Annotated in this window: 216 protein-coding genes, 2 tRNA genes and 1 pseudogene (2 of these 219 running past the window's edge); 107 read left to right on the top strand and 112 right to left on the bottom strand. The window is 41.8% G+C overall.

Going from position 1 to position 230,686, the window contains the following annotated elements:
• Both ACFQZX_RS17510 and ACFQZX_RS17505 read left to right on the top strand, forming a co-directional pair.
• A protein-coding gene (locus ACFQZX_RS17510; RefSeq protein ID WP_377117818.1) for a nuclear transport factor 2 family protein crosses the window boundary here: on the top strand, positions 1 to 127 show its 3' portion. 230 nt of this gene lie to the left of the window's left edge; the window shows 127 of its 357 coding nt (coding positions 231-357); its start codon lies beyond the left edge, outside the window; the stop codon is at positions 125 to 127.
• A gap of 44 nt (positions 128 to 171) precedes the next feature.
• A complete protein-coding gene (locus ACFQZX_RS17505; protein ID WP_377117816.1) occupies positions 172 to 606 on the top strand; it encodes a lipocalin-like domain-containing protein in 435 nt (144 codons plus the stop codon).
• Between the two features lie 631 nt (positions 607 to 1,237).
• Here ACFQZX_RS17505 and ACFQZX_RS17500 read toward each other — a convergent pair.
• From ACFQZX_RS17500 to ACFQZX_RS17485, 4 genes are all read right to left on the bottom strand, one after another.
• Positions 1,238 to 1,486, bottom strand: coding sequence for a hypothetical protein (locus ACFQZX_RS17500; protein WP_377117814.1), 249 nt, complete (start codon positions 1,484 to 1,486; stop codon positions 1,238 to 1,240).
• Positions 1,487 to 1,722: 236 nt separating this feature from the next.
• Positions 1,723 to 1,992 (bottom strand): SDR family NAD(P)-dependent oxidoreductase, encoded by a 270-nt coding sequence (locus ACFQZX_RS17495; RefSeq protein WP_377117812.1) that lies wholly within the window; start codon positions 1,990 to 1,992, stop codon positions 1,723 to 1,725.
• 550 nt (positions 1,993 to 2,542) lie between these two features.
• A complete protein-coding gene (locus tag ACFQZX_RS17490; RefSeq protein WP_377117810.1) occupies positions 2,543 to 4,486 on the bottom strand; it encodes a heavy metal translocating P-type ATPase in 1,944 nt (647 codons plus the stop codon).
• A gap of 91 nt (positions 4,487 to 4,577) precedes the next feature.
• Entirely contained in the window at positions 4,578 to 7,118 is a 2,541-nt protein-coding gene (locus tag ACFQZX_RS17485; RefSeq protein WP_377117808.1) for a heavy metal translocating P-type ATPase, read from the bottom strand.
• Positions 7,119 to 7,599: 481 nt separating this feature from the next.
• Here ACFQZX_RS17485 and ACFQZX_RS17480 point away from each other — a divergent pair, with 481 nt between their 5' ends.
• Complete coding sequence (locus tag ACFQZX_RS17480; protein WP_377117806.1) at positions 7,600 to 7,977, top strand: sensor histidine kinase; 378 nt, start codon at positions 7,600 to 7,602, stop codon at positions 7,975 to 7,977.
• A 145-nt stretch (positions 7,978 to 8,122) separates the two neighbouring features.
• Here the strand turns inward: ACFQZX_RS17480 and ACFQZX_RS17475 are convergent, their stop codons facing one another.
• Both ACFQZX_RS17475 and ACFQZX_RS17470 read right to left on the bottom strand, forming a co-directional pair.
• Positions 8,123 to 8,596 carry a BON domain-containing protein gene (locus ACFQZX_RS17475; RefSeq protein ID WP_377117804.1) on the bottom strand — a complete coding sequence of 158 codons (474 nt, stop codon included), beginning with the start codon at positions 8,594 to 8,596 and terminating at the stop codon, positions 8,123 to 8,125.
• Positions 8,597 to 8,628: 32 nt separating this feature from the next.
• Positions 8,629 to 9,060 (bottom strand): hypothetical protein, encoded by a 432-nt coding sequence (locus ACFQZX_RS17470; protein WP_377117802.1) that lies wholly within the window; start codon positions 9,058 to 9,060, stop codon positions 8,629 to 8,631.
• Positions 9,061 to 9,812: 752 nt separating this feature from the next.
• Here ACFQZX_RS17470 and ACFQZX_RS17465 point away from each other — a divergent pair.
• Together ACFQZX_RS17465 and ACFQZX_RS17460 are read left to right on the top strand one after the other, a co-directional pair.
• On the top strand, positions 9,813 to 10,067 hold the full coding sequence (locus ACFQZX_RS17465; protein ID WP_377117800.1) for a hypothetical protein: 255 nt from the start codon (positions 9,813 to 9,815) through the stop codon (positions 10,065 to 10,067).
• Positions 10,068 to 10,199: 132 nt separating this feature from the next.
• Positions 10,200 to 11,204, top strand: coding sequence for an endonuclease/exonuclease/phosphatase family protein (locus ACFQZX_RS17460; protein WP_377117798.1), 1,005 nt, complete (start codon positions 10,200 to 10,202; stop codon positions 11,202 to 11,204).
• Between the two features lie 106 nt (positions 11,205 to 11,310).
• Here the strand turns inward: ACFQZX_RS17460 and ACFQZX_RS17455 are convergent, their stop codons facing one another.
• The 9 genes from ACFQZX_RS17455 to tamL all read right to left on the bottom strand — a co-directional run bounded on the left by ACFQZX_RS17455 (position 11,311) and on the right by tamL (position 20,595).
• Complete coding sequence (locus ACFQZX_RS17455) at positions 11,311 to 11,808, bottom strand: PRC-barrel domain-containing protein (RefSeq protein ID WP_377117796.1); 498 nt, start codon at positions 11,806 to 11,808, stop codon at positions 11,311 to 11,313.
• A 21-nt stretch (positions 11,809 to 11,829) separates the two neighbouring features.
• The gene (locus ACFQZX_RS17450) at positions 11,830 to 12,408 is read right to left on the bottom strand and encodes a hypothetical protein (protein ID WP_377117794.1); all 579 of its coding nucleotides are present in this window, start codon (positions 12,406 to 12,408) and stop codon (positions 11,830 to 11,832) included.
• A 177-nt stretch (positions 12,409 to 12,585) separates the two neighbouring features.
• Complete coding sequence (locus ACFQZX_RS17445) at positions 12,586 to 13,641, bottom strand: AI-2E family transporter (RefSeq protein WP_377117791.1); 1,056 nt, start codon at positions 13,639 to 13,641, stop codon at positions 12,586 to 12,588.
• 71 nt (positions 13,642 to 13,712) lie between these two features.
• Entirely contained in the window at positions 13,713 to 14,243 is a 531-nt protein-coding gene (locus tag ACFQZX_RS17440; RefSeq protein WP_377117789.1) for a DUF421 domain-containing protein, read from the bottom strand.
• Positions 14,244 to 14,369: 126 nt separating this feature from the next.
• Positions 14,370 to 15,113 (bottom strand): TIGR04086 family membrane protein, encoded by a 744-nt coding sequence (locus tag ACFQZX_RS17435; protein ID WP_377117787.1) that lies wholly within the window; start codon positions 15,111 to 15,113, stop codon positions 14,370 to 14,372.
• A gap of 23 nt (positions 15,114 to 15,136) precedes the next feature.
• Entirely contained in the window at positions 15,137 to 16,456 is a 1,320-nt protein-coding gene (locus ACFQZX_RS17430; RefSeq protein ID WP_377117785.1) for an OmpA family protein, read from the bottom strand.
• Positions 16,457 to 17,007: 551 nt separating this feature from the next.
• Positions 17,008 to 17,484: a DUF305 domain-containing protein gene (locus tag ACFQZX_RS17425; protein ID WP_377117783.1), complete on the bottom strand. Its 477-nt coding sequence runs from the start codon at positions 17,482 to 17,484 to the stop codon at positions 17,008 to 17,010.
• 372 nt (positions 17,485 to 17,856) lie between these two features.
• Positions 17,857 to 18,012 carry a lmo0937 family membrane protein gene (locus tag ACFQZX_RS17420; RefSeq protein ID WP_377117781.1) on the bottom strand — a complete coding sequence of 52 codons (156 nt, stop codon included), beginning with the start codon at positions 18,010 to 18,012 and terminating at the stop codon, positions 17,857 to 17,859.
• 282 nt (positions 18,013 to 18,294) lie between these two features.
• Positions 18,295 to 20,595, bottom strand: coding sequence for a translocation and assembly module lipoprotein TamL (gene tamL / locus ACFQZX_RS17415; RefSeq protein WP_377117779.1), 2,301 nt, complete (start codon positions 20,593 to 20,595; stop codon positions 18,295 to 18,297).
• A gap of 625 nt (positions 20,596 to 21,220) precedes the next feature.
• Here tamL and ACFQZX_RS17410 point away from each other — a divergent pair.
• From ACFQZX_RS17410 to ACFQZX_RS17385, 6 genes are all read left to right on the top strand, one after another.
• Positions 21,221 to 21,769: a helix-turn-helix domain-containing protein gene (locus tag ACFQZX_RS17410; RefSeq protein ID WP_377117777.1), complete on the top strand. Its 549-nt coding sequence runs from the start codon at positions 21,221 to 21,223 to the stop codon at positions 21,767 to 21,769.
• A 285-nt stretch (positions 21,770 to 22,054) separates the two neighbouring features.
• Positions 22,055 to 22,531, top strand: a complete 477-nt coding sequence (locus ACFQZX_RS17405) for a BON domain-containing protein (RefSeq protein WP_377117775.1) — start codon at positions 22,055 to 22,057, stop codon at positions 22,529 to 22,531.
• Positions 22,532 to 22,645: 114 nt separating this feature from the next.
• Complete coding sequence (locus tag ACFQZX_RS17400; protein WP_377117773.1) at positions 22,646 to 23,221, top strand: hypothetical protein; 576 nt, start codon at positions 22,646 to 22,648, stop codon at positions 23,219 to 23,221.
• Positions 23,152 to 24,483, top strand: coding sequence for a DUF2254 domain-containing protein (locus ACFQZX_RS17395; RefSeq protein ID WP_377118615.1), 1,332 nt, complete (start codon positions 23,152 to 23,154; stop codon positions 24,481 to 24,483). Before ACFQZX_RS17400 ends, ACFQZX_RS17395 begins: the two co-directional genes overlap by 70 nt.
• 294 nt (positions 24,484 to 24,777) lie before the next feature.
• Entirely contained in the window at positions 24,778 to 25,122 is a 345-nt protein-coding gene (locus ACFQZX_RS17390) for a hypothetical protein (RefSeq protein ID WP_377117771.1), read from the top strand.
• Positions 25,123 to 25,209: 87 nt separating this feature from the next.
• The gene (locus ACFQZX_RS17385) at positions 25,210 to 26,112 is read left to right on the top strand and encodes a cation diffusion facilitator family transporter (protein WP_377117769.1); all 903 of its coding nucleotides are present in this window, start codon (positions 25,210 to 25,212) and stop codon (positions 26,110 to 26,112) included.
• A 380-nt stretch (positions 26,113 to 26,492) separates the two neighbouring features.
• Here ACFQZX_RS17385 and ACFQZX_RS17380 read toward each other — a convergent pair whose 3' ends face one another.
• The 4 genes from ACFQZX_RS17380 to ACFQZX_RS17365 form a co-directional block, all read right to left on the bottom strand.
• Complete coding sequence (locus tag ACFQZX_RS17380) at positions 26,493 to 26,900, bottom strand: DUF4199 domain-containing protein (RefSeq protein ID WP_377117767.1); 408 nt, start codon at positions 26,898 to 26,900, stop codon at positions 26,493 to 26,495.
• A 418-nt stretch (positions 26,901 to 27,318) separates the two neighbouring features.
• Positions 27,319 to 27,960, bottom strand: coding sequence for a DUF4136 domain-containing protein (locus tag ACFQZX_RS17375; protein WP_377117765.1), 642 nt, complete (start codon positions 27,958 to 27,960; stop codon positions 27,319 to 27,321).
• 19 nt (positions 27,961 to 27,979) lie between these two features.
• Positions 27,980 to 28,747: a PRC-barrel domain-containing protein gene (locus tag ACFQZX_RS17370; RefSeq protein ID WP_377117763.1), complete on the bottom strand. Its 768-nt coding sequence runs from the start codon at positions 28,745 to 28,747 to the stop codon at positions 27,980 to 27,982.
• 599 nt (positions 28,748 to 29,346) lie between these two features.
• Positions 29,347 to 32,529: a CheR family methyltransferase gene (locus ACFQZX_RS17365; protein WP_377117761.1), complete on the bottom strand. Its 3,183-nt coding sequence runs from the start codon at positions 32,527 to 32,529 to the stop codon at positions 29,347 to 29,349.
• A 504-nt stretch (positions 32,530 to 33,033) separates the two neighbouring features.
• On the opposite strand from ACFQZX_RS17365, the gene ACFQZX_RS17360 reads away from it, so the two are divergent.
• The gene (locus tag ACFQZX_RS17360) at positions 33,034 to 33,894 is read left to right on the top strand and encodes a sugar phosphate isomerase/epimerase family protein (protein WP_377117759.1); all 861 of its coding nucleotides are present in this window, start codon (positions 33,034 to 33,036) and stop codon (positions 33,892 to 33,894) included.
• Here the strand turns inward: ACFQZX_RS17360 and ACFQZX_RS17355 are convergent.
• From ACFQZX_RS17355 to ACFQZX_RS17345, 3 genes are read right to left on the bottom strand one after another with little or no spacing between them, the layout of a single operon-like run.
• Complete coding sequence (locus ACFQZX_RS17355) at positions 33,891 to 34,742, bottom strand: glycoside hydrolase family 130 protein (RefSeq protein ID WP_377117757.1); 852 nt, start codon at positions 34,740 to 34,742, stop codon at positions 33,891 to 33,893. The two genes, ACFQZX_RS17360 and ACFQZX_RS17355, sit on opposite strands and share 4 nt — an antisense overlap.
• A gap of 35 nt (positions 34,743 to 34,777) precedes the next feature.
• The gene (locus tag ACFQZX_RS17350; RefSeq protein WP_377117755.1) at positions 34,778 to 35,569 is read right to left on the bottom strand and encodes an SDR family NAD(P)-dependent oxidoreductase; all 792 of its coding nucleotides are present in this window, start codon (positions 35,567 to 35,569) and stop codon (positions 34,778 to 34,780) included.
• Positions 35,559 to 36,104: a helix-turn-helix domain-containing protein gene (locus ACFQZX_RS17345; RefSeq protein ID WP_377117753.1), complete on the bottom strand. Its 546-nt coding sequence runs from the start codon at positions 36,102 to 36,104 to the stop codon at positions 35,559 to 35,561. Before ACFQZX_RS17345 ends, ACFQZX_RS17350 begins: the two co-directional genes overlap by 11 nt.
• A 316-nt stretch (positions 36,105 to 36,420) precedes the next feature.
• On the opposite strand from ACFQZX_RS17345, the gene ACFQZX_RS17340 reads away from it, so the two are divergent.
• From ACFQZX_RS17340 to ACFQZX_RS17325, 4 genes are all read left to right on the top strand, one after another.
• Complete coding sequence (locus ACFQZX_RS17340; protein ID WP_377117751.1) at positions 36,421 to 36,738, top strand: hypothetical protein; 318 nt, start codon at positions 36,421 to 36,423, stop codon at positions 36,736 to 36,738.
• An 84-nt stretch (positions 36,739 to 36,822) separates the two neighbouring features.
• On the top strand, positions 36,823 to 37,380 hold the full coding sequence (locus ACFQZX_RS17335) for a hypothetical protein (RefSeq protein ID WP_377117749.1): 558 nt from the start codon (positions 36,823 to 36,825) through the stop codon (positions 37,378 to 37,380).
• Positions 37,381 to 37,388: 8 nt separating this feature from the next.
• Positions 37,389 to 38,906, top strand: coding sequence for a trypsin-like peptidase domain-containing protein (locus ACFQZX_RS17330; RefSeq protein ID WP_377117747.1), 1,518 nt, complete (start codon positions 37,389 to 37,391; stop codon positions 38,904 to 38,906).
• An 861-nt stretch (positions 38,907 to 39,767) separates the two neighbouring features.
• A complete protein-coding gene (locus tag ACFQZX_RS17325; protein ID WP_377117745.1) occupies positions 39,768 to 40,772 on the top strand; it encodes a sodium:calcium antiporter in 1,005 nt (334 codons plus the stop codon).
• Here the strand turns inward: ACFQZX_RS17325 and ACFQZX_RS17320 are convergent.
• The 3 genes from ACFQZX_RS17320 to ACFQZX_RS17310 form a co-directional block, all read right to left on the bottom strand.
• Entirely contained in the window at positions 40,730 to 41,065 is a 336-nt protein-coding gene (locus tag ACFQZX_RS17320) for an RNA polymerase sigma factor (protein WP_377117743.1), read from the bottom strand. The two genes, ACFQZX_RS17325 and ACFQZX_RS17320, sit on opposite strands and share 43 nt — an antisense overlap.
• Before the next feature lie 40 nt (positions 41,066 to 41,105).
• Complete coding sequence (locus ACFQZX_RS17315; protein WP_377117741.1) at positions 41,106 to 41,468, bottom strand: SpoIIAA family protein; 363 nt, start codon at positions 41,466 to 41,468, stop codon at positions 41,106 to 41,108.
• A 182-nt stretch (positions 41,469 to 41,650) separates the two neighbouring features.
• Entirely contained in the window at positions 41,651 to 41,812 is a 162-nt protein-coding gene (locus ACFQZX_RS17310; protein ID WP_377117739.1) for a hypothetical protein, read from the bottom strand.
• 350 nt (positions 41,813 to 42,162) lie between these two features.
• On the opposite strand from ACFQZX_RS17310, the gene ACFQZX_RS17305 reads away from it, so the two are divergent.
• From ACFQZX_RS17305 to ACFQZX_RS17245, 13 genes are read left to right on the top strand one after another with little or no spacing between them, the layout of a single operon-like run.
• On the top strand, positions 42,163 to 43,953 hold the full coding sequence (locus tag ACFQZX_RS17305; RefSeq protein WP_377117737.1) for a thiamine pyrophosphate-requiring protein: 1,791 nt from the start codon (positions 42,163 to 42,165) through the stop codon (positions 43,951 to 43,953).
• 16 nt (positions 43,954 to 43,969) lie between these two features.
• Positions 43,970 to 45,058 carry an enolase C-terminal domain-like protein gene (locus ACFQZX_RS17300; protein ID WP_377117735.1) on the top strand — a complete coding sequence of 363 codons (1,089 nt, stop codon included), beginning with the start codon at positions 43,970 to 43,972 and terminating at the stop codon, positions 45,056 to 45,058.
• Between the two features lie 11 nt (positions 45,059 to 45,069).
• A complete protein-coding gene (locus ACFQZX_RS17295; protein ID WP_377117733.1) occupies positions 45,070 to 48,132 on the top strand; it encodes an FAD-binding and (Fe-S)-binding domain-containing protein in 3,063 nt (1,020 codons plus the stop codon).
• Position 48,133: 1 nt separating this feature from the next.
• On the top strand, positions 48,134 to 48,502 hold the full coding sequence (locus tag ACFQZX_RS17290; RefSeq protein ID WP_377117731.1) for a sensory rhodopsin transducer: 369 nt from the start codon (positions 48,134 to 48,136) through the stop codon (positions 48,500 to 48,502).
• Positions 48,502 to 49,440, top strand: a complete 939-nt coding sequence (gene coxB, locus ACFQZX_RS17285) for a cytochrome c oxidase subunit II (RefSeq protein WP_377117729.1) — start codon at positions 48,502 to 48,504, stop codon at positions 49,438 to 49,440. Before ACFQZX_RS17290 ends, coxB begins: the two co-directional genes overlap by 1 nt.
• Positions 49,441 to 51,114 carry a cytochrome c oxidase subunit I gene (ctaD, locus tag ACFQZX_RS17280; RefSeq protein WP_377117726.1) on the top strand — a complete coding sequence of 558 codons (1,674 nt, stop codon included), beginning with the start codon at positions 49,441 to 49,443 and terminating at the stop codon, positions 51,112 to 51,114.
• A gap of 4 nt (positions 51,115 to 51,118) precedes the next feature.
• Complete coding sequence (locus tag ACFQZX_RS17275; RefSeq protein ID WP_377117724.1) at positions 51,119 to 51,655, top strand: cytochrome c oxidase subunit 3; 537 nt, start codon at positions 51,119 to 51,121, stop codon at positions 51,653 to 51,655.
• A 10-nt stretch (positions 51,656 to 51,665) separates the two neighbouring features.
• Positions 51,666 to 52,481 carry a cytochrome c oxidase assembly protein gene (locus tag ACFQZX_RS17270; protein WP_377117722.1) on the top strand — a complete coding sequence of 272 codons (816 nt, stop codon included), beginning with the start codon at positions 51,666 to 51,668 and terminating at the stop codon, positions 52,479 to 52,481.
• Positions 52,474 to 52,701, top strand: coding sequence for a hypothetical protein (locus ACFQZX_RS17265; protein WP_377117720.1), 228 nt, complete (start codon positions 52,474 to 52,476; stop codon positions 52,699 to 52,701). Before ACFQZX_RS17270 ends, ACFQZX_RS17265 begins: the two co-directional genes overlap by 8 nt.
• On the top strand, positions 52,688 to 53,212 hold the full coding sequence (locus ACFQZX_RS17260) for a QcrA and Rieske domain-containing protein (RefSeq protein WP_377117718.1): 525 nt from the start codon (positions 52,688 to 52,690) through the stop codon (positions 53,210 to 53,212). Before ACFQZX_RS17265 ends, ACFQZX_RS17260 begins: the two co-directional genes overlap by 14 nt.
• Positions 53,213 to 53,217: 5 nt before the next feature.
• Entirely contained in the window at positions 53,218 to 54,609 is a 1,392-nt protein-coding gene (locus ACFQZX_RS17255; protein WP_377117716.1) for a cytochrome b N-terminal domain-containing protein, read from the top strand.
• A gap of 56 nt (positions 54,610 to 54,665) precedes the next feature.
• Entirely contained in the window at positions 54,666 to 54,917 is a 252-nt protein-coding gene (locus ACFQZX_RS17250; RefSeq protein ID WP_377117714.1) for a hypothetical protein, read from the top strand.
• A gap of 2 nt (positions 54,918 to 54,919) precedes the next feature.
• Positions 54,920 to 56,035, top strand: a complete 1,116-nt coding sequence (locus tag ACFQZX_RS17245; protein ID WP_377117712.1) for an AI-2E family transporter — start codon at positions 54,920 to 54,922, stop codon at positions 56,033 to 56,035.
• Between the two features lie 639 nt (positions 56,036 to 56,674).
• Here the strand turns inward: ACFQZX_RS17245 and ACFQZX_RS17240 are convergent.
• The 4 genes from ACFQZX_RS17240 to ACFQZX_RS17225 form a co-directional block, all read right to left on the bottom strand.
• Positions 56,675 to 57,679: a chemotaxis protein CheB gene (locus ACFQZX_RS17240; RefSeq protein ID WP_377117710.1), complete on the bottom strand. Its 1,005-nt coding sequence runs from the start codon at positions 57,677 to 57,679 to the stop codon at positions 56,675 to 56,677.
• A 506-nt stretch (positions 57,680 to 58,185) separates the two neighbouring features.
• Complete coding sequence (locus ACFQZX_RS17235; RefSeq protein ID WP_377117708.1) at positions 58,186 to 58,470, bottom strand: hypothetical protein; 285 nt, start codon at positions 58,468 to 58,470, stop codon at positions 58,186 to 58,188.
• A gap of 478 nt (positions 58,471 to 58,948) precedes the next feature.
• Positions 58,949 to 59,476 (bottom strand): DUF892 family protein, encoded by a 528-nt coding sequence (locus tag ACFQZX_RS17230; RefSeq protein ID WP_377117706.1) that lies wholly within the window; start codon positions 59,474 to 59,476, stop codon positions 58,949 to 58,951.
• Positions 59,477 to 59,514: 38 nt separating this feature from the next.
• Positions 59,515 to 60,528 (bottom strand): fatty acid desaturase, encoded by a 1,014-nt coding sequence (locus ACFQZX_RS17225; RefSeq protein ID WP_377117704.1) that lies wholly within the window; start codon positions 60,526 to 60,528, stop codon positions 59,515 to 59,517.
• 255 nt (positions 60,529 to 60,783) lie between these two features.
• Here ACFQZX_RS17225 and ACFQZX_RS17220 point away from each other — a divergent pair, with 255 nt between their 5' ends.
• Together ACFQZX_RS17220 and ACFQZX_RS17215 are read left to right on the top strand one after the other, a co-directional pair.
• Positions 60,784 to 61,431 carry a response regulator gene (locus ACFQZX_RS17220; protein ID WP_377117702.1) on the top strand — a complete coding sequence of 216 codons (648 nt, stop codon included), beginning with the start codon at positions 60,784 to 60,786 and terminating at the stop codon, positions 61,429 to 61,431.
• A 597-nt stretch (positions 61,432 to 62,028) separates the two neighbouring features.
• Positions 62,029 to 63,021 (top strand): PAS domain-containing sensor histidine kinase, encoded by a 993-nt coding sequence (locus ACFQZX_RS17215; RefSeq protein ID WP_377117700.1) that lies wholly within the window; start codon positions 62,029 to 62,031, stop codon positions 63,019 to 63,021.
• A 5-nt stretch (positions 63,022 to 63,026) separates the two neighbouring features.
• On the opposite strand, the gene ACFQZX_RS17210 is transcribed toward ACFQZX_RS17215, so the two are convergent.
• Positions 63,027 to 66,215 (bottom strand): chemotaxis protein CheB, encoded by a 3,189-nt coding sequence (locus tag ACFQZX_RS17210; RefSeq protein WP_377117698.1) that lies wholly within the window; start codon positions 66,213 to 66,215, stop codon positions 63,027 to 63,029.
• Positions 66,216 to 66,676: 461 nt separating this feature from the next.
• Between ACFQZX_RS17210 and ACFQZX_RS17205 the strand changes: the two genes are divergently transcribed.
• The 3 genes from ACFQZX_RS17205 to ACFQZX_RS17195 all read left to right on the top strand — a co-directional run bounded on the left by ACFQZX_RS17205 (position 66,677) and on the right by ACFQZX_RS17195 (position 70,040).
• On the top strand, positions 66,677 to 68,431 hold the full coding sequence (locus ACFQZX_RS17205) for an ATP-binding protein (RefSeq protein WP_377117696.1): 1,755 nt from the start codon (positions 66,677 to 66,679) through the stop codon (positions 68,429 to 68,431).
• A 556-nt stretch (positions 68,432 to 68,987) separates the two neighbouring features.
• Positions 68,988 to 69,410, top strand: coding sequence for a hypothetical protein (locus ACFQZX_RS17200; RefSeq protein WP_377117694.1), 423 nt, complete (start codon positions 68,988 to 68,990; stop codon positions 69,408 to 69,410).
• A 318-nt stretch (positions 69,411 to 69,728) separates the two neighbouring features.
• Positions 69,729 to 70,040, top strand: a complete 312-nt coding sequence (locus tag ACFQZX_RS17195) for a hypothetical protein (protein ID WP_377117692.1) — start codon at positions 69,729 to 69,731, stop codon at positions 70,038 to 70,040.
• A gap of 944 nt (positions 70,041 to 70,984) precedes the next feature.
• Here the strand turns inward: ACFQZX_RS17195 and ACFQZX_RS17190 are convergent.
• Both ACFQZX_RS17190 and ACFQZX_RS17185 read right to left on the bottom strand, forming a co-directional pair.
• Positions 70,985 to 71,875: an SDR family oxidoreductase gene (locus ACFQZX_RS17190; protein ID WP_377117691.1), complete on the bottom strand. Its 891-nt coding sequence runs from the start codon at positions 71,873 to 71,875 to the stop codon at positions 70,985 to 70,987.
• 132 nt (positions 71,876 to 72,007) lie between these two features.
• Entirely contained in the window at positions 72,008 to 72,589 is a 582-nt protein-coding gene (locus ACFQZX_RS17185; RefSeq protein WP_377117690.1) for a Crp/Fnr family transcriptional regulator, read from the bottom strand.
• Positions 72,590 to 72,728: 139 nt separating this feature from the next.
• Here ACFQZX_RS17185 and xth point away from each other — a divergent pair, with 139 nt between their 5' ends.
• The gene (gene xth, locus ACFQZX_RS17180) at positions 72,729 to 73,505 is read left to right on the top strand and encodes an exodeoxyribonuclease III (protein WP_377117689.1); all 777 of its coding nucleotides are present in this window, start codon (positions 72,729 to 72,731) and stop codon (positions 73,503 to 73,505) included.
• Positions 73,506 to 73,523: 18 nt separating this feature from the next.
• Here the strand turns inward: xth and ACFQZX_RS17175 are convergent, their stop codons facing one another.
• The gene (locus tag ACFQZX_RS17175) at positions 73,524 to 73,901 is read right to left on the bottom strand and encodes a nuclear transport factor 2 family protein (RefSeq protein WP_377117687.1); all 378 of its coding nucleotides are present in this window, start codon (positions 73,899 to 73,901) and stop codon (positions 73,524 to 73,526) included.
• A 3-nt stretch (positions 73,902 to 73,904) separates the two neighbouring features.
• Positions 73,905 to 74,603: an SGNH/GDSL hydrolase family protein gene (locus tag ACFQZX_RS17170; protein ID WP_377117685.1), complete on the bottom strand. Its 699-nt coding sequence runs from the start codon at positions 74,601 to 74,603 to the stop codon at positions 73,905 to 73,907.
• A gap of 284 nt (positions 74,604 to 74,887) precedes the next feature.
• Here ACFQZX_RS17170 and ACFQZX_RS17165 point away from each other — a divergent pair, with 284 nt between their 5' ends.
• The 5 genes from ACFQZX_RS17165 (at position 74,888) to ACFQZX_RS17145 (ending at position 79,958) form a co-directional block, all read left to right on the top strand.
• Positions 74,888 to 76,336, top strand: coding sequence for a circularly permuted type 2 ATP-grasp protein (locus ACFQZX_RS17165; protein WP_377117683.1), 1,449 nt, complete (start codon positions 74,888 to 74,890; stop codon positions 76,334 to 76,336).
• Between the two features lie 105 nt (positions 76,337 to 76,441).
• A complete protein-coding gene (locus ACFQZX_RS17160; RefSeq protein ID WP_377117681.1) occupies positions 76,442 to 77,377 on the top strand; it encodes an alpha-E domain-containing protein in 936 nt (311 codons plus the stop codon).
• 14 nt (positions 77,378 to 77,391) lie between these two features.
• On the top strand, positions 77,392 to 78,366 hold the full coding sequence (locus ACFQZX_RS17155; RefSeq protein WP_377117679.1) for a transglutaminase family protein: 975 nt from the start codon (positions 77,392 to 77,394) through the stop codon (positions 78,364 to 78,366).
• 13 nt (positions 78,367 to 78,379) lie between these two features.
• A complete protein-coding gene (locus ACFQZX_RS17150; protein ID WP_377117677.1) occupies positions 78,380 to 79,120 on the top strand; it encodes a peptidase in 741 nt (246 codons plus the stop codon).
• The gene (locus tag ACFQZX_RS17145; RefSeq protein ID WP_377117675.1) at positions 79,110 to 79,958 is read left to right on the top strand and encodes a transglutaminase-like domain-containing protein; all 849 of its coding nucleotides are present in this window, start codon (positions 79,110 to 79,112) and stop codon (positions 79,956 to 79,958) included. Before ACFQZX_RS17150 ends, ACFQZX_RS17145 begins: the two co-directional genes overlap by 11 nt.
• Positions 79,959 to 80,093: 135 nt before the next feature.
• Here the strand turns inward: ACFQZX_RS17145 and ACFQZX_RS17140 are convergent, their stop codons facing one another.
• Complete coding sequence (locus tag ACFQZX_RS17140; protein ID WP_377117673.1) at positions 80,094 to 80,771, bottom strand: response regulator transcription factor; 678 nt, start codon at positions 80,769 to 80,771, stop codon at positions 80,094 to 80,096.
• Positions 80,772 to 80,827: 56 nt separating this feature from the next.
• Positions 80,828 to 82,087 (bottom strand): MFS transporter, encoded by a 1,260-nt coding sequence (locus ACFQZX_RS17135; RefSeq protein WP_377117671.1) that lies wholly within the window; start codon positions 82,085 to 82,087, stop codon positions 80,828 to 80,830.
• Positions 82,088 to 82,245: 158 nt separating this feature from the next.
• On the opposite strand from ACFQZX_RS17135, the gene ACFQZX_RS17130 reads away from it, so the two are divergent.
• Genes ACFQZX_RS17130 through ACFQZX_RS17115 form a run of 4 tightly spaced genes read left to right on the top strand, consistent with a single transcriptional unit; the run spans position 82,246 to position 86,970 of the window.
• On the top strand, positions 82,246 to 85,557 hold the full coding sequence (locus tag ACFQZX_RS17130) for a DUF4175 family protein (protein ID WP_377117669.1): 3,312 nt from the start codon (positions 82,246 to 82,248) through the stop codon (positions 85,555 to 85,557).
• The gene (locus tag ACFQZX_RS17125; RefSeq protein WP_377117667.1) at positions 85,547 to 85,984 is read left to right on the top strand and encodes an ATP-binding protein; all 438 of its coding nucleotides are present in this window, start codon (positions 85,547 to 85,549) and stop codon (positions 85,982 to 85,984) included. The genes ACFQZX_RS17130 and ACFQZX_RS17125 overlap by 11 nt, the downstream gene beginning before the upstream one ends.
• A complete protein-coding gene (gene ybeY, locus ACFQZX_RS17120; RefSeq protein ID WP_377117665.1) occupies positions 85,985 to 86,410 on the top strand; it encodes an rRNA maturation RNase YbeY in 426 nt (141 codons plus the stop codon).
• 44 nt (positions 86,411 to 86,454) lie between these two features.
• Positions 86,455 to 86,970 carry a glutathione peroxidase gene (locus ACFQZX_RS17115; protein ID WP_377117663.1) on the top strand — a complete coding sequence of 172 codons (516 nt, stop codon included), beginning with the start codon at positions 86,455 to 86,457 and terminating at the stop codon, positions 86,968 to 86,970.
• 24 nt (positions 86,971 to 86,994) lie between these two features.
• On the opposite strand, the gene ACFQZX_RS17110 is transcribed toward ACFQZX_RS17115, so the two are convergent.
• Positions 86,995 to 88,020 (bottom strand): dipeptide epimerase, encoded by a 1,026-nt coding sequence (locus ACFQZX_RS17110; RefSeq protein ID WP_377117661.1) that lies wholly within the window; start codon positions 88,018 to 88,020, stop codon positions 86,995 to 86,997.
• Between the two features lie 41 nt (positions 88,021 to 88,061).
• Here ACFQZX_RS17110 and ACFQZX_RS17105 point away from each other — a divergent pair, with 41 nt between their 5' ends.
• Positions 88,062 to 89,051, top strand: coding sequence for a hypothetical protein (locus ACFQZX_RS17105; protein ID WP_377117659.1), 990 nt, complete (start codon positions 88,062 to 88,064; stop codon positions 89,049 to 89,051).
• Here the strand turns inward: ACFQZX_RS17105 and ACFQZX_RS17100 are convergent.
• From ACFQZX_RS17100 to ACFQZX_RS17085, 4 genes are read right to left on the bottom strand one after another with little or no spacing between them, the layout of a single operon-like run.
• On the bottom strand, positions 89,044 to 89,652 hold the full coding sequence (locus tag ACFQZX_RS17100; protein WP_377117657.1) for a rhomboid family intramembrane serine protease: 609 nt from the start codon (positions 89,650 to 89,652) through the stop codon (positions 89,044 to 89,046). The genes ACFQZX_RS17105 and ACFQZX_RS17100 overlap by 8 nt on opposite strands.
• Positions 89,649 to 91,391: a M14 family zinc carboxypeptidase gene (locus ACFQZX_RS17095; RefSeq protein WP_377117655.1), complete on the bottom strand. Its 1,743-nt coding sequence runs from the start codon at positions 91,389 to 91,391 to the stop codon at positions 89,649 to 89,651. The genes ACFQZX_RS17100 and ACFQZX_RS17095 overlap by 4 nt, the downstream gene beginning before the upstream one ends.
• 6 nt (positions 91,392 to 91,397) lie before the next feature.
• Positions 91,398 to 91,751, bottom strand: coding sequence for an MmcQ/YjbR family DNA-binding protein (locus ACFQZX_RS17090; protein ID WP_377117653.1), 354 nt, complete (start codon positions 91,749 to 91,751; stop codon positions 91,398 to 91,400).
• Between the two features lie 3 nt (positions 91,752 to 91,754).
• Entirely contained in the window at positions 91,755 to 92,471 is a 717-nt protein-coding gene (locus tag ACFQZX_RS17085) for an outer membrane beta-barrel protein (RefSeq protein ID WP_377117651.1), read from the bottom strand.
• A 76-nt stretch (positions 92,472 to 92,547) separates the two neighbouring features.
• On the opposite strand from ACFQZX_RS17085, the gene pepT reads away from it, so the two are divergent.
• The gene (gene pepT / locus ACFQZX_RS17080; protein ID WP_377117649.1) at positions 92,548 to 93,804 is read left to right on the top strand and encodes a peptidase T; all 1,257 of its coding nucleotides are present in this window, start codon (positions 92,548 to 92,550) and stop codon (positions 93,802 to 93,804) included.
• Between the two features lie 93 nt (positions 93,805 to 93,897).
• On the opposite strand, the gene hflX is transcribed toward pepT, so the two are convergent.
• Complete coding sequence (gene hflX, locus ACFQZX_RS17075) at positions 93,898 to 95,082, bottom strand: GTPase HflX (RefSeq protein ID WP_377117647.1); 1,185 nt, start codon at positions 95,080 to 95,082, stop codon at positions 93,898 to 93,900.
• Between the two features lie 164 nt (positions 95,083 to 95,246).
• On the opposite strand from hflX, the gene ACFQZX_RS17070 reads away from it, so the two are divergent.
• The 3 genes from ACFQZX_RS17070 to rmuC are packed head-to-tail and all read left to right on the top strand — an operon-like array spanning position 95,247 to position 97,174.
• Positions 95,247 to 95,507 carry a hypothetical protein gene (locus tag ACFQZX_RS17070; RefSeq protein ID WP_377117645.1) on the top strand — a complete coding sequence of 87 codons (261 nt, stop codon included), beginning with the start codon at positions 95,247 to 95,249 and terminating at the stop codon, positions 95,505 to 95,507.
• A 3-nt stretch (positions 95,508 to 95,510) separates the two neighbouring features.
• Positions 95,511 to 95,747 (top strand): hypothetical protein, encoded by a 237-nt coding sequence (locus ACFQZX_RS17065; protein WP_377117643.1) that lies wholly within the window; start codon positions 95,511 to 95,513, stop codon positions 95,745 to 95,747.
• A 59-nt stretch (positions 95,748 to 95,806) separates the two neighbouring features.
• Complete coding sequence (gene rmuC, locus ACFQZX_RS17060) at positions 95,807 to 97,174, top strand: DNA recombination protein RmuC (protein ID WP_377117641.1); 1,368 nt, start codon at positions 95,807 to 95,809, stop codon at positions 97,172 to 97,174.
• A gap of 33 nt (positions 97,175 to 97,207) precedes the next feature.
• Here the strand turns inward: rmuC and thiL are convergent, their stop codons facing one another.
• Positions 97,208 to 98,254 carry a thiamine-phosphate kinase gene (thiL, locus tag ACFQZX_RS17055; RefSeq protein WP_377117639.1) on the bottom strand — a complete coding sequence of 349 codons (1,047 nt, stop codon included), beginning with the start codon at positions 98,252 to 98,254 and terminating at the stop codon, positions 97,208 to 97,210.
• Positions 98,255 to 98,263: 9 nt separating this feature from the next.
• Positions 98,264 to 99,256 (bottom strand): quinolinate synthase NadA, encoded by a 993-nt coding sequence (nadA, locus tag ACFQZX_RS17050; protein WP_377117637.1) that lies wholly within the window; start codon positions 99,254 to 99,256, stop codon positions 98,264 to 98,266.
• Between the two features lie 408 nt (positions 99,257 to 99,664).
• Between nadA and nadB the strand changes: the two genes are divergently transcribed.
• Positions 99,665 to 101,257: an L-aspartate oxidase gene (gene nadB, locus ACFQZX_RS17045; protein WP_377117635.1), complete on the top strand. Its 1,593-nt coding sequence runs from the start codon at positions 99,665 to 99,667 to the stop codon at positions 101,255 to 101,257.
• A gap of 2 nt (positions 101,258 to 101,259) precedes the next feature.
• On the opposite strand, the gene ACFQZX_RS17040 is transcribed toward nadB, so the two are convergent.
• Positions 101,260 to 101,332 (bottom strand) — tRNA-Gly (locus ACFQZX_RS17040).
• Between the two features lie 74 nt (positions 101,333 to 101,406).
• Between ACFQZX_RS17040 and ACFQZX_RS17035 the strand changes: the two genes are divergently transcribed.
• Positions 101,407 to 101,919 (top strand): gamma carbonic anhydrase family protein, encoded by a 513-nt coding sequence (locus ACFQZX_RS17035; RefSeq protein ID WP_377117633.1) that lies wholly within the window; start codon positions 101,407 to 101,409, stop codon positions 101,917 to 101,919.
• Here the strand turns inward: ACFQZX_RS17035 and ACFQZX_RS17030 are convergent.
• From ACFQZX_RS17030 to ACFQZX_RS17010, 5 genes are all read right to left on the bottom strand, one after another.
• Positions 101,909 to 103,549 carry an Ig-like domain-containing domain gene (locus tag ACFQZX_RS17030; protein WP_377117631.1) on the bottom strand — a complete coding sequence of 547 codons (1,641 nt, stop codon included), beginning with the start codon at positions 103,547 to 103,549 and terminating at the stop codon, positions 101,909 to 101,911. The genes ACFQZX_RS17035 and ACFQZX_RS17030 overlap by 11 nt on opposite strands.
• A 115-nt stretch (positions 103,550 to 103,664) precedes the next feature.
• Entirely contained in the window at positions 103,665 to 105,527 is a 1,863-nt protein-coding gene (gene mnmG, locus ACFQZX_RS17025) for a tRNA uridine-5-carboxymethylaminomethyl(34) synthesis enzyme MnmG (RefSeq protein ID WP_377118613.1), read from the bottom strand.
• Positions 105,528 to 105,553: 26 nt separating this feature from the next.
• Entirely contained in the window at positions 105,554 to 105,802 is a 249-nt protein-coding gene (locus ACFQZX_RS17020; RefSeq protein WP_377117629.1) for a CBU_0592 family membrane protein, read from the bottom strand.
• Between the two features lies 1 nt (position 105,803).
• Positions 105,804 to 107,669 (bottom strand): ABC-F family ATP-binding cassette domain-containing protein, encoded by a 1,866-nt coding sequence (locus tag ACFQZX_RS17015; protein WP_377117627.1) that lies wholly within the window; start codon positions 107,667 to 107,669, stop codon positions 105,804 to 105,806.
• Positions 107,666 to 108,343: an NAD(P)H-binding protein gene (locus ACFQZX_RS17010; protein WP_377117625.1), complete on the bottom strand. Its 678-nt coding sequence runs from the start codon at positions 108,341 to 108,343 to the stop codon at positions 107,666 to 107,668. Before ACFQZX_RS17010 ends, ACFQZX_RS17015 begins: the two co-directional genes overlap by 4 nt.
• A 436-nt stretch (positions 108,344 to 108,779) precedes the next feature.
• Between ACFQZX_RS17010 and ACFQZX_RS17005 the strand changes: the two genes are divergently transcribed.
• From ACFQZX_RS17005 to ACFQZX_RS16995, 3 genes are read left to right on the top strand one after another with little or no spacing between them, the layout of a single operon-like run.
• Complete coding sequence (locus tag ACFQZX_RS17005; protein ID WP_377117623.1) at positions 108,780 to 109,556, top strand: MlaE family ABC transporter permease; 777 nt, start codon at positions 108,780 to 108,782, stop codon at positions 109,554 to 109,556.
• Positions 109,557 to 109,559: 3 nt separating this feature from the next.
• The gene (locus tag ACFQZX_RS17000) at positions 109,560 to 110,345 is read left to right on the top strand and encodes an ABC transporter ATP-binding protein (protein ID WP_377117621.1); all 786 of its coding nucleotides are present in this window, start codon (positions 109,560 to 109,562) and stop codon (positions 110,343 to 110,345) included.
• Positions 110,342 to 111,163: an MlaD family protein gene (locus ACFQZX_RS16995; RefSeq protein ID WP_377117619.1), complete on the top strand. Its 822-nt coding sequence runs from the start codon at positions 110,342 to 110,344 to the stop codon at positions 111,161 to 111,163. Before ACFQZX_RS17000 ends, ACFQZX_RS16995 begins: the two co-directional genes overlap by 4 nt.
• 10 nt (positions 111,164 to 111,173) lie before the next feature.
• Here ACFQZX_RS16995 and ACFQZX_RS16990 read toward each other — a convergent pair whose 3' ends face one another.
• A complete protein-coding gene (locus ACFQZX_RS16990; RefSeq protein WP_377117617.1) occupies positions 111,174 to 113,762 on the bottom strand; it encodes a ligase-associated DNA damage response DEXH box helicase in 2,589 nt (862 codons plus the stop codon).
• 76 nt (positions 113,763 to 113,838) lie between these two features.
• Here ACFQZX_RS16990 and ACFQZX_RS16985 point away from each other — a divergent pair, with 76 nt between their 5' ends.
• Positions 113,839 to 114,486, top strand: a complete 648-nt coding sequence (locus ACFQZX_RS16985) for a hypothetical protein (protein ID WP_377117615.1) — start codon at positions 113,839 to 113,841, stop codon at positions 114,484 to 114,486.
• Positions 114,487 to 114,530: 44 nt separating this feature from the next.
• Here ACFQZX_RS16985 and ACFQZX_RS16980 read toward each other — a convergent pair whose 3' ends face one another.
• The 8 genes from ACFQZX_RS16980 to fumC form a co-directional block, all read right to left on the bottom strand.
• Positions 114,531 to 117,395 carry a M16 family metallopeptidase gene (locus ACFQZX_RS16980; RefSeq protein ID WP_377117613.1) on the bottom strand — a complete coding sequence of 955 codons (2,865 nt, stop codon included), beginning with the start codon at positions 117,393 to 117,395 and terminating at the stop codon, positions 114,531 to 114,533.
• 60 nt (positions 117,396 to 117,455) lie between these two features.
• Positions 117,456 to 117,920 carry a DUF2059 domain-containing protein gene (locus tag ACFQZX_RS16975; RefSeq protein WP_377117611.1) on the bottom strand — a complete coding sequence of 155 codons (465 nt, stop codon included), beginning with the start codon at positions 117,918 to 117,920 and terminating at the stop codon, positions 117,456 to 117,458.
• Positions 117,921 to 117,927: 7 nt separating this feature from the next.
• On the bottom strand, positions 117,928 to 118,416 hold the full coding sequence (locus tag ACFQZX_RS16970; RefSeq protein ID WP_377117609.1) for a DUF3347 domain-containing protein: 489 nt from the start codon (positions 118,414 to 118,416) through the stop codon (positions 117,928 to 117,930).
• Positions 118,417 to 118,427: 11 nt separating this feature from the next.
• A complete protein-coding gene (locus ACFQZX_RS16965; RefSeq protein WP_377117607.1) occupies positions 118,428 to 118,820 on the bottom strand; it encodes a hypothetical protein in 393 nt (130 codons plus the stop codon).
• 2 nt (positions 118,821 to 118,822) lie between these two features.
• Positions 118,823 to 119,272, bottom strand: a complete 450-nt coding sequence (locus ACFQZX_RS16960) for a low molecular weight protein-tyrosine-phosphatase (protein WP_377117605.1) — start codon at positions 119,270 to 119,272, stop codon at positions 118,823 to 118,825.
• 69 nt (positions 119,273 to 119,341) lie between these two features.
• Positions 119,342 to 120,139, bottom strand: a complete 798-nt coding sequence (locus ACFQZX_RS16955; protein WP_377117603.1) for a S1/P1 nuclease — start codon at positions 120,137 to 120,139, stop codon at positions 119,342 to 119,344.
• A 6-nt stretch (positions 120,140 to 120,145) separates the two neighbouring features.
• Complete coding sequence (locus tag ACFQZX_RS16950) at positions 120,146 to 120,664, bottom strand: fumarate hydratase (protein ID WP_377117601.1); 519 nt, start codon at positions 120,662 to 120,664, stop codon at positions 120,146 to 120,148.
• 46 nt (positions 120,665 to 120,710) lie between these two features.
• Positions 120,711 to 122,108, bottom strand: coding sequence for a class II fumarate hydratase (gene fumC / locus ACFQZX_RS16945; RefSeq protein WP_377117599.1), 1,398 nt, complete (start codon positions 122,106 to 122,108; stop codon positions 120,711 to 120,713).
• 174 nt (positions 122,109 to 122,282) lie between these two features.
• Between fumC and ACFQZX_RS16940 the strand changes: the two genes are divergently transcribed.
• Positions 122,283 to 122,882 carry a hypothetical protein gene (locus tag ACFQZX_RS16940; RefSeq protein WP_377117597.1) on the top strand — a complete coding sequence of 200 codons (600 nt, stop codon included), beginning with the start codon at positions 122,283 to 122,285 and terminating at the stop codon, positions 122,880 to 122,882.
• A 24-nt stretch (positions 122,883 to 122,906) separates the two neighbouring features.
• On the opposite strand, the gene ACFQZX_RS16935 is transcribed toward ACFQZX_RS16940, so the two are convergent.
• Both ACFQZX_RS16935 and ACFQZX_RS16930 read right to left on the bottom strand, forming a co-directional pair.
• Positions 122,907 to 123,206, bottom strand: coding sequence for a hypothetical protein (locus tag ACFQZX_RS16935; protein WP_377117595.1), 300 nt, complete (start codon positions 123,204 to 123,206; stop codon positions 122,907 to 122,909).
• Positions 123,191 to 123,820 carry a tetratricopeptide repeat protein gene (locus ACFQZX_RS16930; protein WP_377117593.1) on the bottom strand — a complete coding sequence of 210 codons (630 nt, stop codon included), beginning with the start codon at positions 123,818 to 123,820 and terminating at the stop codon, positions 123,191 to 123,193. The genes ACFQZX_RS16935 and ACFQZX_RS16930 overlap by 16 nt, the downstream gene beginning before the upstream one ends.
• A 110-nt stretch (positions 123,821 to 123,930) precedes the next feature.
• Between ACFQZX_RS16930 and ACFQZX_RS16925 the strand changes: the two genes are divergently transcribed.
• From ACFQZX_RS16925 to ACFQZX_RS16915, 3 genes are all read left to right on the top strand, one after another.
• The gene (locus ACFQZX_RS16925) at positions 123,931 to 125,139 is read left to right on the top strand and encodes a serine hydrolase domain-containing protein (RefSeq protein WP_377117591.1); all 1,209 of its coding nucleotides are present in this window, start codon (positions 123,931 to 123,933) and stop codon (positions 125,137 to 125,139) included.
• A gap of 82 nt (positions 125,140 to 125,221) precedes the next feature.
• Complete coding sequence (locus ACFQZX_RS16920; protein WP_377117588.1) at positions 125,222 to 125,536, top strand: YbaB/EbfC family nucleoid-associated protein; 315 nt, start codon at positions 125,222 to 125,224, stop codon at positions 125,534 to 125,536.
• Positions 125,537 to 125,569: 33 nt separating this feature from the next.
• Positions 125,570 to 126,247, top strand: a complete 678-nt coding sequence (locus ACFQZX_RS16915; RefSeq protein WP_377117586.1) for a metal-dependent hydrolase — start codon at positions 125,570 to 125,572, stop codon at positions 126,245 to 126,247.
• A gap of 212 nt (positions 126,248 to 126,459) precedes the next feature.
• Here ACFQZX_RS16915 and ACFQZX_RS16910 read toward each other — a convergent pair whose 3' ends face one another.
• The 3 genes from ACFQZX_RS16910 to ACFQZX_RS16900 all read right to left on the bottom strand — a co-directional run bounded on the left by ACFQZX_RS16910 (position 126,460) and on the right by ACFQZX_RS16900 (position 131,771).
• Positions 126,460 to 127,722, bottom strand: a complete 1,263-nt coding sequence (locus tag ACFQZX_RS16910; RefSeq protein ID WP_377117584.1) for a glucose-1-phosphate adenylyltransferase — start codon at positions 127,720 to 127,722, stop codon at positions 126,460 to 126,462.
• A gap of 4 nt (positions 127,723 to 127,726) precedes the next feature.
• Positions 127,727 to 129,145, bottom strand: a complete 1,419-nt coding sequence (locus tag ACFQZX_RS16905) for a glycogen synthase (RefSeq protein ID WP_377117582.1) — start codon at positions 129,143 to 129,145, stop codon at positions 127,727 to 127,729.
• Between the two features lie 190 nt (positions 129,146 to 129,335).
• Positions 129,336 to 131,771: a TonB-dependent receptor gene (locus ACFQZX_RS16900; protein ID WP_377117580.1), complete on the bottom strand. Its 2,436-nt coding sequence runs from the start codon at positions 131,769 to 131,771 to the stop codon at positions 129,336 to 129,338.
• A 139-nt stretch (positions 131,772 to 131,910) separates the two neighbouring features.
• Between ACFQZX_RS16900 and ACFQZX_RS16895 the strand changes: the two genes are divergently transcribed.
• On the top strand, positions 131,911 to 132,567 hold the full coding sequence (locus tag ACFQZX_RS16895; RefSeq protein ID WP_377117578.1) for a metal-dependent transcriptional regulator: 657 nt from the start codon (positions 131,911 to 131,913) through the stop codon (positions 132,565 to 132,567).
• A gap of 5 nt (positions 132,568 to 132,572) precedes the next feature.
• Here ACFQZX_RS16895 and ACFQZX_RS16890 read toward each other — a convergent pair whose 3' ends face one another.
• The 5 genes from ACFQZX_RS16890 to ACFQZX_RS16870 all read right to left on the bottom strand — a co-directional run bounded on the left by ACFQZX_RS16890 (position 132,573) and on the right by ACFQZX_RS16870 (position 139,090).
• On the bottom strand, positions 132,573 to 134,189 hold the full coding sequence (locus ACFQZX_RS16890) for an ATP-dependent DNA ligase (protein ID WP_377117576.1): 1,617 nt from the start codon (positions 134,187 to 134,189) through the stop codon (positions 132,573 to 132,575).
• A complete protein-coding gene (locus ACFQZX_RS16885) occupies positions 134,186 to 135,277 on the bottom strand; it encodes a ligase-associated DNA damage response exonuclease (protein WP_377117574.1) in 1,092 nt (363 codons plus the stop codon). Before ACFQZX_RS16885 ends, ACFQZX_RS16890 begins: the two co-directional genes overlap by 4 nt.
• Positions 135,278 to 135,336: 59 nt before the next feature.
• Entirely contained in the window at positions 135,337 to 137,475 is a 2,139-nt protein-coding gene (locus ACFQZX_RS16880) for a carboxy terminal-processing peptidase (protein ID WP_377117572.1), read from the bottom strand.
• Positions 137,476 to 137,667: 192 nt separating this feature from the next.
• Positions 137,668 to 138,291 carry a hypothetical protein gene (locus ACFQZX_RS16875; protein WP_377117570.1) on the bottom strand — a complete coding sequence of 208 codons (624 nt, stop codon included), beginning with the start codon at positions 138,289 to 138,291 and terminating at the stop codon, positions 137,668 to 137,670.
• A gap of 166 nt (positions 138,292 to 138,457) precedes the next feature.
• A complete protein-coding gene (locus ACFQZX_RS16870; protein ID WP_377117568.1) occupies positions 138,458 to 139,090 on the bottom strand; it encodes a DNA-3-methyladenine glycosylase family protein in 633 nt (210 codons plus the stop codon).
• Positions 139,091 to 139,154: 64 nt separating this feature from the next.
• Between ACFQZX_RS16870 and ACFQZX_RS16865 the strand changes: the two genes are divergently transcribed.
• The 4 genes from ACFQZX_RS16865 (at position 139,155) to ACFQZX_RS16850 (ending at position 143,269) form a co-directional block, all read left to right on the top strand.
• Complete coding sequence (locus ACFQZX_RS16865) at positions 139,155 to 140,435, top strand: replication-associated recombination protein A (protein WP_377118611.1); 1,281 nt, start codon at positions 139,155 to 139,157, stop codon at positions 140,433 to 140,435.
• 105 nt (positions 140,436 to 140,540) lie between these two features.
• Positions 140,541 to 142,016 (top strand): DUF5687 family protein, encoded by a 1,476-nt coding sequence (locus ACFQZX_RS16860; protein ID WP_377117566.1) that lies wholly within the window; start codon positions 140,541 to 140,543, stop codon positions 142,014 to 142,016.
• A 1-nt stretch (position 142,017) separates the two neighbouring features.
• A complete protein-coding gene (locus ACFQZX_RS16855; protein WP_377117564.1) occupies positions 142,018 to 142,773 on the top strand; it encodes an ABC transporter ATP-binding protein in 756 nt (251 codons plus the stop codon).
• 1 nt (position 142,774) lies between these two features.
• Positions 142,775 to 143,269 (top strand): GNAT family N-acetyltransferase, encoded by a 495-nt coding sequence (locus ACFQZX_RS16850; RefSeq protein WP_377117562.1) that lies wholly within the window; start codon positions 142,775 to 142,777, stop codon positions 143,267 to 143,269.
• 58 nt (positions 143,270 to 143,327) lie between these two features.
• Here the strand turns inward: ACFQZX_RS16850 and pafA are convergent, their stop codons facing one another.
• The 5 genes from pafA to gcvH form a co-directional block, all read right to left on the bottom strand.
• A complete protein-coding gene (gene pafA / locus ACFQZX_RS16845) occupies positions 143,328 to 144,986 on the bottom strand; it encodes an alkaline phosphatase PafA (RefSeq protein WP_377117560.1) in 1,659 nt (552 codons plus the stop codon).
• 99 nt (positions 144,987 to 145,085) lie between these two features.
• A complete protein-coding gene (feoB, locus tag ACFQZX_RS16840; RefSeq protein WP_377117558.1) occupies positions 145,086 to 147,200 on the bottom strand; it encodes a ferrous iron transport protein B in 2,115 nt (704 codons plus the stop codon).
• Positions 147,201 to 147,212: 12 nt separating this feature from the next.
• Positions 147,213 to 147,428, bottom strand: coding sequence for a FeoA family protein (locus tag ACFQZX_RS16835; protein WP_377117556.1), 216 nt, complete (start codon positions 147,426 to 147,428; stop codon positions 147,213 to 147,215).
• A 198-nt stretch (positions 147,429 to 147,626) separates the two neighbouring features.
• The gene (locus ACFQZX_RS16830; RefSeq protein ID WP_377117554.1) at positions 147,627 to 148,028 is read right to left on the bottom strand and encodes a VanZ family protein; all 402 of its coding nucleotides are present in this window, start codon (positions 148,026 to 148,028) and stop codon (positions 147,627 to 147,629) included.
• Positions 148,028 to 148,408: a glycine cleavage system protein GcvH gene (gcvH, locus tag ACFQZX_RS16825; protein ID WP_377117552.1), complete on the bottom strand. Its 381-nt coding sequence runs from the start codon at positions 148,406 to 148,408 to the stop codon at positions 148,028 to 148,030. The genes ACFQZX_RS16830 and gcvH overlap by 1 nt, the downstream gene beginning before the upstream one ends.
• A gap of 129 nt (positions 148,409 to 148,537) precedes the next feature.
• On the opposite strand from gcvH, the gene ACFQZX_RS16820 reads away from it, so the two are divergent.
• The gene (locus tag ACFQZX_RS16820; RefSeq protein WP_377117550.1) at positions 148,538 to 149,119 is read left to right on the top strand and encodes a DUF4142 domain-containing protein; all 582 of its coding nucleotides are present in this window, start codon (positions 148,538 to 148,540) and stop codon (positions 149,117 to 149,119) included.
• A gap of 77 nt (positions 149,120 to 149,196) precedes the next feature.
• Here ACFQZX_RS16820 and efp read toward each other — a convergent pair whose 3' ends face one another.
• The 6 genes from efp to ACFQZX_RS16790 form a co-directional block, all read right to left on the bottom strand.
• A complete protein-coding gene (efp, locus tag ACFQZX_RS16815) occupies positions 149,197 to 149,760 on the bottom strand; it encodes an elongation factor P (RefSeq protein WP_377118609.1) in 564 nt (187 codons plus the stop codon).
• A gap of 79 nt (positions 149,761 to 149,839) precedes the next feature.
• Positions 149,840 to 150,460 (bottom strand): ABC transporter ATP-binding protein, encoded by a 621-nt coding sequence (locus ACFQZX_RS16810; RefSeq protein WP_377118607.1) that lies wholly within the window; start codon positions 150,458 to 150,460, stop codon positions 149,840 to 149,842.
• 41 nt (positions 150,461 to 150,501) lie between these two features.
• Positions 150,502 to 151,287 (bottom strand): acyl-ACP--UDP-N-acetylglucosamine O-acyltransferase, encoded by a 786-nt coding sequence (lpxA, locus tag ACFQZX_RS16805; protein WP_377117548.1) that lies wholly within the window; start codon positions 151,285 to 151,287, stop codon positions 150,502 to 150,504.
• Positions 151,288 to 151,291: 4 nt separating this feature from the next.
• Positions 151,292 to 152,689: a bifunctional UDP-3-O-[3-hydroxymyristoyl] N-acetylglucosamine deacetylase/3-hydroxyacyl-ACP dehydratase gene (locus ACFQZX_RS16800; RefSeq protein ID WP_377117546.1), complete on the bottom strand. Its 1,398-nt coding sequence runs from the start codon at positions 152,687 to 152,689 to the stop codon at positions 151,292 to 151,294.
• 69 nt (positions 152,690 to 152,758) lie between these two features.
• The gene (gene lpxD / locus ACFQZX_RS16795; RefSeq protein ID WP_377117544.1) at positions 152,759 to 153,802 is read right to left on the bottom strand and encodes a UDP-3-O-(3-hydroxymyristoyl)glucosamine N-acyltransferase; all 1,044 of its coding nucleotides are present in this window, start codon (positions 153,800 to 153,802) and stop codon (positions 152,759 to 152,761) included.
• 60 nt (positions 153,803 to 153,862) lie between these two features.
• Entirely contained in the window at positions 153,863 to 155,089 is a 1,227-nt protein-coding gene (locus ACFQZX_RS16790) for an HD domain-containing protein (RefSeq protein ID WP_377117542.1), read from the bottom strand.
• 138 nt (positions 155,090 to 155,227) lie between these two features.
• Here ACFQZX_RS16790 and porX point away from each other — a divergent pair, with 138 nt between their 5' ends.
• From porX to ACFQZX_RS16775, 3 genes are read left to right on the top strand one after another with little or no spacing between them, the layout of a single operon-like run.
• Entirely contained in the window at positions 155,228 to 156,784 is a 1,557-nt protein-coding gene (porX, locus tag ACFQZX_RS16785; protein WP_377117540.1) for a T9SS response regulator signal transducer PorX, read from the top strand.
• Positions 156,785 to 156,837: 53 nt separating this feature from the next.
• The gene (tsaE, locus tag ACFQZX_RS16780; protein ID WP_377117537.1) at positions 156,838 to 157,254 is read left to right on the top strand and encodes a tRNA (adenosine(37)-N6)-threonylcarbamoyltransferase complex ATPase subunit type 1 TsaE; all 417 of its coding nucleotides are present in this window, start codon (positions 156,838 to 156,840) and stop codon (positions 157,252 to 157,254) included.
• Between the two features lie 52 nt (positions 157,255 to 157,306).
• Complete coding sequence (locus tag ACFQZX_RS16775; protein ID WP_377117535.1) at positions 157,307 to 158,533, top strand: alanine dehydrogenase; 1,227 nt, start codon at positions 157,307 to 157,309, stop codon at positions 158,531 to 158,533.
• A gap of 3 nt (positions 158,534 to 158,536) precedes the next feature.
• Here ACFQZX_RS16775 and ACFQZX_RS16770 read toward each other — a convergent pair whose 3' ends face one another.
• Entirely contained in the window at positions 158,537 to 159,145 is a 609-nt protein-coding gene (locus ACFQZX_RS16770; protein ID WP_377117533.1) for a histidine phosphatase family protein, read from the bottom strand.
• A gap of 53 nt (positions 159,146 to 159,198) precedes the next feature.
• Between ACFQZX_RS16770 and ACFQZX_RS16765 the strand changes: the two genes are divergently transcribed.
• The 3 genes from ACFQZX_RS16765 (at position 159,199) to ACFQZX_RS16755 (ending at position 164,217) form a co-directional block, all read left to right on the top strand.
• On the top strand, positions 159,199 to 160,188 hold the full coding sequence (locus ACFQZX_RS16765) for a YihY/virulence factor BrkB family protein (protein WP_377117531.1): 990 nt from the start codon (positions 159,199 to 159,201) through the stop codon (positions 160,186 to 160,188).
• Positions 160,189 to 160,316: 128 nt separating this feature from the next.
• Complete coding sequence (locus tag ACFQZX_RS16760) at positions 160,317 to 161,555, top strand: aspartyl protease family protein (protein ID WP_377117529.1); 1,239 nt, start codon at positions 160,317 to 160,319, stop codon at positions 161,553 to 161,555.
• A 67-nt stretch (positions 161,556 to 161,622) separates the two neighbouring features.
• Positions 161,623 to 164,217: a zinc-dependent metalloprotease gene (locus ACFQZX_RS16755; RefSeq protein ID WP_377117526.1), complete on the top strand. Its 2,595-nt coding sequence runs from the start codon at positions 161,623 to 161,625 to the stop codon at positions 164,215 to 164,217.
• A gap of 63 nt (positions 164,218 to 164,280) precedes the next feature.
• Here ACFQZX_RS16755 and ACFQZX_RS16750 read toward each other — a convergent pair whose 3' ends face one another.
• Positions 164,281 to 164,553, bottom strand: coding sequence for a hypothetical protein (locus tag ACFQZX_RS16750; protein WP_377117524.1), 273 nt, complete (start codon positions 164,551 to 164,553; stop codon positions 164,281 to 164,283).
• Between the two features lie 204 nt (positions 164,554 to 164,757).
• Here ACFQZX_RS16750 and ACFQZX_RS16745 point away from each other — a divergent pair, with 204 nt between their 5' ends.
• Together ACFQZX_RS16745 and ACFQZX_RS16740 are read left to right on the top strand one after the other, a co-directional pair.
• Positions 164,758 to 165,471, top strand: a complete 714-nt coding sequence (locus tag ACFQZX_RS16745) for a hypothetical protein (protein ID WP_377117522.1) — start codon at positions 164,758 to 164,760, stop codon at positions 165,469 to 165,471.
• A 203-nt stretch (positions 165,472 to 165,674) separates the two neighbouring features.
• Positions 165,675 to 168,581, top strand: coding sequence for an outer membrane beta-barrel protein (locus ACFQZX_RS16740; RefSeq protein ID WP_377117520.1), 2,907 nt, complete (start codon positions 165,675 to 165,677; stop codon positions 168,579 to 168,581).
• Positions 168,582 to 168,631: 50 nt separating this feature from the next.
• Here ACFQZX_RS16740 and ACFQZX_RS16735 read toward each other — a convergent pair whose 3' ends face one another.
• Together ACFQZX_RS16735 and ACFQZX_RS16730 are read right to left on the bottom strand one after the other, a co-directional pair.
• Complete coding sequence (locus tag ACFQZX_RS16735) at positions 168,632 to 169,015, bottom strand: response regulator (RefSeq protein ID WP_377117518.1); 384 nt, start codon at positions 169,013 to 169,015, stop codon at positions 168,632 to 168,634.
• Positions 169,016 to 169,135: 120 nt separating this feature from the next.
• On the bottom strand, positions 169,136 to 170,674 hold the full coding sequence (locus ACFQZX_RS16730; RefSeq protein ID WP_377117516.1) for a YifB family Mg chelatase-like AAA ATPase: 1,539 nt from the start codon (positions 170,672 to 170,674) through the stop codon (positions 169,136 to 169,138).
• A 166-nt stretch (positions 170,675 to 170,840) separates the two neighbouring features.
• Here ACFQZX_RS16730 and ACFQZX_RS16725 point away from each other — a divergent pair, with 166 nt between their 5' ends.
• Complete coding sequence (locus ACFQZX_RS16725) at positions 170,841 to 171,278, top strand: cupin domain-containing protein (protein ID WP_377117514.1); 438 nt, start codon at positions 170,841 to 170,843, stop codon at positions 171,276 to 171,278.
• Here the strand turns inward: ACFQZX_RS16725 and ACFQZX_RS16720 are convergent.
• The 3 genes from ACFQZX_RS16720 to ACFQZX_RS16710 all read right to left on the bottom strand — a co-directional run bounded on the left by ACFQZX_RS16720 (position 171,271) and on the right by ACFQZX_RS16710 (position 174,679).
• Positions 171,271 to 172,245, bottom strand: a complete 975-nt coding sequence (locus ACFQZX_RS16720) for a glycoside hydrolase family 43 protein (protein WP_377117512.1) — start codon at positions 172,243 to 172,245, stop codon at positions 171,271 to 171,273. The genes ACFQZX_RS16725 and ACFQZX_RS16720 overlap by 8 nt on opposite strands.
• A 96-nt stretch (positions 172,246 to 172,341) precedes the next feature.
• Positions 172,342 to 173,457: a mechanosensitive ion channel family protein gene (locus ACFQZX_RS16715; protein ID WP_377117510.1), complete on the bottom strand. Its 1,116-nt coding sequence runs from the start codon at positions 173,455 to 173,457 to the stop codon at positions 172,342 to 172,344.
• A gap of 91 nt (positions 173,458 to 173,548) precedes the next feature.
• On the bottom strand, positions 173,549 to 174,679 hold the full coding sequence (locus tag ACFQZX_RS16710) for a TlpA family protein disulfide reductase (RefSeq protein ID WP_377117508.1): 1,131 nt from the start codon (positions 174,677 to 174,679) through the stop codon (positions 173,549 to 173,551).
• Between the two features lie 183 nt (positions 174,680 to 174,862).
• Between ACFQZX_RS16710 and ACFQZX_RS16705 the strand changes: the two genes are divergently transcribed.
• The 4 genes from ACFQZX_RS16705 (at position 174,863) to ACFQZX_RS16690 (ending at position 178,985) form a co-directional block, all read left to right on the top strand.
• Positions 174,863 to 175,648 carry a succinate dehydrogenase cytochrome b subunit gene (locus ACFQZX_RS16705; RefSeq protein WP_377117506.1) on the top strand — a complete coding sequence of 262 codons (786 nt, stop codon included), beginning with the start codon at positions 174,863 to 174,865 and terminating at the stop codon, positions 175,646 to 175,648.
• A 137-nt stretch (positions 175,649 to 175,785) separates the two neighbouring features.
• The gene (locus ACFQZX_RS16700; protein ID WP_377117504.1) at positions 175,786 to 177,720 is read left to right on the top strand and encodes a fumarate reductase/succinate dehydrogenase flavoprotein subunit; all 1,935 of its coding nucleotides are present in this window, start codon (positions 175,786 to 175,788) and stop codon (positions 177,718 to 177,720) included.
• A 58-nt stretch (positions 177,721 to 177,778) separates the two neighbouring features.
• On the top strand, positions 177,779 to 178,132 hold the full coding sequence (locus tag ACFQZX_RS16695; protein ID WP_377117502.1) for a four helix bundle protein: 354 nt from the start codon (positions 177,779 to 177,781) through the stop codon (positions 178,130 to 178,132).
• A 64-nt stretch (positions 178,133 to 178,196) separates the two neighbouring features.
• Positions 178,197 to 178,985: a succinate dehydrogenase/fumarate reductase iron-sulfur subunit gene (locus ACFQZX_RS16690; protein WP_377117500.1), complete on the top strand. Its 789-nt coding sequence runs from the start codon at positions 178,197 to 178,199 to the stop codon at positions 178,983 to 178,985.
• A gap of 76 nt (positions 178,986 to 179,061) precedes the next feature.
• On the opposite strand, the gene ACFQZX_RS16685 is transcribed toward ACFQZX_RS16690, so the two are convergent.
• The 4 genes from ACFQZX_RS16685 to ACFQZX_RS16670 form a co-directional block, all read right to left on the bottom strand.
• Positions 179,062 to 179,559: a TlpA family protein disulfide reductase gene (locus tag ACFQZX_RS16685; protein WP_377117498.1), complete on the bottom strand. Its 498-nt coding sequence runs from the start codon at positions 179,557 to 179,559 to the stop codon at positions 179,062 to 179,064.
• 10 nt (positions 179,560 to 179,569) lie between these two features.
• Positions 179,570 to 180,586 carry a Gfo/Idh/MocA family oxidoreductase gene (locus ACFQZX_RS16680; RefSeq protein ID WP_377117496.1) on the bottom strand — a complete coding sequence of 339 codons (1,017 nt, stop codon included), beginning with the start codon at positions 180,584 to 180,586 and terminating at the stop codon, positions 179,570 to 179,572.
• Positions 180,587 to 180,690: 104 nt separating this feature from the next.
• Positions 180,691 to 181,434: a zinc ribbon domain-containing protein gene (locus ACFQZX_RS16675; protein ID WP_377117494.1), complete on the bottom strand. Its 744-nt coding sequence runs from the start codon at positions 181,432 to 181,434 to the stop codon at positions 180,691 to 180,693.
• Positions 181,434 to 182,531 carry a Nif3-like dinuclear metal center hexameric protein gene (locus ACFQZX_RS16670; protein WP_377117492.1) on the bottom strand — a complete coding sequence of 366 codons (1,098 nt, stop codon included), beginning with the start codon at positions 182,529 to 182,531 and terminating at the stop codon, positions 181,434 to 181,436. Before ACFQZX_RS16670 ends, ACFQZX_RS16675 begins: the two co-directional genes overlap by 1 nt.
• Positions 182,532 to 182,866: 335 nt before the next feature.
• Here ACFQZX_RS16670 and ACFQZX_RS16665 point away from each other — a divergent pair, with 335 nt between their 5' ends.
• Positions 182,867 to 183,736 carry an OmpA/MotB family protein gene (locus ACFQZX_RS16665; RefSeq protein ID WP_377117490.1) on the top strand — a complete coding sequence of 290 codons (870 nt, stop codon included), beginning with the start codon at positions 182,867 to 182,869 and terminating at the stop codon, positions 183,734 to 183,736.
• Positions 183,737 to 183,810: 74 nt separating this feature from the next.
• Here ACFQZX_RS16665 and ACFQZX_RS16660 read toward each other — a convergent pair whose 3' ends face one another.
• The 4 genes from ACFQZX_RS16660 to ACFQZX_RS16645 all read right to left on the bottom strand — a co-directional run bounded on the left by ACFQZX_RS16660 (position 183,811) and on the right by ACFQZX_RS16645 (position 187,667).
• The gene (locus ACFQZX_RS16660) at positions 183,811 to 184,176 is read right to left on the bottom strand and encodes a response regulator (RefSeq protein WP_377117488.1); all 366 of its coding nucleotides are present in this window, start codon (positions 184,174 to 184,176) and stop codon (positions 183,811 to 183,813) included.
• Between the two features lie 110 nt (positions 184,177 to 184,286).
• Positions 184,287 to 184,916 (bottom strand): NAD(P)H-dependent oxidoreductase, encoded by a 630-nt coding sequence (locus tag ACFQZX_RS16655; RefSeq protein ID WP_377117487.1) that lies wholly within the window; start codon positions 184,914 to 184,916, stop codon positions 184,287 to 184,289.
• Positions 184,917 to 185,007: 91 nt separating this feature from the next.
• Complete coding sequence (locus ACFQZX_RS16650; RefSeq protein ID WP_377117485.1) at positions 185,008 to 185,397, bottom strand: hypothetical protein; 390 nt, start codon at positions 185,395 to 185,397, stop codon at positions 185,008 to 185,010.
• An 8-nt stretch (positions 185,398 to 185,405) separates the two neighbouring features.
• On the bottom strand, positions 185,406 to 187,667 hold the full coding sequence (locus ACFQZX_RS16645) for a transglycosylase domain-containing protein (protein ID WP_377117483.1): 2,262 nt from the start codon (positions 187,665 to 187,667) through the stop codon (positions 185,406 to 185,408).
• A gap of 122 nt (positions 187,668 to 187,789) precedes the next feature.
• On the opposite strand from ACFQZX_RS16645, the gene ACFQZX_RS16640 reads away from it, so the two are divergent.
• The 3 genes from ACFQZX_RS16640 (at position 187,790) to ACFQZX_RS16630 (ending at position 189,915) form a co-directional block, all read left to right on the top strand.
• Positions 187,790 to 188,878 (top strand): Mrp/NBP35 family ATP-binding protein, encoded by a 1,089-nt coding sequence (locus ACFQZX_RS16640; RefSeq protein WP_377117480.1) that lies wholly within the window; start codon positions 187,790 to 187,792, stop codon positions 188,876 to 188,878.
• 30 nt (positions 188,879 to 188,908) lie between these two features.
• Positions 188,909 to 189,187 (top strand): NifU family protein, encoded by a 279-nt coding sequence (locus ACFQZX_RS16635; RefSeq protein WP_377117478.1) that lies wholly within the window; start codon positions 188,909 to 188,911, stop codon positions 189,185 to 189,187.
• 107 nt (positions 189,188 to 189,294) lie between these two features.
• Complete coding sequence (locus ACFQZX_RS16630; RefSeq protein WP_377117476.1) at positions 189,295 to 189,915, top strand: hypothetical protein; 621 nt, start codon at positions 189,295 to 189,297, stop codon at positions 189,913 to 189,915.
• A gap of 136 nt (positions 189,916 to 190,051) precedes the next feature.
• Here ACFQZX_RS16630 and def read toward each other — a convergent pair whose 3' ends face one another.
• Together def and ACFQZX_RS16620 are read right to left on the bottom strand one after the other, a co-directional pair.
• A complete protein-coding gene (gene def / locus ACFQZX_RS16625) occupies positions 190,052 to 190,624 on the bottom strand; it encodes a peptide deformylase (RefSeq protein ID WP_377117474.1) in 573 nt (190 codons plus the stop codon).
• A gap of 22 nt (positions 190,625 to 190,646) precedes the next feature.
• Complete coding sequence (locus ACFQZX_RS16620) at positions 190,647 to 191,876, bottom strand: M16 family metallopeptidase (protein WP_377117472.1); 1,230 nt, start codon at positions 191,874 to 191,876, stop codon at positions 190,647 to 190,649.
• A gap of 60 nt (positions 191,877 to 191,936) precedes the next feature.
• On the opposite strand from ACFQZX_RS16620, the gene hpt reads away from it, so the two are divergent.
• The 3 genes from hpt to darG are packed head-to-tail and all read left to right on the top strand — an operon-like array spanning position 191,937 to position 194,229.
• Positions 191,937 to 192,476: a hypoxanthine phosphoribosyltransferase gene (gene hpt, locus ACFQZX_RS16615; protein WP_377117470.1), complete on the top strand. Its 540-nt coding sequence runs from the start codon at positions 191,937 to 191,939 to the stop codon at positions 192,474 to 192,476.
• 47 nt (positions 192,477 to 192,523) lie between these two features.
• Complete coding sequence (gene darT, locus ACFQZX_RS16610) at positions 192,524 to 193,171, top strand: type II toxin-antitoxin system toxin DNA ADP-ribosyl transferase DarT (protein WP_377117468.1); 648 nt, start codon at positions 192,524 to 192,526, stop codon at positions 193,169 to 193,171.
• Entirely contained in the window at positions 193,171 to 194,229 is a 1,059-nt protein-coding gene (gene darG, locus ACFQZX_RS16605) for a type II toxin-antitoxin system antitoxin DNA ADP-ribosyl glycohydrolase DarG (protein ID WP_377117466.1), read from the top strand. Before darT ends, darG begins: the two co-directional genes overlap by 1 nt.
• Positions 194,230 to 194,235: 6 nt before the next feature.
• On the opposite strand, the gene mfd is transcribed toward darG, so the two are convergent.
• Entirely contained in the window at positions 194,236 to 197,586 is a 3,351-nt protein-coding gene (gene mfd / locus ACFQZX_RS16600; protein ID WP_377117464.1) for a transcription-repair coupling factor, read from the bottom strand.
• Positions 197,587 to 197,721: 135 nt separating this feature from the next.
• Here mfd and ACFQZX_RS16595 point away from each other — a divergent pair, with 135 nt between their 5' ends.
• The 3 genes from ACFQZX_RS16595 (at position 197,722) to ACFQZX_RS16585 (ending at position 198,917) form a co-directional block, all read left to right on the top strand.
• Positions 197,722 to 198,129 carry a DUF4199 domain-containing protein gene (locus ACFQZX_RS16595; protein WP_377117462.1) on the top strand — a complete coding sequence of 136 codons (408 nt, stop codon included), beginning with the start codon at positions 197,722 to 197,724 and terminating at the stop codon, positions 198,127 to 198,129.
• Entirely contained in the window at positions 198,122 to 198,415 is a 294-nt protein-coding gene (locus ACFQZX_RS16590) for a DUF2752 domain-containing protein (protein WP_377117460.1), read from the top strand. The genes ACFQZX_RS16595 and ACFQZX_RS16590 overlap by 8 nt, the downstream gene beginning before the upstream one ends.
• Positions 198,416 to 198,557: 142 nt before the next feature.
• Positions 198,558 to 198,917 (top strand): TM2 domain-containing protein, encoded by a 360-nt coding sequence (locus ACFQZX_RS16585; RefSeq protein ID WP_377117458.1) that lies wholly within the window; start codon positions 198,558 to 198,560, stop codon positions 198,915 to 198,917.
• A gap of 299 nt (positions 198,918 to 199,216) precedes the next feature.
• On the opposite strand, the gene ACFQZX_RS16580 is transcribed toward ACFQZX_RS16585, so the two are convergent.
• Both ACFQZX_RS16580 and ACFQZX_RS16575 read right to left on the bottom strand, forming a co-directional pair.
• Positions 199,217 to 200,695, bottom strand: a complete 1,479-nt coding sequence (locus ACFQZX_RS16580; RefSeq protein ID WP_377117456.1) for a sialate O-acetylesterase — start codon at positions 200,693 to 200,695, stop codon at positions 199,217 to 199,219.
• 25 nt (positions 200,696 to 200,720) lie between these two features.
• Complete coding sequence (locus tag ACFQZX_RS16575) at positions 200,721 to 201,113, bottom strand: DUF1398 domain-containing protein (RefSeq protein WP_377117454.1); 393 nt, start codon at positions 201,111 to 201,113, stop codon at positions 200,721 to 200,723.
• Between the two features lie 270 nt (positions 201,114 to 201,383).
• Between ACFQZX_RS16575 and ACFQZX_RS16570 the strand changes: the two genes are divergently transcribed.
• The 11 genes from ACFQZX_RS16570 (at position 201,384) to ACFQZX_RS16520 (ending at position 212,163) form a co-directional block, all read left to right on the top strand.
• Positions 201,384 to 202,586 carry a threonine synthase gene (locus tag ACFQZX_RS16570; protein WP_377117452.1) on the top strand — a complete coding sequence of 401 codons (1,203 nt, stop codon included), beginning with the start codon at positions 201,384 to 201,386 and terminating at the stop codon, positions 202,584 to 202,586.
• Between the two features lie 111 nt (positions 202,587 to 202,697).
• Positions 202,698 to 203,090: a VOC family protein gene (locus tag ACFQZX_RS16565; protein ID WP_377117450.1), complete on the top strand. Its 393-nt coding sequence runs from the start codon at positions 202,698 to 202,700 to the stop codon at positions 203,088 to 203,090.
• A gap of 76 nt (positions 203,091 to 203,166) precedes the next feature.
• Positions 203,167 to 203,346: a DUF3606 domain-containing protein gene (locus ACFQZX_RS16560; protein WP_377117448.1), complete on the top strand. Its 180-nt coding sequence runs from the start codon at positions 203,167 to 203,169 to the stop codon at positions 203,344 to 203,346.
• Between the two features lie 9 nt (positions 203,347 to 203,355).
• On the top strand, positions 203,356 to 206,100 hold the full coding sequence (gene ligD, locus ACFQZX_RS16555; RefSeq protein WP_377117446.1) for a DNA ligase D: 2,745 nt from the start codon (positions 203,356 to 203,358) through the stop codon (positions 206,098 to 206,100).
• 158 nt (positions 206,101 to 206,258) lie between these two features.
• Entirely contained in the window at positions 206,259 to 207,104 is an 846-nt protein-coding gene (locus ACFQZX_RS16550) for an STAS domain-containing protein (RefSeq protein WP_377117444.1), read from the top strand.
• Between the two features lie 5 nt (positions 207,105 to 207,109).
• On the top strand, positions 207,110 to 207,532 hold the full coding sequence (locus ACFQZX_RS16545) for an STAS domain-containing protein (RefSeq protein ID WP_377117442.1): 423 nt from the start codon (positions 207,110 to 207,112) through the stop codon (positions 207,530 to 207,532).
• A complete protein-coding gene (locus ACFQZX_RS16540; RefSeq protein ID WP_377117440.1) occupies positions 207,504 to 207,926 on the top strand; it encodes an anti-sigma regulatory factor in 423 nt (140 codons plus the stop codon). Before ACFQZX_RS16545 ends, ACFQZX_RS16540 begins: the two co-directional genes overlap by 29 nt.
• Positions 207,919 to 208,929 carry an ATP-binding protein gene (locus ACFQZX_RS16535; protein ID WP_377117438.1) on the top strand — a complete coding sequence of 337 codons (1,011 nt, stop codon included), beginning with the start codon at positions 207,919 to 207,921 and terminating at the stop codon, positions 208,927 to 208,929. Before ACFQZX_RS16540 ends, ACFQZX_RS16535 begins: the two co-directional genes overlap by 8 nt.
• Before the next feature lie 4 nt (positions 208,930 to 208,933).
• The gene (locus ACFQZX_RS16530; protein ID WP_377117436.1) at positions 208,934 to 210,151 is read left to right on the top strand and encodes a sensor histidine kinase; all 1,218 of its coding nucleotides are present in this window, start codon (positions 208,934 to 208,936) and stop codon (positions 210,149 to 210,151) included.
• Between the two features lie 130 nt (positions 210,152 to 210,281).
• On the top strand, positions 210,282 to 211,148 hold the full coding sequence (locus tag ACFQZX_RS16525; protein WP_377117434.1) for a hypothetical protein: 867 nt from the start codon (positions 210,282 to 210,284) through the stop codon (positions 211,146 to 211,148).
• Positions 211,149 to 211,179: 31 nt separating this feature from the next.
• Complete coding sequence (locus ACFQZX_RS16520) at positions 211,180 to 212,163, top strand: hypothetical protein (protein ID WP_377117432.1); 984 nt, start codon at positions 211,180 to 211,182, stop codon at positions 212,161 to 212,163.
• A 63-nt stretch (positions 212,164 to 212,226) separates the two neighbouring features.
• Here the strand turns inward: ACFQZX_RS16520 and ACFQZX_RS16515 are convergent.
• Positions 212,227 to 212,300 (bottom strand) — tRNA-Pro (locus tag ACFQZX_RS16515).
• A gap of 162 nt (positions 212,301 to 212,462) precedes the next feature.
• Here ACFQZX_RS16515 and ACFQZX_RS16510 point away from each other — a divergent pair.
• The 5 genes from ACFQZX_RS16510 to rplS all read left to right on the top strand — a co-directional run bounded on the left by ACFQZX_RS16510 (position 212,463) and on the right by rplS (position 215,305).
• Positions 212,463 to 212,987 carry a 30S ribosomal protein S16 gene (locus ACFQZX_RS16510; RefSeq protein ID WP_377117430.1) on the top strand — a complete coding sequence of 175 codons (525 nt, stop codon included), beginning with the start codon at positions 212,463 to 212,465 and terminating at the stop codon, positions 212,985 to 212,987.
• Between the two features lie 77 nt (positions 212,988 to 213,064).
• A complete protein-coding gene (gene rimM, locus ACFQZX_RS16505) occupies positions 213,065 to 213,592 on the top strand; it encodes a ribosome maturation factor RimM (RefSeq protein WP_377117428.1) in 528 nt (175 codons plus the stop codon).
• 30 nt (positions 213,593 to 213,622) lie between these two features.
• Entirely contained in the window at positions 213,623 to 214,006 is a 384-nt protein-coding gene (locus ACFQZX_RS16500; protein ID WP_377117426.1) for a VOC family protein, read from the top strand.
• 87 nt (positions 214,007 to 214,093) lie between these two features.
• Positions 214,094 to 214,768, top strand: coding sequence for a tRNA (guanosine(37)-N1)-methyltransferase TrmD (trmD, locus tag ACFQZX_RS16495; protein WP_377117424.1), 675 nt, complete (start codon positions 214,094 to 214,096; stop codon positions 214,766 to 214,768).
• Positions 214,769 to 214,957: 189 nt separating this feature from the next.
• A complete protein-coding gene (rplS, locus tag ACFQZX_RS16490; RefSeq protein WP_377117422.1) occupies positions 214,958 to 215,305 on the top strand; it encodes a 50S ribosomal protein L19 in 348 nt (115 codons plus the stop codon).
• Positions 215,306 to 215,680: 375 nt separating this feature from the next.
• Here the strand turns inward: rplS and ACFQZX_RS16485 are convergent, their stop codons facing one another.
• The 6 genes and pseudogenes from ACFQZX_RS16485 to ACFQZX_RS16460 all read right to left on the bottom strand — a co-directional run bounded on the left by ACFQZX_RS16485 (position 215,681) and on the right by ACFQZX_RS16460 (position 220,084).
• Positions 215,681 to 216,589 (bottom strand): IS3 family transposase, encoded by a 909-nt coding sequence (locus ACFQZX_RS16485; RefSeq protein ID WP_377117420.1) that lies wholly within the window; start codon positions 216,587 to 216,589, stop codon positions 215,681 to 215,683.
• 2 nt (positions 216,590 to 216,591) lie between these two features.
• Positions 216,592 to 216,978 (bottom strand): hypothetical protein, encoded by a 387-nt coding sequence (locus ACFQZX_RS16480; protein ID WP_377117418.1) that lies wholly within the window; start codon positions 216,976 to 216,978, stop codon positions 216,592 to 216,594.
• 482 nt (positions 216,979 to 217,460) lie between these two features.
• Positions 217,461 to 218,114 (bottom strand): annotated as a pseudogene (locus tag ACFQZX_RS16475) (phosphatidylserine decarboxylase family protein); the annotation flags it as partial.
• A 23-nt stretch (positions 218,115 to 218,137) separates the two neighbouring features.
• Positions 218,138 to 218,956: a phosphatidate cytidylyltransferase gene (locus ACFQZX_RS16470; protein WP_377117416.1), complete on the bottom strand. Its 819-nt coding sequence runs from the start codon at positions 218,954 to 218,956 to the stop codon at positions 218,138 to 218,140.
• Positions 218,953 to 219,165, bottom strand: a complete 213-nt coding sequence (locus ACFQZX_RS16465) for a hypothetical protein (RefSeq protein WP_377117414.1) — start codon at positions 219,163 to 219,165, stop codon at positions 218,953 to 218,955. Before ACFQZX_RS16465 ends, ACFQZX_RS16470 begins: the two co-directional genes overlap by 4 nt.
• Positions 219,146 to 220,084 (bottom strand): CPBP family intramembrane glutamic endopeptidase, encoded by a 939-nt coding sequence (locus ACFQZX_RS16460; RefSeq protein ID WP_377117412.1) that lies wholly within the window; start codon positions 220,082 to 220,084, stop codon positions 219,146 to 219,148. Before ACFQZX_RS16460 ends, ACFQZX_RS16465 begins: the two co-directional genes overlap by 20 nt.
• A gap of 42 nt (positions 220,085 to 220,126) precedes the next feature.
• Between ACFQZX_RS16460 and dusB the strand changes: the two genes are divergently transcribed.
• Both dusB and apaG read left to right on the top strand, forming a co-directional pair.
• A complete protein-coding gene (gene dusB, locus ACFQZX_RS16455; RefSeq protein ID WP_377117410.1) occupies positions 220,127 to 221,119 on the top strand; it encodes a tRNA dihydrouridine synthase DusB in 993 nt (330 codons plus the stop codon).
• Positions 221,120 to 221,154: 35 nt separating this feature from the next.
• Positions 221,155 to 221,541 carry a Co2+/Mg2+ efflux protein ApaG gene (gene apaG / locus ACFQZX_RS16450; protein ID WP_377117408.1) on the top strand — a complete coding sequence of 129 codons (387 nt, stop codon included), beginning with the start codon at positions 221,155 to 221,157 and terminating at the stop codon, positions 221,539 to 221,541.
• Positions 221,542 to 221,629: 88 nt separating this feature from the next.
• Here the strand turns inward: apaG and ACFQZX_RS16445 are convergent, their stop codons facing one another.
• The 4 genes from ACFQZX_RS16445 to recQ all read right to left on the bottom strand — a co-directional run bounded on the left by ACFQZX_RS16445 (position 221,630) and on the right by recQ (position 227,106).
• A complete protein-coding gene (locus ACFQZX_RS16445; RefSeq protein ID WP_377117406.1) occupies positions 221,630 to 222,202 on the bottom strand; it encodes a hypothetical protein in 573 nt (190 codons plus the stop codon).
• A gap of 457 nt (positions 222,203 to 222,659) precedes the next feature.
• A complete protein-coding gene (locus tag ACFQZX_RS16440) occupies positions 222,660 to 223,376 on the bottom strand; it encodes a zinc metallopeptidase (protein WP_377117404.1) in 717 nt (238 codons plus the stop codon).
• A 214-nt stretch (positions 223,377 to 223,590) separates the two neighbouring features.
• On the bottom strand, positions 223,591 to 224,925 hold the full coding sequence (locus ACFQZX_RS16435) for a UDP-N-acetylmuramoyl-tripeptide--D-alanyl-D-alanine ligase (protein WP_377117402.1): 1,335 nt from the start codon (positions 224,923 to 224,925) through the stop codon (positions 223,591 to 223,593).
• Between the two features lie 27 nt (positions 224,926 to 224,952).
• Positions 224,953 to 227,106, bottom strand: a complete 2,154-nt coding sequence (gene recQ / locus ACFQZX_RS16430) for a DNA helicase RecQ (protein ID WP_377117400.1) — start codon at positions 227,104 to 227,106, stop codon at positions 224,953 to 224,955.
• 91 nt (positions 227,107 to 227,197) lie between these two features.
• Here recQ and ACFQZX_RS16425 point away from each other — a divergent pair, with 91 nt between their 5' ends.
• Positions 227,198 to 229,699, top strand: a complete 2,502-nt coding sequence (locus ACFQZX_RS16425; protein WP_377117398.1) for a M14 family metallopeptidase — start codon at positions 227,198 to 227,200, stop codon at positions 229,697 to 229,699.
• A gap of 204 nt (positions 229,700 to 229,903) precedes the next feature.
• Here ACFQZX_RS16425 and ACFQZX_RS16420 read toward each other — a convergent pair whose 3' ends face one another.
• On the bottom strand, positions 229,904 to 230,686 hold the 3' portion of the coding sequence (locus ACFQZX_RS16420) for a TonB-dependent receptor domain-containing protein (protein WP_377117396.1). Its footprint extends 1,668 nt past the window's final position; the window shows 783 of its 2,451 coding nt (coding positions 1,669-2,451); its start codon lies beyond the right edge, outside the window — the gene reads right to left on this strand; the stop codon is at positions 229,904 to 229,906.

Here is a 230,686-nt window from a genome sequence, read left to right as displayed (position 1 = left end):
ACTTGAAGTTGAGGTTGACCAATTAGTAAAGGATCTCGAAGGCAAGGTAATGTTTGACGGAAAAGTAAAACATATTTACACGATCGACAACGGTTTGCTTTGCCAAATGGATATAGAACAGGCCTGAAAGTGTAACAACCACATTTACCAATTCTTTTAATATACATCGTTATGAAAAATGGAAAAAATAATGTAGCGGGAACCTGGCTAATGGTGTCCGCGCAGTTTGACCCGGGCGGTAAAAATGTCCCAATTTACGGCCCTAATGCTAAAGGTTTGCTCATCTTTACAGAAGACCTCTATTTCACAGACATAATCACCGATTTGGATATCCCAAAGTTTGCTTCCAATGACCGTCTGAATGGCACCCCGGAGGAATATGAAGCCGTGGCTACACGTTCGTTTGGTGTATACGGCACCTATACCGTTGATGAAGAAGGGGATTTTTTTAATGAACATTTGATAGCAGGGTCATTTCCGAACTGGAATGATACCCGTCGCGACCGCAGCCAGAACAGGATCGTTGTTTACGGCGATGAATTAAAAGAACAATTAACCCTCGATGACGGATCGGAAGCTTTATTCATATGGAAAAGGGCGACCTAAGTAAACGCTGTTGAACTGATGGCAGCTTAAAGCTGATAAACATGGTGAAACATTCAACTGTCTCACCATTTTTTTTCATTACCCTCCAATGCCAAAAAATCCCATCAAAACTACAGGTCTTAGCAAATATCAATTTCGATGAGCAATTAAATTATAAACTTTGAAAGATTCTGCCGGCTGTGGAAGCACTATGGTTTACTCAAATCGATAACGCCTTGCGGTTTTCAGTTTTGGAAATGTAAAATCTTTTGAAATTAAAATAATTATGGCTAAAACTGCATTGATCACCGGAGCCAATTCAGGCATTGGATACGAACTTACAAAGTTACTGCTTCAAAGAAATGGGAGGTAATTGCGCTGAAACGGTCAGGGTATCCTGAAAATTATCCGGAGATTTTCAGCGCTATAGGTAATAGATCCCTTCGCATTTATCAAACTGAGATAAGTGACTTTAGTAAAATAAAAATATCTCTGAATGAGATCAGAAAAAAAGAAGATCATATAGACGTTCTATCCAATAACGCTGGTTCAATGGCCGGAACGCTCAATTTAAGGCACAGGGACGGGAACTGGATTTTTAAGTTAATACAGCAGCACCCTACATCCTTCTGCAGGAGCTTAAGGCCCTCCTTCACAAAGGTGATTTTAAAACGATCATTAACACTTCGTCAAATGCAGCATTGGAGGTCAGGAATTTCGATCCCGAAAAGCTGGAAAAACCCGAAACCTTTAAAAATCTTTTCGGGCCATATGCCGCCTCAAAATTATCGCTTTCATTATGGAGAGCTGAAGCCGCAAACACATTAAAGGAAGAAGGGTTGCTGATAAGAAGCGTGGATCCAGGGGCGACCCAAACGCCGCTAAGTAAAAGCAGCGGCATGCCCTGGTTTATTTAACTATTACACCCTTTTTTGTTTTCTTCGGCAATCACTTGCGCAAACCGCTTATAAGAGGCTGCTTTTGGGCCATTACGAGATCAAACTGGGTTGTATCTCATTAAAGGTAAGCCGACAACGCTAAATTCAGGGACAAGAGTCCTGCGATTCTTGCCATTGTTGACACGATTTACAGGCAGGAATTTTTGAGTTGATCAACTGCACAAAAACATCACAGCTATTAGGGTTGACCCAGATATGCCATATCGCATAAAATGCCTTGATTCACCAGTGCGTCGATATCTTGGCTTTGGGTCACATCCAGCTTGATAAGGTCAATATTGCTTATCCCGGTCAACTCGTTCTCATTTTCCGGGCTACGCATCGTAGCAATTACTTTCCATCCATTTTTTGCGAATAGAACTGCCGTCGCTTTTCCTAAACCTGAAGAGGCTCCTGTAATTAATGTCGTTTTTATATAGTTGTGATTTGATATTTGAAAGGTCTTCAACTACCCATCGGAGTGTTTATCCGGATTGGTATAAGGTGTGTTCAAATTGGTGGATACTAATAGAAGCATTTCCTCAAACAAGGAAAGAATATCATTGATGCGCGTCAGTTAAAGGGCAAGCGGGTATCGTGAATTAATGGCTCGGTTAAGTGGGCTAGACGTTCTTGAATTTTAAATATTGAAAGCTTTTTAATACAGAAATAGCGTTTTAGTACTTCTTGTCAAAAAGCATCGAACCAAGTATTAGCTTCCAAAAGTTTGATTTTCAAAATTTTATATACAAAGCTTATTATTTTACCCATTATAGTCACCCCGGATGTACTCGAACCCAAAAGTGTCCCTACCTTCTTTAAACGCAGTTTTTTAAATTATCAAAAATACAAAACGGCCTTTATAATAGTGCAAAGGCCGTTTGTGCACCTGATGGTACAGAATTCGAACCAATTTCTTAAGGAGTTGGCTATTTTAAGCGAGTTAGCTTCATTATAAATATGGCAAGATGGTATGCTTTTTAATCAATTATAGATTGATCAATATACAAAAACCATCCTTAAAGTTTGATCTGTTGAATTCGTACCGCATTCAATATAGCGAGCAGCGCCACACCCACATCCGCGATAACCGCTTCCCAAAGATTCGCTACGCCCCCTGCGCCTAAAATAAGCACGATCACTTTTACTGTCATAGCCAGGACAATATTTTGCCATACTACCTGTTTGGTTATTTTCCCGGCTTTGATAGCGGTGACTATCCTGGACGGCTGATCGTTCTGTATGACAATATCAGCTGTTTCGATGGTCGCATCGCTTCCTAATCCGCCCATGGCAATTCCCGCATCAGCTAATGCCACAACCGGGGCATCGTTGACACCGTCCCCTACAAAGGCAATACGTTTTCCTGTGTCCTTGAACTGCTGAACGTGCTGCACTTTGCCCTCGGGCAGCAAGCCACCGAATGCTTTATCAATACTAAGCATTTGTGCAACTTTGTTGACCACGGCCTGCTTATCACCTGAGAGCATGACAGTTTGTATCCCCAGATCGTGCATTTCTCTGATGGCCGTCACCGCATCCTCCTTGATCTCATCGGCGATGGTGAGGTAACCTGCATACTCATGGTTCACGGCCACTACAACCACGGTGTCCACCAGTTCGTCCACAGAAGCGGGATAACTAATGCTATCTTTTCTTAGCAATTTTGTATTGCCTGCCAGTACGACCTTACCATCTACTGTTCCTTTAAGTCCATGCCCAGCTACTTCCTCAACGTTTTCGGCTTTGAGGATTTTAATATTACGCTCTGCATATTTAACAATAGCTTTGGCAATGGGGTGTGTAGAGTTATTTTCAATCGCAGCGGTAAGACTGATCAGATCCTGCTGGTCAATGTCAGCAGTTACTACCTCCTGTACCTTGAACACGCCTTTTGTCAGGGTGCCGGTTTTATCCATAATGACCATATCGATGCTCGTTAAGATGTCCAGAAAATTCGACCCTTTAAACAAAATACCATTTCGGGACGCCAGCCCGATGCCACCGAAATATCCCAATGGTATGGATACGACCAGCGCGCAAGGACAACTGATCACCAGGAACACCAACGCCCGGTAGAACCACTGATGAAAGCTGTAATCTTCAGTAAAATAGTACGGAGCAAAACAGACCAGCAGAGCGAGTGCAAAAACAATAGGTGTATAGATCCTGGCAAACCGGCTGATAAAAAGCTGCGTCTGGGACTTTCGTGCCGTAGCATCCTGAACCATCTCCAGGATACGACTAAGTTTACTATCCTTGAATAACGCTTTTACCTGGATTTGGCTAACCCTATCCAGGTTGATCATCCCCGCCAGAACTTTCTCTCCTTTCCTTTTCGTGTCGGGCTTACTTTCGCCGGTCAATGCCGCGGTATTAAAGCTGGCTGTATCCGAATACATCTCACCGTCCAGCGCTACTTTTTCTCCGGCCTTTACTTCAATGATTTCATCCACTTGTACTTCCCTTGGGTTAACAGTGGTTTGCTGTCCGTTACGGATAACAGTCACCTCCTCCGGGCGAATGTCCAGCAAAGCTTTAATGCTTCTTTTGGCTCTATCTACGGCAGCATCCTGAAACCATTCGCCTATGGAATAAAATACCATTACCGCTACGCCTTCGCTGTAGGATCCGATGCTGAAGGCGCCAATAGTTGCAACACTCATCAGGAAGAATTCATTGAAAAAATCCAGATGCTTGGCTTTACGCCAGGCCATCCCGATTACATTATACCCTGACAGGGCAAAGGCGATCAAGTAAATTGCAAGATTAAAAGGGAATGCGGGTACCCAGCCAAATCCATATTCCAATACCAGCATCAATGTCAGAATGAACAATGCACCGAGCAATGGCCAATGTGCGCGCCAATTTCCATCCGCATGTTCAGGTTGCAATGCCGAATGATCATGGTGCTGTTTTGAACTTGGCGTATGCTGATCGATCTTTCGTTCTTCGTCGTTCATTGGTGCTGATTCTTAAGATTTGATTTTGCAAGTTATAAATATCTAATTCTTTATGACCGGAAATGGGAATTGATGCGGGGTATTTGTCATATTACAACTTTATATTTCGTAGTCGTAAAGCATTGACAATTACAGAAACTGAGCTCAGACTCATGGCTAGCGCCGCGATCATGGGCGACAGCAGCCAGCCGGTAAGAGGGTATAACAGTCCGGCTGCTATGGGTATACCTACTACATTATAACCCAATGCGAAGAACAGGTTCTCCCTAATGTTCCGCATCACCCAATGGCTCAGTGCACGCGATTTTGCGATACCTTGCAGGTCGCCCTTGACCAGCGTGATGGCAGCGCTTTCGATAGCGACATCGGTCCCTGTTCCCATCGCGATGCCGATATCCGCCTGCGAAAGCGCCGGTGCATCGTTGATGCCATCGCCGGCCATGGCTACCTTTTTTCCCTGGTCCTGTAATTTTTTGATATAGTCCAGTTTATTTTCCGGCAGCATTTGCGCCTCAAAACCGTCAAGCCCCAGTTCACCGGCCACGGCGGCTGCGGTCTGCGGGTTGTCGCCGGTCAGCATAATGACCTGCAACCCTTCTTTTTGTAAAGCCGTGATCGCTTCTTTACTCGTTTCTTTGATCTTATCACTGATGACCACAAAGCCAATGGCCTCATGACCATAAGCCAGATAGGATACGGTTTTGCCTGAACTTTGTTCCTTTGCAGCCGTTTCCCGCAAGTTGTCCGGCAATGCCATACTTAACTGCTCCAGCAGCTTACTGTTACCGAGTGCTGCCTGTTTTCCGTTCAACTGGCCGGTAACACCCTTACCGGTAACCGCTTCAAAGCCTGTAACCGGCAATAAAGTAGTTTCTTTTTCCTTTGCATACCGCGCGGTTGCTTGTGCCAAGGGATGCTCGCTGGCACTGTTCAGCGAGGCAATATATTGCAGCACCCCGGCTTCCGGAGCGCTTTCTGCCGCTATTACCTTTTCCACGGACGGCTTACCTTCAGTAAGTGTCCCGGTTTTATCTACGATTAGCAAATCTATTGCGTTCATCTTTTCCAGCGACTCCGCGTTTTTGATCAGTATACCATTCTGCGCACCTTTACCGACGCCGACCATAATGGACATAGGCGTAGCCAATCCCAAGGCACAGGGGCAGGCGATGATCAGTACCGCCAGGGCATTCACAAACGCATAAACGTAGCGCGGTTCCGGACCCCATATTCCCCAGATGACGGCGGTCACCACAGCGATGCCAATCACTGCCGGTACAAAATAGCCGGAGATCCGGTCAGCCGTTTTTTGAATAGGTGCCTTGGAACGGCTGGCCTTGTTCACCATATCAACGATTTGTGAGAGCAGGGTATCGGCACCTACTTTTTCCGCTTTCATCACAAAGGTTTTATTGCCATTGATGGTGCCGGCAACTACCTGGTCGCCTGGGCGTTTGCTTACAGGTAAAGGTTCCCCCGTGATCATGGATTCATCGATGGATGTTTCGCCATTATCGATACGGCCATCCACCGGTATCTTTTCACCGGGCTTTACCCTTAAGAGATCGCCTGACTGAACCCGGTCGATACTGACCGTTTCTTCCTGACCGTTATTAATACGGGTGGCCTGGTTTGGTGCCAATTTCAATAATTCTTTAATTGCTGTATTTGTTCGTGAATGTGCACGTGCCTCCAGCACCTGCCCAACCAGCACCAGGGTAAGGATTACAGTGGCCGCCTCGAAGTAAACATACACCGCCCCATCCATCTTAAAACGTTCCGGGAAAAAACCGGGGAACAGTAAAGCGACCACGCTGAAGAGCCATGCGGCACCGGCACCAATACCGATTAGCGTAAACATATTGAAGTGGCGTGTCATGATAGACTGCCATGCCCGCTGAAAGAATATCCAGGCGGCATAGAAAACGACAGGAAGCGATAATACCAACTGTACCCAGCTCCAGGCTGTTTTACTCAGCAGATGGTGAAGCGGGTTGCCCGGGATCATATCAGCCATGGCGATCAGGAAAATGGGCAGCGTGAAAACGATTGCTATCTTCAACTTCCGCACCAGCAACAGGTATCCCTGCTCTTCTTCATCACTCCCCGTTGGCTGTAGCGGCACCATGTCCATACCGCATATGGGGCAGGCGCCAGGCTGATTCTTTATAATCTCCGGGTGCATGGGGCAGGTATACTGTGCCTGTTGTTTTGCCTCCGGCTTTTTCACCAGCGCCATACCGCATACCGGGCAGTTACCTGGCTTTTCATAAGTCTTCTCCCCCTCGCAATGCATCGGGCAATAATAGTTGCCTTTACTATCTTCAGCATTACTGTTTACGTGCTGATCATGATGATGGTGCTCCTTCGGATATACTTGGTCATGCGCGTGTGGATTTTCTTGAGTATGGGTATCTACAGCAATGGTATAATTGCCCACAGCGGATAATGCCTTTTGCAGTTCCTGCGTAGGTATGTGCTGCTCCATCGTAATGGTTGCGACGGGCGGATCGAGTGTTACCGTGGCGGTAATGCCGTCAATACGGTTGAGCGCCTGCTCCACTTTCGTTCGGCAGCCGTCGCAGGACATACCGGCAATATGATAGTGATGGATCATTTGATGTTTTTCCATGTTGTTCTCTGTAGTTTAATAATTTCGCGAAAGGCCAATGCCGTAGCCCATATTGCTGTCATAATGCGTCCTTACGCCCAGGCTACGGGTTAAGATATAACGCAGTTTGGCCATAAATATTTATCGGTATTGACCATAAACCCGGCTCGTAATCGCTTCTTTAAGGGAATGTCTTCCCGCATGAGTTTATCAATTGTCCGCGGCGCTCGACAAGCGCTATTATCATCGGATCGATCGGGTAGAGGTATTCCAGTTATCTGCAAAAGATCCGGATGGTCGTAGATGACCCAACGGAGACGCTGGAAGACTTTCTCTATCTGGAAAAGTAAATTGCGGAGGCGTCGACCGCGGTACGAAGAGGTCGCTCTACCTACACTTTGCCGGGAAATGACCGCCGAAAGGCGGTTGCAGGCCAGGCCGAGCAAGGATATCCGCTACCACCACGAAGAGGACCGGGCCTCCCTATTGCTAGATAAAACTGTTGCGGCATTGTTTGATCAACCTGATCACCGATGCGATCAAATACTCCCCTGAAAACTCGGCGATCGATCTGACTACCCGTTTTACCGGGAACGATTGCGAGCTTAGTATTGCTGACCACGGCATGGGCATTCCTGCAGCAGACCAGGCGGGCTTGTTCGAGCCTTTCTTCAGGGCGCATAATGTCATAGCGATCAAGGCTACCGGTCTGAGCCTGAATATCGTCAAACATTATACGGAGCTCATGCATGGGCATATCAGCTTCGAAAGCAAGGAGCTCAGGGCAGCAACCTTCAAACTTACTTTCCCGGCTTATTGGGCGAATAAAGGATACATGCGAATATTTCCATATTTTCTCACTTCCCAGAAACGCTCATAACTGGCATTATTGCGAAGGTAATTACGATATTTATCTCAACAGTCATGTTTCGTTAAATCGGATAACATGGTATTTGCCTCGAAACCCTTGAAAAATCGCTTAATATTTGATGCTTGATAAACGATGATGAATATGGGTAGACCGGTTACTGAACGGCCAGTTGATTATCCAGTTTTTTCGGCTTCAATGCCTGAAGTTCATTTATTAATGGCTGTACCTGATTTTTTGCGATGGATCCACGTAGGACCACCACGCCACCCGCAACGTCTGCCTGCACTCCCTGATACTTACTGACTACCGATTGCACCGCTGTGCGTAATGTCAAATCAGTTTCAACTGATTTTGTGATCGTATTTTCTACACTTTTTACACCTGCAACGGCTTTTGTTTTTCGTGTAGCGAGTGAGTCGCAATTTTCCCCGTTACAGTTTCCCTCCAGTTTAACAACTCCATCTTTCACTGTTGCTTTAACATCCTTCAGCCCGGCCTCGCTTTGAAGTTCTTTTTTAACGTTTGTTTGAATGTTTTGATCGTCAGGACCGCCGCATGAGGTAATTACACCCATACCTAAGCCAATTGTTAAAACCGCAAGTGATCTGGTCAAGTTATTTTGTTTCATAAGTAAATGATAGTTATGGGATCAATAAATAATTAATTAAAAACTTTAGTGGTTAATACCACTTGCGAACCCGGGTATGGAATATTGCTTTTATCTTCAGCCGTTACAAATACCCGTTCAGGTTTAAAGGGCGTTACAGCATGCAAAAGTCCCTCCAAACCGCTGGAGAAAAATCCACTTGAACTGTTAAGCCTTCCCAGGTTCTTTAAGCCATTGCTTTTGGTTTCCATCCACACGACATAAACTTCTTTAGGAGGCTGAAGCCTGGATGGTTCTGCCAGGCGCTTAACCATGACGTCAACCGTATAATTCTGATTATCGTCTTTGGATATTTTGATGTGTCCCTCGGCAGCAGGTACGACCCCTGAAGTAATAAAATTTACCCGTTTGGAACAGGAAACCAGGAACATTAAACATAATATATATGCTAAGCCTGAAGCCTGTTTTATTAATTTTCTTTTCATTGCTATATTAAAAGGACGGTAAAGACTGCGCTATCATTAGTGCCCATGCTTATAGGTCGAACCTCTGAGCTGACAAATAGTTTTACATTGCGTTTGATTATAGCATTTTAGGTATAAAATATATTCCTGCTTTTTCTTGCCTTATCAAAATGGTGGACAGTTCATTCTTCTTTGTCTAAGCTCTTAACAATGATGAATATCTTATTGGCCACTCATATTATTCAAGGGACATTTCCCTGAGAGTGGATATTAAATACGGCAGGTCAGATCAGCGACCACCGTTAGACCATCCAAACAACATTTAATCGCAGAAATTTCACAGGCCTGTTGCAGCATTCAAAGCTTAGGCAATCTCTGTTGTAAAGGGAAGGATAAGACAAAACATACCCGGAACAAAAAATCATAAAAACAGCATGAATGAGATTGAGGCAAGGATGGAAAGATGCTGAACTTAACGATAGTCTGATAAGTAATAAAAAGTAAAGAAAAATTACTCGTCAGACCAGGTTGTGGCTATTCCATCATTATCTGGCTAAATTTCCTTTTTCTGATTTTTTTAAAACATTAACCTAAATACCACCTTATACTTTTATACCTCTTTGATTTGTTTCTTTAGCGTATGATTTTTCGACATATGCATTAACCGAGAAGTATATACTTTTCGCTTACACCCATTATTGTATCATGAAGCGAAATGTTCGACCTCACGTCATCAATAATTTATCATTTAATTAGCCCTCAAAATTATACCTATGAAAAAAATTATCACAGTTGCCATGTTATTAACAACTTTTATGTTTCTTTCCGGCTGTGGCCTAATGGAAGGTGCTTTTAAAGCAGGATTTATCATTGCCCTAATTTTGGCAGCAGCCATAGGGCTTTTAATATGGATTTTGAGCATTAGTTGGAAATTTATTAATAAGCACTTTCCACCTGTCCGACTTTTCTCTGAATATTCGTCATTATCCAAGATGCAGACTAAGAAGAACACTGATCCTCGTCTCTAAACGTATGTTAATAATTACATTGCTCCACCCTTTATAGCATTCATATAGCTAATAAACCTATGTTAGATACAAAGCAGTCACTCCTCAAGCAAAGACCATGAAATACGATCTATTGAGTTATTCCGGTAAGCGATGAGCACCATACGGAATATTCTTTTCTATCTTACCTACGGATGCGGCATTTTGTTGATCATCATTACTTTAATTGCTCACCTTAACACTTCTCAATGGTATCTTGAAGTTTTGGCCTTTCCTTGTTTGTTAATCTTGATTGTCTTGCCAATCTTTGGTCTCGTTAGCCTTTTATTTGAGCCTAAAAAAAGCTATCTGTTTTTTATTTATATATTTTTACTCATAACATCTGAAGTTTTACAAGTTTGGTCGATTTTTCCCTACACGCCAATTGCTAAAAAAAGAGTAAGATCCGCCACTCCGAATGAAATAACTCACCTTCCTGTGGTGGGCATTATAGTTTCAAATGTGTTAATGAGCAACCGCAATGCAGATCTCTTGCTAAAATTAGTCAGCCATAAAAACCCGACGTTAATTTTAACAATGGAAGTAGATCGTTGGTGGGTGAATAAACTCGATGTATTGAATAACAAATATCCCTACCGCATAACTTTTCCTACTGATAATACTTATGGCATGTGTCTATACTCGCAATATCCATTGACGGAAAAGAAAATATTTTATTTGAATAATGAGCGGGTTCCATCTTTCTTATGTAAGGTAACGCTTAATAACGGCATTGCGTTTCAGCTCCTTACCGTGCATCCGGTAGCTCCAAAACCAAGTAAACACCCTGATAATATGGGCAAGGTTGAGAACGGATTAATTAAAGCAGCTTATTTAATAGCTCGAAGAGAAAAGGTGCCAACAATGGTGGCCGGCGATTTCAATGATGTTGGATGGTCCTATAATACTGCCAAATTCAGAGCGATCAGCAAATTAAATGACGTGCGTTGTGGAAGAGGTTTATACAATACATTCCGCACCAATTCATTGCTGTTGAAGTGGCCTCTGGATTATGTGTATGTTTCTGACGAATTCCGAGTAGTTAGTTTGGAGAAATTAGCTAATATTGGATCGGATCATTATCCTTTTTATGCACAATTGACTTTCAGCAATAATTGAAGATAGCAGAAATTATCATTAAGATTTCAACTAGTGTATCAAGCGAAAAATCTAAATTACCAAGCATAATAAATGTTTGGTAATTTAGATTTCATGTAAAAAATGTTTAATTAAAACGGTTAAATCCTTTACGATCATAGAATTCCTGATCGTCGGCCAGTTCTTCAGATTCGGGAAAATAGGTTCCATATACTACTATTTCATATTCCCGGTTTATCCCTGTCCCCTTGCTGAACCTGTTTGTTTTTGCAAATGTCTGGTAGGTAATTTGACCTGACCGTACAATTTTTTGTTTCTCGTCGAAATCGACCATACCAATGGGTACAATGAGATGATCATCGCCATCTTTATTCAGGTATTCGTGTACCCCGTCGGCCTTGGCTCCGTAAACTTCATGGCCCGCTTCTACGATAGACTGGTCAACCAATACATCAAGGTAAACAACACGCTCGGCAGACTTGCTCACCAGCAAACTGTCTACTGTTCCTATATTCCGGTCATCCGTATCCAGCACTGCCCAACCTCTTACATCCGGGTAATCATCAGCAACTTTATAATCTGATAAATCTTCCAAATAATATAAATCTTTTTTATGTTCGGTCATAACTAATTTTTTTATGGTTATTTAATTCATTTTCTTCAACAGCATTGATGCATTGTTGAAATATGCCCTTACTTTAGTTTTTTGATCCAAGGTCAATTCATCAACATCTATTGCCTCAGATGACGATGCAACTTCTTCTGCTTCTGAACTTAAATCCGGATAACTTGCCTTCTGTATATTACTCAAAACCCCGCTCAATAATCCTGCTGCCTTTTTTATATTATCAGCGTGTGTAGTTACATTTGGGTCGATGGTAATTTTATCCGCATATTCTCTTGCCTTATCAATATCAGCCTTTTCACCAGTCCCCGTCTTATCAGCCAAATATTGAGTGGCATCTGCAAGCTTAATTAAAGCAGTGTGCGTAAATTCGTGATCTAATCCCATTGAAGTGGTGTCACTATCAGCGTAGTTGGTATAGGCAAGTATTGCCTGTGCGGTATTGCTGGAAACCTGGTCAGGAGATTCTTTCATCACTACAGGGTTGTCATTACCTTTTTTGAAGTAGAAAAAGTAAAGCAATAGTAATGCGATGATTACGATGCCGGCTAAGACCCATGGCCACACCGTTGTTTTTTTTTCGATTTTAATTTCTGCCATAATTATATTGCTAAAAAATGAATTTAGAGAATATTGTTAGTCTTCTTGATTTACAACATATAGGTGTGTTACATAACCGTGCCAAATTAAATCCTCATTAGTCTTAATTGGAAAATAATGTTTCAAAAGCTATTTAAACTACCTATACATGCGCTCAACGCCTTTTTAAAACAAAACTTAATTTGTAGGATCAACCGCAATTGCATTCGATTGCCGTTCAACGTAGAGTTTATTGACCAAAGTCATCAAGATTGCAATAATTGGTGTAGCAAGGAGGACCCCCCAAAAACCACCTAACAGCCCCATTGCAACTTGACCAAAAACAACTAAGGCCGGCGGGATATTCACCATTTTTTTTTGAATGAGTGGTTGCGTTACAGCGCTTTGAACAACCTGTATGCCCGTGTATAGACCGGCAACGATCAAAGCGGTGGTTATTCCATCCGTCAGGGCGAGGAGAAAAGCGGGGACCAGCGCAATAATGGGTCCGAAATTCGGTATAAAGTTCATAAGACCTGCAATTAATGCAAGAGTTAAAATTAAAGGCATACCGATGATGTATAAACCTAAACCTGTAAGCACCGCAATAAAAACAAAACCGAAAAGCAGGCCTTTAATCCAATTCTTTAAAACCTTATATAACTCATCTAACACCTTCGATCCCTTTTCTTTAGCCGCAGGCGGTAATATTTTGATTATTCCTCTTTTGTATACACCTGGTCCTGCCGTAAAAAACAGCCCTAGCAGAATAATGATATACAAGTCACTCAATATTCCGAATGAAGAAGAAAAAAGTTGCTTGGCAATTGAAAACGTTTTACCGGAGTCCGCAGAGACAGATAAATAATCCAATGCTTTTGTTCCGATAGGAGATCCCCTCAACCATTCTTTTGCATGGCCTATAGTCCGTGGCAATGTTTCCGACAATTCGGTAATCTGCTGTTCCAGCCTGGCCCCCACAAACCATAAAAAGGCTATCATTAAAACGGAATTTAAAAAGACAGATAGAAACACAGCCGCTTTATATGGGATATGCAACCATTTATTCATTAGCCCTGCACAACCATGAAAATATACAGCCATTAGGATACCGGCAAGCAGTAGCAATAACATACCGAAAAGAGCTTTGAACAATAATAGAAGAATGACTATCAAAGACAGTATTCCTCCGGCTTTCCAGAGTTTATTGTTGAAGCTGGCTCCATCCGCAGATGTTTTTTGCGTTTTTAACATATTTTTATTCAGAAAAATCGACTATCAATCATGGTAAATACAATAAATATTGGGGTAATAAAGGCTAAATTTCATGCAGGAAAGCGGAGAACATCTTTTAAAGTTGCAGGGCTATCCTGTTTTGAGGTAAATTTTGAAATGACAGTAATATCACCCGTAGTTTCCAGCACAATAGCTTCAACATCATTGATATTTGCAATACTGCTGGCCCTGCAGGCCACATTGATCTCTTGAATTGTTATCCTTTCCTTTCTAATGACCTGTGATAATAGCTCACCTTTATATAATAATAATACTGGTTGCCCACCAACAATTACCTTTACTCTATTAAATCTGACTGACAGCCAGGTAATAAGAAATTGAAGGCCTATCAATGTGCTAAATACTACTGCACCTTCAGCCAATGCCACGTCCTTGCTCAAACAAATAGATGCCAGGCAGGAGCCAAGCGCAATAGTCACGATGAAATCAAAGGCATTCATTTTGGACAGTGTTCTTTTACCTGAGATCCGTATGACTAAAACCAATAGGGCATAACCCAAAAAGGTGACCAAAAATGCCCTAAGCAAGCCATCCCAGGCATCAAAAAACATATTACTCATAGTGATTTATTGGCAGGAATTAAGTAAACCTGACTCGGAAAAAGTTCTGCTCTTCACGACCTGCCGGTGGGTCCCTAGCAATGTTAAACTCATCATCAGTCGACCGGCTTGTGATCTACCAATCTATTAAACTTGTTTCGATTGACGGCCTTCCTCGTAATGGCGACTATAATCATCAGGAACTTTAGAATCGCGTCCTTTCTTTGATCCGAAGGCAGCGGCTCCCGTCCCTAATAAAATTCCTGTAAAAGCATAAAGTGCGCCCTTGCCGGTTGCGGCTGCGGCATCATCAGCGACTTTTAAAGCTTCTTGCTTCACCTCCTTTTTATGGGCTTCGATCTCGTCGCTAACCTTTGCGCTATCGGATGCCATTTGAGCCTGGCCGTCGTTCGTCCCAGGCTGATAACGTTGCTCGACGGCCTGCTTCAGGGAGGGCGCAGCAGCACTTACCGCACCCCCAAGAATTTCCCCTGCTCCGCCGATCAAACTCCCAACAGCGTTAGAGATCAAATAAAAAGTCAGGATAAACAGCAGTCCCGCTACCAAAATGCCATGTATCATACTTTCGGATGTATGTTTATCCTTCGCCAGGCGGCCGGATACCCAGCCGCCTGCAAACAGGGAAATGATCATCGAAGCAACATACCAAATACCGGATCCAATGGCCAGCCCTTCGCCCGGTGTGTCGTGACCGACCGCATTGATCGTGCTCATGCCAATGGCCAGGCCCAATAATGTTAATGCCAGCTGAACAAATATGGCGACGATGAGGCCGGCAAAAACCGCTGCCCAACTAATGCGCTGGTGCCAGGCACCGGCATGATTGGAATATGGCCCATAGGCTTGCTGATCTAGCGCTTGATTTTCCATAAGAAGTGATTTTATTTTATGAGTTACAATAATGAGAATTCAACCCTCCGGTTTTGCTGTCGTCCTTCAGCCGTTTTATTGGAGGCGATCGGTTGATCCTCCCCGTAGCCAGTCGCTTCTATACGGGAGGCATTTGCACCTTGCGAAACCAGGTAAGCTTTAACCGCTTCCGCGCGGTCCTTGGATAATCGTGAATTGAGTTCAGCGGAACCGGTATTATCGGTATGTCCGGCAAGTTTCAAACTAAAGTTCTTTTGAATCAACAGTTTGGCTACCCGGTTAAGTGTTTCATAAGATTTTGCCTTAATGTTTGCTTTTCCCAGGTCGAATTCAAGGTTCTTGATCGCTTCGCCAACGACCTTACGGTCTTCTTCAGTTACTACCAATACTTTGTTTTGAACAACCGGTGCAGGGAATATGATCGGACAACCGGCACCGTCAACAATGATATGTTCAATTGTGCCCGGGCATTTGTCGAATTTGTTGGCAACGCCATCATGGTCGTCATCTGCCATGTCTCTGGCATATTGCGCCTGATCGCCTAACCTCCTTTGTTCAGAAGTCATCAATGCTGATTTAAGTTCGGCACTTTCAGCCGCTGTTTGTTCACGTAGGGCAGCGATGGCGCTATAGCTTTGCAGTTGTGGCGCATTCTTCTTGCCTAAGGCAATCTCGATACCACCGTGCGCGTAAGAAAATCGGTCGTTCATTCCGCTGCGAATCCCGTCAAAATTGTTGGTTTTCATAAAGTAAACACTGTAGCCGAAGTCAAGATTAACCACCTTTGATAAACCGATCTTAAAACCTGCGCCTACCGGTACGAACCAGTTATGGTTGTAGCCTATACTGGAGACATCGGGTACATTTCTGACATCTGCATTCGAAGACATATAGCCCGCACCTGCAGTGAGATAAGGTGACAACAGGGTATGCTTTTGATTCAGGCTTAAATTCGCCACTGTAAAATTCGCGCTTAGCGCAGCTGACCACTCGATCCGGCTCTCGAAACTGCTATTCTCCTGCGCAGTGCTGCCAGTAGCAAGTGAGTTTGCGCGAAAGCCATTGACCTTGCCTGCCAGGAAATCAGCTTGAATACCGAAGCCGGGCAGGATCTGCTGTTTGAGATAACCGCCATATCCTAACTTCTCTTCAGGTGTACGGAAGTCACCATTGTTAGGACCGTTAAACGGCGTGTAATGGGTTAGCATACCGGCGTTTAGCCCGATGGAAAATGTCCGGAAACTTTTCTTCTGAAAACGTTTGGTCGTGTCAGGATAATTGTTCTGGGCGAAGCCCGCACTTGCAGTGCACATTAAGGCAAGGAAAAGTACAGATCTGGTCATTGTTAATTTCATAATGATGTGTTTCTCTTATGCTACAAAGGTCACGAATAGCTTGCGACAGCAATTACACAATTCTCTCCATAGCTTATATGATTCACACTTTTGTCAAGCAGATTACTCGATTGTTTGATGGTCTCTATTGAATGACAGTTAACAGTGCTGGAGTATGAAATCAGTTGGCCGCCAATGCTGACGAGTTTTACGATTAAAACCGAAAGCCGGGTTAATAATTAAAAGGTAGCAGGAGAATGGTATACTTGCTGCGTGTAAAAACGCGCATAAATAAACTGTAGATCCGCCACTTTTTAAGTAAATTGAGAAATGTAATACAGTTAAATCTGTATTATCCTTGTAGTTCGGGTTTGCCGGTATTGATTTCCTATTAAATAATGTTTTTAGAAGGGACTGCTCAAATAAAAAAGCGATTTATTGGTAAATCGTATGCGGTTTAATATTCACGCATAGTTGAACCCAATATCATTTGGTTTACTTACGCCATGCTTAATATTGTTTTAAGCTGCGAATTTTATCAAATTCAATATGGACAGCTCCTACTTATTAATTCTGGCTAAAATGGCTTTCATTTCGGCAATTTCTTTCTCCTGGGTTGCAATGATGCCATCTGCTAACTTCCTTACTTCCGGATCTTTGATATGGGCATTTTTGCTGGTCAAAATAGCGATAGAATGATGCGGTATCATACCTTTCATATATTGCACATCCCCAATAAGTGTCTGCGTCCTGACTCCTGCAAGTGAAAGTCCGAATACCGTGATACCGATTATCACGATCATTAAATTAATGCGTTTATTTTTATACATTTTACCCATAGTAGCAATCATTAGTAAGGCCATTGCGGCCACCATCATTAATGTCATATAAATTCTGGTCATGCTTAAATAAATATGATCAGCTTCATCAACATTCAGAAACATGATGCAATACATGACAATAAAAGAAATGATTAATGTCAGTGCAAAAATTTGGTAATTGCTTCCTTTTATGTTATTTACAGTTCTTGTGTCCATAAACGTTAGATTAATTTGAATTGCTATAACAAGCCCTGTGAAAGATTTAAAGTTTATAATCACGTATAAATGCGATGTAAATAATTGTTGAACTTTGTTACGATACCATGATCAACCTAGAGGCGAAGCAGTTTTTACAATATTTTATGACTAAGATCGTGATAAAAAAGAAAGCTGCTTTGCTTTAAGGTATCGTAAGTGTAGAAAACAATATGACAGACAATTACCGGGAGACTGAAACCAATTAGCGGGTTAACAATCTCACCTTAAAATATTATCAATTGAATTATTAAGCTATAACGCTAAAGCATCCAAGACCGCCAATGATCTGAGATTACGTTACTATACTAATTTTCGGGATAAAAAAGTCATTTAGGTTGCGGATCTCCCGCGAAATATCCCGATAATGATCGCAATGACAGCTAATACAAGGAGAATATGAATTAAGCCGCCGATAACAAAAACAAAAGCGCCGAGTATCCAGCCAATGATTAGGATGGCTGCGATGATATAAAGTATTGAACTCATTATGAATAAATTAAAATGTAAATCTATTATTTAAACGCGTGTATTTATTTCGCCTTCGTTAAGGTAAAGCCGCTTACCCGAAGTTCACGCCGTGTATTATTTATCAAAGATGTTGATTTTTGATGGCTGAGATTTATGTAATTATTACCATAAGTTGCATGATTCACACTTTCGGAAAATCAATAATAGCTGTCTTTATGTGCATCCTATTAGGTTTACTGAAATAATAATTCATTCTGTTTTCGATACAACGACAGGTTAAACTATACCTTAGTCGCGTACTTAAAATGGATATCCTATCGCCAGGTTGAAAACAACGTTTGATCCACGATATCTTGCTTCCCTGAAATCGACACCATCAATAATTCCATGTGCTGCAGAGCTTGCCTCCCAAACCGGGAAACCGAAATCGGTTCTCAAGATCAATAAGCTCAGGTTAAACCGCAGCCCAAACCCAACATCCACATCCATTTGTTTTAAGAAATTTTTGCCGAAGGCCGCGCCGGGGAGCAGATATTGCGGTTTCAGGTTCCATATGTTGCCTGCATCGGCGAACAACGCGCCCTCGACGATGCTGAATAAGTGCGGGCGGTATTCAATGTTTGCTTCAATCTTAATGTCACCGGATTCATCAGGCAAAAACTGGCTGCCACCGGTCACCCTCGCCGGCGGATAATAGGCACCGGGACCAATAGAACGTGCCTGGAAACCCCGTAAGCTGTTCGGGCCGCCAATGAAAAATTGCTGTGAATAGGGCAAAATGGTCGAATTACCATAAGGCAGACCAACTCCAACCAACAGACGTGTTGCCAATTTACTGCCCTGCCCAAGCCGATGAAAAAACCTAATTTCATTTTCCAGCTTGATATATTGGTTGAAATTGCTGCCGAAAACACTTCTTGCCTTGCCTGCTAAAGTGTCGGCCCGGGTAATTAAGCCAAGGATTCCGGCTGATTCGCTCGCTCTGCCCATATAGTAAAACGTATTGGTACGATAACCGTCGGTGGTATTATCATATACAAAGCTGTAATTCGGGCCAAACGTCAGTTGATTATTAATGACGTGTTTTAAGGTCGGATTCTGCGTATCATGTATGCTATCCAGGTAAAGTTGTGATACCTGGGCAGAATTGACATAATTTAGATCGATCAGGTTCAGCGTGTTTTGCCTGTGCGCAGCCGGCTTCCAATCATAGCCGAACGAAGCGCTGAACGAATTAAGCGTATATAACTTGGAACGATCAACATATGTATAACTTGTAGTTAAGACGGTGTGGGGTATATATGCCGGATCCGTTTTGAAAGCCACCGGGCTTATCAGGCGTGGCCATGATAAAGCTGGCTTCACGCCAAACTGGTAGACATCATAACCATTGTGATAGCTGCCGAATTGTTTATCGGTACTGACGAAGAACTTTAATGAAAAACGTTCGCCTCCCTTAAAAGTGTTTTTATTTGTGAATGTGACGTCAAACTGCGCGCCTTCATAGTTAGCTGATGTTTGCCGTGCAGTGATCTGCGCAGCAAGCGACTTCCTTGGGGACTGCGTCAGGAAATAATACACATCCAGAAACGCCGAATCGGGCGTGACATCTTCAAATTCGTTCTTTACATAACTAAAGGGGCCTAAATTTACGAAACGTTTTAGGCTATAGGTATGCAGCCTACGGTTGTAAATATCGCCCGGATGTAATAGAACGGCATTTTTAAATAAGGAAGGGGGCACCGTATGCTTGGTGTCGATCACATTATACCAGTGATAGTTTAGTGCTGAATCCAGCTTGTGGGATGTATCTCTTAACGTGTAGTTGGGATAAACGTAAATGTTCCTGATCTTGTAGATCCAGGAAGCTTCCTCAGGCGTGGATGTCTTTACCTTTACAAAGAGATCCACCTGGTGATCAGCGATCGTACTGTCAACCTTCATGATCAGATCTTCGGGCGCAAAATAAAAAAAACCTTCTTCTTTTGAGCGCGCATCGATCCTGATACGCTCGTTTAAAATAACATCCAGGTTATATTTGTCGCCTACTTTCAACAAGGACCTCTTGCTGGTTCCTCGAATGGCGGTATCCAGATCATCGTTTGCCTGCGGAAAAACGATCTTTCGATAATGGTAAGCCGGACCTGTTCGTACAGTATAAACCGCTTCAATCCCCATTGATCCTTTTTTGCTAACGGTGTCGCCGACAATCTCTGCTAAAAAATAACTCTTATTTTGCAGGCGGTGCAGCATATTACTGCTGTTTTTAACCAGGTCAATCGAACTTGCCAATACCGGGGGCTCTCCAAAATGGGTGTTTAAATAATGCTTCAGTCCATGTCGTTTTTGAGTTTTTGTTTTATCATAGATCCATAATTTATAACGCAGGCCCAGTATGGTCGTATTTGGAACTGGCCGTGACAAAGCTGCAAGTTCAGCCTTTAAAGCAGAGGCCTCTCTTTTACTGGTGTTTTTTTTATCAGCGAACTTAACTTCCGCACCGGTATACAGCTTTTGCCCGGACTTTAGATATTTTGTGGTGCTGCAGGCGGCTATAAAAAAAGTTATTGCAACGAAAAGGAAGTATTTTATTTTGTCCATATCGAACCTGGATTGCAGTTGGGTTCAGCCGACATAATGGGGCATCTGTAACTATTTGTCAAATAGCTGAGCTGCGTTACATGTTGAAAGATACTGAGGCATCTTTTACCTCATTGATCTGCAGGTGCCGCTTGCCAGACTCCTGGTTGTTTTATTCGTTTTATCTTGAATCATCCCCGCTTTTTTCCGGTCGCCTTTACCGACTGATGGCTTTGGGCGAGTACACTTGTTCAGCTCAAACCGATGGTGATCAGCGCTATGGAAATCATGTATAGATATTTCTTCCATTTACTGGATCTGTTTGAGCATGATAAAATTTATTAACAGTGCAAAAATCAATTTAAACAAATGAGATATGTTACATAATAATCTGCAAGAATTGCAAGATCCACACTTTTTGAAACCGAACGCAAAATTCTTTAAATTTTTCAACTTCGGGAGATAGCGTATTAATCCTTTGAAATCGAGAATTTTTACCGTTATAGTTAAAATCCCTAACTATAAATTCGTATTGATCATCTGGTATTAATTAAAGGGAAACCATGAGGGAGTTATCATCTATTCTAGGCTGACAGTTGCGCCTGTTTAAATATTGATTTTGACCGATTACTCACACCAATGAAATATGAAACTACACATTAAAAACATGGTCTGCATTCGTTGTAAAATTATAGTGGAGCAAATCCTTAAGGATCTCGCTATTAATTATATAGCTGTTGAGTTGGGTAGCGCCGACGTCATCCAAGACCTATCGCCGGCGCGAAAGCATGAACTTAACGCATCTCTCAACGGCTATGGTCTTGAGCTTATTGAAGATAAAAGAATTTGCCTGATCGAAAAAGTGAAATGCCTGATCATTCAATATGTACAATATAGTGACGTACGTTTGAAAATTAATTTTTCAACTTATATCAGTGCAAATATGCATTATGACTATACTTATCTCGCGAACATATTTTCGGAGGTCGAAGGGATTACCATAGAGCATTTTATTATTGTCAACAAAGTCGAAAAGGTTAAAGAGTTGTTAAGTTACAATGAAATGTCAATAAAAGAAATCGCCTTCAAGCTTCAATATTCAAGTGTCGCCCACTTATCTAACCAATTTAAAAAGGTGACAGGTATGTGTCCTTCTGAATTCAAAACTATAAAGGAAAACAGATATGTAGCTTGATGCTTATTCCGTTGATTAACTCACTGCTACATTCGGCTAAATCGATGCCCTAGGTATGACCCGCCTAATTTTGTAAAATTCGTTTTTGACTTCCTTGTGGAACATCGCCGCCGCTAAGATTAAAAATACGATCATCAGCAGGCCGGCTCATACCTGTGAATTATGCAACTTATAGCGATAGTTATGTAACAAGATAAAATGGCCAAAACCGATTTTTGATCATGCATAAAAATGCAGAGCATTTACACTCAATCGAAAATTAGTCTTTAACAAAACCATCATCTTATGAAACAACTTCGTCTTAAAAAGCCAACAGGTCTCATGCTGTTTATCGGTCTATTATTTTTTGCAACAGCTTGCAATCATCAACCGAAAGATGAGGATATCCAGGCCAGCGTGACTAAACAATTACAGGATAACCCGGATTTTCAGGATATCACGGCCTCTGTCAAAGACGGAGTGCTCACTTTGGAAGGAAAATGCCAGAGCCAAAACTGTGATAGCCTGGTGGAAAGCCAGGTAAAAAGCGTTGACGGCGTTAAAAGCATTGAAAATAATATAGAAAAGGATGATACTACCGATCTCACGTTGCGTACATCCGTGCAAGATATTATCAGCAAATACGACGGCGTACAGGCTGATGTTGCTGCTGGTGTGGTGGTATTACGTGGGTCCATCGATAAAAAGCTGGTTCAGCCCTTAATGAACGAACTGCAGATGCTTAATCCGAAGAAACTTGACAACCAGCTTGTCCTAAAATAAATATCGACGCTATCGATTCAATACTTATTCCAAAAAGCTTTGATTATCGTTTTTTCGGGACAAGATAAGTGCCCAATTACCTAACAATATTTTACATCTATTAATTAAACAACTATGAAAAAAATCACTTTGTGCCTGGCAACGATTTTATTTGCTTTTTCAGCAAGCGCGCAGATCCAAAAGGGAAATGCATTGGTTGGCGGAAATTTCGCAAACCTTAGTTTTGGCCTGAATGATCCGCATGTATTTAGCGTAGATCTAACGCCTAAAGCCGCTTGGTTTGTCCGTGACAATATTGCTTTCGGCGGCTATTTAAATCTGGGTATTCAGACAGCTAAAGGTTCGAGCACGACTACAAATTATGGTGTAGGTGCTTTGGGAAGGTATTACACGGGCTCGGATGTGGAGATACTGAAACATGGAAGGATCTTTGGCGAAGCTACGATAGGGTTGGGCGGTGTCAATGTAAGTGATGGCGGGGGGCACTCAAACGGATTGAATCTGGGCTTCGGACCCGGATTTGCTTATTTTGTAACGCCTAATATTGGCTTGGAAACATTGCTTAAATATAATGGTTTAGCTGGCGTTGGTGATGCCGGCTATCAAAGTACCTTGAATTTATCATTTGGCTTCCAAATTTATTTGCCTGGAAAAAGGACGGCAAACAAGGTGATGAACGATATAAAATAATTATTCAGCCCAATTCAACATACTCATTTCATTTAATAAAAGGAATTTTACGATGGATACGGCAGCATTATAGTAAGGTCATCGGCAGTATTGCCTTTTATCCTGCTATAATGGCCGTATGCTTCTTGTTATTATCCTGGCTGATACTGGAAATGGATTATTCCCCCTGGGGTAAACACGTCAAAAGTCAGCTTAGCTGGTTAAGCCTTCAGGATGCCAGCACGGCGAGGGTTATTTTATCCACCGTTATCAGCGGCATCATGTCACTGACCGTTTTTAGTTTCTCCATGGTGATGATCGTGCTGAATCAAACCGCATCCCAATTAAGCAACCGGATATTGGATAGCATGATCGAAAGTCGTTTTCAGCAGGTTGTCCTCGGTTTTTATATCGGTACAATTGTATATGCCCTATTTATACTGAGTACGATCCGTGATACAAACAATGGCATTTACGTCCCGGCGCTTAGTATTTACCTATTGATATTTTTGACAGTAGTTGATATTTTTCTATTCATTTATTTCCTGGACTATGTAACTAAAACTGTAAAATATGAAACCGTCATCAAAAGGGTTCAGACCCAGACGTTGAAAACTATGAAAAAGCTATACCGGAAAACGAGCGGTTTTTTTACTGCTCCCCAAGATCAAGTTGTATCTGAAATTTACGCTGACGTCTCCGGATACTTCCAGGGATTTGACTCGGCACAATTAATACAGGATGCACAAAAGGAAAAGCTGCTGATCGCTTTTCAGCGGGAAAAAGGAGCTTACGTGCTGAGAGGTGCCTGCCTGATGCTGGTCTATGCCAACAAGGCTATCAATGACGTTCAAAAACAAAATCTATTAATGGGGGTGGATTTTTTCAATGGTCAACCTATCGAATCGAATCCTGACTATGGTTTTCGCCACCTGGCTGAAATTGCCATTAAAGCCCTAAGCCCAGGGATCAACGATCCCGCCACTGCAGTAATGTGTATTCATGCCCTGGGAGATCTTTTTGCCTACCGGATCGATCACGCACTGCCACTGATTATTAAGGATGAATCAGACAACATTCGTATTGTGATTAAAGAACAACCGTTCAACGAGATGTTTCAAACCTGTTTCTATCCCATTTGGGAATATGGGCACAAAGATTCCTATATCAGAAAGGCAATGACCGACATGCTGGGCCAATTGATCAAACTGGATACCGGATTTACTCACTGGCAAACACTGGATGGGATGTTTAGCAAGATGAATGTTGTGTCAGTTAATTGAAATTACAACTTGATCAGTTAGCGCAACTTCCTGTTTTTCATTAACACCTTCATCGTTTTAAAAACGCAGGCACGTTTGCCGCGAAGATTTAATTTTTTTTATGTTAATCATTTTCATATTCTTTGTTGCACACTGGTTCCTGTCCTTGTTTTTTCAAACATTTTTCCAGTACGATTATGCTTCCCATCGGATGTTTACGACCGGCAAAACCTGGGAACGCATATTTTACTTAATGGCTTATTTCTTTAATGGCGCTTCCTTTAATCCACGCGCGTACGAGGACCCAAAGATCCTATGGCACGCATTCTGGGTTATTACCCGGAAGGGCCGCTGATCGACCGTATGGGTTCTTCGCAATTATTCCAGGTCATTTTTGCCACAGCATATACTTGTTTTTATATCGCCTTTGTGACACACTGGTGGCTATTCCTGCTGTTCCCGGTTCACTACCTGAGGGGGCCTATCCATGGCGCAATCATTAGCTGGTGCGGGCATAAATACGGCTATACTAATTTCGATAATAATGACCAGTTCAAAAACACTACCCTCTTTGATTTTCTGATGTTGGGCGAATTATTCCAGAACAATTACCTCCGACATCCCAAGAGCGCCAACTCGGTAAACATTGGTTCGAGATAGACCCGGTTTACCCGGTCATGAATATAATGCACTGGCTAAGGATTATCAAATTAAGAAAAGCATAAATTTCAGCGATGTTAAAATAGTATGCCAGAAGTTATTAAATCGAGAACATTCCTCTATATTTCATTATTAGCCGATATCCTGATCGCCACATCTAAATTTGTGGGAAGCGCATTGACCAACAGTTCTTCCATGAAGGCAGAGGCCATACATTCGGTTATCGACGCAGTTAGCCAGTTGCTTCTGATCTGGGGGGATAAAAGTAGTAAGCGGCCGGCAGACTCGGACCGCCCTTTTGGTTATGGCCCGGAGCTCTATTATTGGTCACTCATCGTTTCGCTCGTAATATTTATTCTAGGCGGTTGTATTTCCGTGTACGAAGGGATAGTTCACATTCAGCATCCAAAGTTCGAGGGCGATCCGTTTTGGAATTATATCATTTTGGGTATTGCTTTCGCTTTTAATTTCATTTCCATGCTCAGCGCTCTTAAGGCCTTTAACAGTCAGAGGAACTCAACTGGTTTTTGGAGGGCTTTGATCAGCACAAAGGACCCATCGACAATTATAGTATTACTGGGCGATATAGGCGATCTGATCGGCCTGGTGATTGCTTTTTTAGGTGTTTTTTTTGGCAGCCTGTTCCAAAACCCCAAATTGGATGGCTATGCGTCCGTCGCAATCGGTGTATTATTACTGGTAATATCCGGTTTTCTTATACGTGAAAGCAAGAGCTTGTTACTGGGCGAAACCATCAGTATTCGGACAAAAAGACGCTTGATTAAACTGGCGAAAAAAGATAACGCCATCACCAATATTAAAAAAGTTTCGTCCATCTACCGATCGCCGGACGACGCGATGGTCATTATCTATGTCCAGTTTAATAACATGATTTCCATGACCGAATTAACAGATGCCATCGAACGGATTACGCGGAAGATACAGATGGAGTTTCCGCAAATTAAACAGGTTGTTATTGCACCAGCCTGATGCTTTGAGACTGATATACAGTTTTTACTGCACAATTTATTTATTTCCTTTCCCACTTTTCGAGGAAATAGGGTTGCTAATCGCTTTGGAAGCTATTAGTTTGTTAAAAATACTTACAATTAAAGTTTAAGGTAGCCAATGGTTTTATCTATTTCAGATGGCTTTGCCACTTTCGTAACAGCTGGTGTGAAGTGGGTTATTGATATTTGCGACGGAACTAACTTAACACAAAGATTTCTAATACGGAGCAATTGAAATTAATATATTAGCACAGCTAAGCGAAGCCTGTTAGCTAGCCGGAATAAACAGTAATTATTGTCACCGGCTGATTAAAGCGGAAAATATCAAGTACTGGTAAACTAGTTACTGCATACATTAATTTAATCAATTTGAGCTGTGTTATTCATCAAAGTTAGTGCGACACCGAAACATATCAATATACCAACTAATAGCGCACCAAATAAGCGCTCCGAAAAATCCTGCAGATTGGTTTGCCTGGCGATAAAACTGCTATATAGAACTCCTAAAAAACCTGCTATCATTCCGCTAATAAGCAATATCTTAAAGCTTTGAAGTAAGCCTTCAAAAAAATTAAGTCTATTTTCCTTTTCATTCTTTTTATACCATCTTACCCCCAAAAAAATACCTAACAAAGGAATCGCAATCGAAGCACAAGCTATAGGTAACACATGTTGTTGCGAGGTAGTATATCCCAGCCACCCCATTAGAAATAGCCATGCGGCGGAAAGGACGCCAATAATTGAACCTGAAATTAAAGCGCTTTTCATATGAACGTCGATTAATTAAAAATAATATTATAAGAAGGCGAAAAACCACAAGTTTAAAGTAATTAACCAATATGCTTAGTCAGATTCCTGAGCCGCCGTGCAGTTGCAGATGGTCGCATCGAAAAGATCATATCTTGTGCGGATCCCCCAATGGGTTATTGGCTTGTTTTTATAAAGCAGCTTCGCTTTCAGTTGATGGAATGGGTGGATACGGTAACTGTACGGGTGAGTTTGAGCTGTCAACTACTGAGGGCATTTTCGTTCCTATTCTTTTTCTCTTTATTTTTTTTTATTCAGGCATAAAAAAACAGTTTTTATAAAATCAATTTGAGTTGAACTTACGCGTCGCTTAGGCATTTTCCGGTTTTCTGTACTTGCGGATGGTATCATCAAACACTATCATTCATGATTATGAATATTACTTTTTTGCCGTTGCTTTCACAGGATAGTTATCAAGGAGGGTATGAACGGCCGGATGTAGCTCCCGCTTCCAGGTTGCCGGATCATACAGATCCGCTTCTACGGTAGCAGTGTAAATAAATTTCCTTTGCTTCAGGTCCATAACGTTAAGCGTGAGCGAGCTTTTGGTATAATCACCAGTTTGCGTGTTGTAACCGTATCTATAATCGTTAAAATTAAATCCCCTGTTATAATAATAGGATCTCGGGTACAAATTGTAATAGCGATTGTATGGTGAAAAGGCGTGGTACCGGAAATAATAATTGTTGTTATAAAGGGGGAATGTTTGCCGTGCGGTTTCAGTACGTTGTTCCCTTTTTTCTGAAACTTTGAGCTGGAATAACAGATCAGGATTATCATTATCAACAGTCATGCCTCTGGCTGCTAAATCATGTGCAAAATAATTGATAGTATTATTGTAAATAATTTGATCCGCTGCACTAATACTGTCCTTGTCAAGCGGTGCTATCCAGGAAAACGTCTTATACTTACTGAAATCAACCGTTTTATCAAAATCTGAATTAGCTAGTTTGTACGAGGTAGCACAACTGGTAGCAGATAGTAGTACTACAGTAAACAATGTTTTAAATTTTCTTACCATGGGGTTTATAGTGTAGGATCTATTTTAAATCAGGACTAATTGCTCTGCCATAATAGCTCTCCAGGGTGGTTTCATACGTTTCGTTCAATGCTTCACCTGGCGTGTATTCGGGGCTGTCCTTAATGACTTTTTCGGAGGCGTTCACTGTAACAGTAGAGGTTTCCCAGTTTATATCTTTTATCATGCCGGGCGCTATTAACACTTTCTTGCCGGGAAACCAGTTGCCTGTATCTACCAGCATAAAATCGATTTTCCAGGTGCTGTCATTCAATATAAAATCTTCCACGTTGCCAATTTCTTCGTCTGTAGCTTGAATACTATAACCCGTCACCTTATCGGTGCTCCGTAGATGATGGTCTTCGTCTGATGCACCATTTTTATTTTTATCATTTTCTACCGGAGTTGTTTGACTAATCCCTATTGGATAGGACATCGCTAAACCTGATATGCCCATACTTCCACCCCAATAATAACTTCCCCATGGATAATAACCATAAAGGTCCATTTCGTTCTGAAGCGACACTGGTTTATCCGTGTCTATGTCGGGGCTGTTTTTTATTTGTTCAGTTGTCAGATCGACACTGAAGGTAGATCGGTCCCAATCGGAGGCTGTTATTGCCTGCGGCGACAAAAGTATCTTACGGCCAATCAGCCAGTTGCCGGTTTCAACGATCATATACCGGATTGTCCAGGCCTTGTCATCGAAGTAAAATTCCTTCACTTTTCCAATCTCTCCATCAATACCAACAATTGTGAAACCAATTAAATTATCAAGACTATGTTTCATATAATATATAGTTTAAAATATGGGAGTTAATTTAATGCGTATGCTTATTCCCGCTATCATCAAAAGTAGTTTGCTACGGCGCCTGATGTTTACAGGATTCCGATAATGATTTGCAAAATTCACATTTCATTAGTCATTAAAGGAACTTCACGCAAGCGAGCATATCTACTATTAGTTAATGGATGACCTCATCGCAACTATTGGATCATTTTGATGTTTAGTGCCTAAGCGGAATGTGCACTTAAAATAATGATAAAGGGAAGCGATTCCGAACAGTATCCATGGTAAGGTAATCAGCATAGACGAGTAAGTTGTATTTTATGAGGAAGCGTATAGTTCAAGTGAGTTATTCATTAATAAATTGTTATAGCTTATTAATCATCAAGCACGAAACAATGTAAAATAAGATGGGAAGGATATCACTGAAGCTGAGACCAGATAAAATTTCACTATTGAGCTGTCAACGGTGACCACTGCAGGTTAGTAACCATGTTACCATTTCAGATATACACATTACAGGTGAATATTGTAACATATATTTCATCGCATGATGAATGTATTTGAGTAGCAGACTTCCTTTTTATCTAAGAAGTCTATAATTAACCGGAAACATCGTCTACGAAATAAATTGAAAACTTTGTGCCTTTACCGGGTTCGCTTTTAACTTCCAACTTACCCCCTGCGGCATTAACAATCTTTTTGATCAAATGAAGTCCTATGCCGTCACCTTCAATATGATGGTTTAATCGGCCGTACACTTTAAAAATACTTTCTATACTCGCTGCCTTGATACCAATTCCATTATCCTCAACTGTTAAGACCACTGCACCCCTGATCTTTGAGGTAGCAATTGTTACAACAGGACGCTCATCTCTTTTGAATTTTATTCCGTTTGAAACTAAGTTATAAACGATACTTCTCAAATTTTTTCTGGAAAACATAATGTTATTAACTTCCAGGTGACGCATAATAGTCGCATCAGATTTCTTGATCTTGTCTTGCAAACTCCATTGTACGTCACTAATAATTTTATTTAGGTCTACAGGCTCCAGAAAGGTCATTTCTGACTCGACTTTTGCAATCGTAGCGATTTCTGTCACCAACTGTCTGAACTGTTTAATAGAGGAATCTATGATCTTTAAATAATCAAATAGCTCCGGTTCGGATACCGGTATCTGATTCATTATATCGATGCTTGATTCAATATGACCGAGGGGTGCCAAAAGATCGTGTGAAGCCGCATAGATGAAATGTTCAAGGTCTGCGTTTACTCTTAGAAGACTTTCATTCTTTTTATCCAATTCAAACTGCATTTGTTTTACAGCAGTTATGTCATTGAATGTTATGATAGCGCCACTCTGCTTTTTATCTTTTTGCCGGATGTAAGGCATAGTCATCAATTGAAACCAGCATTCATTTTTAGTTTCAATTTCTTTAGAAATAACACATCCTTCTTGAAGTACCTTTTTTACATCTTCAATAATTGTTTCAAATTTGATATTGGTAGAAATATTACTTAACGGCCGGCCAATATCCGATTCCAATAGATTAATTTGCTTCACCGCGCCCGGAGAAAACTTCATGAGCCTGAGTTCGCTGTCAATAAAAAGCTGGCCATTAATATTACTCCTGAAATAGTTATTCAAGTCGTCATTTAGTTCATGTAATTCTTTATTCGTTGTCTGATAGCTCAAATTGATCGTTTCCAGTTCCTCATTGATTGATTGCATTTCCTCGTTGGTACTTTGCATTTCTTCATTGGAAATCAATAGTTCTTCATTGAAAGATTGCAGATTCTCGTTAGATGCGTCCAGATGATCTTGGGCCATGCGCAGTTTGCCTTTTAATGCCTTTACCTCCTCCTCCAGGTTTTGTATGTATTCTTTTGCAAATACACTTTCGTCAAAACGCAAATCTTGTTTCTGTTCCGAGCATATCAGATCTGCATCAAATGTAACCATGAGTAGTTTGGACTCCCGTCCGGCGATAATTAACGGCGTCACGGACATAGCCACGCTGATATTTTCGTTATGAGATTTAATCTTTATTCCATTTGCTTCGGCCCGCGACAGGGTCTTTAATGCTTTTTTGCTTAGCGTATTAAAAGCGAACAAAAGTGGCTTGGGCAAAAGTTCGAGCAATTCGTGGTTGAAATTTTTCTGTAGCAAATACCTATTGACGTCTCCATAAGTTTGAACCACATGATTGTTTTCGTCAACACAAACGATCAATCCGCCGGACTTAGCGACCACATTAGCCATAATTGCTTCTGCTAAAGAAATGGAATTGAGCCCGGCAGTTTCCATCTTCAAATTTTTAGAGATGGCAACATTGGGCTCTAAAAGCTCCGGAAGTAGAAAAGTGTCTAACCCGACTGTCTTTTTGGCTTCCAGGTTTCTGTAAATCTTCCACTTCTTATGGATAGTTTCCAGGCTTTTGATGATTGATAAAGGGGTTTCACTTGCGCCAAGAAAAAGATAACCATTCTTTTTAAGCCCAAAAAGAAGCATGCTGAAGACCTTTTTTTGCAAAACTGGATTCATATAGATCAACAGATTCCGGCAACTGATAAAGTGTATATTACAATAAGGTGGATGCTTAGCCAGATCATGCAAGGCAAAGATGACCATTTTCCGGATCGCTGGGATTATCCTGTAGGAATTGCCTTCCTTTAAGAAATAACGCTCGAGTCTTTCTGCAGATACGGTTTTTGCGATGTCCCTGCTATAAATGCCTCTTCCTGCGTGAGCAAGCGCTGCCTTGTCAATATCAGTAGCAAATATCTTTACGACATTATCATGGTTGCCGGACAATTGTTCATGAATTAAAATTGCCATGGAATAAACCTCTTCACCGGTAGCGCATCCCGCCACCCAAAATTTCAATTCCTCTTCAGGGGCGAGGTTTTCCGCTAATGCCGGCAGGATCTTTTGTTGAATAAACGCAAAAGCTTCTTTATCTCTGAAAAATGACGTTACACTTATGATAAAGTCTTTACCCAACGCTTCGACTTCTTCAGGCGAAGTTTTCAAAAAATGCAGATATTTACTCAGGGAAGTGAAATTTGCGTATGCCGCTCTTCGTTTGGTCCGCCGGAGAATTGTGCTTTGCTTATAATCTGAAAAATCTAGCGGCGATTGTTCCTTTATCAGGTCGATGATTTGCACGATGTTCTTATCGTCTTCCAGACTGCTTTCCGGCATGCCCTGACCGAATCTAACAAAATCTTCGATCGCCACCGGCATCATATCCGGTTCCAGGATAAAATCCGCAAGTCCGGTAGCAATGGCATGAACTGGCATACTTTTGAAATCACTATTTTCAGGATCGCGCACAATTACGAGTCCTCCTGCTTTCTTAATTGCTTTAATGCCTTCAGTTCCGTCACATCCTAAACCTGATAGCACCACGCCAATTCCCCTGGCACCATAATCATCCGCTAAAGATTTAAAAAAACGATTGATGGTTAAATCAAGAACTTGCGCATTGTCATTTTCTGTTAAATACAGTACATTGTCCCGGATGATCATGTGTTTATTCCTGGGAATTAAGTAAACTTCATTGCTTTTGACCTGCGTTCCATTTTCGGCTTCCATAATTAATTGTTTACCGTGTTTAGCGAGTAGTTCAATCATGCCCGTTTTAAAGTCATCCGTCAGGTGCTGGAGGATCACATAGGAAACGCCATCCGGCTGCGTATGGTCAAAAAATGCATATAATTCATCAAGCGCTCCCGCCGATGCTCCTATAGCGATAACATGATGAAGTTCAGGATTTAACATCTCTACTTTTAATTAAGTTAAAAAGGTAAGCCGTGCCTTAAAGCGTCATTGTTCTATACAAAAAGAAAATTTTAAGGTGATGTTAAAATATAGATTGTGATTTTGTTGTTGTTGTATAATTATCTTAATTAGTTGCAAAATTCACATTTTCATCATTACGATCATTTCTTCTCGGCATCCATTTATCGATAAGTGCATAAAATGACCGTTTCCATCTAGCATGGGAATGGTCGTGCGTAGTAATATACTTCAGCACCAGTACGCAGCGTGCGCTTAAACTCACAACAATACATCAGTCTCGTATACAAAGATTTTCAAATTAATCTAACGCTGGGTCCTAATCTTAGATGTGAGAATTATATAAGCAATAGATTCAATTATGCAATTACTCAATGTCGTGATAGGTGAATCTTTGTAAGGTTTACATCTCTAAGCTGACAGAATAAAAAATAATGGTCGTTCGAACAGCTTCGGATCCATTAAAATCATCCTAATTCATCATTAATGATTAATATTAATCCATTTCCCTTTCAGATTGGTATAAGCGAATTCACTACCCGGCCTTGGACGTTTGAGCAGGATATAGCGAATTATGCTAAATTAGGGGTAGACATGATTGAGGTTTGTGAAGAAAAACTTGACCCCATGCGCTATCGCGAACAAATGACTATGATTGCGGAGCACGGCGTAACAATTAGTGCAGTTCAACCATTGGTGCGAACCTTCGGGTCGAGCCAGATGCAGCTCGAACCCAGGATCTTAAATGAACGCGTGTCAAGACTGCGCTGCAGTATTAAACGCCTTTCGCCGTTTGCGATAGGTTGCCCGTTCATTGTCAATACGGGTGCGCCACAGCAAGGAAACGTCGATGCGATGGTTAAAATCACCGTTCGTGAACTCCGGGAACTTGCAGGCTTCGCAGCAGATCATGGTGTAACACTAGCCTTAGAACCCCTGAATGCTTCTTCCATGAACAGCGAGTCGGCTATATGGACAATTGCGCAAGCAATGGAAATAATTGACGCGGTCAACAGGGATAATGTTGGAATTTGCCTGGATCTTTGGAATATTTGGCAAAATGCACATCTTGAAGAAGAGATTCATCGTGCTGCCGGCCAGATCTTCGCACTACAGGTGAGTGACTGGCGGACACCGCAATCTGCAAGTGATCGCCTTATTCCCGGCGAAGGCATTATGCCGCTTGGACAATTGCTACATACGGTAGAAAAAACAGGCTATTCTGGCGCATGTACCGTCGAAATCTTTTCACAAGGTGTCCCTGATTCCTTATACGCGACAGATCTTGATGAAGTGATCAGACGTTCAATAAAAGGGTTAACGGGGGCCTGGTTTGAAATTCATTAATCGGCTAATATCTCGATCAACGCCCTTAAAGGCTCGGTATCTTCGCGGCTATAATATAGCCAGATCGTATCATGGTCATGCAAAATAGCCGAGGCTGAAAAAGCGATATCGATGTCACCTCCTTCATTTGGCGGCGGTGTGATCAATGGTTCTATGCATCGTTGCTTGATATGCCCGTTATCGTCCATGGTCACCCAGCCAATGCGCCAGTGCGCTTCAGGATTAGCGCCGTTATAAAACATGACCGTTTCATTTTTAGAATCCTGGAGCATCGGGCCCGTGCTTAAATGATACGAATCCCAGGAATTTTCGCGCGCCATTAAAACTTCTTCATCAATATCCCAGGGCCCTTCCGGGAAGGCACTGGTTGCCTTTCCCAATTTGGAGTGATCATTCCTGGCAAATTCAAAAAAGAGTGCCCAACGTTTGTTCTTTAACTGAGCGACGGTCGCCTCTTTCGGGTTGCGGTAGTCTTCGTGCGAAATCAAGGCCTCCCCACAATATTGAAGTCCATGAATGCTTTCACCTTTGGATAACATCAATTCCCCTCGCTGTTTAGTGAGGTTCCATCCGGTATAATAAACTAAATATCCCTCTCCTGTAGAAACCACGGTAGGATCTTCAACCCCGTCTTTACTGATCTCATCTGTTCCGGGTGCGATAACTGGGCCATCATCCATTTTAAAATGGATCCCGTCTCTGGATTCGCCATAATATATACGGGCTACCTTTTGGCTGGGATCTTCAGAAGGATTGACTGCCCGCACCAACATGCGATACAGATCACCTTCCCGCCATACAAACGGGCTTAGCTTGTACATCCCTTTTAAAGGAACCGAGCAGTCCAATTGCAGGACTTCTGTTTTGATCAATCTATAATTACTCATGCGCCTTGCCCTATATTTATTTTTAATCCTCCATCCAGGAAAAAAGTCTGCCCGGTAGCATAAGACGCGTCATCCGATACGAGATAAGCTGCCAGTTTTGCAACCTCTTCAGGTGTTCCGGCACGATCAAGCGGTATATGCTTTGCCGCCTCTTTTAACGCTTTGGGATCGTCCATAACCTTTTGATTCATTGGAGTGAGAATCATCCCTGGGCCGATGCTATTGACATTGATCTTCAAAGAAGCTACTTCGAGGGCCAATACCCTGGTCAGATTGCGGACACCGCCTTTACTCGCGCAATAAGCGGCACCGCCGGGATGCGCCACATCTTCATGGATGGATGAAATATTAACGATCTTGCCTTTACCACCAGCAGCTTTACGAATCGCAATAAATTCTTTACAATGGTAAAAAGTACCGTACAGGTCGGTCTTTATTGTTCGGTCGAAACTTTCGATATCCATATCAACGGCGTATATGCCAGTAGAATTGATACCTGCGCTGTTCACCAAAATATAAGGGGAGCCAAGTTCCTTCATTACTTTTCGATAGAGTTGCTGCACTTGCATATAATCCGATACATCAGCCTGATACAGGTTTGCACTGCTGCCATTGTCCCTAACCATTTTTAAGGTTTTTGCGGCTGCAGCTTTATCCTTGTAATAATTGATCGCAATAATGGCACCCAATCGAGCAAACTCCGCCGCGATTGCCTGTCCAATTCCTGATTCCGCGCCTGTGACGACCGCAATCATACCTTTGAGGGGCATCTGTACTTTATTTTTCATTGAACTTATTTAATGCGGATAAAGTTGCTAAGCCCAAACGCCCGTTTTTTTTAATCTGTTTGAATTGAGACGGGCAAAACCCGGTTACCTTTTTAAACTGATTGGAAAGGTGAGCTACGCTCGAATATTGCAGCTTGAAAGAAATTTCCTTGATAGATAGTTCGTCATAGATCAGCAACTCTTTAACTTTTTCAATTTTGTGGGCGATGATAAATTGTTCTATGGTAATCCCCTCAACCTCGGAAAATATATTTGCGAGATAAGTATAGTCATAGTCTAATTTTTCGCTTAGATATTCTGAAAAATTGACCTTTAAGGGTTCTTCTGTATAATGAACAAATTGAGCGATCAGGGCCTTAATTCTTTCTATTAGGCGGATTCTTTTGTCTGCGATTAATTCCAGACCGTAACCCTTTAAGGCTGTACTGAGGCTGCGAATTTGTCCTTTTGAAAGATCTTCTATAACATCTGCGCTACCCAATTCAACCCGTATATAATTCAGATCGAGTTCATTCAGAAGTTGTTTTACAATCATTTTGCAGCGAATGCAGACCATGTGTCTAATGTATAGCGTCAATTTGTTTTACCTACTGGTTAGGGGTATGATATATCAATGGCAAGATTTGTCACTTGCTATTTAACTATTTGTTTAATTATTTAACTGATTTAATTGCAATTTGTTTTAGTAAGTCGCTTTATTACGACTAAAAGTTAAAGTTTTGAACCCGCTGAATAAACTGCCCCCGAGACCTGTGAATTATGTAAGTTTTGAAGATTATTGTGTAACGGTTTTCTTTTGTGAAGGGTTAACTTTAGCTATCTACTCCAATTAAAAAATGGATTAGCATGCTATGCCAAAGACTATCAATAAAGGCGAACTTGAAAAAGGGAAATCACATATGATCGCTAGAATCATCCAATATGTTCAGGATGCAGTAGTAATTAAACCCAGCCTTAAAAAAACGACAGGTAGTATATACCTGATGTCATATTACACCGGTCTGGAATTTCTAGAAAAAACTTCGGCCTTTGATACGTTTGCCCAGATTATTGAAAGCAGTGCCACAATTTTCATAACCGCGTGGAAAAGCTCTTGGGAACTGACCACAGTATCATTATTCCGGCGTACCAGCCAAGTTAGGTCGAACCGTATGAACGCTCCAAAATGATTCCGACGATCATCAAACCTGGTTACGACTATTTTAATAAAATCTTCACATGGTCATTAAAAATAATCCACTTCATTTCCAATTATGAAAAATAGTGATCGCCAAAAAAAGAGAAACATTCTCATCGCCGTTTTCTCGGGCAGGGAAAGCGCTGAACTTGGTGTAAAAGAGCTTATGGATAGTCATTATACTAAGGATGAAATTAATATCATTATGTCAGAAGAAACCAAGGTTAACTTATTTGCTGAAATAAACCATGTCGCCTTGCTATCTGAAAACAGCTCTGAAATGATCTTTGACGGCATGAAGACGGGCGGTACAGCCGGAGGTGTTCTGGTAGGGATTGCCGCATTTATTGCAGCTGTGGGAAGTAATTTAATTATTCCTGGGTTAGGTCTGGTGGCTTTAGGGCCTATGGTGGCGGGCTTAGTAGGTGCTGGCGCAGGCAGTATCGCCGGCGGACTTATAGGAGCATTGATCGCCTATGATGTACCAGAAAACAAAGCAAATCTTTTTAACGAAGAACTAAAAAAAGGCAAGATTTTAATCGGCGTTCATCCCCGAAACTTCGGTGACATCGACAAGTTTCAAAATGCCTGGAAGAAAATAGGTGCTGAAAAAATTTTCAGCAATGCGTATTAACTAATCTTATGATGAATAAAGCTATTTGGATAGTCATTGTTGTTTTCGTTGCAGCAGGGGTAAGTTTTGCAACTGTTAAATTCACCGAGGATTATGATCAGCCGGTTGCAGCTAACGATGGAAAAGAAAATTTCCATTCGATAACTCGCTTATCCGCCGGTCAGACGGCATTTGTGGCTCACCCTGATTTTACTGAAGCCGCGGATGCGGCCTCTTGGCAGGTGGTCCATATTAAGGTAGAGATTTCCAGACAAAGTTACGCTCCGGAGGGCGTTATGCAGGGATATGATCCTCGCGAACCTCGTGTCGGTTCTGCAATGGCATCGGGGTCAGGTGTCATTATCAGCGCGGATGGTTATATTGTCACCAATAATCATGTCATCGAAAATGCCACAGCTATGCAGGTTATTTTGGCTGATAAGCGCACTTTTAAAGCTAAACTCATAGGCCGTGACCCTAACACAGACCTCGCCCTGATCAAAATTGACGCAACAGGTTTGTCAGCTATTAAGTTTGGAAACTCAGATCGGGTCCAGGTCGGCCAGTGGGTATTGGCCATCGGTTTTCCCTTTTCTTTAAATACAACTGTTACCGCCGGAATCATCAGTGCTAAAGAACGAAACATCGGCCTGATCGGAAATAAAGAACGGCAAAATGACCCAAATGATCGTTCGTCGTCAAATGCAGGTTCGGCTGTAGAAGCCTATATACAAACTGACGCGGCGATCAATCCAGGCAATAGCGGAGGGGCATTGGTCAATACCAGCGGTGAGCTGATCGGTATAAATGCAGCGATTGCTTCGCAAACCGGTGGCTATGAAGGATATGGCTTTGCCATTCCGATTAATCTGGCGAGGAAGATTATCGGCGATTTGAAAAAATATGGGGTAGTAAAACGCGGCATGCTGGGTGTAAGCTTCCCGGCGCCTGCCACCGAGGACCAGGTTCTTCGTCAGAAAGGAATCGATCCGGGTACCATCAAAGGGGTATATTTAACCGGTGTACAGACGGGTGGCGCTGCAGCGGAGGCTGGGTTAAAAGAAGGGGATATTATTCAAAAGATAGACAGCTTACAAGTTATGTCGTCAGTGGAACTTTCAGAAAAGGTTGCCAGGCATCACCCCAATGATCAGATCAAGATCATTTATTCACGGGGCGGGAAGATAGCGACCACCGAAGCCACTCTTAAGGCGCAAGCTGAAAATACACAGCCCGCTAAAGTCGGATCTTCGATGGAAGATATCTACAATAAACTTGGCGCTAAATTCGCGCCCCTGGATGACCGGGCCAGGCAATATTTCCAACTCAGAGCAGGTATGCTGGTCACAGCCATCGCGCGTGGCGGCTTTTTTGAACAGATCGGTATACAAGCCGGATCCATCATAGTGAGTATAAACGGCTCGGAAGTAAGTAACCCGATTGAACTGAATAAAGCCCTGATGGGTGCAAGTAACGGTATCATACACATCGCCTGCTTAACACCTGATGGCTTAAGGGTAATGTTCAACATCTCCCTCGGCGCATAAATGATCGCAAATTTCAATTCCACTCACATCTATTATCAAAAATCATGAAAAAAATTCTTTTATTGTTCTTAGCTGTGTTTTTTGTGTTTGTCACGCAAACGCGCAGGTTCAAAAAGGGAATAAATTGGTCGGTGGAAGCTTTGTCCACATTCTGCTCGGTCCAAATGATCCTCACGTATTCAGTGTCAACCTGACTTCCAAAGCTGCCTGGTTCGTACGAGATAATATCGCCTTTGGCGACTATTTAAACCTCGGCGTTCAAACCGCTACACTATAATCTTTCCCCCTGCTATAATAGCCGTGTTCTCCCTTTTAATATGCTGACCGATGCTTGAAATGGACAATTAATCTGGCGTAAGTATGGGGCAGCTTAGCTGATCAGCGATGACCGAAAGCAAAATTTATTGACGGAGGTTGATTTTTTACCGGACGACCTATTGAAGAAAAAATGACTTACCGTGTGGAAGCCTGTGAAGATCGCCTTAAAGGCACGATAAAATAGTCAAAACGATAGCTGAACTCACTGGTGCTGATTCAATTTTAAAAGGAACAAAACACAGGATGATGTTTGCTCATACACTCGGAGGACGATTCCCTTACTTACGATTGGAAAAGCGCGGGTCCTTCCGCTAAGATCAAACGGGCCTTTCAAAATCTTTCTATATCCTTTCCACTATGCAATTTAAAGGCCGGACAGTACTCTATGCAGAGGCAAACCTAAAGGCAAAAATAAAGGACATTGCCCTAACCGTTGAAGCACTCAAACAACAGCCAACAGTAAGTGCCGCGTTTCAGCGAACAGCGATAGTTTTAAAAAGTATAGCTAATCTTCTATTAAGGTAAGTAACCCAACATAGTACCATGACCACATTATCCGCGATAGCTCTTTTTCTTGTGAGTTTTCTCTTGATGACCATATCAAGCTTTATCCTTGGTGCCAGCGTTGAAAAATTCAAAGTTCGTTACCTATTACCGGGCGCCGTTGTCGGGATGGTCGCAGCGCTGGCAGCAGATGCACCAGAGATCGCTTCTGCAATAACAGCTTTGTTTGCTGGAAGCCATAATGTCGGCATCGGGATCATTATCGGTTCCTGTATCTTTAACATCGCTGTGTTGATAGGGTTAAATGCCCTCATCATTGATAAATTGCCTTTGAACAGAAAAGCCCTTCTTTGGGATGGCGCGACATCGCTGATCATACTAAGTATTTTGATCTTACTGCTTTACAAGTATATTTCGCCATTATTGGCATTTCTACTGTTCGTCGCAATTCTTATCCCCTATATTTTAATATCCGTTCTCAAACCGCGAAACACTACTGAAAAAAGGTTATCCGGAAAGATGAATAAACTCGTTCAGCTGACTGATCAACAAAACGAGAAAGTTGCCAAAGAGAAGCATGCTGTTTTCTGGAAGTCATGGTCAGGCACCTGGCCAGCGGTGATTTCGGTTGCAGTTATCATCGCAACAAGCGTCGGAATGGTTAATTCCGCTATATTTTTGGGGAAATTAATGGGGTTGAACCAGGTTATATTGGGAACGATCATATTGGCACTGTTGACCAGCATACCCAATATGATCACTTCACTGAGATTGGCCAAAGAAGGAAGCGGTGCAGCCGTAATCAGCGAATCTCTGAACAGTAATAACCTGAATATATTTATAGGCGTCAGTCTGCCCGTTGTGCTGACCACGCTTGGGATGGTCACCAGGCAGGCCTTATTTTCAGTATGGTGTTTGCTGGGCATTTCCTTTACCGCGCTGGCCCTCTTATATTATTTCAAGGGATTCAACAGACTGGCTGGCGCAGTTATCATAGGCCTTTATTTATTGTTTGTACTGTCCTTGGTTTTTTGGCGATTCTGAGAAAAAGGATCATTCCTTATACAACCGTCATTCGCCACTTTCTTAGCAATTTTTCTGGCAGTACCGGCCATCCAGATCAACAATCGATCTTTTTGCAAATCATATTGTTTTATGTCAACCCAGATTTTTAACATTGTTTTTTCAAGAGCGAACGCTGCTTCCTCCTGGTTGCTAACCGAACAGCAAATTATTTTGAAGAGTATAGGTGCATATTGGTCATAGAGTAATTCTGCGCCTTGCGGATCATGTCTCATTATAGCTTCCAAAATGTCTCTGTCAGATACTTTTTTCATCAGTATTCCATTTGTAATGGATGACCCAAAGCTGCTCTTTTTAAGCCTTTACCCACTCTACTGCCTGGGTATATTCATCTAATTTAAAACCACGGGGGTGCCCCGGAAAAGCGAAGCCGAGCAGATTGGTCACGTTTTTAATTGGATCATCATCCGAAACAATGGCAATTTTCCCCCAATTACTAAATTGTTTGACCGCCATTTTAAAATCGTCCCACCACACGCCGGCTTCAAACGAAGCTATGCCAGATTTTAAAACCACCAGGTAGTTGATCTCTCCCTGTTGTTTGGCCAACTCATTTAACCGTGGGACCACGATGGTATCATAATCGTGTTTGCTCACTTCTCCGCTTATTTCAATACCGGTAATATATTCTGGCAAGTCTTTGATCAATTGTATCATATCGATTCTATTTTAATTATTGTGGACACCTAAATCTTTGGGTTATTGCTATAACTTAAAAGAGCGCTATCTTCAGTCGGTTTCGAAGAGATTTAAAGTTATCGGCCGGAGGCAGAAAATGCTATGGGCAGAAGCGGGTGGAATCGATTTTGCTCCTCGAAATAGAAGTACTTCAACCGGTCTTAGATATGCCCGTTTGAATCTTGTTTATAATTGCTCTCAGCATAACCGTCCAGCGTTTTCATGAATGCTTTTTTATCTCTTCGATTTTTAATAAGATAGAACACGATAAATAGTCCAGCGGCAATGACAACCAGTGTAATAATTAACCAATGTTTTTCCATTAAGCCGACCATTTTTTAAAATGCTAATTTGTTGATACTTCCTAATTCCTTGTAAACGACTTGATAATCAGTAACAAAATTCCATGTTTTTATATAATGTTCATTATGCAATTCCTGCTTATTGGTTACATGATTCCCACATTCGGCCGCCGTAGTTAAGCTTTTATTCATGATACTTGATCGGAAAGCAACTCATGGCAACGTTGTTTTCAAACCTGGGAGCCGCCATAATATATTGTATGGTTATGGCGCTATCGGATGTGTGAATTATGCAACACTTGCCAAAAATTCCGTAAGCTATTAAGATCCGAAAAATTCATTTTTGGAATAGCGTAATTAAATAGTTAAGTATGAGCCAGCAAGTAAGTGATTTTGTGATCTCCAGGTTAAATCAATGGGGTATTTCACGCATTTTCGGTTTTCCCGGCGACGGTATAAACGGATTTATGGGCGCCCTGAACCGGGCTAAAGATAACATGGACTTTGTTCAGGTACGGCATGAGGAAATGGCTGCTTTTATGGCTTGCGCGCATGCGAAGTTTACCGGTGAGGTAGGTGTTTGTATGGCCACTTCCGGTCCTGGCGCGATTCATTTACTGAATGGGTTGTATGACGCGAAAATGGACCACCAACCTGTGGTAGCCATTGTCGGACAACAGGCACGTATGGCCATGGGCGGCAATTACCAGCAGGAGGTTGACCTTATATCGCTATTTAAAGATGTCGCCCATGAGTATGTGCATATGATCACCGATCCGGCGCAGGCCAGGCATGTGATCGACCGGGCCATTCGCATTGCCAAAGCAGAACGCACGGTAACCTGTGTGATCGTGCCTAACGATGTCCAGGAACTGGATGCGGTACCAGTGCCGCCTCGCAAGCATGGAAGCTTACATTCCGGTGTCGGCCACGCCGTGGTATCCAGCATACCGCCAAGTGGATCTTTAAAACAAGCAGCGGATCTATTGAATGCAGGTAAAAAGGTGGCTATCCTGGTAGGTGCCGGCGCACTACACGCCCCTGACGAGGTCATGAAAATTGCCGATCTATTGGGTGCCGGGGTTGCCAAGGCATTATTGGGCCGGGCCGTGTTGCCGGATGATATTTCTTATGTAACCGGCTCCATCGGCCTGTTAGGCACCAAACCCAGCTGGGATATGATGACCGAATGCGATACACTGCTCATGATCGGCAGCAGCTTTCCGTATTCGGAGTTCCTGCCCGAAGAAGGCCAGGCCAAAGGCATACAGATCGATATCGATAATAAAATGCTGAGCATCCGCTATCCGATGGATGTCAATTTAGTTGGCGATAGTAAAGAGACCTTAAAAGCGCTGATTCCCCTGGTCAAGTACAAGGATGACCGTGACTGGCGTAAGGATATTGAAGAAAATATAAAAGACTGGTGGAAGACCATCGAAGCTAAAGCGATGAATTCGGCCAATCCCATCAACCCGCAGCGGGTATTCTGGGAACTTTCTCCCCGTTTGCCGGACAACTGCATCATCACATCCGACTCGGGTTCTTCAGCTAACTGGTTCGCCAGGGATCTGAAGATACGTAAAGGAATGATGGCGACGCTTTCAGGAAATTTGGCAACGATGTGCCCCGGAGTTCCGTATGCTATCGCCGCCAAGTTCGCCCATCCCGACAGGGTATCCATCGCCCTGGTCGGCGACGGCGCGATGCAGATGCTGGGCATCAATGGCCTGATCACCATTTCCAAATACTGGAAGCGATGGTCGAACCCCAACCTGGTCATTATGGTATTGAACAACGGTGACCTGAACCAGGTTACCTGGGAACAGCGCATCATGATCGGCGATCCGGAATTTGAGGCTTCACAGGAAGTTCCGGATTTTCCATATGCACATTATGCGGAGATTCTTGGCCTTAAAGGTGTAAAAGTCGATGACCCGGAAAAATTGGGTGCCGCCTGGGATGAGGTGCTTTCCGCTGATCGCCCGGCTGTACTTGAAGTGGTAGTAGATCCGAATGTCCCTACGATACCACCGCATATCAGTTTCCAGCAGATGGTGAACTTCAGTAAGACCCTGCTCAAAGGCGACCCGAACGAAATAGGCGTTATCAAACAAACGTTTAAAGATTTAGTAGACGGCATTTTACCGCACAAGGATTAATCCTGTCACTCCTGCTATGGAAAAAATAATGTCTCTTTCGGTATCTGTTTATACCGTTCCTACAGATCGCCCTGAATCTGATGGCACGCTTGAATGGAACAGCACAACGATGATCCTGGTAGAACTGGCAGCTGCCGGTAAAATGGGAATGGGCTACACGTATGCAGCCCCGTCCTTAGCCGGGTTCATTGACCAAACGTTGAAACCGCTGGTTGTTGGTCATAACCCACTGAATACCCAGGAAATATTTAAAGCTATGGAAGTTGCCATTCGTAACGAAGGCAACTGCGGTATGGCGCGGATGGCGCTTTCAGCAGTCGATAACGCGCTTTGGGACCTGAAAGCTAAAATCCTTGATCTGCCGCTTTGCAGCCTGATAGGTACGGTACGCAGCGAAGCGCTGGTTTACGGCAGCGGCGGCTTTACTTCCTATACCGATCACCAGCTCGAAAAACAGCTAGGTGGATGGGCGGAAGATGGCCTTATAAACGTGAAGATGAAGGTAGGCAGGCATCCGGGCAAAGATCTGCACCGGGTAAAAACAGCCCGAAAGGCTATTGGTAAAGATGTGGAGTTATATGTTGACGCCAATGGCGCTTATGATACCAAACAGTCGCTGGAGCAGGCTGAAAAATTTACTGAACACGGCGTCACCTGGTTTGAAGAACCTGTTTCATCGGATAATTTAAAGGGCTTGCATTTGATCCGTGAGCACGCACCACATACCATAAAGATTGCCGCCGGCGAATACGGCTACAATGATGCTTATTTCCTGAACATGCTGGAACAAGGCGCCGTAGATGTCTTGCAGGCAGATGCGACCCGTTGCGGCGGTATAACCGGCTTTTTAAAAGCAGGGCAGTTATGCGAGGCCTTTCAATTACCCTTTTCTTTTCACTGCGCGCCCGCCATGCATTTGCATGCCTCGCTTTGCCTGAACGCTTTTTTTATCGGCGAATATTTCCATGACCACGTACGAATAGAACAGTTGTTCTTTGACGGGGCCATCAAGCCGGAAAAAGGTTACTTAAAACCCGACCTGTCCAGGCCGGGATATGGATTGGATTTTAAAGAAAGGGATGCAGCGCCTTATAAAGTTGCCTGAAAAATAATCACATGAAAACAGCAGCAATACAGGCAGAAGTAAACGAAATTAACATTACCTTATTGGAGGCGGAGCTTAAGGGCGCCATAGAGGGTGAGGTGAGGTTTGACACCGGCAGCCGTGCCGCGTATGCTACAGATGCCTCAAACTACCGCCAGGTCCCTATTGGTGTCGTGGTACCAAAAACCCGCCAGGATGTGATCATCACGATGGCCATTTGTCACAAATATAAAGCGCCGGTCATCTCCAGGGGCGGCGGTACCAGTTTGGCCGGGCAGGGCTGCAACGTCGCAGTGCTGATCGACATGTCCAAATACTATCATAACGTTATAGCGATAGACGAGAAGCATAAACTGGTCAAAGTAGAGCCTGGTATCGTGCTCGATACGATGCGGCACGCCACAGAACAACAAGCCGGCTTAACTTTCGGCCCCGATCCGGCGACGCACAGCCATTGTACTATTGGCGGCATGATGGGCAATAACTCCTGCGGCGTGCATTCTGTCATGGCGCAGTTTTATGGCTACGGTGCACGCACCTCCGATAACACCGAAAGGCTGACGCTGCTGACTTATGATGGTTTCATCATGGAAGTGGGCCCGACCAGTGAAGAAGAATTGGAAGCCATCATTGCCAAAGGCGGCAGAAAGGGTGAGATCTATGGTAAGCTGAAAAATCTGCGGGATAAATATGCAGATAAAATAAGGGAAAAATACCCCAAAATACCGCGGCGTGTTTCGGGCTATAACCTGGATGACCTGCTGCCGGAAAATGGTTTCAATGTAGCCAGGGCGCTTGTAGGTTCTGAAAGCACTTGTATTCTGATCCTGGATGCTACCCTGAAATTAATGCCCAAACCAAAAGAGCGAAGTTTGCTGGTACTGGGCTATCCCGATGTCTATGCCGCAGGCAGCGGTGCGCCCGAAGCGATGAAACATCAGCCGGTAGCTTGCGAAGGATTGGATGACCAGCTCATTGGTTACATGGAAAAAAAGGGTCTGCATCCCGATGACATCAGTATCCTGCCGGAAGGAAAGGGCTGGCTGTTAGTCGAATTTGGCGGCGATACGAAAGCAGAATCGGATCAAAAGGCGCAGGACCTGATGGCCGACCTGAAAAAAGGTGATCACCCGCCCTCGATGAAATTATTTGATGACCCGGCGCAGGAACAGAAGTTATGGGAAGTACGGGAATCCGGCCTGGGGGCTACGGCTTTCGTGCCCGGTATGAAGGATGCCTGGCCCGGCTGGGAAGACTCGGCCGTCCATCCCGGCAACGTGGGCGAATATTTAAAGGAACTGCGCGCGCTTTTTGACAAATATGGTTATAAGGCTGCCTTATATGGCCATTTCGGCCAGGGTTGTATCCACTGCCGTATCGATTTCGATCTAATTACCAAAGAAGGAATTGACAAGTATCAGCAATTTACCATAGAGGCCGCAAAATTGGTACTGAAATACGGTGGCTCTGTATCCGGCGAGCATGGCGACGGCCAGGCACGCGCCGACCTGCTGGAACTGATGTTTGGCGAGGAACTGATGCAGGCCTTCCGCGAGTTTAAAGAGATATGGGACCCGGAATGGAAAATGAACCCGGGCAAACTGGTGGAACCCTATGGCGAGATCGCCAACTTACGTTTTGGGACAGATTACAATCCGAAGGTGCTGGAAACGCATTTTCAATTCCCGGAAGATGATGGCAATTTCGCGCATGCTACCATGCGCTGTGTCGGCGTAGGTAAATGCCGGCGGCATGAAGGAGGAACCATGTGCCCGAGTTATATGGTAACTAGAGAGGAAGAAGACTCCACCCGCGGCCGTACCCGCATGCTTTTCGAGATGCTGCAGGGTGAAGAAATCAAGGATGGCTGGCAAAGCGAGGAAGTAAAAGAAGCACTGGATCTTTGCCTGGCCTGTAAGGGTTGTAAAGGCGATTGCCCGGTTAACGTGGACATGGCTACCTATAAATCTGAATTCCTGTCACATTATTACGAAAAGAAGCTGCGGCCGCGGTCTGCCTATGCCTTCGGGCTGATCTACTGGTGGGCGCGTGCCGCTTCCCATTTTCCGGGTATCGTCAATTTTGTGACGCATAACCCGCTTACCTCCGGGCTTTCCAAATTTATCGCGGGCGTAGCGCCGGAGCGCAGCATACCTAAATTTGCTGCTCAAACCTTCCGGGATTGGTTCAGGGAAAATAAAAAAGAGAATCCATCCAGGCCCAAAGTCATTTTATGGGCGGATACTTTTAATAATTTCTTCCTGCCGGAAACGCTGGTTGCCGCGACTGAAGTACTGGATGCCGCCGGCTTCGAAGTTACCGTACCCCAACAGATGCTTTGCTGCGGAAGGCCGCTCTATGATTTCGGAATGCTAAATATGGCCAAGAACCTGCTGCGGGAGATCATGGAATCGCTGAAGGATGATATTGTGCACGAAGTGCCCATTGTTGGTCTTGAACCAAGTTGCGTGGCAGTATTTCGTGATGAGTTAGGCAACCTGTTTCCAAATAGAGAGGATGCCAAACGGCTTAAAAAGCAGGTATTTACCTTAGCCGAGTTCCTGGACAAAAAAGCGCCGGATTTCAAAATTCCCGAATTTAAAGCCAAAGCGGTCGTGCACGGGCATTGCCACCACAAAGCGATCATGAAGATGGACAGCGACACTAAAATGCTGGCAAGCATGCAGCTGGATTATCAAATGCTTGATTCGGGATGCTGCGGCATGGCGGGCTATTTCGGTTATGAAGCCGGCAAGCATTATGAGGTCGGACTGGCGGCCGGGGAACGGGTGCTGCTTCCTGCGGTAAGGGGCGCGGATAAGGCGGCGATCATCATTGCTGACGGCTTTAGCTGCCGTGAGCAGATCGAGCAGGGAACCGGGCGAAAAGGCCTGCATACCGCGCAGGTGTTGCAAATGGCCTTGCGGGAAGAAAAAACAGACCTGGCCTATCCCGAAAAAAAGTATGTGGATGGGATGAAACTGAAGAGCGGCAGTATGCCGGCCTGGCTCATCGCAGGTATCGGCGCAATGGCCTTTGCTGCTGTATGGGTTATTACCTTAAAAAAGAAATAAAATGGAAATAGGAAAAAAAATATGGGCCATCGCCGAAGGTTATATCCCCGCCTGGAGTCATGGGCCGGCACCTGAGTTTACCAGCCATGAAGCGGCCTGCATTTTAAACGCAGGCGATAAGGATGCGCATGTCGAACTGACGGTCTATTACGCCGACAGGGACCCTGCCGGACCTTATCCGCTGCTGGTGAAAGCCAAACGCACCCTGCACATACGGTTCAATGATTTGAAAGATCCGGAAAGCATCCCGCTCGGCACTTCCTATTCCAGTGTGTTTATTTCGGATGTGCCCGTTGTTCTGCAGCATACGCGGCTGGACTCGCGTCAAGCAGAGAACGGATTATTCAGCACGATCGCTTATTCTGAATAATGACCTTAACATCGCAATCGATCTTTGAGGCCGGTTCCCCTCAGGCGGAGCATATCCGCAGCCTGACCTATGGATTTATACTGGCGGCGCTGGCCATACTTTTTTTGGTTGTTGGCCTGACCATTTATATCGTGATAAAATTCCGGGCAAAAGACGATACCAAAGAACCCCGGCAAACGACCGGTAACCGTACACTGGAGATCGGTATGGTGGGCGTACCGCTGTTACTCGTTGTAGGGTTCTTTTTTTGGTCACTTAACACCATGAGTTCCGGTATGCCGGATCATGAACATCAAAAACCGGATATTATTATCACCGGGCATCAATGGTGGTGGCAGGCGGTTTATCCTGGTACAAATGCAACGGCTGCGAACGAGATCCACTTACCCGTCGGCAGAAAAATATTGATGCAGTTGAACTCAGCGGATGTAATTCATGACTGGTGGGTGCCTGCACTGGGCGGTAAAATGGATATGATACCGGGCGTCGAGAATTATTTATGGGTTACGATCAATAAAACAGGAATTTACGAAGGTTCGTGCAGCGAATTTTGCGGGCAGCAGCACGCTTGGATGCGGATCAAAGTCGTCGCACAAGCCGAAAAAGACTATAACAAGTGGTTAATAGAGCATACCAGAGCCGCAAACCTGCCCACCGATCCTCTGGCCCGAACCGGGCAGGCGCTATTTGCCAAAGCCAGCTGCAGCAATTGCCACCGCATATCCGGAACGGATGCAATGGGTACCGAAGGGCCGGACCTAACTCATTTCGGCAGCAGGCAAACCATGCTGACCGGGCTAATGGATAATACTCCGGAGAACATCAATAGATGGCTCACTGATCCGCAAAAAGTAAAACCCGGCGCGCATATGCCACGCTTTATTTTCGGCCCGGACAGCGTCCGTGCTTTAACCGCCTACTTAAAACAGTTGAAATAAATGGAGACGATACAGGTACCGGAACCGGAAGAATCCATTCCCAGTTTGAGCGTCAGCAATAACCAGGGTTTACTGCAATGGATCTCCTCCATTGATCATAAGCAGATCGGTATCCTCTATCTGTGGTTATCCATATTGTTTCTGCTCATCGGCGGTGCTGAGATTTTATTGATCCGTGTTCAGCTGGCCGTTCCGAACAATCATTTTCTACAGCCTGAGATTTATAACCAGTTGTTCACCATGCACGGCACCACGATGATCTTTTTTGTAGCGATGCCGGCGATATTCGGGTTCAGCACTTATTTTGTACCCTTAATGATCGGCGCCAACGACATGGCTTTTCCCAGATTAAATGCTTTCAGTTTATGGTGTACATTTTTCGGCGGACTATTGCTGTACTTTAGCTTTTTAGCAGGCGGCGCACCGGACGCGGGCTGGTTCAACTATGCGCCGCTTAATCAGTATAATTATTCCTCTTCACCAGGCATCGACTATTACTGTGCCGGGCTGCTTTTCGCGGGCATAGGAACGGTTTCTGCTTCTGCCAATTTTGTGGTGACCATACTCAAATACCGGGTAAAATCGATGAAACTTAAGCAGATGCCCGTATTTGTCTGGATGGTGCTGATCAACTCCTTCCTGGTACTGGCGGCGTTTCCGTCATTAAACGCTGCTTTGGCCATGCTTTTATTAGATCGCCAATTACATGCGCATTTCTTTAGCGCGGCAGGCGGCGGTTCAGCTGTTTTATGGCAGCACCTGTTTTGGTTATTTGGCCATCCCGAAGTTTATATACTCATCCTGCCTATTTTTGGAATCTTTTCTGAAGTATTCCCGGTTTACAGCCGTAAACCCATATTTGGTTATGCCTTTATCATCGGTTCGGGAATAGCCATTGCCTTATTGGCTTTCGGGGTTTGGGTCCATCACATGTTCGCCACCGGCCTCGGTAATACGGTAAACAGTTTCTTTGCCGCCAGCAGCATGCTGATCGGTATTCCCACAGGGGTCAAGATATTTAATTGGCTGGCTACCATGCATGGAGGCGCCATACGCTTTAAAGTTTCCATGTTATTCGCCCTCGCGTTTTTGATCGAGTTTACCATAGGCGGGTTAAGCGGCATTTCGTTCGCGATCGTACCCATCGACTGGCAACTGACCGATACCTATTACGTGGTAGCCCACCTGCACTTCGTATTTATCGGGGGTACGCTTTTTGGTTTATTTTCCGGCTTGTTTTACTGGTTTCCCAAAATGAGCGGCCGTAATTTAGATGAGCGATTAAGTAAGTGGTTCTTCTGGCTTTTCGTAACCGGATTCAACCTTACTTTTTTGGTGCAGCACGCGCTTGGCGCCATGGGTATGCCGCGCAGGGTATACACTTATCCTGATCTCCCCGGTTGGGGCATCTTAAACCTGATCTCTTCTGCAGGCGGTTTTGTCATGGGTATTGCTACATTATTACTGGTTTACATCATCGTTAAAGCCGTCCGCTCCGGTGAAAAGGCAGCGAATGATCCCTGGGATGCCAATACGCTGGAATGGATCACTACGTCGCCGCCTCAGCTTCAGAATTTCGTAAAAGTAATTCCCGTAAAAAGCACCCGGCCCTTCCGTGATTACAAAAGGCCCGACGATGCGGACTGGAAAGAAAGGAGCGTCGATGGAAAATAAACTAATGATCAAGCTCATCGTAGGTACTGAAGCCATGTTTTTCCTGGCGCTGATCATGGCGTTCGTTTATTTTTCATTTACGCCGGATTTTAAATCCCACCAATTGCTTAACCTGGACCTAAAAACCACCGGCCTGTTTAGCCTGCTTTTATTTTCCAGCAGCTTTACCTACTGGCGGGCAGAATCCAATTATCAAAAAGGACAAATTGCATGGCTTAAATTCTGGCTTGTGCTTACGATTATACTGGGCTGCGTTTTTCTGTTCGGCCAGGGGCGGGAATACTCCAGTTTGCTGGATAGCCACGTCAATGTAAGCAGCAGTACTTTCGGGACCAGCTTTTTTACCCTCACCGGTTTTCACGGCCTGCACGTTTTTGCAGGCATTATTGTGATCGGAATTGTTACGGGATTAACTTTTTCAGGGGATTACACCAACAAAAAATCTTCGGTGATCGCAGCGGTAGGCATCTACTGGCATTTTGTAGATATCGTTTGGGCCGTAGTGTTTTTGATCGTTTACGTTTTACCGCATATCAGTTAAGATGATGGAAATGAAACCTTTTACTGAACAATGGCATTTTGACCTCTTAACCCTTCTGTTGGTTAGCGGGATCATTTATCTATACTGGCTGATCACCGGATTCAGAAGCTTTAAAAATTACATATGCTTTTTACTGGTGCTTGTGCTTTTTGTAATAGCCGAATTTTCGCCGCTCCAGAGTTTAGGCATGCGGTATTTCAGCGTGCACATGATCAGCCATGTTGTAATCTTATTGATTTGCGGCCCACTGCTCATGACGGCGTTGCGTGTTAAGGATAGTTCACCCTTAAACGGCAAACTCTATAAACTGTCCTTCTTTTTTTGCAGGCATAGCTGGCTGGCTTGGCTTTCAGGTGTAGGCATCATGTGGTTTTGGCATATACCGTTCATTTTCGACGGTTCGATGAATACCATGGACGGTTCGTATAACTTGATTCCGGTACTGCAGGCCGCCAGTATGCTGCTGGCAGGCATGTTGTTCAGCTGGCCGATATTCGGTCCATTTAAATCTGCCCATCTACCGCCTTTATCGGGCATTGTTTATTTATTCACGGCTTGTATCAGTTGTTCGTTATTAGGACTGCTCATCACTTTCGCCCCGCTCAATACCTGGCACTTTTACGCAGCTATGGATATGCCTTTAAATAATCCCTGGAATATTTCGCTTCAACAGGACCAGCAGGCGGCCGGACTGATCATGTGGGTACCCTGCTGTTTCATATACCTAAGTGGCTGCTTATATCTGTTATACCGCTGGTTCACCGCATCAGAACAGCGCATTCAGGTACCGTTTAAACTAAACACACCTCTAATCCATCATGATTAAAGAAGAAAAAAATAGGATCATTGTTCCGGAACCTGACTGGGAAAAAGCCAGGCCGGAAATACTGCCCAAACCGACGTACTGGCCTTTTTTTCTGGCCATGAGCCTTGCTTTCATTTTTTGGGGATTGCTGACCACCTGGATAGTTCTGATAGCCGGCCTTTTAATTTTTATAACCGCCCTGATTGGCTGGATAAATCAAATAAGACATGAGTGCAGATGATGATTTCATAAAAGCGCCGGAAAATGAGGCACGGCGGAGCTTCCTGATCAAGCTCAGCCTGGGTTTAAGCGCGCTTGCAACAGCGGTTGCCAGTGTGCCTGTCCTGGCGGCCATTTTCGCGCCGCTGATCGAAAAGACCCCCAAGCTATGGCGCAAGATAGGTGACCTGGACAGTTTCAAAGTGGGCGCTACCAACCTGGTTACTTTTGAAAATGCGGATCCGGAAAAATGGTCCGGCGTTACTTCAAAGTCTGCAGCATGGCTACGCAGGGATGCCGACGATAAATTCACCGCCTTCTCGGCGAATTGCACTCACCTCGGCTGCCCCGTGAGATGGGAGGCGGAGGCTCATTTATTCATGTGCCCCTGTCACGGTGGTGTTTATTATAAAGATGGTTCCGTGGCGGCAGGGCCGCCGCCAAAAGCGCTTGTGCAGTATCCGGTAAGAATCAATAAAAACGACATTGAAATACAGACCTCGCCCATTCCAATCACCAATATCACCGCCTGAGCAGAATGAAAGTGTTAAAAAAAATATGGCATTGGATCGATGACCGCAGCGGCTTTACGGAGATCTTTACCCCGCTGATCCGGCATCCTGTTCCGCCGGGATCCAAATGGAGCTATGTTTTTGGGAGCGCAACTTTATTTTGCCTGGTATTGCAGGTGATCACCGGGGTAGCCCTTTCCCTGCTTTACCAGCCATCTTCTTCGGAGGCTTACCAATCACTGCAATTTATCACGGATAAAGCGGCGTTTGGCAATATATTGCGGGGCGTCCATTATTTCGGGGCTTCCATGATGATCATCATGGTGAGCATCCACATGATGCGCGTATACATTACAGCGGCTTATAAATACCCGCGGGAAATGACCTGGATCAGTGGGGTGATCCTGTTCTTTATGACCATTGCCATGGGCTTTACCGGACAATTGCTTCGGTGGGATTCGAACGGCGTGTGGTCCTCGGTTGTGGCTGCCGAGCAGTTGGGAAGGATACCGTTTATTGGCAAATGGGCGGCCCGGCTGCTGTTAGGCGGCGATACCATTGGCGGGCATAGTCTCAGCCGTTTTTATTCTTATCATGTTTTCATTATTCCGGCCATCATTTTCCTTTTTGTCGGCTATCATCTCCTGCTGGTGATCCGGAATGGTATTTCGGAACCGGCAAAGGTGGGCCGGCTGGTTGACCCCAAAACATATCGCGCCTGGTACAAGCAAATGCTGGTGGAAAAAGGTATCCCGTTCTGGCCATATGCCGCCTGGCGTGACGTTATCTTCGGCGCGCTGACCATGATCACGATTATTCTGCTGGCCATATTTATCGGGCCGCCCGCGTTGACCGGGCCGCCCGACCCGGCAGCGGTACATGCCAATCCATCGCCGGACTGGTATATGCTGTCTATTTTTTCATTGTTCGCTTTAATGCCGCCAAGGATCGAGTCGTATATGATCATTATCGGGCCCGGATTAACCATCCTGATCCTGCTTGCCCTTCCGTTCGTGTCCAATAAAGGCGAACGCCATCCGATCAGGCGGCCCTGGGCGGTATTCGGATCTGTCTGCGTAGTGGTATTCGTTTTCAGCCTGTTCTTACTGGGGGAGCGTTCGCCCTGGTCACCCAAATTTGATGTCAAGCCCCTGAAAGCATCGAATATCCACTCGGCAGATACCACGATTATTCAGGGAGCAGCCCTTTTTTACAAAAAGGGCTGCCTGTATTGTCACAAGATAAACGACCAGGGAGGATTGAAAGGACCGGAACTTACCGATGCCGCTTTAAGACTTTCTTCCGGAGACATGACGAACCGGATCGTGAACGGGGGCAGTGATATGCCAGCTTATGGAGGCATTTTGAGCAAGAAGGAGTTAGCAACCATAGTGATCTTTTTAAAGTCAAGAAAATAAAATTATTGGAAGAATGAAATAGCATTAACAGATAAAATTTAATCTTATAAAATCCTATGAAAACAATTACTACGAGCATTTTCGCACTATTTGTGCTCATTTTCCTGTCCGGCTGTGGCTTGATGGAAGATGTTTTTAAAACGGGATTTATCATCGCTCTTGTTTTGGCCATAATCATCGGGCTGGCGATATGGATCCTGTCGATCAGCTGGAAAAGGGTCACCAAACGTTTTCCGTCTGTCCGCGCTTTTTTTGAAAATCCAGGCGAGCCCGACCTGCAGCCGGAGGAAAGACAAAAGTCCTCATGAACATGAAAAATTTTGCCACGCTGCCATTTTATGTTAAACTGGCCTGTGTCTTATTCAGCCTGATGTCGATCGGCTATCTTGCGATCCAGGCAAAAGAAATCCTGTCGCCCCTCATTTTTTCTTGCCTGTTTGCTATTTTATTACTGCCGTTGGCCGCCTTTTTCGAAAAAAAGCTAAAATTCCCGAGAAGTTTCGCGGCTATGACGGCCGTGATTTTGTTATTGCTTGCCATTGGCGGTATGCTATACATATTAGCCACGCAACTAACTGATCTGGCAAGCGACTGGCCGCAATTTCAGCAGCAACTTGGAAAAGAAATAGATAGTTTTCAAAATTGGATAACGGTAAGATTTCATGTCAATGAAGCCAGGCAGCTTAAGTATGTCCGATCGGCAGCCACAGATATACTTTCGTCAGGCACAGCGGTAGTCGGCGCTACCGTGCTATCGCTTTCTTCCATCCTGCTATTTCTGGTCTTTACTTTTATTTATACTTTTTTCTTTCTTTTTTACCGCCGGCTGATCATGCGGTTCCTGGAATCGGTATTTCTGGATGAAAATAAAATGATGGTGCACCAGATCATTGAACAGGTACAATATGTTATCCATAAATATATTGTCGGATTGCTCATTGAAATGGCTATCGTAACCACATTCGTCAGTATGGTGCTTTCGCTTATGGGCGTAAAATATGCGCTATTCTTAGGTTTAGTTACGGGTATATTCAACCTGGTTCCCTATGTCGGAATTTTCACCTCACTTTTGCTGAGTACGTTTATCACATTTGCTACAGCCGCATCAGGCACGAAGGTATTGCTGGTTGTCATCACTTACCTCATAACCCACCTTACCGACAGTAACATCCTGCTGCCCTTGATCGTAGGTTCTAAAGTCCGCATCAACGCATTGGTTACTGTTTTGGGAGTGGTCATCGGTGAAATGCTGTGGGGAATACCGGGGATGTTTCTTTCTATACCGGTAATTGCCGTGTTGAAAATCATATTTGATCATGTGGCAACCCTTAAACCGTGGGGCATAATTTTAGGTGATGAGGACATAAAACAAAACAGGCTGGCCACCCGGCTGATGATGAATAAAAGGAAAAGTCATCGGACCTAATGATTTTGACGATAGGTTTAGCTTACTAAAATGTCAATAGATTCAAGATATCTTTAAAATTCTACATTCTTAATCCCCCAAAATTATTACTTATTCAGGATGGTTAAGATATACAATGGTTGGTACCTATTTCTGAAGTATAAAGGGTGCAAAATTGTTTCCGGGATCAGCGTCTCCGGATGGCTGGAAGTTCCGAACATTCAGTGGCATTGATTTAACCGACTAACAACGGGAAAATAGGTAAAGAATCCTATCCCTGTCGGAACTACCACCCCGCTATCCATGTTGAAAAGGTTGTCCCGTACTCCATTCATTACGGATTCCGCCGCTACTAGCACCCTTTTAAGAGTACCGGCAGATTAAAATTTTGTAGTTCCAAGTGACTCTTTTCTAATTCCCGACGCGATATATTAAGCAAGTCATTGATCATAGCCGTTATTTTAACGATCTGCGCTTCGCACGGGTAACCGTACTTATACCGATTTCATCTTCTGCTGTTTGCTTTTATAACGTGCATCTGCAATTAGCCGCTCATCCAGTTGAGCGGTGTTTTCAGCTCGTGGCTCAGCATCGCGATAAAATCATTCTTTCCCAGCTGGTCCTGCTTTGCAGCTGATTGTTTATACTGTTTTTAAGAAATCATATTGGAATATCGCCGGTAGTTCCTTTGTCATCAGCTTGTAGGATGGCTTTGATCCGATTTATATGAACCTGTGACAATTTCGCTCTTTCAAGCGATGAAGCTAAGGCGGCTCCGCGCTGTCCTTTTGAAATGGTGGTCAACAAGTTCTTGCGTTCCTCGAACATGCGCAATGCGGTCCACATGGTTTCTTCAATTTTTGCAGTTTGTTCTGCCAGTAAAGAAGCTGCGGTATAAGCATGACCTGTATGACATCGGTAGCGGGTAGAGTCCCCCTTATCCACCTGCCATAATACCCCGCCGCAACCGGGACAGTTAAACGGGACCTGGTCGCCCAAGGCATTCACCGACGCCAGGTCGCTCAATACCCGCGCCGCTATTTTGGCTTCGATTAAAACATCTTTGGGAATCGGTTTTTGGCGGCTTGGCTTTTTTGCCACTAGTCGGTAAAGTAATCCACCCATTTCAGCAATGGGCAGGCAATAGTCAACTTTAACCTGATTCAGTGCATTTTGAGGCATGGCGGGATATTCGGCGCAGGCCGGATCTTGTACAATGCAAGTGCCGCCGCATTTCTTGATCACCTTCATACCTGCTGTTCCATCATCTAAATATCCAGTCAGGATAATACCGATCACCCGGTTCCCAAATGCAACTGCAGCCGATCGGAACAACGGATCGATGCCGGGACGAGAACGGTTTTCCTGCGCACCTTTTGTCACCAATAATCTACCATCTTCATCAACCATCAGGTGATGATCTGAGGGCGCCAGATATAAATAACCAGACGAAAGCGTCATTCCGTCCATTGCCTGCGTACAATGGAGTTTGGTGTTCTTGCTCATGGCATCTAAAAGTACGTTGCCTGTGGCATCAGCAGAAATGTGTTGAACCACCAATAATGGCGCAGGGAAGTCATCGCCTAACTGACTGACCAATTCCGTTAAGGCAGTCAGACCGCCAGCTGACGTGCCGATGACCACAACAAATTGATTACTTCGCATGATTTTGATGGATGAGATTTAGAAATCCTAAGGTTTTCATTATTATGGTTTTAAATTATTCAGTGAAGCCGCACTATTGCTGATTCCAATTTTCGCTCTTTTCGGTTAAGGATATGACGGGATTTTTCCGCTATACATAATCTTTTTGAACCGACAGTTGTATCTAATAATGGAATCATAACAGTACTGACCGGGTAACTTGGTTGTGTTGGTGTTGAAACAGCTACTGTCTTAACGATTCTGTAATTCATGTATATAATGCTCGGGAAGATTGTCACTTTGGACTTGCCAATCCACCAAACATCTGATGTTCGTGAAAAAAAACCGCACCCTGACGTGCTGATTCGTTAGTAAACAGATATAAGTTTTGATGCATTGCTTCCGATTTTGGTAAAAGCGAACGCATGGCATTAATATAAACTAAATTTAAAGCAAGGACAGGGGGGCGGAAATTGATACACCTATTTAAAATATCTGCGCAATATGACTGGCACTTGTTTCTTTTGCTAAACGCCCAGTCTTCTGCGTGTTTGTAATTTGTTTATTTTTGATCCCGAACGTCCATTGTCGATTTTTCCAGCATAATCATTTCTCAGTAGCCTGTTATACTCTTCTAACAGATTTATATATTTCATTTGCCACTCATCATTTACAGTGTTTGGTTCCCTAAGCCTATACCCTTTATTTTCATCTGTTTCTTTGAAATCCTGACTGGTAAATAGTTTGGGAAACTCCTTTGAAAAATCATGCTTTATAAAGTGTCCGATCTGAAATATGATAGCAGGATTCAATGACCTATTGGCAAACCAATTGTAGATCGATCTCCTGTTAACTTTAAGGTCAACTGCTAATCAGCTAATGTTGTAACCGTTCCGTTTCATAACACATTCAACTATTTGCCCGGAATGTTTGTTCATAATTATTAAATCATTATTGATCTCGGTCGTTTAACATTTGCTTAAAGCTGTTTGCAAAGATTTCAGTGATATATACCTTTCTGCTAGTGTTTTGGTCTTGGGCTGTAGGTATTCTAAATTTTCCTTCAGCAAACAGGTAAGCGCCTTTTTTAAAATATCTAGAAGCTGTTTCAACAGGCATATCATCATGATACCCCTATGTAATTCTGTTGATGCTATCTTGCCGCTGCCTTTGTTTATCGTTTCAACCGTCTGCAGGATGAACTTGAGCGTTGACCTTCTGTTCTCCGCATATTCAAGTTCAGGATCCTGATAGACTGTCTGACTAGTATTACCTTATTAATCCTGACATTTATGAATTCTTCAAATATTTTTCGTTAATCGAACGCATTAATGCACGGTCGGCTTTTGCATCATCGAAAAGTTCAGTTAATAACTGGCTTACTTGATTATTTGGCATTTTTAGCGCAGCGATTTGCAATACACGAAAGGATGACCTCTCCATGCTTTCTATAGTATACATGTAATATAAAAAGGACATGTCACTCAACGCCGGTTTATTTATTTTGAGATAGATCTCTGTATAGGCATCCTCCACCATGCTGATCATTCCTTCACAATTTGCCATGGAAAATTCTCCATCAAGCAACAAAAATATGTCGTCCATGCGGGTTATCTGCATTTGCACCTCGTCTAATGTTCCCAAAATTGCAAGCCGTAAATCTCGGTAATGTGCCTGTTCGGCAAGTTCAGGCAGCCGCTCTGTTAAATGTAATTTAGCGCAATAAATACGGCTCAAATGCGCTAAAAAAAAGCCTTTCAAGTCTTTCGGATCTGAAAATTCTGGTAAAGGCTTAGTTAATGAAACTGTTTCATTCATAATTATCGGCTTTATATTTCATAGCGTAGCGCTGTTCTCTACTCGAATTTTTCGGAGAGATATTTTTTATAAAATTCCTTTTTGTAATCCCGGTAATGAGTTACCGCTCCAATACCGCTCATTATCCAAATAAAACACCAGGCGAGGTCCAGCTGATAAGGCTTAAATCCGCTTCGCGCACTCTTCGGATACAAATGGTGATTGTTGTGCCATTCGCCGGCAACCAAACCCGGCCATAATTGGTTAATAGATTTATCCTCGTGGTGAAAATCAATACCTTCCCGTTGCTTGTCCTTCCCTTTGGCGTGACCATCGTAATTGAATGTTCGAACGCCCACGGCCCAAACACCTGCCGCCCCGAATAAACAAAATGCCAGGGCATGTCCGCCTAAAAGATAAAAGGCCAGATACCAAAAAGACCAGTTCAATATCCATGAAAGAATGGCTCTCCAGGGATTTGCATAAGATCCCCATTGCTGGTACTGCTTATAGGAATTACCCCTAATTCCGGTATGTCTCATTAAATATTTCACACGGCTATAGTCATTTTCTGAAAGGTTCTTAGCTATCGGCTGGTGATTGACATCTGCCAAAAAGCAATATAAAAAACCCGCCTGAGCATTATAGGGATCACCCGGCTGATCAGATTTTGCATGATGCGAAATTACATAGATCTCTTCCGGAATGACATTGATCGTCAGGTTTTGAGTGATGAACCGCCAGAATTTATTACGGAATTTATAGGCGCCATGGGTACAGTACCGATGGTGCCAAATGGTTCCGTGGGTGCCCATGATGATCATGCCGTAAATAAAAGCAACTATAGCTGTCCACCAGCTTGTATAATTTAATAGGAATATGATGAGGAATGGGACCAGACAAGCAACCTTGAGCCAGCTGAAAAAAGGCAGCCAGTTTTTACGCGAACGAACAAGATTCAGCCTGGAAAAGAATTCCCTGAAGATCTGCCTGTTCGAAGGTGTCACTAAAGCATTGTTTTCATCTTTCCAACCGTATAAAGGTTGCTGTAGTACGTGATCTAAAAAAGGCATCTGGGAAAAAAATTATTAAAGTATTGCTTCCGGTGGCCGGTGTACGCTACCGTGCCAATCAAAAATAGCGGTCAGGATTTTTACATCGCTGTTAAAAACCCCGCATTTCGATTGTAGAACTACTCTTTTAATTTTCCGCTTTATTTGACTTATCTAAGAGCGGGAAAGGCATTGATGTCATACTTAGTCCGCAATATTGACTCTTTGTTCGTAATTTTACTTCGAACATATCATTAATGATATCGGACAAACGGCATGATCAATATTCTTTTAACCGATGACCACCACATCGTTCGCGGAGGGCTTAAGGCTATTTTGGAAAAAGAACCTAAGTTTAAACTCTTGGGAGAAACCACGAACGGCGCTGAAGCACTTGAAGTTTTAGCAAGTGGTATAAAGGTTGACATTATCATCGCCGATATGAACATGCCCGGGGTCAACGGCCAGGAACTGACAGAGCAGGTAAAAAATAAATTCCCCGAAGTTAAAGTGATTATTTTAAGTGCACTGGACCATGAAAAAATCATTGTAAATGCGTTACGATCGGGCGCTAGCGGGTATTTATTAAAAAACGTTAGTCCTGAAGAGCTGATTTTCTCTATCAAATATATCTACCGGTATAAGCAATACGTTTGCCAGGAGATCACGTCCAGGTTGATCAACCGTATGCTGACCATACCGGAAATGGCGAAATCCGGCGACGCCAACCATATAGAATTCAGTGGGCGGGATGTGGAGATATTAAGCCTTATAGCAGAAGGCTTCACTAACCAAGAAATAGCTGACAAACTTTTTACCAGCAAAAGAACGGTGGAAAACCATCGTCAACAACTGATCGACAGGACAGGCTCCCGTAATACGGTATCGCTTATCCGGTTTGCTATGCTCCACGGCATCATCTGACCTTCCGATTAAGTAAAATCGTCTTTGACTCAAAATAGAGTATTTAACGCACACGGTCTTCGGTATTCACCCAGTTACGTGTAAAATTCGTGTAAGCATTTTTGGATAAATAATAAATTTTATGCTCAAAATACTTACATCGGAACTGGTTCACATTACTGAGCCGCATACGGACTACGTGATCTCGCTACCCGGTAGATCCATATCTGTGCTCAGTTTTACGCGTTAGGTTGTACGGATTTCCGACGTAAGAAATGCAAATGTTTAGAAGACCATAGACAAGCGGGCTTTGCAGCTTAAACCATAATCATAGCGTTCAAAGTAAAAATGGCGTTTTAACTTATCAATCCATTGGCAATCTATTCACTTTAACCATTAATATAACTATTAAATCTGTGGTCTTGGAAATATACCTTTCTATAAGAATATATTCGTAAATTAGGAAAACCTATTTCTTAATAATTAACCCGTGTTTGTATTTCAATATTCATAATGCCCGAACATATTCATCATTCTAACCCAGAGACACCAGCGTATCAAGATATCGAGAATTCTCGACATCTTTTACAGTCCATATTTGATACAAGTCTGATCGGCATGTCTGTCTTACAAGCAATACGTAATACCAGCGGCGAAATAATGGATTTTGTGATCAAGGTGGTCAATAAAGAACTGGAGAGAGAAACCGGCAGGGCCGACCTGGTGGGTAAATTATACGCCGAAGAATATCCGGGCATTAAAGAAGCTGGGCTATTTGATCTGATGATCAGAGTCATGAAAACCGGTAATCCGGAACAGGTCGAATATTTTTATCCTTATGAGGGTTTTAATAAATGGTTCTCTTGCATGTTCGTTAAGCTGGAAGACGGACTGGTCGCTACAAATCTTGATATCAGCGCACGCAAGCAGGCTGAAGAGGAACGATTGAATGCCGTCACCGTTCAAAACCAAAAGATTTACTGGGCTACATTGAACACTCAGGAAATAGAAAGAAAGCGCATCGCGGAAAGCCTTCATAACGGCGTAGGTCAGTTGCTTTACGGGGTCAAAATGAGTTTGTTACAGGACTTCAACAAAGAGAACTTAAGCGTAGAACAGCTTTTGGAACAAATTGAGGAAATAACAAGCCACACCGATCAATTATTGGACGATGCCATCAAAGAGATGCGGCGGATTTCGCACGAACTTACCCCTGCGATCCTGGAAGTATCCGGCTTGAGGGAAGCGATCATGGATGTTTGCCGGCAATTCAGCCCTAAACTGGAGATGGATTGTAAACTTATTGGATTTACTTCCAGGATAGACAAACAGTTGGAATTGGCTGTTTACCGTATTGTACAAGAACTGGTTATGAATATTATTAAGCACGCTAAAGCATCCAAAGCAGTTGTATTGGTTGAGGTATTCAAAAAAAATGTAAGTATCATTGTACGCGATAATGGTATTGGTTTTAGCAAAAAAATCAAAAACGAGGGGATCGGCTTAAAAACAATTCAAAATAAGGTGAACCTTTTAAACGGGTCTTTTAAATTGGAATCTAATAGTGGTGAAGACAGCGTTGTGACTATAAGTATCCCCTATGAATTGTAATATTCTTAACTCATATCAGTATTCAAAGGTTCATTTTTAAACCGCATAATAAATTTGGTACCTTTATCAACTTCACTTTCCACGATCATGCTTCCCCCAGCGGCATTAATGATCTTTTTAGCCAGATATAATCCAATTCCGCTACCATCAACATTCTCATTTAGCCTGCCGTACATCTCGAAGATCTTCGCAATGCCTGACTGTGGAACACCTATTCCGTTGTCTTCAACGATTAAAACGATCTCATCATTTTCTGAGTAGGTGTTGATTGAAATAACCGGTGATCGATCACTTTTGAATTTTATGGCATTTGACACCAGATTATACAGTACACTTCTGAGGTTCTTTTTGGAAAAATTAATTTGTTCGACTTTGAAATTTCTAAGAATGACCGCTCCAGAGATCTCTATTTTATTTTCGAGGCTCCATTCGATGTTATTGACCAATTCTTCCAAGTCGATCATTTCGCTTGCCAAACGGTCGTTTTCTATTTTTGCAACCGTCCCGATCTCCTTGATCATCGTGCTGAATTTTCTGACAGATGAGTTGATAATGGTTAAGAACCGGTTCATTTCCGGATCGGTGATCTTACGGTTGATGGTGCCAATGCTCATTTCGATATTGTGCAATGGCCCCAGCAGATCATGAGAGGTAGCGTGCGCGAAATTATCCAGGTCAGCATTGATGCGCATCAGGCTGGCGTTCTTTTTATCTACCTCTTGGTGAGCTTTTTTAAGTTCAGTGACATCATTGAACGTAATAACAGCGCCATCAGTTTCATTGGCTGCCATCTTCACGTAGGGCATAGTGATTATCTGGTACCATCTGCCGTTATTAGTCTCAATTTCTTTGCTTAGTATCTCGCCTGTTTCGATGACATGCCGAATGTCCGGGATAATGTTATCCAGCTTGATATTCGTAGAAATGTTGCCTAAAGGCCGGCCGATATCACTCTCCAGTAAATTGATCAGCTTAAGCGTGCCCGGTGAAAATTTTAAAACGACCATATCATTATCAACAAAGAGCTGTCCATTGACGTTGCTTCTAAAATAATTGTTGAGGTCGTCGTTAAGTTCCTGAAGCTCTTTGTTTTTTTGTTGGTAATCTGCGTTGATCGTATGCAATTCCTCATTAACAGATTGCATCTCTTCATTTGTACTTTGCATCTCCTCATTGGCAGATATGAGCTCTTCGTTAAAGGATTGCATGTTTTCATTCGAGGCATTAAGTAATTCATACGCAGAATTTAATTTTGCTTTTACTTCTTTCAATTCGTCTTCTAAGTTCGAGGTATACCTGTCAATAAAAACACGCTCATTAAAAACCTCTGTATTAGCAGCGACAATTGACCTGTCCTCAGTAAAGGCAACCAGCAAAAGCAATGGGTCCCCTTTTTTTAAAACAAGCGGGCTAACGGTCATATTTACCCTAAAACTGGCTCCCCCATGATTTATCCCTATCCCAGTAACACGGGCAGGCTGATTTTCCCTTATAGCCTCGCTATACAAAGTGTTGTAAGCGATTAGCAGTGTATGGGGAAGAAGTTCTGAAAGATCGGTGTTGAAATTTTCCTGTCGTAAATATTTGGATGTATTGCCATAAGATTTAAGCACCTGATGATTTACGTCTACACAAAATGCCGCATAATCCAGCTCTTTGGCCAGGCCGTCATTCATGCTTTCGGCCAGCGTGTGCGTAATGTTCTTGGCGATAACTTCTTTCGTCAGGGCCGTGGACTTGGAAACCTCTAATATTTCGGGCAAGCTGAAAGCATCAAAACTGGCCGAACGTCGCGATTTATGATTCTTATAGACCCTCCACTTTTTATTAATAACTTCGAGGTCTTTGATGATAGGCATTGGATTTTCACTGGAACCTAGAAATAGGTAACCTTCCAGCTTCAGGCCAAATAGCAGCATCGTAAATATTTTCTTTTGTAGCACTGGGGTCATATAGATCAGGAGGTTCCGGCAGCTCACGAAATCCATGTTACAGTATGGCGGATTTTTAACCAGGTCATGCCGTGCAAATATAACCATGCTTCGAATGTCCTGCTTCACACGATAAGTACAGCCTTCCTTTATAAAAAAATTGTCCAGTCTTTCTTTGGAAACTTCATTTTTAATATTTTCTGAATAAACAGCTTTGCCCGCGTGGGCCAGTGCTTCGCTGTCGATGTCGGTAGCAAATATTTTTACTACCGTATCTTTAAATTCGCCGGTCAATAGTTCGGTGAAAAGAATTGCGATGGAATACACTTCTTCGCCTGTTGCACATCCCGCTACCCAAAGTTTCAAATCTTCTCCGGGATTGTGTCTTTTTAAAATATCCGGAAAAACATGTTTTTGCAGGAAGTCGAAAGCTTCTTTATCTCTGAAGAAAGAGGTTACACTGATCAGAAAATCTTTCGTTAAGGCATCGACCTCTTCAGGAGTGACCTTCAGATATTCAAAATACTCCTTGAGAGAATGAAATTTTTTGTGAGTAGCCCGTCTTTTGGTTCTGCGAAGTATAGTTGTCTTCTTATATTCCGAAAAGTCAAGCGGTGATGTCTGCTTGATAAATTCAGTAATGGCAGCAAGATGTATATGATCTTCTTTTGAACCGTCTGCCAGCGCTTGCTCATGTTTCACGTAATCTTCAATCGCGTCAGGCATCAGAGCGGGTTCTAAGACAAAGTCAACTAAACCCGTGGCAATGGCATTCGATGGCATGCTGGAGAATTCTGTAGTTTCCGGATTTCGGGCGATGACCATACCACCGGCGTTTTTTATTGATTTTACTCCCTCTGTACCGTCCGAGCCTAAACCGGATAAAATAACCCCTATGGCTCTTTTTCCGCAGTCTTCTGCAAGTGAGTTAAGGAATTTGTTTATCGTATGATGAGGCCCTTTGACATTGTCCTTGCCGCTTAAATACAAACGCCCCTCGCGGATAATCATAAACTTATCATTTGGTATCAGATAGACTTCATTACTTTTTACTAAGGCTGTATTCTTTGCCTCCTTTACGATCAGCTTGCTATGCTTTGAAAGCAATTCGACCATTCTGCTTTTAAAATCGGCCGACAGGTGCTGGACAATGACGTATGACACACCGTCCAAAGGCGTATGATCAAAGAAAGAATTGATTTCTTCCATACCACCAGCTGATGCGCCGATAGCTATTATGTAGGAGGGTTCAGCTTTCAGCATAGTTATTTGAAGTGAATCAACGAAAATCAAATATAATCGATTAAACATTAATTAGCTTTTTTATCTGGTATAAGAGTATTTAGCCAAAATAAAGATGTATTTATCTGGGGGAGAGTAAAAATCAGGAAACTGTAAAGCGGTTCAAGATTTTAATGGCCGGCATAGACTTCAACTCTTGAAGATGGTCGACTTGATAAGGCTTTCTCATTGACCATTTCTCACGCGCGTAAAAAGAACTTACCGAATGACCTGATGGGCGACTATCGTAGGCAAAGCGTATCCGCAGCACTCATCATCTCTGAAAGTATTGTTTCATCGTTTAACAGCCTAGGTTATCAGCGTATCGCCGGACCTTACACCAAGCGTGAGTTCAATTCCAAAGGAAGATTAAAGAAGGCATCAATTGCGGGGAAAGCAAGTCATCAATCTTTATGTTATATTTACGATTCATCCTAATTAATATGTTCGCTTTCCTATTGCCCAAGTTCAATTATCTCTTTGATACGGAGATACAACTGTTAAACCGTGCCAGGATCAGAATTATTACCACATTACTGAGTTTATATGCCGCGCTGTTTACTTGCCTGACCATATTCTATTTCTTTCAGGAACGTAATTATCTGTTGCTAAGAGCAGGCACCGTAGCAGCAATTTTGATCGCAAATTTTGTTTTGCTATTGAAAGGAATTTCATGGCGTAAAATAGCACACTCATTTGTCTGTTGTTTGACCATCCTGATCTGGACCAATATTTTATTTATCCATCAGGGCGTAAATCTTGTAACGGGCCAGTACGTCGTCCTGATCGTTACCTGCGGATTTTATTTATTGGAAGAAAGATGGGGATTACTTTATTCATTACTGAACATATTACCGCTGATAGTTTACGTCTTTTCTGATGATTACCTGAAAATTGTAGGCTCCACACAATTTCAAAATCAAAACAAAACAGCCTATCATATTATACTGATATTTAATTTCGGTGCATTGTTATATACACACTATTTTTTCTTCAAAGAATATAAAAATGCAACTACCAAAGAGCAGTTACAACGTAAGGAATTGAATGAGGCTTTAAAAGCGGCTAACTACACGGCTCAGGAAAAAACCAATTTCTTAGCGACCATGTCCCATGAATTGCGTACCCCACTGAATGCGGTGATCGGAATGGCCAATCTGTTGCTGATAGAAACCCATTTGGAAGAACAAAAAGAAAACCTGGACGTCCTGCAATTTTCTGCTGAGAATCTCATGTCGATCATCAACGACATATTGGATTTTAATAAAATTGATGCGGGAAAGGTCGAGGTCCATCCGGTCAATTTTCGGCTTGACGTGCTCGTCGACCACCTCTGCGGAACTTTTAATGCCAAGGCCGAGGCGAAGGGCATTCGATTTAATTGCGTTTCTGCCGAGGTGCTTGCGGGCAAGACATTGTTAGGCGATCAAACCCGGCTCATCCAGATTTTGTTTAACCTTGTAGGGAACGCTGTGAAATTTACATCGGATGGTTATGTCAAGATGAAAACTGAAGCGCTACTTAAAAAAGATGATCATGTCGACGTTACCTTTTTGATCACGGATACCGGTATCGGTATACCGGAAGAAAACTTAGCATTCATTTACGAGCCTTATACACAGTCTCAAGCCAGAACCAATAGGCAGTATCACGGCACCGGCCTGGGCCTGACCATTGCGAAAAAACTGGTGGAACTGCTGGGCGGAGAACTTCACTTACATACTGCCGAACGCGTGGGAACATCTTTTGCCTTTACGCTTCCATTCAAAATTATGGCAGAGCAGTTGCCTCCAATAAGAGAATCAAATAAAGTCCTAAAAAATCTATCGGAGCTTAAAGTCCTGGTGGCGGAAGATAATCCGATCAATGTATTGGTGATTAAAAAGATCTTAAAAACTTGGGCAATAGAACCACAGATCGCCGTCAATGGACAGCATGCTGTGGAGTCGGTGATGTCGAATGATTTTGACGTGGTATTAATGGATATTAATATGCCGGTAATGGACGGCTTTGAGGCATCTAAAACGATCAGGGAATTACCTAACCCTGTAAAGGCAGCTATCCCTATTATAGCGGTGACCGCTTCGGTCGGCGCTTCTATTGAACACCACCACGGTTATCAATACCTGACCGACTGTTTATTAAAGCCTTTTAAGCCTGAAGACTTACATAGACTCTTGCAAAAGTTTTGCAGATAACCATTCATGATTTTTTTACTTTACATTTCTTACTTATAGGAATTACTTAGCCACCGGTTATAAAATACAATCACTCTATGACCTATGCTCTGAAATACGCCTAATATACAATTCAAGGCAATCAAAATCTCTCTGAAATACCTGCCAAACTCTTTAAATCGTCTAAAAAATAATTCGAAAAATATTCGTTCTGGGCTACCCGGACTATGTACAACAATTCAAGATACTACTGTAGGATTTGTATCGAGCACTAGGCTAAGACCCATAACAAAAAAACGAAGAGCAAAAAACCGCTTAGTTCTACTTGGCCTAAAAAAGGAAGAACCACAGCGGTGAATGAATAATTCTCACACACCTGCTCTTTGCAATATCTTCATTCAATAATTTGCAATTTAATCGGTCAACTATCAGCAGTAGATTGCTGAATAATTTAGTAGGGATTACCTTATTCTAAAATTTGTTTTCAATTAAAATATTAGTCAAATTGCTTGTGCAAAAAACCTTAACAATCATCACAAGCCATGACACAAACATTTAACTGGAAAGAACATTTGTCATGGAAATAAAGAATGTTTTAATCGCATTGTCTTTTTTATGTTTAACCGCATGTACAGGAAATAGAGCTGAGCTCAGCAGCATGAGCGGTAGGTGGATAGATGACAGAGGTGGTAGTTTAATTTTGCATTCTAATGGTACTTTTCAGGTTCAATCAATTCCCTCAACTTTATTCTTTAATCTTTCCGTCCCTACTTTTAAGGGAAAAGGTATCTGGGAGCTTAAGGAAGATTCGGGAAGTTGGGAGGTCCAGCTCCACTTCAACCAAATCGAAGATAATGCCAATGTTGCTTATGAGGCGACTGTAAATGTGGCTGAAGTAAGTAAGCGGAAATTTTACCTGTTTGTCTGGAAAGAGGAAGAGGGAGGAGAGCGTTATAAATTTAAGAAAGATAGTTTTTCGCTTAACGGGAATCAACGTTAATAAAAAATGTTGGTAATGATAATTTGGCTGCAAAAGTTGAATTAAGTAAAGAGAGAGAGAATAAGAGTTGCAATGTCAGGAATCAATATCTATATGGGGTCTTAAATTGAGCGTAGATCAATGGTTTTTGGTTGCAGTACGCTATTCCCGAAAAATGGAATGTAATTCGTGATGATTGGATAGTAAGCCTGCCAGACGCTTCAGGTGATTTATGCGAAATTACACAAATCGCTTACACCAGACATACGGATCTGGAACAAGTACCAAGCCCTTAATTGGACCGCCAAGTGTACCAGTATGTAGTTTTAGCATAATAAAATGAAATTTAAATTAGAAATTAGTACAGGGCAGAAAATTGGCTTGATAGGCTTGCTTGTTTTAATAGCATTTTTGGCCTTTTACAATTCGAGAGGTGACCGTGAAAATGTAGAGTATAAGCGAAGTGTAGCTAACGATTACCTGAATTTAATTAAAGATTCCGCTCGACGGGAGGTTAAATTTATCAAGTCAAGTATAAGTCGTTTCAAATCGCCAGTAGCTGAATTTTCCTATAAAGGCCTTTATACAATTCAGCTTTTCAAAGTTGGACGATTTAACAAAAACAACATTCAGTCAAATAATAAAAAATGATACTGTATCAAAGGTTCAACAATCCACAGGTAAATATTCAGAAATGTATGGAGATATGTTTAAGCCAGGCCTCTACATCAATTATCAGACTGATACAGTTAAAACTATAAATTTGACACTCCATCTTAGTGGAGATTCGATAACACGGTTTAAAAATGACAATAGAGTTTAGCTTATAGCCTTAAGCTTAACAGCTTTTCGTTAAACTTCAATAGTGGGGCCGAAACCCATATCTGGGGCGGACTTAGTCGGAATGGGCCAAAACAAATGAGTCTTTAGGTGTCGCTTTCATATATACAAAAACTTCTCTTTATTTTGTTACCATACTTCCGGAAAGGCGAAGTGCTTACTCTCCACAAAGCCTGTTTGTAAACATTTTTAAATGAGTTATTAAAAATAATGGCTCAGTAATCGGTTTGCCTAAATTAAACCTTGCAACACAATTGGCCGTTAGAAGCCGCTGACTACTTAATAAAACCCGTTTTTTCATGAAAGTAAATTTCCTCCGGCTTTGGTGGATCACTATGGTACACAGTATGATAACTTTAGAGACGTAATTTAATAGTGCGCGTTCAACATACCTTAATGGTGAACAAGTAAACATCATGAATGACTTACTTTCCTATCGGCGCTGCATTGGATACCGTGAAGCTAGCGAGATTTTAAGTTTTAGATTCCAAATCTGACCAAATTCAATATCGTAGTCGTTCCAAGAGAAGCAAGCAATCACGATCTTAACTGGCCGATCTTACTTGTTGTATATCAGTATGATTTACTAGGAATTATATTTTTCAGAAGGTGTTTTCAATCTTTGCTATATTATGCTCAACTTCCTGAAAGTCAATTAAAAAGTTCGACTTCTGTCCGCTTCCTTCTACCGAAAATAAAAAGCCTCAAGTCGAAAGATTTGAGGCTTTTTGGTTTAGACCATGTGCTTAATATAATCAAAAATAAGCTTCCGAGTCCAGGTCCGCTATCAGGCCTTTATGGGTTGGCGCCCAGTTCAGCACATTACGCGTTTGCTCGCTTGATGCCGGGCTGTCCATAGACGCGAAATGCAAAAACCAACCAAAATGCTGCGCCGCATCTTCGCCGGCTTTACTTACTACCGGCAGGTTTAAATTTTTTCCTATCAAATCAGTAATTTCACGGAAAGGTATCCCTGGGTCGCCTATGGCATGATACACGGCTTTCTTTTCATTTTTATCTAATGCCAATCTGTATAAATTGGCCGCATCCAGGCGATGTACGGCAGGCCAGCGGTTAAGCCCTTCTCCAATATACGCGGCTGCACCTTTTTCGCGTGCCAAATTGATCAGCATAGGTACAAAGCCATGGTCGCCTGCATCATGCACCGATGGTGGCAAGCGTACAACAGACACATTAACATCTTGCCCAGCAACCGCATCAGCCGCTTCTTCTGATGCCCTTCGTGGGTTAAATGAGGTTTCGGGTGTAGCCTTATCGCTTTCTGTTACTATACGACCAAGATTGAAGAGGCCTGTGGCAGATGTGATAACCAATGGCTTTGTCGTACCAATCAGGACAGAGCCCATCGCCTCAATCGCACGGCGGTCCGTTTCGCAGTTTTCCTGAAATTTTGAAAAGTCATGAATAAACCCGGTGTGGATAACACCATCTGCCGCGGCAGCACCGGCCTTAAGGCTTTCCAGGTCGTCGAGCGATCCGCGGTGCACCCCGGCGCCTGCTGCGATCAACCGATCGGCAGAGGCATCAGAGCGGGCCAAACCAAGCACACTATGGCCCGCGTTAATAAGTTCCTGTACAACGGCAGAGCCTACAAAACCACTGGCCCCTGTTACAAATACATGCATGTTATTTATCAATTAAGTTAGCAATCAGATATGCAGCCATTACTTTAAAAACAACAGCTATCTATCATTATTTTATAAAGCAAAGTTGATAAATACCCACTTGCAAAAAGAGGACATTTGACCCTGTTTTCATTAGCGCTGCAACTGCGCTTGCCTGATGCGGCCAAGGGTTTTAAGAGAAATACCGAGATATGAAGCTATCATGCGTAACGGTACCCGTTGCAAAATACCCGGGTAGGTTTTAACAAAATCTTCATACTTTTCCTCTGCCGTGGCACTTATGGCTTTATATAAGCGATTTCGGCTTTGATGAAGGTTGGTGGAGATAAGCTGTTCAGAAAAGGTTTTAAGGGCGGGTATTTCAGAAAGCAGCACATCAAAATCACTCTTCCTCCACATCATGATCTTGCTATCTTCCAGCGCATCGATGTAGTAACCAGACGGTGTTGCGTTAGTATAACTTTCCCCTTCGGTTGTCCATGTTGGGGCAGGCGAAAATTGCATGATATGTTCTGTACCGTCATCGCCAATACGGTAAGTCCGCAAAAAACCTTCAATAACAAATATTTTAACTCTGCATACTTCTCCGGCCTGTAATAAAACGTGTTTTTTAGGTATGGTTATTTCAGTAGCGGCAGCACCAATCTGTTTGATTTGCGGGCCAGACAATATGGATGCCTGGGCTTGCATGTGTTTTTCGAAAACGGTAATCATTTTTCCAAATATAACTAATGAGGCTTCCGGATAAAAGCATTCAATGCCGTTTAATTCAAACTGGAGCTGCTATGTTTTGTTAAACAGCCACTTGTTTTCAATCATAAATAAAAGATTACCTTTAACATAAATATGCCATATGAAAATTGCAACGTACAATGTAAATGGGGTGAACGGCCGTTTGCCGGTATTGTTAAGATGGCTCTCTGAAACATCTCCGGATATAGTTTGCCTCCAGGAATTGAAAGCGCCGCAGGAAAAATTTCCTGAACAGGCCATTGTTGATGCCGGGTACAATGCAATATGGCATGGGCAAAAAAGCTGGAATGGCGTAGCTATATTAACTAAGGGATTACAGATAAATGAAATACGGCGGGTATTGCCCGGTGACCCCGAAGATTCGCATAGCCGTTATATTGAGGCTGAAATTGAAGGCATAATTGTAGGTGGCCTTTATCTGCCAAACGGCAACCCCGCGCCCGGGCCAAAGTTCGACTACAAGCTTGCCTGGTTTGAACGGCTTACACTCCACGCTGCCGGCCTGCTTGAAAGCGGCAAACCGGTTGTGCTTACAGGCGACTACAATGTAATGCCAACAGAAAAAGATGTTTACAAACCCGAGCGCTGGACAGAAGATGCCCTTTTTCGCCCGGAAACACGTGCGGCTTTTAAAAACCTGGTAGACCAGGGGTGGACGGATGCCTTGCGCAAATTATACCCAGACGATACTATTTATACCTTTTGGGATTATTTCAGGAATGCTTATGGCCGCAACGCGGGTTTGCGTATCGATCACTTTTTGCTGAGCCCCGCCTTAAATAAGCGCCTGGTTGCGGCTGGTGTAGATAAACAGGTGCGCGGCTGGGAAAAAACCAGCGACCATGCCCCTGTGTGGATTGAACTGGATCAGGCTTAAAAACGTACACTTGTTGCGTTAGCTTATATCTGTTAGCGCAACAATTTTGTTATGTCGAAATTTAAAGACCGACTTGCCTGTAAGGTTTAACTCCCGGCCCTTTGTTAACCCATTGGGCAAATCAATAGCTAAAACAGCCTGATAACTTATATCAACCACAGTTTCATCGCCATTATGTTGTATATTCTGGATAGCCTGATGCCGGCTGCTAAAATAAGACTTTGCACTTTCAGCCTGCTCTTTAAACGCCTCAATGCCCTCCACAGCCAGGTTTACAACGCCTCCGGATATATTTTCAAAACGGATGTTTGACGACATATCAGCAACCATAGCATTAACATCAAACCTGTTGTAAGCGGCTATATAGTTTTTGATTATCTCCTCTTTGTTCTCCATCGCTTACTTCAATGCTTTTTTAATTGCATCATCTGTTACTTTGGCCATTATTTTATATCCGGCCTCATTAGGATGAACCCCATCAATTGTTAGCTCGGCTTTTTGCCCGTTCCGCTCATCAACCAGAGGCGTAAAATAGTCGAGCAAAACAAGCTTTTCTTTAGCAGCATACGCTTTGATAGCTTTGTTTAGTTCGATTATTTTTTCTGCCGCCGGAAGGCCCTTTCGCCATGGATATTCATAAATTGGCAGATACTCGCATAAAATAACTTTAATGCTATGCGCTTTAGCTAATTCAGTCATAGAGTAAATATTGTCCATGATACGGGCAATTGTTACATGCCCTGTAGTCCCGGCAAGATCATTGCTGCCTGCCAAGATAATTACAGCTTTAGGCTTAAGCGCAATTACATCCTGCTGAAAACGAATAAGCAACTGAGGTGAGAGCTGTCCGCTTATACCGCGATCTATATAGTTTTTATGCTCTGCAAAATATTGAGGCATGCGTTGTTTCCAGAACTCAAAAATGGAACTACCTAAAAATACCACACGGTTTTCTCGCGCTGCAGCAGGAGGCAACGCCTTGTTTTCGGTTTCATAATGGCGCAGATCAGCCCAATCATCCTTAAAATCTTCTTTAGATTCCTGGGCAAACAAATGTCCTGATAATAACAAAGCAGCAATAAATAAAGCGTATCTCATAATTACAGTATTAAGCCAATGCTTTCAAATGTACATTACTTCGCTGTAAATTGAAATTTATATATGCCTTATACCACCATTCCACCTTATACTTTGATTGTGTTGAATTATGCTTTTAAAGAACAATTTGAGCGTTTTAACATTCTTTCTTTTTAAGGCTAACATTAATCAGATAAAAACTTAGTATTTTACAGCAAAAATTCAGACTAAATACCAGTTTGAATAATTTAATTTTTTAGTTTTTTAAGTTTTTTTATAAAAAAATAACAAACAGCAACTTATTTATGTACACATCGCAACATTTTGAAAAATACAATCTTATAAATGGCGTATGGGACGAAATGTATAACGAAAATCACGTCGTTCGCGATCATTATAAAAAGGTAATTGAATATTTAGGCCAGGAATCGGCTGAAGACCTTAATAAAAAAGAAGAATTAGCCAAAAGGTTATTCATGACACAGGGAATAACATTTACTGTTTATAACAGCGGCGAAGGCATCGAAAAAATATTCCCGTTTGATATTATTCCGCGCGTTATTACAGCTGCAGAATGGGCTTTTGTTGAAAAAGGCATTAAACAGCGTTTAAATGCTTTAAACCTTTTTCTGAAAGATATTTATCACAACCAGTTTATCATAAAAGATGGGGTGGTGCCTATTGACATTGTTTACTCATGCCCGCATTTCCTGCGCGAAATGTATCAGTTAAATGTTCCTTATGATGTTTACGTACATATTGCCGGGATAGATTTGATACGCGATTATGACGGAACCTTTTATGTGCTTGAAGATAACCTGCGTACACCATCGGGCGTAAGCTATATGCTTGAAAACCGCGAGATAACCAAGCGCTTGTTCCCGGATCTTTTACCGCATTGCGGGGTACGCAGCGTTACCGAGTACCCATCCATTTTGTATAAAAATCTGCAGGCATTGTCGCCAAGGCAAAACAGTAATCCAACTATAGTGCTGCTTAGTCCGGGTATATATAATTCGGCCTATTTTGAGCATACCACACTTGCCCGTTTAATGGGTGTAGAGTTGGTAGAGGGGCGGGACCTGGTAGTAAACAACCACAAAGTTTACATGAAAACCACTACCGGCCTGCAGCAGGTTGATGTGATATACCGAAGGGTAGATGATGATTTTTTGGATCCGTTGGTATTTAACCCTCAAAGCGTTTTGGGCGTTGCGGGCTTAATGGGAGCATATCGTAAAGGCAATGTAGCTATTGTAAACGCTATAGGTAACGGCGTTGCTGATGATAAAGCAACTTACATATACGTGCCAGATATGATACGTTATTATTTAAACGAGGAGCCGTTATTAAAAAATGTGCCTACACACCGGCTGTCAAATACCGATGAGCGTGAACATGTTTTTGAAAACATCAATAAAATGGTTATCAAAAAAACAAATGAAAGTGGTGGTTACGGCATGCTGATGGGGCACTCGGCAAGCCAGGAAGAGATAGCAAAGTATAAAATAGAGATACTAAAGGATCCCCGAAACTTTATTGCACAGCCAACAATTAGCTTATCTGCAGCGCCATGCTATATTAACGGCGCTTTGCAGCCACGCCGGATAGATTTGAGGCCTTACGCTCTTTGCGGGCCCGATGGCATCGAAATTGTCCCGGGTGGCTTAACCCGCGTAGCGCTGACAGAGGGATCGTTGGTAGTGAACAGTTCGCAAGGCGGTGGCAGTAAGGATACATGGGTGCTGGCCTGAGTTCAGAAATATCGAACATTGAATTTCGAACATGTAAAATGATGAAATACATATTTACTTCATCATTTTATATTCCATATCCGATGTTCATAATTATAACAATGAATGTTAAGTAGAGTAGCAGCAAGTTTTTATTGGTTAAGCCGGTATATTGAGCGGAGTGATGGCATTTTAAGGATGCTTAAAACAAACTATGCCTCATCGCAGGATTCGGTACAAGGGTTTTCATGGGAGCCGGTGATCCGCATTTTTTCTGGTGCAGATGAAGCGTTGATCAAATCCCTGGGCAACGATAGCCGTGCCGTTTTAAAATACATGGTGACCGACCGGGAAAACCCTAACTCCATCATCAACCTGATAACCCTGGCGCGCGAAAACGCCCGAAGCGTACAGGAGCATATCCCCAAAGACCTTTGGCAGTGTTTAAACGAATATTATCATACCGTAAAAGAACCTAAAATAACAGCAGGGTTACGAAAAGATGACCCCATAGGGGTTTTGGATGTACTGATAAAAGAAGTTATGCTGTATTATGGAACCGCTGAAATAACCATGGAACGAGGGCAGGCGCGAAGCTTCATGAACATTGGCAAGTATCTTGAGCGTGCTATACAATCTATCGATATATTGGATGTAAAATTTGGCCCTATAAATGCCAATCCGGATTTACTGCTGGATATTACTTACTGGAAACACCTTTTGCTTTCTATTGGCGGGTATGAGCTTTATCAAAAAACCTACCGCTACGGGCTGCAGGCGCAAAATGTAATTGAACAGGTGATTTTAAATAACGATTTCCCGCGATCTGTAATTTATTCGGTCAATAATATACAGCGCTATTTCGACAGGCTTAAAAACAACAGCAATGTTAACGACTATAGAGAAATATCGTTCCACATAGGCAAGCTGCAGAGTAATATCAAATACAGTTCGGTAAACAGCATCCGACAGATAGGTTTGCACCAATTTTTAACCAGCGTTCGGGACGATCTATACAAAACAGGTAATTCCCTTAACGAATACTATTTTGCAAATTCCTGATAAATATTACAATTATGCCAGAGTTTAAAATACAGCATATCACGAAATACAGTTATGACGGTTTTGTGCGCGACAGCGCGAACAAAATAATCTTATACCCAATAACTGATGTTTACCAGGAAGTGTTAAAACATGACCTTATAATAACCGGGCACCCGCAGGTAGATACTTATATAGATTATTATGGCAACCAGGTTGGGAGTTTTACTTATACAGAGCGGCACAATTCATTAATTATTAACTCGCAGGTATCTGTTATCACCCATCCTAAGCCCTTACCGCTGGATAATATTTTTTCATATGATCAGTGGACTGATCTTTTTAATCTCAGGCACACGGTTCCATACATTGATTTTTTAAAACAGGAATATTTTGAAGGGCTGAGCGAGTTGCGGCCGATAGTTGAACAAGAAAGAAAAACAGATGATACACCTTACCACGTAGCCTTACATTTTACTAAATATGTATACAGAAACTTTGAGTATATAAAAGGTGTAACTACCGTAGAAAGCACGCTGGATGATGTGTGGAAGCTGCGCGCCGGGGTTTGCCAGGATTTTGCCCATGTTTTAATGGTAATGCTGCGTTATGTAGGTATACCAGCCCGGTATGTAAGCGGTTACATTTGCCCTAATAAAAATGGCATGCGGGGCGAAGGGGCAACACATGCCTGGGCCGAAGCCTACCTGCCAGGTTATGGCTGGCTTGGCATCGACCCGACGAATAATTGTATAGCTAACGAAAACCATGTGCGGCTGGCTGTAGGCCGCAACTTTAGTGATTGTTCTCCTGTTAAAGGGGTTTATAAAGGAACAGCCGGCCATACGCTTGAGGTATCCGTTTCTGTTGGTTATGATGACAGCCCTATTCAGGAAGAAAAAGATATCTTTACCATTTCAAGTGCTTCGAAACCCGCAACAAGCGTCCCCAGGAACAGCTATGCCCGGTATGTAGAAATGATGCAGCAGCAACAGCAGCAGCAGCAATAAGGATTTTGATATAATGACATATTGTTTAGGAATAAAAGTTAAAGAGGGCTTAATTGCCATTGCCGATACACGTATAACATCAGGAACAGATGTTACTGTTAAAAAAAAGGTAACCACGGTACAAAACGACAACGGTTGCATGTTTATCATGACGAGTGGATTACGCTCGGTAAGAGACAAGGCCGTGGTTTACTTTAATGAACTGATAAAGACGGAAAGTCACACCAAGCTTTTTGAAGCGGTTAACGCGTTTGGCCAGCAAGTGAGGCGGGTGGCAGAAGAGGATAGGAATTACCTGGAAAATGCCGGTTTTAAATTTGACCTGAATACCATAATAGGCGGTCAGCTTAAAGATGACGAGGAACATAAGTTATTTTTGCTGTACCCGGAAGGGAATTGGGTGGAGCTGGGGCTGGGTGCGCCATTTACCATTATTGGCAATGCCGGGCACGGAAAAGCTATACTTAACCGTACGCTGGACGAAAACTCCGACATGCGCATTGCCTTAAAGGCGGGGTTTCTGTCGTTTGACTCTACAAGGGTAAGCAGTAACAATGTTGATTTCCCGATTGATATTGTATTATATAAGAAAGACTCCTTTATGTTCATTGAGCAACGGTATACACAAAGAGATATGGCCGAAATATCGACACAATGGGCCGATGAATTAAAAAGCGCGCTTGAAAATATTTCTGAAGATTGGATGGAAAAGGCATTTTCAAAAATGCCGGAGGTAAAGAACAATGAAGTTTAAAGTTTCTGCCGAGTTGGGTTATGATGTAAGATCGTCCAGTACCATTGTGCTGAATATACATGCCCTGCGTACAGCCCATCAAACCATTCTAAGCGAAAGTTTAACAATAAGCCCGGCCATTGATGCAGAAGAACTTACGAACATTACAACAGAAAACCGCTTTGTAAGGTTAGATATACCTGAGCCCGGCAACTATAACATACGGTATGAGGCGGTAGTTGATAACTGTTTTGAAGTGCGTAGTTATGCCGAGTACTCGGAAACCCCGTTAGGCAGTATAGATGCGGGGGTATTTGTTTACCTAAATCCTAGCCGCTATTGCCAGTCAGATAAGCTTTATCGTCTTGCAGAAAACACTTTTGGTAAAATTAAAGGTAACTATAACAAAGTAGTAGCCATTACCAGGTGGATCCATCAGAATGTGGAGTATTTAAGTGGATTCAGTAATTCCGAAACATCTGCATATGACACGGTTACACAACAAGCCGGCGTTTGCAGGGATTTTGCACATTTAGGTATAGCGCTCTGCCGGGCGCTAACCATCCCGGCACGTTATTTTACAGGGTATTCTTATATGCTTATTCCTCAGGATTTCCATGCATGCTTTGAGGCTTATATTGGCAACCAATGGTTGCTTTTTGATGCAACCAGGCTTGCCCCATTAAACGGGTTGGTTAAAATTGCCACCGGCAGGGATGCCGCCGATGCCGCAATAGCCAGCATTTTTGGCAATGTATTTAGTATTAACACTAAAGCCTCCTGTGAGATGTTTGAGAACGAACCTTTCGTACCGGTATACTATCCACCATCGGTATATGATGCCTATACTTATTCTTAAATGCTTACTTAGTTTAAAATACCTACTAATGGGTATTGTGATGGTGTGCCCCTCAGGATAGATTTGAGGGTTGAATAATACCTAAACCTTACTGCAATTCAACTTATTTAAGCCGCCGGTAGTATACCGGCGGCTTTATATCAAATCAAATGCCCTTGCGTATTGCATCAGTTCGTAGGTGTTAGCGTTTAACTTACTTTTTATGTTTTTACGGTGCGTTTCGGCTGTGGTTACAGATATAAAAAGCGCTTGTGCTATTTCTGCTGCGCTTTTTCCAAGAGCAATAAGCTTAAGCACTTCTTTTTCGCGCTTGGTTAGTTTAGAAAATATCCTGTAATTATCCCGTAAAAATGTGTTTTCTGCCAGCAGGCGGGTTGCTTTGGCTGCCATGTGGTGCATAGCATCAATAGGTACAGCCAGTGTTATAGTATATGTCGGCTTACCTTTATCGTCCCGTGCAAATATACGCGAACTGGATAAATGCCATGTCCAATCCTTTTTACCAGGGAGTTTTACCTGCTGAAAATAGGTAATGATGTCATCATTGTTCTTTTGCAAAAAATCAAAAACCTTGGGCGCATAATCCCTCGCATCCTCGTGGTTAAAATAACGACGGTGATATTCATCGGATGATATGGATGTTACCTCTTCTATGGTTATACCCAGCTGTTTTAAACCCCATTCAGACATGTAAACAACCGACCAATCGCGAACATCATGTATAATTACGGCTCCGGGCATAAGGCTAAAAGTGGCTTCATGCTCTTCAATCTTTATTTTTAACTCTTCTGAAAGCTTTACTGTATGTAGCATTACATCTAAAGTACAAGTTTAAAAGCTTGCTAAAACCGTGTTTTAACGGTTAATTACTACGTTGTTTGCATGTGTTGTTCACTAACCGCCATAACATTTTCCTGCTGTTTCAGCTTCGCTTTGCGCAAATACCGCAGGTGCATTATTCCAATTATTAAAGCTGCAATCCCTTCAAATAAGATGGTATCGGGCGCTCCAATCCATTTTGATACAGACCCAACCAGCAACCCGCCAATTGGCTGCAGGCCAAAAAAAGCCATAGCATAAAAGCTGATTACCCTGCCGCGCATTGCAGGTTCAACAGTTGTTTGTATCAAGGTATTACTTATCGTAATCTGCGACATCATGCCAAAGCCAGCAATGGTGGCAAATATTAAAGCAAGCCAATATGTATTTTCATGGGAGAATAACACCAAACCAACGCCAAAAATCAATGTATTTATACCGAGGATTTTTTTCAGATTACTGCCGGAGTTTAATGATGCTAAGAAAATCGCCCCGCTGAAAGCCCCCAGTCCAATTACGCTATCTATCACACCAAAGGTTGTGGCATTGCCTTTAAATACTTCCCTGGCATAATAAGGTATAAGTGTGCTAAATGGCAGCACCAGCAAGCTAATTAATGAGAGCATCACTATAACAAATAAAATTGATGGTGTTGCTTTAAGGTAAGAAAAGCCTTCCTTAAATTCGGTAAACGCATTTTTGGTGTGTTGTTTTGCTTCATACTTTGGCAGGCGCATCATTAACAATGACCCGAGTACCGCAATAAAACTTACCGCGTTTAACACAAAGCAAAAGGCATCGCCCCATGTTTCCAATATAAAACCGGCAATAGCCGGCCCGATAAGCCGTGATAAATTAACCATGGATGAGTTTAAGGCCAGCGCGTTAGGCAATGATTGCTTGTCTTCTATCATTTCGTAAACTAACGATTGCCTTGCCGGCACATCAAAGGCGTTGATAACACCCAGCACCACACTTAACGCAAGTATTTCCCACACTTTGTAATGGTTAAACAGAATCAACATGGCCAGCAGGGTTGCCTGTATCATTGATGCCGCCTGTGTGGCCAGCAACACCCTGAAACGGTTATATCTATCTGAGATTACTCCGCCGTATAAGGATAATAAAAACGACGGAAACTGACTGGCAAACATGGTTAGCCCCAGCATGAAGGTGGAGTGCGTAAGCGTATATATCACCCAGCTTACTGCTGTTTTTTGCATCCAGGTACCTATAAGCGAAACCGATTGCCCTGCGAAGTATAAGCGATAATTACGGCTACGGAACGCTTTAAAAGTGCTGATGTTCATTATACCTGAACGACAAAGGTGAATGCACAATTGTTTTTTGCGGATGTTGTAATAATTAATTTACGTAACCCTGTAAATAATATTCGGCAGTAATACCTTTATTTTATATAAATTAATCCCTATTTTTCGTTAGCTTTTGTACTACATCGTTAACCTGAATGAGGCCCGCAGACAACTACGATCAACTCATCGAGAAGATCAATATCTTTATTAAAAAATATCACTTTAATAACCTGCTGCGCGGGCTGATATTTTTATGTGCTGGCTTATTTTCGGCTTATCTTGCAATAATAATCGGGGAGTATTTCGGTAATTTTAACATCGTTTTACGAACCATACTCTTTTACTTTTTTATTCTATTTAACCTTGGGCTGATGGTGTGGCTCGTTATTCCCCCTCTTTCCGCACACCTTAAGCTTAGAAAGGGAATTAGTTACGATGAGGCTGCAGAGATCATCGGTAAACATTTTGCGGATGTAAATGACAAGCTTTTAAATACGTTACAACTTAAACGGCAGATAACAGAAAACCCGGCACATCGTGAACTGCTGGAAGCAAGTATCAACCAGCGGATTGAAACTCTAAAGCCGGTTAGTTTTCCATCCGCAATTAACCTGCGGGAAAACAACAGATACTTAAAATGGGTAATACCTCCGGTTGCCGTTATCTGCATTATAGCTCTTGCAGCACCTACGGTTTTAACAGAAAGCACTAAACGCCTTATACAACATAACCGCTATTTTGCGCCGGTTGCACCTTTTAAATTTATAGTGCAAAATCAAAATTTATCGGCCACGCAAGGCCAGGATTTTAAGTTGAATTTAAAGCTTTCTGGTGATAAGTTACCAAATGATGTTTACATAGAAACCGGTAACACTGTTTTTAAACTTGACAAAGAAAATATAAGCCGGTTTTATTATAATTTTTCAAACGTACAAAAAAGCGTCACTTTCAGGTTTTTGGCCAATGGCTTTCAATCCGAATACTATGACTTAAAGGTAAATTTAAAACCAGTCCTGTTACGTTTTGATGCGCAACTGGTATATCCGGCCTACCTGCACAAAAAAACAGAGATTGTTAATAACGCCGGAGATATGAGCATCCCGGCCGGAACCATGGTTAAATGGACCTTCCATACGCAGCATACCAAGAACATTGCTTTTTACTTAGACGGGCACCGACAGATTTTAACCACATCTGGCAACGACAAATTTGAACACCAGGAACTAATAACCCAACCTTCTGCATACGCTGTTAGCCCGCTAAATGAAAATGTTACTACGCCCGACTCTGCAAGTTACCGCATAAATATTATTGCAGATGAAGCCCCTTACATTGAGGTACAGGAAAAACCTGACTCGGTCAGCATGAATGCATTTTATTTCACCGGCAAAATACAGGATGATCACGGGTTTTCGTCTTTGAAATTCATGTACCGCATTTTGGGTAAGGGTAGTACCCGTTTAATAGCAAAACCGGTTAATACTAACCTTAATGCCACGCAAAGCGGTTTCTTTTATTTCTGGGACTTAAAGAAGCTGGGTATAAACCCAGGAGATGAAATAAGTTATTATTTTGAGGTAGCAGATAATGACGGTGTAGCCGGGCCTAAAACAGCCAGAACACCAGAGCGCAAACTGAACGTTCCGGATGCAGCAGCACTTGCACGTCAGTTAAATGCGGGCACTCAATCTGTCAAACAAAAAATGCAATCGGCAGTAAAACTGGCAGGGCAGATTGAAAAAAGTGCACAAAAACTAAATGAATCATTGCTGGATAAGAATAACCTGTCATTTGATGAGAAAAAACAGGTTGAAGATTTACTACAAAAGCGGAAAGATCTTGATGAACTGGTAAAAGACATACAAGCCGAAAACAAGAAGAACCTTTACAACCGGCAGGAAAACATGCAGCAAACACAGGAGCTGGTAGAGATGCAAAAACAGATTGAAAACCTGTTTAATAACGTTTTGGACCCCAAAACGAGGGAAATGCTGGAAAAGCTTCAGCAGTTATTACAACAAAATCAAAAAGACAATACCCGTGATGAGTTATCTAAAATGCAGATGGATAACAAGTCGCTAAAAAAAGAGCTGGACCGGATTTTAGACCTTTATAAACAGCTGGATATTGAACAGAAGCTTAATCAAAATATTAATCAGCTTAACAGCCTTGCCAATGAGCAGCAAAAGCTTGCCGATCAGACAAAGAAAGCGGGCGATAATGCCAACGACCTGCTGCAGCAACAAAAGCTGAACCAGGCGTTTGAAGCTGTCAGGCAATCGTTAAGCGATCTGCAAAAAACAGCAGAGCAAAATGGAAACACCCAATTTAAAAACCCTCAGCCCGAGCAGCAGGATATCAGCCGCAGTATGCAGGAGGGAACAAAGGCACTGAAAGACAATAACCGCCAACACGCTTCAGATGCACAACAGCAAGCGGTAAAAAAAATGGAGCAGTTAGCAAAGCAACTCCAGGATGAAGATTCGGAAGGACAGGAGAGCCAGAACGCCATAGATGCACGCCAGTTAAGGGAGCTGTTAAAATCCTTAGTAAACAGCTCTTTCGCGCAGGAAAAGCTTATGCAATCATTAAACGGCATCAATTCATCCGACCCGAATTATACACCCTTGGCTCAAAAACAAAAAGACATTAAAGATAACCTTAAAACTGCGGAAGACAGCTTATATGCATTAAGCCGCAGGGTTCCGCAAATACAATCAGCAGTAAATAAGGAAATTACCGGAATAAATGATAATATAGACAAATCTTTAGAGCAGTTAGGTGAACGAAAAACGCCAGAAGCTCTAAGAAATCAGCAGCTTGCCATGACGGCTATGAATAATTTGGCACTGATGTTGAGTGAAGCGCTGGAACAATTGCAAAAACAAAAAAATAAAAGCGGAAAGGGTAAAGGCAATCAGCAATCGTTGTCGCAATTAAGGAAAATGCAACAGCAGCTAAATAAAAATATGCAACAAGCCCGTGAGCAAATGCAAAAAAATGGAAACAAACCTGATGGGAAAGCAGGACCAAGCGGTACGAGCGAGCAATTTGCCAAAATGGCCCGCCAGCAGCAAATGATAAGGCAAACCTTACAACAATTAAACAGAGAAAATAACAAGGACGGGACGAACGGACTGGGAAATTTAGATAAAATTGTAAAAGAAATGGAACAAACCGAGAACGATCTCGTAAACAGGAAAATAACAGATGAGGCTATAAAACGCCAGCAACAAATACAAACCAGATTACTTGAGGCAGAAAAAGCCGAACAAGAACGGGAACAGGATAAGAATAGAGAGAGTAAGGCGGCAAAAGATATGCCGCCGGGATATATAAAAGCTTTGCAGGATTATGAGCAGATAAAGTCAAAGCAAACGGAGCAGATAAGGACTGTACCCCCATCGCTTAATTTGTATTACAGGCAAAAAATTAAACACTACTTTGATCAACTTAATGCAAAATGATATGGAACGGGCAAATGTTCAGGCAGCAGGGGAGCTTTATACCTTACAACTTCCATCAAAAGTTGAAAGCATAACACAGCTTGAGGCTTTAATTGAGGAAGTGGCAGATAAATACCAGGTTAGCGAAGATACCTTTGCCAATATGATGACTTGCCTTAATGAGGCGGTTATGAATGCTATTATGCATGGAAATAAGCTTGACCCTGATAAAACTGTTTTTATAAATGTCGAGATTGATGGTAAACGAATTGTTTGGACTATCACCGATGAAGGAGAAGGCTTTGATTACAACAACTTAGCAGATCCAACCGCACCCGAGAGGTTAGAAGAGCTCACTGGCCGCGGAGTGTTTATTTTAAAACACCTTGCAGATCAATGCGTTTTTAACACAAGCGGCAACGAGGTTGAACTTCATTTTAAAATATAAATGGCCGCAATAACCTTCTTTGAAGAAGACATTTCCTACAAGCTAAAAAATAAAACAGCCGTACGAAAGTGGATAAATAACACCATTGAAGCAGAAGGATATAAGTTGCGTGAGCTAAACTATATTTTTTGCTCAGACGACTACCTGCTTCAAATCAATCAGCAATACCTGGATCATGATACCTATACCGATATCATTACCTTTGACAATTCGGAAGAAGAAGGAATTATCGTTGCTGATATATTCATATCTGTTGAACGCGTACAGGAGAATGCTGCCAATTTTAAAGTGACCGAAACACAAGAATTACACCGTGTGATTATCCATGGCGCGCTGCATCTTTTAGGTTACAAGGATAAGTCTGACACCGACAAGAAAAAAATGACATCCAAAGAAGATTTCTATTTGGATAAAAGAGGTTTTTAATACCTACATTTACTTTCAAATTATTCATCTTCAATTGCTAATACATGAAAACGTTCGCTTTGATACTGGCTATGATGTTTGTTTCATCGGCGCCTACGTCGGTTTATACCTTTAAGCTGAAAACCATTGACGGTAAAAATTTTTCCCTGGCCAAATACAAAGGCAAAAAGCTGCTGATTGTTAATACAGCATCAAAATGCGGCTTTACCCCTCAGTATGCCGAATTACAAAAACTGGCCGACCAATACGCCGACAAAGTGGTGGTGGTTGGCTTCCCGGCAAACAACTTTGGCGGGCAGGAGCCCGGCACCAATACCGAGGTTAAGGAGTTTTGCCAGAAAAACTTCGGTGTAACCTTTCCGCTAAGTGAAAAAGTGAGCGTTAAAGGCGATGATATCGCACCGATATTTAAATACCTTACTGCAGAGCCTAACCCTGATTTTACCGGTGAGATAAAATGGAATTTCGAAAAATTTCTGATAGATGAAAATGGTAAACTGATACACCGTTACCGTTCGGCTGTTAAACCGTTGTCCGAAGAAATAACTTCAGCATTATAATATAAAGGGCCTCGAGGCCCTTTTTTATTTTAGTTCCAAACCAAATCCCGGCTTGTTGCTTAACTGCCATTTTCCATCTGCAAAATCCGGCATGCTATAAGGGTTATTGCTGGTCAATAATGGTCCATCCAGGTCGGCCCAATCGCATTGTGGTGCTAAGGCGGCGGCTGCTAATGTAGCACAGCTGGTTTCGCTCATACAGCCAATCAATACTTTTAAGCCAAGCGAACGGGCTCTGTCTATCATCTGCTTGGCTTCGTGCATTCCTGCAGACTTCATCAATTTAATATTTATGCCATGATACACGCCTTTGGCTTTTTCTACATCCGGCAGGCGCTGTACGGCTTCATCAGCAATAATAGGTATAGGGCTTCGCTCAGTTAGCCAGGCATTGCCATCGATATCTGCTTTTATCATAGGTTGCTCTATTAATTGAACACCCTGTTCATGCAGCCAATGTATATGATCGAGGGTTTTTCGGAGGTCCGTCCAACCCTGGTTGGCATCTGCATATAAAGGTTTATCCGTTATAGCCCGGATTGTTTGTATCAGTTCCCTATCTGTATCTCGGCCAAGCTTCACTTTTATCACTTTTACATCAGGCACCTCATGCAGTTTTTGAATAACAATATCCTTTGTATCAATTCCAATGGTATAACTTGTAACCGGCATCACTACCGGGTTGGTGCCTAAAAGTTGCCAGCAGGGCATTCCTCTTAACTTTCCTTCAAGGTCATGCAAGGCAATATCAATAGCTGCCTTTATAGCCGGGTTTCCTGTTTCAATGCTATCCAGATAGTTGCTTATCTCCGCATAATCAAAAGGATAAGTAATGCGCTTTACATCCACTTTATTTAAATAGGCCGCGGCACTTTCATGGCTTTCGCCCATATAAGGCACCATTGATGCTTCACCATAACCAATTTGCCCTTCATGTTCAATTTGTACCAGCATCAGCGGTGTTGATGTGCGCGAAAATTTAGCAATGGTAAAAGGATGTTTTAACAGGAGGTTATATGGCTGATAAGTAAGCTGCATGTCAAATATCAAAGCTAAAATTTAATTTTTAAGATACTGCTTATCTTTGCCCTATGCCGGCACAAATTTACGCCCCGTTCGAGCGCTTTAACTTTAGTAATAAATTTTGCTTTTTAACAGGTGAGCCACTGCAAAGCGAAGAAGAAAAGATACAGGTTTTTCCGCAATGGTTGATGAGCCGTTATAATCTGGAAGAAAGCCCATTCAAATTGCTTGACGAAAGCATAGCCACCTATAAAGATCTTAAGCTGCCCTGCTCCGCTAACATAAACGATACTTTTATAGAACCGCTGGAGCAAGACATTGCCAAGGCATTTGCTTCCGGGTACGGGGCTGTAAAGGCGCTTGATGAGCTTAAGCTTTTTCAATGGGCCGGTAAGCTTTTGTACGGTATTGTTTTTAACGAGATACAAGCCGGCATTAAGTTGATGCATGCACAGGGAGAAGAATTCAGCATGTCGCAATCCATACTGCTTAAATTTAGTCAGCTTCACCTGATGTTGCAAAGCATCAACTTGCCTATCATATTCGAGGATTTTAAGCCGTTTAGTTTATTTCTGTTCAAGGTAAACAATAAGGAAGAAGAATTTGGCTATCGCGATGAGATCAATACGCAAACATTCGCGCTGCGCATCAATGATTTTGGACTTGTAATCTGCCTGCAAGACAACGCCTCAAATTATTATTATCATAAGCAGTTGTACGACCAGATCAGGAACGATACCCTTCATCCCATACAATTTGAGGAATTCAGCGGTAAGGTTTTTTATTCCAATTATCTTTTTAACCGGTTACCAGAGTATAACATATTACCTGTAGGCGACGATATCTACATAGAAGAAATGCCTTTGCGCGGATTAAGCAGCAAGCCTTTATTTGACGAATGGCAGAACAAGACCTATGGCCAGGTACTGGAAAACTTTTGGAAAAACTGGGGCTTTTTACTTTTAGAAATTATAAAAAACCCTGAAAAACCGATGAGCTTTTTGTTGGATGAAGCCGGGAACAAAATACCTGCAGATCAAATACGCCTGCCTATCTGAATTTTTCGATAAATTCATTCAGCACATTGTGATGCAGCGCTATAGTAATAATGATACCGCTTATAGCGCCAAAAAAGTGCGCGTCATGGTTAATGTTATCCCGTGCGTGTTTTGATGCAAAGTGGCAGTAAACAAGGTAAAGCCCGCCAAATATCCAGGCAGGGATAGGGATAGGGATAAACAGGATACCCATACGCGCGGTAGGATCAAACAATATATAACTGAATATAACCGCGCTTATGGCGCCTGATGCACCAAGGCTGTTATACCATAAGTCGTTTTTATGTTTCTGGATGGTAGGCAGGTCGCTCAATACCAGGCTTACAATGTATAGCACCGCAAACTGCCAGTGCCCTAACAAAACCTCAAGCTGAAAGGCGAAAAAATAATATGACAACATGTTAAAAAACAAGTGGTTCCAATCCTTATGGATCAGGCCGCTTGTGATAACTGTGTACAATCTTTGCCCGCGCGATACATTATACGGATTAAGTATTAAATTGCCATAAAGGTTATGGTTTGAAAAAGCCCATAACGACGTTGCTAATGTTATAGCGAATATAATGGATGCTACCGGAGCATACTGCAGGTATTCTATCATTTAAGATCAAGTTTTATATTGCTCAACAATCTGCCTATTGGGTAGCGTAAAACCGTTTTCTCAAAATAAGGCGAGTTGCGGTAAACCCAATTAATTTGTGCGCCGGCACTTGCTTCCAGTTTTGGGTCGGCTGCTTTAGCCTCATCAAGTCTCTTTTTTAAATCAGGGTCTTTCTGAAGTAAACCGGCAGCAACATCTTCAAACACATAGTCGGAAAAATACTCTTTTTGTCCAAGTACACTGTCAAAAAAGTTCCATGCAAAAAATGAGTCGACGCCCTGTGGTTCAAGTGTTTCAACAATATAACGGTTAATCGGCTGATTTACATACACTACATAATCGCCCTCATAAAACTTCACTTTTGCATCAACCGGGTTTAACTTAACACCCGTATGTACATAGTGTCCTTCATAGGGGCGCTGACCGGTTTTGTAATCAGCAATGTAGTACATCTGCAAGTTCAAGGTAGTATCATGTGCCAGGCGGCTCATTGCAACTTTATTCAGCTTAAACAAAGCTATCGCTTTACCCCATGCCTGTGGTATGATATAAGCAACGGGTTTATCAGCTGTAGCAGTAGCTTTATAAGTATTAAAAAACTTAACCGTTTTGGTATAAGGCTTATTCCTGTCATAATATAGCCTGGTTAAACCACTTACATCACTGGGCTTGTGTTCTGCAGCGTAACCTTTAAAGGTAATGGTATCTACCTTTGTATTGTCAACGTCCCAGTTAAGGGCAAAGGTTTTTTGTTGAGCAACCTCAGCATCAACTTTCCTTTTCATATCGCCCAGCAGCTTCGCATCCCTTTGGCAAATATTAATCAGATGCTGCATAAAAGCATACGTTGCCCAAACACGTTTATCAAAGGGTTTCAGCATGTGTGTCTCCGTCATGTAACTGATAATATTATGCTGTGCGGCATATCCGGTAGAAAACCGCGGCGTCTCCATAAAGCTTACAATACCACTATCCGGCAGGCCATGTTCGCCAGCACCGTAGGGAATCATTTCAAACCCACTTTGCTTCATGCCTTTGTATAAGTCAGGCGTAAGGGTTTTATCGGTGTATGCTGCAAGGGTAGGGTTTTGCTTGTCCTTTTGGGTTTCAATAAGGGTCATTACATATTGATAATCCGCGCCATCACTGGTGTGGTTATCCAGAAAAACTTCAGGCTGCCAGGTGTTTAATATCTGTGCGAAAGCTAAGGCATTGCGGCTGTCGCTCTTTATAAAATCCCGGTTAAGATCAAGGTTACGGTAATTTCCCCTAAAGCCGTATGCCCGCGGGCCATTCTGGTTGGCCCGCGACAAACCACGATTCAGGCTACCATCAATATTGTAAAGTGCGATGAAGCATAGCACTACGTCTTTTGGTAACTGGTTTTTCTTGAGCAGATCCCGCACCAGCATCATACTGGCATCAATGCCTTCAGGCTCGCCCGGATGAATGCCATTATTGATTAATAAAACCCTTTTATTTTGTTTTTTGATCGCAACAGGGTCAAATACTTTATCCTTGGATAGTACTACAAGAGTCAATGGTTTGCCAATGTCAGTAGAACCGTAATTAATGATCCGCATCTGCGGCTGGTTAACTGCAAGTTTGTTATAATAGCTTACAACTTCGGCATACGTTGCCGTGTAATTTTTATCCTTACTTTGTTCAAACGGGGTAAGCTGTGCTTTAGCCGCAAAAAAGGACGAAAGACAAAATAAGAGCGTAAAATATTTCTTCATTATTAATTATTTAGCGCCGAATATGGCTGTCCTCACCTGTTTCGGTAAACTGTTTAAAACTATCTCATAAGAGTGATCAATCATTTCCTTGATTTGCTTATCAGTCAAAAAGCCATCTGTGCGTACCGTATTCCAATGCTTTTTGTTCATGTGGTAACCGGGCGTTATTTCAGTGTATTTCTCCCGTAATTCAATAGCTTTTTCAGGATCGCATTTAACATTGAAACTTTGTTCGTTTAAGCCTGTGAGCAGAAAAATTTTTTCACCTACCTTAAAAACAAGTGTGTCTTCTCCAAAAGGAAAGCTTTCAGTTGCGCCGGGTTTTTCCAGGCAGTAGTCGCGCAGGTCTTCTATATTCATGGTTCAATAACCTCCCCTGATGTCTTTATCGTAAGAAGTTTCGCCTCCAAAGTTAAATTTAAGCCCGATAGTTATCTGGCGATATTGGTCAAGCGCGTTATTTTTAAATTTACTTGGTGGATCGTCATACCCATCTATTCCTTCGCCAAAGGTAATGTTATGCTGGTAACCTATATCCAGCCGTATATTAGGCTCATTGTATTGATTGTAAAATTTAAATTCATAACCAAATCGCAAAGGCACTATCAGGTTGGTGCTTTTATCTTTACCAGGGAATACATAGCCTAAATTCGTCAGGCTCTCTCTATTGGTTTTTACATTATTCAGTATAGCGCCGAAACCAGCTCCTGCATAAAAGTTTTTTGCAAAATTAAGTAACTCGCTTCCCCGGTAATCTATAACCTCGCCTAACTGTACATCCATGTGTAAAAGCAGGGCCTTATAATTGTTTTCGTACTTACGTGTATCTTTGTCAATATCATCGCCTCCCCCGGATAGTTTTCCTAATTGAAACTCCAGTCCTATAGGTACAAAAGGTGTAAAAAAATAATTAGCTGTTGCGCTAAAAGATTTATTATTATACTCCTTAGCAAGGTCGGCGTAAGGATGGTTTAAACTTGCACTTATCCCTATTCCAAATGAAGCGTAATTTAAACTGTATTGTGCCTTAACTTTGCAGCATACAATAGCTAATAAAATAACTAATAAGTACTTTTTCAACGGATCGTTAAGTTTGATCTTTTTAAATTAAAGGGCAGGGCTAAACAATCAGCTCCTGTAAATATTTTACTAATATATGGATTTTAACACACCAATAAATTTTAGTGTAACAGACCGGTTTTTAAGATATGTGCAGATAGATACGCAGTCTGACCCATCTTCACCTACAATTCCGTCGACCGAAAAACAAAAGGACCTTGGCCGCTTACTCGTTCAGGAACTATTGGAAATGGGTATCACCAACGCCCATTTAGATGAGTATGGTTATGTATATGCCACTATTGCAGCAAACACAAACAAAGCCAATGTACCGGTTATTTGTTTTTGCTCGCATATGGATACAGCGCCCGACTGCAGCGGAACAGGGGTTAGACCCATTGTTCATAAAAAATATAACGGAGCTGATATTGTTTTGCCCGATGACCCCAGCCAGGTTATAAAAATGGCCGAACACATTGACCTTAAAAATCAGATTGGTAATGATATCATTACAGCATCAGGCAATACTTTGCTTGGAGCCGATAATAAGGCCGGTGTAGCTGAAATCATGGATGCCTGTTATCAACTGGTGTCGCACCCGGAAATTAAGCATGGAACCATAAAAATTCTGTTTACTCCCGACGAGGAAATTGGCAGGGGAGTAGATAAGGCCGATATTGCCAAAATCGGTGCCTTTGCCTGTTATACCATGGACGGTGAAAGCGCCGGCAATATGGAGAACGAAACCTTCAGCGCGGATGGTGCCAAACTTACTATATACGGCGTGAGCAGCCATCCGGGGTTTGCCAAAGGCAAAATGGAAAGCGCCATAAAAATTGCCGGACAAATAGTTGCTGCACTGCCTGATGATCTTTCGCCTGAATTTACCGAAGGCATGCAGGGATTTGTACATCCCGTAAACATAGAAGGGCATGTTGAAACCGCTACAATCGACTTTATCATTCGCGACTTTGCAGACGAAAAGCTTCCCCTACATGCCAATGTCATTAGGGGGGTAGCAGATAACGTAATAAAACGTTTTCCAAACGCTCATTATAGTCTTGAAACTTACGAACAATACCGTAACATGAAAAATGTACTTGCACAGCACCCGCAGATTGTTGAGTACGGTATGGAAGCCATAAGGCGTGCAGGCCTTGAAGCCAGACTTTGCAGTATCCGCGGTGGAACGGATGGTTCACGTTTATCATTTATGGGTTTACCCTCCCCAAATATATTCGCAGGCGAACATGCTTTTCACAGTAAACAGGAGTGGGTATCGGTGCAGGACATGCAAAAAGCTGTGGAAACTATTTTGCATTTGTGTATGATCTGGGAGGAAAAAAGCCTGTGAATGCTCAATGACATAACATAAAACACCAAATGCTGAATTTCAAATAATGATTTATTTTAATCGGTTCAGCATTCGGTGTTCAACATTAAAATACTAATATAAAAGGTTATCATACGGGTACCTGGCCGTATGCTCAGCTTTTACATAATCGTATAACATACTCCTAAATTCATCTACGTTCTCTTTTTGTGTAGCTGAAATAAATATGGCAGGGCTGTTGTTTTTAGCCATCCAGCTATGTTTAAAATCGTCAATGGTCAATGGCTCGGCCTGTACGTCAATGTGGTGCTGTTCGGGCTTAAATGCATCTATTTTGTTAAAAACAGTAATCATTGTTTTATCTATAGCACCCAAGTCTTTCAGCGTTTCATTTACCGTACGTATCTGGTCCTCAAAATTCGGATGTGATATATCAACCACATGCACCAGTATATCAGCTTCGCGCACCTCATCTAAGGTAGATTTAAAACATTCAACCAAATGATGGGGTAGTTTGCGGATAAACCCAACCGTATCTGATAACAGGAAAGGCACATTTTCAATCACCACCTTCCGCACCGTTGTATCAAGTGTAGCAAACAACTTGTTCTCGGCAAAAACTTCTGATTTTGACAGCATATTCATAATGGTTGATTTACCAACATTGGTATAACCCACCAATGCCACCCGTATCAGTTGCTGGCGGTTTTTGCGCTGCGTTTCATTCTGCCTGTCAATCAGTTTCAGGCGTTCTTTAAGCAATGATATTTTATTCAGGATCAAACGCCTGTCTGTCTCAATCTGCGATTCACCCGGGCCACGCATACCAATACCACCTTTCTGGCGCTCAAGGTGGGTCCATAAACGGGTAAGGCGTGGCAGCAGGTATTGCAATTGTGCAAGTTCAACCTGTGTTTTGGCCTGGGCGGTTTGCGCACGCCCGGCAAAAATATCCAGTATGAGATTGCTTCTGTCTAAAATTTTTACCTGTAACTCATTTTCAATATTACGCAGCTGCGATGGTGATAGTTCATCATCAAACACAACTATATCTATTTCTTCGGCTTTTACATATTCCTTTATTTCTTCAAGCTTCCCGGTACCAACAAATGTTGCACGTTCGGGCCGCACTAATTTTTGAGTGAAAGTTTTAACCGTATTTCCTCCGGCAGTTTCCACTAAAAATTCTAACTCTTCTAAGTATTCCTTTTCCTGTGCTTCGGTTTCATTTGGCGTGATCACACCAACCAGCACTACTTTTTCCTGCTTCACAGCAGTATCATAATATTTTTGTCTCATTTAAAAATGATTATTGATTGATACTAAGCAGCAATAAACTGCTTTAAAACATAACTCTTTATATGTCCTTTATGTTCACATTGGTTTAACTTTTACTATATAATTAAAAGCATATCAAAACTATAATAAATACTGTTTGTACTTAATTATAAGTTCAACATTCTATGAAGAAGCTTTTAATTTACCTGATGATTGCCGGCTCGGTAAGTATAGTTTCCTGTAAAGGTAATTCTTCCGGGCAAACAGGCGGTGCACAGGCCGACTCGGGTGCCACTAATGTTGGCAGCTCGGGCGCAGCATCAGACACTGGTGTTACATCAGGCTCCGGGTCGCCAACTCCGGCAAGTACCGGCGGAACAGATACAAGCGGTAATGGCAAAGGTACAACCAACCCCACGGTAGATACCCTTAAAACTAATCCATAAATAATGAAAAAGTATTGGATATACCTGTTGGTTGCTATTAGTATTGGTATTACATCGTGCAAAGGTAATGATTCTAAAGCAGATTCTGCAGACTCCGGACAAGTACATGTTGGTGGCTCTACAGCTGCCGATAGTGGCAAATACCCTGCGACACCTGTAGAAACCGGTGGCCAGGATACATCTGCAGATGGTGTTATCAATAACAATCCGGCTAAGGATACTTTAAAAACCAATAAATAACTTATTTTCTTTAGCAATATTAATTTACCTACATTCGTTTTGCTAAATATTTTATCAAAATGAATGAGGCTGTTTATATCATAATAGGGTTTATTGCTGGTGCTGTAGTTTTTTTTATCACCAGGAAAAAAACTGCCGGTACTATCTCTGAAGTAGATTTTGTGACGCTAAAAAATGAAAATGAATCGCTTAAGATATCACTTGCGCGTGCCGAAGAAAAAGCAGAAAATATTTTAAAGGAAAAAGAAAATATCACCCAACTGCTGAAAGACGAAAAAGTAAGACTTCAGGATGAGTTACTTTATGAACGCACGCAGTTAGCGGAAGCCAATAAATCGTTGGAAGCTTCCAGATCATACTTTAAAGCGCAACAGGAAAAAATAGCCGAGCAGAAACAGGAAGTTGAAAATACCCGGTTGCATTTTCAAAGAGAATTTGAAAACATAGCTGAAAAACTCCTTAAAGATAAATCACGCGAATTCAGCGACCTGAATAAGTTTAATATAGATACCATTATTAAGCCTCTAAAGGAAAACATCAAATCTTTTGAAGAAAAGGTGGATAAGGTTTACAACATGGAAGCTGCCGAGCGGAATACCTTAAAAGGTGTTATTACCCAGCTGATGGAGCTTAATAAAACCATTAGTACCGAAGCTTCTAACTTAACCCGCGCCCTTAAAGGGGATAATAAAAAACAAGGTAACTGGGGCGAAGTAATTCTTGAAAAGGTATTGGAACGCAGTGGTTTAGTACGAGATCAGGAATATCGTATACAAACAAGTTTAACGTCTGCAGACGGGAGCAGGCTTCAGCCGGACGTAATCATAGATCTGCCTGATGATAAGCACCTGATCATTGATTCGAAGGTATCGTTGATAGCTTATGAACGGCTGGTAAATTGCGAGACAGAAGATGAGAGAAAACTTTATTCAAAGAGCCATGTCGAATCTATACGTAATCATATTCATGGTTTATCATCAAAAAATTACCATGATCTGTATCAGATCAATTCACCCGATTTTGTATTGCTTTTCCTGCCGATTGAATCGTCTTTTAGTTTCGCCGTTCAGCTGGATACTGAATTGTTCAGCGATGCCTGGGACAAACGGGTAGTAATAGTAAGCCCAAGTACTTTGTTAGCCACGTTACGCACTATTGCCAGTATATGGAAACAAGAGCGCCAAAACCGAAATGTACTTGAAATAGCCCGCCTAAGCGGAACTATGTACGATAAATTTGTTGGCTTTGTTAATGATATGGAAAGCATTGGCAAAAATATCAACCAAACCCAAACCGCCTACAACAATGCTTTCAACAAGTTAGTTGATGGCAGCGGTAACCTGACTGTTACCGCTGAAAAAATTAAAAAGTTAGGGGCTAAAGCCAACAAGCAGATAGATAATAAATATATTGATGAAATACTATAGCAGGTTACTCTTAAAAGTACCTGTTAACAGTTATTATTCCTCTTTCTTAAACGCGTTCCAACCCTGTGCTTTTATTTCATGCATATTGCCAGATTTGGTTATCAGGCTATATCCTTCGTTTGGTTCTGTAATGTAACCTACGATAGATATATCCATTTTATGTTTAATTTTATCATAGTCGGCTTGTTTTACAGTAAAAAGGAGCTCATAGTCTTCACCACCGCTTAACGCGCACACAGTAGGGTCGAGGCCAAACTCTCGGGCGGTTTCATAAGTCATCGGGTCTATAGGGATTTTCTCTTCATATAACTTGCAGCCTTTATTACTTTGCTTGCATATATGTAAAATTTCAGAAGCCAAACCATCAGACACATCTATCATTGAAGTTGGTTTTACTTCAATTTCTTTTAGCAAGTCAATAACATCCTTACGTGCTTCCGGCTTTAACTGTCGCTCTACAATGTAATCTTTACCTTCCAGATCTGGTTGGATATTCGGATTTTCAAGATAGATCAGTTTTTCCCGCTCCAATAATTGTAAACCAACGTAAGCACCACCTAAATCTCCCGAAACACATATCAGGTCGCCTTCTTCTGCAGTATTGCGGTATACTATATCCTTTTCATCCGCATACCCTAATGAGGTTACACTGATAACAAGTCCCTGGCGTGATGCAGACGTATCGCCGCCTATCACGTCAACGTTATAATGGCCACAAGCCAGGTAAATACCCTCGTAAAGTTCTTCAATAGCTTCCAGCGGAAATTTACTACTCATGCCAATGGATACCGTAACCTGCGTTGCGGTACCGTTCATGGCATAAACATCGCTAAGGTTTACCTGTATAGCTTTATATCCCAAATGTTTTAAGGGTGTATAAGCTAAATCAAAATGTATCCCTTCCAACAACAGATCTGTTGAAACCAATGTTCTTTTTCCCTCGTAGTTCAATACAGCCGCGTCATCTCCAATGCCTTTAACCGAGCTTTTTTGTACAAGCTTGATATTTTTGGTAAGATGGCTTATCAGCCCAAATTCTCCTAAAGATTCTAAATTGGTTTTTTCTTCGTTCTCAAACATTGTATTTTCTTATAAACCTAATCTTGCTGATATCTCCAACATACGTTCAATAGGTTTCACAGCATCTTTAATAATATGTGCAGGTACCTCAACCTCCGGCATTTCATTTTTCAGGCATAAGTATAACTTCTCTAACGTATTACGCTTCATGTGCGGGCAATCGTTACAGGCGCACAAATTATTAGGGGGCGCCGGAATAAACGTTTTATCCGGGTTATCCTTTTCCATCTGGTGCATAATCCCTGATTCTGTCGCTACAATAAATTCCTTTTCGGGGCTGTTAGTAGCATATTTCAATATACCGGTGGTAGATCCTATATAATCTGCCATCTGTAAAATAACTTCTTCACATTCAGGATGTGCCAGAATTTTAGCATTTGGATAGCGCTCTTTTAACTTAGTTATTTTTTCGCGGCTGAAAATTTCATGGACCATACAAGCCCCATTCCATAATACCAGATCCCTTCCTGTCTTTTTAGCTACCCATGCACCAAGGTTTCTGTCAGGCCCAAAAATTATCTTCTGATCTTTTGGCAAACTTTCCACAATCTGCACTGCATTGCTTGATGTGCAAACTATATCACTTAAAGCTTTAAGTTCGGCTGTACAATTTACATAAGTGATTACCAGGTGATCGGGATATTGCTCTTTAAATTTTTTAAACAAATGTGGCGGGCAACTATCTGCTAATGAGCACCCGGCTTTCAAATCCGGCAACAAAACCTTTTTATCTGGCGATAATATTTTGGCTGTTTCTGCCATAAAGTGTACGCCGGCAAAAACAATAATATCTGCATCTGTTTTGGCCGCCTGCTGTGAAAGCCCCAGGCTATCCCCAATATAATCGGCAATATCCTGTATATCTCCCTCCTGGTAATAATGGGCCAGTATAACAGCATTTTTTTCTTTTTTAAGTTTGTCTATTTCTGTAAAAAGATCAAGTGACGGATCAATGTATTCGTCGGCAAAACCTTTCACATTTATTTCTTCGAAGATATTCATTCAACAATTCAATTAATAATAACTTCTTTTTTAAATAAAAGAAAACTATTGTTTGTTATAGTGTTAGTTATGTTAAAAAATACTGAGCTGAGCTATTTTAAAAGTTGTTTTTCCAATTTTATTAACATTATTAAACAGCTTTTACATTTTTATCTGATTGATTTTTAGTGAGGTATTAAAGACAAGTTTTTATTTAAATAGTTATTTGTTAATAAATGCAGGTGTGTAAAAATGTTAATTTCATTGTTAAACTGTCTTACAATTCGCTGAAAAAATCTATCCAAAAGTTCAATTTTCAGGGTTATCCACAAGCAAGATATTTTATCTATTTTTTTCCTACACAAATTTAACATCTTTTGTACCGCTTATTAACATAAAACCTAATTTTACACAATACATATACAAAGCATGACCAGAAATGTTGATTTCCTTGTTATCGGGTCGGGTATTGCCGGATTGAGTTTTGCACTTAAGGCTGCAAAGCATGGTAAGGTTCTGATAGTTACAAAGGCAAATGAAGATGAAAGCAACACTAAGTATGCCCAGGGGGGTGTAGCAGTGGTTGTGGATAAAAAAGAAGATTCGTTTGAAAAGCATATAAATGATACCCTTATTGCGGGTGATGGACTTTGCGATCCGTTAGTTGTAGAAGCGGTAGTTAAAGAAGGGCCGGAGCGGATTCGTGAAATTATTGATTACGGAACCAACTTTGACAAGACCAATGAAGGCATTTATGACTTGGCAAAAGAAGGAGGCCATTCAGAGTTCAGGGTACTACATTATAAAGATATTACTGGTTTTGAAATAGAGCGAGCCTTATTGGAAGAAATACATCGGGACCCGAATATCGAAATTTTAACCCATTACTTCGCCGTTGATTTGATAACGCAACACCATTTAGGGCAGTTTGTAGATCGTTCTTCTGATGATATTCAATGTTATGGTATATATGCTTTCAACACTGAAACAAATCATGTAGAAAAAATACTCTCCAAGATTACAGTAATGGCATCTGGTGGTGCCGGGCATATTTATTCGGTAACCACGAATCCTGTGATTGCAACCGGCGATGGTGTAGCGATGGTGTATAGGGCTAAGGGTAAGGTTCGTAATATGGAGTTTATTCAGTTTCATCCAACCGCGTTATATAATCCTGGTGAACATCCGTCATTTTTAATATCTGAGGCGGTACGCGGCTTCGGCGGCATTTTAAAGCGTACTAATGGTGAAGAATTTATGCAGGAGTATGATGAGCGTAAATCACTTGCACCGCGTGATATTGTTGCAAGGGCTATTGATGCAGAGATAAAAAAGTCGGGGGAAGATTTTGTTTATCTTGATGTACGGCATAAAAAGAAAGAAGACATCCTACAGCATTTTCCTAATATTTATGCCAAGTGCATGGAGATGGGTATAGATATGACCAAGGATATGATACCTGTTGCACCTGCCTGCCATTATATGTGTGGTGGAGTTTTAGTGGATCATCAGGGCAAATCCTCTATTAACCGCTTATACGCCTGTGGTGAATGTTCTTCTACAGGTTTACATGGTGCTAACCGCCTGGCCTCTAATTCTTTGTTAGAGGCGTTGGTTTTTGCTCACCGGATTTATGAAGATGCTGTTGGTAATTTCGATACATTAACAGTACCTGAAAACATTCCCGACTGGGATGAAAAGGGGGTGCAGCTTTCAAATGAGGATATTCTGGTTACCCATAATATCCGGGAAATGCAAAAGCTGATGAATGATTACGTAGGTATAGTACGCTCAGATTTTCGTTTGGATAGGGCGATGCGCAGGTTGCGTTTATTATATGAAGAAACCGAAGATTTTTATAAAAAGACAAAGCTATCCGTTAAACTTTGCGAACTGCGGAATTTGATACAGGTATCTTATATTGTAGTAAAGTCGGCCATGATGCGTAAGGAAAGCAGGGGGTTACATTATACAACCGATTACCCGGAACATCAACAAGTTTTAGAAGATACAGTGTTTTAAAGAGCGGAAAACGGGATTCGAACCCGCGGCCTTCAGTTTGGGAAACTGATGCTCTACCAACTGAGCTATTTCCGCTTATATAATAGATCAAACATAGTAAAAGTACTGCAATCATTAATCAATAATTTCAATTAATAACCCAATAAGTAATGCCTGTAATACTACCTGTAAAAGATAAGTTTCCGCAATTAGGGGATGAATGTTTTATAGCACCTAATGCTACAATTGTTGGAGATGTTGTTATTGGCGATAACTGTTCAGTTTGGTTTAATGCCGTTATACGTGGCGATGTACATTATATTAAGATTGGGGATAATACGAATATCCAGGATAATGTTTGTATACATGCTACTTATCTAAAGTCGCCTACTAACATTGGCAACAATGTTTCTATTGGCCATAATGCCATTGTACATGGTTGTACATTAAAGGATAATGTTTTAATAGGTATGGGTGCTATTGTGATGGATGATGCAGTGATAGAAGAATATGTTATAATAGGCGCCGGATCTGTTGTCTTGGAGCGAACAGTTTGCGAATCAGGTTTCTTATATGCAGGATCACCGGCAAAAAAAATAAAGCCTCTTACCCATGAGCAAAAGGCTTTATTACAGCGGCTACCGCAAAATTATATCATGTATTCTGGATGGTTTAAGGAGTAACAGGTTCCTTTGGGACGGATATTGGCTCTTCGGCTTCCCAGTTAGGTCTTAAAGTTATTTCCTTATCATATATCCAAATATTTTCTGGTTGCAAGCGTTGTTTTACATTACCGCTATCCCATCTGCCATTTTTATTACGGTCATATACCACCCTTACATTGTATTTACCTGTCAAATAACCTTTATAGGTTAAGGATGTGGTTTTTGTTATTGCGTCTGAACGTAGAACAACTTTTTGAGCATCAAGTAATTCAACTACGTAACTTTTAGATGTATCTGGCACAGTTACCTTTAAGGTTAGTGTACTATAGTTTTCAGGTTTGTCTGCTTCAAATGGGATCCCTGTTTTTTTATTTTTATCACCGTAGATATCTGTAAAAGCCGACTCGTTTATTAATAATTGATATTTTCTGCCTGGCCTAAATCTGTATTTTACATATACGCTTTTAATATCTGCTGTATCTTTTGTTAAATTATACGTTACATTAACAGAATCCTCAGACAATGTAATTAAACCTTGTTCATAGCTTTCAATAGGTAAATTGGCAGTTATGTGCAAATCGTTACCTGGTTTTAAGCGCCCATCCCTGTTCAAATTGTATTTGAATACCAAGTTTCTGACAAAGCTTTCCTTTCTTCCTTTGCGCTGATAAATAGTATCTAATGGCTTATTATTTTCCAGGATAGCTACACTTAACGAGTCAAAATCCATATTCCTCATATACACCTTACCACTATCAAGCGTTTTATTATACTCTACTATTTTCTGATTATCAAGGTTTGGTGGATATAAAATCTTTAAAGATGGTTTTTCTAACCTCCTGTTAAATACAATTGAAATAGTGCCATCATTATTAAACTTCTTTTCAGTAACTCTAAAGTTATCTGGTATTTGCTTAAACAAGCTAAGTTTAATATTTGAAGTATCCTTATTCAATACTATTGGTTTATTAGAAAAAGCTATCAATTCGGCATCATTATTAAATATCTTATCGGGGCTTGCCTCTTTTAAGGCATAGATGCGATAAGTACCTTCATGGAGATTGTTCAATGAAAAATTTCCCGAAGAATCAGTAGTAGTAAATATGGATGGTTTCTTTTTGCCGAAAAGTAAGGAATCCTGTGAGATAGGAAATATCATTACAGTAGCTTCCTTTTCTTTCTCATTGGTTGTACTATTCACAACATTGCCAGACATGCTTAACGAATCTATGTGTGGCCCTGTAGAAAAAACGTAAGTAAAGTTTTTAAGTACATTGCTTTCATTTACATCTTGTATAGCTTTACCAAAATTAATCACATAAGTTGTGTTTTTTTGTAAGGTATCCTTAAATTCGATGATCAGGTTTTTTCTGTTGATATTATATTCAGGTTGCTTTTCCTGAGTTGGGCTGATTGTTATTTCCTGATATTGATTGCTCAACTTATAAAACTCGTCAAATTCAAGGCGTATTTGTTTAGCATTGAAATTTCTTGTCATATTCTCCGGAGTTGCTTTCAATAGCTTTGGAGGAGTGAGATCCCGGGGCCCACCCTGTGGCCTTTGTATACTTGCACAACCATATACAAGGAATAATGCTATGACAAGGAAGAAATTTTTATTTAAAAACACTGATTTTTGATTTGACATTGTTTTTAGGCGATATAAGCAACTTATTGTTTTTTTTGAATATTGATATTAAATTTTAAAAATATTGCATTAAACAAGATATTTTATAAACAATTGATTTATAGATATTTATATATTATCTTGACACATGAACCATTAAAACTGAAATATCTGAAGGTGAAACACCTGATATCCTTGAAGCCTGGCCTAATGTACGTGGTTTTATACGCATCAATTTTTCACGGGCTTCTTTTGAAAGGGAAACTAATTGGTGATAATTAAATTCAGGATTGATCTCACGGTCTTCCATTTTTTTCATCCTCTCAACAATTTCCATTTCTTTTAAAAAGTAACTTTCATACTTTATTTTTATTTCTGCCTGTTCAATAGTTTCTTTATCATATTGGCTTAATAAGTCTTGTAATGAGTTATCTACTTGTTTTAATTGATTGAAGCCTAATTGTGGACGGCTTAGTAAATTAAATAGTTTGGTATTCTGATTAATTGCTGATGTTCCTAATGCTTCTAACATTCCATTCACTAAGCCGGGTTCAATACTTTTTGCTTTTGTATAAGCAACGATATCATCAGAATTTTTGATTTTATCATTTACTTTAGCTAATCGTTCTTCATTAATTAATCCTAATTCATAGCCTATAGGGCTTAACCTGATATCTGCATTATCCTGACGAAGTAATAACCTGTGCTCTGCCCTGGAAGTAAACATCCGGTATGGTTCTTCCGTACCCTTAGTTACTAAATCATCAATTAATACACCTATATAAGATTCAGACCTTTTTAGAATAAGTTCGTGCTTATCGTTTATTTTTTGATGAGCGTTAATCCCGGCAATGAAACCTTGCGAGGCAGCTTCTTCATACCCGGTAGTACCATTTATCTGCCCTGCAAAATATAAATTACTGATCTGTTTAGTTTCTAATGTTAAGCTTAATTGAGTAGGAGGGAAGAAGTCGTACTCAATTGCATAACCAGGTCTGAACATCTTGGCTTTTTCAAAACCCGGTATTTGAGTTAGTGCTTTATATTGAACATCTTCTGGCAATGAAGTTGAAAAGCCATTTACATATATTTCTACCGTATTCCATCCTTCAGGCTCTACAAATATTTGATGTCGGTCGCGCTCTGCAAATCTATTTATCTTATCCTCTATAGAAGGGCAGTATCGAGGCCCTAAACCTTTAATACGGCCTGTAAACATTGGCGACTTTTCGAAACCTTCCTTTAAAGTTTCATGCACAGCTGCATTTGTGTAAGTAATCCAACAGCACCTTTGGTCTGTAGCTAATGGAACATTAGTAAATGAAAAACGACCTCTTTCCTCATCCCCCCATTGTTCTTCCATCAAATGATAATTTAAGCTACGGCCATCTACGCGTGGCGGGGTCCCGGTTTTCATCCTACCGGCTTCAAAACCTAACGAAACCAATTGCTCAGTTAGTCCGGTTGCAGCTTTTTCTCCTGTACGTCCTCCACCAAATTTTTTCTCACCAATATGTATTATACCATTTAAAAACGTACCATTCGTAAGAACAACTGCATCTGCTTCTATTTCTACTCCAATTGAGGTTTTTACACCAACAACAGTGTTATTTTTTATTAATAAAGATGTTACTGTATCCTGCCAAAAGTCAACATTAGGTGTTTTTTCCAGGGCTATCCTCCATTCTTCTGCAAAACGAATACGATCGCTTTGTGCACGTGGACTCCACATAGCAGGGCCTTTGGAACGGTTAAGCATTCTAAATTGCAGTGATGTTTTATCAGTAATTATACCTGAATAACCACCTAAAGCATCTATCTCGCGCACTATTTGCCCTTTAGCAACCCCACCCATAGCAGGGTTACAACTCATTTGAGCTATAGTGCCCATGTTCATGGTTATCAGTAATACCGATGAACCCAAATTTGCAGCAGCAGCAGCTGCTTCGCAACCAGCATGGCCAGCGCCTACTACTATCACATTGTATTTATTAAACATATTACCTCCATGTTCCACGTGGAACATCAATTGTTAGTTGTTCCACGTGGAACATTCAATATAGAATATAAAGCAAATGTTGCCCAGATAGCTTCCAGTACAACAAATGGGTAAAACTTAATTAAAAACGAAGAATAGCAACATATTGCAGCACCAATGAAATTTAAAGCGCTATATAATCGTGATTGAGCTGGCAGTTTTTTAAATAAATTTAATACAAACGCTATTAATAGAATTATGACACCAATAGAAGCAAGTATATCTGATTCTTTCATATTAAGCTTCTTTAAGTTCAGTTAATTCCATCCATCTTGTTGTCTTGGTATCTAATATCGTAGTTAACTCACTTATTTGTTGCGTTAATTCAATGAGTTTACTTGATTCAATATTATTTGTATTTAAATGATTACTAACAGAATTTATTTGATCCTCTAAATCTATAATTTCCTTTTCAAGAGTTTCTAATTCTTTCTCTTCTTTAAAGCTTAGCTTATTCTTTTTAACAGTGGATTGGTGTGTGTTTTGCGGTGTTGAAGTTTGCTTGCTTTGTTGTTTGCTTTCCTCTAAATCTAAGCGGTAAGATGAATAATTGCCATTATATACCCTGATATTCCCACCATCTTCCATAATGAATAATTGCTCAGTCATTTTATCCAGCAAATACCTGTCATGTGATACCAGCATTAATATACCGGGATAGTTACCTAAAAACTCTTCTAATACATTTAAAGTATCTATATCTAAGTCATTAGTGGGTTCATCCAATATTAAAAAATTTGGATTTTTCATCAGGATGCTCATTAAATGAAGGCGTTTCTTTTCGCCGCCACTTAATTTAGCGACCATTCCATATTGCTTAGCAGGAGGGAATAGAAATAATGTAAGCAGGGCAGATGCGGAGATAGTTTTACCATCTGCCATGGTAATAAATTCTGCAACGTTCTTTACAATATCAATAACCCTGTCATCCTCTTTAAAAGCAAGCCCTGCCTGGTTAAAATAGCCTATAACAGTTGTTTCACCTTTTATGATCTCACCCGAATCGGGCGACAGTAAGCCCGTTATTAAGTTAAGCAGGGTTGATTTACCACTGCCATTTCGGCCTGCAAGACCTATACGGTCACCTTTTTTGAATGTGTAATCAAAGTTGTTTACAAATGTACGGTCACCAAAGCCTTTACTTACATGGTGAAGTTCCATTATTTTATTGCCTTGACGTGCTGTTTTTACACTTAGCTCCACATTTTGTTTAGGCCCATTATTTTTTGTTTTAGCTTCCAAATCATAAAATGCATCTATCCTTGATTTAGATTTTGTTCCACGTGCTTTAGGCTGGCGGCGCATCCATTCCAGTTCTTTTCTTAAAAGGTTGGAGTTCTTTTCAAATGCAGCTTGATCAGCAGCTTCGCGTTCAGCTTTCTTTTCAAGATAATAGGCATAATTGCCAGCATAAGGAATGATTTTACCTTTATCGATCTCTAAAATTTCATTACAAACATTGTCCAGAAAGTAACGGTCGTGGGTAACCATTAAAATTGTTTTGCTACCTTCAGTAAGTAATTTTTCAAGCCATTCAATAGTATCTATATCAAGATGATTGGTAGGCTCATCTAAAACATAAATTTCCGGGTCTTCAATTAAAAGTTTAGCTAAAGCCAATCTTTTCTTTTGCCCGCCTGAAAGCGTATTGATGTGTTGATTAAGCTGGTGTATATCAAGTCTCCCTAAAATCGTTTTTATTTTATATTCATATTCCCAGGCATCTATCTCACTCATCTCCTCCATTACCTTATCCAACGCTTTTAAATTCTCCGGGTCGTTTTCGAGCAATTCTTCATACCGCCGGATAAGCTGTTGCTGCTTGTTATCTGCGTGGAATATATAATCGCTTATGGTGACCGCTCCTTTAAAATAGGGGTCTTGTTCCAGGTAGCCTATATTCAAATCTCTTGCCTGGGCTACTTTACCTTCTGTAGGCTTTAAGCTTCCGGAAAGAATTTTTAACAGTGTACTTTTACCTGCACCGTTAATGCCCACTAATGCAACGCGCCTACCACGGTTAATGCCGATGGTTATGTTTTTAAATAACCAATTATCATGAAATGAATGGCCTAAATTTTCAGCCGATATATAAGTACTCACTTTATCTTTTTTATTTTATCTGTTGTGTGTATAAATGTACCTTCAGTATCATCTAATGACTTTTTAAACATAGCATAAGCAAGGGTTTCGGCCTTAACGCTTTGGTACTTTTTAAGGCTGCCAATAAGTAGAGGATCAATTATTTTGAATATTCCGCCAAAAATTTGCTCTGCTAATCTTGGTTTTTTCCTTTTACCAATCAGCATGGCCGGCTCGTAAATATGCAGTACCGATAGGCCAACTAATTCAATGTCATGTTCAACTTCACCTTTCAATTTAAGGTATGTGTTAGTAGATAACCGGTTAGCGCCAACAGCACTAATCAAGTGAAAATGTTTAACGCCATTTTGCTTAGCTAATTGTGCAAGTAACAAAGGATAATCATGATCAATCTTTCTATGTTGTTTATTATCAGGCGTTTCTCCCCTTGTTGTACCTAAGCAGCTAAAAATAGCATGACCGGTTATGGCAGCAGCATGTTTTTCTAATTCATCAAAATTGATAACCAGTTGAATTAACTTATGATGGTTGATGTCTAACTCTTTACGAACCAAAATTAAAACTTCATCATATTGCGGCTGTTGGAGTAGTATATCTAATAAACTGCTGCCGATAAGTCCGCTCGCACCTGCTATAATTGCTTTATGTGCCATAACGCTTGCTTTAACTGGCAAAAATACGCAATATATAATAGGAAATAAGGCTTATAAGTTTAAACATGCTTTATTTAGCATTATTATGTCACCCGCACTATAATCTTTATCATTCCTGATATAATAATTAAATTTTTTTAGGGAAAATATAGTAGTGCTTACACTATTAGAATATCAGCATTCGCATAAGAGTATGCGCTCAACTGTTAATTTAGTCTATAAGTATGTTAAATAAGCTTAAGCAGTTTATTAAGGAGAAGTAAAAACATGAAGGGTTAGCTTTAAACAAAAGATAGGCACTTGTTGTTTATTATAAAGATTTTTTCAATATAAACCAATATAAAGTGCAGTCTTGTGGTAATAGGGTTACCTATGATATAAACTTATTCCGAAATATTCGGGTTTGTAAAACAATTGACTACTACTTTGTTTATAACCAGCATATAATTAATTACTTATGGCAGAACAGGCATTAACCGGGTATAAAAAATGGCTGGAAGGCATTGGAGAGCAGGGGACTTTTTTCCAACACTTTTTCCGGAATATATTCAGAGGGGGATTTGAATGGTCGGAGTTTGTACGGCAGTGTTATGAAATAGGTTACCGATCAATGATGCTGGTTGGTATTACCTCCTTTATTATGGGATTGGTACTTATTTTACAGTTAAGGCCATCTTTGCTTGAACTGGGTGCCGAAAGCATGCTGCCAAAAACGCTTGCAGTGTCATTTGTACGGGAAATTGGCCCCGTAATAATTGCCATTATCTGTGCCGGAAAGGTTGCATCAGGTATAGGTGCAGAATTGGGGAGTATGAAGGTTACCGAGCAGATAGACGCCATGGAAGTATCAGGTGCCAACCCTTTGCAGTACCTGGTAGTAACCCGTGTGCTGGCAACCGCTTTTATGGTGCCTTTGCTTACCCTGATTGGTGACGCAATCGGTTTATTTGGTGGTTACCTGGCATTAAATTTTACAGATGATATATCTTTTTCGCTTTATTTTACAAAGTGCATTTCATCACTGGAGTTTATGGATTTGCTGCCAGCGGTGATTAAAACCATATTTTTTGGTTTTGCTATTGGCTTTGTAGGATGCTACAAGGGGTATAACTCTAATAAGGGAACAGAAAGTGTGGGCCTTGCAGCCAACTCAGCAGTGGTAACTGCATCACTATGGATATTTGTAATTGATGCCGTAGCAGTACAGATCACCAGCATTTTATTTTACAGGTAATATATGGAGCCGGCAGAAATAAATATTAGTAATCGAAAGCCTGTTGATAAAAGCGAGGTTGTGGTTGATATTGATCATATAGCCAAGTCTTTTGGTAGTAAAGAGGTATTAAAAGACATTAATCTGCAGCTTAAACGTGGGGAGAACGTAGTAGTGCTGGGCAAATCCGGACAAGGCAAATCTGTAACCATACAATGTATTGTAGGCCTTTTAACGCCCGACAGCGGTACGGTCAAGGTGTTTGGTGATGATGTGGCTCAAATGAATGATACTGAATTGAAAGAGCTTCGTACGAAAATCGGATTCTTATTTCAGAGTGGCGCACTATATGATTCGATGACCGTTAGGGAAAATATGGAGTTTCCGCTTACACGCATCAAAAAAATGACCGATCAGCAGGAGATTGATCAACTGGTAGAAGAGGTACTTGATGGCGTAGGGCTTGCCGAGGCAATAGATAAGATGCCGTCAGATCTTTCGGGAGGGATGCGCAAAAGAGCCGGGCTTGCACGCACGTTGATCATGAAACCTGAAATTATGTTATATGATGAACCCACTACCGGGCTCGATCCGATCACATCCCGTGAAATAAGCGAATTGATATTGCACATGCAGAAAAAATATAAAACATCATCTATAATCATCACTCACGACATGGAATGCGCAAAAATTACGGCAGATAGGGTGGTGATAATGGACAATGGAAAATACATTGCCGAGGGCACTTACGACGAATTACAACAGTCGGACGATGATTTTATAAGATCTTTTTTTAATCAAACCAAATGAAAACCACATCATCTCAAAAAATAAAGATAGGATTGTTTACCGTTATAGGCTTTGTGATCTTGTTTTTAGCCGTATTCTATATCGGCAATCAAAAAAGTATGTTCAGTTCTACATTTAAAGTATATGGCATATTCCGAAATGTAAGCGGGCTTACAGTAGGAAACAACGTACGTTTTGCCGGTATAAATGTAGGTGTAGTAGAATCCATCAACATAGTCAATGACAGTTCGGTAAGGGTGGACCTGACGTTAAATAATTCAGTTAAAAAGTTTATTAAAACCGACTCGAAGATGAGTATTGGCAGTGATGGTTTGATGGGTGATAAACTTGTGGTAATAGCACCTGGAGGGATATCAAGCAATACCGAAGTAGCAGAGGGCAATAAACTGAATACGGTTAACCCTATAGATGTGGACAAGGTAATAAATAAGCTTACAAAGGTGGCTGATAATGCGGAGGCTGTAACCGGCGGATTAGCATCTATCGTTAACAAAATAAACAATGGCAAAGGAAGCATTGGCCGGCTGCTGAATAATGAACAGATTGCTGAAGACCTTGAAGGAACGGTTAAACAAGCCAGAAAGACAATAAAAGGAGTTCATGCAACAACAGCTACGTTAAACGAAGACCTTAAAGCTGCTCAAAGTAACTTTTTGTTAAAAGGGTTTTTTAAAAAGAAAGAAAAAGCCAAGCGAGATTCGCTGAAGAAGATACAAGAGGCTAAAGAAAAAGCACAAAAAGAACGTGAAAAGGCAAAAAAAGAAGCGCAGGAGCGGGCTGAAAAAGAAGCAAAAGAAAAGGCGAAAAATAATAATTAACGGAAAGGGCTCAAAAGCCCTTTTTTCTTAGTATACCGGTTTTGCGTGATCGGGGGGCGGGCCTTTCTGCATTATCGTCAACATCGTACTGGCGGGCCATACGGGCAATGCGATCTTCTAATGATTCTGTTGTGAGGCGCTCGCGACCAAGGCTATCCACCATTATGGGAAAAGAAAAAGGAGTGGGCCGTTCAATGGTTTTTAAGATGATATTTTGGCTGCTTATACGTTGTAATGCGGCCCTTAACCTAAACTCCTCTAACTGAAATGCAAGGGCTTCGTTATAAGCCTGCCGTACTAAAAGATTATCCGGTTCATATTCATTGAAAACTTCGAAAAGCAAAGACGTAGAAGCCTGCAAGTGTTTATTTTTTATCTGCTGTCCAGGATAGCCTGTAAATATCAGGCCGCCTATATGAGCAATATCCCTGAATTTACGCCGTGCCATTTCATTGGCGTTAAGGCTGTGCTGTATATCTTCAATCAGGTTTTCTATCGAAAAAAAGGCGACGTCTTCTAGCGCTTCTTCAATAGGGATATCCTCATCGGTAAGTAATTCAAAGCCATAATCATTCATGGCAATAGAAAAGCTGGCTGGTTTGATCCTGGAGATGCGATATGCCAGTAATGATGCCATACCCTCATGAACCAGCCGACCCTCAAACGGATAAAAGATAAGGTGATGCCCTTCTCGTGATTCGAAAGACTCAATCAAAAATTCATGGCTTTGAGGTAAGTGAGATAATTTTGCCTGTAGGTCAAACAAGGGCTTTAATTCTTTAACCTCAATGTCGGTTTCAATTCCATTAGCTACTTCATCTAACTTATCCCTAAAAACCGCTGATAACTGCGAGGATAACGGCATACGCCCACCGGCCCAGCTGGGAATTAAACCCTTCTGAGCCTTTGATTTTTTAACGTAAGCAGTCATATCTTTTACTTTAACAAATTCCAGGCTGCGGCCTGCAAACCAAAAAGTATTACCCGGTTTAAGCTTAGCTATAAAGCCTTCCTCTAAGGTACCAAGGCTGCCACCACTAAGCCATTTTACTCTTATACTGAGCTCGCTGGTAATAGTACCAATACTTAACCTATGCCGCATTGCAACCCGGCGGCTGTTTACTTTGAAAAGGCCATTTTCAACCTCAACCTTCAAAAACTCGTCGTATTGCGCAAGTGTTTTGCCGCCATTAACAATAAAGTCGAGCAGTTGATTAAATTCCTCTCTTCGCAGGTCGGCAAAGGCAAAAGATGTTTTAATTTCCTGATATAAATCGTCAGCCCTGAAGCCATCTGATACCGCCAGGGTAACCATATACTGTATCAGCACATCGTAAGTAAGCAGCATTGGGTCGCGACTTTCAAATACACCCTTTTTGATGGCGCTTTTCAGGGCCGCTCCTTCTAAAAGCTCCAGCGAGTGCGTTGGCACATAATAAGCTTTTGAGATTGCCCCCGGATGGTGTCCGCTGCGGCCGGCGCGCTGCATAAAGCGTGCGACACCCTTAGGGCTGCCTACCTGTATCACAGTATCAACCGGGCGAAAATCAACCCCAAGGTCAAGGCTGGATGTGCATACAACCAGCTTTAAGGCCTCTGCGTGCAAGGCTTGTTCAACCCAATTACGTAATTCGTTATCTAACGACCCATGGTGCATGGCCATAATGCCGGCATATTCCGGGTAATTATCAATAATAGCATGATACCATATTTCAGACTGGGAACGGGTATTGGTAAAGATGAGGGTTGTTTTACTTTTTGCCACAATATCCATTACTTGTGGTAACAATTTAACTCCAATGTGCCCTGCCCAGGAATAATTTTCTATACTCTCTGGGATGACAGATTCAATTAGCAATTTTTTATCAACATTAGCCCTAACCATCTTTACCTGTTCTGGTGGGAAGTCATTGCCAAGCAACACTTCTGCCGCTTGTTCCAGGTTACCAATGGTAGCACTTATACCCCAGATTTTTAGTTTGCGGTTTGCGGTTGACAGTTGGCCTTCTTGTTTACTGCCTGCAATTAACTGTTCTTTGTCTGCCGCAGCAAGCCCTTTAAGTCGGGTAAGGCCAAGTTCTACCTGTACACCGCGTTTTGTTCCTAATAACTCGTGCCACTCATCGCATACCAATACTTGTAAACCTTTAAATACTTTAGCATATTCCTTTTGTGCAAGCATCAGGTGAAGGCTTTCCGGGGTAGTTAATAATACTTCGGGCAATTTCTTTTTAAGAGCAGCTTTATCTGCTGCAGAGGTATCTCCGGTGCGCGTCATGATGCGCCATGGCAGGCCAATTTCATCGCAGGCCTCCTGCATGGCTTTTCTGATATCGTTTGTCAGCGCACGCAAAGGCGTTATCCAAAGCATCAGCAGGCCATTATTCTTTTGAGTCTGATAAGTATCAGGGTTTTTATTGATATAATCTGCCAGAAAGGGTAAAAACAAAGCATAAGTTTTACCACTACCCGTAGGGGCATTAAGTAAGCCAGAATAACCGGAAAGGTATACCTCTTCCATTTCTTTTTGAAAGGGAAACTGCTTCCAGTTTTTTTGTTTATACCATTGTTGTATTACTTTTTGGCCTGCAGATATCATTTACCGATGCAACAAAATATTAAGTTGTTAGTTATACTACAACCGTAAAATAAACAAAATGTTATAGCCGATGAAAATGCATAGATATATAATTGTACCCATTATAGCGCTTACTTTTCTGGCCTGCAAGCAAAGGGATAAGGCCGCTGATAATGAAAAAACAGACAGCGTTAATAACACACAGCAAACAACTGATACTGCAAATACAGATCTTCCAGGAGACAATTCTGTCCCATTAGCCCAGCTGATTGTGCCCGGAGTGAGCCTTGGGCAAACCGCTTTAAATGAAAGCAGCGAAAATGTGATCAAGCGTTTAGGACAGCCAGATGGCGGCGATGCGGCAATGGGAAAAAGTGTTTCTGTCTGGTATGCTGATCATAACAAAAAAGGATATGCCACCCATATGTTTTTTTCGCGTGATATGGGTAATGATGATACGGCACGAGTGAAGGATATCCGTATAAGTTCGCCAGCATTTAAGATAAATACCAAACTATATACAGGGGTATTATTAAAAAATGCAGAGGCGGTATATAAGTTAAGGAAAGTAGGGGCCTTTACTGTTAACAATAGCGAACGGAATATTTTTGATGATGCTGCTTCAGGAATTGCATTTGATGCCGACCGTAGTGGCACAATTACCGGCATAATGGTACATGAAAAGGGTAAAACGGCGTTGCCAGCATACATGGCATTTTTTGATACAGTAAAGCAAGCACAATAAATTCATCAGGCTACCGGCTGGCAGCCTGATGAATTAAACTAACGTTATTTCTTTTCCGGCATTAGTATCACCTTTGCCATGTTGGTGTTATTTAAATACTTATTGGCTGTTTCTTTGGTACTTTGTACTGTTATCTGATCCAGGTTTTTGACATGAGTTAATATCGCATCAGGATCTTCGCCATTTTGAGATGCTGATAATAATAAGCCCAGCCAGGAAACATTTTGCTTAAGCTGAACTTGCGTTGAACGAGCTTCTTCGGCTACAAATTTCTGGATGTCGCCAGGTTCGGCGCCTTTTTGCTTAATCTTATTAATCTCATCAAGCGTAGCAGCAACCAGTTTGTCAACATTTGCTGCAGCACAGGTAAATGCTATTGTAACCGTATACCTGCCTTCGGGATTTTTAGTATAATTTGCTTTTACTCCAGGCGCATAAATGCCGCTTTCCTGCTCCCGCAGGCGCTCAACAAGTTTAATATTCAGCACTTCTTCCAAAGCGTCCATCTGAATATTATTGGCTTCATTAAAAGTATAATTGCCGCTGTATATAAGCTGCACATTAGCTTTATCGTCTATTCCCTTATAAACGGTTTTATTGATCTGTCCGGGTGCAGGGTGTATGCCCAGATTTTTATAGGTTTCCTTTTTATTGGTTGACGGTAACGAGCCCAGGTAAGTATTTAACATTGGCCTGATAAGATCGGCATTAAATGAGCCTACCAATACAAATGTAAAACCGGATGCATCAGCAAACCTGTCTTTATAAAAACTGAAAGCTTTATCAAGGCTTGCCGAATTTAAACGCTCAACGGTTGCAGGCATCCCTCTGAAATTATAGTTACTAAGTACGGCAGAAAGGGTATCCTGATATACGCTACCTGGCACAAGATTGCGGGTTGCCAATATGGACTTGGTTTGATTGATGTTGCCTTGCCATATATCGGCATCTTTGCGTGGAGATGTAAAATATAAGTATATAAGCTGCATGGCAGTTTCCAGATCCTGCAGAGACGAGCTTGCCCTTATTCCCTGTGAATAATCTGTTATATATGGGGATACATTTACCGTTTTCCCGGCAAGCATTTTATCTAACTGGCCCTGGTTAAATTCAGATATGCCACTACTGCCTATTATAGATGCCGCTAAGCTGGCAGCCATATAATCGTTGTCGCTGGCCAGGGATGTGCCACCAAAACTGTAACCATTTATCAATATCTGATCATTTTTAAATTCGGTAGGCTTAAGAATAACTTTTACACCATTTGACAAGGTTAGCAGGGTGGTACCCAATGCTTCATCCTGCGCTTCAGCCACTATTTTACCGGCCTCTGGTGCTTTTTCCATCAATGGCTTACTGGTAACATTATCCACATAGGGTGTAAGGTTAGCTCCGGCCGTGTTCACCCATGATAGTACTGTTTTTTCGTCCGGAAGTTGATCTTTATCTTTTTCCGGGCCTTCTACAATTATCACGCGGTTTTGATCGCTAATGAATTTGCCTGCGAGCGCATTCATTTGCTCAAGTGTTATTTTATTAATGTTCGATACATAATAGTTAAACTCAAACTCAATCCCAGGGATGGCCTCGCCGGTTAAAAAGTTTTGCTGGTACTCGCGTACGTAGCTGGCAGAGTTAGTTTTATTTTTTTCATAATACGCGTTTTGCATACCTGCAAGTGCGGCCTGTTTAGCGCGCTCAAACTCAGTTAAAGTAAAACCAAATTTACGGGCACGCTCGGTTTCGGCCACAACAGTTTTAAATGCCTGTTCAAGTCCGCCAGATTTTGCAACTACTATAGATGAAAAAGCATCTAACTTACCTAACATAGGCCCATAAGTAGTGCGGGCATACAAAAACGCAGGATCGGGCTTTTGTTGTAACTCGGCCAGGCGTTGGTTAAGCATATAATTAAACAAAGTGTTACGCACATTTTGCATATAGCCCTGTTCTGTTTTTACTATTACTTGTGGATGCTTCACAACAATCTGGGCCATGGTATATGGAAACTCCTTATCTGTTGCTATTTTAACAACTGTACCTGGGGAGGGGGCAACGTTATATTCTGGCCGAGGCTTTTCTGCGGCCGGGTTTTTCAAGCCAGAGAAGTTTTTCTTTATAAGCTCCAAAACCCGTTGAACATCAAAGTCGCCAACGGCAACAACCGCTTGCATATCCGGGCGGTACCAATCACTATAAAAGCCTTTTATTGTTTCGGGGGTAAAGCTTTTAAGAATTTCCTCCTTACCAATGGGTAACCGCGAAGCATATCTGGAGTTGTTTAACAAAACAGGAAGGGTTTGTAAACTTAACCTTTCCTGTGCGTTCTTACCCCTCATACGTTCTTCTTCCAAAACAACGCCGCGTTCTTTGTCAATTTCTGTTGCATCAAAAGTTACATATCCTGCCCAGTTGGCCAGTATGTTAAACCCTTTTTCAAAAACAGCGGCACTGTCTGTAGGCAAAGGCAACTGGTAAACGGTTTCATCAAAAGAGGTATATGCATTAAGATCGGCACCAAACTTTACGCCCGATTTTTGAAGGTAATTGACCAATTCATTTTTCGGGAAATCACGAGTGCCGTTAAAGGCCATGTGCTCGGTAAAGTGAGCCAACCCTTGTTGTGCATCAGTCTCTAAGATAGAGCCGGCTTTGTTTACAAGGTAAAGTTCGGCCCGGTTTTGGGGCTGCTCGTTATGCCTTATGTAATAAGTTAATCCGTTAGGCAGTTTACCAATAAGCACATTGGGGTCAACAGGAAGCGCTTTCCCGGCAATTTGAAGGGCTGCAGGTACAGGTTTGCTCTTGGGGGATGGCTTTGGGGCCCTTTTTTTAACCTGCGCATCTGCGCTACCGGCAGCTATTATCAGCGCCAATGCGGCAACAGACAACGTTTTGTTAAAAATCATAGTTTAATTAAAGGAATATTTTACTAAGATGCTAAACGAATATCTTAGTTACAAATTATATTATTGATCTTTAAAAGCATCCTGCATCATTTGCTGTAATTCTACCTGGTGGCTTTGCACCAGCTGCTGCCCAAGGTCGGCGCCTGTTTTTACCAATAGCGGTTGTTTTATAATAAACTTTTTACCTACAGGGGTATTGTAAAAAGCCGCAAGCCCTTTTAGCTCAGTAATAGTGAACTCTTTAGCATAAGTTACAGCTAACTGATCTTTTAAAATATCCCAGCTTACATATTTGGCAACAAACTGGTTCATCACTTCTATAAACTTTGCCCGCCTTTCTTCCGGAAGATTATTACTTGCCTGTTTTAGCATGGTTGCCATATTCTCTTTAAAAAGCGAATCGGCATGCGATGCTTTCAACACATCTTCGGCCGCTTTTAAATGTGCCGGGGTAATATTAGGTGTGGTTTGGGCTTTGGCGGCCAGGCAAAAAAGGACAGCTACCAGTGTTAGTTTTATTTTCATCGTATTATTATTTACCCACACTATTTAAAGTGGCAGTTATTTTACCGCACTCCAGCATATCATCACCATAATATGGGTTACGTATTTCTTCTGTTTCGCTTAACCACGATGCTTTTTTCATGGGACAATATTGCTGGTAAAGCGTGTGGCTGTTAAGCTTTAAGCCCGAGAACAGTGTATACAGATTTTTTGAAAGGCTTTCAAAATGCTCGCGCTGACGGTCTATTTCGGTGGTTTGACTGATGTGACGACTATCAAACTTTAATTTTTCCAGGTAGGCAGCAGCCTGCTTTTGCTGAGCTGGCTTAAGGTTAGTTATAGGCGATGATAAAGCGGATAATAATTCTGCGGAACGGCTTTTTGCCAAGATAGCATTACTTGCAACCAATGCGTTCTTTAAAGCTATGTATGATTCGGCTATCTTATCAACCCTGGCATTTTGCGCTTTTGCTGATATTGAAATAAAAAGAATGAAGCTTAAGACTAACATTTTCATGTATTAACTAATTAGTTTAATTGATTTTCAGTTGGGTGGCGGTTAAACAATATAGCAAATAAGATGGCGAACCTCAAATAAAGGCCGGCGAAAATCCAAAACAAGCCAGGCAGCGCCGAAGCCAGCAAAGCTTTAGTTACAGCCATGCCACCAATAAAAAAGTGCGCCAGGTTGCCCATAACCATTGGCCTGTTATAAATACCCCCAATAATATTCCCTTTTGCCATCCAGTTTACTATTGCAAAGGCAAAATAAAGTGCTCCGATTAGTTGAATGCTCAACTTAAAATAAACGTTTGTTCCGGCATCCAAATAGGTAAGTATTTCCTGGGGGAAAAATGTAAGTACCATGCCTGTTAATGCCAAAAATAAGGCACTTGCAGCCATGATTATTTTAGTGTTCATAATTAACTATCCTGTTTATGTGCATACTGACTAATGATTTCCTTACAACCCTCTTCTATCAGTTTAAAGACGGGTGCAAATTGGGTATCATCCCAATAGGGATCCGGCACAACTTTATCACCAAGCAGTAGTTTCACTTTATTGCGGTCGGCGTTGTTGCGTGCAAGTGATAATACATTTGTAAGATTACTTTTGTCCATTACCAGTATCAGGTCGAACGTATCAAAATCGCTTACCGTAAACAAGCGGCAAACTTGTTTACTGATGTCTATCCCTTGTTCCAGCGCGGCCTTTATAGATCGCTTATCCGGCGCTTCGCCTACATGCCAGTTGCCGGTTCCTGCAGAGTCAACCGTCCAGTTCAATCCGGCTTTATCAGCCAGGTGCTGCATAATACCTTCTGCCAGCGGCGAACGGCAGATGTTGCCCAGGCAAACCATTAAAATTTTCATAGTGCAATAATGAATAGTTGATTAAAGGGTTAGTTCCGGTTTTTCAAATCAATTAACCAACAATCAGCATTAACCAAATATCTGGTTCAATAAGCCGGCTAACCTAACGCCCCCTTTTAGCAGTTGGTTATTAAGTGTTGCTATATAATCGAAGTTATATTTATATCCGTTTATCTTGTCATCATTTTTAACGCCAGCATATATTTTAGTAGCTATCTGGCTTGATTCGAACAGCCATTGGCTGATGGGGGCCTTTTGCCATTCGGCGCGCTGGGCCGCTGTAGTATGATTGATCCAGGCTGCATATTCGGTATAGCTTAATTGTTGAAAATCTATCAGTTGGCTATCCCATATCGAGTGGAGGTTGGTTGGGTTGTTAAACCAGGTAAGGTGAATATCATTGCCGCCCTTATCATCGGTATGCGCTGTATGCATAGGCTGATGAACGTCCTCAACAATATGGATCAGCATACGTAGCGCTAAAAGCTTGTTTTTATTTGGCAGGTTTTTCTTTTTTAACTCGGCTATCAAAAAATTAAGTTTTGTATAAGCGTCTGTCGCAGTATCCTGTTTCAGAAAGGCTTGCATTTCGGGATAGGTATATTGCTTATCGAAGTCAATATAATGCCACTCTGAAAGGTATTTATATTGAGGGTCAGATTTGATGAAATCAGCCCAGTTGCTTGTCATAGCTATCGACTCTGTTCCCAATATAGCTTGTATGGCTTTACGTGCTTTTGGAGTTAAGTAGCTATCGGCAATTTGCCCTGATATGCGGTGACCATTGGTACCCCAAGCCATAGACTGGAATGGCAAATAGAACAGCGCTAATGCTAATAAAATGATTTTAAACTTGTTCTTTTTCATGTTTAATTAAAGAGGCTTTGGTATACACATACTCCTTTGTATTAAGCGAAGATCGAACGATAGTACGCCTGATATTGGGGTAAGCTGTGTAACCGAGTCTGTTTTTTGTATAACCTTAAAAAATTCTTCGTATACTCCGGACCGGAAACAACCGCCCGGATCTTTATAACTATAATCTGGGTTACAAAAGATACCGCGCACATGCAGCGTGTCGTGTTTTTGTTCATATACACCCTTTGCGTATTCGGTCCATTGGCCACCTTTAGTGCAGATATCAACACCGGCCGTGGCTTTAGTTACAGTTTTCAGCGCTACAAAAAACGAATCGCAGTTAAATTTAAAGTTATATAAAGAATAATTTACCAACTGCTGCTGCATTGTTACACTATCCTGCTTCCACTCTCCCTGCAAATAAGTCTGTCCGGGAGTTTGCATATCGGGGTTAAAGCGGCAGGCGCTTAATAAGCTTAAAGCAAAAAGCAGGAAGCATAAGGCAATAAAAGAGAATTGAAAAGCTTTTGGCATAATTATAAAACCCCTCTCGCTGCACGAGAGGGGGAATGTTAGGCTCTTACTTAAGGCTTCCTATCATATTTTCAGGGCGTACCCATTCATCAAACTGCTTGTTGGTAAGCAAGCCTAATCCAATGGCAGCCTCACGTAGTGATGTACCCTCTTTAAGTGCAGTTTTGGCAATCTTAGCTGCATTATCATAACCTATGTGTGGGTTTAGTGCGGTAACCAGCATCAGCGAGTTTTCAAGGTGCTTTTTAATACCTTCGTAATTAGGCTCAATACCTACGGCACAATGATCGTTAAATGATACGCATGCATCACCGATTAAACGCGCAGACTGTAAAAAGTTAGCGGCCATAACCGGTTTAAACACGTTCAGCTCATAATGCCCGTTTGATCCTCCTATGGAAATGGCAACATCATTACCCATTACCTGCGTGGCAACCATAGTAACCGCTTCATTTTGAGTAGGATTCACTTTGCCCGGCATAATAGATGACCCTGGCTCATTATCCGGGATATGTATCTCGCCAATACCAGAGCGAGGCCCTGAAGCCAGCATACGGATATCGTTTGCTATTTTCATTAAGGAAACGGCAATTTGTTTTAATGCGCCGTGGCTTTCAACAATAGCATCATGTGCTGCCAAAGCCTCAAATTTATTTTCGGCTGTAATGAAAGGCAGATTAGTGAATTTCGCAATGTATTCGGCAACCTTAACATCATATCCCTTAGGTGTGTTTATCCCGGTACCAACAGCAGTGCCGCCAAGTGCAAGTTCGCTCAGGTGATCTAAAGTGTTGCGCAGCGCTTTAAGGCCGTGATTAAGTTGTGATACATAGCCGGAAAATTCCTGCCCTAAGGTTAGCGGAGTTGCATCCATCAAGTGAGTGCGGCCTATCTTAACCACGCTTTTAAAGGCTTCTGATTTAGCCTGTAAAGTATCGCGCAGCTTTTCAATGCCGGGTATGGTAATATCAATCAGTATTTTATATGCTGCAATGTGCATTGCAGTAGGATAGGTATCGTTAGATGATTGCGATTTATTTACATCATCATTAGGGTGGATGAATGTTTTACCCTCGCCCAAAGTATTGTCCTGCAATACATGTGCGCGGTTGGCCACAACCTCGTTAATGTTCATGTTCGATTGTGTGCCCGAACCGGTTTGCCAGATAACCAGCGGGAATTCGCTATCAAGCTTGCCTGCTAATATCTCATCGCATACCTGTGCTATCAGGTCGCGTTTTTCGGCAGCTAATACGCCCAGATCGGTATTGGTATAAGCGGCGGCTTTTTTAAGAAAAGCAAACGCCTCTATAATTTCCTTTGGCATAGATGCCTCCGGGCCAATTTTAAAGTTGTTACGTGAACGCTCAGTTTGCGCCCCCCAATATTTATCGGCCGGTACCTGCACCGCGCCCATGGTGTCATATTCGGTTCTGAAACTCATAACGATAGTATGTTTTTAGGCTGGCAAATTTATGGTTTTATGCGCAAGGCGTAACTATCAAAAAGTAATCTTTTTAACATAAGATGCTTTATAATATAGTATTTGAATAAAATTGAAAGATGTTTTAAGGATTAAAATGATTGACTAACTTTAGGGTAAAATTTTATCACAATTATGAAGAAAAACTTACTACTTATCTTATTTGCTGCAAGCATTATTTCTTGTTCTTCTGAAACTAAAAATGCAGATAAAAGTGCAGACTCTCTTAACTCGGATACGGTGCATGCAAATGCTACTTCTCAAGGAAAAAAGGAAAATGGCTCAGATGAAAATAATAACGTGAAGTCCAATACTTCTAAATGGAGCTATACCGAAGAAGAAGACAAAATGACATCAAAGAAGAAATATTTCGCTACAATTGATGCTAATGACTTGTTGCAATTTGATTTTCCTTACGATGGCGGAGTAACTGCTACCCTGGTTGTTAGACATCAAGGGGGTGAAAATGAGGTGATCCTGCAAGTAAGTAAAGGTCAATTTATGACAGGGGTTGATGGAACAACAGTAAAAATCAGAATTGATGATTCACCCGCAGCTACTTACAGTGCATCGGGTCCATCTGATGGAAGCAGCGAAATACTGTTCATAAACAATGCCAACAAGCTTATTAAAAAAATGAAAACTGCAAAAAAGGTGTTAATACAGGCAGAATTTTATGATAGCGGCAATAAAATAATGGAATTTGATGTTGATGGGTTTCAGTGGAAACATTAGTAATTTACAATAAGGCCATTTGATTTAATGGCCCTTGATCGTTTTAACAAAAACATCAAATTTATCCGACTGCGAAAGCGAATAAAAATAATCTGCATACTTAAACCACCAATATTGCTTGTCCCGGGGGAGCGTACCTAAAGCTTTAAAAGCGGATCTTAACTGAGCCGTTAGCAAAGCTGAAGGAGATGCATAACGCCGCGCTGTAATACCTTTTTGCGACCGTGCCAATACCCCATTATAATAATCATTATAAGCTTTGGGGACGGTTGATCTGTACCCCTCCTCGGCCTTTAATGATCCTCCTTTTAGTATAGCTTGCAAATTACCCAAAGCTTCTTTACTGCGCAATGAGCCCGGCCCAGTTGTAAAAACCTGCAAAATCCCAAAAGCGTTTCTGCCCGTTTGTTTTGGTGAAAGGTACTTAGTGCATACATACGCACGCTTCCTGCATCAGAAGAGTCGCGGTTAATGGCATCTATAAAACTTCGTTCAGCTTCGCCATATTGCCTTCCCATAAAGTAGGCAATGCCTAAATTATAGTAAATACGCTGATTAGTGCTATCTGCTGCGACGGCGCTTTTGTATGCTTCAACAGCTTTGGGTAATTGCTTATTAGCGCTGTAGATGCTTCCTAACAGGCTGTAACATGCAGCTGTGAAAGGCATCCCTGTAGTATTTTTCAAAGCCGTTTGCAAGTAAGGCACTCCCTCGGCTGGCCTGGCAGTTGCATATAATGCTAAAGCCAAACCATAATTGCCGGTAGCAGAGTTGGGGTCAATGTTCAGCGCTTTTTTATATTCAGTAATAGCCGCTGCATAGTTTTTATTGGCCGATAGTCTTTGTGCCGATTGCAACAGTTGTGGCGCGTCCTGGGCAAAAGCCCCTGTGAATAATATGGAAAAAAGCAAAAACAGATATCTGAAGTTAGGTGCCATATACAAAGCTATAAGTTTTCAAAATGTTAAAACATTAATCATATTTTAATCTTTTACCTGCTATATAATTTCTAATTTTCGCCCTTGGTTTTGTGATTGATTTTTTACCTATGAGACAAGTGTATACAACTGTCATTTCTTCTGCATTTTCTTTACTCTCTTTAGTTTCCTGCTCCAATACCGGCCATAATAAAAATGGCAAAGCTGATAACGGAAAACCATTTAATCCGACAGAATTATTGAAGTACGACCCTAAAAACGCCGATAAAAAAATTGATGAATTTATGCAGCATCTGCATAAAGTAAGCGGCTTTAACGGCAATGTACTTGTTGCAAAAAAAGGCAAGATAATTTATGAAAACAGTTTTGGCTGGGCGAATCATTTAACGCGCGACAGCCTTAAACTTAGCTCGCAATTTGAACTGGCATCTGTTACCAAAACCATGACAGGTACTGCCATTATGCAGCTTTGGGAACAGGGGAAAATAAAGCTTGACCAGGATGTGAAGGAGTTTTTTCCTGATTTTCCGTACGATGGCGTTACCATCCGTTTGTTGCTTACACACCGCAGCGGGATGATGAATTATGTGTATTTTGTTGATAACATATACCGCAGCCAGCACTTAAATCAAAAGAAAGGACTTACTAACCAGGAAGCGATGGCTATGATAGCTAAATATAAGCCAGCCAGATTCAATAAGCCTAACGCCAGCTTTTTGTATAATAACAGCAACTTTATGGTCCTGGGGGCTATAATAGAAAAGGTAACAGGCCAAACGTATGCTGATTATATGAAAGAGCATATTTTTAAACCGGCAGGCATGACGCATACAGCGGTATACTCAAAGGCGGTGTATGATAAAATTCCGGTTGATGTAGTAGGGCATGACCGCAATAGCTGGAAGTACTCTGTTGCACAAAATTTTTTAGATGGCCCGGTTGGCGATAAAGGTATTTATAGCACGGTTGGCGACCTGTTTGTTTTTGACCAGGCTTTAAAGGCCGGTAAATTAATCAAACCGGCTACCCAGGATTCTGCATATACTGCCCGAAACCCCATGATCCGCGGACATTTTAGTTATGGCTATGGGTGGCGGATATTTGAAGCGCCCGGGCAAAAGGTGGTATACCACACCGGTTGGTGGCATGGCTTCAGGCATATATATTTACGAGATTTGAAAAACGATGTTACTATTGTTTTGTTAGGTAATATGGTGAATGGCAGCCTGCTTCACCTGGATGATTTATTTAAAATGACGGGAATGCCGGTGGTGCGTAAAGGCGCCTACAATGGCAGCGGCGATACGGCGGAAGATTAATTTTTAGTGAATAGTTGATTATGAGAATGGTGAGCAATTGAACCACTCTTTATTAACGTAATCAACCAATAAACTTAATACTATGTTTGACAAATTGATGGAAGCCCAGCAAAAAGCGGGCGAGGTAAAACAGCGGTTAGAGGCGATCACGGTAAGCGGTGTTGCCGAGGGGGGCAAAATAACTGTACAAGCTAATGGCAACAAGGTTATCAAGTCTGTCACCATTGATGAGGACTTTTTAAAAGAAGCCGATAAAGAAGAGCTTGAAGAATTGCTGGTTGTAGCGTTAAATAAAGCTCTTGAGCAGGCAGAAAACGTAAGCCAAAGCGAAATGGCCGCCATGACAAGCGCTATGCTGGGCAGCATGGGCGGACTTGGCAATTTTTTTGGTAAGTAAATAAACGGTACAACAATTAAATACATAAAGCGTATGAAATTTACCTATTATGGTCAGTCGGCAATTGAATTGGTTGCAGGCTCAAAAACTTTACTATTCGATCCTTTTATAAGCGGTAATCCTTTAGCAAAAGATATTGACGTTAACAGTCTTAAGCCCGACTATATCCTGCTATCACATGGCCATGGCGACCATGTGGGCGACCTGATTGATATTGCTAAAAGAACAGGCGCTAAAGTGATATGCATTGCCGAAATAGCCGGTTGGCTAAATAAAAACGGTGTTGATAATGTACATGGAATGAACATTGGCGGCGGGTTTAATTTTGACTTTGGCCGTGTTAAAATGGTAAATGCCATACACTCAAGCGCCCTCCCTGATGGCTCAAATGGCGGAAACCCTGCCGGTTTCGTTATTTATGCAGACGGGAAAAAGATATATTTTGCCGGGGATACAGCCCTTACCTACGATATGAAGTTATTGGAAGATGAAGGAATTGACTGGGCATTGCTGCCAATTGGTGATAATTATACAATGGGCGCTGATGATGCCATTAAGGCGGCTGGGTTTGTTAACTGCAAAAACATTATTGGTATCCACTACGATTCATTCCCGGTAATTAAGATAGATAAAGAAGAAGTTACCGGTAAGTTTGTTAAGGCAGGGCTTAACCTGAAATTGCCGACCATCGGAGAAAGCCTGGAGTTATAGGCAGCACACATTAAAACAATAGCCCCTCAAAAACTGAGGGGCTATTTTGTTAGATCAGGAATTTATTCAAAGCGACAGCTACACATCCATAGCGTCATGTTGCGTTTTCGACGAATCCTTCCACATTTTGGGATGTCTTGCCGGTTTTAAAGTGGATACGCATGCGCGTTGATAGAATCAAAGCTTATGGCTGCTACAACCTGTTTGATAATTTAAATTACAGTGCCGCTTGGTATTGTTGCCCGCTTTTTAATGATCACAATACCATCCACAACAGCGTAGGTTTCATGGTCCCCATCCGGTAACTTGCCTCCGCAATTAATGGTTACGTTGTCGCCTATATAGGTGTTCTTATCTATAATGGCATTTTTTATACAACAACCATCGCCAATGCCCATAGCAGGTACATTATTAGCCTTGGCCAGCTCAATGTCTTCAAGCGTTTGATAGTTATCGCTACCCATTACATAACAACTTTCAATTTGCGTATTAAAGCCTACGCGCGTACGTATACCTATTATTGAATGTTTAATATGGCTGGCATTGATAATACAACCATCCGCTATGATAGATTTCTCTAAATGTGTATCAGATATCTTTGTGGGCGGCAGCATCCTGGCCCTTGTGAAGATATGGTTCTTATCAAAAAGGTTAAATTTAGGTATATCATCAGTAAGGCCCAGGTTGGCTTCAAAAAACGATGGTATAGTACCTATATCCGTCCAATAACCTTCATACTGATAACTGACAACCTTATTGCCAACAATAGAGTCAGGGATAATCTCTTTCCCAAAGTCCGGATGGTCATTACTTTCTAATATTTGGAACAAGAGATCCCGGTTGAAAAGGTAAATGCCCATTGATGCCAGATACACACGGCCCTGCTCGGCCATTTCAGGGCTTACCTCTGATGCCCAGCTTTCAAAGTCTGATTTTGGCTTCTCAATAAATGCTGTGATGTGACTGTTCTCGTCTGTTTTAAGTATACCAAAGCCAGGAACATCATTAGCATGTACAGGAATAGTCGCTATAGATATTTCTGCACCCTTTTCAATGTGTTGCTGTATCATTTCATCAAAATCCATTTGATAAAGCTGGTCTCCTGATAAGATAAGCACATAATCAAACTCATGAACTGCAAGGTGGTGCAGGCTTTGCCTTACCGCATCTGCCGTTCCCTGAAACCAATTGCCGCTTGTTGGGGTTTGCTCTGCCGCCAGTATATCCACAAAAGCAGTACTGAATGTACTAAAATGATAAGTGTTTTTAATGTGCTTATTAAGAGAGGCGGAGTTAAACTGCGTTAAAACGTAGATACGATCTATACCCGAATGCAGGCAGTTGGAAATGGGGATATCTACCAGGCGATATTTTCCTGCAATTGGAACGGCCGGTTTTGAGCGGGTTTGTGTAAGCGGCGCAAGGCGGCTTCCTTGTCCGCCCCCAAGTACAATGCTGATTACTTTTGATGTCATATCTTTAAGAGATTAAACTTTGATACAGATGTATATATTCGTCTGCAGAACGTTCCCATGAAAAATCAAGGCCCATCATGCGTTTACGTAGAAGCTGCATATTTTTGCTATCCTGATACAGCAAGACAGCACGTGTAACAGATACGCAAATATCATCTACACTAACTTGTTCAAAGCGTATGCCATAGCCGTTTTCTTCGCCAAAATCAATAACTGTATCGCGCAGGCCGCCTGTACTCCGTACAATAGGTACTGTTCCGTAGCGCATCGCATACATCTGGTTTAACCCACATGGTTCTACACGAGAGGGCATTAAAAGGAAGTCGGCACCGGCATAAATCAGATGTGCCAACGCTTCATCATAGCCAAGAAAAACATTACAGTTATACGGGTATAGCTGTTTAAGCAAGTTAAGTGACATTTCTGTTGGGCTGTCTCCAGCGCCAAGAATTAAAAAGTTTACTTTATCGCCATGCTCTTTTATGGAGCGCTCAACAGCTGCAGGTAAAAGATCTGCGCCTTTTTCGGTTACAAGGCGCCCTATAAAGGCAATAAGCGGCCGGGTTGTTGAAAGGCCAAACCGCTCACATAATAACTGTTTGTTTTGCTGCTTACCTTTACCTGCTGTTGCCGATTTAAAATGAACAGGGAGCATCGGGTCGGTTGACGGATCCCATACATCTGTATCAATGCCATTTAGTATACCACCGCCTTTTTGCCTTTCAATGTAAAACAAGTATTCCAATCCGTTTGAGCTTATGGATAACTCATGCAGATAACTTGGCGAAACGGTTGTGTAACGCCAGCAGCATTTAACTGCCGAAGCAAGTGGGTTGATGCCGCCGTTCCAATCCAGCAGGCCTGTTTTGTAAAAATCAATTTCGGGCAATAGCCCCAGGCGGTCCCATCCGAAAGCACCGTGATACTGTCCGTTATGTATTGTGAATATGGTAGGGATATGGGCCAGTCTTTTATATAAGTTTGAATGATACATCAGGAAGGGCACTAAGCCGGTATGATGATCATGGCAATGTACAATGTCGGGGGTTTGGCCGCTCCAGTTTATCCAATCTAAAAAGCAAAGCTGAAAGGCCATAAACTGGTCCAGCTCATCCGGATAGCTGTAGATGTTTTCACGGTCAAGCAATCCCGGAATTTTTATGAGGTAAAGTTCAAAGCCAAGCTTGTTGGTTTGTTCTTTTAAAATTTCAAAGTATATCCGGCGCGTACCCAATAAAGTTGTTCCCTGAAAAACCATCTCAAACAGGTTTTCATGTACAAACCTGCGATTATAGAATGGCATTATTACGGCCGCCTGCAAACCTGCCTGGTTCTGATATTTAGGCAGTGCGCCTACAACATCTGCAAGCCCCCCTACTTTTGCAACGGGATAGCATTCGGCACTCAGGTGATATACTTTCATTTGATTGATATATGGGTTAAAGTACTAAACATTTACCCAAATGAACAAACACATAATTTTAAAAATGTGTTTGTAGCGCTGATATTATTTAATTAAAAGCAGATATAAATTATCAATCCGTTATAATTGATAATTTTATGGAATAGATTATTATGAATATGGCAACGGGATTATAAAAATATATTAACGTTTAAAAAGGAACGATGATCTTGAAACTGATGTTTCTACCCATATTATATATCCCCTTACGCCCGTTGGGTGATGTGCTGTAATATTCAAAATATTTTAAGCGGCTTAGGTTTGACTGGTAAGCAACATCAAACAAGTTATCTGCCTGTACTGATAAATCAAATAGTGGCTTGCCAGCCCTGGTTTTAATTGTAGAACTTAAACCAGCATTAACGAGCGTATAACCGGGCGTTGCTGTTTCTGTATCATTCAGGCCATAATATCTGTTTTGCGCGGCATACATATCGATACCGGCTATCACACATATTTTAGAAAACATGCCATAGCTTTTATTTAAACCGGCCTTTGCCTGCGAACGTAAGTGTAATGGTGGTATGAAGGGCAGGTACTTTGCAGCGTCGTTGCTCTGGGCTCTCAATGCCTCGTTTTTGTTGATCCCTGTGACATAAGCTAAACTGTTATTTATTGTAAGCCATTTCATACTTCGGGGGTGAAGGTTTACAGTAAGCTCCCCGCCGTAAAGTTGTGCCGCAGATTGTTGATATTGGTAGGTTACGTTGCCGGGCACAATAATTACCGGGTTACCCTGCTCATCATCAAGCCTCGACTGATAAATGTAGTTTTGAATGTTGTTATTAAATAGCTCAACTTGAACATCGGCATCATTTAAATAGGCTATCAACCCAATATCTTCCTGTAAGCTAAACTCCGGGTCAAAGCTCCGGTTACCCAGGTAAACAATGTGTGCACCCGGGTCAAGTCCGTTCGAACCTATTTCTGTGATGTTTGGGGCACGGTAGCCACGGGCTACATTAGCTTTTAGCAATAACCGCTCGCTAACATTATAAGTAAGCCCGAGGCTGCCCGATACACCGTTATAGATGTGTTTAAATTCCGGGAACTGTAAGCGGGAGCCGGTTGAGTTATTGGGATCAGCTTTTTGCTCGAATCTGTTAGAAGCATTTGTCCCTACAAAGAAGTCGGGCCAGTCAATATGCCGGGTATCATACCGTAAACCTCCGGAAACATCGATCTTCCCAAAACTTTTTTTCAGGAACAGAAAAGCCCCGATATCAAATAGGTTGTAATCAGGTATTGGGAAATCTGTTGCGTCGCGGCTTGTGTTGGTTTGATAAATGCCATTCAATCCAATAGCTGTTTCCCAGCCTTTTAAAGAGGGGAGATTGTATCTGAAATCGTAATTTAAAGTGTTTAATACCACATATAAGCCTGCTTGCTGCGGCAAAGTTGGGTGGTTATATTCCCGCCGTACACTTTGCTGCCAGCCCAGCATGCTGTTAAATAATCCGTTGCCAAGCTTCACTTCTGTTTTGTTATAAAGGCGATAATGTTGTATGTGCTGATGTATTGGGGTAACGCCATAGGATGACAGCCAATCCTGGGGTGCTAAGGGTCGATCTTTAATATCATCACTGGCCCCTTCGGCAACCTGCATAGTAAACCGGCGGGTAATCGAGTCGCGGCTGCCATCTGGTATTTCCTGCTTATTATCATAAACAGTTGCACTGAATTGCGAATAACCCCACTTCTTATCAACCCTGGCCATTCCTGACAGGATGTATTCCTGGTAAGCGGTATTGTATACATATCCGTCTATGGCATTACGGTAATTGTGGGCAGATTTTGCCGTAGCTCTTAAAGCATATTTCCAGGCGGAGGGTTTATAGGCAAGCCCGATTGATGCCGCAATAAGGCCATTATTAGTATGGTAATCTGTAGTAAGATCTCCTGTAACAACGCGGCTGTTATTAACCGGTACATAAGGTATCAGGTTAACTACGCCGGCTAAAGCGTCAGAACCATAAGTCAGGCTGGCTGGCCCCTTAACTACTTCAGCGCGACTAATGCCGTATTGATCAACCTCGATGCCATGTTCATCTCCCCATTGTTGCCCTTCTTGCCTGATGCCGTCATACAGTGTAAGTACCCTGTTGTATCCAAGCCCCCTGATGAATGGTTTAGATACATTCGGGCCCGTGGTAACAGCTGTAACTCCGGGCACTCCTTTGGTTATGGCGTCTATAATGTTATTGTTAACAGTGCGCTCCATTTGCTGTTTAGTAATTACAGCTACCGGCACAGGGTTGCTGCGTAATTCCGTAGCCCGCGATACGCCTGTTACTACAACTTCTTTTAATTGCGAACTGCTTTCACTCAGCTCGATGTTCTTTAAAACTGTATCGGTTGTAAAATTTATGCGCACATTATGTGTGTAATAACCAACGCCCGAGTATTTAATATGATGGCTGCCTTTCGGGATGTTAGTGATTAGGTAATATCCGTTTGTATCGCTTTTTGTGCCCCGCCCGGTATTGCCAACAATTATAGTAATATCAGTTAAAGGCTTTCCGCCGGAAGCAATAGTGCCGTGAAAAAAAGTTTGTGCATTGATAACCCCTGATGACCAAAGAAGCATAAAAAAGGAAAAGCATTTAAGCATGGCTTGTGCAATTATTATTGTTTTGCATATTTAACAAATAAAATTAGTCTTGACTAATTTTATTTGTTAAATTAACTTGTTACTTTTAATTATGTTTGCATAAAAGCAAGAATCAATGCACACTCTTTCTGAAGAAAACTATTTAAAGTGTATTTACAGACTGGCACAGGACAAGGGCCAAAAAATTACGCCGACCGCTATTGCTGAGGCGCTTGGAAACAACCCGGCCTCTGTTGTGGATATGATACGCAAGCTGACGGACAAGCACGTGATCACTTACGACAAAAAGAAAGGTGTAGAACTAACTACACAGGGGCAGAATGATGCTGCCATGATTGTACGCAGGCACCGCTTATGGGAGGTGTTTTTACTGGAGAAGCTGGGTTACCGTTGGGATGAAATTCATGATATAGCCGAGGACCTGGAACATATTAAAGATGCTTCGCTGGCCGACAGGCTGGATAAATTTCTGGGCTTTCCGGAGTATGACCCACATGGCGACCCTATACCAAAAGCAAATGGCAAAATGGCAAAACGGTTTTCTACTACACTTGCAGATATTAAACCTGGAGCACATTGCAGTGTGGTAGCAGTAAAAGATACCAGCAGCCAGTTTTTACAATACCTGCAAAAGTTGGATATTAACATAGGCACCAAAATCCATTTGATAGAAAAGATACAGTTTGATAGTTCATTAGTGATCAGCATAGCGGGGGGTGACCATAAAACGGTATCCCAAAAGTTTGGTGAGAGCTTGCTGATAGATATTTGAAGCAACTATTCTCCCAGCAAGGCTTTCAAGCTTTCGAGGGTGTCTGCTTCTTCCATTGGCTTATCGTGCCTCCAACGCAGTATGCGTGGAAACCGTAATGCGATGCCTGATTTGTGCCGGGTTGATTTGTTAATACCTTCAAAACCAATTTCGAAAACCAGTTCGGGCTTAACCGTACGTACCGGCCCAAATTTTTCCAGCGTATTGCGCTTGATGAAATAATCGACCTTGTTTATTTCCTGGTCGGTAAGGCCTGAGTAAGCTTTGGCGAATGGCACCAGTTTGTCGCCATCCCAAACGGCAAACGTATAATCGGTATACAGATCTGCACGGCGGCCGTGGCCCTTTTGTGCATATATCATAACGGCATCAACAGACAAAGGATCAATCTTCCACTTCCACCAGTCGCCACGCCTGCGGCCAACCTGGTAAGTGGCGCTCTTACGCTTAAGCATGATGCCTTCAGCAATCATCGCGCGCGACTGCTCGCGGGTTTGAGCCAATTCGTCCCAGGTTTTAAAGTCAATCAAAGATGATATCCGGAAAATATTCGGAAAGGAAGTGTTGCTTTGCAATTGTTCCAAAACCGCCCGCCTTTCAGATTGACTTTTGTAACGGATATCTTCCCCTTTAAATTCCAGGCAATCGTAAACGATAGTAGCAACCGGGCTTTCTGCCAATATTTTTTTACTTAAATTTTTACGGCCTATACGGGTTTGCAGTACGTTAAAAGGCATTGGTTTGCCGTTGCTGAAGCTAAGTATTTCACCATCCAGCACCGTTCCATCGGGCAACTCATTTAAAAAGGGATGAAGCTCCGGGAATTTTTCTGTAGCTAAGTCTTCTCCGCGGCTCCATATAAAGATCTGGCCGTCCCGTTTTATCATTTGCGCGCGGATGCCATCCCACTTCCATTCAGCCTGCCATTCACTGGCAGCGCCAAGGGCTTGCTGTACTTCCTCTGCAGACTTTTGCTTTTCAGATGTCTCCTGTATCGGGTAAGCTAAAAAGAAAGGATAAGGGCGGGATATATCGTCATTAGCTGTTTGTTCCTGTATCAGTTGCTCGTAAGTATAATCCTCGGGCATCCACTTGCCCATAATCCTATGAGTAAGAACAGGAGGCTCGATACCGGTAACATCTGCCAGGGCTTTTATAACCAGGTTTTGAGATACCCCGATGCGGAAACTGCCGGTGAGTATCTTGTTAAACACAAAGCGTTCCTGGCTGTCCAGCATAGCCCATGATTCCATCAGCCAGTGTTTTTTTTGTTCCTCGTTTTTATCTGCAAGATTGTTTATTTCTGCAATCCACTCGGTTAAAGTTTTACTGCTGCTTTTTTCATTTGCCGGCATCAGCAGCGACATGGTTTCGGCCAGATCACCAACCACATGGTAGCTTTCCTCGAAAAGCCAGGCCGGTATGTTGGATGCCTCGATGGCCCAGGTACGTATAAGCGTTGAATTGATCTGCCGCTTTGGCCGCCTGCCGGTAAACAAGGCAAGCATGTGCATCTTATCTGTATCTGGTACGGTTTCAAAGTAGTTTTTTAAAACCTTTACCTTCTCGTTAGTCTTATTGGTTTCGTCTAAAGAGAGGAATAGTTGTGCAAAGGCCTTCATTTAGCTGCCTCCTGTCCGTCATTAACAGCCGGTGACCTTTCGGTATCCGGCAGTTCCGCTGTTTCCTCTTTTTCTTCCTTCTCGGTAATCCCGGCGTCTTCTTCCTCGCCGCCGTATAAGGTGTGCACTTCTTTAGCATTAAACCCAATCTCATTTAAATACCTCGTGAATGATGCTGTGTAACCATGCGTAAGATAAACGCACTCGCATCCGGTAGCGTCAATTGCACTTACCAGGCCATTCCAATCGGCGTGGTCAGACATAATAAACCCCCGGTCGGCAGCACGCCTGCGTTTTGCTCCTCGCAAAGCCATCCAACCACTGCAATAACCAAAGCTGTAGGGCTGAAACTTGCGCATCCAGGGTGTACCAACAGCCGAAGGCGGCGCCAAAATAATGCCCTTGCGTACCTCTGTTTTCACAGATTCAGCCGTTATGCGCTCGGTAGGGTTGAGTGTTACGCCATTGCGCCTTAATGCTTCATTAGTGTTTTCTATTACGCCATGGGTATAAACCTTACCTAAATCCATGTTAAGGTTTTGTAATATGCGTTGGGCTTTACCTAAAGAGTATCCCACAATTACGGTAGCCAGATCATGCTGCAGGTTGTTTTGCCACCAGTTGTTAACATCTGTAAATATCTCGGCTTGTGGCTTCCATGAATACACTGGCATGCCAAACGTACATTCAGAAATAAAGTGGTGGCATTTAACCGGCTCAAATGGGTCGGAAACCCCGTCATCATCCGTTTTGTAATCGCCGGATACTACCCAAACCGTATCTTTATACTCAACCCTAATTTGTGCAGACCCTATAACGTGGCCGGCCGGATGCAAAGTTATTTTTACACCGTTTTTATACACCGGCTCATTATAAGCAACAGTTTGAAGGTTGATCTCACCTAAGCGGTAATACAAAACTTCGCGGGAGAGATGGTGCGCCAGATAGTTTTTATGGCCCCAATAAGCGTGGTCGGCATGGGCGTGTGTTATCACTGCATCGTCTACTGGTTTCCATGGGTCGATGTAAAATCTACCCTGATCGCAGTAAATGCCTCTGTCAGTAAACTCAAGCAGCGGTTTAGCCATAGTTTACAAATAACCCGAATAAGCAAAATAAGTTTTTCGGGCATTAATAGGAGCCTTAATTATAGCTGTTTGTTTACTGCGGCAGTTTTGTTGCCAAGTGTAATATAATCTGTAAGTATCTGTCCCGCTTCTTTTTGCAAAAAGTCAAGATCTTCGTTTTTCGGTTTGGTTTCACCTTTTTTCAACGGTTTTAAACCTAAAGCCACACGGCGCATGTTATTACGTTCAAATGCTTTCTTCTCATCCTCGTCACGTTCCTGCTTTAGCTTTTGTTCGTTAAGTGTAACACTTTTTTCTTCATCCTGCTTCTTGGATTCTTCAATATCTTCAAGCAGATATTTATAGCTTGCGCTGGTGTTCATCCGGTCATCATGCATCTTTTTTAACTGTGGTAAAACGGTAGTATAGTTACCCACATTAGTGTAATCCGTTTTAGGTATCATGTCAAAAGGCATTGCAGAAGGCTCTGTATCCTCGCCATATTTATCCATTGGAATAACCGATGGGAATTGTATATCGGGCATTACACCTTTATGCTGTGTTGAGCTTCCGTTTATACGGTAAAATTTGGCTACTGTTAAATTCAACTGACCAAACTTATTTTGGCTGCCTGTACCAACCGATTTGGTTTTACCTGCCAATGCCATCAATTTATCTTTTAAGGTAGGGGTAATTATCTTATCAAGGTCTATAGCGTTCTGCACAGAACCTTTACCATAAGTTTGGGTACCTAAAATAATACCGCGGCCATAATCCTGTATAGCTGCTGAAAAGATTTCCGAGGCAGAAGCACTGAACCTGTCTACAAGAACGGCTAACGGGCCAGAGTAAGTAATATCCGGATCTTCATCTTTATCCACTTCTATACTATTTCTCGAATCCCTTACCTGTACAACCGGGCCTTCCTTAATAAACAGCCCGGTAAGTTCAATAGCTTCCATAAGCGAACCACCACCGTTTTGGCGCAAATCCATTACAACTCCATCTACATTTTCGCGTTTCAGGCTATCCAGTATCAGCTTAACATCCCGGGTAGTACTTTTATAATTAGGGTTCCCGGCTTTATAATCGGCAAAGTCAAGGTAAAATGCAGGGACTGATATAACCCCTATCCTTACTGTTTTACCATTACTGTTGTAAGTACGGATTTCTTTTTTTGCCGAAATATCTTTTAAGATGATCTTTTCGCGTACAAGGGTCACTATTTTTGGTTTAGCGGTTGCCGGGCTGCCTTTTGGTAATAACTGCAAACGAACAACGGTGCCTTTTTTTCCACGGATAATTGCTATGGCGTTATCAATCCGCCAGCCTACTACATCCTGAAACTCGCCATTTGTGCCTTGTGCAACCGCAATAATGCGGTCATCTATATTTACCTGTTTGCTTTTATCGGCCGGCCCGCCTGCTGTAACTCCTTTAATGGTTACATATTCATTATCTATCTGCAGGGATGCGCCTATACCCTCCAGCGAGCGCGACATATCTATATTGAAATTTGCGGCCAGTGCGGGGTTGAAGTAATTAGTATGCGGGTCGATAGCTTCGGTGAAGGCATCCATAAACGCCTGGAACACGTCCTGGTTTGATAGCTTATTGGATTGAGACAGAATACTGGTATAACGTTTTTTTAATGTTTCTTTATTTGCCGCATCGGTTTTACCGGTTAGCTTAAGATTAAGCAGGTCATACTTTACGCGTTTTGACCAAAGGTCATGGATCTCTGATACTGATGCAGGCCATGGTTGTTTTTCCCGGTCATAAGTAAACGTTTCGTTTTTGGTAAAATCGAAGTTTTTGTTCAGCTCTGCAACAGAGTAATTTACATATTCGGTATAACGTTTTTGAAAAACATTGAACATGTAAAACACATTAGCAAGGTTTCCGGCCTTAATATCATCGTCTAAAGTAGTCTGAAACTGTTCAAAATCCTTTACATCTGATGCCAGAAGATAATTGTGGTTTTCATCCAGCTTTTTAAGATAGCTATCGAAAATAATTTTCGAGATGGAATCGTTCAGCGGAACTTTTTTATAGTTGTAATCGGTTATAAGTTTAGTAACATAACTTAAAACAACACTTTGCTGAGGATCGGGCTGCAGGTCATTAGGGCCGGCGTTTTTATATACCGGTTTAGACGGAGACGCATTGCAGGCAAGCGCAGCCGCTAAAACCAGCATTAAATATAATTTCTTAAACATATTTTTTACACTATTTAAATCGGGGCCTGTGTTAAACATCAATACTTGTGCCTGTTTTCTAAAATCTGTCTTATAAAAAAAGAGACAGCTAAACAGCCGTCCCGAATATATTGAATAAACAATATTACAATAATGTTTGGTTTGTTTTATTATACGACTGGCATTTTACGCAAATGTTACAAAAACAGGGAGTTATTTTGATTTTGCGGTTATTTCTGCAGCGTCAGCATACCGGAGTTCTGATTTAGGTAGCCAGTCCTTGTTGCTTTGTATAAATTTTATTTTGGACTCTATCAGTTTAACATCCTGGGCACGGCCATTACTAAGTGCAAGTGTGCGCGCTTCTGCCAGGTCTTGTTGTGCCTGTTCCTGGTCGCCAAGCTCTGCTTTAATCAACGCAAGGCTTATAAGATTGCTAATTGTATGCTGATGATCATTTTGCTGCCTGGATATAAGGTTACTTTGCAGATAATACCATTTTGCCTCAGAAAGGCGATTCTCTTTTACATACAGCTGCGCCAGCTCGCTGAAGCGGTAGCTTGCCAGGTAGTATTGTCTGAAACGCATGTTATGCTGGGCGGCACGCATCACCACTCGCTCATTCAACTCAAGCTGGTATTGGCTTAAAATGGCCGGCGGAAAAGTAAGTTTCTGATTATGGAACGGCTCGCGCGCGGCAAGCAGCTTTTGTAACGATTTATCCTTTGGTAAAGCAATTTGTGGATACCTTACATGTTTTTTAAAATCGAGACGATACCATTGTGCTGATGCAGACAGGCTGAAGACGCAAAGGATGGTTAGTAAAAAATATCTCATTTAAATTATTAGAGGGAAAGTGGTTTAACTTTAATGCAAATGTAAATATACTTTTCTGATTTACAACAGCTTAAATTTCATGTTATTAGCCTTATACGGCCGAAGCATTAATTTGTTACGACTGAAAACGCATAGCTTTTAAATATATTATAAAGAAACTGCAAAGTTAGGCTTTTGCCTTCCTGTCGCTTAAATAAAAGTGCCAAAGCAACATGCTTGCAATAGTACGGTAAGGCTGCCATTGCTCAGCTATTGCTGATAACATATCTCGCGATGTTTTGTTAGAGAGTCCCTTGAGCCGTTTAATAGCGTTTACTATTGCAAGGTCGCCTAAAGGCAGTATGTCTGTATGGTGCAAAGCAAACATAAGGTAAACATCCACGGTCCAGTTACCTATTCCCTTTAATGCAGTAAGTTGTTGTCGGATAGCCGCGTCTTCCATTTGTTCAAATGCGGTTAAGCTAATTAAGCCGGCAATGATCGCTTCGGCAAGATAACGGATGTATGCGGTTTTTTGCCTGCTGCAATAACAAGCCCTCATCTCCTCGTCTGTTAGCAATAGGATCCTGGCTGGTGTAATTTCGCCAGTCCGTTCGCGCAGCTTATTAAGCGCCGATAAAGCCGACGCCAAAGACACCTGTTGCTCCAAAATAATATGTACCAGGCTTTCAAATGTGTTTGGCCTCGACCAAAAAGGCGGATACCCGTACTTTGTAATGATGTTTTTAAGATCAGGGTCGAGGCTGGCAACTTCATCGCAAAGCGAATGGTAAGTGTCAGACGTAAACTGTTGAGGCATATATTTGTTATAAAATTACTAATTTTTTTAGGATTTAGTAATTCAAATTCAGATTTTTACCATGATGAATAACCTGCCACCCTTAGCCGAACGCATGCGCCCCAAATCGCTTAATGATTATGTGGGCCAAAAACATCTTGTTGGCCCGGGAGCGGTTTTGCGTAAGGCAATAGAAAGCGGGTCGTTACCATCAATGATCTTTTGGGGGCCTCCGGGTGTAGGTAAAACCACGCTGGCTTATATTATTTCTCAAACTTTGTTTCGCCCCTTCTTTTCATTGAGCGCCATTAATTCGGGGGTTAAGGATGTAAGGGAAGTAATTGAAAAAGCATCATTGTTAAAAGAACAGGGAGAGGTGCTGCCCGTGCTATTTATTGATGAGATACACCGCTTTTCTAAATCTCAGCAAGATTCTTTATTGGGCGCGGTTGAAAGGGGCATTGTTACGCTTATTGGCGCTACAACAGAAAACCCTTCTTTCGAGGTGATTTCCGCGTTATTATCACGCTGCCAGGTATATGTATTGCAACCGCTTCAGGAGCAGGATCTGTTAGACCTGCTTGATAAAGCGATGAAGGAAGACGTGGTTCTGCAAAAGAAAAATATCCAGATCAAAGAACACGAAGCCCTGCTTAGGCTCAGCGGCGGCGACGCCCGCAAGCTGCTGAATATTTTTGAGCTTTTGGTAAATGCTTTTGATACCAAAAAGATAGTGTTAACAAACGATGTGGTGTTGGAGCATGTGCAGCAAAACATGGCTTTGTATGATAAGGCCGGCGAACAGCATTATGATATAATTTCGGCCTTTATCAAATCTATGCGTGGCAGCGATCCTAACGGCGCTGTTTACTGGCTGGCTCGTATGATCGCAGGCGGCGAAGACCCTTTATTTATCGCACGGCGGATGTTGATACTGGCATCAGAAGATATTGGCAATGCCAATCCTAATGCCTTACTGCTCGCTCAAAGCTGTTTTAATTCGGTGCAGGTTATCGGCATGCCCGAGTCGCAGTTGATTCTTTCCCAAACATGTATCTATCTGGCAACATCTGCAAAAAGTAACTCGGCTACTACAGCCATTGGTACAGCTATGGCCCTTGTGCGCGAAACCGGCGACTTGCCGGTGCCACTTCACTTGCGAAATGCGCCAACTAAACTCATGAAGAACATGGGCTATGGCAAAAACTATAAATATGCGCATAGCTTTGAAGGTAACTTTGCCGAACTCGACTTTTTACCGGAGCAACTTAAAGGGACAAAAATTTATGATCCGGGTAACAACGCCCGGGAGAACGAGTCAAAGGAGCGGCTTAAAAAGCTTTGGGGCGACAGGTATAAGTACTGATTAATTAATATTTCCTGCATCCGGCTTGCTTAAAAGGTTTAAAAAAGCTATTTTTCGGTTGGTGTTTTAATACTAATCACAACATACCACACACCTGATTATAACATGATCTCAACCTTTATTGATCACGAACTTAAAGCCTTCTGGCGCTCTAAAAACACAGGGAAAAGCATTGCGGTAAAAGTAGTTATGGGCATACTTATCCTCATGCTGTTTTTATACGTTTTGGCGCTGGGTGTTTTCCTAGATGCTATACTGAAACAGGTATTTCCTAAAGACGATCTAATTGTCTCGTTTTGCGGTATCATACTGGTTTATTTTTTGTTTGATATGTTAATGCGTTTGCAGTTGCAGGAGCTGCCTACACTTAAGGTTCAACCGTATTTACATTTGCCCGTTAAGCGTAATACCGTTGTAGGCTATCTGGCGCTTACTGCCATGATGTCTTTTTTTAACTTATGGCCAATAGTAATTTTTACTCCCTTTATTATAAAAGTTGTTATTCCGTCAACTGGGGCCATTGCTGGCTTGGCTTTTTTTATATCAATAATTGCTCTTTCCATATTAAATAATTACCTGGCACTTTATATTAAAAGAAAAGCTAATTTGAACGGGTGGATATTCCTTTTCGCTGGGGCTATTTTATCATTAATTGTTTGCGGCGATTATATATGGCATGTTTACTCTATTCAGAAAATATCCTATTTGTTTTTCGGCAATCTGTTGAGAGTGCCTTTTTGGACATTTCTTCCGGTTTTTTTGGCGATAGGGATGTATTATTTAAACTTCTATTATCTGAAAGACAATCTTTATCTGGAGGAGCTTAGCACAAAAAAGGCGGAAGCTGCAAAAAGCAGTACAGAAATACCGCTTCTTAGCCGTTTTGGTGAAGTGGGCGACCTGACAGCAAATGAGATAAAGCTGATATTGCGTAATAAGCGACCACGAAGCGCACTGATTATGGGCTTATTTTTCATGTTTTACGGCTTAATATTTTACACCCAGGCTATGTACGGTGAAACTATTAAAGTTTTTGTAGGCATGTTCATGACGGGGATATTCATTATTAACTATGGGCAATTTATGTTCAGCTGGCAAGCCTCGCATTTTGATGGTATATTGGTGAGTAAAATAAGCTTCCGTAATTTTTTGCGGGCTAAATATTTATTGTTCACGGTAGTTTCAACCGTGGCTTTTTTATTAACAACACCCTACGTTTATTTTGGCTGGAAAACCTTACTGATGCATTTTGTGATGTATTTATGGAATATTGGGGTTAACACAACAATGGTTCTGTGGTTTGCCAACTTTAACCAAAAACGCATTGATCTGAGCAAGGGCGCTTCATTTAACTGGGAAGGTGTGGGGGCAAGTCAGTTGCTGCTGTCGTTGCCTTTATTGATATGCCCCTACCTGATTTATTTACCTTTTAAATGGATAGGATATACAGATGCCGGTGTTGCCGCATTAGCCTTTATCGGGTTGGCATTTATATTAACACGTGAGTTTTGGATAACTCAGCTGGAAAAAGATTTTTTAAACAAACGATATAAAATAGCCGAAGGCTTCAGAAATAAATAACATGATAGAAGTAAAAAACCTTAAAAAAGTTTATAATGGGGTTACTGTTGTAAATGTACCAAGCCTGCATATCAGCAAAGGGGAAAGTATTGGTTTGGTGGGTAATAACGGTGCCGGTAAAACTACGTTATTCCGTATGATACTTGACCTGATAAGGGCAGATTCCGGTGAAGTACTTTCTAATGGGGTTCCGGTTGCAGGTGGCGAAGCCTGGAAAAATTATACCGCTTCATATCTGGATGAGGGTTTTTTAATAGACTATCTCACCCCCGAAGAATATCTTTATTTTATTGGTGGCCTGCACCAACAAAATAAAGCACAGGTTGATGAATATCTGACCGGGCTTACTGATTTTTTTAACGGAGAGATACTAAAAAAAGGGAAGTATATCCGCGATCTTTCTAAAGGGAATCAATGCAAAGTAGGGGTAGGGGCTTGCCTTTTACAAAAGCCAGAACTATTGATGCTGGATGAGCCTTTTGCCAATATCGACCCGAGTACTCAATTCCGGTTGAAAAATATACTAAAAGACCAGAACAAAAATCATGGCGTCACCACTATTGTATCAAGCCATGACCTTAACCATGTTACCGACGTTTGCGAGCGTATATTATTAATGGAAAAGGGAGTAATTATAAAGGATATTGCTACCAGTTCATCTACCCTGGCAGAGCTTGAAGAATATTTTGGGGTAGGCCAAACTGCTCAGATAACACAACCTGTGGATGTTGTAATTGATAAGGAAGAAAATCACTAAGATGTATTTGATCAGAAAAGCCACTGTTAAGGATGTTAAAGCAATCATCAGCATTGCCGAGCAAACCTGGTGGCCCACATATTCACCTATTTTATCTGAGGAACAGATTGCTTATATGTTGAAGGAACTGTATAGTGAGAATATGATATACAGGCAGATAGAAAATAACGAGCAGGAATTTTTACTATTAACAGAGGATAATATTCCTGTTGCTTTTGCGGCCTTTTCACCGCGCTCAGACTCACCGGATATTTACAAGTTGCATAAGCTATATTGCCTGCCGGTTACACAGGGTAAGGGCTATGGCAAAATCCTGATCAATACAGTTGCAGATAAAGTAAAAGAAGCCGGAAAACAAACATTGGACCTTAATGTGAACCGGTATAATAAAGCAAAAAGCTTTTATGAAAAGATGGGCTTTGCTGTAGCTTATGAAGAAGATATACCTATAGGCCCCTACTGGATGAATGATTATGTGATGCGAAAGAAAATATAATGTTTGTAAAAATAAAGAAGGTGCGGACTACCGCACCTTCTTTATTTTGGGGTTATCCTTATTGTTTTAGTACCTCACCGATAGCTGTACCAATATTGCCATTAGGCGCTTGTATGTGTAAAAGCTGGGCAACTGTAGGTGCTATGTCTGTCATATATGTTTCGCGGGCAATGCTGCCATGCTTAATGCCCCAACCCATAAATAACAATGGGATATGGGCATCATAAGGGTTCCAGGTGCCGTGAGTGGTGCCTGTTTGGCCATGGCCATCATACCAGCCCGGTTTAAGTACAATTTGTATAGTACCGCTGCGCTCAACGTTATAACCATTTTGTATACGTTGGCGAAGCTCCTCCGGAATCGTAGCTGTTTGGGCATGTTGCATATCAACCGCGTAAGCAATTTCCGGCTGCTTTTGCAAAAGGAGCATGCAATCGGCCTTTAATGCATCTTCATTAAGCTTTTCTGATGTAATTGCAGCATTATTAAAGTTAACCTGGTAATTGTTTAAGCTAAGCACCAGGTTTTTAACTTTATATTTATCCTCAAGCGTTTTGTTCAATAAAGTAGTTGCTGCAGAAGCGTTCCAAATGCCGGCAGGTATTTTATGATCGATAAGAAAGTTAGGATTGTGGGCGGCACCATGATCGGCTGTTAAAAATACGGTATAATTGCCTTTGCCTACCTTGCCGTCAAGATAAGTTAAGAAAGCGGCCAGGTCTTTGTCCAGGCGCAGGTAGGTGTCCTCTGCTTCAACCGAGTTTGGCCCAAACTGGTGGCCTACATAATCTGTTGAGGAAAGGCTAACGGCTAAAAAGTCGGTTACTACATTTTTGCCAAGGTTTTCGGCATCTACCGCTGCCTTTGCCAGGTCAAGCGTCATACTGTTGCCAAATGGTGTAGAGCGTACCATGCCTGCGTTGCCTTTATATAAAGCCGATGTTTTTATTGGGAAGGTTGGTGCATCGGTACCTCCAAATTTTCCTTCATAGCGCGGGCTGTTGTCTGGTGCGCTTTGTACATAAGTTTCAATTGGGTAAAGCGTATTCCAGTCTTTGTCTAAATATTTTTGGGCAGGTTTACCGGCGTTAAAGCTTTTTACCCATGCAGGCAGGTCCGTCATGTAGTAAGTGCTGCTTATCCAGCTGCCGTTTGCATCATCAAACCAGTAGGCTGCATTGGCTGCGTGCCCGGCAGGCAAAATACCGCCACGGTCTTTAAGTGCAATACCAATTACTTTTGAGCGGAAGTTGGTGGCCAGTTTAAGCTCATCGGTAACGGTGCTCGTCAAAAGGTTTCTTGGCGACATCTGGCCTGCTTTTGATGTGCTGCCTACCGCACTAACAGTGGTATCGCCGGCGCAATACATCATTTTACCTGTTCGCTGGTCAATAAAATCATTACCTGCAATGCCATGTATAGCGGGTACAGACCCAGTATAAACAGTAGAGTGGCCAACGGCAGTAAATGTTGGAATGTAAGGTATTTGAGTGTTCTCACAAGTAAAGCCCTCGTTAAGCATGCGCTTAAAACCGCCTGCAGAATAACGGTCATAAAACCGGTATAAATAATCCCATCGCATCTGGTCCACCATGATGCCTACAACCAGTTTTGGACGAGGTAAAACGGATACGGCATTAGTTGCCTTTGGTGTTTGGGCAACCGACGCTAATACAAATGTAGCTAAGCTTAAGGCAAGCAATAGTCTTTTATTCATAGTATGTAGTTTGAGTAAAAAGCAAATATCACATTTTCAATATATAAACAATGTGATATTTGTGTTATATAACACAATGACCAGGGATGTAAAAGAGGACTATTTAAGCAGGTGATAAACCGTAAATGCGGCTATATAAGCAAGGGTTGTCATGTAAACAAACTGTGCCGCAGGCCAGCGCCAGTCTTTTGTTTCACGATAAACAACGGCCACCGTACTTGCACATTGCATGGCAAAAGCGTAAAACATCATTAATGAAAAGGCCACTGCTAAAGTAAATACTGGTTGGCCGGTATCAGCGTTCCGGGCATTGCGCATCTTATCCTGCACAGAGTCGATACGATCAGCATCGCCTTCTACACTGTAAATAGTAGCCATGGTACCTACAAAGACTTCGCGGGCAGCAAATGAGGTTATAAGGGCGATGCCTATCTTCCAGTCGAAACCTAAAGGCTTGATAACGGGCTCAATAACGTGGCCCAGTACGCCGGCATATGAATTTTCCAGTTTCTCGGTAGCAATAACACGGTTAAGGCTGTCGGGTGTCATGGTTTTTGTAACCTGCGGCTGGCCATATTTTTGTTCTATTCTTTCAAAGCGATTTCCCGGCCCGTAGCTTGACAGCACCCACAGGATGATAGATACAGCTATGATTACCTTACCCGCCTGCAGCACAAATGTTTTAGAGCGCTCATACATGGAAAATATCACATTTCGCCAGCGCGGCATACGATAGACCGGCAATTCCATTATGAAATACCCACGTTCGCGCGCTTTCAAAATAAACTTCATTACAAAGGCAACGATGACAGCAGAGAAAAGGCTTAAAACATACATGCCGGTAAGCGCAAGGCCCTGCAGGTTAAATATCCACCATACGTTTTTATTGGGAACAACTAAAGCAATAAGTAAGGTATAAACCGGTAACCTTGCCGAGCATGCAACCAAAGGGGTGACCATGATGGTGATCATTCGATCTTTCCAGTTTTCGATGGTACGGGTACTCATGATAGAAGGAACAGCACAGGCAAAGCCACCAATAAGCGGCACTACCGATTTGCCGTTGAGCCCTACTTTTCGCATTATCTTGTCCATCATGAACGTAACACGCGACATATAGCCGGTATCCTCAAGTATTGATATAAAAGCAAATAAAATGGCAATCTGAGGGATAAAAACCAATACACCGCTAAGCCCGGCTACAACACCATCAATTAAAAGATCGGCCAGGGGGCCAGCAGGTAATATATCTTTAAGTATACCTTCGGCCCAAACAAAGCCATTTTCAATCAGCGACATCGGGTACTCGGACCACGCGAAGATTGATTGGAAGATAAAAAGCAGGATGGCCATGAAAATAATAAAGCCAAATACTTTGTGAGTAAGTATGTGGTCTATTTTATTACTCAGGCTTTCCTCATGCGCTGTTTCCGGCGTTTGTACAGTATCGTACAACACATCGTTAATGTAGTTATAACGTGCAACGGTTTCTGTCGCCTGGGCCTTTTGAGAATGAAATGAGTGCTTTTGCTCAAGCTGCTCAATACGGTCGCTTTGTGCGGGTGTTAAAAATTTGAGATGCTCATGCTGGTGTGCAAGCTGCAAAGCAAAGTAAGGGTTATCTGTATCAACTTCTTCGCTGATATCTGCTATTAAAGCAGGAGCAATTGCGCGTACGTCGATACTGTCTACTTGTAAAGGCACTGCATTGGTGTAGGCCATTACCTGCTTAAGGTCATCAATGCCTTCCTGTTTACGGGCAGCAATGGGTACAACCGGCACCCCCAGGCGTTGTGATAATAGGTTAATATCTATTTCGATCCCTGCCTTAGATGCCATGTCCATCATATTAAGGGCGATAACAACAGGTATCTTTAAGTCGGCAACCTGTGTATACAAAAGCAGGTTACGTTTAAGGTTGGTTGCATCCAGGATAACCACTATCAAATCCGGTGTAAGATCAGAGCCTTTTTCGGCAAGTACTGAGAAAACTATCGATTCATCTTTGCTTTTCGGGTAAAGGCTGTAGGTTCCCGGAAGGTCAATTATCTCGGCGCGGCGGCCATCTGAAAGAATAGAATAGCCCACTTTTTTATCAACAGTAACTCCCGGAAAATTTCCAATTTTTTGATTTAAGCCGGTTAATGCATTAAAAAGGGTGGATTTGCCAGTATTTGGGTTTCCTACAAGCGCTACTCTGATATCAGCTTTCAATGAATGAGACGACTATTGCAAAATAATGGTTGATGCTTCAAACCTGCGCAAACTTAGCTGATAGCCTGATACTTGAATAGCAATAGGGTCGCCAAGTGGAGCGATTCGGGCAATTTTGACGGTTTCGCCTGGCAGGCATCCCATCTCCATAAGCTTTACAGACATTTCCAGGTCTGTAAATTCTTTTACAATTCCTGTCTCTCCAACTTCAAGCTGTTCCAGCGTCATTTTGCAGTTTTTAGACTACAAATGTACGCTTATTTAAAACAAATCCAAATAAGGAGATTATTAACTAAGGTAAAAAGTTAAGAAATATGAGGTTTGGTAGCAGTTTTTAAACTACCAAAATGAGGGCAGCCGCAATCCTTTTTAAAGATGCCGCATGATGAAAGCGTAATTGGAACTAATAGTGCCGCGAGCATGGTCTTAACTTTTTTCATTTGTATGATTGATTGCGTTACTGGTTACTAATACTGCAAAAATTCCCATACACCCACCTATAGTATCAGCCAGTAGATCATTCCAATCACCGCTTCGCCAGGTAAAAACCCGCGACTGAAGTACCTCTATGAAAGCGCCATAGCTAAGTAAAACAATAGTGTTTTTTACCGCTATTTCTATTCGTATAGAGCTTGTATGCCATTTTCTGATGCTGCCGGCACAATACAATACCGAAAGCACAAAAAAAAGCCCGCAATGTACAAGTTTATCAAAGCCGGTAAAAAATATGCCGCGCCCTTCTTTTATACTAATGGGTATACTGCACAGTAACAAAATAAAAAAGGCCCACAAAACAGTAGGCCAATAGTATTTAATTGTATTTTTCATTACTGCCCAATAATGCCTTTATACGCTTCAGCATCTAAAAGGGTTTCCACATCAGCAGGGTTTTTCAGGCTGATTTTTACCATCCATCCCTCGCCATAAGGATCTGTATTAACCAATTCCGGCTGGCTATCCAGTTTGCTGTTTACTTCTAAAACTGTCCCGTCAATGGGCATAAACAGGTCTGAAACTGTTTTTACAGCCTCAACAGTACCAAATACGCTTTCTTTTGTAACGTCCTGACCAACAGTGTTGATATCAATGTAAACGATGTCTCCTAATTCGCCCTGGGCAAACTCGGTTATGCCTATATAAGCTTCGTTGCCTTCAACTCTTACCCACTCGTGGTCGCTTGTGTATTTTAATTCTGCCGGAAAATTCATGTTTTATTTATTTATAGGCCAAAAATAATAAAAGTTTATTACAAATATAGCTGCGCTGTAAGTCAGCACTTAAAACCAAATGAGGGAATATTTGTTAATACCATACAAAAACTAAAAACACCTATCAAAATGAAAAAATTAAGTTTTGTGGCAATGATGGCTATCGCAGCCCTATCATTCCAGGCGTGTAACAATAGCGCAAAAGACAGTAAAGACACCGCAGACAGTGTAAACGCAGTTAAAGACACTACCACCGACGGATCTACAGGTATTGCCGTAAATGAGATGGATGCAAAATTTGCCACTGATGCAGCTAACGCTGGGATGGCAGAAGTAGCTTTAGGTAAGCTGGCATCAGAAAAAGCAGTTGACCCGCAAGTTAAAGAGTTTGGCCAAATGATGGTAATGGACCATACCAAAGCCAATGAAGAGTTAATGGCAATTGCTAAAACCAAAAACATTACTTTACCTACAGCCCCAGATGCAGAGCATCAACAAAAAGAGCAGGAGCTGAGTTCAAAAACAGGGAAAGATTTTGACAAGGCTTATGTTGACGCAATGGTAGACGGCCACAAAAAAGTGGTAGCTATGTTAGAGGACGCATCAAAAAATTGCAAAGATACCGAACTAATGGCTTTTGCTACCAAAACTTTGCCAACTGTTAAGACTCACCTGGCAAAAATTGAAGCTATTCAAAAAGGAATGAAATAATTTAGATTATAAATTATATTAAAAAGCCGCTTAATAAATCATTAAGCGGCTTTTTTAATATAATATTGAAACGTTGCTTAGCTTTTTGCACGTTCTACATACGAGCCGGTAGCTGTATCAACTTTAACCCTGTCTCCTATGTTTATAAATAATGGCACCCTGATTTCGGCACCGGTTTCAACAGTTGCCATTTTTAAGGCGCCGCTTGAGGTGTCGCCTTTAACAGCAGGCTCGGTGTAAGTGATTTCTAATTCTGCAGACCCCGGAATCTGACCCATAATAGCCTCGTCGCTTTCAAAAGCAACAATTACGTTCATGCCTTCTTTTAAAAACTTAACAGCAGGGCCAAATAATGTTTTGGGGACATTGTGCTGGTCATAAGTTGTATTATCCATCACAACCAGCGAGTCGCCATCTTCATATAAATACTGGTAATCATTGGTTTCTACACGGGCAATATCAACCTCTTCATCTGTACGAAAACGATACTCAACCAGCTTGCCGGTTTTTACATTACGCATACGCGCCTGGTAAAACGCACGCAGGTTGCCAGGGGTGCGGTGAATGAACTCTTCTACTTGTACAAGTTCGCCGTTAAAGCGAAGTATATTTCCATTTTTTACGTCAGATGCTTTTGCCATGTTATTTATAATTGAGCGTGCAAAATTAGGTATCTGGAACCAAAGTAGCAAATGCAACAGTGGCTTGTTATATAACGTTTTAGCTTTTATAATCAGCAATACTGATATGCTTTTTACAAAAGCCGTACTCATGTTGCTGGTTTGAACATATAATAGTAAGGCGGCCACTGCTGAATTGCTCAATCAGGCTCAGATACCAGTCTATCCCCTGCGTATCCAGGTTAGAGGTTGGCTCATCAAGCATTAATAAAGGAGTGTCTGAACAAAAAGCCAGCGCCAGTTTTAAACGCTGCTTCATCCCCGAAGAAAAGTGTTTGATTTGCTTGTTATGACTGCCCTGCAGGTTCAGGAGATCTGTTACCGCCTGCTTATCCATACCCGCCTTATACAGCTTAAATTTGAAGTGAAAATTAATCATCTCATTCAATGAAAAATCTTCAATAACCTCTAAATATGGGGCCGACAGACTTAAATGGCGATGTATGTTTTCTGCTTCAATCTCAGCAGTTCCATCATTATAAGTTATTTTACCGGCAGATGGTGTAAGGCTACCATTTAAAACCTGCAGCAGTGTTGACTTTCCAGATCCGTTTGCACCTAATATTGCATAGCTTTCTCCCTGGTGGAATGAATAGTCGATATTTTTAAATATCCATTCGCGGTTGAAACGGCGGCCAATCTTATTAAGGGTGATGTTCATATATGACCATGGACCATGGGCCATAGGCCATGGTCATTTAATTATACCGTACCAAATCCTTTCATAATACCCCGTTGTGAATTTTGCACGAAATTGATGATCTCGTCCCGCTCTATGGTGGGGCTGAATTGAGCCTCTATAATATCGAGCGCTTTAGTAACATTATATTTTTTGAGGAAAATTATGCGATAGATTTCCTGTATTTCATTGATGGTTTCGGCAGAGAAACCTCTACGGCGTAGGCCAACTGAGTTAATACCAATGTAGGATAATGGTTCGCGGCCGGCCTTAGTGTAAGGGGGCACATCCTTACGAACTAAGGATCCTCCGGATATCATACTATGGGCACCTATTTCAACAAATTGGTGCACCGCAGATGTTCCACCTATAAAAGCGTGGTCATAAACATTAATATGGCCGGCAAGCTGTACACTGTTGGCTATAATAACATTATCGCCGATAACGCAATCATGTGCTACGTGCACATATGCCATTAAAAGACAGTTACTGCCAATTGTAGTGGTGTTTTTATCGAGGGCCGTTCCTCTGTTAAGCGTAACACACTCGCGGATAACCGTGTTATCGCCAATAGTTACGGTACTGGGTTCGCCTTTGTATTTTAAATCCTGCGGAGGGGCTGAAACCACCGCTCCAGGAAAAACGCGGCAATTTTTACCAATGCGCGCGCCATCCATTATAACAGAGTTGGAGCCAATCCAGCTGCCTTCGCCTATCTCAACATCTTTATGAATAGTTACAAAGGGTTCAATAACTACGTTATCTGCAATTTTTGCCTGTGGGTGTATATATGCTAACGGCTGTATCATGCTATTACTTATATTTTACAATTTGCGCCATCAGCTCGGCCTCTACAACAATTTTTTCACCAACCATACCAATGCCTTTCATTTGGGCAATACCCCGTCTGATAGGAGCAATCAGGTCGCAACGGAATATTAACGTATCTCCGGGTAAAACCTTGTCTTTAAAACGGGCATTTTCTATTTTAAGGAACAGCGTAAGATAGTTTTCAGGATCTGGCACCGTGTTTAATACCAGGATACCTCCGGTTTGGGCCATGGCTTCTATCTGTAATACGCCCGGCATAACCGGTGCGCCAGGGAAGTGGCCGGCAAAAAAAGGTTCGTTCATGGTAACCCCTTTAAGCCCCACTACGTGCGTTTTAGTAAGCTCCAATATTTTATCTACCAACAGCATGGGCGGGCGGTGCGGCAGTATTTCCATGATCTGCACAGTATCGTAAACCGGCTTCATGTTTGGGTCATACACCTTTATATGTTTACGGCTCCGCTCTTTCTTAATAAGCGACTTTATTTTTTTAGCAAATGCTACGTTTGCAGCGTGGCCCGGCCTTGCAGCCATGATATGGCCTTTAAGTGGTACACCAACAAGGGCCAGGTCGCCAATCATGTCCAGTAATTTGTGCCGCGCCGGCTCGTTCTGATGACGTAGCTCGATATTGTTGAGTATGCCCTGGGGCGCAACATTAATATCCTCACGGTTGAAAAGTTTGGCCAGATGTTTCAATTCGTCCTGGTCAACATCCTTATCAACAACAACAATGGCATTGTTAAGGTCTCCGCCTTTTATCAGGTCATGCTTTACCAGCATTTCCAGTTCATGCAAAAAGCAAAATGTTCGGCTTGAGGCAATTTCCCTTTTAAACTCTTTTAAAGTAGATATGGTGGCATGCTGGCTTCCTAATACCTGGGAGTTATAATCAACCATACAAGTAAAGCGGTAATCGCCGTCGAGCGGCATTGCAACCATGTCTACCTTGCGGTCGGGCTCGGAATAATGAATGTTGTAAGGGATGTGATAATATTCGCGATCTGCTTCCTGCTCCACCAAACCTGTTTCTTCTATAGCGTTGATAAACTGAATAGAGCTGCCATCCATTATGGGGGTTTCCTGGGCATCCATATCTATCAGTACGTTATCAATTTCCAGGCCTACAAGGGCTGCAAGCACATGCTCAACAGTGCTAACGCTTGCTCCATTTTGAGTAAGGGTGGTACCGCGAGATGTATCGGTTACATTATCACAGTCCGCATCAATTACCGGCTGACCGGGCAAATCTATCCGGCGGAATTTATAGCCGTGTTTTTCAGGGGCTGGGTTAAAGGTCATGGTAACGTTCTGGCCGGTATGCAGGCCAACTCCCGAAATAGATACAGGTGCTTTAATTGTACGTTGTTTTACATTCATTTTGTATAAATCATTGCTCATTAGCTCATTCGGTTGTTATGCAAGAGACAGGCCATTTGCAAACGAATGTTACTGCGCATCTTTTTTTAAATCTTTTATTAGTTTTTCAAGCTCCCTTACCCTTTGTTCAAGCTCAGGCAGGCGGCGGGTATTAACATGCGCCCGAAGATAGTCTTTATAGGGTAAATAAGGCGAGCCTCCCCACTGTTTATTAGCCTCTTTTATAGAGCTGTTGATGCCGGTTTGTGCACCAAACTGGCTGCCATCAGCAATAGTTAAATGGCCAGCAAAACCTACCTGCCCGCCAATAACTACTCGCGCGCCAATTCTGGTACTGCCGGATATGCCTGATTGAGCAGCAATAACGGTGTTGTTGCCCACCTCTGCATTATGGGCTATTTGTACCAGGTTGTCAATTTTTGCGCCCTTGCGTATAACTGTCGACCCCATGGTAGCCCGGTCAATCGTAGTGTTTGCTCCTACTTCAACATCATCCTCTATTATAACATTGCCAATTTGTGCTATTTTGGTATAGCTTCCATCCGGGTTAGGGGCAAAACCAAACCCATCGCTACCAATAACAGCACCAGAATGTATGGTAACATTATCGCCAATCGAACAATCAAAATAAACTTTGACACCAGGGAACAACGTAACATTGTTTCCAAGTGATACATTGTCTGCAATATAACAATTAGGGTAAACTTTGCAGTTATCGCCAATTTTAACATTCTGGCCAATGTATGCAAAAGCGCCAATATATGCCTTGCTGCCTACCTGCGCGGATTCATGTATAAAGCAGGGCTGTTCTACACCTTCTTTATAAAGCTTAAAAGTGTTATATTTTTCTAACAGTAAGGTAAAGGCGCTGTAAGCGTTTTCTACACGTATAAGTGTGGCTTTAACCGCAGCGGTAAGCTGCTGATTATTGTTGATGATAACGATAGAGGCGCCGGTTGTATACAAATACTGCTCATATTTAAGGTTAGCTAAAAACGAAAGCGAGCCACTTTTTGCTTCCTCAATTTTGGCCAGTTGATCAACGGTAACATCAGCGTCACCTTCAACCGTACCGTTTAGCATTAAGGCTATATCCCTGGCAGTAAATTGCATCGTACAAAGTTAAATGTTAAAACTAAAGCAACAAATTATTAAGTTTTAGGCATTATACGTTTAAACCAAGCTTTTGGTGTAACACAGGATGTGTTTTTTCACTGTTTTTGACAAGGCCTCCAGGTTTGAGTTGTCGCTGGCAAGTGTTATATCAATAATGCTGTTGTCCTTTTTAAGTATATGAATATTTCCATCTCCTTTGTTATAAGCATTGTTTCTGATGCTATCCGTAAAAACAAAATATGAAGCTTCGTATCGTGATATGTTATATAACTTACCAGCCTTTTCTGTTAACTCATCAACAGTCTTTTGTTCAAAGGCTGTTGACGATATATCTACATGATAAAGCTTTCGGTTAATAAAGTTATGGCAAAGGGTTGCTAAAACCCAGTCTTTGCTGCCAGCCCATATTTTTACTGCAGCCATTACATCGGTATCATCCAGCAAGGCAAAAACTTTAAGGTGTTCCGGGTTAGCTATAAACTCCTGTTTATTTATTTCATTATCTAAAAAATAGCTTAAAGCAGGCGTTAGCTGAAAGCGCATGCCTTTTAAAGCCAGTTCGCGGGCACGGTTAAATATTTTACAAAGCAACTGCTCGGCAGCAATAACCGTTTTATGCAGATATACCTGCCAGTACATCAGGCGGCGTGCAATTAAAAACTTTTCAATCGAGTAGATACCCTTTTCTTCAATTACCACGCTATCATCTTTAACAACCAGCATTTTTATAATACGGTCAGAGCTGATTACCCCTTCAGAAACACCGGTAAAAAAGCTATCTCGGTTAAGGTAATCAAGGCGGTCCATATCCAGCTGGCTGCTTACAAGTTGATGTAAAAACCGTTTGGAGTAGGTGCCTCTAAAAATGCTTATGGCAAGCGAAAGCCTTCCGCCGAATTCTTCATTAAGCTTATTCATCAAAAGGATAGAAATATCCTCGTGGCTTATTTCTTCAATTATAGTGTGCTCCAAAGCATGTGAGAACGGGCCATGGCCAACATCATGCAGTAAAATTGCAATTAAAAGCCCCTCTTTCTCTTCGGGAGATATATCTGCACCCTTATTGCACAACGTTTCTATAGCCAGCCCCATTAAGTGCATAGCTCCAAGAGCGTGATGAAAGCGTGTATGCAATGCCCCGGGGTAAACCAGGTGAGTCATGCCCAGCTGTTTGATATAGCGCAGGCGCTGAAAGTAAGGATGGTCTATCAGATCGTAAACCAGCTCTGTTGGAATGCTGATGAAGCCGTAAACAGGATCGTTTATTATTTTTTTCTTATTCAAAAAGGGTAGTTTTCTGCAAAGGTGCCTAAATATGACAAAACAAGCACCCGGTTTTTGTTAATAAATGTTAATCCTTTGCATAATTTTACAACAAATTATACAACCTATAGGTTATAGGGTGGTAAAATTAAATATATTATGCAGGACACCACAATTTTATGGGCCGATGACGAAATTGATCTACTGAGACCGCATATTCTTTTTCTTAATGAAAAAGGGTATAAGGTTACTACTGTTACCAATGGGAACGATGCCGTAGATGAATTTAAAAAGAACTTTTACGATCTGGTGTTTTTGGATGAGAATATGCCGGGCCTTACCGGACTTGAAACATTATCGGAAATTAAAAACATCAATAACGATGTACCTATTGTACTTATCACCAAAAATGAAGAAGAGTACCTGATGGAAGATGCGATAGGCTCGAAAATTGACGACTACCTGATAAAGCCTGTACATCCGAAGCAGATATTGCTCACTATAAAAAAACTGACTGAGAATAAACGCCTGGTTACAGAGAAAACTACTATGGCCTACCAGCAGGACTTTCGCACGCTGGGCATGACACTAAATGATAACCTGAGTTACCAGGAATGGGTAGAGGTATATAAAAAACTGATTTACTGGGAATTGGAGCTTGAGGCATTGCAGGACAGCGGTATGCACGAAATACTTACCTTGCAAAAAGCCGAAGCAAACGTACAGTTTTGCAAGTTTGTTGAAAAGAATTATCTGAACTGGCTGAAAAGCCCTGAGGATGCGCCTATCAATTCGCCACAGCTGTTTAAAAAGAAAGTTTTTCCACGCCTGGAGGGCAGCAACGTGCCAGTGTTTTTTATCTTGATAGATAACCTGCGGTACGACCAGTTCAGGATTATCAACCCGCTGATCTCAGAGTACTTCAGGCTGGAGGAAGAAGACACTTATTACAGCATATTGCCTACTGCCACACAATATGCACGTAACGCCATATTTTCGGGCCTGATGCCGCTTGAAATGGAAAGCCGTTACCCGCAGATGTGGCAAAATGACGAGGATGAGGGCGGTAAAAACCTATATGAGGCCGAGTTTCTGGCAGATCATCTTAAGCGGGTTTTACGCCGTGATGTTAAGCATTCTTATCATAAGATATTGAATATTGACGAAGGCCGCGCGCTTAACGAATCGGTAAATAATCTGATGAATAATGAGCTAAATGTGGTAGTTTACAACTTTGTAGACATGCTTAGCCATGCCCGCACAGATATGCAGATGATACGCGAGCTGGCAAGTGATGATGCCGCTTACCGGTCGTTAACGCTATCGTGGTTTGAGCATTCGCCACTGTACGACCTGTTAAAGTATCTTTCGCAAAAACAGGTGAAAGTTGTTATCACCACCGATCATGGGACTATCAGGGTTAAAAATCCGAGTAAAATAATTGGCGACCGAAATACAAATACCAACCTGCGTTATAAACAGGGAAAAAATTTAAATTTCAATGCCAAGGAAGTATTCCATATACGTAACCCGCATGATGCCCAGTTACCAAAGCTGCATGTAAGCTCAAGTTTTGTATTCGCCAAAAGCGACAGCTATTTTGTTTACCCCAATAACTATAATCATTTCGTTAATTTTTACAACGAAACTTTTCAGCACGGGGGCATATCCCTGGAGGAAATGATAATCCCGATAGTTACTTACGGAACTAAATAAGTAGAGTACGCTTTGCTGTTTTTGCTTTAAAAGCAGCATTGTATTTTTAACGCATGGAAATACAAACCACAACCTTAGCTGACCTGAAAGGTGCCGCCGCAGAAATACTTAAAGCAGCGGGTGATAACCGGATATTCCTTTTTTATGGTGAAATGGGCGCGGGTAAAACCACGCTGATCAAAGCGCTATGCAGATCACTTGGTGTAACAGATGATGTTACCAGCCCAACATTTTCTATTGTGAACGAGTACAGGAGCGCTGATGGCCCTGTATATCATTTTGATTTTTATCGCCTTAAGCACCATAACGAGGCGCTTGATATGGGATATGAGGAGTACTTTTATTCGGGAAATTATTGTTTTATTGAGTGGCCGGAGAAAATCGCTGATCTTGTGCCCGAGTTTTATACAGGTGTGCGTATTCACATACTTGAAGAACAAAAGCGACAGTTGTGTATCGAAAACATTTAGCATAAAGCGGCTTTTTTTATTATCTTCATCAGCCGGAAAAACCAAGTAAAAAATGAGTTCAGGGAAATACAGTGGGTTTTCAAGTGTTGCCAGGCAGGCAATGCTGCAGCCCCAGGAATCGATGCTTGAGGTTAAAAGCAGCAAAAAGAAACTTTACATAGGTATTCCAAAAGAGATCTCATTTCAGGAAAACCGCATTGCGCTTACTCCCTTGTCAGTAGCCCTGCTGGTAAACAACGGCCATGATGTACTGCTGGAAAGCAACGCCGGACAGGCCGCAAACTTTACCGACAATAATTACAGCGAGCAGGGGGCTCAAATAGTTTACGATACCAAGAAGGTTTATGAGGCAGATATTGTTATCAAAATAGCGCCCCCCACCATGGACGAAATTGCCATGATGAAACCCGGGCAGCTACTGATATCAACCCTGCAGGTATCAACCATGAAAGCCGAGTGCCTGCATGCGCTTATAAATAAAAAAATAACCGCCCTGTGCTTTGAGCACCTTGAGGACGAAGGAGGCTCGCTCACTGTTGTGCGCGCCATGAGCGAGATTGTAGGGGCAACATCGGTTTTGATAGCTGCCGAGTACCTGAGCAATATTTTTGAAGGCAAAGGGCTGATGCTGGGGGGAATAACCGGCGTTCCGCCAACAGAAATTGTGATACTTGGCGCAGGTACGGTAGGTGAGTATGCCGCCCGTACGGCTATATCCTTAGGAGCCGAAGTAAAGGTGTTCGATCCATCTATCTATAAACTCCGCCGCCTGCAAAATAATATCGGGGCACGTGTGTTTACCTCCGTAGTGCAACCCATAGTGCTCGAAAAAGCAATCACCACCTGCGATGTTGCCATCGGCGCCATCAGGGCTGAAGACGGCCGCAGCCCATGCATTGTTTCAGAAGCTACCGTGAGCCGTATGAAGCCCAATTCTGTGATCATTGATGTTAGTATAGACCAGGGTGGCTGTTTTGAAACCTCGGAAGTTACCAACCATACTCATCCGGTATTCCGTAAATATGATGTGATACACTATTGCGTTCCAAATATCGCTTCGCGCGTAGCACGCACAGCTACATATGCCCTTACCAATATATTCGCACCTATATTGGTAGATATTGGCGAAATGGGGAGCCTGAAAAACGTTATATGGCAAAAAGCCGGCATACGTAAAGCGGTTTACATATATCAGGGCCAGTTAACCAATAAATATCTTGGCGAGCGGTTTAATATTGCAAGTAAAGATCTGGACCTGCTTGTGGTGTCAAATCACTAATAATTAATAAAACGGTCTTACTGTTTCGGGGTGATTGATTTCCGGCAAATAAATATCGGGTATTTGGTTTTCATGATGCTGATCGCCGTAATAAGCTATATCAAGCTTGGGTAATTGGTTGTCTTTTACAGTTACGGTAAATAGCATATCATAATCCTGTTCGCTTAATGCTGCAAACGGAGCATTAACCCCAAGATAATTAAGCAATGGCATCAAGGTATTTGAGTGTCCGACAACAAGCACATTGCTGCCCTGGAAGTTTTTAAGGATACTTTTTGCAAACTGCTTTAAACCAAGGCTATCGCTTGCATAAATGCGTGGCAGTAGTTTAAGCTTATAGGCCAATGGCTTTGCTGTTAAGCCGCTCCTTTTAAAGCTGGTAATATAAATAGCTTTAATGTGCTTACCTTTTAATTCTTTTACAATAGCTTCTGCTCTTTTTTGCCCGGCCGTGCTCAATACAGGGTCCTGAGGCGGTGGCAACGTCACTTCTGTTTCGGCATGCCTGATCAGGTAAATTGTAGTCTTTTGTGCTAAGGCATCATAATTGCTTATTAACAAACAAAATAGCGTCAACTTAAAAAAGTTGGCTGATTTTAATACAATTTTCATAAAACGGTGTTATCTGATAGAGCACTGTAGTAACAAATATATTTTATTTTAACATGAAATTTTTTAGCAAAGAGTATTTAAAACAGTTTGGGAAAGTAATTATGGCCACATTTAGCGGCTTTTCTAATGATAATGGTTTAAAATTCAGCGCCTCACTTGCCTACTACACTGTGTTTTCTATAGCACCTTTGTTAATACTTATAATATCCTTAGCCGGACTTTTTTTAGGCCCCGATGCTGCAACTAACAGGCTTTATCCACAAATAGAACATTATGTGGGCTCCAAAGCTGCACTTCAAATACAAGACATGCTAAAAGGCTTGCAATTTTCAGGAAAAACAGGCTTGGCCGTAGTTATAAGCGTTGTTACCTTATTGGTTGGTGCCAGTAGCATTTTTCTTGAAATACAGGATTCGTTAAACATCATATGGAGGGTAAAAGCAAAACCTAAAAAGGGTTGGGTAAAAATGCTTCAAAACAGATTTTTGTCTTTTTCTCTAATCATTAGTTTAGGGTTTTTGCTGCTGGCCTCGCTGGTCGTGAATTTGTTAATGTCTGCTTTGCAGGAAAGGATTACCCGCTTTTTACCAGAGGTAACCGAACTTTTAATTAAAGGCATTAACCTCTTTATATCCTTTGTTGTTATATCTGTACTGTTTGGTATAATATTCAAATTTTTGCCCGATGTTAAAATAAAATGGAAGGATGTGCGCTCTGGTGCAATGTTTACAGCAGTTCTTTTTATGTTGGGGCAATACATTATAAGCTTGTATATTACCTATACGGCACAAGGCTCTACTTATGGTGCTGCAGGATCGTTAATTGTTATCCTCGTGTGGATCTACTATACATCAGCCATATTGTATATAGGCGCGGAGTTTACGCAAGTATATGCGGAAGCTATAGGAAGCCATATAGAGCCGGCCGAGTACGCGGTTCATATTCAGCAAACAGAGGTTGAACAAAATGTGAGCAAACTTCCCCCTCAAAATCCGGATTTACAAGGTAATTTGAAATGCGACGATAAAGAGCAGAAGTCATAATACAACCAACCCTTTAACGGTTGTCTGTCGACATTTCTAAGCTGTTGACCGATATCCCTGTTCATCAAATCTTAACTATGTTATTATTATAAAATAATAATGTAGCTTTAAGTTCCAATTGTAACCAGGTGTCGGCCGGTCTTTCCATATTTGTCAGTTACAAGCGTGTGTGGCTTGCGTTTATTTTGTGTTGCCTGTTTTTATCGGCAAGGGCGCAGTATTTTGAGTTAATTGCAGATACCAAAAGGGTAAATATTCCTTTTAAGCTAATGCGTAATATGGTAATTATTACGCTGCGTATTAACAATAAAGGCCCGTACAATTTTATATTAGATACAGGTGTGGGCGTAATGATAGTTACTGACCATACTATTACAGACTCTATCAATATCCCTAATCGCCGAACAATAAAACTGGGCGGGATGGGTGAGGGCGATGCCTTTGAAGCAATAGTCACCCAACCCCTGGATATACAAATACCAGGTTTAACCAGTAAAGGAGTCCCCGCAGCTATATTAAAAAAAGACATTTTCAATTTATCAGGTTATGTAGGGATGCCGGTGCATGGCTTAATAGGCTATGACTTTTTTAGCGCCTTGGCCGTCAAAATCAACTTTAGCGACAGTTTAATAACCGTAAGCAGGTCTAAAGATCTGAAAGCATTCAGGAGGAGCCAGAAAATACCTATTTCAATAGAAGACAAAAAACCTTACCTGCAAACCCGGATCACACTTGCTGATGGGACTACTGTAAACAATAAGTTCATTATTGATCTGGGGGCCGGGCATCCACTATCATTAGAAAACATGATACAAAAATATGGGTTGCCTGAAAAGTATATACCGGCAAACCTGGGGGTAGCGCTTAACGGACCTATAACCGGGTATCTAAGCCGGATAAAAAGCTTACAATTAGGTAAGTATAACCTAAGTAATGTAATTACTTCTTTTCCGGATAAAGATTATGTGCAACGAACCTACAGTGTACCCCGCGACGGAAACATTGGTATGGGGATATTAAAAAAATTTAACCTTGTTTTTGATTATTCAAACGGACTACTATATATCAAGCCTAATAATACATTTAAAGCCCCATTTGAACATGATATGAGCGGAATAGAATATTATCTTGCAGGAGAAAACCTATCGCACTTAATTATAGGCAGAGTTGCCCCCGGCTCTCCTGCCGATGATATAGGCCTGCTTAAAGATGATGAAATAACCTCTATTAATTTTAAGCCCGTTTCAAAAATGAACGCTGAAGAGATAGATGCTTTCTTTAAAACCACAGAACGGAGCCTTCTGCTCGAAATTTACCACGATAAAAAGTACGATCGTGTTATTCTTACACTCAAACGGCGTATTTAGTAACAAACTTATTGCGTTGCGTTTTAATGCAATTACATATTTTTACTCCCTGCTAATTAATTAAACTATGAACAAATATCTACAGGTAAACACTTACCTGAAAGCAGCTTTTTTTGTAGCTGCAACCGTAGTTACATCCTGCGCTTCTAAAAAGCAGGCCGAGCATACGGTTACTTTAAAAACATCCACAACGGCTGGCGGCTCAAGCGCTTCGGCTACTATTGGTACAGGTAAAAAAGAGGGGATAAAAAAGTTTAGCGATCTGGTAGGTAAAGCCAAGGCAGATAGCGGGCTGTTTGCTACTTATAAAATAGACGGTAAATATTATTTTGAGATCCCAGACAGCCTTATTGGTCGCGAAATGCTGGTTGTTACCCGTTTTGTAAAAACACCGGCAGGTTTAAAATCTTTTGGCCAGCAATATGGCGGCGAAGAATTGAATGATCAGGTTTGGAAATGGGAGCGGCACGATAAGCAGATATTTGTAAGGGTGCCAAGCTACTCTGTACGTGCCGATAGCACCAGCGATATGTATCAATCGGTTAAAAACTCAAACCTTGATGCAGTACTTGCATCCTTTGATATTAAAGCCTACAATAAAGATACTACCGGCGTACTCATTGATGTTACAGATTTATATAATGGCGATGTTGCCGCTTTAGGAATTTCAGATAATATTAAAAAGCAATATAAAATATCCGGATTAGATAATACCCGATCTTTCATAGATACCATTAAAAGTTTCCCGATTAACATCGAGACACGTACACTTAAAACGTACAGGGCAGGGGCATCACCAACTGATAACAGTACGGCCGCTTTAACGTTCGAGCTAAACACTTCAATGCTTTTATTACCGAAAACCCCAATGAAGCCTCGCCTCAATGATAACCGCGTAGGGTTTTTTGGCCAGCAGCAGGTTGATTATGGCACCGATGCTCAAAAGGCCGAGCGTACCGGTTACATCCATCGATGGAGGCTGGAGCCTAAAGACGAAGCTGCTTACGCACGCGGCGAACTGGTTGAGCCTAAAAAACAAATTATTTACTACATAGATCCGGCTACACCAAAAAAATGGGTGCCATATTTAATTGCAGGGGTAAATGATTGGAACAAGGCTTTTGAAGCAGCGGGTTTCAAGAATGCTATTGTTGGCAAGGTAGCGCCTACTGCGAAAGAAGACCCTGAATTTAGTACTGAAGACGCACGTTACAGCGTTTTAAGATATTTCGCATCTGATGTTCAAAACGCTTACGGCCCGCATATATCAGACCCCCGCAGCGGCGAAATCTTAGAAAGCCACGTTGGCTGGTACCATAATGTAATGAGCTTGCTTCGGAACTGGTTTTTTATCCAGACAGCAGCTGTTAACCCTAATGTACGAATGGCGAAGTTTAGCGATGAGCAGATGGGAGAGCTGATCCGCTTTGTATCTTCTCATGAAATTGGGCATACATTAGGTTTGCCGCATAATTTTGGTTCGAGTTACGCTTACCCTGTTGATTCACTTCGCTCTAAAACTTTTACAGATAAGCATGGCACCGCGCCATCCATAATGGATTATGCGCGCTTTAACTATATAGCACAACCGGGCGATGGTGTTACACATCTTTATCCGCAAATTGGTGAATACGACCTATGGTCCGTTAAATGGGGATATACTTATTTCACTGGCAATAAATCACCAAAACAGGAAAAACAAATTCTGGATGTTTGGACTATGGAAAAAGCAGGAAATCCATTGTATTACTATGGCCGGCAGGGCACTTCTATAGACCCGCGCCTGCAAAGTGAAGATCTTGGCGACAATGCCATGAAGGCGAGCCGTTATGGTATTGCCAACTTGAAACGAATATTGCCTAACATTGAAAAATGGACTTTCCAAACGGGAGAGGATTACGATGACCTGGAGACAATATATAATGAAGTGATAGGCCAGTTTAATCGTTACATCGGCCATGTTACCATGAACATTGGCGGTATGAACGAAAACTTTAAAACCTATGATCAGCAAGGGCCAATTTATGGATTCGTAAACAAAAACCTTCAGCATGATGCAGTGGTGTTTTTAAATGAACAGTTGTTCAATACACCAGCCTGGCTAATCAATCGCCGCGAATTAAGTAAATTTGATAATGGTGTAACCATTGGCAGAATAAAAGCCTTACAGGTAAATGCTATTGCCAATGTACTTAATGCATCGCGCCTGGCCAGGATGTTTGATAACGAAACAAAAAGCGGAGCGAGTGCCTATACGGTTAACAACTTACTGACCGATCTTCGGGCCGGTATTTTTTCAAAAAACGCTCCGGATGCCTTTAAGCGTAACTTGCAACGCGGCTACATTGAAAACCTTAAAGTATTGTTAAATGAAGACGTTAGCAGAAGCTTCCCCGGGGTTACATCCGCCCAACTGGCCAATATGGGCTTAACGCCTATAAATATATCGCTGTCTGATATCAGGCCGATGGTACGTGCCGAACTTGTTAAAATCAGTGCTGGCCTGCCAAAAAGTGGTGATGCCATTATCAAGGCTCATTATGATGATTTAAGGTTGAGAATAAAAGAAGCCCTTAACCCAACCCGTCCAATTGTTAATGTGCCGGGGAGCCCCCAAACAGGCATATACGAAGACCTGAACGAGAACGGGCTTGAATATTAAACCACATAAAGAAAGCCCGGTGCGCATGCGTACCGGGCTTTATATAAAATTGAACACTTGTTTTTATTTTAGTTGACTGATATTTTCAAAAAAAGCAGCTTGTATATCTAAAAGGGTTTTAACATTTATTTTTTCGCCATAGGTGTCAAAGCATAAAAATTTGGCCTTATTATGATCATCACCCTTTTCTCTTTCATAAAAGTTGAAAGTTTCAAAAAAATAATGGTTAGTAGTAACGTTACTTCTGTTACTTGTTTGAGACGAATTAAGCTTAAAGCCGATCGCGTCCATCCATTTATGCACCCTGGCGTGCAACGACCCTCTTAAGTTATCCATAGGTTAAAGATTTTTAATTTCTAACGAAAATTTCGTGCCAAAAGTTACGGTTAAGTAAATCAAATTTTAAACAATGGTGGATAGCTGATGTGAACTGTGATTCAGTTAATTAATCCAGGGCAATGAAATATATTTTCTTGATAATATATATTTGAAACTTATTGTGAATATGCCCGTACAAACAGCTTAACTTATCTGAACCATATGAGAAGAAACAGACTAATAGTACTTGCCATTGCTTTTTGCTTTCTGAGCATAAGCGCATGTAAAAAATCTACAACGCCAGGGCCACAAGGTCCGCAGGGTGAAACCGGTGCAACTGGGGCAACTGGAGCTACAGGCCCGCAAGGCCCTCAGGGCCCGCAGGGACCAACCGGAGCTACTGGTCCGCAGGGGCCGGCAGGGCCACAGGGCCCTCAAGGCCCGGCAGGCCCCGAAGGACCTACTGGTGCAACCGGAGCTACGGGCGCTACTGGCCCGCAGGGTCCAGCGGGGCCACAAGGACCACAGGGGCCGCAGGGACCAGCCGGATCAAACGGGCAGAATGGTAAAGATGCTGAGGTGCAAAGTTTCATCCTTGAAAACAGAGGAGTTACATTAACGGGCTTCACTACATTGCCTGTTCCGGCAATTACCCAGGATATTGTAGACAGGGGGATAGTATTTGTATATTTTAAAGTAACCGGTACTAACACTGGCTATTATGCACTGCCATATAGTGAAAATGACAGGGCCCTAAGTGTGTCTAACTACGGTGTTGGGTATGTAAATATAAAAGCGAACTTTACCGTAAACTCTGGCCTTGATTTTAGGATCGTAATAATTCCCGGTACTTCACTTAGTACATTGTCGGTTACTCATCCCGGCCTAAATGTTCGAAATTTCAGTCAGGTAGCATCGGCATTTAACCTTAAATGATTATGAAATAATACAACAATTATAACAGATTATTAATGAGGCCCTCTGACCGGAGGGCCTTTTTTATGACTTATGTAACAATTGTATTAACCCTGTGGCTATGAATGTAACAATGCTATGATTATTAATTATTTAAAGCCAATTAAGTGAACATTTGCACAATAAATGCATTTGATAGTTTATGCCCCTATTTTACAATTAATATGAGATACGTTTATTTAATATTAGCACTAATTTGCTTTAATATTTACCATGTGCAGGCTCAAAATAGCCGGCAGTTAAGTGGTACCATAGTAGATTCAACAAGGCTTTCTTTACCAGGCAGCAACATTAAGCTAAAAAATGAGCTTGGAGACAGTACAGTAACCATTGCAGATGTTAACGGAAAGTTTTCGTTCCCATCAGTTAAAGGCAATAAAATAACGCTCGTTATTACATCAATAGGGTATGATGGTTTGATAAAACATTATACGCTTCAGCCTGATAATAAGCCGGTGGTTTTAGACCCCATAATTCTAAAATCTGCTACCAAACAACTGGGTGCTGTTACAATTGTTGGCGTTAACCCTGTAGTTTTTAAAGAAGACACTGTTCAATACAGCGTAAGTGCATATAAGGTACGCGAAAATGCGCCAATTGAAGATGTATTGAAAAAAATACCTGGGCTTGATGTGGATAAAGACGGAACGGTTACAGCCCAGGGAAAACAGGTTACAAAGGTACGGGTAAACGGTAAAGATTTTTTTGGAGGAGATGTATTGAGTGCCACAAAGAACCTCCCGGCCGATGTAATAGAAAGTGTTCAGGTGATCGATGATTATGGTGACCAGGCCAATTTAACAGGAATTAAAACAGGTGAGCCCGATAAGATCTTAAACTTTACTATCCGCAAGGATAAAAACTATGGCTACTTTGGCCAGGCTACCGCCGGCGACGGCTCAGATCTTTTGCCTAAAAAACCGGGTGTTGATAATGATAACCGCTACATCGGCCTGTTGAACTTTTTTAAGTTCAAAGGCGATCAGCAGATTTCTGTTATAGGAAGTATAAACAATACCAATGTTAATACCTTTAGCTACGGTACCCCAACAGGTGGCGGTGGCGGATTTGGTGGTGGGGGCGGACGCCGGAACGCAGCACGAGGCTCATCAAGCTCAACCGTAAACCGTGATGGTATAACCGATGCGCATTCAATCGGTTTAAATTACAGAGATCAATGGGGGAAAACGTTATCGGTTTATGGTAGCTACAGTTTTACAAATAATACCACGTTTACTAATTCAACAACATTTCAGGAGAATGGCTCTGCGACAAGAAGCACCAGCAATCAGATAAGCCAAACTACAACTAACCCAGTCAATCATCGTTTCAATTTTAACTTAGAGTGGAAGCCCGATACCTTAAATTACTTAAAGGTAACCCCAACTTTTACTTATAGTGGTAGCGATGTAACAAGTTATGATAGTGTATCATCAACAAGACAGGAAGTTATTAATAAGGCTTATACTTCAAACTCTGTAAGTAATACATCATCACCAAACTATGGCATTTCTGGCTTTTTCAACCACCGCTTTAAGAGTACCAAACGTAACTTAAACATTGGCTTTAATGCAAGTTCAGTCAAAAGTTATGAGTTTGACAATCCTATAAATAAATATACTATAGGTGTTAGTTCTGTGCCTGCATATCAGTATGTTTACACAGATAGCCGTACCAACTCTTATGGTGTTAACGTATCTTATTTGGAGCCAATAGGAAAAGTATCTTACCTGGAGCTTAACTATGCTTTTAATCACTCTTTTACATCGAGTGATAAGGAAACAGATACACTATATACTGGAAACAGGTTTCATAAATATGACTTGTTGAGCAATAATTATAACTATACTTTTACAACACATCGTTTTGGCCTTAATTATCGAATAATCGAAACTAAGTATAACCTAACATTGGGTATAGGCGGATTGCCAGCCAATTTAGAAGGGATTAACCTGATGAACAATGTGTCTACAAAGGTTAATACTTTTAATATTGTGCCTGCCGCAAGTTTTAATTATACGTTTTCCAGAAGCCAGGCTTTAAGATTTAATTATAATGGTAGCGCCAATCAGCCTTCTTTTAGCCAATTACAACCGGTTGCAGATTTTAGTAATGCATTATATCCGGTACAGGGTAACCCTGACTTGAGGCCAGAGTTTACAAATAATTTCTCATTGCGTTATAATGCATTCAGTTTTCAATCAGGCAACATGTTTTTGATTGGGTTGAACTTTACTCAAACAAATAACAAAGTAGTACAGAACATCATTACTTATCGTGATTTTGATGAGGCTGTATTAACAGCAAATCCTTCTCTAAGGAACTTGCAAAACACAAACTTCATTAATTATTTAAATGCCGATGGTTACTATCAGGGAAGAGCAAATTTTATATACTCTAAACCATGGAGTGAGCGTAAATATACTTTACGTGTAGGTGGACAGGTTGCTTATACCAATAATATCGGCTTTTCGCAAGACGTAGATTCACTAAATAATTTTACTCCAATTGCTAAAAATATCGCAAAAACATTAACACTATCTCCTCAAGTACGTTTTAGGGTTAATATTGATGACATAGTGGATGCAGAAGCATTCTCAACCCTGTCTTTGAATAAAACTAATAACTCATTAAATACCGTTCCAAGTTCAAACGTTAAATCTATAGACCTGGGTATAAATGGAAAAAACTATGTTTGGAAGGATTGGACAATTAGTTACGATTATACAAAAACGCTTAACTATGGATACTCAGGTAGTATTGCCATAAAAAATCCTAATATTTTTAATGCTTACCTTGAGCGCCGGTTTTTAAAAGATCACCGTGGAACGGTTCGTTTAGCTGCCTATGACATATTTAATGAAAATACAGGTTATTCTGTGATAAACAATGGGTCTGTAAGAACAGAAAGCAACGTAAACAGGCTTGGCCGGTACTTCCTGCTAACCTTTACATTCAGGCTTCAAAAATTCTCTGGTAAAGCGCCTTCAGAGCCTAACCGCGGTTTCCGTGGCGGTAATGGTGGCGGTCGCGGCAATGATGGGCCTCCTCCGGGCGGCGGTCCATATTAATAAAAAAAATCCATCTGGCTACCAGATGGATTTTTTTTATTAAGTGTTATTTAACTGTTTATTGTTTTTACAAGTACAGAGTTAATTACTTTTTCCAGCTCCTCAAGGTCAAAGGGTTTGGCTAAATAGGTTTCGGCGCCCGCGTGGTCTGCCAGCAGTTGTATGTCGCTGTTTGCAGAGAAATAAACTACCGGGATATTTTTTAATACCTCATCCTTTTTAAGTGTCTGCGTAGCAATTATGCCTCCGGCATCGGGTATCCAGTTATCCATTAAAATAACATCCGGCGATATAGCGGATACTTTATCGGTGATATTGTTACAATCAGTAAACGTGTGAACCTGCCAGCCCTGCTCTTCAAGGATATAACTACAGATAGACAAGATGTCCTCATCGTCATCAAAAATGACAATCGTTTTTTGTTTTTCGTTCATGGGTAATGTGGAACGTGAAACTAAATATAAGTTTCAAAAAAAACAAATTTTTTAATTAGCGTGTAAGAAATGTGTGGGAATGACACATTGGTATCTAATCATCCCGATCTAACAATGAGATCAACCAGCCCAGCCTTCCCTGTCCAAACTTCTAAAATGAATGGCTTCGGCTAAATGCTCTAATTGAATGTCTTCGCTGCCTGCAAGATCTGCAATGGTGCGTGCAACTTTAAGTATGCGGTCATAAGCCCTTGCAGATAGACCAAGCTTTTCCATCGCTTTTTTTAATAAGGTTTGCCCTGCAGCGTTGATCTTACAAATATCCCTTACCATTTGGGGGCTCATTTGGGCGTTGGCATGCAGATCTGGTTTATTTCCAAAACGTTCAATTTGGAATTTCCGGGCTTTAATTACCCTGTCGCGTATAAGTCCGCTTTTTTCAGCGAGTCTCTCAGAAGATAATTCATTAAAATTTACGGGCGTAACCTCAACATGCAAGTCAATACGGTCCAGAAGCGGGCCTGATATCTTACTTAGGTACTTTTGCACGGTACCCGGGGGACAAATACACTCTTTTTCGGGGTGATTGTAATAACCGCAGGGACAGGGGTTCATGCTGGCTATCAGCATAAAGCTGCTTGGATAATCAATTGTAAACTTTGCACGGGATATAGTGACGCGCCGCTCTTCAAGCGGTTGACGCATAACCTCAAGGGCGGTACGTTTAAATTCCGGAAGCTCATCTAAAAACAAAACGCCATTGTGGGCCAATGATATTTCGCCCGGCTGCGGATTGCTTCCGCCGCCAACAAGCGCCACGTCTGATATGGTATGATGCGGAGACCGGAACGGCCTTGTAGTCACTAAGGCATCGGCGGCAGAAAGCTTGCCGGCAACAGAATGTATTTTAGTAGTTTCTAACGACTCGTGCAAACTTAATGGAGGCAGTATAGAAGGGAGCCGTTTTGCAAGCATGGTTTTACCGGCCCCCGGCGGGCCTATCAATATTACATTATGCCCCCCGGCTGCGGCAATCTCTAATGCACGTTTGATGTTTTCCTGGCCGCGTACATCACTAAAGTCATTGTCGTAATTTGCAAGGCTGTCAAAAAATTCTTCGCGGGTATTTACAACTTCTGGCTGCAGAGGCCCGTTTCCATTAAAAAAATCCGCTACTTGTTTAATGTTTTCTACACCATATACATCCAGTTCGTTAACAATAGCGGCCTCTCTCGCATTCTGTTTAGGAAGAATAAAACCTTTAAACCCTTCTTTGCGTGCCTGTATGGCAATTGGCAAGGCGCCTTTTATAGGTTGCAAGCCCCCGTCAAGTGAGAGTTCGCCCATGATCAGGTACTTTTGTAATTCTTCTGCTTCAATTTGGCCCGATGCAGCCAATACGCCGGTAGCGATGGTAAGATCATAAGCAGAGCCTTCTTTTTTTATATCGGCAGGTGCCATATTAACTACAACCTGTTGCCGCGGCATGCGGTATCCGCAATTTTTCAAAGCCGACTCTATTCTGAAATAACTTTCTTTAACGGCTACATCCGGCAGGCCAACAATAAAATATTTGGTGCCCGCTGCAATGTTCACTTCAACTGTTATGGTAATTGCCTGTATACCATAAACCGCACTTCCAAAGGTCTTAACTAACACGCGATAGGTTTTTGAAGCGAAAGATAAACATTTGTAATAAAAGTACCGGCCATTTATAGTAAAAGCGAAATAGTAAGAATTAACAGGTGCTTTAAGGAAACTAAACAGTGTAATGTAACATTATAGGGCCGTTTTCCGTCATACTTTATACTAAACATCTGTCACAATGAGTTCATCACTAAACTTTTTAACGCACAATGCGGCAAAAAGCATAAGAATAAATCAAATAAGCAAGCGTGTAATTTTAAGCAAAACATGCAGCGGAGGCAAACTGACTATATACGAGCATGAGGTTAGCGTAGGTTTAAACTCGGCTATTGAAATTTGTAATGACGAGGATAAGGTTATCCTTGTTGCCGAAGGTAAATTTGTTCTATACGCCTGTGAAAGAGAATACTTTGCAGAGAAAGGCAGTAATATACTGGTACCCGCGGGCATTAAACATCATTATAAGAATATAGGTACGCAGACCGGTAAACTTCTTATAACGTTAACCCCGGGCGGAAAAGAGCGCTTTTTAAGCGGTGACGTTTCGCGTGTAAAAGTATATGGTAAAAATACCGCAGCCATTACAGCTGCGGCAAATCAGCTTGAAGTTACCTGAGTTTGATGGCGCTAACGCCCTCATTGGTAATTTTAACAGGATTTATCAATCCATTTTTATCAAATGTCATTTTGTCTATACAGGTTACGCGATGATTGCCATCAGTTTCGGTAAGCGGGCGGCGGTGGTAAACAATATACCATTCATCTTTGCCCGGAACCTGAATAACCGAGTGGTGGCCTGCGCCGGTAGCTACTGCAGGATCTTGTTTTAAAACAACTCCAACTTTTTTAAACGGGCCGTTTATGCTGTCGCCAATGGCGTAAGCTACTCGGTAATCTGGACCCGTCCAGCCACCTTCAGACCACATAAAGTAGTATTTGCCATTACGTATAAACATAATTGGCCCTTCAACATAGCCTTTTGGGGTAATTTCTCTGTAAGTGGTGCCATCGGCAAAAGGCTCAAGCCCGGTAAAGTCCTTTTTTAGTTTGGCTATATTGCAATGGCCCCAGCCACCATAAATGATATAATATTGACCATCTTTATCTTTAAAAACAAATTGGTCTATAGGTTGTGCACCGTTAATGATTTTATCAATCAGCGGCTTTCCTAAATAATCTTTAAAAGGGCCCTCAGGCTTATCGGCAACCGCAACGCCTATACCACCTGTTTCATTATTGTTTTGGATATCATTGGCACCAAAAAAGAAGTAATACTTGTTATCTTTTTTAACGATAGCTGGTGCCCACATGGCCCGCTTGGCCCATTTAACATTTGATGAATCAAGTACGTTTTCGTGCTTGGTCCAGTTCACCAGGTCGGGCGATGAGAAAGCATCAAAATGCACCTGCTGATTATATGGTGCCGAGTAAGTAGGATACACCCAATACTCCTTGCCAAAGATAGTTGCTTCCGGGTCGGCGTACCAGCCCTGGGCAATAGGGTTACCTGATGTTTGCTTTTGTGCAAAGCCATTTTGTATAAAACCGGCTGCAACCAATAGTGCTATAAATATTTTTTTCATGCTTTTGATAACTAAGAGCGCAAAGCGTTTACCATAACGCTCACACAAGTCCCTAAATAACTAATAAAAGCCGGATTTTGAAAATATACAGGTGTATCAATCTGCTAAATCAGGCTTCTGGGACATACGCTTTTGTGCAAGGTGGTCATTATTTAACTCATAGCGTGTTTTCGGAAGGCTGCCGGGATAATTTTCTGCCAGGAATTTAATAAGATTTTCCCTGATGTAACACCGGAGGTCAAAAGCCATAGAAGAATTTCTGGCGCTTACCAGTGCTCTCAGTTCAAGCGTGTTTTCCCGGGCGTCAGTAACTTGTAAAATTCCTACCCGTTTGTCCCAAAGAGGCGAGGCATTAAGTAGCCTGGTTAACTCTGTGCGCAATGCTTCGGTGGGTACAAGATAATCAACATATAAAAATATAGTACCCAATAATTCAGCCGTCGAGCGTGTCCAGTTTTGAAAAGGTTTCTCTATAAAATAGGTGATAGGAAGTATCAGGCGGCGCTGATCCCAAATATTTAACACTACGTAAGTGAGTGTTATATCTTCAACGCGCCCCCATTCGCCTTCAACAACCAGTACATCGTCTATGCGTATAGGTTGTGTAAAAGCTATCTGAAAGCCCGCCAGTAAGTTACCAAGTGATTTTTGAGCGGCAAAACCAATAATTATACCACCTATCCCTACACCTGTTAATAACCCTGCGCCAAGCTTACGTACGTTATCAAAACTCAATAATATAAGCGATAACGAAATAAGGATAATCAATATATTAGCTACCCGCCTTATATATTGTAGCTGGGTACGTATCTTACGCTCTTTTAAATTGTTTTCCTTGTTAAAATCGTACCTGTAATATATATAATCTTCAAGAATGTTAATGGACTGCATCAAAACAGATGCAAATGAAATGATAAGGAAAATACCCAGCCATAGCTTGAAACGGCCCTCATAAACTTCTTTGATAGCTAAAAAAGGCCAAAGAACATTTAATATTAAAAGGGGAATAAAGTGATTGAGCGGGCGGCTTAAATGAACAATTATAGAGCGAAATAACGAATAATCTGCAGGCTTTCTACCACGATAACGTTTTAAAAGCAGCGTTACTATAATTTTGAATATAAAACCAACAAACAGTATAAAAGTTATTAAAACGATATTCCATAACCAGGCAGGCATGTTTTCAGACCAATCATTAATCCTTTTTTCCATAGGCAAATAAGTTTAATTGTACTTATTTACACAACGGAACAAAAAGCCATTTAGTTTGAATAATTATCATTGATGCTGTTTTACATATTATTTATTTAAGATAATCATGTACGGCCTGGTCTACATCTATCAGATCTATACCGGCTTTCAGTACTTTCCAATTTTCATCTAATAAATAGTATACTGGTACTGCCTTGATTTGCCAGTTAGTAACGTTAGGCGATTGATCGCCTTTAAAGTCAGAAACATTTACCCAGCCTGGTTTCCCATGTATAATTGCTTTGTTCCATGCTGCTTTGTCATTGTCCAGCGAAACGCTTACCATAGCGAATTTGGGGCGGTCGCTCGCTGTTAATATCAGCCCGTTAGCCATTTTAGCGTGGTTGCGGCTAATAACCTCACTTCCTGCTTTCCAAAACTCAACCAATACTAACTTGCCTTTTAAGGATTCCTTATTGAAAAGCTTTCCATTCGGCAAAGTACCCGTTATCTCGGGCGCTATTGAGCCTGCTACTAATTTTGAAAGCACCGAAACCTTATTGGCAACCTTTATGGCATCATCGGTGCTTTTTGCTTCTTCTGATAATTTGCTGTAAATGGTTGCATATTCCTGGGCATATTCATCAATGTACTGTTCTGCTATTATATGTGCAGCGGCTTTACTGTTCGGGTTCTTGCTGACATATTCCATGAGTATCTTGGGCTCCAGTTTCCGCCGTTTTATCTGATAGCCGCGGGTTTTGTTAATTAAGGCAGTACGTTCTTTTGGTGGCAATGCCTTTGCTTCACGTGTATCGATATACGCTAATAACGAATCGATAGTATGATTCAAGGTGCCTGCCATTTTATTTTCCAGCTTATAGTAATCGCTAAGCTCCTGCTGTGTTTTTGATGTTGAAGTAATTTGCGGATAGCTGCTACCCGGATCTTCCAGATCAATTTTGTATTTATTATCTTCCAGGTATATGGTAAAACTCCTTTTATCCGAAAGGGGTTTAGCTTCATCAATGATTGTAAGCTGATAATAGCCAGGTGTTTGTACCGGCATATCTATAGTAGCCTCTCCATCTTTTATGGATTGTGTAAAAACCTGTTCGTTATATTGTGTGAGAATTAGTTTACCAGCACGAATGTTGCTGGCGTTTAGTGTTAACTCAAGTTTAGATGATGATGTGCAGGCAGTAAGCATAAGAACTGCCGCTAAATATGTATAGTATTTCATGTTGCGTACAAGGTGCCCGAAATTAACAATTTTTAGAATTGTGTTAACAACTGGCTGAGGCTTACTTTTTAATGACGCAAATTAGATTGTTTCTAAATAGGTATTAAGTCTGTTTTAAGCTGAAACCATTTATATCTTTTGGCTTTTAATAAATACTTTTGCGAAAAAATAAATCTATTAATAATGAGTGAATTTAAACAAACCTTTAACTCCTCGCTGGGAAAAAAGCTTATCATGGCTTTAACAGGCTTGTTTTTGTGTACCTTCCTGATTGTACACCTTGGAGGTAACCTGTTACTATTTAAAAATGACGACGGTTTTGCCTTTAACAGCTATGCTAACTTCTTAACGCACTTCCCCCCGATAGAGGTTGTTGCATATATATTATACTTCTGTATAATTCTGCACTCTATCTACGCATTGGTACTTACCATCAAAAATCGCAGGTCCAGGCCTGTTGTCTATGCCGTTCAACCTAAATCGCCGGCATCATGGTCATCAAAAAACATGGGTATTTTAGGGTCGATCCTCTTGTTGTTCATCGTTATACACATGGGCGATTTCTGGTTCACTTACAAGTACAATAACATACTTGGTTTTAAGGAGTACCGCACTAACCAGTTAACCGGCGAAACAACCGTTAGCAGTTTTACCCCGCCAAACCCCGAATTTGAAAGGTCAATCTCAACAGAAAAAGATGTGGAGATAGTAAGAGTTAAAGATCTGCATTCGCGCATTCAATGGAGCTTTAGCCATTTATGGTATGTAGTGTTTTATGTTATTGCCATGTGGGCAGTATCATACCACTTGTTGCATGGTTTCCAGAGCGCGTTTAAAACCTTAGGTTGGGTACACAAAAAATATAACGGCATTGTATCCTTTATAGGTACCTGGCTGTTCGCCGTTATCATACCCGTAGGTTTTGCCTTAATGCCAATTGTTTATTATATACAGAGTTTGGGGAAATAGATTTCAAGATATAAGAATCAAGAACCAGGACTTACTTTAAACTGAATAGAAACAAAAAGGATAAAAATAGGAAGCACTAATCAATCTTAACTCTTGATTCTTGTCTCCTGATTCTTGTCCTCTCTAAATAAAAACAAATGAGTTTAGATGCTAAAATTCCGCAAGGCCCATTAGCCGAAAAATGGAGCAAGCATAAATTTAACTTAAAGCTGGTAAACCCGGCCAACAAGCGTAAATATAACATTATAGTTGTAGGTACCGGTTTGGCAGGCGCATCAGCGGCGGCTTCATTGGCCGAACTGGGTTATAACGTAACCGCTTTTTGCTTTCAGGACAGCCCTCGCCGTGCGCACTCTATTGCTGCGCAGGGTGGTATAAATGCTGCAAAGAACTATCAAAACGACGGCGATAGTGTTTATCGTTTGTTTTACGATACCATTAAGGGGGGCGACTATCGCGCCCGCGAAGCTAACGTACACCGCTTGGCCGAAGTATCTGTTAATATTATTGACCAATGCGTGGCGCAGGGCGTACCTTTTGCCCGCGAGTACGGCGGTTTGTTAGATAACCGTTCGTTTGGTGGTGCGCAGGTATCACGTACCTTTTACGCCCGTGGCCAGACAGGACAGCAGCTCCTTTTAGGCGCTTACTCCGCGCTTAACCGCCAGATACACTTAGGCAAGGTTAAAATGTACACCCGCCACGAAATGCTGGATGTGGTTATGATTGATGGCCATGCCAAAGGCATTGTTACCCGTAACATGAAAACCGGCGAAATAGATACCCATGCTGGCCATGCCGTATTACTTTGCACAGGTGGTTACGGAAACGTATTTTATCTATCAACAAACGCGATCGGATCAAACGTTACGGCAGCATGGCGTGCTCACAAACGCGGAGCGTACTTTGCCAACCCTTGCTACACACAAATCCACCCAACATGCATACCGGTTACCGGTGATCATCAGAGTAAGCTTACACTGATGTCCGAGTCGTTACGTAATGATGGTAGAGTTTGGGCGCCTAAAACGGTTGAAATAGCCAAAAAGCTGCGCAATAAGGAAATTACCGCGGCGCAGGTAAAAGAAGAAGACCGTGATTACTTCCTGGAAAGAAAGTATCCATCGTTTGGTAACCTTGTACCACGTGACGTAGCATCGCGCAACGCTAAAGAAATGGCTGATGAAGGCCGCGGTGTGGGTACATCTGGTTTTGCGGTATTCCTTGACTTTGCTGATGCAATACAGCGTTTAGGTGAAGATACCGTTCGGGCCAAATATGGTAACCTGTTTGACATGTATTACCAGATTACTGACGAAAACCCGTATAAGCAACCAATGCGTATTTACCCGGCTGTACATTATACAATGGGTGGCCTTTGGGTAGATTATAACCTGAGCACCAATGTTCCTGGGTTATATGCTTTGGGCGAGTGTAACTTCAGTGACCATGGTGCTAACCGCTTAGGCGCTTCTGCGCTGATGCAGGGCTTGTCTGACGGTTATTTCGTTATTCCTTATACCCTGGGCGACTACCTCGCTACCATTGGCCCAAAACCGGTTGATAAGAGTCATCCGGCATTTGAACAGACAAAGCAAGATGTTGTTGCCTACGTTAATAAACTGTTATCTCTTAAAGGCACAAAAACGGTTGTTGAATATCACCGCGAGCTTGGACACATTATGTGGGAGTACTGCGGCATGGCCCGTACAGAAGAAGGGCTGATCAAAGCGAAAGGACTGATACAGGAGCTTAAAGCGGATTTCTGGAAAAATGCCATTGTAACCGGCGAAAACGAGGAGTTCAATTTAGCCCTTGAACGTGCAGGCCGTGTAGCCGACTTTATAGAACTTGGCGAACTGATGGTTACTGATGCGCTGATGCGGAGAGAATCATGTGGTGGCCACTTCCGTGTGGAATCGCAAACAGAAGAAGGGGAAGCGCTTCGTGACGACGATAACTTTGCCTTTGTTGCAGCCTGGGAATGGAAAGGTGATAATCAGCCCGAAGAATTGCACAAAGAGGAGCTGGTATTTGAAAATGTTAAGTTAACACAACGTAGTTATAAATAAGATGTGAGATTTTAGACATGAGATGTGAGATAACAGATCTGTCGTAAATCAAATACAAATGCATAACCTTACAGAGCTTAAAATTTGGAATAAAGCAATTGATCTTGCTACAGATGTATATCAAGCGACATCAAGATTTCCTGTTGATGAGCGGTTTGGTTTAACCAGTCAGTTAAGGCGTGCAGCTGTTTCAATTCCGTCAAATATTGCGGAAGGAGCGGGACGAAATTCAAATAAGGAATTTTGTAACTTTTTAGGGATTGCTAATGGATCATCGTATGAGGTACAAACACAGTTGGTCATCTCTAACAAGCTACAGTTGTTAATGGACGATACTTTGAACGATTTATTAAAGAAGATTGAGGAATTGCAGAAAATGAATTATGCGTTCCAACTAAAATTGAATAAATAAAAGACTGAGTGAAAGAAGAGAGCTTGTCTCAAATCTCACATCTCATATCTCAAATCTCAATATTATGAGCGGAAATATGAACCTGACGCTGAAAGTATGGCGGCAAAAAAATGCGCAAACTCCGGGTAAGTTTGTGACTTACAAAGCAGAAAGCATATCACCAGATATGTCTTTCCTGGAAATGCTTGATGTGGTTAACGAAAGCCTTATTAAGCAGAAAGAAGACCCGATCCATTTTGACCATGACTGCCGCGAAGGTATCTGCGGTATGTGCTCTCTATATATTAACGGCCGTCCGCATGGGCCAAAACGTGCTATTACAACCTGCCAGTTACACATGCGCAGCTTTAGCGATGGCGAAACCATTACTATTGAGCCATGGCGCTCAGCTGCCTTCCCGATAGTTAAGGATTTGGCTACAGACCGCTCTGCGTTTGACCGTATACAACAGGCCGGTGGTTACATATCAGTTAATACCGGCGGTGTGCCGGATGCCAACTCAACCCCTATACCCAAGGTGGTAGCAGACGAGGCTTTTAACTCTGCTACTTGCATTGGTTGCGGTGCATGTGTTGCTGCATGTAAAAATGCTTCGGCAATGTTATTTACATCTGCTAAGATCACTCAGCTTGGTTTGTTACCGCAAGGCCAGCCGGAACGCTGGAGCCGTGTACAGGCCATGGTTAAGCAAATGGATAAAGAAGGTTTTGGCAACTGTACAAATACCGGCGCCTGCGAGGCAGAGTGCCCTAAAGAAATTACGCTTACCAACATCAGCCGTATGAATAATGATTTCTTCAGCGCGAAATTATTCCGCGAAGAGCATATACATGATCATACCGGCGGCGAATAAGCATTAAATTAACTCACAATAAACAAAGCCCGGCTGTATTATACAACCGGGCTTTTACATATTTGAGAATAGGGATTTACGCTTTCTTAACGGCGCCTAATATATCGTCAACAGAAGGCTCTTTATCAAAAGCTTCCACCAGCTTGCCGCTATGGTCATAAATGGCAATGTAAGGAGTGTGTTTAAGCTGATAATAGCGCTGTACCTTGTATGTATACCCTTCTGTGCCTAATGTGAAGTTCTTGTAAGGCTTAAGGCCATAATCGTTTTCAAATGTTTTAACCATCCGGATGTCGGTAAAGGTTATCATCACTACCTGGATGTTTTTGAGCTTGTTCATTGAAGGCTTAAGGTCTCTGATAAGCTTTTGACAATGGGGGCAATCCGGCGCGAAGTATATCAGCATTACAGGCGTATTTTTAGGCAGATCTGCCGGCGTAACATATACGTCATTAGTGGTTAATATTTTGTAGGGTGCAATTACCGGCGGTATATTCTGTGCACGTGTACAACTAAAGCCGGCAATGATTAATAATAATAGAAACGTTATCTTTTTCATTTCTTTTAGTTTCATGAGTAGTTATTTAAGCCTGCAGCAATTCAATTTGCCAGGCAATGTGTTCCTCTGTTACGGGGAATAACGCATTTTGGCGCACTGTATGATAAACAGACTCAAAAATTTGATTATAATCTCCCCGGCACGAGGCCACCTGTTCAACGCATTTTTGGTTGTCGGGGTTTACAATGGTCAACTGTCCTTCATTGTCTGGGGGCTCAATACCATATTCCGGGTTGTTGGGCATCATGCCTTTATCTAACTGCGCTTCCTGCACATCTGCCCTGTTTTTAATGAAGCTACCTAAAGTGCCATTTATCCAAAACCCAGGCGTTTCGCCCGCTATCTGCAGGCCAGATGTTAGATAAACGTTCAGTTGATTAGGATAAAACAAATGATAGTGAAAATAGTCAGGCACCTCAGATCCGTCCCTGTAAATGCCGGTAGTTTTATAAAATGATAGAGGTTTGCCAAATAATGCGATGGTGTTATCAATCAAATGGGCTCCTAAATCGTAAACCAAACCTCCGGCGGGTACGCCTTTGGTCTCTTTAAAGGCTTTAACGCCAATGGCCGATTTATAGCGGTCCATCCGGAAGGTTACCTCTATTAACTTGCCCAGGCGGCCGCTTTCAATAACCTGCTTAGTGGCTAAAAAACCACTATCATAACGCCGGTTCTGATAAACCATCAGATGTTTTCCTGCTTTTCTGGAGGTTGCAAACAGCTCCTTAACCTCTTCGGTAGTAGCAGCTGCCGGTTTTTCAAGCAGTACATGTTTACCTGCGTTTAAGGCCTGTATGGCGTGCTCAAAATGCAGGTTGCTTGGTGTGTTTACAATAACCAGTTCAATCTCCTTATCGGCCAGTAACTGCTCAATTGAGTCATAACTGGATACGTAAGGATAGATTTGATTGGCTTTTTTTTGATGCCGCTCTACAATAGCTTTTAAGGTAAAATTTGGATTGGTATGAACAAACGGAGCATGGAATATCCTGCCAGACATGCCATAAGCCATTATACCGGTAACAATTGGTGCTGCCATGGTGGTAAATTTATTACAATAACCCAGATAACCGAAAAATATGTGCAATAAAAAAGGCGTGATAAACACGCCTTTAAATATAAGTTTATGAGGTTGGTTTCAGCTTATGCGTTCTCTTCCTCAAGTGCCATTTGCTCGTCAACCAATATGCGGCCACAATGCTCGCACACGATGATTTTTTTACGCTGACGGATATCAGACTGGCGCTGAGGCGGAATTTGGTTAAAACAGCCAGAACATGAATCGCGCTGGATGGTAACTACTGCCAAACCATTTTTAGCGTTTTTACGCAAACGGCTGTAAGCAACCAGCAAACGTTCTTCAATATTTTGCTGCGCTTTTTCTGCCTGTGCCGTTAATTCAGTTTCTTCTTTTTCAGTTTCTGCTGTAATTGTACCAAGCTCTTCTTTTTTAGCTTCGAGATCAGCACGGCGTGCGTCAAGATCAGCCTGGGCTTTTTCAAAAATAGCGGTTTTAGAGTTGATCTCGTACCCATACTCGCGAATCTTCTTTTCGCTTACCTGTATATCAAGGCCTTGTATCTCAATTTCTTTAGAAATCGCATCATACTCACGATTGTTTTTTACATCGTTAAGCTGCGCCTCGTATTTTTTTATGTTAGCCTGGGCTTCTTTTATCAGGTTTTTGCGGGTTACAATTTCATCTTCCAGATCGTCAAGCTCATTTTTAATTTTTTGGATGCGGGTTTCCAAACCGGCTACATCATCCTCCAAATCAGCAACCTCCATAGGCAGCTCACCTCTTACCTGGCGTATCCTGTCAATCTTGGTGTGGACGGTTTGCAGTTCGTATAAAGCTTTAAGCTTTTGTTCTATGGTTTGTTCCATTAAATAAAATATTTGACGGGGTTTGTATTCACTTTTGTTAAACGGATGGCAAAGTTAACAAATTTTTTTTGAATAATTTCGTACAATAATTGCTGCGTAAATTGCTCACTTTCAAAATGTCCGATGTCGGCAATTACTATCTTTCCTTCGGCATCAAAAAACTCATGATATTTATAATCGGCAGTTATAAAAACGTCCGCACCGGCCGCTATGGCATGCTTCAGTAAAAAGCCTCCGGAGCCGCCGCATACCGCAACTTTTTTTACTGCCCGCCCTGTAAATGCCGTGTGGCGGATCACCGCACAATCCATACTTGCTTTAACCTCTGCTAAAAAGTCGGCTTCTTCCATGGGGGCTTCAAGCTCACCTATCATACCGCTGCCTACCTCCTGGTGCTGATTGGTAAGATTATACAGATCATAAGCTACTTCTTCGTACGGATGGGCCAGTACCAACGCCATAATGATCTTACTTTCTAATTGCGCCGGGTAAATGGTTTCTATACGTACCTCATCTTCATGATGCCTGACACCGGGTTCCCCCACATACGGATCAGAGCCTTCCCCGCCTTTAAATGTACCTATACCTTCCGCATTAAAGCTACACTCGCTATAATTGCCTATATGGCCTGCACCTGCATGAAACAATGCTTTACGTACCTGCTCTGCCTGTGCCTCGGGGACATAGGTAACCAGTTTTTTTAGCAGGTTTTGTTTAGGCGCCAGTATGCGTGTGTTCAGCAGTCCGAGTGTTTCACATATCCTGGCATTCACGCCCGTCATAATGCTATCAAGGTTGGTATGTATAGCGTATAAAGCTATATCATTCCGGATGGCTTTTTCAACAACCCTTTCTACATAAGTTTTTCCGTTAAACTTCTTAAGGCCTTTAAAAACAATGGGGTGGTGTGAAATTATTACGTCGCAGGCGGTAGCAATGGCTTCGTCAACAACAGCTTCTGTACAGTCTAAAGACACCATTGCCTGGAATACTTCTTTATCTGCGTGGCCAACAATTAAGCCTGCATTGTCATAGTCTTCCTGGTAAGATAGAGGAGCAATACTTTCGAGGTAAACTGTAAGCTGGGAAAGTTTCATACACTAAGGTAACAAGGAGGGAGCATGTTCGGAAATAAATTTAGATTGACTACAGGATTATATCGCGTTTGAAAGGAATATTGTTTTTATTATTTGCCTGATAATCAAATGTTCACGTGTGTTCATACGTGTTCATGTGGGTTCGTGAACACTTACGCGTCTGGAAATGTGCATAATTAATAACCGATATAACAGTAGCCTGTGACTAAAAATGAGGTCCATGAGATATGGGCTTAACACATGTTAACAGTAGGAATTAAGGGCGTGAAAACTTTTTGGCTCGAATTTAGTTAAAGGAATGTTAGTAAATTTTTAAACCATAATTTATTAAAATAATGAAAGTCAGACTACTTATACCGATACTGTGTATTATAGCTGTTGCTGGCACCAGTTGTGTTAGTAACAAAAAATACAAACAATTACAAGCAGATTATAACAAACTTGACAGTAACACACGCGAATTAAGAGGCCGTTATTTATTAAACGAGCGTAATTATGCTGTAGCGTCAGACCGCATTAAAAGCCTTGATGATCAGCTGGCATCTGAAAGGGCGAATAATAAACAGCTGCAATCTGCCTTAGATAAATGTTTAACATCAAGCGGGCAGGGTAACGTTAATATCTCTAAGCTTGTTGATGAAATAAACCGGTCGAACCGTTACATACAGGAACTGGTGAATGCTAAAAATAAAAGCGACTCGCTTAACATGGTCCTTACCAATAACCTAACCAGATCTTTAAGTCAGCAGGAGATGTCTGATGTGGATGTACAGGTATTAAAAGGTGTTGTATATATTTCATTATCTGATAAAATGCTTTATAAATCAGGTAGTTATGAAATATCAGACAAGGCCGGTTCTACCCTTAGCAAGATAGCCAAGATCATTAAAGATTACAACAATTACGATGTACTGATAGAGGGTAATACTGATAATGTGCCAATTTCACAAAAAAATATCCGGAATAACTGGGATTTAAGTGCCTTAAGGGCATCATCAGTAGTGCAGGCTCTGCAGAATAACTATCAGGTTGATCCCAAACGTTTAACTGCAGGAGGGCGGGGAGAGTATAACCCTATTGCCGATAATAGTACAGCTGCTGGAAAAGCAAAAAACAGAAGGACACAAATTATTATTACGCCTAAGCTTGATCAGTTTATGGACCTGATTGGTAAGGCTCCTAATGAAACGCAACCCAAACAGTAAGCAAAATTTATTTATGTAAAACGGCAGCCGAAAAGGCTGCCGTTTTTTTTTAATTATTAGCATTAAAACCATGATTACGCAGCCAGCTGCGTCTGTACCTTGTTAATCAGTGCTGTCATATCAAATGGCTTTTGCAGAATATCATCCGGGGCTCCATTTTGGTTAAGCGCGTCTTTAAGATTTTCTTCTGATGAGCAAATGATTACAGGAAGGCTTTTGGTTTCTTTGTCCAGTTTTAAGATCTGGCAAATATCCCGCCCGTCCATTCCCGGCATACGGGCATCCATGATCAAAAGGTCAGGATGATTATGTTTAACTTCTTCAATAACATGCTCTCCGTTATACAGCGAAAGAACATCGTACCCGCAGTTGATAAGTATATAACTCATTACCTCTACTATCAGCTCGTTGTCGTCAACTATCAATATCTTCTTTGTCATGGCTGTATATCCCTCTCTTACAGCTACATTACAAAGCGTGTGCCGAATTAACAAACTTCAAAATAAAAGGAGCAGACAATGCCGCTCCACTACAGTTTAAGATACGGATATCAAATATGGATAAATAATTCTTCTTTTGGTCTTCGTACTTTCACAAGCTTACTATAAGGGTCATCCTCTGCACGGTAGCCTATTGCAGCAATTACAGTTGCGGTTAAGCCCTGTTTTGTAAGCCCAAGAATTTCGTTAAATTTTTCGGCATCAAAGCCTTCCATTGGGCAAATATCTACATCTTGTTCGGCTGCTGCACTTACCAATATTCCCAAAGCAATGTAAGCTTGTTTTTGCGCCCATACAGTTAACTGTTCAGGAGTGCGTCCATTAATTGCCCCTAATACCATACTTTCAAATCCAGCAAGTGTTTCACGTGGAACGCCGCGTACTGCAGCTACATTGTCTATATACTTTTTGCCAAATTCTTCATTAATGTTAGTTTCTGCCGCAAAAACGATTAACTGAGAAGAGTCTGTAATTTGCGATTGGCCGTAGGCTGCTTCTTTAAGTTGCGCCCTTACTTCTGCATTTTCAACCACTATTACCCTATAATGCTGCAAGCCAATTGAGGATGGGGCAAGTTGCACAGCGTTCAATATATAATGAAGTTTGTCTGTATCGATTTTTTTTGTGCTATCGAATTTCTTAGTGGCATACCGCCAGTTTAACTTATCTACTAAAGTCATGACTTTGAATTAAATATATGCGCAAATTTATATGTTGCAACATTTAATACAGTCATGTGAAGGTAACTATAGTATCAGGTTTAAGTAAGAATCAAAATTCGTCAGCAGTGGATAGTTGTTCAATGTCCTCTCCATCAAAATAAATAAGTTCTTTAGATGGCTCTATTTTAAAGTTATAATAGGAATGCTGACCTACATGGTCTTTTGTATAATCTTCGCAGCCAAAGGTTACCTGGATATCATATAGCAGCTTTATCCTGCCAGTTAAACCATTAGTATCGAATTTAATTACATCAACCTGTAAATTGCTTATTAAAGACGGGCCGAACCAGGGTTTGTTTTCATATTGCAAAGCTGATAGTATGGCGGGATATGCGATGCTATCAGGGGTAAACAGCGTAATGATAAGGTTTGCTATCTCATCAGCGTTATCTGGCGTTGTAAAGCCTTTTGGCAAGGCAATCTCAAACGTTTGTTTCATTTATTTAATCAGGGCATCCGATTTTTTAGCTCCTTTTCCTTTTGTTTACCCTCTTCTTTTAGTCGCTTCTTTTCCGCCTTGATGTCTTTTTTTGTTTTGCCCGCTGTGTCAATGTTGTCTATGCGGTATTTATAATCGGCTTTAACCTTTTCAATTTCTTTTTTCAGGCGTTCTTTTATCGCATCATTGGTTTCTTCTATCCTTTTTTCAAGGTTAGCCTGTGCAGTATCTTTTTTGCCAAATAAACGCTGAAAAAAGTTAAGGTGTTTAGGCTCTTCTGCTGCAGGCACTATCCCAACACCAATGTTGTTATCGTCGGTTTGTTGCAGCAGGCTGTCTGCTTCAATAGTATCCACAGGGGCAACCTCGCGGCGCAGCCCTTCGCGCAGGCGCACGTTATAAAAGCCGTATGCGTTACTATCTGGTTGTGTAAGGCCTTTTTTGGCCATTAAGCGGCCAATCAGATTAAAATATCCATGTAAGCCTCGTCTCAGGTATCCATCCGGCTGAAAAGCATATAAACCCGCTTTGGGGTTAGGTACAATGCTGGCCAGAAATATACTTTCGCCAAGCGTAAGCTCTGAAGGTTCTTTGGCAAAATAAAACCTTGCGGCCTCGCCAATACCATATATGCCGCGCCCCCATTCAATAATGTTAAAATACACTTCAAGCATGCGGTTCTTGCTCATTATCTGGTTATTTTCTATCAGCCAGACTATCATTATTTCCTCTATCTTCCGCGAAAGCGTTTTACTACGGACTAAAAATGCGTTTTTGATTAATTGCATAGATATCGTACTGCCGCCCCTTACAAATCGCTTTTCCTTAATATCGGTTATAAATGATTTACGGATAGCCTCGTCAACAAATCCGCGGTTAGTGTAAAATGATGGGTCTTCAGCAGTCATCACCGCATTTCTTAGATGAGGAGAAATGTTTTGTAACCGCACAAATTCAGGGTTTTCGGGGCCAATGATGTGCGGGGGCATTGGCTTATCATATTCATACGGTGTGTATACAAATGTTTTATTAAGCTTTTCTAAATCGGCTTTGCCATATTGCAGTATCTTAAAATCGTTGCTTTTCTGAAGGCTGGAGTTAAACACCATATCATCGATATGCGCCCAGTTAAGAAACATATTAAGGCTATAATTAAGTTTACCTTTGACCTTCATACCTTCCAGTGATTGGAACATACCTGTAGGGAATGAATCAAAAAAATCCTGCCCATTTTGCCAGCCAGTCTTTATTTTAACTTCATATATTTTGACCGGGTTAAGCGTGTATTTAATAAATGGGTTAGCGGTTAGCTTTTTCAGATGAATAACTGATGAGCTATCCAGCGAAACAAAGTTTTCTCCTACTACAAAATTAGCGTCAATTGCGCCATTAGGTACGATAATGTTAGTTGTGGACAGCCCCGGATGGTTAAGCAACAGATTGCGAACAGACCAGTAACCTTTGATCCTGGTTTCGCCGCTGCTGTGGCTAACATTGGTGAGCCGGGTTGTAATGGTATCAAAATTTAGTTTGAGCTTGAATTTTTTTTCGATGATAGGCAGTTCAACTTTCTTTCCCTCTGCATAAAGTTTTACATCGATATCCTTATCAGACGGAATCATCTTTCCGTCAATATGCCATGTAGATTCACCATCGTTTACTTTGATGGTTGATGTTAGCTTGCCATCGTTTATCAGTGCTTTTGTTGCCAGCATTTTCATGCGGGTGCTATCATCTCTAAAACTCACCAAAAAATTACGGAGCGAGAGGTTATCGGGTATTTTGTATAAAACCTCGTTGATCAGTTTATTTGAAACATCGGATAGATCAATCTTATGGCCGGTATTGGTAGTGTCTTTCTTTTTTTTGAATAAAAAATCAAAATTTTTAACGCCTTTAACACTTGTAAGGTTTAAATGCCCGTCATCCAGCACAACGTCGCTAAACTTTATATTGCCAAATATTAATGGCAATATTTTTACGCTTACTGTAAATGTTTTGACAGAAAAGAGGCTATCACGTTGATAAGGAACAACACTTATATTGGAAAACGCAACCGTTGAAGCCCCTGTAAATTGTGCTGAACCTATTTTTACATCTAAATTATATTCGCTTTTAGCTTTTGCCTTAGCTTTGCTTATTGCTTTTTGCAAGAGGTCTGCACGTTTAGAATAGGCAACATAACCGCCTATCAATATCATCACAAATATAATTATGGCCGATATAACAGCAATGCGGGCATATTTGGGGTTTATGTGTATTCGGCGCATAGGCAAATTTTGCATCAAAACTAACTAAATATAACGAGCAGCAAACGGTTGCAATCTGTAAATTGTTTTTCTTAACAAACGCATGCTGCTACCTGTTTTCGTATTTTTGCGCTTAAATAAATATGAATATTACAAAAGAACAAGTTTTACAAGCACTTAGCCATGTTGAAGAGCCCGATTTGAAAAAAGATCTGGTAACCTTAAACATGATACAGGATATAGTTATCGAAGGTAATAAGCTGGCCTTTTCGGTTGTGCTTACTACACCTGCATGTCCCTTAAAAGGGCTGATTGAAAATGCCTGCCGTAATGCTATTGCACATTTCATAAGTAAAGATATTGAGGTAAATATTACTATGACATCGCACGTAACCTCTCAGAAGAATACAGGTGTGCCCGGTGTTAAAAATATCATAGCGGTTGCATCTGGTAAAGGCGGTGTAGGGAAATCAACAGTATCTGTTAACCTTGCCCTGGCATTATCAAAAACCGGTGCAAAAGTTGGGTTGATAGATGCGGATATTTACGGCCCGTCTATCCCTATTATGTTTGGCCTTGAAGGTGCAAGGCCGATGGCTACACAGGAAAACGGTAAAACCCGTATAGAGCCAATTGAAAAATATGGTATTAAGCTTTTATCCATCGGCTTTTTCACCGACCCTAACCAACCCGTACCATGGCGCGGCCCAATGGTATCAACCGCCGTTAAACAACTGTTCAATGATGCGGATTGGGGCGAGCTTGATTACCTGGTGATAGACCTGCCCCCTGGCACCGGCGATGTACATATCACCGTGACCCAAAGCTTCCCGGTGACCGGCGCAGTGGTTGTAACTACGCCCCAAAACGTAGCCTTGGCCGATGCTAAAAAGGGAATAGGCATGTTTATGATGAATGCCATAAATGTGCCCATTATGGGTATTGTAGAAAACATGGCATACTTTACCCCGGAAGAACTGCCTGACAATAAATATTATATATTTGGACAAGGTGGTGGCAAAAGGCTGGCATCCCAGCTTGATGTGCCATTTTTAGGTGAGATCCCGTTAATTAAAGGAATCAGCGACTCGGGGGATGCCGGGAAACCAATTGTACTTGAAGAAGACGGGCCCATGACTACCGCATTTATAGAAATGGCAAAGCGTGTAGCTCAGCAGGTTTCTATTTGTAATGCTCAAAGAGCTGATACTTTAAATGTGGTGAATAATTAATATCTTTACTTAATAATTTAATTAAATAAAATGAGTTTAACAGATCAGGTGGAAGCAGCGTTAGATACCATCAGGCCTTATTTAGAGGCAGATGGCGGTAACGTTTCTATTGAAGAGATAACCCCTGAAAAAGTGGTAAAGCTTAAGTTACTTGGCTCGTGCGGCTCTTGCCCCATGAGCATCATGACACTTAAGGCTGGTATAGAGCAGGCCATTAAAAAAGCTGTGCCCGAAGTTACTTCCATAGAAGCGATTAACCTGACCGACATTGATGACCCAAATGCGGTGCTTCCTGAAAATTTAAGATAGTGTTAAGATTTGTTAAATACGACATGTTTTAAGCGACGATGACGTATTTTTAATGGCATATGATAGCTTAGGCTGGATAGGCCTGATATTTGTGTGTTTAAGTTTAAATGAAAAGATTAATTGGCATATTATTTTTACTGATATCTGCGTCGGCCTTTTCGCAAACTAAGGAAAAGCCGCTCGTGCAATTTAGCGGGATAGTATATAATGCCGATAGCAGCAAGGTAATTGTACCGTATGTTACCATTACCAATTTAACTAACCACAATAGCGTAGTAATTAGTAATTATAACGGCTACTTTTCATTTGTAGCGCACGAGCAGGATTCATTGCAATTTACGGCTGTTGGCTATGCGCCTGAAAGTGTTGTTATACCTGATAATGTAAAAGATAAAAGCTACACTGTAAAGGTGATGATAAAGCCGCAGATAACTAATTTGCCAATGGTGCGTATTTTTCCATGGGCTACTACTGATGAATTCAGAAAAGATTTTGTTAATGCGAAAATAGCTGATGACGATCTGGAAGTTGCCCGTAAAAATGTTAGTCGCGCATCTATAGTTGCAATGACCAATTCATTGCCGAGAGATGGCCAGGAAATACAAGCTGCTAATGCGCAAAGCATGCATACCGATATCGTGAATTCGCACTCACGTACTAACTCATTGCTTAATCCGCTTGCCTGGGGTAGCCTTATCAAATCTATTGCCGACGGAGGCAGTAAATAAAAAGTATCAAGATTTTTTGAATTAAAAGCCAGGGCAACCAGGCAACACAATAACACAAAAAAAGGCTTAGATCATTCCAAGCCTTTTTTATACTATCTATAAAGCCCTGATTATTCGCACCCGGACTATTGCTCCTTTACCTTCCCTTTTTGGCTGCCGGGAATTTCATTCGGTATTCTACATTTACAGCACCTTTTGAAATATCATTCAGCTTTTTTTCGATAAGGCGCTTACGCAGCGGACTAAGTTTATCGGTAAAAAGTTTCCCCTCAATGTGATCATATTCATGCTGTATGATGCGTGCGGCCATGCCTTTAAAGGTTTCTTCATGGTGTTTCCAGTTTTCATCATAATATGACATACGGATAGTTGAATGGCGGGTAACATCTTCCCTGATGTCCGGGATACTCAAACACCCTTCATTAAATGACCACTCTTCACCGCTTTCATCTAAAATACAGGCATTAATAAATGCTTTTTTAAAATCCTTCAGCTCGGGTTCTTCATCGTCGAACGGACTGGCATCAACAACAAACAAGCGCATTGACATACCTACCTGAGGGGCAGCCAGGCCTACTCCACGCGCACCATACATGGTTTCAAACATGTTTTCAACCAGTTCTTTGATATGCGGATACTCGTCTGGCTCAATCGCTGTGGCTTTTTTGCGTAAAACCGGGTCGCCGTAAGCTACAATAGGATATTTCATAAATACAAAGGTAAAGGTTTATTTATTTAGGCTCAAATAATAAGGTTATCATACGGTCATTATCAAAATTTTCATTGCTTATCTTTAATATGTCATCCGCCGTAACAACATTTATTTTATCAAAGATGTCTTCAAGGGTATCAATGTGATTAAAGTCCATCAAACTTTTGGCCATGGATATGATAAGGCTCATACGGCTTTCTTCGGCAAGGGCAATCTGGCCGTTAAACTTATCTTTTGCCTGCTTTAATTGAATTTCTCCAAGCTTATTATCGCGAAGTTTTTTAAGCTCCTTATGCACCAACCTGAGCGCCTTATCCGCCTTGCCGGCATCGGTGCCAAAGTAAATAGAGAAAATGCCCGTATCAGTAAGCGAGGTATAGTTAGATTCAATGGTGTATGCTATGCCATGCTTTTCGCGAATTTCCAGGTTTAGGCGATTACTCATGCCCATTCCGCCCAGAATATTGTTGAGCAATAATAAGCCATATTTATGTTGATGTGCCGATGGATAGGCCCGGCCGCCTACAATACAATGCGTTTGCGCAATAGGCTTTTGTATACTGTAAATGCCTGCTGTTACAGCAGCAGGCTGCTGCCTGTTTTTTACTGATGAGTTTTCCGGCACACTTCCAAAATACTTATCGGCAAGTTTAACAAGCTTTTTAAAGTCATAGTTGCCATAAACGGCAAATACCATTTGGTGGGTGTTGTTATTTGCCAATGTAAATTGATGTATATCTTGCTGTGTAATGCCTGCAACACTATCTGCAGTACCTAAAATATTATTACCAATAGGATGCCCTTTAAACAAATATTCTTCAAAATCATCCTGTATGGCTTCCTCGGGCTGGTCCTGGTATGAGGCTATTTCATCCAGAATTACACCGCGTTCTTTTTCCATCTCATCATCAGGGAAAGTGGAATGGAATAAAATATCTTCAAACAGATCAATGGCGCGCTCCAGATGTTGGTTTAGCAACGAGGCGTGTATACAGGTGTATTCTTTGGTCGTGTAGGCATTCAAGTCAGCTCCTACCAGTTCAAGCCGGTTAAGTATCTGGTTCGTGCTGCGGCGCTCTGTCTCTTTAAACAGCATATGCTCTATAAAATGAGCCAGCCCTTCTTTGCCCGGAAGCTCATCCCGCGAGCCTGCATTAAACACAAAACAGCAATGTGTAATAGGTGATGGCGAGTATTTAAAGAGTATTTTGATACCGTTTGATAAGGTATGTATCTGATGGTCTGTCATAAAAGGTTCAAAGATAGCGTATAAACAAGCAAATTGTTTGGGTTTGCGTATGTTTACATTATGAAATTACAAATAGCCGACCTTGAGTTTGAACCGCTTTTTTCGCACGAGGCCATACAACAGCGTATTGCCGAAGTCGCGCAGAATATCAATAATGATTTTGAGGATCGCCAACCGGTATTGGTTGGGGTGCTTAATGGTAGCTTTTTGTTTATTGCGGACCTTGTGCGCGAAATTGTGGTTCCGTGTGAGGTGACATTTGTAAAACTGGCATCTTACTTTGGCGGCACCTCAAGCACCCGCCAAATACGCGAAGATTTTGACCTGACCATTGATATCAAAGGCCGGGATATCATCCTGGTAGAAGACATCATTGACACCGGTAACACGATAAAATTCTTAATAGAAAAATTACAGGTGCGGCAGCCCAAGTCTATAACCGTTTGCAGCCTGCTGCTTAAACCCGATTCTATTGAGCATAGCATAGAAGAACTGCGTTATGTAGCCTTCCAGATTCCCAACAAGTTTGTTGTAGGTTATGGCCTGGATTACCGCGAGCTGGGAAGGAATTTGCGGGGGATATATCAAAAGGTGGGGTAGAGTATTGGCATCGTTATGATTATAAATTTCTTATAATTACGTTTGGAATGCCTGAGATATTGATTGATAAGATTTGGTTATATAGAGTTGTACATATTGAGAATGTTGCTCATATATTAGGTAATGGGTTAACTACGAAATCTCACGAGAAAGCGGATCCTAATTACATGAACATTGGCGATAGTAAATTGGTAAAACAACGCAGTGATTATCCTGTAGGAGTTATTCCCCCCGGAGGCGTGTTGGGTGATTACGTGCCTTTTTATTTAGGACCTCTATCTCCTATGTTGTTAAATATTAAAACAGGGCATAGAGGAATAACAAAAAGGCCACAAACGGAAATTGTTTACCTTTGTTGTAATTTACAATTTGTAATTCATCATTGTAATGAATGGTGTTTTACAGATGGGCATGCAAAAGATGCACTTACGTCATTTTATAACGATTTGAATTTTTTAGATCAGATAGATTGGAATTTGGTCAAAGAGAGATACTGGAAGAATACGGAAGAGTATACAGACAAGATGAGGAGAAAACAAGCTGAATTTTTAGTTAAACACGAGGTCCCTACTTCTTGTATAAGCCACATCATAGTGTATGATGCAGAAGCAAGCACTTCGATTCAAAAGTTGATAGATGAATTAAACTTGAATATAAAAGTTTGGATTAACCCCAAGGGTCGGTTTTATTACTAATGAAATATATTAAAGGAAACTTATTGGATGCGCCGACAGAGGCTTTAGTAAATACCGTAAATACAGTAGGTGTTATGGGTAAAGGCATAGCCCTTCAATTTAAATTGTTATATCCGCACAACTTTGACGTATATTCTTTAGCATGCAAGAATAAATTACTTGTTCCGGGAAAGGTATTAGTTGTTAAAGATCGAACTAAGGAAGGTGAGAAAACAATTATAAATTTTCCTACTAAAACAGATTGGTTCAGGAAATCAAGTTATGAGTACATTGAGTCTGGGTTGAAAGATTTAGTTAGAGTTATTAGAGACAGTAAAATAAAAAGCATAGCTATCCCTCCATTGGGTTGCGGTAATGGAGGACTTAATTGGGGGCGCGTTAAGAGCTTAATCGAAAAATATTTATCAGAAGTGGCTGATGTTGAAGTATTAATTTATTTACCTAATGATAATGTTAAGCAACTTTTAAAGAATGAAACTGCTAAAAACAATGTTAATTTAACTGCATCGCGTGCGATTTTGTTGTACAGTATGTTTTATTACGAGTCTTTAGGTGAATCGAGCAGTCTTTTTATAGCTAATAAATTAACTTATTTTCTTCAAAGATTGGGGGAAAAGAGTTTTCAAAAATTGAAATTTGAAGCCCATTTTTATGGTCCATATAGTGTTCAGGTTGAACATATGTTGCAAAACATGAACGGTAAGTATATAAAGGGTTTAGAGCAAATGCAGGTAACCGCCTTTGAACCTTTAGAATTACAATACAACACGGTTGATGAGATAAGTAATTATGTTAAGAATGAGCTATCTATCGAGCAACAGGAAATAGTAAAGCAACTTATTAAATTAATTGATGGTTACCAGTCTGCGCTATCTTTGGAAGTTCTTGCCTCTATAGACTTCATAAAGAAGCAACATCCAGGGATAAAGAAAGAAGAAGCAATAAATAAAATTTATCAATGGTCAGACCGGAAAAGGAAACTTTTCCAACCCAAGTTTATTGACATAGCATGGGAGCATTTAAGTAACTATAGCCAACAATTTAACTTTTCATTATAAGATTTTCTACGCCCAAATTACCCGCATTTCATTCAACAGTTCCAGCGCTTCATTGATGTTTGGTACACGGTCTATGCTTAAACGCAGGCTGTTCTTTACTTCTTTAAGATTGGTGCGGCGCGGGTTGCGCTGCACAAAGTTCAGCACTTCCCTGAACTCATCTGTCTCGAAATAGGACGATTGCTGGTTGGCTACAAAGTAACCGCGTAACACATTATTTTTCAGCGAAAGCTTTTCAAATCCGATTGCCTTGCCCAGCCATTGCAGGCGGATAGAGTTAAACAGATCATGTACCTGCGGTGGTATAGGGCCAAACCTGTCCTGCAGTTGCTGCTGAAAAGCCTGCAGCTCGGTTTCATTTTCCAGCTTGCTTAGCTCTGTATACAAGTTATAGCGCTCGCCAATGTTGGTCACATACTCGTCGGGGATCAGTATTTCCTGATCGGTGTCAATCTGGGTAAAGCTGATGTAAGGCTTTGGTTTTTCTTCAGGAAATACACCTTTAAACTCATCTTCTTTTAGTTCCTGAATGGCCTCGTCCAGTATCTTATGATACATTTCAAAACCAATTTCGGCAATAAAGCCGCTTTGTTCTGCCCCAAGCAAGTTACCGCTACCGCGGATGTCCAGATCGCGCATCGCTACATTAAACCCGCTGCCCAGGTCGCTGAACTCCTCTATGGCACTTAAGCGTTTGCGCGCCTCGTTCGTCAGGGTGCTCAGAGGCGGACTAAGCAGATAGCAAAATGCTTTTTTATTGCTTCGCCCTACACGGCCGCGCATCTGGTGCAGATCGCTCAGGCCAAACATGTGGGCGTGGTTAATAATAATGGTATTGGCGTTCGGTATGTCCAGCCCGGCTTCAATAATGGTTGTGGCTACCAGTACATCGTATTCGTGATTGACAAACTTCAGCATCACATCCTCCAGCGCGTCTCCCTCTAACTGCCCGTGAGCAATGCCGACACGCGCCTTAGGCACCAGCTTATGTATAAGTGCACCCAATTGTGGCAGGTCGGTCACCCGGTTATGGATAAAGAATACCTGTCCATCCCGCTCAAGTTCAAACTGTACCGCATCTTTAATCAGCGTATCGTTAAAAACATGCAGTTCGGTAACAACCGGCTGCCGGTTTGGCGGCGGGGTAGATATAATTGAAAGATCGCGGGCGCCCATTAGCGAGAAATGCAGGGTACGCGGTATTGGCGTTGCAGTAAGCGTAAGGGTATCCACGTTAGCACGCATTTGCTTGAGCTTTTCTTTGACGGTTACACCAAACTTCTGCTCCTCGTCAATGATCATCAACCCAAGGTCTTTAAACTTTACATCCTTGCTTACCAGGCGGTGCGTACCTATTATAATATCTACCTTGCCTTCCTTTAGGTTAGCTAAAGTGTCTTTAATCTGCTTGGTGGTTTTAAAGCGGTTAATGTAATCAATATTAACCGGGAAACCCCTAAGCCTGTCGCTGAATGTTTTGTAATGTTGTGCGGCCAAAATGGTTGTTGGCACCAGTATGGCCACCTGTTTGCTATCGGCCACGGCTTTAAATGCCGCACGCACTGCAACCTCAGTTTTACCAAAGCCTACGTCGCCGCAAATAAGGCGGTCCATAGGGTGCGGCGACTCCATATCTTTTTTAAAGTCGGCAGTAGCCTTTTCCTGGTCCGGAGTGTCCTCATATAAAAAAGAGGCCTCCAGCTCGGTTTGCAGGTAACTGTCCGGCGAAAACGCATTACCTGTTTGTGCTTTTCTTATGGCGTAAAGCTTTATCAGGTCTCGGGCTATATCCTTAACTTTTTTTTTTGTTGTTTTCTTAAGGCGTTCCCAGGTATCGGTACCCAGTTTGTTCATGCGGGGTTCGGTACCGTCCTTACCGCTATACTTACTGATGCGGTTAAGCGAGTTAATGTTTACGTAAAGCAGGTCGTTATCGGCATAAACAAGGCGTATCATTTCCTGTATCTTGCCGTTAACTTCCACTTTCTCCAGGCCTGCATATTTGCCAATGCCATGGTCTATGTGGGTGATAAAGTCGCCAGGCTTTAGCTCTCTGAGTTCCTTTAAGGTTATAGCCTGAGAGCGCTGGTAGCCTTTTTTAAGTTTGTATTTATAATATCGGTCAAAAATCTGGTGGTCGGTATAACAAGCTAGCTTCTGTTCGCGGTCAATAAACCCTTCGCGGATGGAAATGCTTATAGGCGTAAATTTTACTGTTTTATCCAGGTCGTCCAATATAGCGTAAAGGCGCTCAACCTGTTTGGCCGAATCAGTAAGAATAAAGTTTTCAATTTTATCGGCTTCGTTATTCTTAAAATTATGTATCAGCAGTGTAAAATCCTTGTTAAAGGATGGCTGCGGCCGCATATCAAAATTAATAACGGATGCATCCTTATAAAAAAACTGCTTGCCAAATTCCACTAAAGCAAAATCATGCAATTGATCGGCAATTAATTTTTCGTCGGTAAATGCAAACTTCGGGTCTATCCACTCAGGGTTTTGGTTTTTTTCATCGGCAGACAGCGCTTTCCATAATGCCGTTGCTTTTTTATACCCGCTTTGTATAATGTCTAAGGTGAACTGTACATCTTTTATCCATACCTGGGTATCAGGCTCAACATACTCCAATAATGAGATGTTGTTTTCGGTTAAAAACTTTGATTGTACGTTAGGCACAATAGTAATATTCTTTACCTGCTCTACCGATAGCTGGCTTTCAATTTCAAACGTTCGGATGGATTCTATGATGTCGCCAAAAAATTCCACCCTGTAAGGTAATTCGTGAGAAAAAGAAAAAATATCTACTATACCACCCCGGATGGAAAACTGGCCAGGTTCGTAAACAAAATCAACCCGCTCAAAATCGTATTCTATTAAAAACTCGTTGATAAAATCGATGCCGAGTTTGTTGTTTACTGCAATTTCAAGTGTGTTTTTTTCAAGCGCTGTTCTGTCGATAACTTTTTCTGCAAGCGCTTCTGGGTAAGTAACAATAAGCTGCCCATATTCTGTAGAGTGGTTCAGCTCGTTCAGCACTTCGGCGCGTGCTAATACATTGGCGCTGTCTGGCTGTGTAAATTCAAACGGCTTACGGTAGGATGATGGGAAAAGCAAAACATCCTTACCTGTAAGGTTTTCCAGATCGGCCTGAAAATAAGCGGCTTCTTCACGCTCGGGCAAAACAAACACCATGTGCTTGTGATGCAAAAAATACAATGCGGTAGCCATGGCCGCATCTCCCGACCCGACTAAACCATGCAGCTGTACCCTTGGATTTTTAGCAGTATTTAAGGCTTGCGCCAATGCTTTTATCCGTTCATCAGCCTTGTATCGCTCTAATATATCGCGGATATTCAAAACGGTGCAAATATATAGTAAATGCGCCTTTTTAAGGCGCTGCTTTTATTAATCATAAATAATAGCAAACAATTTGCGCTTATGTTTACTTTTTAATGATATTTTGAAATACATATTTACCAAACTTTATACAACATGAAGAACTCTGTTATTTTTGGATTGATAATCGGCGTTTTAAGCGGTTTGTGGCTTTTTATAATGCACTGGACCGGCAACGATATTACTACCGCCCGGGTATCGCCTTACGAATATATATCGATAATAATCCCTTTGATCGGGTTGTTTTTTGGTGTCAAAAATTTTCGTGATGGTGAGCTTAAAGGGCAGATGGGTTTTTTAGAAGCGCTGGTGCAAAGCTTTAAAATTTTATTGTTTGGCGGTATTGTAGCCGGGTTTGCGGGTGTGGTATATATTAACTATGTCGACTCGGTAAACAATTTTCAATCTTTTAGCGGCCGGTTATTTGGCGCCCTGCTTGTTGGTGTAATTGAAGCGTTTGCAGTATCTTTACTGCTAACCACCAGGAGCAATAAAGTTGATTAAAAATTGGGTTAACCGGTATTTTGAACTGATATTTTGGATTGTGGCTTTAACCTGCCTGGCGTTTACCAACCCGGCAGGAGAAAGCCATTTTAGTTTATGCCCGCTAAAAGCACTTGGTATAAGTTGGTGCCCCGGCTGCGGCCTGGGCCATGCAATAGCTTACCTGTTCCATGGTAATGTTAAAGATTCTCTTCAGGCCCACTGGCTGGGCATCCCAGTGCTGCTGATCTTATTGTATCGTATATATACATTAGCTTTTAAAAGAAGCATATACCGGTCATATTAAATCGGTAAAAAAACAATATCATTTTCGCCGAACATTTTACTCTACTCACCGAGGGTTTGTTACATATTGCCTATATCCATTAGGTGTATTTTTAGTTGTACACTACCTTTATATCATCAATCACAACATAAACTATAAAACGATGAACACTTACAATCCATACATGTCTTTACCCGGTATAACAACCGAGGAGATGACCTTTTTGCATCAGGCTACCGCCGAGCTTACCGACACCCAAAAACAAAGCTTTTACATGGTGTACTCTGGTAAAAGAAAAAGTCCGCAGGATATTTTGATATTTACTTTGCTGGGTTTCATTGGCATCGCTGGAGTACAGCGTATACTGGTAGGGCAAATAGTAATGGGTATACTTTACTTTTTTACCGCGGGCTTTTGTTTCATTGGTACTATTGTCGACCTGATCAACCACCAATCGCTGGCTAATGAGTATAACCAGAAGATGGCCTTTGAAAGCTTTCACATAGCTAAAATGGGCGTCTGAGTAAATAAGCTATATATCAATCCATAACCTTAATATTTAACCACATGAAAACTTTAAAACAATCATCTACCAGCAAATTGGTGTCAAACTTTGATAAGGAATTAAGACGTATTTTACTGGGCGACTTGAATAAAATCAGGGTAAGAGCCGCTAAGCGCGCATAAGATATTTACCTGAACCTTTTATAAAAGATCAATACGGTTGTAAGAGTTGGATGCCCGGTAATGCCGAAGCCTTATCCAAAGAAAATATTATCAACCGCTTTGATCTTTTGTGCTTTAATGAATTATCATATCTGCTTAAAACGAAGAAGAATCGAACGGCTCGGCAGGTAGCCCTGCAGCATTTTGTAAATTAGTTACCGGGAAGTTAGTAAACGCATAGCGTACTTCGACAACAGGCAAGCTCAAATCCGCCGGAACCGTAATATCAATATGATCACCATTTATTACGGCTGTCCCTGTATGTAAAATTTTATCAGCGCCTGCTACAAAAAAATACTGTTTAAGGGCTGTTCCATCTTTAGTACTTAGCCCCTGTGCGGTTCCCTGTACATAATGTATGGTTACAATATTGCCCAATTGTGAAAAGGATTGATACTTAGGGCCGACGCTGGCAACTTTGCGGCCATAAGCATTTTTTAAAGCTAACAGCGCCAATCTTTCACCCACCTGTTTTTTGTACTTGGGATGATGGTTATCCACCTCCCCGGCATCCATGGTAACAGCCATGCCGCTATTGCTTACGCCATTGCGTATTGCCGCCTGAGCCTCGCGGAATTTCGCAAGCCAGTCGGTTTGCTCATTACCATTTTTGTCATCATCAAACGGGGTAAGCTGCACATAGTAAAACGGCAGATCGCCTTGCTTAAATACTTCACGCCAGCCATTTATCAGCGCTATGTTTAACTTAGTATAAGTGGATGGCGGGCTTGTTTTTTGGTTATTTTCCCCCTGATACCAGATAAAGCCACTAATCCCAAGCTTAACAAACGGGTTGATCATGCCGTTAAAAAGCTGCGAACTTTGATGTGCCCCATAATATTGTCCGGCCAAGAACGGGTCGTTTTGTATGGCCGCGCTGTTGGCCCATGTTTCCGCCCAGCTACCATTAACAGCCGACACGATAATGCCGATGGGCACCTGTTCGGATTGCTGAACGCGGCGCGCAAAATAGTAAGCAACGGCGCTTAACCCGGCTGCATTATCAGGGCTGCAAACCTGCCATTGGGCTGGTGTAGCTAATTGTTCGATAGGGCTTGCACTGTAGCTTTCTTTTACCGTTAAAAAGCGGATAAGCTGTTGATTAGCGTTGGCTATTTCAGTTTCATAATTTTCTACGCCTGTAAAAGGAGCAATGTTGCCTAATGGCATGTTCATGTTTGATTGCCCGGCACATATCCATACATCGCCAATAAGGATGTTGTTTAACTCAATGGGCTTCTCCCCGTTAGTACTTATTGTAATTTTTTGTGGCGCTGCATTAGCGGCTGCCGATGGTAAAGTAAGCTGCCAGTAGCCGCTTGCATCGGTTTTGGAAACAGCCTGTTGAGACCAGCTGGCATTTACAGTTACTGTTTGCCCCGGCTTTGCACTTCCCCAGACAACGAATGGTTTATTGCGCTGAACAACCATATTACTTTGCAGGGTATTGGCAACATAAAAACCATCCTCAGGAGGGGTAACCGGTTTGGTATCGTCGGGAGGGGTAACGTCTTTTTTGCTACATCCTGTAATTACAGCAGCAAAAAGAGCCAGCATCAATAGTTTAGATTTCACGGTATGAATATAATAATTCTGCCGTTTATAGTTGCGGAATAGGCTCGCTGAGCATGGCCTCACCCGAATTATTATAGTAAGTACACAGCATTGTTTGCGTATCAACCACCCAGCATTCTACACCGCAGGCAGCAGCCTGGCTGCAAAAAGTTAAAAAATCTGAATGCCCTTGTTGGTGCATGCTGATATTATAATAGAGCACTTCGGCATTACATTGTCCATAGATTGTTTTAAGCGCATATTTAGGGGGCGAGCTTATTTCATAGCCGTTTACACCAGTGTAAACAGTGCAGCCATCGGCAACTTTAAACGTATAATGTAAAAGGCCTAAGCTTTTAATTTCCTGAACGTATTTCGGGAAATCGGCACCGGTTTTTACTTTACCGTGTGCGGTTTGCATTTGCTGTAACGTGAACATAGTTTATGAAATTATGCAACAAATTTATTAGGACTACACCGCCCCTGATTGTAAAAAACCGTTTATTTTATCGGCTCTCTTTATGCATAGACTTTAAATATTCCCCGGGTGTTACAGATGTAAAGCGCTTAAAATTTTTTATGAAGTGTGCCTGGTCATAAAATCCTGACAGAAATTTAAATATCCCAAACCGGCAGTTATGTTAATATGATAAAAAGTTGTGGGTAATTATAGTTGTTGATACCTTGTCGGCGCATCATCAAATAGCTTATGATAACTACCACTATAAACGCTTCAAAAACGCTGCTTAAACACCTCGAATGTCCTGAATGCGGTGCCCTGTATGACCCGTCATCATTGATTTCAGTTTGCACAAACCCTGCCTGCCAAAGCACCCTTTTTGCCCGGTACGATATTGCAGGCAATACTTTAAACAAAGAGATGCTCGCAGGCCGCGAAGCAAATATGTGGCGCTACCGCGAGATGTTGCCTGTTATAGATAATTTAAATATTGTAAGTATGGGTGAGGGCTTTACACCGGTTATTCCGGTTGAAAATTTAAAGCAGGCTACTGGCGATAACCGGGTCTTCATCAAAAATGAGTCAGGCAATCCAACAGGATCATTTAAAGCCCGCGGCATAAGTATGGCGGTGTCAAAGGCAAAGGAACTGGGTATTAAAACCGTTGCCATACCAACAGCCGGTAACGCGGGCGGTGCAATGTCTGCCTATGCGGCACGAGCAGGGATGGGGGCGGTTGTTTACATGCCAAAACTTACCCCCCGGTTATTTAAAGATGAATGCCGTGTTTATGGTGCCGAAGTGGTTGAGGTTGACGGTAACATAAGCGATTGTGCTAAGCTGGTGCATGAACAGGCAGCACAAAAAAACTGGTTCCCGATATCTACCCTGCGAGAACCATACCGGGTGGAGGGTAAGAAAACCATGGGCTATGAAATTGCGGAGCAGTTTAACTGGCAATTGCCCGATGTTATATTTTTTCCTACAGGCGGCGGTACAGGCCTTATTGGTATTTGTAAGGCGTTTGACGAAATGGAGCAATTGGGATGGATAGGCAGCAAGCGCCCTCGTATGGTTGCAGTACAATCAGCAAGCTGTTGCGGCCTGGTAAAAGCGTTCAATAACGGTAGCGCTAATGCCGAGTTTATAGATGGCGGCTACACGATTGCAAACGGACTGAGGGTGCCTAAATCATACGCGGATAAGCAACTGTTAAAAGCTATAAGAAACAGCAACGGCACGGCCCTGGCTATAAACGATGCGGAAATGCTGGCCGGTTTAAAAGAGTTAGCCCGCAATGAAGGCTTGTTTGTATCTCCGGAAGGTGCCGCGTTATGGCAGGCTTTTAAAAAACTTAAAAGCGAGCGATGGATAAAAGATGGAGAAACGGTTGTGTTAATTAATACAGGCAGCGGCTATAAGTATCTGGAGAACATCAACGCAGATTTATAACTGCGAATAATTTAAGAGTCTTATAATCACCACTGTTTTGTCGTGTTTGGCCCGCTTTTGCTGTAGGTGCTTACAGTAACTTTGTTACAATTATAATTAAAGTTAAACACCATGTTAGCAAACTCAAAAACATTTAGCAGCTTTTCGGTTGATAATACTGAGAAGGCGCAGCAATTTTATCAAGAAACACTCGGCTTGCAGGTAACCCGAAATGAGGATATGGGCGGAAATTTAACCTTGCACATCAATGGTAGCGAGGTTATCATATACCCTAAACCCAATCATGAGCCGGCCACCTTTACAGTTTTAAATTTTATAGTGCCCGATGTAGTGGCTGCAGTAAAAGACCTTAAAAGCAGGGGTGTACGGTTTGAAAGTTACGATAGCGAATATCTTAAAACCGATGCCGATAATATAGCCCGTGGCAACGGAGGCCCCGATATTGCATGGTTTACAGATCCGGCAGGGAATATTTTATCTGTTCTGCGGGAAGCCTCCCGATAATGTTTTGTACCGATTGATGTAATTGAAAACCATTGTGCATGAACCAATGTTTATAAGTAAGCCAAAACTTATAATTATGGATAACACACAATATATAGGCAGCCCGGACCGGGACAGAATAAACATACATGAACAGTACGAATTAAGGTACTGGAGCGATAAATTTGGAATTAGTCGCCAGGAGTTAAAAGACGCTGTAGAGGAAGTAGGCACACAGGTTAATGATGTTGAAGAATACCTTAACAAACACAAATAATCTGCAGCTATGAGCTTGGAAAAATACGTCGAAAAGAGGGATTTTAGTAAAACCTCTGAGCCTAAAGCCGGAAGAAGTAAAGATAAGGACAAGCTGATGTTTGTTGTGCAAAAGCATGATGCATCCCGCCTGCACTATGACTTCCGGCTGGAGATGGACGGCGTATTAAAAAGCTGGGCTGTACCTAAAGGCCCCTCAACCGACCCGAAAAATAAGCGCCTTGCCATGATGGTTGAAGACCACCCGTTTGATTACCGGAGCTTTGAGGGTATAATACCTAAAGGGCAATATGGGGGTGGTACCGTAATAGTATGGGACGAAGGAACGTATGAACCTATTGAAGAAATAAAGGGCGGTAAAAAAGCTCAGGAAAAGCATTTGTTGAAACAGCTTAAAGCAGGCTCATTAAAAATAAAACTGCATGGCGAAAAGCTGGAGGGGGAATATGCCCTTGTAAAGACAAGCGGCATGGGCGATAACGGCTGGCTGCTTATTAAGCATAAGGACGAATTTGCCTCTGAAAAAGACGTTACTAAAAAGGATAAGTCCGTACTTTCAGGTAAAACCATCGAAGCGATGGAAAAAACAAGCGAAAAGGTTTGGACTGCCGACGGTGAAAAGGATATTGAACCAGAGAAGCCTAAAAAAACTAAATCAACAAAAAAAAAGCAAACTAAAAGGGCCGATGATGCTGTAGCCGAAATGGCAGAAGAGCCATCGCAGGAGAAAGTGGATGTAACGGGCTTGCTGAAAAAGGCGCCTAAAGGAGCTATTCCTACGGGCATGAAGCCTATGCTCGCGACCTTAGTGAATGAGCCGTTTGATGATCCGGATTGGGTATATGAGGTGAAATGGGACGGTTATCGGGCTTTAGGTTTTGTAAATAAAGGCGAGGTGCAATTACTGTCGCGCAATAACAAAAGCTTTAATGAAAAATACTACCCGCTGACTACCTTGCTGCAGGACTGGAAAATAAATGTTGTGGTTGACGGTGAGATCTTGGTGTTGAATGATAAAGGCGTGTCCAACTTTGGGGCATTGCAAAACTGGCGTAGCGAAGCAGATGGCGAACTGGTTTATTACATATTCGACATACTGTGGTATGAGGGAAAGAACCTGATGGACTTGCCGCTTACCGAGCGTGAAGCTATTATGCGGGAAGTGGTACCTACAGATGACGACCGTATACGCCTTAGCCAGACATTCAAAGCAAACGGCATTGAGTTTTTTGAAGCTGCATCCAAAATTGGCCTTGAAGGTATAATGGCTAAGCGGGGGAGCAGTACCTACATTCCGGATAACCGTTCGAAAGACTGGCTGAAGATCAAGATAAACAAGCGCCAGGAGGTAGTTATTGGCGGGTTTACTAAAAACGAAGGTACGGCCAAACAGTTCAGCTCGTTATTACTGGGCGTGTATGAAGGTGATAATTTTCAATACGTAGGCAAAGTAGGCACCGGCTTTTCTGATAAATTACAAAAGGAAATGATGGGCATGTTTAAGCCACTGATAACAGATAAAAGCCCTTTTGGTTACGAGCCGGATGTTAATAAACCTTCACGTTTCAGGCCAAATCCACCTAAAGCTAAAGCTACCTGGTTAAAGCCCGAACTGGTTTGCGAGGTAAGCTTTGCCGAGGTAACCAGTGATGGGGTTTTTCGTCATCCTTCTTTTCAAGGCATGCGCGTAGATAAAAAAGCTAAAGATGTGGTGCGCGAAACAGAAGAGGATACAACTGATATAGTCGAGGAGGATAGTAGTGAAGAGAAAAGTATTCCGGCAGAGAAACACCATTTGGTACAAGCGCCTAAAGAAGCTGTTAAACGCACATTGCTTAACCCTAAAGAAGAAACCCAGGTAAAAAAAATATGCGGGCACGACCTTAAGTTTACTCATCTAAGTAAAGTATACTGGCCAGAAGATGATATCACCAAACGTGATATGTTTAACTACTATTACCAGGTAGCTGAATATATATTACCATACTTAAAAGACCGGCCACAATCGCTTAACCGTTTCCCTAATGGTATACATGGACAAAGTTTTTATCAGAAGGATGTAAAGGGTAAGTCGCCGGATTGGGTACGCACTTTCCCTTATACCACAAGTGATGGGGAGCATAAAGAGTATTTAGTAGGGCATGATGAGGCTACATTGTTATGGATGTCTTCGCTTGGCTGTATTGAAATGAACCCATGGTTCAGCCGTATACAATCGCCCGACAACCCGGATTACTGCGTGATAGATCTCGACCCAGATAAAAATACTTTCGACCAGGTTATTACTGCCGCACAAGAGGTTAAAAAGGTATTGGATGCTATTGATGTACCTGCCTACTGTAAAACATCCGGCTCAACCGGTATGCATATATATATTCCCCTTAATGCAAAGTACACTTACGACCAATCGCAGATGTTTGCGCGTTTAATAGTAAATATTGTGCATCAGCAAATACCGGAATACACCTCACTGGAGCGTATGGTAAAAAACAGGGGGGGCAAAATGTACCTCGACTTTTTGCAGAACCGCCCCGGCGCAACCATTGCAGGCCCATATTCATTAAGACCAAAACCTGGGGCAACAGTATCAATGCCGCTGCATTGGGACGAAGTAAAGCCGGGCCTTACTATGAAACACTTTACCATTAGCAACTCTGTAGCAAGGTTAAAAAGAGAGGGCGACCTGTTCAAAGAGGTATTAGGAAAAGGCATTGATCTGGAAAAAACAATCAAAAAAGCTAAGTCTGTTTTTTGAATAAGCTGTTTTAAATTGTAAAAAATCCATAATTAGCCTCTTACAGCTAATAATGGAAAAGTTTTTTTATATAAAAACCCCGCCTTTTTATTCAAAAAAATATTGTACACTTACACTGACTTATTCACACTTAAACAATGCCTTTAGCAATCACAAAAATGTTTAAAAAAAATCAGACTGCCATCTTAGAAAGATGGATAACAAATCAAACTGCAGATGAAAGTCTGAGAGAAGATTTAATGAGTAATGAGGATTTACGCATTGAGTCTGACGAATTGGTGACCGCTTTTGTTAACGCAGCGAACGAACAAAATATTGACAACGCCGACTCACCTGATTTTGATCATGTGCTTGAAATACTTAGCGGAATATCTATTTCAAGGGCAAGGCAGGGCTATAGCCCCCGAGAAACCGGGCTGTTTATCCTGGGCCTTAAGCAGGCGTTGCTCCAAGTACTTCAGGAGGAAGTTGCCGACCCTAAAGAGCTGATTACAGCAACCATACAGGTAAGTAAGCTGTTTGATAGCTTTGCAATTACTACTTTTGAAACCTTTATAAAGGGCCGCGAGGAAGTAATATTGCGGCAAACCGATGAGATCTCTGAAATCTCTACACCGGTGATACGTGTTTGGGACGGGATTTTGGCATTGCCAATTATCGGTACTTTAGACAGTGCCCGTACACAAGTAGTAATGGAAAGTTTACTAACCGAAATTGTAGCGTCGGGCAGTAGTGTTGCCATCCTTGATATTTCAGGCGTACCTACGGTAGATTCGCTTGTGGCGCAGCACTTATTAAAAACAGTAAGCGCTACCCGTTTAATGGGTGCGGAATGTATAATAAGTGGTATCAGGCCAGAAATTGCTCAAACTATCGTTCACCTGGGAATAGATTTATCAACCATTGTAACAAAAGCAAGCCTTGCAAGCGCATTGGTTTACGCATTTAAAACACTCAGATTAGAAGTAAAAAAAGCCTTGCCAAGGCAATCTAATATCATTTAAGGCAGATGGATAGAATACCAATTTTGCGAATGGGGCAATTTCTGCTTGTTACCATTCAGGTAGATTTGTACGACAGGCTTGCGCTTGACCTTGAAGCAGACCTGGTAAAAACCGTTAGTACCACCGGCGCTAAAGGCATACTGATTGATATTTCAGCAGTAAGCATTGTCGACTCATTTATGGGCCGCATCATTGGCAACATTGGTGTAATGTCAAAACTTTTGGATGCCGAGACAGTTGTGGTTGGTATGCAGCCCGCGGTCGCTATAACACTGGTAGAATTAGGGTTGCCATTAAAAGGGGTATATACAGCCTTAAATGTCGAAAAAGGGATGGATCTGTTGCGATTAAAGATACAGTCGGACCATGAGGATGAAGACGAAGAAATAGATCCTGAAAATGGTTACAACAACAATTTCATTGAATAAGGATCTGATGCCTGTTTCGCGAGAGCAGGATGTTGTGGTCTTTCGTAATCGCGTAAAGGAGTATGCTGTAAAAATTAAAATGGGGCTGGTTAACCAAACCAAGCTTATTACCGCAGCAAGCGAACTGGTACGTAATATGCTTCGATATGCTAACGGTGGTGAAGTGATTATTGAAGTGGTTAGTCGTGGGCGCGAAAACGGGATAAGGCTTACCTTTAAAGATGAAGGCCCAGGTATACCGGATATTGCATTGGCGTTAAAAGACGGTTACTCTACAGGTAAAAGCCTTGGCCTGGGTTTACCCGGTACAAAAAGGCTGGTTAATGAGTTTGATTTGAAAAGCGAGGTAGGAAAGGGTACCCGTGTAACGATATTAAAATGGGCCAATGGTTGATGCTACACACCGACGATTTATAGCCTCTGACCGGAGTTACTACGCTATAGTTAAAAGAGAGGCGCATAATATGGCCCTTGCTGCAGATTTTAGCGAAAAACGCATAGCCGAAATGGATATAGTTTTGGCAGAAATGACATCTAACCTGCACAAATACGCAAAAGACGGTGAAATACTTGTAGGCCATTTTAAAACTACCGAGGCTGAGTATATCGAGCTGATCAGCCTGGATAATGGCCCTGGTATGGCCGACCCTGCAAAAATGCTTACTGACGGATTCTCAAGCACCAGTACCATTGGGCACGGGTTGGGAAGTATAAAAAGACTTTCAGATTTTTTTGAGATATATTCGTTAAAAGGGTGGGGAACAATATTAGTAAGCCGCATTTATAAGATCAGGCCAGATAAGCTTTTAAAAAGAAAACCAATAGATATAGGCGCCGTTGTAATTGCCAAACCACCAGAAACCGTGAGTGGCGACGGCTATTACTTAAAATCAGCAGGTAAATTAGCAAAACTTATTGTTGCAGATGGTTTAGGGCATGGCCCCGAGGCAAATCATGCTGTAAACGAAGCTGTAAGGGCTTTTAAGAGCTGTACAGACAATTCGCCTACAGAAATCATAAGATATTTGCACGCTGCAGTTCGTAAAACGCGCGGGTTGGTTGCAACTATTGTAGTTTTCGATTTTGAAAGTAAAACCTATCAAATTGCCGGTGTGGGCAATATAGCTACTAAGTTTGCCGGTATAGGTCAATATAAAAATCATTTATCCTATAATGGCATTATTGGGCATAACATTCCAAATACAATGAATGATCAGTTGCTGAGTTTTCAGGATTATGGCCAGGTCATTTTGTGTTCAGATGGTATACGCTCAAGATGGGAATTAAACAAGTATCCCGGTATACTCAGATATGATCTGACAATGCAGGCTGCTGTTATTTATAAAGAGTATGGCCGGCTAACAGATGATATGAGTGTAATTATTGTTAAATTGTGAAATCATGACCGAATTAGCACTTATCACACTTGAAAACGAAATGGACCTTATATTAGCGTATAAGAAATCCATCCGGGTGGCAGATCTGTTAGGGCTTAGTAAATCAACACAAACCTCATTCGCCACAGCTGTATCTGAAGTTTGCAGAGAAGTTATAGATAAGGCGTATGAAGGGACCGCCAGTGTTTGTGTGTCAAAAGAAGACGACCGATTTTCTATCTGTGCTAATATAAGAGGTGCGACAGAAGGCGATTTTGACCGTAGGAATGCAGGTTTCGAGTACGCCCGCAAATTGGTACCTGTACTTGAAACTGATATAGCAGACAATCAGCTTAAGGTTGCACTAAAACTGGCTATTCCGCGGGCAAAAAAAATCGATTCAAGAAAAGTAAGTGTAATCAAACTTCAATTGGAAAAGGAAGGGCCAATAAGCGCTTACGAAGAGGTAAAGTTACGAAATGCCGAACTGCAGCAGCTAAATCAGCGGAGCGAAGAGGCCCTGACCCAGGCAGAATTACTGAATGAGCAAAAGGTTGAATTTTTATCAGTAGCAAGCCACGAGCTTAACTCGCCATTAACCATCCTTCGCTCCTTTACTCAGATTTCCCTGAAAATGGATAAAGGGACTGATGAAGCTTTAACAAGACGTTTGAAAAAAATTGATCAGCAGTCGGCCAAATTGGTTGCATTGATCAATCAACTGCTTGATATCTCAAAGATTGAGCAGGGAATAATTAATTATAATAAAGAAGCGGTTAACGCTAACGCGTTTTTTTCTGCTTCATTAGAAAATGTCAGGGAGTTGATACCGGCTCATCAAATGGAAATAGAGCTTGGGGATGACTGTAGTTTAAATGTGGATCTTATACGAATAGAGCAGGTATTGAACAACCTGGTAACTAATGCCGCTAAGTACTCATCGCCCAACAGCAAAATAACTGTAACAAGTGCAGTAAAAAACAATGAATTTATCTTAACGGTTACCGATGAGGGCATAGGTATGTCTGAAGAAACGATAAGTAAGATATTTAACAAGTTTTTCAGAAGCGAAAAGGTTGCTAAAAAATACAGTGGTTTAGGTATGGGCTTGTATGTAGCTTCAAAGATCATTGGTGATCATGGTGGCTCTATCGATGTAAAAAGCGAGGAGGGGAAAGGATCTGTATTTTCATTTACTCTGCCTTTACAGCAAAATCTGTTAGAAGTTGCTAACGCTTTGTAGGTTAAATTATAATACATATTTACTACAGTTATTAATTTATTATCACTTGTGAACCGAAAAGCAAATTTTGTGATGATTAAACGTCTCTGAATTAATTTATATTGCTAATTAGAAATACTTAACTACAGATATGAAAGCATATAAATTTATTGCTGTATTTGGGCTAATCCTTTTTTCATGTACTAAAAGTCATAACCCTTTACCTGATGACGAGCCTTCAGATAATACTAAAACCTTTGGTGTAACTTTCAATGTTTTGCAGGAATCTGAAAGCACAAAAAGCCTTAACAGCAATTTAAAAACTAATAGTAATACAAGTATCACAGGTTTCACAGACCATCTTGTTTATCAGGTTTATGATTCTGCCGGTAAGCTTATCACCACATTGAAACAAGACAGTGCTTCAAGTAACTATGGTAGAATAAGCGATACATTTGCTCCTGGTAAATACAATATAGTTATCATCGCAGCTAAAGGGGGAGTTATTAAAGCTTCTGAAGGATACTTTTATCCAAACGGTTATGATTCTTTTTTCAAACAGATACCTATAACTGTAACAGATCACGCTATCAATAAAGATATTGTGCTTGAGCGAGTTGTAGGTAAATTACAATTAAAGATACTTGATGCTATACCAACAACTGTTGCATCACTAAAAATGGAAGTGGTTGGTGATGTTTCATTTTCTTTACCTGCTGGAGGGATTAATCAAAAGTCTAATACATTAACCATAACAAAGTCAATCCCCGATTCTTTAAAAGGGAACCAAAATGTAACTATTACAACGTATATAGCTAATACTTTTGAGCCGTTTAAGGTAAATATTTACGCGTATGATGCAAGTGGTAAAACATTACATTATGCAGTGGTGAATGATGTTAGCTGCCAAAAAAATACTGTTACTTTATTATCCGGCAAGTTATTTGAAAATGCACAAACCGGTATTCACATAACCTTTCCTGAATGGGGCACCGATCCAAATGTAATACATTTCTGATCCATTATTTATTAAAGTAAGTGACTATATTATGAAAAGATTTCTTTACTTTCTCTTGCTTGGGTTTACATTAACTGCGTGTAAAAAGAATAATAACACGGAAATGAACACCGGGAAAATGTATAAAATAACATTTGGAATAAATAACTTTCAACAAAGTAAATTGAAGACAAATGCACTACAGTCAAATAAATTTACACCGATTTTTTCTTCTGATACAAGCATAACTACATTTAAAACCTTGCGTTATATAGTTTATAATCAATTAGGGAAGCCTGTAAGAAATATAAATCAAATTGAAGGCACAAGCGGGTTTGGAACGATTACGGACAGTTTGAGTCAGGGAAAATACACTGTGGTTATCATTGCAGCTACCACCTACGGAACACCAGATTACAATGAAAATAATCCAGGGTATATCGCGCCGATATTTAATGTTAAGGACTTAGCAACTGATAATTTTAGTTATGAATATAAGGGGTATGACCATCCAAGCACAAGCGTTTTTTATGAAACCTACTTCAAAAAGCTGACATTAGAAGTTGGTAATGACGATATAGCGCAAAATTTGGTGCTTGACCGCATATCAGGATTATTAGAGATTAATATTGAAGATGAAATTCCGGCTAATGCAAAGAAAATAAGTATTTACTTAAATACTGTGCCCTTGTACTGGTCTGTAAATCAATCGAAATTTTTATATGACATTGATGACGACTTTATTAAAAGGAACTATTCTGTGACACTTTCCGATGCCGTTAAAGGAACAAAAAACTATAAACTCAGCATTCCTTTGCCGGGGAATATTAACTTATCAACAATTAGGATAAGTTGCTATGATACTAACAATAGTATAATGTCAGAAAAGACTATTTCTAAGGTACAAATTTCATCAACACAAAAGACGCTGCTTACCGGGAATTTATTTGGAGGCGCGGGAACAAATAATAATTCTGTATTTACACCTAAAGCTGATAGCGCATGGAATACCACGCCTATAGTTAAAACATTTTAACAAGGGGTATTAAAGTGAAAGCATATTCAATTGGTTGTTAAACCAATTGAATATGCTTTTTTGTCGGGATGGCAGGATTTGAACCTACGACCTCCAGCACCCCATGCTGGCGCGATACCGGGCTACGCTACATCCCGAGCAGGCACAAATATAAAAAGATAGTTTTCAACTCAAAATATGTATAAGATACATTGAGTGTTATTTAATTATTTAGCTTTTAACTTGTTAATAAAATAATTACCTTTGCATCCCCGCAGAAAGAACTCCGGGGATAATGTTGAATACATAACAAGCAAAGAATGGCAACTAAAATCAGATTGCAAAGACACGGTAAAAAGGGCAAACCTTTTTATTACATCGTAGTAGCAGATGCCCGTGCACCAAGGGACGGAAGGTTTATTGAGCGTATTGGTTCATACAACCCAAACACCAACCCGGCTACAATAGATATCAACTTTGATAAAACTTTTGAGTGGGTAAACAATGGTGCGCAACCAACCGATACCTGCCGTGCAATACTATCTTACAAAGGTGTATTATACAAAAAGCACTTGCAGGGTGGTGTTACTAAAGGCGCTTTAACGCAAGAGCAGGCAGATGAAAAATTTGCTGCATGGTTAGATCAGAAAGAAGGTAAAATCACGGGTAAAAAATCAAACCTGGCATCTGCAAAAGATGAAGCACGTAAAGCCGCTTTAGCCGCAGAAGCTAAAAAGAAAGAAGAAAAAGCTGCAGCTATTGCAGCTAAAAATACTCCTCCTGCCGAGGAAGAAGCACCTGCTGATGAAGCAGCAGCTGAAGCACCGGCAGAAAGCGCTGAATAATTATATACAGCTTATTGATTTAAATGGCGAAGGTACCCTCAGGTTCTTCGCCATTCTTATTTAAAGAGATTAGAAGCATGAAAACCGAAGAACATTTCAGGATAGGAAGCATACTTAAAGCCAAGGGACTAAAAGGAGAAATGGTTATGTATGTTGATTATGATGATATCGAACGCATTAAATTCAACTCGATATTTATAGAAGTAAGCGGCAAGCTGGTGCCTTATTTTGTCAGTTCAATTAAGTATCTGCAAAATAACCAGGCTTATCTTAACCTGGAGGATGTCGATTCAGTTGAAAAAGCATCTGCATTAGCTAAAAAGGATATTTACCTGCCCAACAAGCTAAAACCTAAAAAAAAGAAGGAAGAATTTACCTTAAAAGATTTAAAAGGTTTTTTAGCTGTTGATGAGAAACATGGAGAGTTAGGTATAATAGATGATGTAATTGAATATCCGCAGCAATTGATAGCAACTCTTTACTATAATAATAAAGAGGTGATGTTCCCTTTGAATGTAGAGGTAATAAAGGGTATTGATGTGGAAGGTGAAGAACTTTATCTTGATTTACCGGAAGGTTTGTTGGATATTTACCTTGAAGGTTAATGATATAATAAATATTTTAAAAACATCATCATGCCAACAGTGAGCTTTGCACCTGAGCTGGTTATACCACATGGTATAACAGACGTAAGCTTCTATACACATGCTTTTGGCGCAAAAGAAGTGCGGCGCTTTACTAACCATGACGGCTCTATCCATGTAGTGGAATTCTCCATTGGTGGTGCATTATTCCATCTGCATGAAGAATGGGCATCAGATGCTGTGAGCCCTGAAAAGGCTGGTGCTACAACAGTTATTGTGGGGATGTTTGTTGAAGATGTAGATACTATAGTTACCCAGGCCGAAACCGCTGGCGCGCGAGTGCATTCACCACCCCAGGATTACGATTATGGTTACCGCCAGGCAAAAGTAATCGACATTTTTGGCCACCACTGGCAAATACAGCAGAAGATATAGAAGACATTAGAGTCAAGAGTCAAGACAGAGTTCCGAATAGATGAAAACTAAACTCTATTCTCCAATCACTAATCACTAAATTCGCCCATGCGTTTTGATATTATTACCGTTTTGCCGGGATTGCTGGAAAGCCCTTTTGCCCATTCTATTTTACAACGTGCTCAAAAAAAAGGTATCAGCGAAATTGTGGTGCATAATCTGCGCGATTATTCTACAGTAAAACATAAAAGCGTTGACGATTATCCTTATGGCGGCGGCAGCGGTATGGTAATGAATATAGAGCCTTTTGCCAATTGCATTGAAAAGCTAAAAAGCGAACGGAAATACGACGAAATCATATTTATGACACCTGATGGCGAAACGCTTAACCAGGGAATCGCTAACCAATTATCTGTAAAAAAGAACATTATTATACTTTGCGGGCATTATAAAGGTATAGACCAGCGTATACGCGATATTTATGTCACCCGCGAAATATCAATAGGCGACTATGTGCTGTCTGGAGGGGAGTTGCCTGCGGCGGTTTTGGTGGATGCCGTGGTGCGGCTGATACCGGGAGTACTGTCTGATGAAACTTCGGCTTTGTCAGATTCCTTTCAGGATGATATGCTTGATGCACCCGTTTATACGCGCCCCGCTGATTGGAACGGGCATAAGGTGCCTGATATTTTATTAAGCGGCAACACGCCGGAGATAGAAAAGTGGCGCTTTGAGCAAGCTTTAGAACGCACACGCCAGCGCAGGCCAGACCTGTTGGAATAAGCGCCGCCCGCATTTATTAACATTAGTACCCTTAATGTGCATAGGTGTCCGTATCTTTACTGTGGCTGTGAGGGTTACCTGTAATAAAATGTTGAAATTTTTTCGCAAGAGTTTTTTAATTAATAAAATTTCCGTATTATTGCACTCCGATTTTTACGGGCTAAAAATCGGTTTTAAAGGCTAAAAATCATGGATTTAGTAAAATTTGTAGAAGAGCAATCAGTAGTAAAAAATCAATTTCCTGCTTTTAAAGCCGGTGATACTATAAGCGTGCATTATAAAATCAGAGAAGGTAACAAAGAGCGTGTTCAGGTTTACCAGGGTGTTGTTTTACAGCGTAACAGCGTTGGTAACAGCGAAACTTTCACCGTACGTAAAGTTTCTAACGGTATCGGTGTTGAGCGTATCTTCCCTTTCAATTCTCCAAATATTGATAAAATTGAAGTGAACAGTGTTGGTAAAGTTCGTCGCGCTAAGCTATATTACCTGCGTGGCCTTACCGGTAAAGCTGCTCGTATCAAATCAAAAAGAGTTTAATTTACGCTTGCCTTTAGGCAAAGTATATTTACACATAACTACAAAACCTGCACTCTTAGTGCGGGTTTTTGCTTTTGCGGGTATTTGATACTTATTAGCTTAAGCGCAAATTAAGGGGCGGGCTGCCTCTTGATATAAAAGGAACTGTTATACAGGTGTTCACGAACACACATGTCTCGTCCTGAAAAAAGTTGACAGTTTATATTACTGCAATAATACGTTTAAGAAAGTTCCTAAAGAACGATATGATCAAATGCATTATTGTTATTGTTTGTCGTGTTAAGATGTGGGGAACGCGTAGCGTTGTCCACATCTTAACACGTTTTTCTTTTTTGCTTCTTTTTCTTTTTGTGACGCCCTGGATCGGGTAATAACTTATTTGTCCGCCGTTGCCTCCTTTTCTTTATCGCGCTTGTATCGGCTCTTCCATAGCCTTTTTAGTTCGCCTTTTCCCTGATGCGCGCTGGTGGGTGTTAACAAGTTGATACTGCTGTGTGGCCGGTCGTCATTATAGATACGGATAGCCGCTCTGATCAATGGCCGGGCTTGCCGGTGATGTTTGTATCGTTTTTGCAATAACTCGCCTTTAAGGATACCATTCACACGTTCGGCCAAAGCGTTCTCTCTCGGGTCGCCGCTTTGGGTCATGCTGATGGCTATCCGATGCCCTTGCAATAGCCCCGTATAGGCTCCGCTGCAATATTGTACGCCACGGTCCGAATGATGTATCAGTTGCCCGTCCCTTGACGGATTATCCGCTAAAGCCATTTTTAAGGCTGTTAAACAACCTTTAGCGGACGGTCGGTCGCTCAACTCGAACCCAACTATCTTACGGCTGTAGGCATCAGTGACCAAACTCAAATAAGCAAAGCCCTCCCGTAAACGGATATAAGTAATGTCGCTAACCCACAATTGGTTAGGAGCTACCGGTGTCAGCCCTTTCACCAGGTTGGCATATTTATAATAAGGATGCGATGACACGGTGGTACGTGGTACCCTCCGCTTGCGGCCCGATACCAGCAGATCATGCTCTCTCAGCAGCTCAAAGAATGCGTCCATCCCTATTTTTAGCTTGTGTTCCCTGATATAACTTTGCAGCATATGCAGTAGTTTACGCCCGCCCGCCCGTGGCTGTACTTCACGGATACGGGCGACCTCTGCCAGTAGCAGCCCCGATTCCATACGAGACCTTTCTTCGGTCTTGATCTGTTTATAGCAGGCTTGCCTGCTGTAGCCGAGCAGTTTACAGAGATGCCGCCTGCTTCGCGGATTCCTCTGTTCCACTTTTATAACCGCCCGGCACCATACTTTTTTCGGATAGGAAGCCCAAGGTCATCTTCGGCAATGTCGATCATCGCTGTTAGTAACTCATTATGCAAACGCGCTTTACGGAGTTCTTCCTGTAAGGCTGCCACATCTGATGGCATTACCTCAGGATCTGCTGTAACATCCGGATTTAACACTGCTGCCCGTTCCTCCTTCACCGGCTTCGGTCTGCTTAACTTGGGCTTTGGCTTTGATCTGCTCATCTTTGGCTTTGATTGCTGTGTTTGATGTACCCATTTGTGGATCAAACCCACACTGTAGCCATACTTGTCCCGAAGCGATCGGTAAGTATAACGACCCGATACATAGTCTGCAACTATAGCAACTTTCTCTTCTTCTTTCCTCATTGATGTTGACTTTTGTGTCAACCTATTTCAGGACGAGACAACATATGAACTTCGTGAACATTGTTAATAAACTGATAATAAGCAACTTATTACTGACTCGCTTGTGTCACCATTTATTGTTAAAATACTTAACCGCTTGATTTTTAAGTATCTGATTTTATAAGGAGTGTTCATTCAAAATTAATCCCCGTATCTGCCACATCAGCAGGTACGGGGATTAATTATATAATATGGTCTTAAGGGGCTTGGTATTAGTTGTTGTCTTTTTTTATCCGTTTGGCAGCAGGTTTTCTTGGGTTGGGTTTTCTTGCCTTGGTAGCCGGGCTTGCAGGCTCGTCTAAAGTTTGGGTACTGCTCACCTGTTCATGCTCAATAATCAGGGTTGGTTGTCCGTGCTCTTCAATTAGCGGTGTGTTGTAATCGGCTATGGTATCGTTTATTACATCGGCCGTTTCATCTGGCAAAGGTTTATTACTGCTAACTAATTCGGCTAATACGGTGCGGCCACCCTTTACCACCTGATTAAGCTCCACATTTATTTTTGTGCCAAGGGGCAAAAAGAGGTCTACCCTTGAGCCAAACTTAATAAAGCCAAATTGCTGGCCTTGCTCAACCTCATCGCCTTCTTTTACATACCATACTATACGGCGGGCAAGTGCGCCGGCAATCTGGCGGAACAAAACCTGTACGCCCTCGCTGTTTTCGGTAACTATGGTGGTACGCTCATTCTCGGTAGACGATTTTGGGTGCCATGCTACCAGGTATTTGCCCGGGTGATATTTAAAATATTTGATGATACCGCTGATGGGGTTACGGTTTACGTGCACATTGACCGGCGACATAAAAACAGATAGTTGAATACGCCTGTCTTTCAAAAATTCGGTCTCTTCTGTTTCCTCAATCACAACAACTTTGCCATCAGCAGGGCAAAGTACCTGGGTTTCATTAATATTGATATCAAATGTCGGGCTCCTGAAAAACTGTACAATGGCTATAAAGATGGATAACGAAAGCCCGTATACTATCCACTTAATAACGTGTGCATCCGGCAAATAAAATTGTATCAGTGCGTTCAGCACAAAAATAAATAGTATACAAATGGCAAGAGAGGTGTATCCTTCTTTATGAAACTTCATAACAGATATTATTTTTTACAAAACTAAGCATTTAAAATAAAGTACAGATAGGTATAAACTATTGGCGCGGCCATTAAAAAGCCGTCAAACCTATCCAGTAAACCACCATGGCCCGGTAAAATACCGCCAGAGTCTTTGATATTGATGCTGCGCTTGAACATCGATTCAACCAGATCTCCCAAAGTACCAAATGTGCCTATCAAAACAGCCATTATTACCCAGTGGTTCCAGCTTAACTCGGTATAATACCTGCTGATTATTAAACCAACACCTGCACTTATAGCTACCCCGCCAATAAAACCTTCCCAGGTTTTTTTGGGCGAATGGCGTTCAAAAAGTTTATGGCGGCCAATGCTCATACCTACAAGATAAGCACCGGTATCATTAGCCCAAAGCATTAATAAAAAAGCTAAGGGAATATGAAAGTTGTAGCCCTGGCCAATAAAAGCCAGCGCATTAAAAAAAGTGAAGGGCACAGTTACAAAAACCAAACCCAGTATGGTGTAAGCAATATTGGTTAAGGGCGCTACAGATATTTTAAAAAGCTCGAAGATAAAAACAGAGCTCATGCTTAGCGTCAGTAAAAATATAAAGCCATATTCAATGTGGGCGCTCTGTTGCTGGTAAACTATCAATGCAAAAAAAGCATAGATGAGAATAGCGTTAACAAAGCCCGATCGCCGGTTTACCGAAATGCCGCTTTTAATGTTAAGGCCGTAAAACTCATGTAAACACAGCAGGCTTAAGGCAAGAAAGAAAACCCCGAAAACTATTGGGCCCAACAAAACAGAGGCAAGCATCACAATAATAAAAAAGAAGCCTGTTATGGCGCGTGTCTTCATAAACTAATCTGGTTCAAAATCATTATCTCTATAGCATGGCTAAAGTTGTCCTGGTGAACATATACCTCAATTTCGCCGAAGTTATGGTGGGATGATGCCTGGCGGTTAAGCAATACGGCATTAATCTGATGCCCAATGAGCATCTGCTTAATAATTTCCGACTGATAAAAATTTGAAGATGTGTAGATCTTAACCCAGTTCTTCTCCATTAAATGCAGGCCCTTGTTTGGCCTCCGCTATTTTTTTATAAACTACCAGCAAAATTATAACAATTATCAGGCTAAATATATAGCCCGAAAAATTAAATATATGCTGATCATCCGGATTCAGTTTAGTATGCTTATGCTGAAACATATAGGTGGCAATAACAGCCGTGCCGTTATTTAAAAAGTGGCCCCACACTGCAGGCCATATGCTACCGCTGTAGGCCACAAAATAACCAAACAGCGCCCCTAATAGCAACCGGGGCAAAAAGCCGTAAAACTCTAGGTGAAATGCGCTGAAAACGGCTGCTGTGATCCATATTGCAGCATGCTTGTTACGTGTCCATTTAACAAATATGGATTGCATGCCGCCCCTGAACAAAAATTCTTCAGCAACGGCCGTTAAAAATCCAATCAGGAAAACGTTTTTAACGCAATCCCAAACGGTTTGCATTTGTAATATGGCCATTGTTACACGGCGGGCGCTTTCTTCACTTTGCTTCATCCAGCGTTCCAGCCCGCTCAGCGCTTTAGGCAGCACCAATTGCTGATTAATGTTGCCTAATAACTCTATTAAAGGGGAGGATACCAGCATAGTAAAAAAAGCGACCACAAAAAGCATTGGTTTCACCTTGTGCCTTATCATCAGGTATTCTTCTGGCGCGCGCATAACCCAATAGCCAAAAACCATGGGCGCGGTAAAGATAGGGAGGGTGGTGGTAACAACCTGAAGCAGGTATAAGGCCGGAACGGTTTTGGGGTTAGTAAAATCCAGCCGGGCTATATCCATGATCAGATCAAACCCATAGATGAGCCCTACGAGTAATATACCCAAAATATTGAGCACTATAAATATACCGGCAAATATCACTACAAAGTAAAGGAGTTGCATCCCCGGAGAAGTTTGATTTACAGTGCGTTTCATGCTATAGGTATTTTGCGTAAATTTGCAGGCTTAAATATAAGGATGTCTGTAAAAATAGGAAGTATAGATTTGGGCGAATTTCCGCTGCTGCTGGCCCCGATGGAAGATGTGAGCGATCCGCCTTTCCGTTACGTGTGCAAGCAAAACGGCGCTGATATGATGTATACAGAGTTTATATCATCTGAAGGATTGATACGCGATGCCGCTAAAAGCCGCCAGAAACTGGATATTTTTGAGTATGAGCGCCCCATAGGTATCCAGATATTCGGCAGCGATATTGAGCACATGCGTGAGGCTACCGAAATAGCCACACAGGCTAACCCCGATCTGATGGACATTAATTATGGCTGCCCTGTAAAACAGGTGGCTTGCCGGGGCGCCGGTGCCAGCCTGTTGCAGGACATAGATAAGATGGTAGCCATGACCAAGGCGGTTGTAGAGGCCACCCACCTGCCTGTAACGGTTAAAACCCGCCTTGGCTGGGATGATAATACTAAAAACGTTTATGAAGTGGCCGAGCGCCTGCAGGATGTAGGCATTAAGGCATTAACTATACATGGCCGTACACGCGCCCAAATGTACAAGGGCGTTGCCGACTGGACACTTATCAGAGATATAAAAAAGAATCCGCGCATACAGATACCCATATTTGGTAACGGTGATATCGACTCGCCTGAAAAAGCAGCCAACTGGCGGCTGGAATACGGCGTGGATGGAATGATGATTGGCCGAGCCGCCATCGGTTACCCATGGATATTCAGGGAAATTAAGCATTATTTTGCTACGGGCGAGCATCTGGATAAGCCCACGATTGCCGAGCGGATTGATGTTTGCAAAACGCATTTGCTTAAATCGATGGAATGGAAAGGGGATAAAACCGGTATCTTTGAAATGCGCAGGCACTATAGCAATTACTTTAAAGGTACACCTGATTTTAAAGAGTTTCGCACCAGGCTGGTTACCGCGGGTACTTTGAATGAGATACTGGATATCTTAGAGCAGGTTAACCGGAAATACGCTTTTGAAATGGCTTAATATTTGCTCGTGTGTAATACCTAACAAAAAATTTTATGGCCACTACCATTACAGACGGTGTTAAAGTTTCGGTTGAAACCGTCTATCAGCCGGAATATTCAAATCCTATGAACGATCATTTTATGTTTGCCTACAAGGTGACCATTGAAAACATGGGTGATTATGCTGTACGGCTTTTAAGCCGTCACTGGTATATTTTTGATTCAAATGGCGCTAAACGCGAGGTGGAAGGCGAAGGTGTTGTAGGCATGCAACCCATTATTGAGCCAGGAAACGTGCACGAATATGTGAGCGGATGTAATTTGAAAACAGATATGGGCAGCATGAAGGGCGAGTACCAGATGGAAAGAATGGTTGATCGTTCTCTTTTTAATGTACAAATCCCGGAATTTTATTTAATAGCATCATATAGGTTAAACTAATACTTCAAATTAAACAGAGTTATAATGCCTGCACGCGCGAGCTTGCGGCTCGTGCCATTCAAAGAATACAAGCCGCACATTCTTTTATTTAATCATACCTGTCAAACGGGTCATGAAGCTTGATGATATTCAGGCCTTGTGTATTTCCTGTAATGTTTTCCAGTCTTCCAATTTTATAGTTGGGGTCAAAGCGGTCGTAATAAGTAAAGCTGGTGTTGCCAATGGCTTTGATCTTGCCGTTTAATTCATCCCAATCAAAATGGTTGTAATAAGTGATTTTCATATCACCTACCGATTTTATTTTGCCCCGTAATTCGTCCCAGTCAAAACGGTCATAATAAGTGAACTTTACATTGCCGATTGATTTTACTTTCCCTTTCAGTTCATCCCAGTCGAAACGGTCGTAGTAGGTTATCTCTAACGGGCCTACACGTTTTAACTTTCCTCTTAATTCCTTGTAATCTGCATCACTATAGTAATCAACGTAAGGGTCACTTAAGTCATAACGCGAGTCCTGTCCATTATCGTCAAGATAATAATTGGTATCGCTGGTATTAGTATGGCTATACTTAAGCAATAAGCGGCCAGCCTTATCAAAATAAAATGTAAGGTGCTGCCCGGTGAAAGATATCGATGAGATATAAGTTTGGTTTTTAAGCACGCGGACGTTTAGCAGGTAGTCACTCTGGGCGATACTTTTTTAAACCCAGAACGCAAAGAAAAGCGGTAATTAGTATATGTTTTAAGGACATGTGTAAGATAGGTTACTATCAGTGAGAGGTCAAAAATGCCTGATAGTTTAACGATGCCCCAATTTTTATGGCAATGCAGCTCCGCAGAACTTGCAAAAGGTAGCGTCGCTATCATGTCCTTCGCGGCCGCAATTGGGCAGGCCTCAGGCAGCTCCTTTTTTGCTTGGCAGCTGTTGCTGGGACGTAAGTGAGTATGCCCGTAGGCGCTCCTGTAATAGTATAGCATAAACTGGGTCTGTATTTAATAAATTTATGCGTTAGCAAACCACTTATGTAGCGGTTTGTGTTAGTGTGGCTGAGAACAGGAACCAGCCAAAATAAAAAACGCCCCTGTAAGGAGCGTTCTATATTCTAAAAATGTATTTGTTAATCGCGCCGGTTAAACAGGAATGAAGCGTAATATACCAGGGTTGCCAAAGATCCAAGTGCGGCAACTACGTAAGTCATGGCTGCCCACCAAAGTGCATCCTTAGCTTGTTCATGCTCCTCGCGGGTTTGCATAACGTTGTAGTTGTTGTTTAACCAGGCCAGCGCGCGGTTGCTGGCATCAAACTCAACGGGTAGCGTAACAAAGCTAAATAAAGTAACCAGTGCCAGCGCACCTACACCAATAGCCAAAACAAATGCGTTATGCGTAAAAAACAGCAACATAATGCCTATCATCAACGTCCATTGGGTTAATGTAGATGCCACGTTTACTACCGGCACCATTGCCGACCTGAAGTTTAACCAGGTATATGCGCGTGCATGCTGAACGGCATGGCCGCACTCATGCGCAGCTACCGCAGCGGCGGCAACACTACGGCTGTGGTAAACATCCGGACTAAGGTTAACTGTTTTTGTTTCGGGGTTATAATGATCTGTAAGCTGCCCTTCTACCGATACCACCTGCACATCATAAATGGCGTTGTCTTTAAGCATGCGTTCGGCTACTTCTTTACCGGAAAGCCCCGACATTAAAGGCATTTCAGCATACTCTTTAAACTTACTCCTGAAACGGAATTGTATAATAAAACTCACCAGGGCAACGCCTATCATGAGCAGCCAGGCAGAGTTATATGATATAAACAAGAGGTTCATCATAGTTTTTCAATAGTTTGGTATAAATTCTAATTCAAAAAGCATTCCACTTCAAGGTATAGACATATATGCTGTTCTGTAACGCACAGTAATGATAACGCTTAGTTAAAGCGCATGACATTAATGCAGTTTATGAATGCTAAACTGTCGGCTTGGGCGGTTGAGTGAATAGAGTTATCTGCTGAAAATCAACAAAAAAGATTGTTTGATATTGCTGTTATAGCAACTCAACCAGCCGTTCCAATGCCATTCCGCGCGAGCCTTTTATTAAAATGGTAGAATTGGTTATGGGGGTCTGTTTCAGCCCGGTAATTGCATCCTCTGCTGTTAAGTAAAACGTTGTATTGATGAGGTTAGGATTCTGTACTTCCGATTGCTGACTGGAAAAATCCTTTCCAATAAAGATGCGCTCATCAACCTGTGCGCTCATTGCTTTTTGTATAACGGCAGTGTGTTCTGTTGCCGATTCGGCACCCATCTCAAACATATCGCCCAGTATCATCACTTTGCGTGGCGCCTTAACCTTATCCATATTTTCAATGGCTACAAACATGCTGCTGGGGTTGGCATTGTAAAAATCGCAAATAAGAATATTGGTCGCGGTTTTCATTATCTGTGAGCGATTATTCTTAGGCTGATAGTTTTCTATGCCATGGTCTATTTCCTCGGCGCTTAAGCCAAAATGCGAGCCTATACAGATAGCCGCCAATATATTATCCAGGTTATAAGAGCCTGTCAGCTGCGATTTTACATTGTACGACAAGTTTTTACGGTCGTTCCATTTCAAAGTAAGAAATGGGGCGTTATCCAGCAGCTTACCGCTAACCAGGTTATCCGTATTTAAGTTTTTGCCGTAATAAATCACGTTGGTCATACCACGGGCTTTTTGCATTTCCACCAGTACCGGATCGTCGCTGTTGATAAAGGCGGTACGGCCATCAGTTTTAGCAAGATAATCGTACAACTCTCCCTTACCTTTTTTTACGCCTTCCACGCCGCCAAAACCTTCTAAGTGGGCCTTGCCAACATTGGTGATAAGGCCATGGGTGGGCTGGGCAATAGTGCAAAGCAGTTCTATTTCTTTTTGATGATTAGCGCCCATCTCTATCACCGCCATCTCATGCGAGTGGTTGATAGATAAAATAGTTAGCGGTACGCCTATATGGTTATTGAGGTTGCCTTGTGTGGCAAGAGTTTTAAAGCGTTGTGATAACACCGAGTTGATCAGCTCTTTGGTGGTTGTTTTTCCATTGGTGCCGGTTAACCCGATAACCGGGATAGTCAATCGCGAGCGGTGATACCTTGCCAGATCCTGCAGGGCTGTTAGGCCGTCCTCAACCCATATAAATTTATCTCCCTGTGCATAATCGGCATTGTCAACAACGGCATAAGCGGCTCCTGCTTCAAGAGCCTGGGCTGCAAATGTATTGGCATCAAACTTATCGCCTTTTAAAGCTATGAATATACTACCCGGTACAATTTTTCGCGTATCGGTGCTGATAACCGGGTGTTGCAAATAAAGTTGGTATAGTTGTTCGATGGTAGTTTTCATGGTAGCGCTAATATATAAAACAGCTTGTTAATTTTGATTTTGAGTATTTTGATTGAAGTTCATCCAGGCAACAACCGCTTTAATTTCTGTATAGCTGTAATTATCGCCTAAAACTTCTTTTAAAGGGGCCAGGCGTTCGGTGCCGTAGCTTTCAGCTGCATCCTTTATTACAGCTAATTTTTCATCGTTAACAAAGTCAGATACATTTAGTTGGCCGGTTTGGATAAAACCGGTTAAGTGGCCCTCTATGGTTATGGGCGATAAGGCCCTTTCCGTGGCAATTTCAGCAATAGTTAGCCCGGCCTTGTACAAATCCAAAGTAGTTTTTGCGGTATCTGAAGTTTGGCCACGTTTACTATTCCGTTGCCGTTTTGCTGATTTCTGATTAATGCGTGATGACAGCTCTTTGGCCTGACAGTAATTGTTGATAACGGTTAAAAACTCCCGGCCGTACCTGGCCAGTTTCACATCCCCGAAACCAGATATTAATCTAAGTTCATCCATCTTCTGAGGCAGGTAGGTGGCCATCTCGAGCAGGGTAGCGTCTGAGAGGATAATGTAAGCCGGCAGATTTTCCATAACGGCAAATTCCTGGCGTTTTTGCCGTAGCTGGTTCAATAGTTCCGCTTCATGAGCTGGAGCTTCATGCTCATGTTCTTCAATAGCCTCATGAGAGATCAATTCTACCTTTTGCTCGCCTTTCAAAACAGCACCGCTTTTGGCCGTCAGCTTTAACACCGGGAAGCCATTGTCTTCTGTCTGCAGGTAACCCTGCGAGGTCAGCTCTCGCAGGTACCGTTGCCAATCGGCCTTGCTGATGTCTGCGCCTGCGCCATAAGTTTTAAGCGCCTTATGTTCGGCCCATATTTTCTCACTTCTCGATCCGCGCAGAAAATCGATGATATATCCACCGCCAAAGTTCTCTTTCAGCCTTGCTACGGCTGATAGCGCTTTTTGAGCTATCAGCGTACCATCAAATTTGGTGAACTCGCTCAGGCAAAAATCACATGATCCGCAATGGTCCGGGAATGGCTCGTTAAAGTAGTGCATCAGATATTGGCGGCGGCAGGCATGCAGCTGGCAATAGTTTACCATATCATCCAGCTTTTTAAGCATAATGGCGCTTTGCCCGGGGTTATCATCAACTTGCGCAAAGCCGCGAAGTTTAATGGCATCCCCCGGGGAAAATAGTAACAATGCGTCAGATGCCAGCCCATCACGGCCGGCACGGCCGGTTTCCTGGTAATAACCCTCTATATTTTTTGGCAGGTCTATATGCACTACATAGCGCACGTTTGATTTATTGATGCCCATACCAAAGGCAATAGTGGCTACAATGATCTTTATTTCATCTTTCAGAAAAGCCTCCTGGTTGCGGGCCTTTACCTCGTTGCTTAACCCGGCGTGATAAGCCTCGGCATCGTAGCCTTCTTCTTTAAGGTCGGCAGCCAGTGTTTCGGTTGATTTACGCGAAAGGCAGTAAATAATGCCCGATTCATCTTTACGCTGCCCCAGGAACTTTAACAACTGATTAAAGCTGTTCTTTTTTGGCGTTACCCGGTAAGTGATATTAGCCCTGTTGAACGACGAAACAAATATCGCCGGATTGTGCAGGTTCAGTTTTTCAAGAATATCCTTCTGCGTAAGCTTATCTGCAGTAGCAGTTAAGGCAATTACGGGCACATCCGGAAACTGTTGCTTTAAACCGGAAAGCATCAGGTATTCCGGCCGGAAATCATGCCCCCATTGCGATATGCAATGTGCCTCGTCAATAGCAATCTGTACCACATTCAATGTTTTCAGGAAAGCCATCATGCGGTTATCAGCGGCAAACAACCTTTCTGGCGCTATGTACAGTAAGCGCAACCGGTTATTCTGCAGTTGTATAGCGATGTCTTTTTGCTCTTCGGCCGACTGGCTCGAGTTGAGGTAAGCGGCCGGTATGCCATTCAGGTTAAGGCTGTCTACCTGATCTTTCATCAGGGCTATCAATGGCGAAATAACAATGGTTAACCCGTTCAATAAAACAGCCGGCAGTTGGTAACATAATGATTTACCTCCGCCCGTAGGCATCAGTGCCATCACATCCTGTTTTCTTAAAACATGGTCAATAATTTCTTGCTGCGTATGCCTGAACTGCGTATAGCCAAAGTATTTTTGTAGCGCTTGTAAGGGTGTCATTTGTGAGTACAAAGGTGCAGATTTGAATTAAAGCACAGTACTGCAACCTCAAAAAAATAATGCTTAGATTAGGCCATATTGTTTAAATGATATGATCCGTAAAATAGTTTTTATCCTTTTTGCTTTATTATGCGCATTTAACGCCTTTTCACAGCAAATACAAAACCCTGCCGAGTTTTTAGGTTATAAAAGCGGGGAGAAATTTACACCGCATTACCGAATTGTCGAATACTTTAAATACGTTGCCGGGCTGGCTAAAAATACGCGTTTACAGCAGTTTGGTACAACTAACGAGGGGCGGCCGCTTATGGCGATGTTTATTGCATCTGATGAGAATATTGGCCGGTTGGAAGAAATACGTCATAACAACCTTCGGTTAGCCGGTATGGAAAGTGGCACCCCCACCACCAACACACCGGTAATTACCTGGTTAAGCTACAACGTACATGGCAATGAACCGGCATCAAGCGAAGCTGCCATGTGGATGCTTTACAATATGGTTAACCCGGCTAATACTAAAGTACAGGCAGAATTGAAAAACATGGTTGTTGTGATAGACCCATGCCTTAACCCGGACGGCCGCGACCGTTATATAAACTTTTATAACTCGGTAGCCGGTGCAATGCCTGATGCCAACCCCGGTTCGCGCGAGCATGCCGAGCCATGGCCGGGAGGCAGGGTAAACCATTATTACTTTGACTTGAACCGCGATTGGGCGTGGCAGGCGCAAAAGGAAACGCAGGCACGCGTTGGCTTGTTTAACCAGTGGCTGCCGCAAGTGCATGTGGATTTTCATGAGCAGGGGTACAATAGCCCCTATTATTTTGCACCCGCCGCAGAGCCATACCATAAAGATATTACCCAATGGCAGCGCGATTTCCAGGTGGTTATAGGGAAAAATAATGCGAAATATTTCGATCAGAACGGTTGGATGTATTTTACCAAGCAGGAGTTTGATCTTTTGTATCCATCCTACGGCGATACTTATCCGCTGTATAACGGCTCGATAGGAATGACCTACGAGCAGGGGGGTATTGGCGCCGGGCTTGCAGTTGTAACCCGCAGCGGCGATACGCTAACGCTGGCACAACGGCTTGAGCATCATCTTACAACCGGGCTCAGCACTGTAGAGGTAGCATCCGCTAACGCGCAAAAATTGATTACTGAATTTAAAAAGTTTTATGACAACAGCCGCTTAAATCCGCCGGGCGATTATAAAACTTATGTGATCAGGAACGATAATAATGAAAAGATAGAGCAGCTGGGCAAACTGCTTAGCCGTAACGGTATACAGTATGGCTACGGGCTGGCAAACAAATCGGTCACGGGCTATAATTATTTCAGTGGAGTGAACGAACAGTACCAGGTTGGCCCCAATGACCTGGTTGTGAATGCTTATCAGCCAAAATCGGTACTGCTGCATGTTTTGTTAGAGCCTAAAACCTTTATACCTGATTCGGCTACCTATGATATTACCGCCTGGGCCTTGCCTTATGCCTATGGTTTACAGGCCTATGGTTTAAAAGAAGGGTATAAACCTGCGAAAAGCAGTATTAGCATGGTTAAACCTGCAATACCCGCAACTACTAAAGCCTATGCCTATGTATCGGCATGGCAATCTATCGCCGATGTTAAATTCCTATCTGCTTTGCTGAAAAAAGGCATTAAGGTTAGGTACTCCGAACTGCCCTTTGATGCCGCAGGCAAGCACTTTACCGCCGGTTCGCTGCTGGTAACCCGCGCTGGAAACGATAATATTGATTTTGACCGCACAGTAACTCAAATAGCAAATGAACTTGGGCACGAGCTTGTGCCTTTATCATCGGGTTTTGTGGATAAAGGCTCGGATATCGGTTCATACAATGTCAAGTTCATTCGCAAGCCAAAGGTGGCCTTAGTTACAGGTGATGCTGTGAACTCAGAAGCGATGGGTGAGATATGGCATTTTTTTGAACAGCAAATTGGTTACCCGGTAACACTGATCAGGTTTCAGGATGTGGGCCGCATTAAAGTTTCTGACTATGATGTACTGATCTTGCCGGATGGCCGGTATAGCGACCTTGCAACGGATAACTTGCAGGCCTGGGTGCGCGAAGGAGGAAAGCTGATCGCTTTGGAAAGTGCTGTCGGCGCCCTTGTGGACAAAAAAGGTTTTGATATTAAAAATAAAGACGAAAAGAGCGACTCAAAAACAGATGTTAAGACAAAGGAAATAAAACGTGTTTATGCCGACCGTGATCGGGATGCGCTACGCTCAAGCATACCAGGAGCCATATTTAAACTGAACATAGATAACACCCATCCATTAGCGTTTGGCCTGCCAAAGTACTACTATTCACTAAAATTAAGCGACGATATTTATGCCCCTTTAGATGATGACGGCTGGAATGTTGGTACGGTTGGCAAAAACGCATATGTGGCAGGTTTTGCCGGGTATCAATCCAAACAAAAAATCAGCGATGGTTTATTGTTGGGTGTACAGGAAGAGGGACGCGGTTCTGTAGTGTACATGGTTGACGATCCGCTTTTCCGCAGCTTTTGGGAAAATGGTAAATTGCTTTTCAGCAACGCAGTATTTATGGTAGGGCAGTAGGTTTTAGTTTGCAGTGGGCAGTTTTAGGTTGCGTGTGGCTATTATCGTGTTCTAAAGAATCAAGGAGTGTTGGAATAAGTTTGGTTAGACTGGCACGAGCTGGAAGCTTGACCCAGCATGTGAGTTATCAAAAAAGCGACGGCATTACTACCATCGCTTTTTTTGTACAACTGCTGACTGCCGATTCTTAACTGCCCGCTAAAATTAATTTCCGCTTTTCACGCGGCCCTTTTCATCGTCGGCGCCACTTTGGTGCTGGCGCATACGGATCTTGGTATTGCCAAAATTATAAGTAAGCGTTAGCCTTGCAAGGCGGGTTTCGTTTTTCTGGTTGATGTTCAAATCAATCGCTTCAAACTGGCTGCTAACCCGGTTTCGGCGGGTGTTGAAAATATCGGTAACGCTAAGCTTTACATTAAGCTTTTTGCCGGCGAATGACCTGCTTACGCCTGCATCAACAGAGTATTGCGGCTTAATATCAAATATACCGTAACGCAGGGCCGACTGGTAATTGCCTGACAACTCTGCCTTGAACCCGCTGAACAAAAAGTTTTGCGTGAGCCTTGCCTGGAAGGCCGCTTTACCCGCGTTTAACTGGCCGCCCGAAAGAGAGTCAGATTTAAACTTCTGATAAAAGCCGGTGGCGTTGATGTTACCTGTCCACCATTTGGTAATGGTAAATGGCGAGTTAATGTTGATGTTATACGAGTCCTGTGTTTGCAGGTTCATATTGGTCTGGTAGGTAGTTTTTGCTATGGTATCAGCTATCAGTGTTTCAGTTATCACATCTGTGGTACGGCTATAGCCCAGTGTAACGTTGATGGTTTTGTTGTAGGTATAATTTAACTCAAAAGCGTTTGTATACTGTGGCCTCAGAAAAGGGTTGCCCTGTTCATAAGTATATTGGTCCAGATAGTATCTGAAAGGGTTCAGGTTATCATAGTTCGGCCTGTCGATCCGGCGGCTATAGCTTACGCCGATCTCATG

The sequence above is a fragment of the Mucilaginibacter litoreus genome, assembly GCF_042676805.1.
GTDB classification, from domain to species: Bacteria; Bacteroidota; Bacteroidia; order Sphingobacteriales; family Sphingobacteriaceae; genus Mucilaginibacter; species Mucilaginibacter litoreus.
This window is presented reverse-complemented; position numbering and strand designations above follow the sequence as displayed.

Excerpts from the sequence above, each read along its gene's own strand:
- ACFQZX_RS17505 (WP_377117816.1), top strand. The coding sequence starts at position 172 with ATGAAAAATGGAAAAAATAATGTAGCGGGAACCTGGCTAATGGTGTCC.
- ACFQZX_RS17500 (WP_377117814.1), bottom strand. The coding sequence starts at position 1,486 with ATGCCGCTGCTTTTACTTAGCGGCGTTTGGGTCGCCCCTGGATCCACG.
- ACFQZX_RS17490 (WP_377117810.1), bottom strand. The coding sequence starts at position 4,486 with ATGAACGACGAAGAACGAAAGATCGATCAGCATACGCCAAGTTCAAAA.
- ACFQZX_RS17485 (WP_377117808.1), bottom strand. The coding sequence starts at position 7,118 with ATGGAAAAACATCAAATGATCCATCACTATCATATTGCCGGTATGTCC.
- ACFQZX_RS17475 (WP_377117804.1), bottom strand. The coding sequence starts at position 8,596 with ATGAAACAAAATAACTTGACCAGATCACTTGCGGTTTTAACAATTGGC.
- ACFQZX_RS17470 (WP_377117802.1), bottom strand. The coding sequence starts at position 9,060 with ATGAAAAGAAAATTAATAAAACAGGCTTCAGGCTTAGCATATATATTA.
- ACFQZX_RS17465 (WP_377117800.1), top strand. The coding sequence starts at position 9,813 with ATGAAAAAAATTATCACAGTTGCCATGTTATTAACAACTTTTATGTTT.
- ACFQZX_RS17460 (WP_377117798.1), top strand. The coding sequence starts at position 10,200 with ATGAGCACCATACGGAATATTCTTTTCTATCTTACCTACGGATGCGGC.
- ACFQZX_RS17455 (WP_377117796.1), bottom strand. The coding sequence starts at position 11,808 with ATGACCGAACATAAAAAAGATTTATATTATTTGGAAGATTTATCAGAT.
- ACFQZX_RS17450 (WP_377117794.1), bottom strand. The coding sequence starts at position 12,408 with ATGGCAGAAATTAAAATCGAAAAAAAAACAACGGTGTGGCCATGGGTC.
- ACFQZX_RS17445 (WP_377117791.1), bottom strand. The coding sequence starts at position 13,641 with ATGTTAAAAACGCAAAAAACATCTGCGGATGGAGCCAGCTTCAACAAT.
- ACFQZX_RS17440 (WP_377117789.1), bottom strand. The coding sequence starts at position 14,243 with ATGAGTAATATGTTTTTTGATGCCTGGGATGGCTTGCTTAGGGCATTT.
- ACFQZX_RS17435 (WP_377117787.1), bottom strand. The coding sequence starts at position 15,113 with ATGGAAAATCAAGCGCTAGATCAGCAAGCCTATGGGCCATATTCCAAT.
- ACFQZX_RS17430 (WP_377117785.1), bottom strand. The coding sequence starts at position 16,456 with ATGACCAGATCTGTACTTTTCCTTGCCTTAATGTGCACTGCAAGTGCG.
- ACFQZX_RS17425 (WP_377117783.1), bottom strand. The coding sequence starts at position 17,484 with ATGGACACAAGAACTGTAAATAACATAAAAGGAAGCAATTACCAAATT.
- ACFQZX_RS17420 (WP_377117781.1), bottom strand. The coding sequence starts at position 18,012 with ATGAGTTCAATACTTTATATCATCGCAGCCATCCTAATCATTGGCTGG.
- tamL (WP_377117779.1), bottom strand. The coding sequence starts at position 20,595 with ATGGACAAAATAAAATACTTCCTTTTCGTTGCAATAACTTTTTTTATA.
- ACFQZX_RS17410 (WP_377117777.1), top strand. The coding sequence starts at position 21,221 with ATGAAACTACACATTAAAAACATGGTCTGCATTCGTTGTAAAATTATA.
- ACFQZX_RS17405 (WP_377117775.1), top strand. The coding sequence starts at position 22,055 with ATGAAACAACTTCGTCTTAAAAAGCCAACAGGTCTCATGCTGTTTATC.
- ACFQZX_RS17400 (WP_377117773.1), top strand. The coding sequence starts at position 22,646 with ATGAAAAAAATCACTTTGTGCCTGGCAACGATTTTATTTGCTTTTTCA.
- ACFQZX_RS17390 (WP_377117771.1), top strand. The coding sequence starts at position 24,778 with ATGGCACGCATTCTGGGTTATTACCCGGAAGGGCCGCTGATCGACCGT.
- ACFQZX_RS17385 (WP_377117769.1), top strand. The coding sequence starts at position 25,210 with ATGCCAGAAGTTATTAAATCGAGAACATTCCTCTATATTTCATTATTA.
- ACFQZX_RS17380 (WP_377117767.1), bottom strand. The coding sequence starts at position 26,900 with ATGAAAAGCGCTTTAATTTCAGGTTCAATTATTGGCGTCCTTTCCGCC.
- ACFQZX_RS17375 (WP_377117765.1), bottom strand. The coding sequence starts at position 27,960 with ATGGTAAGAAAATTTAAAACATTGTTTACTGTAGTACTACTATCTGCT.
- ACFQZX_RS17370 (WP_377117763.1), bottom strand. The coding sequence starts at position 28,747 with ATGAAACATAGTCTTGATAATTTAATTGGTTTCACAATTGTTGGTATT.
- ACFQZX_RS17365 (WP_377117761.1), bottom strand. The coding sequence starts at position 32,529 with ATGTTAAATCCTGAACTTCATCATGTTATCGCTATAGGAGCATCGGCG.
- ACFQZX_RS17360 (WP_377117759.1), top strand. The coding sequence starts at position 33,034 with ATGATTAATATTAATCCATTTCCCTTTCAGATTGGTATAAGCGAATTC.
- ACFQZX_RS17350 (WP_377117755.1), bottom strand. The coding sequence starts at position 35,569 with ATGAAAAATAAAGTACAGATGCCCCTCAAAGGTATGATTGCGGTCGTC.
- ACFQZX_RS17345 (WP_377117753.1), bottom strand. The coding sequence starts at position 36,104 with ATGATTGTAAAACAACTTCTGAATGAACTCGATCTGAATTATATACGG.
- ACFQZX_RS17340 (WP_377117751.1), top strand. The coding sequence starts at position 36,421 with ATGCCAAAGACTATCAATAAAGGCGAACTTGAAAAAGGGAAATCACAT.
- ACFQZX_RS17335 (WP_377117749.1), top strand. The coding sequence starts at position 36,823 with ATGAAAAATAGTGATCGCCAAAAAAAGAGAAACATTCTCATCGCCGTT.
- ACFQZX_RS17330 (WP_377117747.1), top strand. The coding sequence starts at position 37,389 with ATGATGAATAAAGCTATTTGGATAGTCATTGTTGTTTTCGTTGCAGCA.
- ACFQZX_RS17325 (WP_377117745.1), top strand. The coding sequence starts at position 39,768 with ATGACCACATTATCCGCGATAGCTCTTTTTCTTGTGAGTTTTCTCTTG.
- ACFQZX_RS17320 (WP_377117743.1), bottom strand. The coding sequence starts at position 41,065 with ATGAAAAAAGTATCTGACAGAGACATTTTGGAAGCTATAATGAGACAT.
- ACFQZX_RS17315 (WP_377117741.1), bottom strand. The coding sequence starts at position 41,468 with ATGATACAATTGATCAAAGACTTGCCAGAATATATTACCGGTATTGAA.
- ACFQZX_RS17310 (WP_377117739.1), bottom strand. The coding sequence starts at position 41,812 with ATGGAAAAACATTGGTTAATTATTACACTGGTTGTCATTGCCGCTGGA.
- ACFQZX_RS17305 (WP_377117737.1), top strand. The coding sequence starts at position 42,163 with ATGAGCCAGCAAGTAAGTGATTTTGTGATCTCCAGGTTAAATCAATGG.
- ACFQZX_RS17300 (WP_377117735.1), top strand. The coding sequence starts at position 43,970 with ATGGAAAAAATAATGTCTCTTTCGGTATCTGTTTATACCGTTCCTACA.
- ACFQZX_RS17295 (WP_377117733.1), top strand. The coding sequence starts at position 45,070 with ATGAAAACAGCAGCAATACAGGCAGAAGTAAACGAAATTAACATTACC.
- ACFQZX_RS17290 (WP_377117731.1), top strand. The coding sequence starts at position 48,134 with ATGGAAATAGGAAAAAAAATATGGGCCATCGCCGAAGGTTATATCCCC.
- coxB (WP_377117729.1), top strand. The coding sequence starts at position 48,502 with ATGACCTTAACATCGCAATCGATCTTTGAGGCCGGTTCCCCTCAGGCG.
- ctaD (WP_377117726.1), top strand. The coding sequence starts at position 49,441 with ATGGAGACGATACAGGTACCGGAACCGGAAGAATCCATTCCCAGTTTG.
- ACFQZX_RS17275 (WP_377117724.1), top strand. The coding sequence starts at position 51,119 with ATGATCAAGCTCATCGTAGGTACTGAAGCCATGTTTTTCCTGGCGCTG.
- ACFQZX_RS17270 (WP_377117722.1), top strand. The coding sequence starts at position 51,666 with ATGAAACCTTTTACTGAACAATGGCATTTTGACCTCTTAACCCTTCTG.
- ACFQZX_RS17265 (WP_377117720.1), top strand. The coding sequence starts at position 52,474 with ATGATTAAAGAAGAAAAAAATAGGATCATTGTTCCGGAACCTGACTGG.
- ACFQZX_RS17260 (WP_377117718.1), top strand. The coding sequence starts at position 52,688 with ATGAGTGCAGATGATGATTTCATAAAAGCGCCGGAAAATGAGGCACGG.
- ACFQZX_RS17255 (WP_377117716.1), top strand. The coding sequence starts at position 53,218 with ATGAAAGTGTTAAAAAAAATATGGCATTGGATCGATGACCGCAGCGGC.
- ACFQZX_RS17250 (WP_377117714.1), top strand. The coding sequence starts at position 54,666 with ATGAAAACAATTACTACGAGCATTTTCGCACTATTTGTGCTCATTTTC.
- ACFQZX_RS17245 (WP_377117712.1), top strand. The coding sequence starts at position 54,920 with ATGAAAAATTTTGCCACGCTGCCATTTTATGTTAAACTGGCCTGTGTC.
- ACFQZX_RS17240 (WP_377117710.1), bottom strand. The coding sequence starts at position 57,679 with ATGCGAAGTAATCAATTTGTTGTGGTCATCGGCACGTCAGCTGGCGGT.
- ACFQZX_RS17230 (WP_377117706.1), bottom strand. The coding sequence starts at position 59,476 with ATGAATGAAACAGTTTCATTAACTAAGCCTTTACCAGAATTTTCAGAT.
- ACFQZX_RS17225 (WP_377117704.1), bottom strand. The coding sequence starts at position 60,528 with ATGCCTTTTTTAGATCACGTACTACAGCAACCTTTATACGGTTGGAAA.
- ACFQZX_RS17220 (WP_377117702.1), top strand. The coding sequence starts at position 60,784 with ATGATCAATATTCTTTTAACCGATGACCACCACATCGTTCGCGGAGGG.
- ACFQZX_RS17215 (WP_377117700.1), top strand. The coding sequence starts at position 62,029 with ATGTCTGTCTTACAAGCAATACGTAATACCAGCGGCGAAATAATGGAT.
- ACFQZX_RS17210 (WP_377117698.1), bottom strand. The coding sequence starts at position 66,215 with ATGCTGAAAGCTGAACCCTCCTACATAATAGCTATCGGCGCATCAGCT.
- ACFQZX_RS17205 (WP_377117696.1), top strand. The coding sequence starts at position 66,677 with ATGTTCGCTTTCCTATTGCCCAAGTTCAATTATCTCTTTGATACGGAG.
- ACFQZX_RS17200 (WP_377117694.1), top strand. The coding sequence starts at position 68,988 with ATGGAAATAAAGAATGTTTTAATCGCATTGTCTTTTTTATGTTTAACC.
- ACFQZX_RS17195 (WP_377117692.1), top strand. The coding sequence starts at position 69,729 with ATGAAATTTAAATTAGAAATTAGTACAGGGCAGAAAATTGGCTTGATA.
- ACFQZX_RS17190 (WP_377117691.1), bottom strand. The coding sequence starts at position 71,875 with ATGCATGTATTTGTAACAGGGGCCAGTGGTTTTGTAGGCTCTGCCGTT.
- ACFQZX_RS17185 (WP_377117690.1), bottom strand. The coding sequence starts at position 72,589 with ATGATTACCGTTTTCGAAAAACACATGCAAGCCCAGGCATCCATATTG.
- xth (WP_377117689.1), top strand. The coding sequence starts at position 72,729 with ATGAAAATTGCAACGTACAATGTAAATGGGGTGAACGGCCGTTTGCCG.
- ACFQZX_RS17175 (WP_377117687.1), bottom strand. The coding sequence starts at position 73,901 with ATGGAGAACAAAGAGGAGATAATCAAAAACTATATAGCCGCTTACAAC.
- ACFQZX_RS17170 (WP_377117685.1), bottom strand. The coding sequence starts at position 74,603 with ATGAGATACGCTTTATTTATTGCTGCTTTGTTATTATCAGGACATTTG.
- ACFQZX_RS17165 (WP_377117683.1), top strand. The coding sequence starts at position 74,888 with ATGTACACATCGCAACATTTTGAAAAATACAATCTTATAAATGGCGTA.
- ACFQZX_RS17160 (WP_377117681.1), top strand. The coding sequence starts at position 76,442 with ATGTTAAGTAGAGTAGCAGCAAGTTTTTATTGGTTAAGCCGGTATATT.
- ACFQZX_RS17155 (WP_377117679.1), top strand. The coding sequence starts at position 77,392 with ATGCCAGAGTTTAAAATACAGCATATCACGAAATACAGTTATGACGGT.
- ACFQZX_RS17150 (WP_377117677.1), top strand. The coding sequence starts at position 78,380 with ATGACATATTGTTTAGGAATAAAAGTTAAAGAGGGCTTAATTGCCATT.
- ACFQZX_RS17145 (WP_377117675.1), top strand. The coding sequence starts at position 79,110 with ATGAAGTTTAAAGTTTCTGCCGAGTTGGGTTATGATGTAAGATCGTCC.
- ACFQZX_RS17140 (WP_377117673.1), bottom strand. The coding sequence starts at position 80,771 with ATGCTACATACAGTAAAGCTTTCAGAAGAGTTAAAAATAAAGATTGAA.
- ACFQZX_RS17135 (WP_377117671.1), bottom strand. The coding sequence starts at position 82,087 with ATGAACATCAGCACTTTTAAAGCGTTCCGTAGCCGTAATTATCGCTTA.
- ACFQZX_RS17130 (WP_377117669.1), top strand. The coding sequence starts at position 82,246 with ATGAGGCCCGCAGACAACTACGATCAACTCATCGAGAAGATCAATATC.
- ACFQZX_RS17125 (WP_377117667.1), top strand. The coding sequence starts at position 85,547 with ATGCAAAATGATATGGAACGGGCAAATGTTCAGGCAGCAGGGGAGCTT.
- ybeY (WP_377117665.1), top strand. The coding sequence starts at position 85,985 with ATGGCCGCAATAACCTTCTTTGAAGAAGACATTTCCTACAAGCTAAAA.
- ACFQZX_RS17115 (WP_377117663.1), top strand. The coding sequence starts at position 86,455 with ATGAAAACGTTCGCTTTGATACTGGCTATGATGTTTGTTTCATCGGCG.
- ACFQZX_RS17105 (WP_377117659.1), top strand. The coding sequence starts at position 88,062 with ATGCCGGCACAAATTTACGCCCCGTTCGAGCGCTTTAACTTTAGTAAT.
- ACFQZX_RS17100 (WP_377117657.1), bottom strand. The coding sequence starts at position 89,652 with ATGATAGAATACCTGCAGTATGCTCCGGTAGCATCCATTATATTCGCT.
- ACFQZX_RS17095 (WP_377117655.1), bottom strand. The coding sequence starts at position 91,391 with ATGAAGAAATATTTTACGCTCTTATTTTGTCTTTCGTCCTTTTTTGCG.
- ACFQZX_RS17090 (WP_377117653.1), bottom strand. The coding sequence starts at position 91,751 with ATGAATATAGAAGACCTGCGCGACTACTGCCTGGAAAAACCCGGCGCA.
- pepT (WP_377117649.1), top strand. The coding sequence starts at position 92,548 with ATGGATTTTAACACACCAATAAATTTTAGTGTAACAGACCGGTTTTTA.
- hflX (WP_377117647.1), bottom strand. The coding sequence starts at position 95,082 with ATGAGACAAAAATATTATGATACTGCTGTGAAGCAGGAAAAAGTAGTG.
- ACFQZX_RS17070 (WP_377117645.1), top strand. The coding sequence starts at position 95,247 with ATGAAGAAGCTTTTAATTTACCTGATGATTGCCGGCTCGGTAAGTATA.
- ACFQZX_RS17065 (WP_377117643.1), top strand. The coding sequence starts at position 95,511 with ATGAAAAAGTATTGGATATACCTGTTGGTTGCTATTAGTATTGGTATT.
- rmuC (WP_377117641.1), top strand. The coding sequence starts at position 95,807 with ATGAATGAGGCTGTTTATATCATAATAGGGTTTATTGCTGGTGCTGTA.
- thiL (WP_377117639.1), bottom strand. The coding sequence starts at position 98,254 with ATGTTTGAGAACGAAGAAAAAACCAATTTAGAATCTTTAGGAGAATTT.
- nadA (WP_377117637.1), bottom strand. The coding sequence starts at position 99,256 with ATGAATATCTTCGAAGAAATAAATGTGAAAGGTTTTGCCGACGAATAC.
- nadB (WP_377117635.1), top strand. The coding sequence starts at position 99,665 with ATGACCAGAAATGTTGATTTCCTTGTTATCGGGTCGGGTATTGCCGGA.
- ACFQZX_RS17035 (WP_377117633.1), top strand. The coding sequence starts at position 101,407 with ATGCCTGTAATACTACCTGTAAAAGATAAGTTTCCGCAATTAGGGGAT.
- ACFQZX_RS17030 (WP_377117631.1), bottom strand. The coding sequence starts at position 103,549 with ATGTCAAATCAAAAATCAGTGTTTTTAAATAAAAATTTCTTCCTTGTC.
- mnmG (WP_377118613.1), bottom strand. The coding sequence starts at position 105,527 with ATGTTTAATAAATACAATGTGATAGTAGTAGGCGCTGGCCATGCTGGT.
- ACFQZX_RS17020 (WP_377117629.1), bottom strand. The coding sequence starts at position 105,802 with ATGAAAGAATCAGATATACTTGCTTCTATTGGTGTCATAATTCTATTA.
- ACFQZX_RS17005 (WP_377117623.1), top strand. The coding sequence starts at position 108,780 with ATGGCAGAACAGGCATTAACCGGGTATAAAAAATGGCTGGAAGGCATT.
- ACFQZX_RS17000 (WP_377117621.1), top strand. The coding sequence starts at position 109,560 with ATGGAGCCGGCAGAAATAAATATTAGTAATCGAAAGCCTGTTGATAAA.
- ACFQZX_RS16995 (WP_377117619.1), top strand. The coding sequence starts at position 110,342 with ATGAAAACCACATCATCTCAAAAAATAAAGATAGGATTGTTTACCGTT.
- ACFQZX_RS16990 (WP_377117617.1), bottom strand. The coding sequence starts at position 113,762 with ATGATATCTGCAGGCCAAAAAGTAATACAACAATGGTATAAACAAAAA.
- ACFQZX_RS16985 (WP_377117615.1), top strand. The coding sequence starts at position 113,839 with ATGCATAGATATATAATTGTACCCATTATAGCGCTTACTTTTCTGGCC.
- ACFQZX_RS16980 (WP_377117613.1), bottom strand. The coding sequence starts at position 117,395 with ATGATTTTTAACAAAACGTTGTCTGTTGCCGCATTGGCGCTGATAATA.
- ACFQZX_RS16975 (WP_377117611.1), bottom strand. The coding sequence starts at position 117,920 with ATGAAAATAAAACTAACACTGGTAGCTGTCCTTTTTTGCCTGGCCGCC.
- ACFQZX_RS16970 (WP_377117609.1), bottom strand. The coding sequence starts at position 118,416 with ATGAAAATGTTAGTCTTAAGCTTCATTCTTTTTATTTCAATATCAGCA.
- ACFQZX_RS16965 (WP_377117607.1), bottom strand. The coding sequence starts at position 118,820 with ATGAACACTAAAATAATCATGGCTGCAAGTGCCTTATTTTTGGCATTA.
- ACFQZX_RS16960 (WP_377117605.1), bottom strand. The coding sequence starts at position 119,272 with ATGAAAATTTTAATGGTTTGCCTGGGCAACATCTGCCGTTCGCCGCTG.
- ACFQZX_RS16955 (WP_377117603.1), bottom strand. The coding sequence starts at position 120,139 with ATGAAAAAGAACAAGTTTAAAATCATTTTATTAGCATTAGCGCTGTTC.
- ACFQZX_RS16950 (WP_377117601.1), bottom strand. The coding sequence starts at position 120,664 with ATGCCAAAAGCTTTTCAATTCTCTTTTATTGCCTTATGCTTCCTGCTT.
- fumC (WP_377117599.1), bottom strand. The coding sequence starts at position 122,108 with ATGAGTTTCAGAACCGAATATGACACCATGGGCGCGGTGCAGGTACCG.
- ACFQZX_RS16940 (WP_377117597.1), top strand. The coding sequence starts at position 122,283 with ATGAAGAAAAACTTACTACTTATCTTATTTGCTGCAAGCATTATTTCT.
- ACFQZX_RS16930 (WP_377117593.1), bottom strand. The coding sequence starts at position 123,820 with ATGGCACCTAACTTCAGATATCTGTTTTTGCTTTTTTCCATATTATTC.
- ACFQZX_RS16925 (WP_377117591.1), top strand. The coding sequence starts at position 123,931 with ATGAGACAAGTGTATACAACTGTCATTTCTTCTGCATTTTCTTTACTC.
- ACFQZX_RS16920 (WP_377117588.1), top strand. The coding sequence starts at position 125,222 with ATGTTTGACAAATTGATGGAAGCCCAGCAAAAAGCGGGCGAGGTAAAA.
- ACFQZX_RS16915 (WP_377117586.1), top strand. The coding sequence starts at position 125,570 with ATGAAATTTACCTATTATGGTCAGTCGGCAATTGAATTGGTTGCAGGC.
- ACFQZX_RS16910 (WP_377117584.1), bottom strand. The coding sequence starts at position 127,722 with ATGACATCAAAAGTAATCAGCATTGTACTTGGGGGCGGACAAGGAAGC.
- ACFQZX_RS16905 (WP_377117582.1), bottom strand. The coding sequence starts at position 129,145 with ATGAAAGTATATCACCTGAGTGCCGAATGCTATCCCGTTGCAAAAGTA.
- ACFQZX_RS16900 (WP_377117580.1), bottom strand. The coding sequence starts at position 131,771 with ATGCTTCTTTGGTCATCAGGGGTTATCAATGCACAAACTTTTTTTCAC.
- ACFQZX_RS16895 (WP_377117578.1), top strand. The coding sequence starts at position 131,911 with ATGCACACTCTTTCTGAAGAAAACTATTTAAAGTGTATTTACAGACTG.
- ACFQZX_RS16890 (WP_377117576.1), bottom strand. The coding sequence starts at position 134,189 with ATGAAGGCCTTTGCACAACTATTCCTCTCTTTAGACGAAACCAATAAG.
- ACFQZX_RS16885 (WP_377117574.1), bottom strand. The coding sequence starts at position 135,277 with ATGGCTAAACCGCTGCTTGAGTTTACTGACAGAGGCATTTACTGCGAT.
- ACFQZX_RS16880 (WP_377117572.1), bottom strand. The coding sequence starts at position 137,475 with ATGTTTAAGAAATTATATTTAATGCTGGTTTTAGCGGCTGCGCTTGCC.
- ACFQZX_RS16875 (WP_377117570.1), bottom strand. The coding sequence starts at position 138,291 with ATGAGATATTTTTTACTAACCATCCTTTGCGTCTTCAGCCTGTCTGCA.
- ACFQZX_RS16870 (WP_377117568.1), bottom strand. The coding sequence starts at position 139,090 with ATGCCTCAACAGTTTACGTCTGACACTTACCATTCGCTTTGCGATGAA.
- ACFQZX_RS16865 (WP_377118611.1), top strand. The coding sequence starts at position 139,155 with ATGAATAACCTGCCACCCTTAGCCGAACGCATGCGCCCCAAATCGCTT.
- ACFQZX_RS16860 (WP_377117566.1), top strand. The coding sequence starts at position 140,541 with ATGATCTCAACCTTTATTGATCACGAACTTAAAGCCTTCTGGCGCTCT.
- ACFQZX_RS16855 (WP_377117564.1), top strand. The coding sequence starts at position 142,018 with ATGATAGAAGTAAAAAACCTTAAAAAAGTTTATAATGGGGTTACTGTT.
- ACFQZX_RS16850 (WP_377117562.1), top strand. The coding sequence starts at position 142,775 with ATGTATTTGATCAGAAAAGCCACTGTTAAGGATGTTAAAGCAATCATC.
- pafA (WP_377117560.1), bottom strand. The coding sequence starts at position 144,986 with ATGAATAAAAGACTATTGCTTGCCTTAAGCTTAGCTACATTTGTATTA.
- ACFQZX_RS16835 (WP_377117556.1), bottom strand. The coding sequence starts at position 147,428 with ATGACGCTGGAACAGCTTGAAGTTGGAGAGACAGGAATTGTAAAAGAA.
- ACFQZX_RS16830 (WP_377117554.1), bottom strand. The coding sequence starts at position 148,028 with ATGAAAAATACAATTAAATACTATTGGCCTACTGTTTTGTGGGCCTTT.
- gcvH (WP_377117552.1), bottom strand. The coding sequence starts at position 148,408 with ATGAATTTTCCGGCAGAATTAAAATACACAAGCGACCACGAGTGGGTA.
- ACFQZX_RS16820 (WP_377117550.1), top strand. The coding sequence starts at position 148,538 with ATGAAAAAATTAAGTTTTGTGGCAATGATGGCTATCGCAGCCCTATCA.
- efp (WP_377118609.1), bottom strand. The coding sequence starts at position 149,760 with ATGGCAAAAGCATCTGACGTAAAAAATGGAAATATACTTCGCTTTAAC.
- ACFQZX_RS16810 (WP_377118607.1), bottom strand. The coding sequence starts at position 150,460 with ATGAACATCACCCTTAATAAGATTGGCCGCCGTTTCAACCGCGAATGG.
- lpxA (WP_377117548.1), bottom strand. The coding sequence starts at position 151,287 with ATGATACAGCCGTTAGCATATATACACCCACAGGCAAAAATTGCAGAT.
- ACFQZX_RS16800 (WP_377117546.1), bottom strand. The coding sequence starts at position 152,689 with ATGAATGTAAAACAACGTACAATTAAAGCACCTGTATCTATTTCGGGA.
- lpxD (WP_377117544.1), bottom strand. The coding sequence starts at position 153,802 with ATGCAATTTACTGCCAGGGATATAGCCTTAATGCTAAACGGTACGGTT.
- porX (WP_377117540.1), top strand. The coding sequence starts at position 155,228 with ATGCAGGACACCACAATTTTATGGGCCGATGACGAAATTGATCTACTG.
- tsaE (WP_377117537.1), top strand. The coding sequence starts at position 156,838 with ATGGAAATACAAACCACAACCTTAGCTGACCTGAAAGGTGCCGCCGCA.
- ACFQZX_RS16775 (WP_377117535.1), top strand. The coding sequence starts at position 157,307 with ATGAGTTCAGGGAAATACAGTGGGTTTTCAAGTGTTGCCAGGCAGGCA.
- ACFQZX_RS16770 (WP_377117533.1), bottom strand. The coding sequence starts at position 159,145 with ATGAAAATTGTATTAAAATCAGCCAACTTTTTTAAGTTGACGCTATTT.
- ACFQZX_RS16765 (WP_377117531.1), top strand. The coding sequence starts at position 159,199 with ATGAAATTTTTTAGCAAAGAGTATTTAAAACAGTTTGGGAAAGTAATT.
- ACFQZX_RS16755 (WP_377117526.1), top strand. The coding sequence starts at position 161,623 with ATGAACAAATATCTACAGGTAAACACTTACCTGAAAGCAGCTTTTTTT.
- ACFQZX_RS16750 (WP_377117524.1), bottom strand. The coding sequence starts at position 164,553 with ATGGATAACTTAAGAGGGTCGTTGCACGCCAGGGTGCATAAATGGATG.
- ACFQZX_RS16745 (WP_377117522.1), top strand. The coding sequence starts at position 164,758 with ATGAGAAGAAACAGACTAATAGTACTTGCCATTGCTTTTTGCTTTCTG.
- ACFQZX_RS16740 (WP_377117520.1), top strand. The coding sequence starts at position 165,675 with ATGAGATACGTTTATTTAATATTAGCACTAATTTGCTTTAATATTTAC.
- ACFQZX_RS16735 (WP_377117518.1), bottom strand. The coding sequence starts at position 169,015 with ATGAACGAAAAACAAAAAACGATTGTCATTTTTGATGACGATGAGGAC.
- ACFQZX_RS16725 (WP_377117514.1), top strand. The coding sequence starts at position 170,841 with ATGAGTTCATCACTAAACTTTTTAACGCACAATGCGGCAAAAAGCATA.
- ACFQZX_RS16720 (WP_377117512.1), bottom strand. The coding sequence starts at position 172,245 with ATGAAAAAAATATTTATAGCACTATTGGTTGCAGCCGGTTTTATACAA.
- ACFQZX_RS16715 (WP_377117510.1), bottom strand. The coding sequence starts at position 173,457 with ATGGAAAAAAGGATTAATGATTGGTCTGAAAACATGCCTGCCTGGTTA.
- ACFQZX_RS16710 (WP_377117508.1), bottom strand. The coding sequence starts at position 174,679 with ATGAAATACTATACATATTTAGCGGCAGTTCTTATGCTTACTGCCTGC.
- ACFQZX_RS16705 (WP_377117506.1), top strand. The coding sequence starts at position 174,863 with ATGAGTGAATTTAAACAAACCTTTAACTCCTCGCTGGGAAAAAAGCTT.
- ACFQZX_RS16700 (WP_377117504.1), top strand. The coding sequence starts at position 175,786 with ATGAGTTTAGATGCTAAAATTCCGCAAGGCCCATTAGCCGAAAAATGG.
- ACFQZX_RS16695 (WP_377117502.1), top strand. The coding sequence starts at position 177,779 with ATGCATAACCTTACAGAGCTTAAAATTTGGAATAAAGCAATTGATCTT.
- ACFQZX_RS16690 (WP_377117500.1), top strand. The coding sequence starts at position 178,197 with ATGAGCGGAAATATGAACCTGACGCTGAAAGTATGGCGGCAAAAAAAT.
- ACFQZX_RS16685 (WP_377117498.1), bottom strand. The coding sequence starts at position 179,559 with ATGAAACTAAAAGAAATGAAAAAGATAACGTTTCTATTATTATTAATC.
- ACFQZX_RS16680 (WP_377117496.1), bottom strand. The coding sequence starts at position 180,586 with ATGGCAGCACCAATTGTTACCGGTATAATGGCTTATGGCATGTCTGGC.
- ACFQZX_RS16675 (WP_377117494.1), bottom strand. The coding sequence starts at position 181,434 with ATGGAACAAACCATAGAACAAAAGCTTAAAGCTTTATACGAACTGCAA.
- ACFQZX_RS16670 (WP_377117492.1), bottom strand. The coding sequence starts at position 182,531 with ATGAAACTTTCCCAGCTTACAGTTTACCTCGAAAGTATTGCTCCTCTA.
- ACFQZX_RS16665 (WP_377117490.1), top strand. The coding sequence starts at position 182,867 with ATGAAAGTCAGACTACTTATACCGATACTGTGTATTATAGCTGTTGCT.
- ACFQZX_RS16660 (WP_377117488.1), bottom strand. The coding sequence starts at position 184,176 with ATGACAAAGAAGATATTGATAGTTGACGACAACGAGCTGATAGTAGAG.
- ACFQZX_RS16655 (WP_377117487.1), bottom strand. The coding sequence starts at position 184,916 with ATGACTTTAGTAGATAAGTTAAACTGGCGGTATGCCACTAAGAAATTC.
- ACFQZX_RS16650 (WP_377117485.1), bottom strand. The coding sequence starts at position 185,397 with ATGAAACAAACGTTTGAGATTGCCTTGCCAAAAGGCTTTACAACGCCA.
- ACFQZX_RS16645 (WP_377117483.1), bottom strand. The coding sequence starts at position 187,667 with ATGCGCCGAATACACATAAACCCCAAATATGCCCGCATTGCTGTTATA.
- ACFQZX_RS16640 (WP_377117480.1), top strand. The coding sequence starts at position 187,790 with ATGAATATTACAAAAGAACAAGTTTTACAAGCACTTAGCCATGTTGAA.
- ACFQZX_RS16635 (WP_377117478.1), top strand. The coding sequence starts at position 188,909 with ATGAGTTTAACAGATCAGGTGGAAGCAGCGTTAGATACCATCAGGCCT.
- ACFQZX_RS16630 (WP_377117476.1), top strand. The coding sequence starts at position 189,295 with ATGAAAAGATTAATTGGCATATTATTTTTACTGATATCTGCGTCGGCC.
- def (WP_377117474.1), bottom strand. The coding sequence starts at position 190,624 with ATGAAATATCCTATTGTAGCTTACGGCGACCCGGTTTTACGCAAAAAA.
- ACFQZX_RS16620 (WP_377117472.1), bottom strand. The coding sequence starts at position 191,876 with ATGACAGACCATCAGATACATACCTTATCAAACGGTATCAAAATACTC.
- hpt (WP_377117470.1), top strand. The coding sequence starts at position 191,937 with ATGAAATTACAAATAGCCGACCTTGAGTTTGAACCGCTTTTTTCGCAC.
- darT (WP_377117468.1), top strand. The coding sequence starts at position 192,524 with ATGCCTGAGATATTGATTGATAAGATTTGGTTATATAGAGTTGTACAT.
- darG (WP_377117466.1), top strand. The coding sequence starts at position 193,171 with ATGAAATATATTAAAGGAAACTTATTGGATGCGCCGACAGAGGCTTTA.
- ACFQZX_RS16595 (WP_377117462.1), top strand. The coding sequence starts at position 197,722 with ATGAAGAACTCTGTTATTTTTGGATTGATAATCGGCGTTTTAAGCGGT.
- ACFQZX_RS16585 (WP_377117458.1), top strand. The coding sequence starts at position 198,558 with ATGAACACTTACAATCCATACATGTCTTTACCCGGTATAACAACCGAG.
- ACFQZX_RS16575 (WP_377117454.1), bottom strand. The coding sequence starts at position 201,113 with ATGTTCACGTTACAGCAAATGCAAACCGCACACGGTAAAGTAAAAACC.
- ACFQZX_RS16570 (WP_377117452.1), top strand. The coding sequence starts at position 201,384 with ATGATAACTACCACTATAAACGCTTCAAAAACGCTGCTTAAACACCTC.
- ACFQZX_RS16565 (WP_377117450.1), top strand. The coding sequence starts at position 202,698 with ATGTTAGCAAACTCAAAAACATTTAGCAGCTTTTCGGTTGATAATACT.
- ACFQZX_RS16560 (WP_377117448.1), top strand. The coding sequence starts at position 203,167 with ATGGATAACACACAATATATAGGCAGCCCGGACCGGGACAGAATAAAC.
- ligD (WP_377117446.1), top strand. The coding sequence starts at position 203,356 with ATGAGCTTGGAAAAATACGTCGAAAAGAGGGATTTTAGTAAAACCTCT.
- ACFQZX_RS16550 (WP_377117444.1), top strand. The coding sequence starts at position 206,259 with ATGTTTAAAAAAAATCAGACTGCCATCTTAGAAAGATGGATAACAAAT.
- ACFQZX_RS16545 (WP_377117442.1), top strand. The coding sequence starts at position 207,110 with ATGGATAGAATACCAATTTTGCGAATGGGGCAATTTCTGCTTGTTACC.
- ACFQZX_RS16540 (WP_377117440.1), top strand. The coding sequence starts at position 207,504 with ATGGTTACAACAACAATTTCATTGAATAAGGATCTGATGCCTGTTTCG.
- ACFQZX_RS16535 (WP_377117438.1), top strand. The coding sequence starts at position 207,919 with ATGGTTGATGCTACACACCGACGATTTATAGCCTCTGACCGGAGTTAC.
- ACFQZX_RS16530 (WP_377117436.1), top strand. The coding sequence starts at position 208,934 with ATGACCGAATTAGCACTTATCACACTTGAAAACGAAATGGACCTTATA.
- ACFQZX_RS16525 (WP_377117434.1), top strand. The coding sequence starts at position 210,282 with ATGAAAGCATATAAATTTATTGCTGTATTTGGGCTAATCCTTTTTTCA.
- ACFQZX_RS16520 (WP_377117432.1), top strand. The coding sequence starts at position 211,180 with ATGAAAAGATTTCTTTACTTTCTCTTGCTTGGGTTTACATTAACTGCG.
- ACFQZX_RS16510 (WP_377117430.1), top strand. The coding sequence starts at position 212,463 with ATGGCAACTAAAATCAGATTGCAAAGACACGGTAAAAAGGGCAAACCT.
- rimM (WP_377117428.1), top strand. The coding sequence starts at position 213,065 with ATGAAAACCGAAGAACATTTCAGGATAGGAAGCATACTTAAAGCCAAG.
- ACFQZX_RS16500 (WP_377117426.1), top strand. The coding sequence starts at position 213,623 with ATGCCAACAGTGAGCTTTGCACCTGAGCTGGTTATACCACATGGTATA.
- trmD (WP_377117424.1), top strand. The coding sequence starts at position 214,094 with ATGCGTTTTGATATTATTACCGTTTTGCCGGGATTGCTGGAAAGCCCT.
- rplS (WP_377117422.1), top strand. The coding sequence starts at position 214,958 with ATGGATTTAGTAAAATTTGTAGAAGAGCAATCAGTAGTAAAAAATCAA.
- ACFQZX_RS16480 (WP_377117418.1), bottom strand. The coding sequence starts at position 216,978 with ATGAGGAAAGAAGAAGAGAAAGTTGCTATAGTTGCAGACTATGTATCG.
- ACFQZX_RS16470 (WP_377117416.1), bottom strand. The coding sequence starts at position 218,956 with ATGAAGACACGCGCCATAACAGGCTTCTTTTTTATTATTGTGATGCTT.
- ACFQZX_RS16465 (WP_377117414.1), bottom strand. The coding sequence starts at position 219,165 with ATGGAGAAGAACTGGGTTAAGATCTACACATCTTCAAATTTTTATCAG.
- ACFQZX_RS16460 (WP_377117412.1), bottom strand. The coding sequence starts at position 220,084 with ATGAAACGCACTGTAAATCAAACTTCTCCGGGGATGCAACTCCTTTAC.
- dusB (WP_377117410.1), top strand. The coding sequence starts at position 220,127 with ATGTCTGTAAAAATAGGAAGTATAGATTTGGGCGAATTTCCGCTGCTG.
- apaG (WP_377117408.1), top strand. The coding sequence starts at position 221,155 with ATGGCCACTACCATTACAGACGGTGTTAAAGTTTCGGTTGAAACCGTC.
- ACFQZX_RS16440 (WP_377117404.1), bottom strand. The coding sequence starts at position 223,376 with ATGATGAACCTCTTGTTTATATCATATAACTCTGCCTGGCTGCTCATG.
- ACFQZX_RS16435 (WP_377117402.1), bottom strand. The coding sequence starts at position 224,925 with ATGAAAACTACCATCGAACAACTATACCAACTTTATTTGCAACACCCG.
- recQ (WP_377117400.1), bottom strand. The coding sequence starts at position 227,106 with ATGACACCCTTACAAGCGCTACAAAAATACTTTGGCTATACGCAGTTC.
- ACFQZX_RS16425 (WP_377117398.1), top strand. The coding sequence starts at position 227,198 with ATGATCCGTAAAATAGTTTTTATCCTTTTTGCTTTATTATGCGCATTT.